Raw genomic sequence first — 223,755 nt, 5'->3', positions numbered from 1 at the left:
CTCCAGAACGGCGCGCTCCGGCCGATAGGCACCTTGTTGCAAGTTGCAGTCGGACGGAACCCCCATGAAGTACCTGTGGAAGTGGTTGGCCCCGGCGCTGGTCCCGCTGCTGGCGGCCGCGCTGAGCGGCACCGCCCTGCCATCGCGCGCGGCCGACCTGGCCGAGATCCAGGCGCGGGGAGAGCTGCGCCACCTCGGCATCCGCTACGCCAACTTCGTCACCGGCGACGGCGACGGCTTCGACGTGGAGCTGGTGCGCGGCTTCGCCCGCCACATCGGCGTGCAGTACCGGCTGGTCTACACCGATTTCTACAGCGTGCTGCGCGACCTGCTGGGCCAGGACGTGGCCCGCCAGGGCCAGCGCGTGGTGCTCAGCGGCCGCCATCCGGTGCGCGGCGACATGATTGCCGCCGGCTTCACCGTGCTGCCCTGGCGGGAGCAGGTGGTGGCCTATTCGGCGCCCACCTTCCCTTCGCAGGTGCTGCTGGTGGCGCGCGCCGATTCGCCGCTGCGGCCGATCGCCGGCAGCCCGTCGCTGGCCGACGACATCCGCCAGACCAAGGCCCTGATCGGCCGCCGCAGCCTGCTGGTGATGGAACGCACCTGCGTCGATCCCGCCAACTACGGCCTGAAGGACGTGGGCCTGGACCTGCGGGCCTACACCAAGAGCACCAACCTGAACGAGATGGTGCCGGCGCTGCTCAACGGCGAGGCCGAGCTCACGCTGCTGGACGTGCCCGACGCCATCCTCGACCTGCAGAAGTGGGCCGGCCAGATCAAGGTGCTGGGCCCCATCTCGGAGGAACAGGTGCTGGCCGCCGCCTTCCCCAAGGACGCGCCGGCCCTGCGGCAGGCCTTCGACGACTACCTGCGCGGCCTGCGCGCCGACGGCAGCTACGACCGCCTGGTGGACAAGTACTACCGCGGCATCCGCCGCTACTTCCCCCGCCTTCTTCGCCACCCCGCGCTGACCGCCTCACCCGCCGATGTTGTCCCGCCTCGTCAGGCACTGGCCGGTGCTGGTCGCGCTGCTGTTGTGCGCCTATGCGGCCGCGCTGCTGCACAACGCCTTCCACGCCCAGGCCCAGCTGCGGCTGGCCGCCGATGCCCGCGTGGCCGCGGACAACCGCCGCGTGGCCCTGGTGCTGGCCGACCTGCTGGCCGAGCGCCGCCGCGCCGCCGAGGACCTGGCCGCCCTGCCCGAGATACGCAGCTACCTGGCCAACAAGGCGCTGGGCATGTCGGGCCGCTATGGCCTGAATGCCAACATCGGCGCCATCGAGGCGGCCTTCGACGCCGACCGTGCCCGCCACGCCACGCCCGGCGCACCGGCCACGCTGGCCATCGCCCTGCATGACGAGCAGGGCGAGCTGGTGGCCCGCTCGGCCGTGCCCGCGCTGCAGGACGAGGTGCACCACCTGCCGCCAGCCACAGCGCAGGCGCCGCAGATCCGCATCGACCACGCGGCCGGCCGGCTGGTGACCACGGTGACGGTGCCCTACAAGGAGGGCCATGCCGGCATGCTGGTGACGGTGGTGGAGCTGTCCACGCTGGCGCGCAAGCTGGTGTCCTCCCCCGCCTACCGGGAGCTGCTGCTGCACGGCGACGATGCGCAGCCGCTGCTGGGCACCGCCGACGGCCTGGAGCCCGCGCTGCTGGCCCGGCTGGCGCGCCTGCCGGCCGGCCAGCTCACCGCGCTGGATGCACGCCTGCTGGCCATCCGCAGCCCGCTGCCGGAAGCCGGGCTGTGCGTGGTCTCGCTGGTGGCGGCCGAGGAGGTCTACCACGACCTCACCTCCCGCACGCTGCTGTATGCGGCCGGCGTGGTGCCGGTGGCGCTGCTGCTGGGCGCACTGCTGTACGTGCGCATGCGCAACCGCACCGAGCGGCTGCAGATCGCGCTGGAAGGCGGCGGCGAATGCGTGTGGGAATGGGATGTGCAGCGCGGCCGCTGGGGCTATTCGGAGCGCTGGCTGAAGATGCTGGGCATGGGCGCCGGCCAGGCCGGCACCACCACCCAGGCCTGGGAGCAGCGACTGCATCCCGAGGACCGCGCGGCCGCGCTGAAGGCGCTGCACGACCACCTGGACGGCCAGCTGCCCACCTACGATTCCGAGCACCGGGTGCTGGACGGTGCCGGCCACTGGCGCTGGGTGCGCGACAGCGGCATGGTGGCCCGGCGCGATTCGCGCGGCCAGGCGCTGGCGATGATCGGCAGCAGCAGCGACATCGATGCCCGCAAGCGCATCGAGGCCAGCCTGCAGGCCAGCGAGCAGCGCTTCCGCACCATCTACGACGGCATCGGCGAGGCGCTGTTCATCGTCGACATCAACAGCCTGCAGGTCATTGACGGCAACCAGCGCACGGTGGAGATGTTCGGCCACGACCTGCCCGCGCTGCGCTGCCTGCCGCTGTCGGGCCTGAGCGCCGGCACGCCGCCGCACGACGCCCTGGCCCTGGCGCGGCGCAGCGCGCAGGCCGCCGAGGGCCTGCCGCAGGTGTTCGAATGGCGGGCCCGCGCCGCCAACGGCCGCGAGTTCTGGGTGGACATGAGCATGCGCCGGGCGCAGCTGGGCGAATGCGAGGACCGGCTGCTGGTGCTGGTGCGCGACATCTCCGACCGCAAGCAGTCGGAGGAGACCATCTGGCGCCAGGCGAACTTCGACGGCCTGACCGGGCTGCCCAACCGCCGCATGTTCCATGCGCGGCTGGAGTCGGAGATCCACCGCTCGCGCCGCAGCGGGCTGCCGCTGGCGGTGCTGTTCCTGGACCTGGACCGCTTCAAGGAGATCAACGACACGCTGGGCCACCACATCGGCGACGTGCTGCTGCTGGAAGCGGCGCGGCGCATCGGCCGCTGCGTGCGCCAGTGCGACGTGGTGGCGCGCTTTGGCGGCGACGAGTTCACCGTGGTGCTGCCCGACCTGCCCCAGGCGGCCGACGCCGACCGCGTGGTGCAGGACATCCTGGCCGCGCTGAACGAACCCTTCCGCCTGGAAGGCGAGCTTGTCTATACATCCGGCAGCGTGGGCATCGCGGTGCACCCGGCGGATGCGGCCGATGCCGACACCCTGCTCAAGCATGCCGACCAGGCGATGTATGCCGCCAAGGCCGCCGGCCGCAACCGCGCGGTGCGCTTCGTGCCGGCCATGGTGAGCGCGTCGCACTCCAAGCTGCGCCTGACCAGCGAGCTGCGCGCGGCCATCGGCAGCCCGCAGTTCCGGCTGGTGTACCAGCCCATCGTGGACCTGGCCAGCGGCCGGCTGCTCAAGGCCGAGGCGCTGCTGCGCTGGCAGCATCCGCAGCACGGGCCGATGAGCCCGGCCGATTTCATCCCGGTGGCCGAGGACACCGGCCTCATCGTGGCCCTGGGCGACTGGGTGTTCCGCGAGGCGGCACGGCAGGTGCTGGCCTGGCGGGAGGCCACCGGCCTGCCGCTGTCGGTGAGCGTGAACGTGTCGCCGGTGCAGTTCCGCGCCTGCGACCAGCTGCACCTGCAATGGACCCGCTACCTGCAGGAGATCGGCCTGCCCGGCGCGGCGATCACGCTGGAGATCACCGAGAGCCTGCTGCTGGAAGGCCATGCCGGCGTGGCCGCGCAGCTGGCCGCCTTCCGCGAGGCCGGCGTGCGGGTGGCCATCGACGACTTCGGCACCGGCTACTCGTCGCTGTCGTACCTGAAGAAGTTCCCGATCGACGGGCTGAAGATCGACCAGTCCTTCGTGCGCAACCTGGCGCCGCAGTCCGAGGACATGACGCTGTGCGAGGCCATCATCGCGCTGGCGCACAAGCTGCAGCTGGGCGTCACCGCCGAGGGCGTGGAAACCGCGCTGCAGCAGCGCCTGCTGGCGGATGCCGGCTGCGACGAGGCGCAGGGCTACTGGCTCTCACGCCCGCTGGAGGCGGCCGACTTCGGCGCGCTGCTGCTGCGCGGCCACAGCGGCTGCGCAAACAGCGGCATCGGCGCCGACGAAGGCTCGGCCGGCACCGGTGCCGGCATGCCGACGCTGAAGTAGACCGCCGGGGGCAGCCCGCCGGCCGGCGTGGCCGGCGGCGGCGAGCCGCGGCCCTCAGTCGATGGACACCTTGGCGTTCTTCACCAGCCGGGCGTACTTGTCGGTGTCGTCCTTGATCTGGCGCGCCATCTGCTCGGGCGTGTTGCCGATGGGCTCGGCGCCGATCTCCTGCATGCGCTGGCGGAACTCTGGCGACTGGATCACCTTCACCATCTCCGTGCTCAGCCGCGCCACCACGTCCTTGGGCGTGGCCGCGGGCGCCAGCACGCCGAACCAGGTGCCGAGGTCGAAGCCCTTCATGCCGGCCTCGTCCATGGTGGGCACGTCGGGCAGCGCGGAGCTGCGCTTGGCCGTGGTCACCGCCAGCGCCTTGAGCTTGCCGGCCTTGATGTGCGGCAGCACCGGCGTCACCGTGTCGAACGACATCTGCACCTGGCCGCCGATGAGGTCGGTGGTCAGCGGGCCGCTGCCCTTGTAGGGGATGTGCAGCAGCGGGATGCCGTTCAGCTCCGCGAACTGCGTGCCGATCAGGTGCTGCGCGGTGCCGTTGCCGTTGGAGCCATAGGTGAACGGGTTGGGCGCGGCCTTGGCCAGCGCCACCAGCGACTTCAAATCGGTGGCCGGCGTGGTGGCGCCGACCACCAGCACATTGGGCACCAGGGCCACGGTGGTGACGGGTGCCAGGTCCTTCTGGAAGTCGTACGGCAGCTTCTTGTAGACGCTGGTGGCGATGGTGTGGTGCACCGCGCCCATCAGCAGCGTGTAGCCGTCGGGCCTGGCCTTGGCCACGTAGTCGGCGCCCAGCGTGGCACCGGCGCCGGGCTTGCTCTCGACGATGACCGTCTGGCCCAGCGACTGCTGCAGCTTGTCGGCCAGCGCGCGGGCCAGCACGTCGGTGGTGCCGCCGGCCGGGAACGGCACGACGAGGGTCACCGGCTTGCTGGGCCAGGCCTGGGCCATGGCCGCGGGCGCCGCAGCCAGGGCGGCGGCGGCGACCAGGAAGGCGGCGCGCTTCATGCCAGCACCGCCTGGCACACGGCCTCGGTCACCTGCGCGGTGGTGGCGCTGCCGCCCAGGTCGCGGGTGTGCAGGCGCTTGTCCGCGGTCACCTGCTCGATGGCGGCCATCACGCGACGGGCAGCCTCCTGCTCGCCCAGGTGCTCCAGCAGCATCACCACCGACCAGAAGGTGCCCACCGGATTGGCCAGGCCCTGGCCCATGATGTCGAAGGCCGAGCCGTGGATGGGCTCGAACATCGACGGGAAGCGCCGCTCGGGGTCGATGTTGCCGGTGGGCGCGATGCCCAGGCTGCCGGCCAGCGCGGCGGCCAGGTCGCTCAGGATGTCGGCATGCAGGTTGGTGGCGACGATGGTATCCAGCGACGCCGGCCGGTTGATCATGCGGGCGGTGGAGGCGTCCACCAGTTCCTTGTCCCAGGTGACGTCCGGGAACTCCTTCGACACCTGCAGCGCGATCTCGTCCCACATCACCATCGCATGGCGCTGCGCGTTGCTCTTGGTGATGACGGTGAGCAGCTTGCGCGGCCGCGACCGCGCCAGCTGGAAGGCGAAGCGCATGATGCGTTCGACCCCGGCGCGGGTCATCATCGACACGTCGGTGGCCGCCTCGATCGGATGACCCTGGTGCACCCGGCCGCCCACGCCGGCGTACTCGCCTTCGGAGTTCTCGCGCACGATGACCCAGTTCAGGTCCTCGGGGCCGCCGCGCTTGAGCGGGCCGTCGATGCCCGGCAGGATGCGGGTGGGCCGCACGTTGGCGTACTGGTCGAAGCCCTGGCAGATCTTCAGCCGCAGGCCCCACAGCGTGACGTGGTCGGGGATGTGCGGATCGCCGGCGGAGCCGAACAGGATGGCGTCCTTGTCGCGCAGCGCGTCCAGTCCGTCGGCCGGCATCATCTCGCCGTGCGCGCGATACCAGTCGCCGCCCCAGCCAAAGTTCTCGAACTCGAAGCGGAACGCGCTGCCCGACCGGGCCAGCGCTTCCAGCACCTGCTGGCCGGCGGGCACCACTTCCTTGCCGATGCCGTCACCGGGGATGGTGGCGATGCGGTATGTCTTCATCATGTGTCTCCAGGAATGCTGGATTCACTGTAGGTTCGGCCTGCGGTGCCCGCGCGCTGCGCCGGTTAATCCGTCGTTCACCTGAAGTTAACGATCCCCGGGGATTTCCCGCGATTGCATGCAGGCCGCCGCCGGCGCGCTACCGTGCCTGCAGCGTTCAACCAGGGACCACGCCATGGCCTCCGTCATCCTTCCGGCCGACCTCGGCTTCTTCTCCACGCTGGCGATGTCCGGCAGCCTGAGTGCCGCCGCGCGGGAGCTGGGCATCAGCACGCCGGCGGTCAGCAAGCACCTGGCGCTGATGGAAAGCCGCATCGGCGTGGCGCTGGTCAACCGCACCACGCGCCGCATGAGCCTGACGCCCGAGGGCGAGCTCTACCTGGAACATGCGCGGCGCATCCTCGGCGAGATCGACGGCCTGCAGGAGCTGCTGGGCGTGGCCAGCTCCACGCCCAAGGGGCTGCTGCGCATCAATGCCACGCTGGGCTTCGGCCGCACGCATGTGTCGCCGCTGATCAGCAAGTTCGTGCGCCGCCATCCCGGCGTGGAAGTGCAGCTGCAGCTGTCGGTCAACCCGCCGCCGCTCACCGACGATGCCTACGACGTCTGCATCCGCTTCGGCGAGCCGCCCGATTCGCGCGTGGTGTCGCGCCGCATCGCGCGCAACCGGCGCGTGCTGTGCGCCTCGCCGGCCTACCTGGCCCGGCACGGCACGCCCAAGGTGCCGCACGACCTGGTCAGGCACAACTGCATCGGCATCCGCCAGGGCGAGGAAGCCTATGGCGTGTGGCGGCTGACCAGCGGCCGCGGCCGCCATGCGGTGACCGAAGCGGTGAAGACCCGCGGCAACCTGGCCACCAACGATGGCGAGATCGCGGTCAACTGGGCGCTCGAGGGCCTGGGCATCGTGATGCGCGCCGAATGGGACATCGGCCGCCACCTGCGCAGCGGCCGCCTGGTGCAGGTGCTGCCCCACCATGCCACGCCCGATGCCGACATCTACGCCGTCTACCCCCAGCGCCACCAGCTGGCCGCCCGGGTGCGGGCCTTCGTGGACTTCATGGCGCAGTCGTTCAGCCAGCAGGCCACGGCGCGCGCCTGAGCCGGTGGCCGTGCAGGCTGCAGCCGGCGGAGTCCCGTACCCGCATCCTCGTCCTCTGCAGCGCCGCCTTGTGCGGCATGCTCGTCCTCGGCGGGCTGTCGCTGGCCAGCCTGAGGCACACGATGCTCAGCGAACGGGGCAACCAGCTCACCACGCTGGTGGTGCTGGCCCGTTCCACGCTGGAGGAACTGCATGAGCAGGAGAAGGCCGGCAAGCTCACCCGCGAATCGGCGCAGCAGCAGGCCAAGCGCGTGCTGGGCAGCCTGCGCAAGGACGAGCGCTACTACTTCGTGCGCGGCTACCACGACGACGTGACCCTGGTGCATCCCAACCCCAAGCGCGTGGGCATCGTCGACCCCAAGGGCGGCCGCGAGGCCGGCGAGCGCTACCGCGCCGCGATGCAGGGCAAGGAAGTGGGACTGCTGGTGGCCCCCGGCACCCGCCCGGGCGTGGAAGGCAAGGTCGACAAGATGTATGCCGTGCTGCACTTCCAGCCCTGGGACTGGACAGTGGGCTTCGGCGACTACATCGACGACGTGGAGACCGCCTTCTGGCGCGAAGCCGCGCTGCTGGTGGGCGTGGGCGGTGCGCTGATGGCGGTGGTGGGTGGCCTGGGCTGGACGATCTCGCGCCGCATCTACCGCGAGCTGGGCGGCGAGCCCGACTATGCGCTGCAGATCGTGCGCCGCATCGGCGCGGGCGACCTGTCCGTCCACGTGGACCTGAAGCCCGGCGACGTCCACAGCCTGCTGGCGGCCATGCAGCAGATGCAGCAGGGCCTGGCCAGCACGGTGGGCAGCATCCGCAGCAGCACCGACACCATTGCCACCGCCTCGGGCGAGATCGCCGCCGGCAACCTGGACCTGTCGGCCCGCACGGAAGCCCAGGCCAGCGCGCTGGAGCAGACGGCCGCCTCCATGGAGCAGCTGACCGCCACCGTCAAGCACAACGCCGACAACGCCCGCCAGGCCAACGAGCTGGCGCTGTCGGCCTCGCAGGTCGCCAGCCGCGGCGGCGCGGTGGTGGGCCAGGTGGTGCAGACGATGTCGTCGATCAGCGCCTCCTCGCGCAAGATCGCCGACATCATCGGCGTCATCGACGGCATCGCCTTCCAGACCAACATCCTGGCGCTGAATGCCGCTGTCGAAGCCGCCCGCGCCGGCGAGCAGGGCCGCGGCTTCGCGGTGGTGGCCTCCGAGGTGCGCGGCCTGGCCCAGCGCTCGGCCCAGGCCGCGCGCGAGATCAAGGGCCTGATCGGCAGCTCGGTGGACATGGTGGAAGCCGGCACCAGGCTGGTGGACGAGGCCGGCGCCACGATGCAGGAGGTGGTGGGCAGCGTTCAGCGCGTGACCTCGGTGGTGGCCGAGATCACCACCGCCACCCGGGAGCAGACCGCCGGCATCGAGCAGATCAACCAGGCCATCGCCCAGATGGACCAGACGACCCAGCAGAACGCCGCGCTGGTGGAGCAGGCCTCGGCGGCCGCGATGTCGCTCAGCCAGGAAACCAGGAACCTGGTGAAGGCCGTCGGCACCTTCGCCTGACGGCGCGGCTTCAGCCGCCTCGCATCTGCACCACCGGTGCCCGCGGGCGCCGGCTGTGCACCACCTGCAGCACCTCCTGCAGTGCATCGGGGCACATCGGCTTGGTGAGGAAGAGGTCGAAGCCACGCTGCAGGCACAGGCCTTCGGTGCGGCCGTCGGCGCGGCCGGTCAGGCACACCATCACCGGCCGGTGGCGCAGCGCCAGCACGTCGCGGATGCCGTTCATCACCGCGCAACCGTCCTCGGTGCCCAGCGCCAGGTCCACGATCACCAGCTCGGGCAGCACGTCCATCGCGGCCTGGATCGCCGAGCGGGCGTCATGCCGCGCGGTGGCGGTGCAGCCCAGCTCCTGCAGCAGCTGCGCCAGGCTGTCCGCGCAGTCCACGTCGTCGTCCACCACCAGCACCCGTGGCGTTGCCCGTTTCGTCGTCATGCGGCCCTCCTGCTGCACCAGTGCGCTGCAGCAATCCCCGTGCCGCCTCGCCCCGCTTAGACTGGCCCGCCGAAGGACAGGCACAGGAGGCAAGCCATGGGCGAACGCAAGGTGGCCGTGATCACCGGCGGCGGCACCGGCATCGGCGCGGCCACGGCCATGCTGCTGGCCGGCAAGGGTTACCAGCTGCTGGTCAACTATTCGCGCAGTGCCGAGGAGGCCGAGCGCACCGCCGCCGACTGCCGCGCCGCCGGCGCCGATGCGCTGGCGATGCAGGGCGACGTGGCCGAGGATGCCGACTGCCGCGCGCTGGCGCAGGCCGCGCTGCAGCGCTGGGGCCGCATCGACGCACTGGTGAACAACGCCGGCATGTCGGTCTTCGGTGCCGCGGCGCAATGGGAAGCGCTGGATGCAGCGGTGTTCCAGCAGATCCTGGCGGTCAACACCATCGGCAGCTTCCAGATGGTGCGGGCCTGCGCCGAGGCGCTGCGCCAGGCGCAGGGCTGCATCGTCAACGTGTCGTCGGTGGCGGGCGCACTCGGCGTGGGCTCGTCGGTGCCGTACATCGCCTCCAAGGGCGCGATCAATGCGATGACGCTGCACCTGGCACGCGAGATGGCCCCGGCGGTGCGGGTGAATGCGGTGTGCCCAGGCATGGTCACCTCGCGCTGGTTCGTGCAGGGCGTGGGGCAGCAGGGCTTCGAGGCCGGCCTGGCCAGCTACCAGGCGGGCGTGCCGCTGGCGCGGGCCTGCACGCCGGAAGACGTGGCGGAGGCCATCGTGTGGCTGGTGGACGGTGCACGCACCGTCACCGGCGAGCTGCTGATGCTCGACAGCGGCATGCACCTGGCGGGCCTGCGGCCGCCACGGTAGGCGCCGGGCGGCCGGGGGCCGGGCGGCGGGTCAGCGCGCGGCGGCGGGCTCGGGCTGCTCGAACAGCTGGGTGGCGCCGTCCTCGCGGGTGCGGATGAAGCCGTCGGCCTCCAGCTGGCACATCACGCGGCTGACCATCTCGCGGGAAGCCCCCACCAGCTTGGCCAGGTCCTGGCGGCACACGCGGGCGCGGATCAGCTGCGCGCCGTCCACCGTCACCGCCAGCGCCTTCAGCTTCTCGATCACGCGGCCGCGCACGTCCAGCAGCGCCAGCGACTGGATGCCGTTGTCGGCTGCGCGCAGCCGGCTCACCAGGCCCCGCATCACCGCATGGGCCAGCGTGTCCTGCGCCGGCAGCAGGCCGGCCAGGTCGCTGCGGCGGATCACCAGCACGTCGGCCTTGGTGTCGGCCCGCACCGAGGCGGAATGGATGCCGTCGTCCAGCAGGCTCATCTCGCCCACGTGGTCGCCGGCGCCCAGCAGGGCCAGCGTCACCTCGCGGCCGGCATCGTCGCTGCGGATCACGCGGGCGCGGCCGTTGAGGAAGATCACCAGCGCGGCCGAGCGGGCGCCCTGCTTCAGGATCAGCTCGTTGCGCGACACGCGCCGCTTGACGACCGATTGCGCGATGACCCGTGCGGCCTCGTCGCTCAGGCCGGAGAACAGCGGCACGCGCCGCAGCAGATCGACTTCACTCAGGATGGCCATCGGAACAACTCCATGTCAGTCAGCAGACTCGGCTTGTCTTCGGCCCCGCGGCGGCCGACTTGAATGCAGGGCCATCGCCCGCCCCGGCACACCGGTTGCCAAGCGCCGGGCATGCGGGTGGCCAGCTGGAATGTCAACAACGTCAATAAGCGGCTGCCGCTGCTGCTGGCCTGGCTGGAGGCGGTCAAGCCCGACGTGGTGGCGCTGCAGGAGCTGAAGTGCACCGGCGCGCAGTTCCCGCGCGCGGCACTGGAAGCCGCCGGCTACCAGGCCCTGGTGGCCGGCCAGTCCAGCTGGAACGGCGTGGCCCTGCTGTGCCGCGGGGCCGAGCCGCTGCCCATCCGCAGCAGCCTGCCCGGCGACGAGACCGACCGCCAGGCCCGCTACATCGAGGCCGCCATCCACGGCACGGTGGTGGCCTGCCTGTACCTGCCCAACGGCAACCCGTGGCCGGGCCCCAAGTTCGACTACAAGATGGCCTGGTTCGAGCGGCTGCTGGCCCATGCGCAGGGGCTCTGGCAGTCCGGCCATCCGGTGCTGCTGGCCGGCGACTTCAACGTGGTGCCCACCGATGCCGATGCCCATGCGCCCGAGCGCTGGCGCGACAACGCGCTGCTGCAGCCCGAGCCACGCCAGGCCTGGCAGCGGTTGCTGCAGCAGGGCTGGACCGATGCGCTGCGCCATTGCCATCCCACGCAGCGGCACTACACCTTCTGGGACTACCGGCGCAACCACTGGCAGCGCAATGCCGGCCTGCGCATCGACCACCTGCTGCTCAGCGCCGCGCTGGCGCCGCGGCTGCAGCAGGCCGGCGTGGACCGCGAGGTGCGCGGCATCGAGGACAGCAGCGACCATGCGCCGGTGTGGCTCACGCTGCGCGACGAGTGACGCCATGGCCGCCGCCAAGCCTTTCACCGCCGAAGCACCGCTGGCACGCTACAACGCCAAGCGCAACTTCCAGCGCACCGCCGAGCCGGCCGGCCTGCCCGCGCCGCAGCAGGAAGCACCCCGGCCGCTGGCCTACGTGATCCAGAAGCACTGGGCCTCGCGCCTGCACTACGACTTCCGGCTGGAGCTGGACGGCGTGCTGCTGAGCTGGGCGGTGCCCAAGGGCCCGTCGTTCGACCCGGCGGTCAAGCAGATGGCCATCCAGGTGGAAGACCATCCGCTGGCCTACGGCAGCTTCGAAGGCACCATCCCGAAGGGCCAGTACGGCGCCGGCACCGTCATCGTGTGGGACCAGGGCAGCTGGGAGCCGGTGGGCGATGCGCGGGCCGGCCTGCAGCGCGGCAAGCTGCTGTTCAAGCTGCATGGGCAGAAGCTGGCCGGGCTGTGGGAGCTGGTGCGCATCTCCAAGCCCGGCAGCGACGACAAGCAGCCGCAGTGGATGCTGTTCAAGAAGCGCGGCGACGCCTGGGCCCGGCCGACCGCCGAGTACGACGTCATCAGTGCGCTGCCCGACAGCGTGGTGACGCATCCGCTGGGCCTGCTGGAGCAGCACGACGACGGCCCCGACCTGTCCGCCGCCCGCCGCGCGACCCTGCCCGCCCGGCTGGCGCCGCAGCTGGCCACGCTGGCCGCCGCCCCGCCGGCCACCGGGCCGGACGCGCTGCAGTGGGTGGCCGAGAGCAAGTTCGACGGCTACCGCATGCTGGCGCGCATCCAGCGCGGCGCGGTGCGGCTCATCACCCGCAACGGCCACGACTGGAGCGACCGCCTGCCGGGCCTGGTCGCCGCGGTGCAGGCGCTGGGCATCGAGGCCGCCTGGCTGGACGGCGAGATCGTGGTGATGAACGATGCCGGCGTGCCCGACTTCAACCGGCTGCAGAACGCCATCGACGACGGCCGCGGCGCGCAGCACATCGTGTACTTCGTGTTCGACCTGCCCTACCTGGGCGACCAGGACCTGCGCGCCGTGCCGCTGCGCCACCGCCGCGCGGTGCTGCAGGCGTTGATGGCCGAGCGGGCCGACCGGGCCGGCACGCAGGTGCAGTTCAGCCAGGCCTTCGATGCGCCGCCGGCGCAGCTGCTGGCCGCGGCCTGCCGGATCGGGCTGGAAGGCGTGATCCTCAAGCAGGCCGATGCGCCCTACGTGTCCGGCCGCACCGAGACCTGGCTCAAGCTCAAGTGCCAGCACCGGCAGGAATTCGTGGTGGTGGGCTTCACCGACCGTGCCGGGGCGCGCGCCGAGGTGGGCAGCCTGCTGCTGGCCTACCACGAGGCGCCCGACGGCGGCCGCGCGGCCGGGGCGCTGCGTTCGGCCGGCTCGGTGGGCACCGGCTGGAGCACCTCCACCGCGCGCGAGCTGCACCAGATGCTGCTGGCGCTGGAGACGTCGCAGCCGGCCATCGACCCGGCCACGGTGAAGCCCGGCCGCTGGTCGCGCCGCACCGCGGGCAGCGAACGCTGGGTGCGGCCGGAGCTGGTGGTGGAGGTGGCCTTCGCCGAATGGACGCCCGAAGGCCATGTGCGGCATGCCACCTTCCGCGGCGTGCGCAGCGACAAGCCCGCGCGGGAGATCCGCCGCGAGCAGGCCACCGCCAGCCCGGCAACGGCAACGGCCACCGCTGCCGCGCCGCCGCCCGCCGCGCCCGGGCGGAAGGTGACCAATCCGCAGCGGGTGATCGACCCCAGCACCGGCATCACCAAGCTGGCGCTGGTGCGCTACTACGAGAGCATCGCGCCGTGGATGCTGCCGCACCTGAAGGACCGGCCGGTGTCGCTGGTGCGGGCGCCGCAGGGCATCACCGCCGAGCTGTTCTTCCAGAAGCATCCGGAGACCCGCATGCCCGGCCTGCGCGAGCTGGACCCGGCGCTGTGGCCCGGCCATGCCGCGCTGCTGGCGGTGGACACGCCCGAGGCCCTGGTGGCCGCCGCGCAGATGAACGTGGTGGAGTTCCACACCTGGAACTCCACCACCCGCCACATCGACAAGCCCGACCGGGTGATCTTCGACCTGGACCCCGGCGAAGGCGTGGCCTGGCCGCAGCTGCAGGAAGCCGCGCTGCTGATGCACACGCTGCTCACCGAGCTGGGCCTGCAGGCCTGGCTGAAGACCTCGGGCGGCAAGGGCCTGCATGTGGTGGTGCCGCTGGCGTCGCGGCTGGCCTACGACAAGGTGAAGGCCTTCTCGCAGGCGGCGGTGCAGCACATGGCCCGCACCATCCCGCAGCGCTTCGTGGCCAAGTCGGGCGGCGGCAACCGGGTGGGCAAGATCTTCATCGACTACCTGCGCAACGGCCATGGCCAGACCACGGCGGTGGCCTTCTCCGCCCGCGCGCGGCCAGGCATGGGCGTGTCGATGCCGGTGGACTGGGCGCAGCTGCCCGCGCTGAAGGGCGGCGCGCAGTGGACCATCGCCACCGCGCGGGAGTACCTGTCGTTCCAGCAGCAGGACCCCTGGGCCGGCTACTGGACCTGCCGGCAGACGCTGGGCGCCGCGCTGAAGAAGCTGCCGCCCACGGGCGCAGCAGCAGGCTAGGGAAAGCGGGTGCCGCGCAGCACGCCGCGGCCGGCGCCGTCGCGCAGCTCCAGCAGGCCATCGGGCCGCACGCGGGCGGTGCGGGCGTTCTCCAGCGCGGTGAGGATGCGGTCCTCCTGCTCCATGGCCAGCGGCCCGCAGGCGCGGCGGGTGGTCACCACCGGGCCCACGCGCAGGCGGTCGCCTTCCAGCACGTAGCTGCCGCTCAGCGTGTTGCAGCTGGTGTGGCCGGTGAGCGCACCGCCTTGGCCGAAGTCCAGCCGGGCCTGGCTGCGGTCGAGCAGGGGTTCCTGCTGCGCCTGGTCCACCCGCCACAGGCCGTCCACCACCAGGGCCGGCGGTGCCGGTGCCGGTACGGCGCAGCCGCCCAGCATGCCGAGCGCCACCAGCGCCCCTGCCACCCGCCTCGCCCGCCGCCCATCGCACTTCATCCGCATCGGCCAACTCCTGCCCCCGGACCACCGGGGCGGCCGGTTATAGCAGCCGCCGCGGCGGCCTCACCGCCGGGTGATCACCACCTCCAGGTATTCGCTGGGCACCACCAGCGTGCCGGGACCGCCGCGGTTCAGCGACTCCAGCAGCGCCAGGATGTCCTGCGCCAGCGCCTGCGCACGCTCGGGCGGCAGCGAGGCAAAGGCCTTGTGGGTGGGCCCGTACCAGGTGCGGAACACGTCCAGGAAGTGCTCGGCCGAGCGGTAGCGGAACTGGAAGAGCCGCGGCACGGCCTGCAGGCGGGCCGCCTGCCCGCCGAACAGCGCCTGCAGATGCGCCTCGGTGCCCCAGAGCGACGGCGGCTGCACGCCGGCCGGCGGCGGCAGGTGGCGGCCCAGCGTCTTGAACAGCTGGCCGATGAAGCCGCCCGGCGTCCAGTTGGCCAGGCCGATGCGGCCGCCCGGCCGGCACACCCGCAACAGCTCCTGCGCGGCCACCGCATGCCGCGGCGTGAACATCACGCCGAAGGTGGACAGCACCACGTCGAACGAGGCATCGGCAAAGGGCAGCTGCTCCGCATCGGCGGCCTGGAAGCTCACTTCGAGCCCCTCGGCACGCGCTCGCTCGGCGCCGCGCTCGAGCAGCGCGGGCACGTAGTCGGTGGAGGTGACGCGGCCGCCGCGGCGTGCTGCGGCCAGCGTGGCATTGCCGTTGCCGGCGGCCACGTCCAGCACCTGTTCGCCCCACTGCAGGTCGCAGGCCTCGGCCAGCTGCTCGCCCACCAGCTGCAGCGTGGTGCCGATCACTGCGTAGTCGCCGGATGCCCAGGCATCGCGCTGCCGCGCCTTGAGGGCCGAAAGATCCGGCGCCGCCGGGGTGGTAGAGGAAGACAATGGGTCCATGTCGGGTCTCCTGCCGGGTGAAGCGGCCACTGTGCGCGGCGCCGGTGGAAAGCCGCGTGGGAGCGCCCGTGGAAACTGAACGGGAGGTGGTGGCGTGCAGTCGCTCGGCGATGCGGTGGGGCGGGATGGAGCGGCGGAGGTGGAAGCCGGATCGCCGGCCGATGCGCTGTCGCTGTGCCTGCTGGGCCCGCTGACGTTGCGCCGCGGGCCGCGGCCGATGCCGCTGCCAGCCTCGCGCAAGGCTCGGGCGCTGCTGGCCTACCTGGCGATGTCGCCCCGGCCGGTGGCCCGGGATGCGCTGTGCAGGCTGCTGTGGCAGCTGCCCACCGACCCGCGCGGCGAGCTGCGCTGGTGCCTGAGCAAGCTGCGTGGCGTGGTGGACCAGCCGGGGCATCCGCGGCTGCTGGCCACCGACGGTGGCGTGCGGCTGGCGCTGCATGCGCACGAGGTGGACGTGCTGCGCATCGAGCGGGCGCTGCGGCCGGCGGATGCTTCTCCAGCGGCTCGCCCGCCGCCGGACGCCGACCTGCTGCGCGGGCTGCTGGGCGCTTTTCAGGGCGAATTCCTCGAAGGCCTGGCACTGCAGAACAGCCCGCCGTTCGACGCCTGGCTGCAGGGCCAGCGCCGGCGGCTGCGGGCGCTGCAGGCCGGCCTGCTGCAAGCGCTGGTGGACCTGCTGCCGCGGCAGGCGGACGAACGCATCGAGCTGCTGGGCCGCTGGCTGCAGCTGGCGCCGCTGGACCTGGCCGCGCACGAGCGGCTGCTGCAGGCGCTGGCCGCGCAAGGCCGCTGGCCGGAAGCGCAGCAGCACCTGCAGGCGGCGATGCAGCAGTTCGCGGCGCAGCGGGTGGACGCGATGGCGCTCAGCCAGGCCTGGCAGCAGGCACGGCTGGGTGCGGCGCCTTCGCCCCGGCCGGCAGCCGTGGTCCAGGGCGCGCCGGCCGGCCGCGCCTCCATCGCGGTGATGCCCTTCACGGAGCTGCAGGCTGGCGGCGACGGCCGCAGCCCGCTGGGCGCCTGGCTCGCCCATGACGTCACCACCCGGCTGGCCAAGCTGCGCACGGTGTTCGTCATCGCGCAGGCCAGTGCGGCGGCGCTGGCGGGCCAGGGCCTGGCCGCCGGCGCCGCCGCCCAGGCCTTGAACGTGGGCTACGTGGCCAGCGGCAGCCTGCACCGCGACCGGCAGGCGCTGCGCATCGACGTGCAACTGGCCGAGGCCGCCAGCGCCCGCATCGTGTGGGCCGACGTCTTCAGCGCGCCGCTGGGCGACCTGCTGGACGTGCTGGAACAGCTGGGCGATCGGCTGGTGAACGCGCTGGCCAGCCAGGTGGAGATCGCCGAGCGGGCCCGCGCGGTGCTGCTGCCGCCCAGCGAACTGGACGCCTGGCAGTCGCACCACCGCGGCCTGGGCCTGATGTACCGCTTCGACGCGGCGGACAACCGGCAGGCGCAGGGCTTCTTCCAGGCCGCGCTGCGGCGCGATCCGCACTTTGCACGGGCTCATGCCGGCCTGTCCTTCACCCATTTCCAGGACGCCTTCCTCGGCTGGCAGCCGCGTGCGCTGGCGGTGCAGCACGCGTGGCGCGCCGCGATGCAGGCCGTGGAAGCCGACGAGCAGGACCCCGCCGCCCGCTGGGCGCTGGGCCGCGCGCACTGGCTGCGCGGCCAGGTGCCGCAGGCGCTGTGCGAGCTGGAGACGGCGCTGCAGCTCAGCCCCAGCTTTGCGCAGGGCCACTACACCCGCGCCTTCATCCTGGCGCAGTCCGGCGATGCGCTGCAGGCCATTGCCGCCAGCGACCATGCGCGGGCGCTGAGCCCCTACGACCCGCTGGTGTTCGCGATGCTGGCGGCGCGGGCCCTGGCGCTGGTGCGCCTGGGCCGCCACGAGGAAGCCGCCGATTCGGCGCTGAAGGCGGCGGCGCGGCCGCATGCGCATGTGCACATCCTGGCCATCGCGGCGCTGTGCCTGGCCCTGGCCGGGCGCTGGCCGCAGGCCCGCGCGGTGGTGGACAGCCTGCAACCGCGGTCGCCGGGCTACCGGCTGGCGGACCTGCTGGCGGCGTTTCAGCTGTCGGAGGAGGCCAGCGCGCTGCTGTCCAGCGTTGCGCCGCACGTGGGGCTGTGAGGCCCGGCGCACTCGTCCGGGGCCACCGCCAGCCGGCCCTTGCCGCCGCGCTTGGCGGCCAGCATCGCCCGGTCGGCCGCGCTCAGCAGCTCGGCCGGATCGGTGATGGCGGCGCTGGAGGTGGCCACGCCGGCGCTGGCGCCCACCTGCACCTGCCGGCCGTCGGGCAGCACGATGGGCGCGTTCACCGCGGCCACCACCCGCTCCAGCACCTTGCGCCAGCCGTCGCCGGCCAGCGGCTGCAGCACCAGCACGAACTCGTCGCCGCCGATGCGGGCCACGGTGTCGGTGGTGCGCACCTGCGCCGCCATGCGGCGGGCCACCTCCACCAGCAGCAGGTCGCCGGCGTCGTGGCCATGGGCGTCGTTGACCGCCTTGAAGCCGTCCAGGTCCATGTAACACACGGCCACCTCGTCGCCCGGGCGGCGGCGCGCGGCCAGGCCCTGCTGCAGCCGCTCCAGCAGCAGCACGCGGTTGGGCAGCTGGGTCAGCGCGTCATGGCGGGCGGCATGGCTCAGGTGGTCGTGCGCCTCGCGGGTGGCAGTGGCATCCACCGCCATCCAGAAGGTCTCGTGCTCGGACAGGCGCATGCCGTTGAGGTCCACCCACAGCTCGTCGCCTGACTTGCGCCGCATGCGCACCTGCGCGCGGTAGTTGGCGCCGCTCAGCAGCAGCGGATAGGCCTCGCGGCCCACGCGGTGGAAGGTTTCCTCGTCGGCATACAGCAGGCGCATCGGCTGGCCTTCCAGCTCGCCGTCGCCGTAGCCCAGCAGCGTCTCGAAGGCCCGGTTGCGCCAGGTGATCATGCGCTGCTCCAGCTTGATCATGCCCACCAGGTCGTTGTTGAGCATGGCCGTCTGCTCGGCCAGCAGGCTGCCGATGCGCTGCTGCGCCTGGCGCTGCGCCAGCGCATGGGCGGTGATGGCCTGCATGGCGCCGGCCTCGCGGGCGCCGAAGCGGTACACCGCCGCGGTGGCCAGGCCCACCAGCGCCCAGGCCAGCGCGGCCATCAGGCCCACCTGCCAGGCCTGGTGGTACCAGGGCGCGAAGAAGCGGTCGTTGCTGACGCCGGCGAACACCGTCAGCGGCCAGCCCTCCACCGCGCGGTAGGCGGTGGTGCGGTACATGCCGTCCACCGCCACGCGGGAGACGAAGGCGCCGCCGCTCGGCTTGGCCGCGACGGCGTCGGCCAGCTGCTGGGAGACCGAGACCGTGCCCGCATCGCCCTGCGAGCCGCCGCCGGGCGAGCGGCGGGCCACCAGCCGCAGGTCGGGCGTGCGCAGGGCCATCGCATCGCCCAGGCCCAGGTCGTAGCGGTCGAACACCTGGGCGAAGTGCTCCACCGTGAGGGTGGCATACATCGCGCCGGCGAAGCGGCCGGACACCAGCACCGGCCGCACCACCGCGATGACCCAGTGGCCCGAGGCGCGCGAGCGGAAGGGCCCGGCCAGGATGGGCCGGTCGCCGCGGTGGTTCAGCGCCTGCTGGAAGTATTCGCGGTCGGCCACCGAGGTGAAGGTGGTGGACGGCCAGCCCCAGGCCACGCGGCCGCTCTCGTCGGACATGCGCAGCGATTCCACGCCCTTGAGCAGGCGGTAGCGGCTGCGCAGCAGCGCATCGATGGCGGGGCCGTCGTTGGCGCTGCGCAGGCCGGTGCGCTGCATGTCGTCCAGCGTGGCCTGCATCACCGAGTCCACCTGCGCCAGTTCGCTGCCGATGTTGAGCTGCGCGACCGCCGCCAGGCCCTCGGCCAGGTTGAGCGCACGGGTCTCGTAGCCGCGCTTGGTCGACTGCAGCACCGACCACACCAGGCTTGCCAGCAGCAGGCCCACCAGCAGGTTGGCCAACAGCAGCCAGCGCATCAAGCGGCCGCGCTTGGCGACGACTCGATCGACCAGGGACTGGGGGTTGGAATTCGGCATGGACTGCTCAACGACATGCTCCGGCGCGCAGGGCCGCCGGCTGCCGGACCCGAAAGCCCGGCGAAAAACACCTACAACTCGATCTTTCCGTACTGCCGCGGCGTGGGCGAGGCGGCCACGGCCCGCCAGATCTCCAGCGCCTGCGGCGTGGCCGGAATGCGCATGCGGGCGCACCAGCTGACGAAGGCGGGATCGGTGGTGTCGGCCGAGTTCGCTCGGGCGTCGATGGGAGGCAGAGCGCTGGGAACTGCAGGGGGCGACTCGGGGGCATCCTTGCACTATCGGTGCAAGCGGCCCCCGGCTTGAATCAGAGGTAGCGGGTGCTTGCCTGCCTGTTCGGCGGAAGCCGCGGGCACGTCGTCGGCCGGCCGCAGGTGTTCCACCGCGAATTTCACCAGCTCGCCCGGGCTGCCCAGGTGCAGCTTGCGCCGCAGGTGCAGCCGGTGCGCCTCCACCGTGCGCACCGACAGGCCCAGCGCCTGGGCGATGCGGCGGTTGCCGGCGCCCTGCGCCAGCCACTGCAGCAGCGTGCGCTCGCGCGGCGTGAGCCGGACCGGCGCCGCATGCAGGGCCACCGGCGGCGGGCCATGCAGGTCCACCGCCAGCCGGTGCAGGGCCTGCAGCGCTTCCTCCAGCCGCTGCACCGAGCGCTGCACGCCCTGCTGCAGCCGCCGCTGCGAGGCGGGCAGGTTCGATGCGGTCTCGACCAGCAGGCCCTGCAGCGCCAGCCGGGTGACCACCAGCTGCTGCGCCACGCCGTCGTGCAGTTCCGCTGCCAGGCGCCGGCGTTCCTGGCGCCGCGCCTCGGCCTGGCTGCAGCCGCAGTCCGCCGCCTGCACGGGCAGCGGGGTGGGCCTGCCTGAGCCGCTTGCCTGCATCCGCCAACACCTCCTGCCCCGGTGGGGGCCGGGCCAGTCTAGGCCCGCATGCACCAGCGTGGTGAACGGGGCTTGTGTCCGTTTGCGTCCGGGCCTGCGGGCCCGACCGCGTAGTTCCGCGTAGGGGATCGGCCGGTGCGCCAGGCGCGGGGCAGTCCCCAGAATGGGTTGCACCGGGCCGCCCGCCGCACAGACCGGCACCTATCACAAGGCCCCTGCCAGGAGACAGAGCACATGAAGCGACATGCATGGATCGCAGGCGTGGCCGTGGCCGTCCTGCTGGGCGGCTGCCCCTTCGACGACGACGACGATGACGACGGCCCCGGCCGGCCCGAGGAGCTGAGCGGACTCAGCGGCTCGGTGCGCGACGTGACGGTGGAGCTGCGCGAAGGCACCAACATGGCCGCCTCGCCCTCGCCGGATGGCCGGCGCATCGTGTTCTCGGCCCAGGGCGCGCTGTGGGTCATCGACGCCCAGGGCGGCGAGGCCCGGCGCATCACGCCGTGGACGCTGGAGCCCACCGCGCCGGTGTGGTCGCCCGACGGTCGCAGCATCGTTTTCCAGAACTACACGCTGGACGGCAACTACCACCTCTGGCGCATCGACCCCGACGGCGCCAATGCCACCGAGCTGACCACCGGCCCCTACGACGACCGCGAGCCCGCCTGGACGCCCGACGGCACCGCGCTGGTGTTCGCCTCCGACCGGGGCAACGACGGCAACTACAAGATCTGGCGCTACACCCTGGCCAGCGGCGCCTACCAGCAGGTCACCCAGGGCGCCGGGGCCGAGAGCAACCCGATCGTGTCGCCCGACGGCACGAAGGTGGTCTTCGTCGACACCAACAACCTCTACACCGTGCCGGCCGCCGGCGGCGAACGCACGCTGGTGGGCCCCGGCATCGCCCCGGCCTACAACCGCGATGGCTCCGCCCTGGTGTACCAGACCCCGGCGCGGGTGCTGACGGTGGGCGGCACGCCGGTGTCGGGCAGCGAGGACCTGTTCGGCTTCCCGGTGCGCTGGATGCCCGACGGCCGCATGCTCTACACCGCCGACGGCAAGCTGCGCACGCGCGACGCCAGCGGCGGCAATCCCACGGACATCGGCTTCACCGCGCAGCTCAGCGTGCGGCGGCCCGTGATCACCGCCACCAAGGACCGCGGCTTCGACCGCCTGGCGCCGCGGCCGGTCACCGGCGTCAGCGCGCCGACGCTGTCGCCCGATGGCCGCAGCGTGGCCTTCGTGGCGCTGAACGACGTCTGGGTGATGAAGATCGGCGAGGCCCCGGTGCGCCTGACCGACGACCTGGACCGCGACGGCAGCCCGCAATGGACCCGCGACGGCAGCGCGGTGTACTTCTCCACCGAGCGCGGCAACGCCGGCGCGCTGGCCATCGACCAGGTGGTGGTGGCCACCGGCGTGCGCACGCGGCTGGGCGCCATCGCCGCCAAGTCGATGGTCACGCCGATGATGTCGCCCGACGGCAGCCGCATCGCCTACACCACCGGCTCGGGCCAGCTGGAGCTGTGGAACATCGCGGCGCAGTCGGCCGAGGTGGTCATCCCGCAGGTGAGCTCGCAGGTGAGCACGCCGCAGTGGCTGCCGGGCGGCGACAAGATCATGCTGGTCGACAACGAGCGCATGAACAACCGCTTCCGCGAGGGCTACAACGCGCTGCGCGTGATCGACCTGGCCACCAAGACGGCAGTGTTCCACCGCGTGGCCGAGCGGCCGCGGCAGATCTCCGACCGCGAGGAAGGCGCGGCGGTGGTGTCGCCCGACGGCACGCAGGTGGCCTTCGTGATGGACTCGGTGCTGCATGTGATGCCGCTGGGCGCCGGCGGCGTGCCTTCGGGCCCGCCGCGGGCCATCACCACCGAGGCGGCCGACCTGCCCTCGTGGGCCGGCGATTCGCGCACGCTGCTGTACAAGGCCGGCACCCGGCTGCGCACGGTGCAGGCCGACGGCAGCGGCGCGGCCGACGTGCCGCTGTCGATGGACTGGCAGCCCGCGGTGGGCCCGGCCACCACCATCGTGCGGGCCGGCCGGCTGTGGGACGGCCGCAGCGAGACGCTGGCCACCGATGTGGACATCGTGATCAACGGCCACCGCATCACCGCCATCCGGCCGCACCAGCCGGGGGCCGAGACCGCGGCAGACCGCTACATCGACGCCAGCGCGCTGACGGTGATGCCCGGCCTGTGGGACCCGCACGTGCATCCGCTGACGCTGTACCAGGGCGGGCAGTTCGGGCAGATCTCGGCGCTGATGCTGGCCTACGGCATCACCAGCACGCAGTCGGTGGCCGGGCCGCTGCACCAGAGCATCGAGATGCGCGAATCGCTGGAGGCCGGGCGGCTGGTGGGGCCGCGGGTGTTCGTCTCGCCGCCGCTGTGGGAGGGCAACCGGCTCTTCTACAGCTTCGCCCGCACCCTGCGCACCACCGAGGTGGCCGAGATGGAGATCGCCAAGGCGCGCGCGATGGGCGTGGACTACATGAAGTCGTACGTGCGGGCGCCCATTCCCGTCATGACCCGCATCGCGCAGGCGGGGCTGGACGAAGGCATTCCCACCGGCACCCACATGCTGTCGCCGGGCGCGGCCACCGGCATCGGCGGCACCACGCACCTGTCGGCCACGCAGCGCATGGGCTATGGCTGGGCGAAGTCGCTGAACGGCATCACCTACCAGGACGCCTTCGACCTGCATGCCAAGGCCGACTTCCATGTGGTGGACACGCTGTTCTCGTCGATGGCGCTGGTGGGCCAGGACCCCAGCGTGCTGCTGGGCGAGCGCTTCGCGCTGCTGGTGCCGCCCAACTTCGTGGCCGGGCTGCTGGCCACGCCGGTGCCCACGGCGGAGACGCTGGCCACCATCCGGCGCGATGCGGCGCAATCGCAGAAGGTGGCGGATGCCGGCGGGCTGCTGGCCATCGGCACCGACTCGCCCCTGGTGGCGCCGGGCATCGGGCTGCACATGAACCTGCGCGGCTCGGGGCTGGTCACCAGCAACCACCGGGCGCTGCAGAACGTGACCATCAACGCCGCGCGCATGAGCTACCTGGACAAGGACCTGGGCACGGTGGAGCCCGGCAAGCTGGCCGACCTGGTGATGGTGCGCGGCAACCCGCTGGAGGACCTGAAGAACGCCGCCAACGTGGAGATGGTGATGAAGAACGGCGTGGCCCGCACGGTGCCCGAGATCCTGGCGCCCTTCCGCACGCCGCAGGCACTGGCGGCACGCTCGGAATCGCTCAAGGCCTGGCGGCGCATGTGCCTGTTCCGCGGCTTCGGCGTGCAGGACGAGGCCTGCCACGGCAGCACCATGCATGCGCACTGACGGCCACCGCGCCCATCTCTAGAAGGTAGGGATCGACGGCCACGGCACCCGGCCCGATAACCGTTATCGGCCGATGCGAGGGGATGCCGATGCGGAGATCGAGGTGCCGGGCCGCCAGCCTGCTGGCCCTGGCCGGGCTGGTGGCGGGGCCGGCCGGGGCCTTCGAATGCGCGCGGGTGCAGCCCAGCAGCAGCCGCATGCCGGCCTATCGGCCGGTGCCCGATGCGGCCCGCTGCGAAGGCTTCTACGAACGCACCGTCTCCCAGCCCTTCGTGGAACTGGTCTCGCTCACCCGCGCGCCGCTGCCGCCGACCACCACCGGCCCGCTGGTGTGGCAGGCCGAGGCCACCGGCCCGGCCCTGCGGCTGACGGTGCTGCCGCAGCGCTCCACGCCCTTCTACCGTGCCGATGCCGAGCTGCCGCCCGGTCGCCCGGTGGCCTGGGACCCGGCACCGATGCTGGCTGCCACCGGCCTGCGGCTGGCCGATCTCGGCTTCCTGGCGGTGCCGCTGGCCACCAGCGCAGCCGGCAGCACGCCGGGCCATGCCGATCCGGTCTTCGTGCCGCTGTCGCCTGCCGGGCAGGCGGCGCCACCACTGCAGGCGCATGCGGTGCTGCGGGTGTCGGTGGACGTGGCCGCCATCCGCTGGCGGGCCGCGCCCGATGCCCCGGGTGCCGCCGCGTCGGCGTGGAGCGAGCTGCCGGGCTCGCGGCTCTTCGCCTGGCAGCGCAGCACGCTGCCGCTCCTGCTGCCGGCCGATGGCGGCAGCCAGCGCATCGAGGTGCAGGCAGTGGCCGCGGCCGACGGGCGCGCGCTGCCGCTGCTGCGATTCGTGGTGGCCGGCACACGCCATGGCCGGCCCTGAACCGCTGGCGCGGCTGCGCGACGAGGCGCTGGCCCGCTGGACCACCCGCCTGGCCGACCCCGATGCGCCGCCGGCCGAGCTGCTGGGCCTGCAGCAGCGGCTGCAGATGCTGGACGCCGCGCTGGCCGCGCTGGCGGCACGGCAGCGGCCGCGTGCCAGGCGCTGGGGTGCCGCCGGCTGGCCGGTGCTGCTGGTGGCCACGGTGCTGCTGCTGGCGGCCACGGTTCCGGTGCGCAGCGTGCCGCTGTCGCTGAGCCTGCAGGCCGGCAGCGTCACGCTGCAACTGCCGCAGGCGGTGCAGCTGGAGCTGCCGGCGCAGGCGGGGCCGGTGCGCGCCGAAGGCTTCACCCAGCTGCAGTCCGGCGACGCGGCACTGGAAGACCTGGCCCGCCAGGCCGGTGCCGACCGGCTGCGCATCGAGGCCACCGAGTTGCGCCTGCGCAGCCTGCAGCTGCCGGCCGGCAGCCGGCTCACGCTGCAGGCCGCGGGCGGCCAGCTGCTGCTGCAGGTGGAAGCGCCGGTGCCGCCGGTGGTGGCCGAACTGCAGTGGCGCGGCCAGACCCGGCTGCAGCTGGGCGACCTGGTGCAGGCGCGCCCGCAGGCCGACACCGAGTGGCTGCGCCTGCAGGCCGGTGATGCGGCCCGCCCCTCTCCCGCGCCGCCGCCGCTGCTGCTGGCCTTGCCGGCGGCCGGACAGTGGCTGCGCGGGCTGCGGCCGGAGTCGCTGCGCTTCGCCGAGCGGGTGGACGGCGGCGCGGCGGGCGCCGCCGTGGGTTCCAGCCTGCACGAAGGCCTGGTACAGCTGCCGGCCACCGGCGGCCAGCACCGCCTGGCCGCAGGCGACTGGCTGGAGCTGGACGGCCTGGCGGTGGAGCGGCTGGCGCTGCAGGCCACCGGCAGCGGCCTGGCGATGACCGCGAGCGGCAGCGCCACCGGCCTGCGCACCCGCGTGGGCGACTTCGAGCAGTCCCTCAAGCCCAGCCTGCTGGAGATGGTGGCCCGCCACCACCTGGTGGGCCTGCTGTGGAGCGCGGCCGCCATGCTGTGGGGCGCCCTGGCCTGGACCCGCCGGCAGCTGACCGGAGCGGCCGCATGAGCGCCGCCGCCCGGCCGCCCGAAGGCGGCGCGCTTCCCGCTCGGCGGGATCCCGCGCAGCGGGAGGGTGCCCCATCCCCCGCCGCCGCCCGGCCGCCCGAAGGCGGCGCGCTTCCGGCTCGGCGGGAAGGTGCAACAGCCAGCCCCTTGCTGCGCCTGCTGGCCTGTGTCCTGGCGGCGGCCACCGGACTGCCCGCGCCGGCGGCCGACACCAGCTTCCTGGACGGCCCGCAGCTGGGCGGGCAGCTGCTGCGCAACGTGGTGCAGGTGCGCACCGCGGAAGCCGGTGGCGAACACGGCTTCGGCCTGGTGGTGGGCAGCGACGGCCGGCATGCGTACATCGCCACCGCGGCGCATGTGCTGCAGCCGGCCGGCGCGGCGGTGGAGGTGGTGTTCTGCGACGGCACGCCGGCCGCTGCGCCGCAGCCGGCGCAGCGCCTGGCCGGCTTCCAGGCCCCGGACCAGGACCTGGCCGTGCTGCGCACCGCGCTGCCGGCGGGTTATGTGCCGCTGGAGCGGGTGCTGGCGCCGGCGGCCGGCATCGCCCCGCGGCAGGAAGCCTGGCTGCTGGGCCAGGAAGGCCGCTGCGGCCTGGTGGCACGCAGCGGCGCGGTGGCCGTGGTGCCGGCCGCATCGCCGGCCAGCTCGGCCGGTGCCGGCGCTGCCGGAGCCCCCGCCGGGCTGCTGCGCATCGAGTTTCCCGGTGCGCGCGGCGGCAGCTCGGGCGGCCCGGTGATGAGTGGGCACGGCGTGCTGGGCCTGGTGACCAATGCGGACGACCTGGCCTTCAGCGTGCTGCCGGCCGCGGCCATCGAGCGCAGCCTGCGGTCGTTGGGCGTATGGCGGCTGCAGGAGGCGCGCAACATCCCGCCCACCGATCCGCGCGCGGCCGAGGTGGACCTGGCCGAGACCCTGAACCAGTACCTGTTCGGCGTGCGCAACCTGCAGCAGCTGCTGCTGCGGCCCAGCGTGCCGCGCAGCCGCTTCGTTGCCTTTGCCAATGAATACAACGCCGCGGTGAACCGCTTCCGCGACGCGCGCGAGCGGCACGACGGCGCCCTGGCCCGCCACTGGCCGGCGCCGGTGCTGGCCCGCTGGCAGGCCCTGCGCGACAGCCTGTGGTCGGTCCACCAGGTGATCTGGCGCATGAATGCGGCCGACTCGCAGGCCATCTTCGATGCCCAGGCCTCGCCGCCCGAGGTGCGGGCCCGCATGCAAGAGCTGGAGCCGGCGCTGCAGCGGCTGCAGTCCGACATCGAGGGCTTTCTGCAGCAGCTTGCCCGCAAGGAGCCGCCATGACCCCCTTCCTGCCTCGTCCCAAGGCCTGTCCGCTCGAGCGGCCCGATGCACTGCGCCGCCGGCTGCTGCTGGCCGCCTCCGGCGCCGGTGCCGGCGCGCTGCTGTTGCCGCTGCACGGTTGCGGCGGCGGCTCGGAGCTGCTGTTCGCGCCGATCTTCGTCTTCTCCTACGTGGGCGTGGTGGAGCGGCGCATGGTCAGCGTCAACTTCCAGACCACCGGCGTGTCGGCCGACGGTGCCAGCGGCCGCTTCGACGAGACGCAGGCCTCGATCAACATCGACGATCCCTTGGGCGCGGACGACCACCGCCATTTGCTGTCCGGCGACTTCAGCAACCGCAACCTGCGCATCACCGTGGCGGCGCCGCAATCGCCGCTGGTGGCGCGCTACACGGGCCGCTTCCTCGACGGCGACACGGTGGAGTTCACGCCCGAAGGCCCGGGCAGTGCCTTCACCGTGCACCGCAACGAGAACGACCGCTTCCTGCCCGCGCTCAGCGGCGACTGGGTGGGCCAGGACGCCAGCGGCCAGCCTTGGCGGCTGTCCCTGGCCACCGACCCGGCCGGCAACGACGCCGAGCCCGCGGTGCTGCTGGTGGGCACCGAGCAGCGCGGCAGCGCCGCCCCGGTGCCGCTGCAGGGCCATGCCGCGGTGGACAGCCTGCGCCTGGTGATCCAGCGCGCCGGCGGCAACGTGACCCTGGACGCCACGCTGACCAGCACCGGCGCGGCGCCCACCACCACCCAGGCCATCAACTTCGCCGGTGGGGGCAGCCTGCGGCGGCCCTGAAGCTGCCAGCGGGGGCGCCTAACATGGCCCGCCGACACCCGCCGCCCCTCCCATGCCCGACAGCCCATCCGAGCCATCCTCCCCCACACCCGCCGTCGCGCTGCGCGGCCTCACCAAGACCTACGCCAGCGGCTTCCAGGCGCTCAAGCGCGTCGACCTCGACATCCAGCGCGGCGAGATCTTCGCGCTGCTGGGACCCAACGGTGCCGGCAAGACCACGCTGATCTCCATCATCTGCGGCATCGTCACCGCCAGCAGCGGCAGCGTGGCGGTGGCCGGCCATGACATCCAGCGCGACTACCGCATCACCCGCTCGCTGATCGGGCTGGTGCCGCAGGAGTTGTCCACCGACGCCTTCGAGACGGTGTGGGCCACGGTGAGCTTCAGCCGCGGCCTGTTCGGCAAGCCGCGCGATGCGGCCAAGGTGGAACAGGTGCTGCGCGATCTCTCGCTGTGGGACAAGCGCGACGAGAAGATCATGGCCCTGTCGGGCGGCATGAAGCGGCGGGTGATGATCGCCAAGGCGCTGTCGCATGAGCCGCAGATCCTGTTCCTGGACGAGCCCACCGCCGGCGTGGACGTGGAGCTGCGGCGCGACATGTGGGAGATGGTGCGGCGGCTGCGCGACGGCGGCGTCACCATCATCCTGACCACCCACTACATCGAGGAAGCCGAGGACATGGCCGACCGCATCGGCGTCATCCGCCAGGGCGAGCTCATCGTGGTGCAGGAGAAGAAGGCGCTGATGAAGCAGCTGGGCAAGAAGCAGCTGACGGTGGAGCTGGAGCAGCCGTTGCATGCGCTGCCGGCCGAGCTGGCGGCGATGGACCTGGTGCTCAAGCCCGGCGGCCACACGCTGCAGCGCGAGTTCGATGCCCATGACGCCGGCGGCGGCGTGGCCCCGGTGCTGCGCCGTCTGGCCGAGCTGGGCATCGGCTACACCGACGTGAACACGCGCCAGAGCTCGCTGGAGGACATCTTCGTGAGCCTGGTGCATCAACCAGGAGCGGCCCGATGAGCAGCGCCCGCGGATTCAACGGCCACGGCGTGTGGGCCATCTACCGCTTCGAGATGGCACGCTTCGCCCGCACCGTGGGGCAGAGCCTGGTCACGCCGGTGATCACCACCTCGCTGTACTTCATCGTCTTCGGCGCGGCCATCGGCGCGCGCATGGAATCGGTCAACGGCGTGGCCTACGGTGCCTTCATCGTGCCCGGGCTCATCATGTTGTCACTGCTGACGCAGAGCCTGTCCAACGCGTCCTTCGGCATCTACTTCCCGCGTTTCACCGGCACCATCTACGAGCTGCTGTCGGCGCCCATCTCGTACCTGGAGATGCTCATCGCCTACGTGGGCGCGGCGGCCACCAAGTCGGTCATCCTGGGGCTGGTGATCCTGGCCACGGCATCGTTCTTCGTGCCGCTGCGCATCGAGCATCCGGTGTGGATGGTGGCCTTCCTGCTGCTCACCTCGGTCACCTTCAGCCTGTTCGGCTTCATCATCGGGCTGTGGGCCAAGGGCTTCGAGCAGCTGCAGCTGATCCCGATGCTGATCATCACGCCGCTCACCTTCCTCGGCGGGGCCTTCTATTCCATCGACATGCTGCCGCCGCTGTGGCGCCAGGTGACGCTGTTCAACCCGGTGGTGTACCTGATCGACGGCTTCCGCTGGAGCTTCTTCGGCACTGCCGACGTGGGCGTGGGCTGGAGCCTGGCGGCCACCTGCGGCTTCCTGGCGCTGTGCATCGCGGTGGTGGGCTGGATGTTCCGCACCGGCTACCGACTGAAGAACTAGATGGCCCGGCCCGGCGACGACGACGAGGCGGCCGGCCTGCGACGACTGACCGCGCGCTTTCCGCGCCCGGGCCGGCTGCAGGCCATCGTGCTGCGTCCCGCGCGGGGCCTGCCGGCGGTGGCCGTGGCGCAGGCGCAGGCGCTGGTGCAGCGTGGCCTGCAGGGCGACCGTGCGGCCGATCGAGCGCCGCGGCCCGGCGCGGCCGGCGGCAAGCGCCAGGTCACGCTGGTGCAGGCCGAGCACCTGCCGCTCATCGCCGCCTGGACCGGCCATGCGCAGATCGAGGCCACCACGCTGCGGCGCAACCTGGTGGTCTCGGGCCTGAACCTGCTGGCCGCGCGCAGCCTGTTCGCCGACCAGCCGCTGGTGCTGCGCATCGGCGCGCAGGTGCTGCTGCAGCTCACCGGCCCGTGCGATCCCTGCTCGAAGATGGAAGCCGAGCTGGGGCCCGGCGCCTACAACGCGATGCGGGGCCACGGCGGGCTCACCGCCCGGGTGCTGGCCGGTGGCTGCATCATGGTGGGTGACGAGGTGGTCGTGGGGCCGCCCCCTGCGGAGGACGCCGATGCTTGAAGGAACCTGCCATTGCGGCGGCGCGGGCTGGCAGCTCGACGACGTGCCCGAATCTGCCACTGCCTGCAACTGCACCGCCTGCCGCCGCTACGGCGTGCTGTGGGCCTACGGTCACGAGGGCGAGGACATCCGCGTGCACGGCACCACCACGGCCTATGTGCGCGGCCGGTCGCTCAGCTTCAATTTCTGCCCGCGCTGCGGTTGCCTCACCCACTGGCTTGCCCAGCAGCCCGACGCGGAGGGCCGACGCCGAATGGCGGTGAACCTGCGGCTGTGCGAGCCCGGGCCCATCGCCCACCTGCGCATCGACCACTTCGACGGGCTGGACCGCTGGGAGGACCTGCCGAGCGACGGCAAGTGCATCCGCGATGTCTGGTTCTGAGCCCATGCCCGCGCCGACGCCCGCCTTGGACATCCGGCGCCTGGGGTCGGCGGACCTGGCGCTGCTGCGCGCGTTGAACGCGCTGTTCGCCAGCGCCTTCGAGGACCCGGCGAGTTATGCGCACTCGCCACCCGACGACGCCTATGTACAGCAGGTGTTGGCGCAACCGCATGTGTTCGCGCTGGTGGCGCTGCAGGCCGGCGCGGTGGTGGGCGGGCTGGTGGCGTACGAGCTGCCCAAGTTGGAGCAGGCGCGCAGCGAGGTCTACCTGTACGACCTGGCGGTGGCGGCGCACGCTCGACGCCAGGGCGTGGCCACGGGGCTCATCCGCAGCCTGCAGGCAATGGCCCGCGAGCGCGGCGCCTGGGTGGTGTTCGTGCAGGCCGACCACAGCGACCCGCCGGCCATCGCGCTGTACGAGAAGCTGGGCTTGCGGGAAGAGGTGCTGCACTTCGACCTGCCGTTGCCTTCGACGGGTTGAGCGCGGGCGCGTGGCTGATGCCTGGCTGATTGCGCCGCCCACACGAGGCAAGCCACCCAACGCACAAAGGCAAAAGGGTGCCAAAAGCACCCTTTTGCCGGAGCTTTGCCCCGGCCGGTCAAGCAAGACCGGCCGAGTCAGCGCGCCATCAACGGCCGTCGCCGTCCGAGTCACCCGGCACTGCGCGTTCCACGCGGTTGCTCAGGCGGTGCCAGGCGTCGCGCGAGGCATGCTTGGCGTGTTCCCATTCGAGCGACGAATTGCCGCGCGAGGTGCCCCAGTCGCGGCTGAGGTCGGACTCGATGTCGTCGTAGTTGCGGTCCGGATAACGCGAGTACGCATCCACGCCATGCCGGTAGGCCGGGCCGTAGTCGTCATAGGTGGAGCCCGGGGTGACGTAGGGGCGGCTGGCGTAGTTGTCGCGCCAGTAGGTTTCCTCGGCCGCCGGATCCACCGCCTTGCCGATGCCCTTGCCAGCCAATGCGCCGGCCACGGCGCCCACGGCCGCGCCCACCACCGCGCCCACCGGGCCGGTCATGCCACCCACCGCGGCGCCTGCGGCTGCGCCGCCGGCCACGCCACCTGCCACGCCACCCACCACGGCACCGGTGCCGGTTGCCACGGGATGCTTGGTCTTGTCGTCGATGTGATCGGTCATGAGAGGTCTCCTTGGTTTCGGTACAGCAAAGTTAAGGCGTTGCCGCGACGCGGGCCAGGGACACATGGCGCATCGGCGCGCGGGGCGGCGCCCTGCCCGCGTGTCGGCCGATGCCCACAGGCTCAGCAGTCCCCCAACCTAAGCAGCCATCTCGACCCGGCAGTACTTCAACGCCACGTGGGTCTGTCCTACATCCATCGGCGCAAGCGGCCGACGCGGGGCGATGGCCCACCCCCCTAGAGTGCATTCCAGGCCCTGCAGGCCGGCAGCCACGGCTGACGACCCACGCAGGCCGCACTTTCCAAACCCTCTTGCAGGAGACAGCATGAACAAGCAATCGATCACCTCCCTCATCGCCGCCGCAGCTCTGGCCGGTACCTTCGGCCTGGCCCAGGCGCAAGGCTCTGCCACCGCGGTGCCGGGCACCACCAACAACCAGCTGAGCAGCGGTGCCAACCATGACGCCTCCGGCGCCCATGGCAGCACGCAGTCGATGGACGGCAAGAAGGACAAGATGAAGTCCGCCGGCAAGTCGGGCACCACGATGAACAGCAACACCAACCCGCGCGGCACCGGCACCGTGGAGAACAACGGCACCCAGGCCACCCCGGGCGGCACGGGCGCTGCCGGCAGCATGTCGTCGGGCGGCACCTCCGGCTCGTCGAGCTCGTCGTCGGGCACCACCGGCCGCAGCGATGCCGGCACGATGAACAGCAACACCAACCCGCGTGGCACCGGCACGGTGGAGAACAACAGCAACCAGGCCACCACCGGCGGCACGGGCGCGGTCAAGAAGTAAGTTCGGCCGCCACGCCGGGCCGGCCCCCAGAGGGGCTGCGCCGGGCGGGCTTGTCACACCGATGCCGGCCTCGCGCCGGCGTCGCCACATGGGCCGGCGCAGCGTGACGCATACTCGCCCATCACGTCGTAGGACCTCCATGGCTGCTACCCAAACCTTCCGCGTCGCCGACTATGAGCTGGTGTGCAGCGCCCAGGCGCGCGACAACGGCCTTTTCGAGCCGGCGCTGGTGATCTCCAAGCTGGTGTGGCCCAGCCGCCCGCGCACCATCGCCGTCCGGCGCGACCCGCTGCCCAGCGAGGACGTGGCCATCCAGTCCGCCTACGCCCAGGGCGTGGAGTGGATCCAGAACTTCGGCTAGCTAACCGGGCAGGCGCGGCATGAAGCTGCGCAGCCACCGCACCAGCGACAGCATGCGCCCGGCCAGCCGGCGGTGACGGTCATTGACCAGCCGCAGGTCCAGTGCCGCCACCAGGCCCTCGGCATCCTGCAGATGGGCCGGCGCAATGTCGTCGAACACCTCGGTGATGGTGCCGATGGCTTCGCGCAGCGAGGTGAAGGCCTGTTCCAGGGAATCGGCCTGCAGGCGCAGATGGCGCACCACGGCCTGGTCGTCGTCCAGCGGCACGAACACCAGCAGGCAGGGCACGTCCCGCGGCTGCAGGCCGAAGGCCTCCAGCAACGCATCGCTGGGTTCCTGCTCCGGCCGGTCGGGGCTTTCCTGCAGGCGCCGCGGCTGCACCGGCCCACCCGCCACCGGGCCGGCATGGCTGCCCACGCGGGCATAGAACACCGTCCAGCGAAAGCCGGAGACGGCATCCAGCGCTGCCACGTAGTCGGGATCGTCCAGCAGCTTGCGCAGGTGCACGTCGGCGCGTGAATAGAGGATGAGCCCGAAGGCGGCCACCTGCGACGCATCGCTGCGTGCGGCGCCGATGCGCTGCCACAGGCCGCTCATGGCTGCACCTGCGCGCGGGCCGGCCCACCGGCCGCAGCCGTCGCCTGCATGGCGGATGCCTGCGGGGCGGTGGCCGGTGCCTGCACGAAGCTGGCCACGTCGTCCAGCACCGGTGCCAGCCAGCGCAGCGGCCGCGCCAGCGCGCCGGCCAAGGTCACGTGGTTCACGCCGTCGTACAGCCGCAGCATGACCGGCACGCCCGCGGCCTGCAGCCGCGTGGCGAGGGCCACGGTGTTGCGCTGGGGATCGACCAGCGCGTCGCTGCGCGCCGCACCCAGGAAGCTGCGCGGCGTGGCCGGGCCGGCCCACTCCACCGGCTGTGCGCCGGGCGGCACCGCGGGATGGAAGAACACCGGCTGCACGTCGGGATTGCCGCTGGGCAGGAAGTCATAGGGCCCGGCCAGGCCGATGAAGCCGGCCAGCTCCGCGGGCGCATGGCCGGTGGCCGCCAGCCAGCGGGCATCCATCGCCAGCATGGCGGCGTTGTAGGCCCCGGCGCTGTGGCCCATCACATGCACCCGGCGTGGATCGGCGCCCAGCGCACGCGACCGCTCCAGCGCCCAGGCCAGCGCGGCCGCGCAGTCCTGCAGGAACCCCGGATAGCGCACCTGCGGATACAGCCGGTAGTCGGCAACCAGCGCCACGATGCCGCGCGAGGCGAGGGCCTGGCCGACGAAGGCATAGTCGGCACGCGCGCCGCTGTTCCAGGAGCCGCCGTAGAAGAACACCACCATCGGCCAGCCGTCTCTGGGCGCCGGCCCGGCCGGGCGGTACACGTCCAGCTGCTGCCGGGGGCCCGGGCCATAGGCCACGCCGGCGGTCACCGTGTGGTCGCCCGCGCGGGCCAGCACATTGAGCGCCGTGACCGGCGAGCAGCCGGCCAGGCAGGCCGCCAGGCCGAGCGCCAGCAACGGCGCCATCCACGCACGAGAGATCGAAGTCATCGCGCCAGCATACGCAGGCGTCGATGGCCCGGATGCGGCCGGGGGCCGGGTCAGCCTGTCGGAGAACCGCTCGAACCGCTCAGAACCTCATCGTCCCGAAAGTGAACTCCCGCGTGAACGGCACCCCGTCGACGCTGCCCTGCAGTTGCGCGCGGTAGCTGGCGCCTGGTTCCAGCGGCTCGCGCGGGATGGCAAAGGCCTGGTGGGCGCCCAGCAGGCGTTGGGGATCGTCGCTGGCGTGGTAGAGCTGCACGGGCACCGGGCGGCCGCTGGCCACGTGGGTGAGCTGCGCCACGGCCAGGCGCAGCTGGGTGCCGGCGGGCGCGCGCAGGTACAGCGGGTGGCCCGTGCCCGGGCCGGCCGCGAAGCCCAGTGCGGTGAAGGGATCGGGGCTTTCGCCATACATGAAGGGCTGCAGGCCGCTGCTGCCGGCGCAGGGATAGGTCACCAGGCCCGCGGGCTCGGTGGGGCGGCTGCCGCGGGGGGTGCCGGTTTCCCAGGCCAGGATGGCCTGGCGGTAGGCCGGCGGCGCGCTGTCGGCCCGGGCCACGGCGATGCCGACGTCGCGGTTGCCGTCCAGCATGCCGGCCAGGTGGTAGACCGTGGCCAGCATCGCGCGCACCAGCGCATCGCCGGGCGCCGCGGTGCCCGCCAGCGGCACGAAGCTCAGGTACTCGCCGGTGGCCGCATAGTCGTAGCCGGCCTGCAGCACCCGCTCGGCCGGCGTGGCCGCCACGAAGCCGGCACGCGACGGCTCCTGCTGGTGGCTGGCGGGCCGGCCCTCGGCAAAACCTTGTTTCAGGTAGGCGGCATGCCAGCCGGCGGCGGTGTCCAGCGCCGCATGCCGGCGCACGCTGCCGAAGCCGCAACGCTCGCGTTCGGTGTTCAGCGTGGCCAAGGCGAGGGCGGCCGCATCGGTGGGGCCGGCCGCGTCGCCGGTGGCCGAAGCGGCCGCCGGCAAGGCGGGCGCGGCTTCGGCCTCGCCGCCGCCGGAGCCGCCACCGCCGCCGCAGGCCACCAGCACCAGCGCGGCCAACGCGGAAGGAACCAGGCGCATGTACTTCTTCATGGGCCCGATATCGGCCGCCCGGCGCGGCCGCTGAAACCGGAACTGGCCGGTGGGCACACCGCAGTTCCCACATCGGCGGCCGGCCGGCATGGGGCTACAGTGGGCCCGCCACACGATGACTTCCAGACGCCCTGCCGCCCCCCTCGCCCCCGCCGCCCGAGCCTCCTGCGGCGCCCGCCATGCCGCCGCGTGCGGGCACGCTGGCCCCGCTGGCCCGCCCGGTGTTCCGCATGCTCTGGCTGGCCTCGGTCACGGCCAATGTGTGCATGTGGATGAACGACGTGGCTGCCGCCTGGATGATGACCGAGCTGGCGCCCAACCCGGTGTGGGTGGCCCTGGTGCAGACGGCGGCCACGCTGCCGGTGTTCCTGCTGGGCCTGCCCAGCGGCGCCATGGCCGACATCGTGGACCGCCGTCACTGGTTCATGTTCACGCAGCTGTGGGTGGCCGCCACCGCGGTGCTGCTGAGCGTGCTGGCCTTCAGCGGGGCGCTGAACGCGCCGCTGCTGCTGCTGCTGGTGTTCGCCAACGGCGTCGGCCTGGCGATGCGCTGGCCGGTGTTCGCGGCCATCGTGCCGGAACTGGTGCCGCGGCATGAGCTCACCTCGGCGATGGCGCTGAATGCCATCGCGATGAATGCCTCGCGCATCGCCGGGCCCATCCTGGCCGGGGCCATCCTCACCGGGCTGGGGCCGGCCTGGGTCTTCGGGCTGAACGCGCTGCTGTCGCTGGGCGCGGCCGGCATCATCTGGCGCTGGCGCAACACGCCGCGGGCCAGCGCGCTGCCGGGGAACGCTTCGTCGGCGCGATGCGGGTGGGCGTGCAGTACGTGCGGCAGTCGCCGGGCATGCGGGTGATCCTGCTGCGCATCTTCGTGTTCTTCCTGCACAGCACCGCGCTGCTGGCACTGATGCCGCTGGTGGCACAGCAGCTCTCGCACGGCGGGGCCGCCATCTTCACGCTGCTGCTGTCGTGCATGGGCGCCGGCGCGGTGGCCACGGCGCTGATGCTGCCGCGCATCCGCGAGCGCTTCACCCGGGACGACCTGGTGCTGTACGGCACGCTGATGCATGCGGCCGGCACGCTGGTGGTGGCGCTGTCGCCCAGCCTGTGGCTCAGCGCGCCGGCCATGGCGCTGGCCGGCGCGGGCTGGATCTCGGTGGCCAACTCGCTGACCCTGTCGGCCCAGCTGGCCCTGCCCGACTGGGTGCGCGCCCGCGGCATGGCCATCTACCAGACCGCGCTGATGGCCGGCAGCGCCGGCGGCGCGGCGCTGTGGGGCCAGGTGGCCAGCCTGAGCAGCCTGCAGGCCAGCCTGCTGGCCTCGGCCGCCAGCGGCCTGGTGATGCTGGTGCTGATGCGCCGCCAGCAGGTGGAGCGCCTGGGCGGCGACCACGACCTCACGCCGCAGCGCGACGTGCTGCCCAGCCCCACCACCGTGCTGGACATCGACCCCCATGCCGGCCCGGTGATGGTGACGGTGGACTACGACATCGACCCCGCCGATGCCGAAGCCTTCGCCGACCTGATGCGCGAGAGCCGGCGCAGCCGGCTGCAGCAGGGCGCGCTCTCCTGGGGTCTGCTGCGCGACCATGCCAACCCGCGCCACTGGATGGAGTACTACGTGGACGAGAGCTGGGTGGAGCACCTGCGCCGCTTCGACCGCATCACCGCCGTGGAGGTGGCGCTGCGCGACCGCCGCCTGGCCTTCCACCGGGGCGAGGGGCCGCCCAAGGTGTCGCGCTTCATCGGCCAGTCGATCGAGCGCTGAATCACCCTTTCGGGTTGCTCCGCCCTCAAGTATCGGCAGCAGCCACCCGATAGCAGGGGCTCCTGCGGCTTCGGCCGCTTTCTTCAGCCCCTTGTGGAAGTACCGTCGACATGCAGAACACCTCTCGTATTGCCGCCGCCATGCTGATGGCCGCCTGCCTTGCCCTGCCCGCCACCGCCGCCGAGGACCGCGGCACCAAGGATGAGGCCAAGGCGATGGCCGACGCTGCTTTCGAGCACATCAAGAAGGTGGGCGCGCAGAAGGCCTACGCCGACTTCACCACCGACAAGGCCGCGTGGACGAAGAAGGACCTGTACGTCATGGTCTACGACAGCAAGGCCGTGGTGCTGGCCCATGGCGGCAACGAGAAGCTGCTGGGCAAGGACATGTCCGCGGTGAAGGACGGCAATGGCAAGCCCGTGGTCACCGGCCTGATCGACATGGCCGCCAAGGGCGGCGGCTGGTACGACTACGACTGGCCGGACCCCATCTCCAAGAAGATGATGGGCAAGTCCACCTACGCCCGCAAGCAACCCAATGGCGAAGGATTCGTCGGCGTCGGCATCTACCGCTGAAGACCTGCCCTCCTTCCTCAACCCGGGGTTGACTCCATGACGCAGTTCTTTCGCAACGCCTCGATCGGCGTGAAAGTGTCGCTGGCACCCGCTTTCGCCATCCTGTGCCTGGTGGTGGTGGCTGCGGTTGGCTGGCTGGCCAACCGCTCGCTGACCCAGGAGCTGCAGGACATCGGTGGCGAGGGCGTGGCCCGCATCGTCAAGGCCGAGGACTTCGCGCAGCAGCTCACCTTCCTGCACCAGCAGATCTACCAGAGCCTGACCTGGGAGGCCATCGGCCAGCGGGCCGAGCTGATCAAGCAGCTGGACGATGCCATCGTGGTGCAGCTGAAGGACTTCGAGACGGCGGTGCAGGCCTCGGCGGCGGATGCCGCGCTGTCGGAGGAAGACCGCGCGCTGCTGGGCCCCATCGCCCAGGGCTACGTGGCCTATGCGAAGAGCGCGCGCGACACGCTGGACATCAAGACCGCCGGCGTGGCCACCGCGGCCAGTTTCGTGGTGACCCTGGACAACCAGTTCAAGGCCAGCCAGCAGCAGCTCAAGCAGTACATCGCCCGCGAGCAGGAAGCCACCGCGCAGAGCGTGGCCGCCGCCTCGGCCAGCGCCGCGCGCAACAGCATGGTGATCGTGGCCACCACCCTGGTGGCCATCGTGCTGGCCGCGGGCATGTCCGCCATGTTCGTGCGGGCCATCAGCCAGCCGCTGGGCCAGGCGGCGCAGCTGGCCGGCCTGCTGGCGCAGGGCGACCTGACGCGCACCGAGCAGGCCGCCTCGACCGATGCCACCGGCCGCGTGCTGTCGGCACTGGGCGAGGTGTCACGCGGCCTCAGCGGCATCGTGGTGGACATCCGCCGCACGGCCGACGAGATCAGCACCGCCTCGGGCGAGATCGCCACCGGCAACAGCGACCTCTCGGGCCGCACCGAGAACACCGCGGCGGCGCTGCAGCAGACGGCGGCTTCCATCGAGCAGCTGGCCGCCACCATCCGCAGCAGTGCGGACAACGCCCGCGAGGCCAACACCATGGCGCACGACGCCTCCACCGTGGCCCGCGAAGGCGGCCAGATGGTGGCCGACGTGATCACCACCATGGACGCCATCAACGCCCAGGCCAAGAAGATCGGCGAGATCATCGGCACCATCGACGGCATCGCGTTCCAGACCAACATCCTCGCGTTGAACGCGGCGGTGGAGGCGGCACGCGCCGGCGAGCAGGGCCGCGGCTTCAGCGTCGTGGCCAGCGAGGTGCGCACGCTGGCCCAGCGCAGCGCCGAGGCGGCGCGCGAGATCCGCACGCTGATCGGCTCGTCGGTCGAGCAGATCGAAGCGGGCGCAGTGAAAGTGCAGGCGGCGGGCCAGACCATGGGCCGCATCGTCGGCGCCATCGAGCGCGTGGCCGGCACGGTGGACGACATCTCGCGTGCCACGGCCGAGCAGGCCAGCGGCATCGCGCAGGTGAACCAGACCGTGGCCGAGATGGACCGCTCCACCCAGCAGAACGCCGCGATGGTGGAAGAAGCCACCGCAGCCACCGAGTCGCTGCGGCAGCAGGCGCAGAGGCTGGTCGAGCTGCTGACGAGGTTCCGTACCGCCTGATCCGCTTACGTTTCGTCGCGTTGTCCTACAGCGCGCGAAGCGGCTCACCCACAGGGTGAGCGCCGCCTGGCGTCTAGCCTGCGGAATGCCCAGACAGCCCCCCGCCGCCGGTGCGCACGCGCCGGCGGCGCGGTTTTTCACGCATTCCAGAAGGACAGCCCATGGCCACCCGCAAGCCCGCGATGCCCGCCACCCCCACGCCTGCCCGCCGCCGCAGCGGCACCGGCGCCTCGCCCACCCGACCCGAGGTGGGCCAGGGGGTGAGACCCACCAGACGGCCGCGGCCGGGCAGGCGGTGCTCACCAGCAACCAGGGCCTGGCGATTGCGGACAACCAGAACTCGCTGCACGGTGGCCAGCGTGGCCCCACGCTGCTGGAAGACTTCCTGCTGCGCGAGAAGATCACCCACTTCGACCATGAGCGCATCCCCGAGCGCATCGTGCATGCGCGCGGCTCGGCAGCGCATGGCTACTTCGAATGCCTGCGCGACTGCAGCGAATGGACCCGGGCCAGCTTCCTCGCCAAGCCGAAGAAGCGCACGCCGGTGTTCACCCGCTTTTCCACCGTGGCCGGCGGTGCCGGCTCGGTGGACACGCCGCGCGACGTGCGTGGCTTCGCGGTCAAGTTCTACACCGACGAAGGCAACTTCGACCTGGTGGGCAACAACATCCCGGTCTTCTTCATCCAGGACGCGATCAAGTTCCCCGACCTGATCCATGCGGTGAAGATGGAGCCGGACCGCGGCTTCCCGCAGGCGGCTTCGGCGCACGACACCTTCTGGGATTTCGTCTCGCTGATGCCCGAGAGCATGCACATGATCATGTGGGCGATGAGCGACCGCACCATCCCGCGCTCGCTGCGCATGATCGACGGCTTCGGCGTGCACACCTTCCGGCTGGTGAACGCGGCGGGCGAATGGCGCTTCGTCAAGTTCCACTGGCGCGCCGGCCTGGGCGTGGAATCCACCACCTGGGACGAGGCGGTGAAGATCGCCGGTGCGGACACCGACTACCACCGCCGCGACCTCTGGGAAGCCATCGAGCGTGGCGACTTCCCGACCTGGGAGCTGGGCCTGCAGGTGTTCGACCAGGCCACCGCGGACAGCCTGCCCTTCGACGTGCTGGACTCCACCAAGGTGATTCCGGAGGAGATCGTGCCGATCGAGGTGGTGGGCCGCATGGTGCTGGACCGCAACCCGGCCAACTTCTTCGCCGAGACCGAGCAGGTGGCCTTCTGCCCCAGCCACCTGGTGCCGGGCCTGGACTTCAGCAACGACCCGCTGCTGCAGGGCCGGCTCCATTCGTACCTGGACACCCAGCTCTCGCGCCTGGGCACGCCCAACTTCCACCAGCTGCCGATCAACCAGCCGCGCAATGCCTTTGCCAACTTCCAGCGCGACGGCCAGATGCAGATGCGGGTGCCCACCGGCCGCGTGGCCTACGAGCCCAATTCGCTGGGCGCCGGCGGCCCGCGTGAATCGCCGGAGCGGGGCTTCAACAGCCTGGCCCTGGCCGAGACCGGACCGAAGCAGCGGCTGCGCCCGGAGAGCTTCGCCGACCACTATTCGCAGGCGCGGCTGTTCTTCCGCTCGATGACGGCCACCGAGCAGAACCACATGATCAATGCGCTGGGCTTCGAGCTGGGCAAGGTGGAGACGGGTGCCATCCGCGACCGCGTGCTGTCGCACCTGGTGCTGGTGGACGAGACGCTGGCCCAGGGCGTGGCCGACAAGCTGGGGGTGCAGCCCGCGGCCATCTCGCGCGCCACCCCGGCCCGCCCGCCGCAGGACCTGCCGCCCTCCCCCGCGCTGAGCCAGGTGGCCAGCCGCGCCGGTACCTTGAAGGGCCGCCACCTCGCGATGCTGGTGGCCGAGGGCGCCGACCCCGAGCTGGTGAGCACCGCCAAGCAGGCGCTGGAAAAGGCACGGGCCCGCGTGTCCATCATTGCCGAGAAGATCGAAGGCGTGAGCCTGGCCGACGGCACGCTGCTCAAGCCTGATGGCGCGCTGGCCGCATCGCCGTCCTGCCTGTTCGGCGCGGTGATCGTGGTGGGCGGCCAGCAAGGCATCGAGCCGCTGCTGGGCCACCCCGCCGCGCTGGACTTCCTGCGCGACGCCTGGCGCCACCTGAAGGCCATCGGCCTGGACGCCGCCGGCCAGCGACTGGCCCAGGCCGCCGGCATCGGCAGCGACGAGGCGGTGCTGCCGCTGTCGGACCGCAAGGCCATGGCCAAGTACCTGAAGATGGCCGGCGCCGGGAAGTACTTTGCGCGCGAGGGGCAGCCGGGGACGGATGCCTGAGGGCACGGCAGGCCGGCCGCGCAGCGGGTGAACTCAGGCGGCCAGGCCGAAACGCGGATCGGCCGCCATCCGCGCCTGCAGGAAATCCAGCACCACCCGCACCCGCGATGGCAAGCGGCCGGCCTTGCCGAGGTAGACCGCATGCAGCGGGGCGCTGTCGCCGGGGTTGTGCTTCTCCAGCACCGGCAGCAGCCGACCGGCGTCGATGTCGGCCTGCACCTGGTAGCGCGACAGCCTGACCAGGCCGGCGCCGGCCACCGCCAGCTGGCGCAGCGTCTCGCCGTCGCCGGCGCGCACGTTGCCCTGCACCGGCACCTCCACCACCTGGCCACCCACGCGCAGCGGCCAGTCGGGCACGCGGCGGCGGTAGCTGAAGTCCAGCCGCTGGTGCTTCAACAGGTCCTGCGGCTTGCGCGGCATGCCCTGGCGCGCCAGGTAGTCGGGCGAGCCCACGATGACCAGCCGCGTCTCGCCCAGCTTGCGGGCCACCAGGTCGGACGAGGGCAGCGGCCCCCAGCGGATGGCGATGTCGGCCCGCTCGTCCATCAGGTCCACCACGCGGTCTGTGAGCACGATGTCCAGCTGCACCTGCGGATGCTCCCGCATGAAATCGGGCACCAGCGGCACCAGCACCTGCATGCCCACCGCCACGCTGGTGTTGATGCTCACCCGCCCGCGCGGCGCGGCATCGGCGGTGGCGCTGCGCTCGGCCTCGTCGATGTCGGCCAGCACCCGCACGCTGCGCTCGTAGAACTGCTGGCCCTCGGGCGTTAGCTGCAGCTTGCGCGTGGACCGGTGCACCAGTTGCACGCCCAGCCGCGCCTCCAGCCGGCTGACGAGCTTGCTTACGGCCGAAGGCGTCATGCCCATCCCGCGGGCAGCGGCGGAGAAGCCGCCGCGCTCGAACACCTGCACGAACACTTCCATCTCGCCGGAGCGGTTGACCTCGATGCGGGGCATGGCGGTGGTGCGTGGGCTTGTGACTTCAACGCACAGCTGCGTGGAAGGGCGGCATTCTAGTCAACGGTATCCATCGCCGGCACAGTGGCTGCATCGCATCCAACGCAAAGGCATCGCATGGAACACCGCCCTCTCGGCCGCTCCGGCTTTCACGTGCCGGCCCTGGGCTTTGGCGCCGGCACCTTCGGTGGCCAGGGCCCGCTGTTCAGCGCCTGGGGCCGCACCGACGCAGCGGCCGCGCGCCGCATCGTCGACATCTGCCTGGAGGCCGGCGTCCACCTGTTCGACACCGCCGACGTGTACTCCGATGGCGCCTCCGAAACCATCCTGGGCCAGGCGCTCAAGGGCCGGCGGCACCAGGCCATCGTCTCCACCAAGCTGGCGCTGCGCAGCGGGCCGGGGCCCAACGACGTGGGCAGCTCGCGCCACCACCTGATCGAAGGCGTGCATGCGGCGCTGGCCCGCCTGGGCACCGACCACATCGACCTGCTGCAGCTGCATGCGGTGGACGCGATGACGCCGGTGGAACAGGTGCTGCGCACGCTGGACGACCTGGTGCGCGCCGGCAAGGTGCGCTACATCGGCGCCTCCAACTTCCCGGCCTGGCAGCTGATGAAGTCGCTGGCCGCGGCAGACCGCCTGGGGCTGGAGCGCTACGTGGCCCACCAGGCCTATTACTCCCTGATCGGCCGCGACTACGAGCATGAGCTGATGCCGCTGGCGCTGGACCAGGGCGTGGGCGCCATCGTGTGGAGCCCGCTGGGCTGGGGCCGCCTCACCGGCCGGCTGCGCCGCGGCCAGCCCTGGCCTTCGCCGGCAGCCGCCTGCACCAGACGGCCGCCTTCGCCCCGCCGGTGGACGACGAGCGGCTGTACCGCGTGATCGACGCAATGGACCAGGTGGCCGCCGACACCGGCCGCACGCTGCCGCAGATCGCGATCAACTGGCTGCTGCAGCGGCCCAGCGTGGCCTGCGTGCTGATCGGCGCGCGCGACGAGGCGCAGCTGCGGCAGAACCTGGGTGCACTGGGCTGGCAGCTGGACGCCGGGCACATGGCGCTGCTGGATGCGGCCAGCGCCACCACGCCGCCCTACCCCGCCTATCCCTACTGGAACGGCCAGTTCGCCGAACGCCATCCGCCGCCGGTGGCCGCCGTCATGCCGCCTGCCAGGCCATGACCTTCAATGCCCGTTCGGCCGACACGTCGCCGAACGCCGCCGGATGGGCCACCCGCTCGACGAAACGCAGTTCCGGTGCCTCCGCCTGCACTACCTCGTGCAGGAACTGGCTGCCCAGCTTGGGCGTGTTCAGGCACAGCAGCGCCTGGCCGCCCGGCGCCAGCAGCTCGGGCAGGCGGCGCACCAGCCGCGGGTAGTCCTTGGGGGCCATGAAGCTGCCCTTCTGGTGGCTGGGCGGATCGGCCACGATCAGGTCATAGGGCCCGCCGCGGCGCAGCCGGCCCCAGGAGGCAAACACGTCATGCGGCAGGAAGCCCGCGCCCGAGCCCAGCCCGTTGAGCCGGTGGTTGCGCTGGCCGATGGCCAGGGCGCCGCCGGCCATGTCGATGTTGCTCACCGAGCCGGCGCCAGCCTGCAAGGCCGCCACCGAGAAGGCGCAGGTGTAGGCGAACAGGTTCAGCACCCGGCCGCCGGGCCGCCCCGCCGCCCACCGCCGCACCCAGCGACGGCCCTCGGCCATGTCGAGGAACAAGCCGTGGTTCTGGCCGCGCAGCAGGTGCACCAGGAAGCGGGCGCCGTCCTCCTGCACCACATGCTCCTCGGGCACGCTGCCGGCCATCAGCCGGTTGCTGGCGCGGGTCTCGTCGCGCTGCTGGAACACCCAGTTCAGCGGCTCGCCCGGGGCCACCTGCTGCCAGCGTGCGGCCAGCGCATCGCCCACGGCCTGCAGTTGCTCATCCGTGGCCGGGGCGAAGCTGGTGAGCAGCCAGACCGGCGGATAGGCGTCCAGCGTCCACTGCTCGCAGCCGGGATGCAGGCCGCCGCGGCCATGGAACAGGCGGCCGGCTTCGCTGGGGCGCGGCAGGGTGGCGATGGTGTCGAGCAGGGCTTGCATGCGGCGTGGGGAACGGGGGGTGCGCGAGTGTAGGCAGCGCATGGGCAGCCGCTTCATCCGCACGCACGTGCGCAGGCGGCGCCGTCGGCCCGCGGGCTGCCGGCTGTCCTACACCACGCGAACCCGCCAGCGTTTGCAATGGAGCCAACGTGGCAGGGCGCCGCGGTCGGAGGTCGATGATGGTTCGAATCACTGTCTTGCTGGCTGCGGCATGCCTGGCCAGCGCGGGTTCCGCGGCACAGACCAACGACCTGGTGGCCTACCAGGGCACCAATGCCATCCGGCTCACCGACACCGCCTGCACCGATGCCGCCGTGCTCGAGCGCATCGAGCCCGAGGCCCGGCTCTATTTCCGCCAGGCCCGCGCCACGGTGGACGGCAAGTCCTACCGCGCCTGCTGGGGCGCGCTGCCCATGGCGGTGGTGCTGGTGTACGAGGACGGCGACCAGGGCATGCTGCCGCTGAGCGCGCTGCAGAAGCCGGTGGACATCTGAGGCAGCGGCCTCAGTCCTGCTGGGTGCGCAGCAGCCAGCGATAGCCGAAGGGCTCAAGGTCGATGGTGTAGTGGCCATCGGCCTGCACTGCGAAGCGACGGCCGGCCAGCACGTCTTCCAGCTGCGCGGGCGGTCGGCCTTCTTCCGGCGCGGCCACGGGCAGGCTGTAGCGGATGCGCTTGCGGCTGAAGTTGTGCACCGCGAACACGGTGGTGCGGCCGTCGTCGCAGCGGTGGGCCAGCAGCTCGTCGCGGCCGGTGTCGATGAAGCTGCAGTCGCCCATGCCGAAGGTGACGCACTCTTTGCGCCGGCGGGTCATGCGCTCCAGCCAGTTCAGCAAGGAGTTGGGGTCCTGTCGCTGGCGCTCCACGTTGAGGGTGGGGTAGCCGAATTCACCGTCGGCGATGACGGGCAGCGAGAGCTGGTCCGCCGGCGCCGACGAGAAGCCGCCGTTGGGCAGGTCGTTCCACTGCATCGGCGTGCGCACGCTCCAGCGGTCGGGCAGGCCCAGGTCGTCGCCCATGCCGATCTCGTCGCCATAGCGCAGCACCGGCGTGCCGGGCAGCGTGAGCATCAGGCTGTGCGCCATTTCCAGCCGCCGGCGGTCGTTGCCCAGCATCGGCGCCAGCCGGCGGCGCAGGCCGCGGCCGTAGAGCTGCATGTCGGCATCGGGCCCGAAGGCCTTGAACACCTCGGCGCGCTGCGCATCGGTCAGCCGGCCCAGGTCCAGCTCGTCATGGCTGCGCAGGAAGTTGTTCCACTGGCACCAGGCCGGCAGCGGCGGCAGCTGCTCCCAGGCTTCACGCACCGGCGTGGCCTGCTCGCGCGCAAAGGCCAGGAACATGTGCTGGTTGAGCCAGAAGTTGAACGACATGTGGATCTTGTCGCCATCGCCGAAGTAGTCGGGCACCTCCTCCGGCGGCAGGTTGGCCTCGGCCATCAGGCAGACGTCGCCGGCCAGCGTCTGCACATGCTGGCGCAGCTCGCGCAGGTAGTCGTGCGGATCGATGCGGCCTTCGGTGGGCAGGTTCTTCAGCTCCAGCAGGAAGGGCAGCGCATCGATGCGGAAACCCGTGACGCCCATCTGCAGCCAGAAGCCGGTGATCTTCTCGATCTCGCGCCGCACCGCGGGGTTGCTGATGTTCAGCTCGGCCTGGTGGCCGTAGAAGCGGTGGAAGTAGAAGGCCTTGGCCTCGGGGTCCCAGGTCCAGGTGGTCACCTGCTCGCCGGGAAACACCGTGCCCTCGGCCGCGTCCTCGGGCTTGGTGTCCGACCACACGTAGAAGTCCCGGTAGGGCGAGTTGGCATCGCTGCGCGCGGCCTGGAACCACGGGTGGTCGATGGAGGTGTGGTTGACCACCAGGTCGATCATCACGCGGATGCCCTTGTTGCGGGCGCAGCGGGTGAACTCGACGAAGTCGCCCAGCGTGCCCAGCCGAGGGTCCACGGCGTAGTAGTCGGTGATGTCATAGCCGTTGTCGCGCATCGGCGAGGGATGGAAGGGCTGCAGCCACACGCAGTCCACGTTCAGGCCGGCCAGGTACTGCAGCTTGGCCGTCAGGCCCTGGAAGTCGCCGATGCCATCGCCATTGCCGTCGGCAAAGGTCTTCACGTCCAGGCAGTACAGCAGCGCGTTCTTGTACCAGTGCTCAGCCATGGTCGGCTTCCTCCTCGGGCAGGTTGTCTAGACAGGCTGTCGGCCGGGTGGCCTGCCAGGCGCGCAGCAGCTCGGCCACGCTCCAGGCCTGGGCGATGCAGCCGCCCGGGTGGTGCGGCGCCTGGGCATCGAACACCTCGCTCACCTGGCCGATGCCGGCCTGTCGCAGGTGGGCCGGGAGCGCATCGAGGAAGCCGCGGGCCGCCGGCACGTCGCCATGCGCGCGCAGCCAGCCATCGACGAAATGCCCCAGCAGCCAGGGCCACACGGTGCCCTGGTGGTAGGCGCCGTCGCGCGATCGCAGGTCGCCCTGGTAGTGCGGCCGGTAGGCCGGCTCGCGCGGGCCCAGGGTGCGCAGGCCCATGGGCGTCAGCAGCTCGGCCCGCACCGCCTGCAGCACCGCCGGCCAGTGGCGCCGTTCCAGCACCGGGTAGGTGAGCGACAGGCTGAACACCTGGTTGGGCCGCAGGCTGGCATCGTCGGGCGCCGCAGGATCGGGGCCGTCCACCACGTCCAGCAGGTGGCCATGCGGGGCCGACCAGAAGCGGCGGTTGAAGCTGGTGCCGGTGCGGTCGGCCAGGTCGTCGAAGCCGTCGTCGGGCTGCTCGAAGCGCTGCGCCCAGGCGGCCATCAGGCGCAGCGCGTTGAACCACAGCGCCTGGATCTCCACCGGCTTGCCGCGCCGCGGCGTCACCACCCAGCCGTCCATCTTGGCGTCCATCCAGGTGAGCTGGTAGCCGTCGGCCGCGGCGCGCAGCAGGCCGTCCTGCGGGTCCATGCCGATGCCGTAGTGGGTGCCCCGGACATGGTGGCGGATCACCTCGCGCAGTGCCGGGAACAGCTCGGGCACCAGGGTGTCGTCGCCGCTGCGCAGGGTGTAGCGGTCCAGCGCATGAAAGAACCACAGCGTGGCATCCACCGTGTGGTACAGCGCCTGCCGCCCGCCTTCAGGGAAGAGGTTGGGCAGCAGCCCGTCGCGGATGTAGCCGGCGAAGGTGTGCAGGATGGCCCGCGCCTCGGCATGGCGGCCGGTGCACAGCGTCAGGCCCTCCAGCGAGATCATGGTGTCGCGGCCCCAGTCGTTGAACCAGTGGTAGCCGGCCATCACCGAGCGGAAGCTGCCGTCGGCCTCCTCGGCGCGGCTGCCGGGCTGCACGATGAAGGCATCGGCAGCCAGCACCAGGCGGGCCTCGATGTCCTCCTCCTGCTCGGCCAGGCCGGCGGTGGCCAGCAGCAGCAGCTGGCGGTCGCGCTCGGCCTGCAGCAGCGCCTGCGGCTCGGCCAGCGGTGCATCGCCCGCCATCGTGGCCTGCAGCGCCACCGCCTGGCCCGCGGCCAGCTGCAGCGTCCAGTGGCCGGGGCTGTGCTGGTGCTCGGTGTGGTCGTAGCCGCGCTCGGCCTCCATGCTGAAGTGGCAGTGGCGGTCGATCAGCGGATCGGCGGTGAAGGCGGCGCCGGGCGCCAGCGGCTGCAGCTGCAGGTCGGCACCGCCGCAGCCCAGCGCCACCTGCAGGCCGCCGCCGGCCACGGTGCGGGCCTGCCAGGCCGGCAGTTCATCGGGCTGCAGCGCCGCGTCCTGGCGGCGTGCGGCGATGAAGGGGCGCAGCAGCAGCCGGCAGGGCGCGCCTTCCACCAGCTGCCAGCGCACCACCACCGCATGGCGGCCATGCGGCATCACCACGCGGCGCTCGATCACGCGGCCGGGCAGCTCGAAGCGCCACACCGGCAGCGTGCCTTCCAGCCGGAACTGCGCCAGGTGCGCGCCCAGCTGCCAGGCGCCCTCGTCGCTCACCACGCTGTCGTCCAGCCGGGGCAGCAGCACATGGCGCCCGCGCGGCTCGCTCAGGTTGGGCACGAACCAGCCGTGGTAGCGCCGGGTGGCGGCACCCGCCACCGGGCCCGAGGCATATCCGCCCAGGCCGTTGGTCACCAGCCACTCCTGGCCACTGAAATCCGTATGTCCTTCGGGGGATGCGGTGCGCAGCGCAAGCGTGGGTAATCGACGAGGCATGATGCTGACAAGGTGGCAGACGCAGCGCCTTTGGCACGCGCCATGCCCGCTGCGGACCCGCCAGCCCCTTCGCAACCCATCGACGATCCGAGAACCTCCATGCCCACACTCGACATTAACGGCCAGCAGCGCGCACTGGACGTCACCGACGACATGCCTCTGCTCTGGGCCGTGCGCGACGTCGCCGGCCTCACCGGCACCAAGTTCGGCTGCGGCATCGCCATGTGCGGTGCCTGCACCGTGCACATCGACGGCGAGGCCGTGCGCTCCTGCGTCACGCCGGTGGCCGCGGCCAACGGCAAGCGCGTGGTCACCATCGAGGCGATGGAGCAGGACCCGGTGGGCCGCCGGGTGCAGGCCGCCTGGCGCGAACTGGACGTGGTGCAGTGCGGCTACTGCCAGTCGGGCCAGGTGATGCAGGCCACCTCCCTGCTGCGCAGCAACCCCAACCCCAGCGATGCCGACATTGATGCCGCGATGAGCGGCAATGTGTGCCGCTGCGGCACCTACAACCGCATCCGCGCCGCCATCAAGCTGGCCGCCTCGCGCAAGGGAGCCTGACCATGCAGATGCCCACGCAAGACATCGACACCACCCTGCCCCGCCGCAGCTTCCTCAAGCTGGGCGCCGCGGCCGGTGGCGGCCTGGTGGTGAGCTTCGCGCTGCCGCTGCGCGCACAGCCCGACCGCAAGGAAAAGCCGTCGGAGACCGCCGTCGGCCAGGCCGCCGAGAAGGCCACCGGCGAGGCCGGCGCGCTGGCCCGCAATGCCTTCATCCGCATCGACCGCGAAGGCATCGTCACCCTGGTGATGCACAAGGTGGAGATGGGCCAGGGCACCTACACCTCGATGCCGATGCTGCTGGCCGAGGAACTGGAGGTGGACCTGGCCAAGGTGAAGCTGGAACACGCCCCGCCCGACAACGAACGCTACGGCGACCCGCTGCTGGGCGGCCAGGTGACCGGCGGCTCCACCTCGGTGCGCGGCGCCTGGACGCCGCTGCGCCAGGCCGGCGCCATGGCGCGCATGGTGCTGGTGGACACCGCCGCCCAGCGCTGGGGCGTGCCCGCGGCCGACTGCAGCGTGGCCGGCGGCGTGGTCAGCCATGCGGCCAGCGGCCGCAGCCTGCACTACGGCCAGCTGGTGGACGAGGCCGCCCGCCGGCCGGCGCCGGCCCAGGTGGTGCTGAAGGCACCCAAGGACTTCAAGCTGATCGGCACCCCGGTCAAGCGACTGGATTCGGCCGACAAGGTCAACGGCAAGTCGGTGTTCGGCATCGACGTGCGCCTGCCCGGCATGCTGGTGGCCACGGTGGCCGCATCGCCGGTGGTGGGCGGCAAGCTCAAGGGCAGCAGCGACAAGAAGGCGCTGGCCGTCAAGGGCGTGCGCCAGGTGCTGAAGATCGACAACGCGGTGGCCGTGGTGGGCGACCACATGTGGGCCGTCCGACAGGGCCTGGCCGCGCTGGAGCCCACCTGGAACGACGGCCCCAACGCCAGCTTCGACAACGCCGCCCTGGTGGCCAGCATGCAGGCCGCCGCCGCCAAGCCCGGCGCGATGGCCCGCAATGACGGCAATGCCGCCCAGGCCCTGTCCGCGGCCGGCGTGCGCAAGGTGGAGGCGGTGTACGAGATGCCCTTCCTGGCCCATGCCACGATGGAGCCGATGAACTGCACCGTGGTGCTCAAGGCCGACGGCTGCGACATCTACGTGGGCACCCAGGTGCCCACCATCGCCCAGGGCGCGGTGGCCAAGCTCACCGGACTGCCGCTGGACAAGGTGCGCATCCACAACCACCTGCTGGGCGGCGGCTTCGGGCGCCGGCTGGAAGTGGACTCGGTGGTGCAGGCGGTGGCCTTCGCCAGGAAGGCCAGGCCGGGCACGCCGATCAAGTTCGTGTGGACGCGCGAGGAGGACATCCAGCACGACATGTACCGGCCCTACTACTACGACCGCCTGGCCGCCGCGCTGGATGCGCAGGGCCGGCCGGTGGCCTGGACCCATCGCGTCACCGGCTCGTCCATCATGGCGCGCTTTGCGCCGCCGGCGGTGAAGGACGGCGTGGACCCGGACGCGGTGGAGGGCGCCAAGGACATGCCCTACAAGATCCCGAACGTGATGGTGGACTACGTGCGGCATGAACCGCCGGTGCCCACCGCCTTCTGGCGCGGCGTGGGCCCCACGCACAACATCTTCGTGGTGGAGAGCTTCATCGACGAGCTGGCCGCCGCCGCCGGTGCCGACCCCTTCGAATACCGCCGCGGCCTGCTGGCCGATGCGCCGCGGGAGCGGCGGGTGCTGGAGCTGGCCGCGCAGAAGGCGGGCTGGGGCACGCCGATGAAGCCGATCGAGGGCAAGCGCGTGGGCCGCGGCATCTCGGTGCAGTTCGCCTTCGGCAGCTACATGGCCCAGGTGGCCGAGGTGGCGGTGGATGCCGAGGGCCAGGTGCAGGTGCTGCGGGTGGTGTGCGCGCTGGACTGCGGCCAGGTGGTGAACCCGGACACGGTGCATGCGCAGATCGAGAGCGGCGTGAACTTCGGCATCACCGCGGCGCTGTGGAACGAGATCACCTTCGCCAAGGGCCGCGCGCAGCAGAGCAACTTCCACGACTACCGCATGCTGCGCATGAACGAGTCGCCCTCCATCGAGGTGCACATCGTCAACAGCTCGGAAGACCCGGGCGGCATCGGCGAGCCCGGCACCTCCGCGCTGGCCCCGGCATTGGCCAATGCGGTGTTCGCCGCCACCGGCCAGCGGGTGCGCAAGCTGCCCATCGCCGGGCAGGCGCTGAAGAAGGCCTGAGCCGCCGCGGCTACGGCCGCGCGAAGAAGTCGAGGATGGCCGTCATCGCCGGAAGGCGGTGGCGGTCGCTCTCCACCAGCAGCTCGTGCCGCGCGCCTTCCAGCCGCAGCGGGCAGGGGCTGGGCCGCACCTGCGGGGCCAGCGCGGCGCAGAAGGCGGCCTGGCCTTCCGGCGTCACCGCGGTGTCGGCCCCGGCCTGCAGCACCAGCAGCCGGGCATCGATGCGGCCGGCCTGGGCGATCAGCTCGTCCGACGCGCGGCAGGCCGCCGCGGCCCAGCCGCGCGTGGGCCCGCCCAGCGCGGTCTGCGGTGCATCGGCAATGGCCTGCTGCACGATGGCATGGCGCACGGCCGAATGCGTGAGCTCGTTGCGCTGCGCATCGAACGGCGTGGGCTCGAAGCCCTTGTCCAGCAGGCCCGCATAGCAGGTGGGGCACAGGCCGCCGGTGGCCTTGAACCACAGGCAGCCCGCGGTGGCGCTGGCCACCACCTTGGCATTGGGCGCATGCATCGGCGACGACAGCGCCGCCGCCCTGAACACGCCGGGGTGCCGCTCCAGGTACAGCGTGCCGATGCCGCCGCCCATCGAATGCGCCAGCATCAGCAGCGGCCGGCCCGCCGAGCGCGGGCGCACCACGCCATCGACGAATGCGGCCAGGTCGTCGACATAGTCGTCGAAGCTGGCCACATGGCCCTTGTGCGGCTGCTGCGGCAGCAGCCGGGGCGACAGGCCCTGCCCGCGGTGGTCCAGCGCATACACCGCATAGCCCTGGCGCCACAGGTCGTGGAACACCTCCTTGTACTTCAGCAGCGACTCGGTGCGGCCATTGACGATGACCACGCTGGCCCGCGGCGCCGCCGGCTCCGCGGCCGCATAGGCCAGCATCAGGCCGCCCTTGCCGGCCACCTGGCCGGTGCGCACCCGGGCCTGCCAGAAGGGCTCGATGGTGGCCTGCAGCGCACCGGGCAGCTCGGCCTCGGTGAACAGGCCGTAGGGGTTGGCCATGGGCAGGTCGGGCGCCTGCGGCGCAGCTTCGGGGGGCTGCTGGCAGGCCGTGGCCAGCAGCACCAGCAGGGCCATCGGCAGCCTCAGCGCCAGCAGCGTCAGGATGGGGTGGCGTGACATGGCTTCAGTCCACCAGCGCGGTGGCACCGCGGCGGGCCAGGGCCAGCTTGCAGGCCATCTGCGCCATGTTGTGCTGGCGGATCCAGCTGCCGCGACTGAGGTTCACGCTGTCGCAATGGGTCATCGGGCCGCCTTCGCTGCCCCACATCGGGCCCGAGCTGCAGGCACTGAAGCGGCTGAGCACCTCGCCTTCCTCGTACAGGTGGAAGATCGCGGCCGGGGCCGGCGCGCCCTCGGCATCCGCCACGCGCACGCCGTCGGCGATCTGCTGGTTCACCACCGCGCGCGAAGGCCGCCTGGGGTTGTAGGCATCGCCCACCTGCACCATGGAGCCGCCGTCCACCGGCGAGGGATTGAAGCCCACGGTGCGCGTGACCTCGGGATTGAGCACGTGCACGTAGCTGGCCAGGCCGGCGCCCAGCGAGTGGCCCACCGTGGTGAACAGCAGCCGCGTGGGCGTGGCCCGTTCATGCACCAGGTCGCTCAGCGCATGCAGGCGCTGCACGCGCCGGATGATGGTGCGACCGGCCCGGTCGGCCTGGCGGTACTGGTCCCAAACGAAGGGCGTGAACGAGGTGACGCCGCGCACGTTGGACACCCAGCCGCCACCGCCCACGGTGCCGCGGAACACCAGCGCATATTCCAGCGTGCGGCCGCCATCGGGCGCGGCGCGCGGGCGGCGCCACACGTCGATGGCCAGGTCGGGCACGAAGAGCGACCAGCCGCGGGCCGGCGCCTCGGCATGGAACTCGGGCAGCCGGGTCCAGCGGAATTCGGCGATGGCCTCGGCCACCGGCACCTTGGGCTCATGGTCCAGGTAGCGGCAGTCGCTGGCGTCGGCGGGCGTCGCGTCCTGGTACACGTTGGCCTCCACCTGCCGCAGTGCGGCCTTGCGCAGGCTTTCGGCGGCACGGTCGTCCAGCAGCATGCAGTGCTGCTGCCACTGCACCAGCCGGCCGGCATCGCGCGCGCGGGCCTCGGCTTCGGCGCCACACAGGCTGGCATAGCGCGCGGCATAGTCGTTCTGCACCGCGGGCTGGTCCAGCTGGCGCACGCGCTCGATGGCCGGCGCATGGCCCAGCTCACGCACCTCCTGCCGCAGGGACGGCGAGTCGAAGGCCAGCATCGTGTAGTTGTCGGGCCGGTCGCCGGCGCCGTACACCTCGGCGGCCAGCGCCGCATAGGGCCAGTAGAAATCCGCGGTGGCCTGCAGCGCGCCGGGCGCACCGCCCGCGGGCCGGGGCGCGGAGGCTTGCGGCTGGCCCGGGCCGCTGGCGGCGCAGGCGGTCAACAGCAGGATGCAGGACAGCACGGCGCAGGCCGGCCCGGCCCGGCGAAGCAGAGGCGACGGCATGGTGTTCCTCCGGCAAGCGGTGTGGAGCCAGTGTGTTCCGCAGGGCGACAAGCTGCCTCCCAAGGGCTAGGGAGACGGCGGCCCTTGCGCGCGCGCTGGGTAACATGGTTACAAATTCGATGAGGAGCGAGGCCGATGCGCACACCGACAGCGCCCGCCCGTTGCAGTACGGCCCGGGCAGGGGCAAGGCAGTGGATCAGGGCATGGCGGGGTCGGCGGGCCCGCCTGCTGGGTGGCTGCGTCCTGCTGGGCTGCATGCTGCTGGCCGGCGGACCGGCCAGGGCGCAGGCCGGTGGAACACCCGCCGCGCCGGCCGAGCCGGCAGCGACGACGGCGGCCGCCGACCCGCCGGCGAGCGTCCTGCTCAACCACCGCCGCATCGCCGACCTGCGCGCCCGGCTGCTGGACGACACGCCGCAGCAACGTGCGGACCTGGCGCACCAGGCCCTGGCGCTGGTACTGGCGCAGCCGGGCCCCGGCCAGGTGAGCCGCAGCATGGCCGGCGACGCAGTGCGCTTCCAGGTGGACGGGCAGACGGTGTTCTACCTGCTGCCTGCCGATGTGGGTGGCCCGCGGGGCGGCCTGCTGCTGGAAGCGGCGGCGCGGCAGGCCGAGCACCGGCTGCAGCAGGCGGTGCTGGAGGCCCGCGAACGATCGGACCCGCGCCGCCTGGCCATCGGCGCGGCCACGGCCGTGGCAGCCACGGTGGCGGCCTGGCTGCTGGCCTGGGGCGTGCTGCGGCTGCGGCGGCGGCTGGTGCGCCGGCTGGACGCGGCGCTGGCGCGCTGGCAGCGCCGCCACCCTGGCGCCAGCCTGGTGGGCACCTATGGCCGCCATGCCCATGCCGGCGTGCGGCTGGCGGCGCAGCTGCTCACCTGGACCGGCCTGGCGCTGCTGGCGGAGCTGTGGGCGGGCTTCGTGCTGCGCCAGTTCGCCTACACCCGGCCCTGGGGCGAACGCGCCACGCTGTGGTTGCTGGAGCTGCTGCAGCAGTTCGCGCTGGGCATCGCCCGCGCAGTGCCGGGGCTGCTGACCGCCGCGCTGATCTTCGCGCTGGCCTGGGGCCTCACCCGCCTGCTGGGCCAGCTGCTGCGGCGGGTGGAAGACGGCGAGCTGCAGCTGGCCTGGCTGGACAGGGACACCGCCGGCCCCACGCGGCGGCTGGGCAACTTCGTGGTGTGGCTGTTCGCGCTGGCCATCGCCTACCCCTACCTGCCCGGCGCCGAGAGCGAATCGCTCAAGGGCGTGACGGTGCTGGCCGGGCTGATGCTGTCGCTGGGCGCCTCGGGCGCGGTGGGCCAGGCGATGTCGGGGCTGAGCCTGATGTACTCGCGCGCGCTGCGGCTGGGCGAGTACGTGACCATCGGCGGCGTGGAAGGCACGGTGGCCCACATCGGCCTGTTCAGCACCCGGCTGCACACCGGCCTGGGCGAGGAGGTGAGCCTGCCCAACACCGCCATCGCCAGCCAGCCGGTGCGCAACTTCTCGCGCCTGGTGGCCGACGGCCGCTTCGTGCTGCACACCGCCATCACCGTGGGTTACGGCACGCCCTGGCGGCAGGTGCACCAGATGCTGCTGGAGGCCGCCCGCCGCACACCCGGCGTGGCCGCCGAGCCGGCGCCCTACGTGGTGCAGACCGCGCTGTCGGACTTCTACGTCGAATACCGCCTGTGCGCGCAAGCCGACCGCAGCGCGCCGCGTCGCCGCGCCGAGGCGATGAACCAGCTGCTGGCCAACATCCAGGACGTGTTCAGCGAAGCCGGCGTGGCGATGGTGTCGCCGCACTACGTGGCGGATCCGCCCGCGCCCGTGCAGGCGCCGGGGCGCCTGGCGGGCTGACCGCCAGGGCGCATAGCGCACGCCCGGCGGGTAAACCACCAGGCGCGGCGGCGCACCGGCGCCTACGCTGCTCGACCGGCAGTGGCGTAGGAGACCGACGATGCAGGCCTGGACCCTGGCGCCCGCGGGCGCACCCTGCGCGCAGGCGGCACTGGCCGCGCTGGCCGCGGTGATCGAGGCGGTGGGCCGCGCGGGCTTCGCGCAGCAGGCGCTGCGGGCCGTCAACGGCGCGCTGCAGGCCGGTTCCTGGGCGGTGTACCGGGTGTGGCCCGACCGGCCGCCCGCCATGCACCTGTCGGCCAGCCAGGGCGTGGCCGACACCACCGCCAGCTGCTTTGCCATCTACCGCGACAGCGGCCTGTACCGGCGCGACTGCAGCTTCGAGGCCGCCCGCGGCCGCCAGGCGCGCGGGTCTTCGGTGATGCTGCGCATGCATGCCGACGAGGCACCCAGCGCCGATCACCGCGATGCGATCTACCTGCGCCACGGCATGCTGGAGCGGCTGTCGGTGGCGCGCACCGAAGCCGACGGCTCGCTGCTGGCCGTCAACCTGTACCGCCACCAGCCGCAGGGCCGCTTCAGCGATGCCGAGGTGGAGCGCTTCGCGCTGCTGGCCGAGCCGCTGCTGGCCGCGGTGGCCCGGCATGTGGACTGGGCGCAGCAGGCCCCGCCCGCGCCGCTGGGCAGCCGGGAGACGCTGCTGCAGCGCTGCCCCGCCCTCACCCCGCGCGAGCTGGACGTGCTGGAACGCCTGCTGCAGGGCATGACCTACGACGGCATCGCCGCCGACATCGGCCTGAGCCTGGCCACCGTCAAGACCTATCGCGCCCGGGCCTTCGAGCGGCTGGACATCCACTTCAAGAACGAGCTGTTCGCCCTCTTCGTGCCCGATGCGGCACCGGCCACCGGGGCGCCGCTGCTGTAGACCTTTCGGCTGACAGCCGGCCCGGGACCCGGCTCGCACACTGCGGCGAAACACCGAAACCCGGAGACAGCCGATGCACCGCCGAACCCTGCTTGCCGCCGCGCTGATGCTGGCCGCCGCCCTGCCCGCCGCAGCGCAGACCTTTCCCGACCGGCCGCTCAAGCTGGCCGTGGGCTTCCCGCCCGGCACCGGCCCCGACGTGGTGGCCCGCACGCTGGGCCAGCGGCTGGAAGCGCTGCTCAAGCAGCCGGTGGTGGTGGACAACCGCCCCGGCGCCGGCGGCCAGATCGCGGCGCAGATGACCGCCAAGAGCCCGCCCGACGGCTACGGCCTGCTGCTGGGCGAGGTGGGCTCCATCGCCATCGCCCCGGCGGCCTACAGCAAGCTGCCGTACGACCCGGCCAGGGAGCTGGTGGCGGTGAGCGAGGTGGTGCGCTCGGACTTCGTGCTGGTGGTGCCGGCCAGCGCCAAGGCGGCCGACGTGAAGGCCTTCATCGAGGCCGCGCGCGCCGGCGCCGACCGGGTGAACTTCGCCACCTTCGGCGCCGGCACGCCGGGCCACTTCGGCGCCGAGGTGCTGGCCGAGCAGGCCGGCTTCCGCATCGAGCCGGTGCACTACCGCGCCACCGGCGACGCCATCACCGCCCTGGTGGCCGGTGACGTGCAGGCCGCCTTCGTCACCACCGCGCTGGCGGTGCCGCAGGTCAAGGGCGGCAAGCTGCGGGCGCTGGCCACCACCGCCGGTACCCGCTTGCCGCAGCTGCCCGAGGTGCCCACCTTCGCCGAGGCCGGCTGGCCCAAGGTGGACTTCTCGGCCTGGTTCGCGGTGTTTGCGCCGGCCGGCACGCCGCCCGCCGCGCTGGATGCACTGAACCGCCAGATCGTGGCCGCGGTGCAGACGCCCGAGGTGCGCCAGAAGCTGCAGGACGCTGGCTTCAGCGTGCTGGGCACTTCGCGCGCCGACGCCGAGCGCATGACCCGCGCCGAGGCCGCCCGCTGGGCCGCGGTGGTCAAGGCCACCGGCTTCAAGGCCGACTGACGGCACACCCACAAGAACCCAGGAGACAAGACATGACGACACGCACCGGCCTGCAGGGCCTGGGCGCGCTGGCGGCCGCCTGCGCGCTCATCACGCTGGCCGCCTGCGGCAGCGACGACGACTCCTCCGCGCCGCCCACCCCTGCCCCCGCCCCGGCGCCGCCCGCCGAGACGGCGCTGGCAGGCGACTGCGCCACCCTCACCGGCCTGGCCACGGCCGGCATGACGCTGACCGCCGCCACGGTGGAAGCGGGCACCGTGGTGGCCGGCAACACCCTGCCCGCCCACTGCGTGCTGCGCGGCCGCATGAACGAGCGCACCGGGGCCGATGGCCAGCCCTACGCCATCGGCTTCGAGCTGCGGCTGCCTCGCAGCTGGAACGGTCGCTTCATGTTCCAGGGCGGCGGCGGCAACGACGGCTTCGTGGCCAATGCGCTGGGCGCGGTGGCGGGCCTGAACACCAGCGCGCTGGGCCAGGGCTTCGCGGTGGTGAGCACCGACGCCGGCCACCAGGGCGGCAATGCCCGCTTCGGCCTCGATCCGCAGGCGCGCATCGACCATGCCTACAACAGCTACGACGTGGTGACCGTCACCGCCAAGGACCTGATCCAGCGGGCCTACGGCCGCGGACCCGATCGCTCCTATTTCGTCGGCTGCTCGGGCGGCGGCCGCCAGGCCATGCTGTTCCCGCAGCGCTTTCCGCAGCACTTCGATGGCATCGCCGCCACCGCACCGGCGATGAAGGTGGCGCGCGAGGCCAGCGTGGCCTCGGTGTGGAACGTCATCACCCACACCGCCATCGCGCCGGTGGATGCGGGCGGCGCGCGCATCCTCAGCCAGGCCTACAGCAACGCCGACCTGAAGCTGGTGGCCGATGCGGTGGTGCAGCGGTGCGACGCACTGGACGGCGCGGTCGACGGCATGGTGCATGCCAATCCGTCGGCCTGCGGCTTCGATCCGGCGGTGCTGCAATGCACTGGCGCCAAGGCGGCCGATTGCCTGTCGGCCGAGCAGGTGGGCGCGCTGAAGAAGGACTTCGGCGGCCCGCGCAACAGCGCCGGCCAGCCGCTGTATGCCAGCTGGCCGTGGGACGCGGGCATCGCCGGCCCCGACTGGCGCAACTGGCGGCTGGGCACCTCCACCACCGCCGTGCCCAATGCGCGCAATGCCACGCTGATCGCGGCCGATGCCATGCGCTACGAGTTCTTCACGCCGCCGGACCCCACGTTCGACTACATGGCCTTCAACTTCGACACCGACCCGGCGCGCATGGACGCCTATGCGGCCATCTACCACACCACCTCCACCGACGTGGGCGCCTTCCGCAACCGCGGCGGCAAGATGCTGCTGGTGCATGGGCTGGGCGACCCGATCTTCTCGGCCAACGACACCATCGACTACTACCAACGGCTGCAGGCCGCCCAGGGCGGTGCCGAGGCCACCCGCGGCTTTGCGCGCCTGTACCTGGTGCCGGGCATGAACCACTGCGCCAACTCCGGCGGCCCGGCCACCGACCAGTACGACGCGCTGGCCGCGCTGGTGCAATGGGTGGAGCAAGGCACCGCGCCCGACCGCATCGTGGCCCGCGCCGGAGCCGCCACGCCCTGGCCCGGCCGTACGCGGCCGCTGTGCCCCTATCCCCAGCAGGCGCGCTACGACGGCGCGGGGGATGTGGAGAAGGCGGAGAGCTTCAGCTGCCGGTAGGCGTGCGCGGCACGCCCGCGTTCACCACCTGCCAGCACGGGTTGAGCCCCAGCCCGTGGCACAGGTCGGCCGGCCGGTCGATGGACCACAGGGCGAAGTCGGCCCGCTTGCCGGTCTGCAGCGTGCCCAGCTCGGCCTGCAGGCCGAGCGCGGCGGCAGCATGGCGGGTGGCGCCGGCCAGGGCTTCCTGCGGCGTCAGCCGGAACAGGGTGCAGGCCATGTTCATCGCGGCCAGCAGGGAGGGCATGGGCGAGGTGCCGGGGTTGCAGTCGGTGGACACGGCCATCGGCACGCCGGCCTCGCGCAGCGCCTGCACCGGCGGCAACCGCGTCTCGCGCAGGAAGTAGAAGGCGCCGGGCAGCAGCACCGCCACCGTGCCGGCCCGGGCCATCGCGTCGATGCCTTCGGCACTCAGGCATTCCAGGTGATCGGCCGACAGGCCCTTGAAGCCGGCCACCAGCGCGGCGCCGCCCTGGTCGCTCAGCTGCTCAGCATGCAGCTTCACCGGCAGGCCGTGGGCGGCCGCCGCTTCGAACATGCGGCGGGTTTGCGCGGGCGTGAAGCCGATGTGCTCGCAGAAGGCATCCACCGCATCCACCAGGCCTTCGGCCACCAGCGCGGGCAGCGTCTCCTCGCACATCAGGCGGATGAAGTCGTCGGGGCGGCCGGCGTATTCCGGCGGCAGGGCATGCGCGCCCAGGAAGGTGGTGCGCACCCGCAGCGGCAGCACCCGCGCCAGCTCGCGGGCCACCCGCAGCATCTTGGCTTCGTTGGGCGTGTCCAGGCCGTAGCCCGATTTCACTTCCAGCGTGGTCACGCCCTCGGCCAGCAGCGTGCGCACCCGCGGCAGGCTGGCCGCCAGCAGTTCGGCCTCGCTGGCCGCACGCGTGGCCCGCATGGTGGAGAGGATGCCGCCGCCCCGGCGCGCGATCTCCTCATAGGGCACGCCGTTCAGCCGTGCCTCGAACTCGTCGCTGCGGTTGCCCGCATGCACGATGTGGGTGTGGCAATCGATGAGGCCGGGCGTGAGCCAGCGGCCGCCGCCATCGTGCTCGGCCGCCGGCTGCAGGTCGGCCGGCAGCTCGGCCTCGCGGCCGAGCCACGCGATGCGGCCCTGGTGCACCGCGATGGCGCCGTCGGGGATGGCGCCATAGTCGGCGCCACCACCGGCCATGGTGGCCAGGTGCACACCGCGCCACAGGTCGTCGCATTGCATGGCGTGCGGTCCTTCAGCGCACCATCGGCAGCTTGAGGCCGAAGCGCTTGGCACAGGCCACCGCCGCCTCGTAGCCGGCATCGGCATGGCGCATCACGCCCGAGCCGCAATCATTGACCAGCACGCGCGCCAGGCGCTCGGCCGCGGCATCGGTGCCGTCGGCCACGATCACCATGCCGGCATGCTGCGAGTAGCCCATGCCCACACCGCCGCCGTGGTGCAGGCTCACCCAGGTGGCGCCGCCCGCGGTGTTCAGCAGCGCGTTCAGCAGCGGCCAGTCGCTCACCGCATCGGTGCCGTCCTTCATGCGCTCGGTCTCGCGGTTGGGGCTGGCCACCGAGCCGGTGTCCAGGTGGTCGCGGCCGATGACGATGGGCGCCTTGAGTTCGCCGCGCTTGACCATCTCGTTGAAGGCCAGGCCCGCGATGTGCCGCTCGCCCAGGCCCAGCCAGCAGATGCGCGCCGGCAGGCCCTGGAAGCTGATGCGCTCCCGCGCCATGTCCAGCCAGCGGTGGGTGAGCCGCTCGTTCGGGAACAGCTCCTTGATCTTGGCGTCGGTCTTGTAGATGTCTTCCGGATCGCCCGACAGCGCCACCCAGCGGAAGGGGCCCTTGCCTTCGCAGAACAGCGGCCGGATGTAGGCGGGCACGAAGCCGGGGAAGTCGAAGGCGTTGGCCACGCCCTGGTCGAAGGCCACCTGGCGGATGTTGTTGCCGTAGTCCACCGTGGGAATGCCCATCGCCTGGAAATCCAGCATGGCCTGCACATGCTGCGCACAGCCCTGCGCCGCGGCGGCCTGCAGCTCGGCATGCTGCGCGGCGTCGTGCTGCGCGGCCTTCCAGCGGGCCACCGTCCAGCCCGGCGGCAGGTAGCCGTTGACCAGGTCGTGCGCCGAGGTCTGGTCGGTCACCAGGTCGGGCTTCGGGCCACCGGCACGGGCGCGGCGCACCAGTTCGGGCAGCACCTCGGCCGCATTGCCCAGCAGGCCGATGGACACGGCTTCCTTGCGCTCGCAGTGATGCTTCACCAGCGCCAGCGCCTCGTCGATGTCGCGCGCCTGCTTGTCCAGGTACTTGGTACGCAGCCGGAAGTCGATGCTGCTCTGCTGGCATTCCACCGTGAGCGACACCGCGCCGGCCAGCGTGGCGGCCAGCGGCTGCGCGCCGCCCATGCCGCCCAGGCCGGCGGTGAGGATCCAGCGGCCCGACCAGTCGTTGCCGTAGTGCTGGCGGCCGGCTTCCACGAAGGTCTCGAAGGTGCCCTGCACGATGCCCTGGCTGCCGATGTAGATCCAGCTGCCGGCCGTCATCTGGCCATACATGAACAGGCCCTTGCGGTCCAGCTCGTTGAAGTGCTCCCAGTTGCCCCACTTGGGCACCAGGTTGGAGTTGGCGATGAGCACCCGCGGCGCGTTGGCATGCGTCTTGAACACACCCACCGGCTTGCCGGACTGGATGAGCAGCGACTCGTCCTCCTCCAGGTTGCGCAGCGATTCCAGGATCTGGTCGAAGCAGGCCCAGTCGCGCGCGGCGCGGCCGATGCCGCCATACACCACCAGGTGCTTGGGGTTCTCGGCCACCTCGGCGTCCAGGTTGTTCTGGATCATGCGGTAGGCCGCCTCGGCCAGCCAGTTCTTGCAGCTCAGCGTGCTGCCGCGGGGCGCGCGGATCACGCGGGTGGCGTCATAGCGGGGGTCGTTGCGCAGGGCTTCGTCGGCGTGGGTCACGGGCATCTCCGGGGCGGGGCGGCAAGTTGTATAGACAACTATAGTGAGTTTGAGCCCGCGCTGGCAACTGCTTTGTGCGCGGCCTTCGGCGCTGCCTAAGGGCCTGTTCGGCCGCGGCGGCTTCCCGCGCCGGCGGGCGCCGCCTAGCATGGCCGCCAGGCAATGAAAGGCGGCGATGCAGGCATGGTGGATGTATGCGGCGGTGGTCACCGCGGTGGTGTTCTCGCCCGGGCCGATGACGCTGTTTGCCATGGCCAATGCCATGTCGCACGGCCGGCGCGCGGCACTGGTGGGCATCCTGGGCGGCAGCACCGCCTACCTGGGGCACCTGGCCATCGTCTATGCCTCGCTGGCCACCATCGCCGGCTGGAGCGCCGGCACGCTGCGCGCAGTGCGGGTGGCCGGCGGCTGCTACTTCCTGTGGATGGCCTGGCGGCAGTGGCGGGCGCCGGGTCTGGCGGCGCCTTCGCCCAACGCCGCGGCGGCGGCGACGCCGGCGGGCGGCCTGGGCCGCATCTGGCTGCGCGGCTTCCTCATCGCGGCCACCAATCCGAAGGCCATCCTGTTCTTCGCGGCGCTGTTCCCGCGCTTCATCGACGTGCAGCGGCCCTACACCGGGCAGTTCCTGCTGCTGGGCGCCACCTACCTGGCCATCCAGTTCGTCAGCAATGCCAGCTACGGCGTGGCCGGCAGCGCCTTGATGTCCGCCCTGCGCCGCCGCGGCCGCGAGCGCTGGCTGCCGCGGCTGCTGGCGGTGGTGTTCGCCGCCATCGGCCTCGTCATGCTGGCGTGATGGCGCGCAGCCGCCGCAGCAGGAAGGCCACCAGCTGCTTCTGCAGCGGGCCGGCGCGCACATAGGGCTCGATCAGGTACAGGTCCAGCGAAGGCAGCCTGTAGCCCGGCAGCAGCGGCTGCAGCCGCCCGGCGGCAAGGTCGGGCTGCACCATGTCCAGCGGCAGCACCGCCACGCCCAGGCCGGCACGCACCGCCTGCAGCAGCGCGCCGGCGGTGTTCACGCTGTGGCGCACGGGCACCTGCTGCACCAGCGTGCGGGCCGCGGCCTTGCCGCGCGCCGCTGCCGCACGAAAGCGCCAGTCGGAAGCCGGCAGCGCCCAGTCGCGCGCCAGGTCGACCTTGATGTCCAGGCAATGCAGGCCCGCCAGGTCGGCGGGCGTGGCGGGCGGCGCCGGCAGCGCGGCCAGGTAGCCGGCAGCGGCGCACAGCACCTGCGGGCGCTGCAGCACCCGCCGCGCCACATGGGCATAGGGCGGCAGGACCTCGTCGGCGAACAGCCGGTGCTGGCGGAACACCAGGTCCACCGGCGTGCGGTTCAGGTCGTGCCAGCGGTTGTCGTATTCCAGGTGGGTGCGCAGGCCGGGATGGCGGGCCATGAACTCCAGCAGCAGCGGCTGCAGCCACTGCTCGCCCACCTGCCCGGGGCAGCTGATGGTGATGCGCGGCGCTGCCTGCCCGGCGCGCAGGCCTTCGGTGAGCGCGGCCAGCGCATCCAGCGGCGCGGCCAGCTCGCGCACCTGGGCCAGCACCAGCTCGCCCAGCTGGTTGGCCTGCATGCCGGCGGCCGAGCGCTTGAACAGCGGCGCACCCAGCCGCTGCTCGATGCCCTTGAGTCGCTGGCTCAGGGAGGCCGGCGCCATGTCCAGCGCCTGCGCGGCGGTGCCCAGCTTGCCGTAGCCGCCCAGCGCCAGCAGCGCCGCCATGTCCTGGGTGGACAGGCCGGCGCCCCAGCGGCGCAGGGCCTGGGCGTCGGGTGCGGCATGCGGCGATGGCGTGGGTGGCGCAGTGGGCATGGTGGTGATGCGGCGGTGCGAGCCTGCCGCTGCCCGCGGCCGTGCTCCGGCGGTAGCGATGCTAGCCGACACGGCGCCGGCCTGCTGCGCTTGTCTAGACAAGTGGCCCGCGTGCCCGCCATCGGAGGCCCCGGCACGCCCCCGGGCGGCCGCCACGTTTGTGCGCAAGCCGCCCCGTCTGCTGGATTACCCGGGCGCGGGCGCCTGCCGGCGGTTCCAGCATGGGTGGGTCCGCCGACCTGGGCGCCACGCAGCGCCACGGCAGCGGCACCCCAGCCACAGGAGACACACCATGCATGCAGTACCCGTCGCGCCGCGCCCTCCGGCGCCGTCATGCGCGCCCCGCCACCGCCGCTCGCGCAGCCGTGCCGCTTCCATCACCCTGCTGGCCGCGCTGCTGGCGGCCTGCGGCGGCGACGATGACGACAACGACACGCCCGCCCCCGCGCCGGCCCCGGTGGCGCTGGCCTGCGACGACACGCTCAAGGCGCATGCGCTGGCGGCCGACACCACCATCCTGGACGTGAAGGCCTTTGCCGCCGGCACGCCGCTGACCGCCGCCAACAACGCACCCACGGCCGCGGCCGACCTCTGCCGCGTCAAGCTGGTGGTGGGCCCCGGCAACGCTGGGCCGGCCGATGCGCCCTCCACCTCCAGCGGCATCGGCGTGGAAATCTGGTTGCCGGCCAAGACCGCCTGGAACCAGAAGTACGTGGCCGTGGGCGGCGGCGGCTGGCAGGGCGGCACCGCCACCAAGGACCCCGCCGCCGTGGCCAGCACGCTGGCCGCGCAGATGGCCGGCGGCGGCTACGTCAGCTCCTTCACCGACACCGGGCATGACAAGGGCGGCAGCAGCGGCAGCTTCGGCATGCTGCCCGACGGCAGCATCAACCAGGTGCTGCTGAAGGACAACGCCGAGCGCTCCCTGGTGGAGATGGCGGCCAAGAGCAAGGCGCTGGCCGCGGCCTACTTCGGCGGCCAGCCCGCACGCAACTACTGGCTGGGCTGCTCCACCGGCGGCCGGCAGGGCATGATGATGGCGCAGCGCCATCCCGAGGTGTTCGACGGCATCGTGGCCGGCGCGCCCGCCTTCAACTGGGACCGCTTCCACCCCGCGCAGATGTGGCCGCAGGTGGTGATGCAGCAGGACCTGGGCGGCCCCATCGCCACGGCCAAGCTCACGGCTGCCACCAGCGCCGCGGTGGCCGCCTGCGGCAGCAGCCTCACCGGCCAGGCCGACGGCTTCATCGAGCAGCCCGGCCGCTGCACCTACGACCCCGCGCAGGACATGGCCCTGCTGTGCACCACCGATGGCGGCAGCAACAACACCGCCACCTGCCTGACGCGGGCCGAGGCGGGCGCGCTCAACAAGATCTGGCATGGCCCCACCGCCAGCGGCGAGGTGCCCGCGCCGGCACGCGACAACGGCTTCAACCCGGTGCTGCAGCCGGGCCAGCTCTGGTACGGCCTGACCCGCGGCACCAACCTGGCCTCCCTGGCTGGCGCAATGCCCTTCGGCACCGGGGCCGACCATGTGGCCATCGTGATGCAGGATCCCAGCTACGGCAGCACCGGCTTCGTCAATGCCACCGGCACCGGCCAGAACCGCGTGCGGGAGCTGACCTACGGCGGCAGCAACTCCTGGTACGGCATGTACAGCCGCTCGGTGGCGCTGACGCATGAGGTGCTGGGCACCGACGACCCCGACCTCTCGGCCTTCAAGGCCCGGGGCGGCAAGCTGGTGATGTTCCATGGACTGTCGGATCCGCTGATCTTCCCGCAGGGCACGCTCAACTACTACGAGCGGCTGGCCAACGAGCAGGGCGGCTATGCGGCGGCGCAGGCCTTTGCGCGGCTGTACATGATGCCGGGCCTGGGCCACTGCAGCGGTGCCGGCACGCCCGGCGCTACGCCGCGCGCACCCAACGGCAACGTGGCCAATCCGCAGCTGGAGTTCTTCTCGATGATGGTGAATTGGGTGGAGAACGGCACCGCCCCGGCCGACGCCCTGCCCGCCACCACGGCCGCCAGCGTGAGCCCGGCGCGCAGCCGCCCGCTGTGCGTGTATCCCAGGCAGGTGAGCTACCTGGGCGGCGACGTGAACGCCGCGGCCAGCTATACCTGCCGCTGACGGGCGTATCAAGCGCCGGCATCAGCCGGCGCGGGTGCCGCCGGTGGGTCCGGCGCATCCACCACCGGCGTGAGGCCCAGGCAGATGTTCGTGCCGCGCGACAGGATGCCGCTCCGCCGCCGGCCTGAATTGTCGCCGCCCGGGTCGACCGCTTCATAACGATCAAACACCTGGGCAAGCTGGCCCTGGAGAATAGCCAACGAAGTGGCATCGGTGGCCGAGCGCTTGGAAAAGAACTGGGTGATGCCCGAAGACACCGTGCCCGCGCTGCCCGCAGAGATGCCCAGGCCCATCAGCACGGTCTTGCCTGGGGCATACGCGGTCACCGAACCGACCAGCGCCAGCAGGCCGCCAATGACATTGGTCCGCGCCTCCGCAGACGCATACCGCTTGCGGTCGCTGTCCAGGGCCTGGAATTTGGCAGTGCAGAGTGCTTGAAGCTTCTCGTACTGCGCGGTCAGTTCGACCTCCACATCGTCCCTGGCCTGAATGCGCTGAAGCACCAGCGCCTGGGCACTGACCAGTTCGTCCCTCAAGGTGTTGAGGCTCGGTAGCCGGTCGACTCCCGGCGACTCTGTTGTGGATGCCGGTGCCGGTGCCGGTGCTGATGCCGCTGCTGGTGCTGGTGCTGCTCCCCGCACAACCTCAGGCGTCTGCGCCTGAACGGCCATCGAGCCGCACGCCAGTTGGCCCGCGGCCATCACCCCCCGAGAATGCACTTATGTCCGCTTCGCATGGTTCGCCCCTCCTTGTCGTTGGAATCACAGCATGCGTCGTGCGCCGGTTTCCAGCCTCCGCATGCTTGCGGATGCACCAGCCGCGGGACTCGCCTACGCGGAAGCAGCGCGCGTGCGGCCGGGAGGCCCCGATTGCTAGAGTGCGTGGATGAATCCAGACACCCTCGCAGCCGTGACCAGCGCCCCAGCCGCCGCCCTGCTGCTGGCCACCATCGCGGTAGTCAGCCTGCTGGGCCTGTACAAGATGCCGCGGCTGGTCGAGCGCCACCTGCTGCGCCCGCACGGCCTGGCCCGGCGCGGCGACTGGCACACGCTGGTCACCAGCGGCTTCATCCATGCCGACCTGCCGCACCTGGTGTTCAACGGCTTCACCTTCTGGGCCTTCGGCTTCGGGCTGGAGCGGCACCTGGGCACGCCGCTGTTCGTGGCGCTGTATGCCTTCGGCCTGCTGGCCAGCAGTCTGGCCACCTGGCTCATCCACCGCCACCAGCCGGGCTATGCCAGCCTGGGCGCCTCCGGCGCCATCCTGGCGGTGCTGTTCGCGTCCATCGTGGTGTTTCCCGACGCGTCGCTGTTCATCCTGCCGATCCCGGTGCCCATTCCGGCGCCGCTGTTCGCGCTCGGCTACCTCGGCTTCAGCCTGTATGCGGGGCGCAACCGCATCGGCCGGGTGAACCACGATGCCCATGTGGCCGGCGCGGTGGCCGGCGTGCTGTTCATGGCGGTGGTGTCGCCGGGCGCCATCGGCCATGCGGTGCAGAGCTGGTTGCGGTAAATCCGGGCTTTGCGGCCGGGCCGTGCAGGCGTAGAACCGGCGGGCGGCGCGCGTGGGCAGGTACATCGCTTGCCGCAACGCCACCCCGCGCACCGGCAGCGGCGCGCGGCCGTTCTTCCATCTCATGAAGGAACAAGCGCCATGGACAAGCAACTGCACCTGCTGGAATCGTTCCAGGCCCGCGGCTCCGACGGCAGCCACTACAAGGTGATGGGCTACGAGCACCTGGTACGCGACCCGTCGCTGAACCTGGGCAACGAGCAATGGGAGCCCACCGGGCTGACCGAATACCGGCTGGAGGACGGCCGGCTGGTCAAGCCGGAGCGCGACGGCTCCCTGCGCATCGACGGCTCGGGCGTCACCCTCAGCCGCTGAGCCGGGCCGGCGCGGGCACGGCGGGTGCCGGAGGTGGGCATGAGCACGACGACGACCACCTCCCCTCCCCCTCTCGACGAAGCGGTGCTGGACGCGCTGCGCGAGGTGTTCCATGCCGCGCGCCAGGGCGACGCGGCCCACATCGCGCCGCTGCTCAAGGCCGGGCTGCCGCCCAACCTGCGCAACGACAAGGGCGACACCCTGCTGATGCTGGCCGCCTATCACTGCCATGCGCCGGTGGTGCAGCTGCTGCTGGACCACGGCGCGGACGCCGAGCTGCGCAACGACAAGGGCCAGTCGCCCCTGGGCGCCGCCGCCTTCAAGGGCGCGCAGGACGTGGTGGAACTGCTGCTGTCCCACGGCGCCCAGGTGGACGCCACCGGCGCCGACGGCCGCACCGCGCTCATGTTCGCCGCCATGTTCAACCGCACGGCCATGGTGCAGCGGCTGCTGCAGGCCGGCGCCGACCCCGGCCGACGCGACGCCGCCGGCATGACGGCCGGGGAGCTGGCGGAGAAGATGGGGGCGGGAGAGACGGCGGGCCTGCTCGCGCCGAACGCGGCCTGAGCGGCCGCGTCACGCGGGCGCCAGGCCCGGCCGCTGCAGCGCGGCCAGCACCGGCGCGCCGTCGTGGCCGGCCTGCTGCCAGCGGTCGGCCGAGGCTTCCATGTTGTCCAGCCAGGCGGCATCGCCGCTGGCCATCAGCGTGGGGCCGGCGGCGTCCTCCAGGCTCACCGGCCACTCCACATGCGGTGCTTCCCACGACAGGGTGCGCAGCCCCGCCGCGGCAGCGTGCTGGCGCAGCAGCGCCCAGTGCGCCGCAAGCGGCCCGCTGTCGCGCCAGCTCCATTGACCGTCGATGAACAGCACCAGGTCCGCAGCCAGGCCGTACTGGTGCATCGATCGCCAGGGCGGCGCCTTGGTCACGATGCTGCCGGGGCGGGTGCGGCCCTGGTCGTACAGCCACTTCTGGCGCTCCGGCGTGCGGTAGGACTCGAACACGCGGAATGGCGCGCCGGCCTGGGCCAGCGACGCCAGCAGGCCCGCCACCGCCTGCCGGAAGCGGGGGTGGAGCAGCGCCAGGTCGCTCTGCCGCGCCGATGGCTGGGTGATGGGCACCGGCGCCGGCGCAGGCGGCGAGGTGGGCACCGGCCGATCACCCGCTGCCATTGCACCGGCATCCGGCACGCTGCGCAGGTATTGCGCATTCGCGTGGCCAAGCCGGCCCTGGTAGGCCACCGCCAGCCAGCCGGCCTGGGTGGCCGGCGCGCCGGTGTCGGTGCACAAGTCGCCCTGCTTCATCACCGCGACGATGGGCGAGCCCACCTGTGGCGCCACCCGCAGATTGAGTGCGGTGGCCGTCACCTGCCAGGTGGACAGCATGCTCAGCCCTTGGCCACGCGGCTCTGCGCCGCGGCCAGGTCCTGCTGCAGCGACTGCAGCTGGGCGGCCAGCTGCCTGCTGCGCTGGTCCACCTGCTCGAAGGTGGCACTGCCGCTCACCGCGTCCTTGGACAACGCGTCCAGACTGGCGCGCTCATCCTTCAGCTTCTTCAAGGCGGCCTGCAAGGCGCTCACCACGCGGGCCAGCTCCTCCGCGGTGCCGCTGGTGGGCTCCTGCCCGGCCAGGCCAGCGATGCCGGCTTCCGCCTTGCCGATCGCGTCGTCCAGTCGCTTGAGCTCCTGCTCGGTCACACGCGGCATCACGCCGCCCAGCCCGCCGCCGCCCGACATGCCCTTGGCCATCGCCTCCACGCTGCGGCTGCCGAAGTAGAAGCTCACCACCGACGTCACCAGCGTGATCAGCGCGGTGATGATCTGCTTCTGCGATTCCTGCGCCGCGGCCGGTGTTTCGCGCGTCAGGGCATAGATGCTCAGCGAGGTGCCCTGCACGCCGGAAGCGGCACCGGCCACCGCCAGCAGGCCGGCCTTTTCATAACGCTCGATCTCGGCCCGGGCCTGCGCCGGGTCGGTCAGCACCACCGTGGCCAGCGGCTGCGTGGCCGGCTTGATCGTGGGCCCCTCGCCCGACAAGGCCTGCAGACCGAAGACCGCGAACAGCACCATCACGCCGATGGCCAGCATCGACCGCACCGAGCCCGCCGGCAGCCCGAAGGCTTCGTCCTTGGCGGCCAGGCCCAGCCAGGTGAACACCACCGCCATCAGCGCCAGCGCCGCGCCGAAGATCACCAGCATGCCGACGAACCAGAACGGGTTGCCGCGGATGCTGGCGTAGGTGGGCAGCGTGAGCACCAAGGTGAAGCCGAACACCAGCAGCAGCAGCCCGATGGCCACCCACACGCCGGTGCGGCGCTGGTCGCCGCCGGGGTTGTACCTGCCGTTGCCCTCCATGGCGCGCCCCTCCAGGTTGTAATGCCGGCAGCCTAGACAGCCGCCGCCGCGCGGGCGTCCTCACACTTGTGGACATGCTGCGCGACCACATCCCTAATAGCAGCGCCCATGTCCTCTTCCCCCACCCTCTCCACCATCCGCCTCATCGAGTTCGAGGGCCTCGGCCCCGGCCCGCTGGCCGGCCGCATGCTGGCCGACCTGGGTGCGCAGGTGAAGCTGATCGCCCGGCCCGTCCAGGGCGCAGTGAGCGCGCAGCTCGGCGGCGACGAGGCGCACAACCCGCTGCGCCGCGGCAAGCAGGTGGTGGTGCTGGACCTGAAGCAGCCCGCCGACCGCGACCGCGCCATCGAGCTGGTGATGGGCGCGGATGCGCTGATCGAAGGCCAGCGCCCCGGCGTGATGGAACGGCTGGGCCTGGGACCCGAGGTGTTCGCGCAGCGGCACCCGCGGCTGGTGTACGGCCGCATGACCGGCTGGGGCCAGACCGGCCCCCTGGCCCGCGTGGCCGGCCATGACCTGAACTACGTGGCGCTGACCGGGCTGCTCAGCCTCTCGGCCCGGCCGGGCCAGCTGCCCATGGTGCCGCCCACGGTGCTGGGCGATGGCGCCGGCGCGCTGGGCCTGGCCTTCGGCATCGTGTGCGCGCTGCTGGAAGCGCGGCACACCGGCCGGGGCCGGGTGGTGGATGCGGCCATCGTCGACATCGTGCAGAGCCTGGGCGGCATCGCCCACTGGATCCACGCCAATGGCCAGCTGGGCAACGGCCCGGGCGCGCCGCCCAGCCCGTTCCACGATTCACCGTTCTACGACGTGTATGCCTGCGCCTGCGGCGGCCAGGTGACGGTGGCGGCGCTGGAGCCGCCCTTCTATGCGCTGCTGCTGAACAAGCTGGGCCTGACCGACGTGGACCCGGCCCGCCAGTACGAGACGGCCGACTGGCCGGCGCTGAAGGCGCGCTTCACCGCGCTGTTTGCCAGCCGCAGCCGGGACGAGTGGTGCGCGCTGCTGGAAGGCACCGACGTGTGCTTTGCGCCGGTGCTGGGCATGGTTGAAGCGGCGGCGCATCCGCACAACGCGGCGCGGCGCAGGCCGCAGGGCACTTAGGCGGTCGGGCGGCACGCGGCCATCCGCACATTCACTGCTTGGTGCCGGTGCCGCCGTGCCTAGCATCGTGCACCCCCACATTGCCGGAGGCACCATGCCCACTTTGAAGAAGCTGTACAGCGACCACGGCAGCAGCCAGAACCGCGACGGCCTCTGGTTCCCCGATCACGACAGCAACATGGAGTGGAGCGAGGTGCAGCGGCTGGTGCTGGACACCATCGGCCTGCTGACCGGCGGCGCCTTCGATGACACCGAGCCGGTGCAGCGGCCTTTCAAGCGCCTGCTGGACGCACTGGCCTCGCCCGACGAGGTGATCAGCGTCGACAAGGGCATCCATCAGCGCGTGGAAGACCCGCACATCACGCTCACCATCCCGGGCGACGAGTTCAACGACGAGTACGAGTTCCACCTGCACCTGTCGGCCGAGATGATCGACCGCAGCTATGCCGACGGCACGAAATCGCGCATGTTCGTGTGGAAGGCGGTGAAGGTGTCGCTGTTCGTGGCCACCCACGCCAAAGGCGGCAAGGTTTACGCCTCACACCCGCCAGGCACCGTGCCGCGCACCGTCGGCCGTGCACGTGGCTACAGCATCACCGAAGGACAGATCGAGGTGCATGTGCAGCGCAAGAACAAGGAGCTGGCCGACAAGGCCGAAGCGGAACGGCTGGAAGAAGAGCGCAAGAAGGCGGAGATGGCCGCGCTGCTGGAAAAGACCGAAGACAAGTACCCTTCGCTGGGCGGCGCGGTGTTCAACAAGGCGCCGCTCAAGCCAGGCTGGGGCAAGGGGCCGGCCAACAAGCCGGGCGGGCTCGCGCGCGGGAACAGGCCGGGGTTCTAGCCGACGCTGCGCGGGTTCGGAATGCCCTCGATCGGGCATTCCTCGGTGCCTACCATCGGCCGTGTGATCGCCTCCACCGCGGCGCGCGCGGCGGCGGGGTCGGCCACCCACTGGCGGTAGAAGTCGTAGGGGCAGTCGGCCAGGCCGCGGTCGCCGTCGTCGGAGTTGATGAGGCCGGTGTAGCCGCGGTGCAGCAGCTTGAAGAGGTGGTTTTCCGACTGCGCGTTCTTGCGGAAGTCGCGGATCAGGTGCTTGCTGAGCGCTGCGTACTGGATGCCGTTGTCTTCCTCGCCGCATTCACCCAGCGTGCGGCCGTCGAAGCCGATCACCGCGCTGTGGCCGAAGTAGCTGTACACGCCGTCGAAGCCGGCCGCATTGGCCACCGCCACATAGCAGTTGTTGGCCCAGGCCATGCTCTTGGCCATCATCACCTGCTGGTCCTTGGCCGGGTACATGTAGCCCTGGCAGCGCACGATGAGTTCGGCGCCCTTCATCGCGCAGTCGCGCCAGATCTCGGGGTAGTTGCCGTCGTCGCAGATCATGAGGCTGACCTTCAGGCCCTTGGGCCCGTCGCTCACATAGGTCTGGTTGCCCGGGTACCAGCCCTCGATGGGCACCCACGGCATGATCTTGCGGTACTTCTGGACGATCTCGCCCTGGTCGTTCATCAAGATCAGCGTGTTGTATGGCGCCTTGCGCGGGTGCTGCTCGTGGCGCTCGCCGGTGAGCGAGAACACGCCCCACACCTTGGCCCGCCGGCAGGCGTCGGCAAACACGGCCGTCTCCTCGCCCGGGATGGTGGCCGCGGTATCGAACATCTCCTGCGGGTCGTACATGATCCCGTGGGTGCTGTACTCCGGAAAGATCACCAGATCCAGCCCCGGCAGCCCGCGCTTCATGCCGACGACCATCTCCGCGATGGCCCGCGCGTTGGCCAGCACTTCCGCCGTGCTGTGCAGGCGGGGCATCTTGTAGTTGACGACGGCGACACCGACGGTGTCGCTGCTGCTGGAGATGTCGCCGTGGTTCATGGGGGCTCCTGCTGCTCGTGGCGTGGAATGAAGGCATTGGGCGGCGGGCGTTGCGGCCCGGGAATACGTTGGATGACGTATCCCCGAGCGAGAGGCCTGCATTTCGGAGCGGCTTGCAGCAAGGTACAAGAGCAGGTCCGTAAAGGACGAGTGCCTTCGCACAATCGCGCTGCTGGTCGTAGTCAAGGTCCTCCCGTGAATACGGCTGACCACCCGCATCGGGGAACCTTCTGCCTACATGGGTCGGCAGCCTTCCTGCAAAGCTGCCGCGCGGGAATGACGATCCAACGTCGACTGCCTGATGTCTATAACGCTAGGTCAGAGCGTCAACAAGTAAGGTGGCACGCCGAGCATGGCACCAAGGGGTATATTGCGAACACACATGCCCCGCCACATTGATACAAATATACTTCGGAGGACAGATGAAGACAATTTCCGTTTTCAACAACAAGGGTGGCGTCGGAAAAACCACTTTGACGTTCCATCTGGCACATGCGCTTGCACAACTGGGTCATAAGACGCTAATCATTGACCTAGATCCTCAGTGCAACCTAACCATTTTAGGGCTGCCTGAAGAAACATTAGATGAGGTTTGGCAGGCTGAAGAAGCTTTCATCGACGACTTCAAGGCTGCGCGTGATAACTTGCCGAAGAAAGAACTCGACGGACTCATTACCTCGCCGCGTTCAATTCATTTTCTCCTTAAACCCACCGAAGACGGAATTTCGGATCTCGATCACATATCGCCGCCATTCGAAATAGCCAAAAACTTGCACCTTATCCCGGGCCGCTTGACCATGCATCTGTACGAGGATGCCATCGCAAGGCGTTGGAGCGACGTTTATCAAGGTGATCCTCTGGCAGTGCGTACTGTGACCCGCCCGCGGCAGATTGCAGAGGCCTATGCAAAGGCATATAAGTATGACTTTGTCATCATGGATACCTCGCCCAGCCTTGGCACACTCAACAAAGTAATCATCTCTACGGCTGACGGGTTTTTGATTCCCTGTATGCCGGACATGTTCTCGCAATATGGCATTAAAAACATTGGGAACGCGCTCACAACCTGGAAGAAACAATTCGAAACCATATACCATCTGCTGTCGACAGAAAAACGAAAACAATTTCCAAAGAATTTTGTTCGACTGCTTGGTTACACGATCTACAACGCCAAGAAGTACTCGGGTAAGCCACTAGATCTAGCAACGGCGCACTACAATTTTGCCGTGCAAATTCCTGAGGCAATCCGTGATTACATAAGCCCCGATATCCGTTCCCACCTGAGTGGAGAGGTTTCCGACAAGCCCATCGGTGGGACGGCCATCATGCACACGCACAACACGCTACCATCAATGGCGCAAAAGTATCACACGCCAATGTGGCGGGTACCGTTTGCAACATTGGACTCATCCGACACCACAACCATACTGGGCAACCGTGGTACCTACGAGGCGACTAGGGATAAATATTTCGAATTTGCGAAGGATCTCCTCTCGCGCACTTCGTCTCTGGACTGAGGGTCGCGCTATGCAAGACGCAGCCCTTACGGATGCGGCTCTTAGAGCCTTCGACGAAATGAACCATGAGCTTCGCATCTTCATGTCAAACGTCAGGACGTGGTTTGAGACACATCCAACTCTAATAGCAGGCAATACTCCGCTTGTCCACTCAGTCAAGTCACGCCTTAAAGATAGGGAACACCTGCGCGCTAAGATCGAGAAAAAGTCCCGTCCCGACAATTTGATTGATGGCAGCAATTTAGGACAGAGAGTCACTGACCTTGCGGGGGTTCGAGTCCTACACCTTCACCAAGAACAACTTACCCACATTCATGCGGAGATTGAACGCAAGATCGCACACCGGGGCGACTGGGTGCTTCACGAACCGCCGCGTGCATACACATGGGATCCTGAAAGAAAGAGCTTCTATGAGGCCATTGGTTTTCAGGTTCATCTGAAGCCTTCCTCCTATACCAGCGTGCACTACACTGTTCGCCCGAGGCAAGATTCGCCTCTGTGCTGCGAGATCCAAGTCCGAACCTTATTTGAAGAGATTTGGGGCGAGGTAGACCATGCGCTCAACTATCCGGATGCGACAGACAGCGTGGCGTGCAGGGAACAGCTTTTGGTGCTCGGAAAAGTCGTAGGCGCAGGCAGCCGACTTGTCGATTCCATCTACAGAACAGTTGCGGCGGAACCGTCTCCAATTGTTCAACCCGAACAACCTTCGGTGGCCCCAGCAGAATCCGTCCGCACAGTGGTGTATGCGCCAGTGGTACCTGCAGTTTCATCCGGCATCAACACAGGCCGAGACGCAGAGACGATCCATAGTGATGTCGCGCCACCTGCCAACGGTGTCGCGAATCAAACGCAGCCAGCAGGACTGATGGGCAACGAGAGTCACCAAGGTTCTGGGAGTTAGATGAGACGATTGAATTAAGCGCCTTCGCTTTCGCGCGCTGACTGGATAATTTTTTCTGAGTTAGTCCCAATATCGCTGGGGTTGTGCGCCGGGGCGATCCACCCACCCCCCGACCCCACCACCCCCTCCACAAACCCGACCCCCCCGCGCCCCGTCCTCCACGCGCGGGTAGTCCGCCACCAGCGGATCAGCGCTCACCCCGTCCAGCCGCGCCCGTATATCCGCCGCCACCCCGCGGTACACGTTGGCAAAGGCCTCGATGAACGCCTCCGGGTGCCCGGCCGGCAGCCGGCACGCCGCCTTCGCCGCCTCGCTCAGCCACGGCGCATTCCGCGTCAGCACCCGCTTCGGCCCATCGGCCGGCGCGTGGATCAGGATGTTGGGCTCCTCCTGCCGCCAGTCCAGATAACCGGCGCTGCCGAACACGCGCAGCCGGATGTCGTTCTCGCAGCCGGCCTCGATCTGCGAGCACAGCAGCACGCCCTTTGCACCGCCCTTGAAGCGCAGCAGGATGCTCGCGTCGTCGTCCAGTTGGCGGCCGGGCACGAAGGTGCTCAGGTCGGCGCAAAGGCTTTCGATCTCCAGGCCGGTCACCGTGGCGATCAGGTGTTCGGCATGGGTGCCGATGTCGCCCACCGCACCGGCTGCGCCACTTCTTGCGGGGTCGGTGCGCCAGTCGGCCTGCTTGCTTTGCACTTGGCTAGACAACCAGCCCTGGTGGTACTCCATCACCACCTTGCGGATGGTGCCGATGGCGCCCTGGCGCACCAGCTCACGCGCCTCGCGCACCATGGGGTAGCCGCTGTAGTTGTAGGTCACGCCGAACACGGTGCCGGCCTGGTGCACGGCCTGCACCAGCTGGGCCGCCTGCTCGCTGGTGTGCACCAGCGGCTTGTCGCACACCACATGGAAACCGGCTTGCACGAAGGCCATCGCCACCGGAAAGTGCAGGTGGTTGGGCGTGACGATGCTCACCGCATGGATGCGCTGCTCGGGCGGGCGCCGCAGCTCGTCGGCCAGCAGTTCCTGCCAGCTGCCGTGGTTGCGGTCGTCGGCCAGGCCCAGGTCGCGGCCTGAGGCCTTCGCCTTCTCGGGCGTGCTGCTCAGGGCGCCGGCCACCAGTTCCCATTGGCCGTCCAGCGCCATCGCATGCCGGTGCACCGCGCCGATGAAGGCGTCGCGGCCACCGCCCACCATGGCCACGCGCAGCTTGTGGGGGGTCGTCATCGTGTGCCCTGCCCTTGGTCGGGTCGGCCGAACACGTCGTCGAAGGCGCCGCCCGCGGGCGGAAAGTCCATGCGGCGGGTGAAGGCGGCGCTTTCGGTCGCGCCATGCACACGGTCCATGCGGCTGTCTTCCCATTCGATGGACAGCGGGCCGCGGTAGCCGATGTCGTTGAGCGCGACGAAGATGGATTCGAAGTCGATCATGCCGCGGCCCACGCTGCGGAAGTCCCAGGTGCGCCGTGCATCGCCGAAGCTGGTGTGCCCGCCGAAGGTACCCACCGTGCCGTCGCCCTTGCCCCACCACACGTCCTTCATGTGCACGTTGTGGATGCGGCCGGGGAAGGTGCGCAGGAAGCGCACATAGTCCACGCCCTGGTAGCCGAAGTGGCTGGGGTCGAAGTTGAAGCCGAAGCGGCGGTGCTGGTTCACTGCCTGCAAGGCCCGCTCGGCGGTGGCGATGTCGAACGCGATCTCGGTGGGGTGCACCTCCAGCGCGAAGTTGACGTCGCACTCGTCGAAGGCCTGCAGGATGGGCGCGAAGCGGCGGCCGAAGTCCTCGTAACCCGCGTCCCAGAAGGCCTGGGTTGTGGGCGGAAAGGCATAGATGGCATGCCAGATGGACGAGCCGGTGAAGCCCGTCACCGTCTTCACGCCGAAGGCCTTGGCGGCCCGCGCGGTGTCGGCCATCTCCAGCGCGGCGCGCTGGCGCACGCCCTCCGGCTCGCCGTCGCCCCACACATGGGCGGGCAGGATCTTCTGGTGGCGCTGGTCGATGAGGTCGCACACCGCCTGGCCCACCAGGTGGTTGCCGATGGCCCAGCACTGCAGGCCATGCTGCTGCAGCAGCTCGCGCTGCTGCTGCACGTAGCCCGGCTCCTTCAGCGCGCGCTGCACGTTGAAGTGGTCGCCGCCGCAAGCCAGCTCCAGGCCGTCGTAGCCCATGCGCCTGGCCAGCGGCGCCAGCTCGGCCAGCGGCAAGTCGACCCACTGGCCGGTGAAAAGCGTGACGGGGCGGGCCATGGTGTCAGAACGGCGAGTTGGGGAAGTAGAAGTCCTTGGCGTTGTCCTTCGTGATCAACACCGAGGGGATGATGGTGGTGGGCGGCAGCTTGTCGCCCTTCAGCCGCGCCTCGGCGGTGAGCTTGATGGCGTCGTAGATGAACTTGGGCGAGTACGACACATTGGCCTGGATGCGCGGGTCCTTGGCGTCCATCAGCGTCTTGACCATGCCCTTGGCACCGGCGCCGCCGAACACCAGCTTGATGTCGGTGCGCTTGGCCTGGTCGATGGCCTTGAGCACGCCCACCGCCATGTCGTCGTCGGCGGCCCACACCGCGTCGATCTGCTTGAAGCGCGTCAGGTAGTCCTGCATCACCTTGAAGGCGTCGTCGCGGTTCCAGTTGGCGTACTTGGCGTCCAGCAGCTTGATGTCGGGGTGCTGCTTCAGCACGCTGTTGAAGGCGTCCATGCGCTCGTTGTCCAGCGTGGTGGCAATGCCGCGCAGCGCCACCACGTTGCCCTTGCCGCCCAGCGCCTTGGCGATGTATTCGGCCGGCACCTTGCCGAAGGCGGTGTTGTCGCCGGCCACGTAGGCGTCCTGCGCGCTGGGGTCGGTCAGGCCGCGGTCCACCACGGTGACGTACACGCCCTTGCCCTTGACCTGCTGCACCGGCTTGGTCAGCGCCGCCGATTCGAACGGGAAGATCACCAGCGCATTGATCTTGTTGGCGGTGACCAGGTCCTGCAGCTGGTTGGCCTGCTCGCCGGCGTTGGCGGCGGTCTTGATCGTCACCTTCAGGTTCTTGTGGGTCTTCTCCAGTTCCTTCTTGGCCTCGTTGGCCCACCAGACGATGCCGCCGGTGAAGCCGTGCGTGGCCGCCGGAATGGCCACGCCCAGGTTCACGTTGGCCGGTGCCTGCGCGCTGGCGCCGGTGGAAAAGGCCATCGCGGCTGCGGCGGCGGTGGCGGCCAGCAGGGCCGTGCGGCGGGTGAAGTGCTGTGTCATGTCTCGTCTCCTCTTGGGGGTTGGAACAAAAGCCCGATGTGCCCGGACTGCTAACGCCGCCGCCTTTGCAGGAAGGCGACCACGATGATCACGAAGCCCTGCACCGCCGCGTTCAGGTACACGCTGATGATGCTGGTGAGGTTGAGGATGTTGCTGATGACCGAGAGCAGGATGGCGCCCACCACCGTGCCGGTGATGCTGCCCGCGCCGCCCTTGAGCGCGGTGCCGCCCACGATCACCGCGGCAATGGCTTCCAGCTCCCACAGCAGGCCGGTGGTGGGCGATGCGCTGCCCAGCCGCGGCACGTACAGCAGCGTGGCGATGCCCACGCACACGCCCAGCAGCATGTAGGTCACCACCTTGATGCGGTCCACGTCCACCGCGGCATACCGGGCCACCTGCTCGTTGGAGCCGATGGCCTGCACATAGCGGCCATAGGCCGTGCGGTTGAGCACCAGCCCGCCCAGCGCGGCCACCGCGATGAACACCCACACCGGCACCGGCACGCCGAACAGCGCGGCGTAGTACACCGGGCTGTAGACGTCGCTCAACGTGTTGTCCAGCGTGATGGCGCCGCCGTTGGAGAAGTAGGTGAGGTACGCGCGGAAGATGCCCAGCGTCCCCAGCGTGACGATGAAGGGCTCGATGCGGCCGCGGGTGATCAGCAGCCCGTGCGCCAGCCCGAACAGCGCGCCCAGCAGCACCGCGAAGCCCATGCCCAGCGCCACCACCGCCACCGGCTGCAGCCCGCGCTCGCCCAGCGCATTCATCAGCAGGATGACGCAGCCGGCGATCAGCGCCGCCATCGAGCCCACCGACAGGTCGATGCCGCCGGAGATGATGACGAAGCACATGCCCACCGCGATGATGCCGATGAAGGCCGTGCGGGTGAGCACGTTCATCAGGTTGTCGAAGCTGGCGAAGTCGCTGTTCAGCAGCGTGCCGGCGATCAGCAGCACCACCAGGCCCACCACCGGGCCCAGGCCATGAAGCCGGCCGGCCGCGGATCGTTTCTCAGTGCTCACGGGTTCCGGTCGCATGCGCGATCAACTCCTCTTCGGTCAATTGCGCGCCCTGCACCACCGCCATCAGGCGGCCGGCACGCATCACGGCCACGCGGTGGCACAAGCCCACCAGCTCCATCAGTTCGGACGACACCACGATCACGCCGCGGCCCTCGCGCGCCAGCGCCTGCACCTGGAAATAGATGTCGCGCTTGGCGCCCACGTCCACGCCGCGGGTGGGCTCGTCCAGCACGATCACCTTGGGGTCAGGGTGCAGCACCTTGGCCAGCGCCAGCTTCTGCTGGTTGCCGCCCGACAACGACGAGGCGGCAATGTCCAGCGAGCCGGTGCGGATGCCGAAGTCCTGCACCGCCTGCTGCATGGCCGCACGCTCGGCCGCGGGCTGCAGCCAGGGCCGGGCATAACGCTCCAGCGCCATCAGCGTCAGGTTTTCCTTCAGGCCGAAGGCCACGTGCAGGCCCTTGCCCTTGCGGTCTTCGCTGAGGTACGTCAGCCCATGGCGGGCGGCATCGCGCGGGCTGCGCAGGCCGGGCACGGCGCGGCCGGCCAGCTCCAGCCGCTGCACGCTGTGCGGGCGCAGGCCCAGCAGGCCTTCGAACAGCTCGGTGCGGCCGGCGCCCACCAGGCCGGCAAAGCCCAGGATCTCGCCGGGCCGCACCTCGAAGCCGATGCCTTCCGCCCAGCCGGGCACCGTCAAGCCCTGCACCTTCAGCAGCGGCGCGGTGGTCTCGGGCGGCGGCGCGTCCTTGGCTGGGTAGAGGTCGCTCAGCTCGCGGCCCACCATCAGGTTGGCCATCTCGCGGCGGGTGACGCTGGCGGTGGGCGCGCGGGTGACGAAGCGGCCGTCGCGCATCACCACGATCTCGTCGGTCACGCGTTCCACTTCATCCAGCTTGTGGCTGATGTAGAGGATGGTCACGCCCTCGTTCTTCAGCCGCGCCATCAGCTGGAACAGGGCTTCGGTCTCGCCGGGCGTGAGCGTGGCGGTGGGCTCGTCCATCACCAGCAGCCGGGCCTTGCGGGCCAGGGCCTTGGCGATTTCCACCAGCTGCTTCTCGGCCACGATCAGGCGGCGCACCGGCGTGTCGGGGCTCACGTCCAGGCCCACCAGCTTCAGCGCCTGCGCGGCCTCGGCGCGCATGGTGGCGTCGTCCAGCAGCCAGCCGCGCTTCTTCTCGTGTCCCAGGAAGATGTTCTGCGCGATGCTCAGGTCTTCCGCCAGGTTGAACTCCTGGTGGATGAGCACGATGCCCGCGGCCTCGGCCTCGCGCGATCCGGCAAAGGCCACCGGCTGGCCGCCGATGCGCAGGGTGCCGCCGCTGGGCTGCTCGTAGCCCGACAGGATCTTCATCAGCGTGCTCTTGCCGGCGCCGTTTTCGCCCAGCAGGCCCACCACGGTGCCGGGCTGCACCTCGAAGCTCACGCCATGCAGCACCTGCACCGGGCCGAAGGCCTTGGTGATGTCGTCGAAGCCGATCTGCAAGCTCATGGACGTGCCCCCGCCAGCATCGCCTGCTGCAGCGCCAGCGCGCCCGCGCCCACCACGCCGGCCTCGTCGCCCAGCGGCGTGTACTGGATCTCCAGGTGCCGGGTGCTCAGCGCCAGGCTGCGGTGGTAGATGCTCTGCCGCACGCTGGCCAGGAACAGCGGGCCGGTGCGGGTGACGCCGCCGCCGATGAACACATGGCTGGGATTGAAGAAGTTGACCACCGAGGCCAGCATCTGGCCGATCAGCGCGCCGGCCTTCTGCACGATGTCGTTGCTGGCTGCATCGCCGGCGCGGCTGGCCTGGGCCACGTCGGCCGGGGTGATGCTGCCGCGCTCGGCCAGCACCTGGGCCAGCATCGGGCTCTTGCCTTCCAGCGCGGCTTCGGTGGCGATGCGGGCGATGGCCGGGCCGGCGGCCATGGCTTCCACGCAGCCCAGGTTGCCGCAGTGGCAGCGCGGGCCCTGGGGGTCGACGCAGATGTGGCCCACGTCGCCGGCCGAGCCGTTGACGCCGCGGTACACCTGGCCCTGGCACACGATGCCGCAGCCGATGCCGGTGCCCACCTTGATGACCACGAAGTTCTTCAGCCCGCGCTGCAGCCGCCACAGCTCGCCCAGCGCCATCAGGTTCACGTCGTTGTCGACGAAGACCGGCGCGGCGTAGTCGGCGCGCAGGTCGTCGCGGATCGAAAAGCCGTCCCATTCGGGCATCAAGGGCGGCGCCACCAGCTGCGCATGCTCGAAGTCCACCGGGCCCGGCACGCCCAGGCCGATGGCCAGCACCTGGCGCGGCGTGGCGCCGCAGCGGGCCAGCAACTCGCGCAGCAGGGCGCGCACGCGGCTCAGCACCAGGCCGGGGCCGCGGCGCACGTCCATCGCCTCGGTGTGGCGCTCGAGGATGCGCAGGTCGGGCGTGAGCACCGCCACGTCCAGCCCGGTGGCGCCCAGGTCCACCGCCAGCACCACGCCCAGGCTGCGGGCAAGGCGCAGGGTCTCGGCCCGGCGGCCGCCGGTGCTGGCCTGCGGGCCGGCTTCTTCCAGCAGGCCCTGCTCCACCAGCGCGGCCACGGCGGCATTGGCGCGGGTGCGGGACAGCTCGGCCCGCGTGGCCAGGGCCTCGCGCGGCAGCCCGGTGGACCACATCACCGCGTCGAGCACGGCCCGTTCGCCACCCGACAACTCGGCCCAAGGGTTCAGCACGACCCGTCCATCCTGCATGTCTCCTGTACTGCATGACCGCTCTTGTGGCCTGGGCCGGCGGCGCTGGCGCATGCTAGGCGCGCCACTTCCGCCTATCAACCACAAACTTCAAACCGTTACGGGTGGAAGCGGGCCCGGGGCGCACGGCCCGGAGGACTGAACCACAATGGACCGCGACCACCAGCCAGCACAGGAGTACCGATGAGCAGTCAATGGATCACCATCAACGCCCAGGACGGCGGGCAGTACGGCGCCTACCTGGCCTTGCCGCCGGCCGGCACCGGCCCGGGGCTGGTGCTGTTCCAGGAGATCTTCGGCGTCAATGCGCACATCCGCGCGGTGGCCGACCAATATGCGCAGGACGGCTTCGTGGTGCTGGCGCCCGACGTGTTCTGGCGCGACGCACCGCGCGTGGAGCTGGGCTACAGCGGGCCCGACTATGACCGCGCGATCGAGCTGATGAAGGCCGCCAGGCCCGAGCAGCTGGCCGCCGACATCAAGACCACCGTGGCCACGCTGCGCGCCCGCACCGAGGTGGACGCGGCCGGCGGCAAGGTGGGCACCATCGGCTACTGCATGGGCGGCCGGCTGGCCTACATCGCCGCCGCCGATCCTGGCGTGGACGCGGCGGTGTGCTACTACGGCGGCGGCATCCACGACCAGCTACAGCGCAGCGGCAGCATCAGCTGCCCGATCCAGTTCCACTACGCGGAACAGGACCACGCCATCCCGCTGGACAAGGTGGAACAGGTGCGCACCGCCTTTGCCGGCAAGCCGGCCGAGGTGCATGTGTACCCGGGCGCCACGCACGGCTTCAACTGCTGGGCGCGTGGCTCCTACCATCCTGCATCGGCTGCATTGGCGCACGGACGCTCGCTGCAGTTCCTGGCCCAGCAGCTGTTCTAGCCACGGCACCGCGGCCGTGGCCAAGCGCAGCCTCGTCGCCTCCTGGGCCCGGCTGTTCAACCGCGGCAGCAAGGTGCTGGCCAAGGCCGCGGTGCGGCAGCAGAAGGCGCTGCTCAAGCCGGTGAAACCGGCCCGTAAGGCCGCTGCCGCCCAGCCCAAGCCGCTGGTACCGGCCACGCCCCGGGTTGCCCGGCCAGCCGTGAAGGCACGCCCTGCGCCGCTGACCCGTGCCGGCCGCATCGCCAAGCCGGCGCTGGATGCCATCGCCGCCCAGCACCGCTTCCCGAAGGCGCGCGGCGACTGGCTGCCCGGCCTGGCCATCGGGCCGGCCGGCACGCGGCGCTTCACGCTCTACCGCCCCGCCGCGCTGCGCGGTCCGCCGCAGGGCATGGCGATGGGGCAGCCGCTGGCCCCGGCGCCGCTGGTGGTGATGCTGCACGGCTGCGCGCAGAACGGCCGCGGCCTGGCGATCAGCAGCCGCATGCACCGGCTGGCCGACCGGCATGGCTTCTTCGTGCTGTACCCTGAGCAGGACACGCTGGCCCATCCGCAAGGCTGCTGGCGCTGGTACGAGCTGCGCTCGGGCCATGCACAGGCCGAGGCACAGACGCTGCAGCTGATGCTGGACCAGGTGGGCCTGCGCCATGCCATCGACCGCACGCGCGTGGCCGTGGCGGGCCTGTCGGCCGGCGCCGGCATGGCCGCGCTGATGGCCACCCGCGAGCCGCTGCGTTATGCCGCGGTGGTGATGCATTCGGGCGTGGCACCCGGCAGCGGCCGCTCCACCGCCACCGGACTGCAGGCCATGCGCGGCGGCGGCAGCGTGGCCCTGCCGCCGGGCGTGGTGCTGCCGCCCCTGATGGTGCTGCAAGGCAGTGCCGACCGCGTGGTGGACCCGGCCAACGGCCGCGCCGCCGCCGAGGCCTGGGCCCAGGCCGCCGGCGCCCGGGCGGGCAAGCCGCGCAACCTGCAGCGCGGCACCCGCCATGCGATGACCGTCACCGACTACCGCCGCGCCCGCAGGACGATGGTGCGGCTGGTGGAGATCCAGGGCCTGGGCCACGCCTGGAGCGGCGGCGATGCCGCCCAGAGCTACAGCGACCCCGCCGGGCCGGATGCGTCGCGCCTGGCCTGGGCCTTCATGCAGGCCTGCTTCCGCCGGGCGGCCTGAATGCGGCGCGTGCATGGTTCTTGCTGATTGGCGGGGCTGCGCTGGCGGCGGATAGTCGGCCGCCTGCGCACCACTCGTCTTTGGAGCAAACCTTGATCCCAATGAACCGCCGGCTACTCGTCCTGACCCCGCTCGCCGCTGCTTCGGCCCTGGCCCTGTCGGGCTGCTTCTTCAGTGATTCCGACGGCCCCGAGATGGGCTGCGAGATCCTCAGCGACAGCGGCGGCAGCGTCGTCGTGGGCTCCGGCCTGCCGGGCGACCCCGCCGCGCCCGAGCCCGCCAGCGGCTACCGCACCGGCAAGAAAGTTGTCTATTCAAGCAAGTACATGGTGGCCACGGCCAACCCGCTGGCCAGCAAGGCCGGCTGCGAGGTGCTCAAGAGCGGCGGCAGCGCGGTGGACGCGGCCGTGGCCGTGCAGGCCGTGCTGGGCCTGGTGGAGCCGCAGTCCAGCGGCATCGGCGGCGGCGCCTTCATGCTGCACTACAACGCCCGCACCAAGGCCGTGACCGCCTACGACGGCCGCGAGACCGCGCCCGCGGCCGCCACCGAGAACTACATCCGCTGGATCGACGACACCAGCAACCGCACCGCGCCGGTGCCCAGCGCGCGCGCCAGCGGCCGCTCCATCGGCGTGCCTGGCGCGGTGAAGATGCTGGGCCTGGCCCACAGCGAGCATGGCAAGAAGCCGTGGAAGGACCTGTTCCAGCCCGGCATCGACCTGGCGACCAACGGCTTCCTGATCAGCGGGCGCATGTCCGACGCCATCGCCGGCGCGGCCACCAACTTCCTGCGCGATGCCGATGCCACCGCCGCCTACCTGAATGCCGACGGCACGCCCAAGGCGCTGGGCACCACCTTCAAGCTGCCCGCCTATGCGGCCACGCTCACCACGCTGGCCAACGGCGGCGCCGATGCGCTGTACAACGGCCCGCTGGCCCAGGCCATCGTGGACAAGGCAGGCGTGTCGGTGGGTGCCAATGGCGCGCCCATCACGCCCAGCAAGCTCACGCTGTCCGACCTGTCCAGCTACCAGGCCAAGAAGCGCGAAGCCATCTGCACCACCTACCGCGCCACTTACATGGTCTGCGGCATGCCGCCGCCGTCGTCCGGTGGCCTGGCCGTGGCCCAGATGCTGGGCATCGTCGAGAACTTCGACCTGGCCTCGCTCAAGCCCACCAACATCGACGGCGAAGGCGGCAAGCCCACGGTGATGGGCGTGCACCTGCTGTCGGAAGCCGGCCGCCTGGCCTATGCCGACCGCAACAAGTACGTGGCCGACACCGACTTCGTGCCGCTGCCCGGCGGCTCACCGGCGGCGATGGTGGACAAGAACTACCTGAAGAGCCGCGCCGCGCTCATCAGCATGACGCGGAGCATGGGCACCGCGCAGCCGGGCACCTTCGGCACCGCCACGCCCAGCGGCACCAGCACCGCGCCGGAAGCCGGCACCACCCACATGACCATCGTGGACCGCGAAGGCAACGTGGTGTCGATGACCACCACGGTGGAAGCGGGCTTCGGCTCCTACCACATGACCAACGGCTTCATCCTGAACAACCAGCTCACCGACTTCGATGCGCCGGTGGATGCGGCCGGCCTGCCCATCGCCAACCGGCCGGGCCCGGGCAAGCGGCCGCGCAGCTCGATGGCGCCCACGCTGGTGTTCAAGCTCAATGCCGACGGCAGCGCGGGCGACTTCGCGCTGGCCACCGGCTCGCCGGGCGGCGCCACCATCATCCAGTACGTGGCCAAGACGGTGGTCGGGGCGCTGGACTGGGGGCTGGATGCGCAGCAGGCCACCTCGCTGGTGGACTTCGGCGCCGCCAACTCGGCCACCACCAACGTGGGCGGCGAGCATCCGGCCATCGACACCAGCAACGGCGGCAACAACGACCCGCTGGTAACCGGCCTGCGCGCACTGGGCCACACGGTGAACCTGAATGCGCAGAGCAGCGGCATTGGCACCATCATGCGGTCCAGCGTCAACGGCCGCAGCGTGCTGGCCGGCGGCGCCGATCCGCGGCGTGAAGGCCTGGTGCTGGGCGACAGCTTCAAGCCTTGAAGCCGGAGCGATGAAGCCTTGAGCCGCTAGAAGAGCGGCCAGCGTGGCGCCCACCCCAGGCGCCACGCTCCCCAAGCGGCGGCGGCCAGCACCGCCACCAGCGCCAGCGCGCCCAGGGCCCAGCCCCAGCCGTGCCGTTCGGCGAAAGGGTCGGGCCGGCGCAGCGTGCCGCGCGGCAGCTGCGCCGTCTGCGACAGCGAGGCGCCCAGCCGCACGTTCAGCCGCATGCGGCCATTGATGGCCCAGCCGCTGGCGTCCAGGATCGGCCCCAGGCTGCGCTGGCGCAGCTTCAGCCAGGCGATGAGCATGCTGGGACCGGAGATCGACAGCACGATGCCGGCCACCGCCACCGGGATCCACCAGCCCAGGTCCACGAACTTGGTGAACACGCCCACCAGCACCGCGCTGATGCTGCCCAGGGCCACGCCCAGCGCCGCCACGGTGCCCACGTCGATGCGCGCGCGTGCGGCGGCGGCATCGGCCGGCGTGGCCGGCGCGGCACTGGCCACCGCACCCACCGGCGGCGACTTGTCCGCGGTGGCAATGCGCCCGGCCCAGCCGCCCAGCCGGCCCTCGGCGGTGGCGTCGCTGGCAGCGGCGCGCTTGGCCACCTGCTCCTCGATCATGCGCAGGAACTTCTTGTACGGCGACAGGAAGGCCTGGCCGATGCTGATGGGGTTCTCGATCACCTTGACGATGCGGGCATCCCAGTCGCGGCCCTGGCGGTCGTAGAACAGGCCATTGCGGCCGACGAAGAGGAAGTCCACGTCGCCCGCGGTGAAAGCCGCGGCCACCGTCATCTTCTCCGTGCCGCGGGTGCATTCGCAGTAGGCCAGGTAGGCCTTGGCCAGGCCGGCGATGACCGCATGCTTGGCGGCATCGGCCACGTTCACGGTGAGGTCGCAGCTGCGGCCGTCCAGGTACAGCCGGCCGGCCTGGAAGATGGCGCCTTCGCGCTTGTAGAAGGCGGCGAAGGAGACGAAGTTGCGCAGCAGCACCCGCAGGTCGCGCTGCAGCCGCAGCAGCTTCTCGAGGTCGTTCACATGGCCGTGCAGCGGCGCGGCGGCTTGGTCCTCGGCGATCAGGGCCAGCACCTGCTGGCGGCGCGCGGGCAGGTCGTCGCCCAGCACGGCCTGCAGCTTGTCCACGCCCGATGCAGCCAGCGCGCCGCCCGGCCGCGCGGCCAGCCAGGCACGGCACGGCGCCACGCGCGCCTTCAGCCGCTGCCAGCCGGCTTCGTCCAGCAGGGCTTGGTGCTGCTGCAGCAGCGGCTGCACCGCCACCTCGTGCAGCGTGGCCAGCGCGGCCTGCCAGGCGGGGTTGGCGCCTTCGCCCAGCGGCAGCGGCTGGCCCGCCGCCACCGGCGCCAGCGGCATCTGCAGCAGCGGATCGGTGGCCAGCGACAGGCGCACCGTGGCCAGCTTGCGCAGTTCCTCCACCGTGGGGGCGTTCAGGGCCTCCGCGGCGCGGGGGTCGTAGCTGGCCAGGCGGCAGCGGGCGAAGTAGTCCTCCACCTTGTCGTGCACCGCATCCACTGCCTGGGCGGCGGCGCGCAGCGGGCCGCAGTCGGCCTCGCCGCGGGCATGCCAGTCCAGCAGGGCCTGCGCCGCATCGAAGAAGGCATGGGCGCGCGCTTCGTCCAGCCCCGGCGTGCCGCCGGCATCGGGCACGCCGCCCTGGCTGCCCAACGCCAGCTCGATGACCGCCTGCAGCGCCGCATCGTCGCCCGCGCTGGCGGGGATGACGATGCCGTCGCCATTGAAGCGCTCGCCGGCCAGGTGCTTCTGCCGCTCCGTGATCTCCGGCAGGCCGATGTCGGGCGCATCGGCGACGCCATGGCGCTGCAGCGTGCGGCGGGCCTCGTCGGCCAGGCCGCGGCCTTCCTCGGTGTCGGCCAGCGAGGCCAGCGCCAGGCGGTCGCCACCGCGGATCAGCTGCTGCGGATCGGCCAGCCGCTCGCAGGCCCAGCGGCAGGCGGCCAGCAGCTCGGGCGCGCGGATGCGGCCATCGTGGTCGGTGTCGATGAGGTCCAGCGTGCGCGGGTCGAAGTCGATGCCGCGGGTGGGGCAGGCCAGGGCCACCCACAGCTTCTGGTCGAGCTCGTGCAGGTGGGCGATGTCGGCGCCGCTGGCGATGACGACCTGGTCGACACCGCCGGCGCGCTGGAATTGCCAGGCATGGGCCATCGGTACATGGGGCGCGCATCGGCGCGGCGGGCAAAACACCGCAGTCTGTCGGGCGTGGCAAGGGCCGTCTGTCGTCGCCGGCCAAGCGCGGCTGTAGGACGAAGCCGGTGGCCGGCCTCCCTCCGTTGGGTGGACCGGCCGGCGCGGCATCAAGCGGCGGCGGGTGCGTCCGAATCTGCTGGTACATCCACCAGCCGCCTCCCATGCGCACAGCCCTGCCCATCACGCAGCGGGAGCATCCGCTCGCCGACGGCCTGCTGCTGCTGTCCACCGGCGATCTGGACACCCGCATCACCTACTGCAATGCCGCGCTGGTGGAAGCCAGCGGCTACGGCCCGCAGGAGCTGATCGGCATGCGCTGCGAAGTGCTGTGCCATCCCGACGTGCCTTCCGAGCTGTTCCGGCAGCTGTGGCGCGCGGTGCTGGCCGGACGGCGCTGGACCGGCACGCTGAAGCACCGCCGCAAGAACGGGGACCACTTCTGGATGGTGGCCGACATCGCCCCGCTGGTGCAGCAGGGCCGCACCATCGGCTACATGGTGGCTGAGCTGCCGGCCACCCGGGCCCAGGTGGCGCAGGCCGAGCGCCTGTATGCCCGGCTGCGGATGCCGCAGGGCCGGCTGTGGCAACGCATGCAGGCCCTGGGCCGGCCGGCGCCGGGCCTGCGGGCCACCAGCCTGCTGGCGGGCCTGGTGGCCGCGGCCACCGGCGGGGTGCTGGGCCTGGGCACGGCCCGGCTGCTGCCCAGCCTGGGGCCGCACGCCGCCCTGCTGCCGCCCGCGGTGGCCGGTGCGCTGCTGCTGGCACTGCTGGCCGCGGCGGTGCTAGGCTGGCTGCTGGCGCTGGCCTGGGCCGCCGCCAGTGCGGCCTGGCAGGCGCGCCGGCTGCGCCGACGGCTGGCGGCCCTGGGCCCGCAAGGCGGGTTGCAGGCGCCGCATGACCTGCCGGTGGAGCCGACGGCGCCCACGGTGCCCGTGACGACGCTGGCGCCCCCGCCACCCGCGCCGCAGCGCATGGCGGAGGTGGCCGGGCTGGTCGACTCGCTGGCCTTCCAGAGCCATGTGCTGGCGCTCAGCGCCTCGGTGGAGGCAGCGCGGGCCGGCCGCCACGGCCGGGGCTTCAGCCGCGTGGCCGCCGAGATGGAGGTGCTGGCCCGGCGCTGCGCCGAGGCCGCGCGCGAGCTGCGCTCGGCCCTCGGGCAGGACTGAGAGCCCACCCTGCTCAAGACCCGGTCGGGCCGGCCGGTCCGCTGGGTGCCGCGCGCCGGAGCCGCCTTCAGCGGAAGCGGACCACGGCCTCGATCTCCACCGCGAAGCCCATCGGCAGCGAGCCCACGCCGATGGCCGAGCGCGCATGCCGGCCGCGCTCGCCCAGCAGCTGCACCCAGAGGTCGGAGAAGCCGTTGACCACCTCGGTGTGCTCGGTGAAGTCGGGCACGGCATTGACCATGCCGAACACCTTGACCACCTGCGCGATGCGCTCCAGGTCGCCCAGCGCCTGCTTCACCACGGCGAGCTGGTAGAGGGCGATGTCGTGCGCATGGGCGCGCGCCTGGGCCACCGACACCTGGCCGCCCACCTTGGGCACCGGCACCGTGCCGGCATCGCGCGAGGGCAAGCCCTTGCCGGACAGGTAGAGCAGGTCGCCGGCCAGGGTGCAGGGCTGGAAGTTGCCGCGCGGTGCGACCAGCGCGGGCAGCACCAGGCCGGCGGCGGCCAGGCGGGTTTCGACGGTATCGGTCATGTTGGCCATGCGGAGGGTGGACTGCGGCGGCAACAGCTTAGCCGGCCGGCGCACCGCAGGTTCCGGGGTAGGCTCTGCAGCCCCGCCCCGAGTCGCACCCCACCGCCCGCCGATGCTGCAGATCCATTTCGCCAACCGCCTGGAATCGCTCACCACGCTGCTGCTGGCGCGGCTGGGCGAAGACGGGCGCGGCGATCCGCTGGCGGCGGCCCAGGTCATCGTGCCCAGCGCGGCGATGCAGCGGCACCTGACGCTGGCCGCCGCCGCCGCGCACGGCATCTGCGCCAACGTGGCGTTCACCTTCCTGGCGCAGTGGCTGTGGCAGCAGATCGGCCGCGTGCTGCCCGAGGTGCAGGCGGAGTCGCCCTTCGCGCCCGACGTGATGGCCTGGCGGGTGTATGCGGCCTTCGGCGATGCGGCCTTCGTGGCCGCCCATCCGCGGCTGGCCGCCTACCTGGCCGAGGCCGACGACGTGATGCGGCTGGACCTGGCCCGCCGCAGCGCCGGCCTGCTGGAGCAGTACATCACCTACCGGCCGCAGTGGCTGCAGGCCTGGCTGGCACATGAGCCGGCGCCGCTGGGCACGGCCGAGCCCGCGGCCCGGGCCGACGAAGCCTGGCAGGCCGCGCTGTGGCGCCGCATCGCCGCCGAGCTGCAGCTGAAGGACGACCCCGCGCGGCGGCTGATCGACGTGCTGGAGCAGCCCGGCGGCGTGGAGCGGGCGCGCGAGGCCGGCCTGCCCGCCAGCGCCCATGTGTTCGCGCTGCCGGCCATGCCGCCGATGTACATCCGGCTGCTGCAGGCGCTGGGCCGCTGCATGGCGCTGCAGGTGTACGTGCTCAATCCCTGCCGGGAATACTGGTTCGAGGTGATCGACCGCCGCCGCCTGGCCCACCTGGCGCGCGAGGGCCGCGATGCGCTGCACGAGGAAGGCAACCACCTGCTGGCCGCCTGGGGCCGCCAGACGCAGGCGCAGATCGACCTGCTGGTGGAAGCCGGCGGCGAGGCCCTGGTGGACGACGCGCTGTTCGTGGCGCATGAGGCGCCCACGCTGCTGGCCGCGGTGCAGAACGCGGTGCTCGACCTGGTGGAGCTGCCGCCCGCCAGCCTGCACGCCGACCGCAGCATCGAGGTGCACCGCTGCCATTCGCTCACGCGGCAGCTGGAGGTGCTGCAGGACCAGCTGCTGGCGATGTTCAGCGACCCGGCGCTGCCGGGCCTGCAGCCTTCCGACGTGCTGGTGGTCACGCCCGACCTGGATGCCGCGGCACCGCTGATCGATGCGGTGTTCGGCACCGCGCCGGCCGACCGCCAGCTGCCGTTTGCCGTCACCGGCCGGCCGCGCAGCCGCATCAACCGCTGCGCGCGGGCGCTGCTGGAGCTGCTGTCGCTGCTGGGCTCGCGCCTGCCGGCCAGCGGCCTGCATGGCCTGCTGCAGCAGCCGGTGGTGGCCCGGCGCTTCGGCCTGGATGCCGATGCGCTGGAGCAGGTGCAGGGCTGGCTGGCCGAGGCCGGCGTGCGCTGGGCCTTCGATGCGCAGCATCGCGGCAGCTTCGGCGTGCCGGCCGAGGCCCATCACACGCTGGACGACGGCCTGGCCCGGCTGTTCCTGGGCTATGCGCTGCCGGCGCAGGCCACCGCGCCCTTCGCCGGCCGCCTGCCCGCCGGCGATGCCGAAGGCGGCGAGGCCGACACGCTGGGCGCCTTCTGGCGCTATGCCCGTGCGCTGGCGCAGCTGCAGCGGCGCTGCGCGGTGCCGCACACGCCGGCCGGCTGGCAGGCGTTGCTGCAGCAGGCGATGGACCAGTTCATCCATCCCGACGACGACGAGCTGGAAGACCTGCGCGAGCTGCGCCAGGCGGTGCAGTCGCTGGTGGAGGCGATGGCGCGCGGCGGCCTGGCCGACGAAGGCGCGCAGCCGCTGCCGCTGGCCGTGCTGCGCAGCGCGCTGGAGCGGGCGCTGGACGATCCCGCCCGCGGCGGCGTGCCCACCGGCAGCATCACCTTCTCGTCGATGTCCAGCCTGCGCGGGCTGCCGTACCGCGTGGTGTGCGCCATCGGGCTGGACGACGGCGCCTTCCCCACCGCCACGCGCGAGGCCGAGTTCGACCTGATGGCGCTGCGCCCGCAGCGCGGCGACCGCCAGCGCCGCTTCGACGAGCGCAACCTGTTCCTCGACCTGCTGCTGGCCGCGCGCGACCGGCTGCTGCTGGCCTACACCGGCCGCAGCGTGCGCGACAACGCCGAGCTGCCGCCTTCGGTGCTGGTCTCCGAGCTGCTGGACACGCTGGCGCCGGCGGTGCGGCAAGGCCGCGGCGCGCTGGTGGTGGAGCATGCGCTGCAGCCCTTCTCGGCCGACAACTTCCATGTGGACACGCCGCTGCCGCGCCGCAGCTTCCACCGCGAATATGCGCAGGCCCTGGCCGTGCAGCGCCGCCAGCCGCCGGCCGCCGACACCCTGCCGGCCGCCGCCTTCGACCTGCCGGAAGACGACACCGAAGGCGACGACGCCACGCCCGGCCTGCCCGCGCGGCCGCTGTTCGCCCGGCCGCTGCCGCCGCCCCGAGGCCGCCTGGCGGCAGGTGGACATCGCCCAGCTGGCCGAGTTCTTCCGCCACCCCAGCCGCGCGCTGCTGCGCCGCCGGCTGGGCATCGACCTGCCGCAGGCCGCGGACGAGCTGCAGGACGACGAACCCTTCGTGGCCGACCGCGCCGGCCGCCAGGCGATGGCCGCGCGGCTGCTGCCGCTGCTGCTGCAGGGCGCCGATGCCGCCACGGTGCAGGCGCTGGCCGAGGCCGGCACCGAATATCCGCCCGGCGCCCTGGGGGCCCAGCAACGGGCGGCCGAGCTGGCGCAGCTGATGCAGTTCGCCGCGCAGGTGCGCGAAGCCACGCAGCAGGCGCCGCTGCCGGCGCAGCATGTGCACCTGGCGCTGGACGTGGCCGGCGAGCCCTGGCAGCTGCAGGGCAGCTTTGCCGAACTGCGGGCCGAAGGCGACGGCTGGCGCCACTACCGCTGGCACTACGACAACACCCGCCCGGTGGACTACCTGCAGGCCTGGCTGCCGCACCTGCTGCTCAACGTGCAGCAGCCCGGCACCGTCACCCGGGTGTGGTCGCGCGACGGCAGCTTCGTGCTGCGGCCGGTGCCCGGGGCCGCCGCCACGCTGCGCACGCTGGTGGACTTGTATAGGCAAGGCCTGCAGGCACCGCTGCACTTCTTTCCCAGGACCTCGTGGGCGCAGGCCACCGGCGCCTCGCGCAGCCAGGTGGAAGCCACCTGGCGACGCGGCCCGCAGCGCCCCTTCGCGGAGGAAGCCGACGCCGCCCACCGCCTGGTGCTGCGCGGCCTGCCCGACCCGCTGGACGAGGCCTTCATGCAGGTCGCCGACGCGGTGTACCGCCCGCTGCTGGCCGCGCTGGACGACCCGCGCGTGACCGCCGACGCCAAGGAACCGGCATGAGCCCGCTCGACGTCTTTCGCTGCCCGCTCGGCGGCATCAACCTGATCGAAGCCTCCGCCGGCACCGGCAAGACCTGGAACATCTGCGGCCTGTACCTGCGGCTGCTGCTGGAGCGTGCGCTGCCGGTGCAGCACATCCTGGTGGTGACCTTCACCAATGCCGCCACCGCCGAGCTGCGCGACCGCATCCGCACCCGCATCGCCGAGGTGCTGGCCTGGCTGCGCGGCCCGCAGGTGGCCGAAGGCGCCGACCCGTTCATCACCGGCCTGCTGCAGGCCCTGCGCGACGACCCGGCGCTGGACGACGACACGCTGCGCCAGCGGCTGGACAGCGCGCTGCAGACCTTCGACGAAGCCGCCATCTTCACCATCCACGGCTTCTGCCAGCGGGCGCTGGCCGACACGCCCTTCACCGCGCAGATGCCGCTGTCGCTGGAGCTGGTGGCCGACGACAGCGACCTGCTGCACCAGGTGGCCGCCGACCTCTGGCGCCGCGAGGTGGCCGCGCCCGGCCTGCCGCCGCTGCTGGCCGCCGAGCTGGCCCGCGGCAAGGACACGCCCGACACCTGGGCCGCGCTGCTCAAGCGCCGGCTGGCCAAGCCGCTGTCGGCGGTGCTGTGGCCCGACGGGCTGGACACCGCCGCCGATCCCGCCACGCTGGCGGCACCGCTGCAGGCAGCGCACGATGCCGCACGCCAGCTGTGGCAGGCCGGCCGCGCCGCGACGGTGCAGGCCCTGATGGACGGGCTGCCCCGCCTGAGTGCCAACACCTACAAGCCCGAGGCGGTGCTGGCCGCGGCCGAGGGCTGGGACCAGGTGCTGGCCGGCGCCGATGCCGCCGCGGCCCTGGCGCTCACGCCCAAGGGCCTCGACCTGCTGGGCCGCGACCGCATCGAGGCGCGCACGAAGAAGGGCCTGGTGCCGCCGGCCCATGCCTTCTTCGGCGCGGCCCAGGCGCTGCTGGATGCGCGTGCGGCCGCGGCCCAGGCCGTGGCCCTGCAGCGGCTGGCGTTGCTGCGCCGCGTGCTGGAACAGGGCGCGCAGGCGGTGCGCGACCACAAGCGCGAGCAGCGCGTCATCGCCTTCGACGACATGCTCTACAACCTGCACGAGCGGCTGGCCGGCCCGCATGGCCCGGCGCTGGCCGACTCGCTGCGGGCGCGCTTTCCGGCGGCGCTGATCGACGAGTTCCAGGACACCGACCCGCTGCAGTTCGCCATCTTCCAGCGGCTGTATGCGGATGGCCTGCGGCCGCTGTTCTTCGTCGGCGACCCCAAGCAGGCGATCTACAGCTTCCGCAATGCGGACCTGCACACCTACCTGCATGCGCGCGCCCAGGCCACGGCCGAGTACACGCTGGGCGACAACCAGCGCTCCAGCGCGGCGCTGATCGGCGCGCTGAATGCCTTCTTCGGCCGCAATCCGCGGGCCTTCCTGCTCAACGACCTGGAGTACCGGCCGGTGGGCGTGGGCGCCAAGCCGCGCACCCGGTTCGAAGACCGCAGCCAGCCGGCGCGGGCGCCGCTGCACTGCTGGTCGCTGCCGCCGGATGCCGAGGGCCAGCCGCTGGCCAAGTCGCAGGCGCTGGGCCGCACCGCCCATGCCTGCGCGGCGGAGGTCTCGCGGCTGCTGCGGGCCGCCCGGGCCGGCGAGCTGACGCTGGGCGCGCGGCCGCTGGCGGCCGGCGACATCGCGGTGCTGGTGCGCAGCCATTCGCAGGGCGCCCGCATGCGGCTGGCGCTGGCGGCGCTGAACATCGGCAGCGTGGAGCTGTCGCAGGCCAGCGTGTTCCAGGGGCCGGATGCGGAGGCGATGGAATGGCTGCTGGCCGCCATCCTCGAGCCCACGCGCGAACGCCGCCTGCGTGCGGCCCTGGCCACCGAATGGATGGGGCTGGACGCCGGCGAGATCGATGCGGTGTCGGCCGACGAGAGCCGGCTGCTCGCCCTGGTGCAGCGCTTCGCGCAGTACCGCCATGTGTGGCTGGACCGCGGCGTGGGCGTGATGCTGCGCCACTGGATGCAGGGCGAGGCGGTGGCCGAACGGCTGCTGGCCCGCAGCGACGGCGAGCGCCGCCTGACCAACCTGCTGCACCTGGCCGAGCTGCTGCATGCCGCGGCCGAGCAGCACAGCGCACCGGCCGCGCTGCTGCAATGGCTGCAGCGCCAGCGACAGGCAGGCCAGGCCGACGAGGCGGCGCAGCTGCGGCTGGAAAGCGACCGCAACCTGGTGCAGATCGTCACCGTGCACAAGAGCAAGGGGCTGGAGTATCCGGTGGTGTTCTGCCCCTTCCTGTGGGACGGCCGGGCCATGCCCGAGCCCGGCGGCGATGCGGTGGAGTACCACGATGCCGACGGCCGCCCGGTGCTGGACTTCCGCCTGCACGACAAGGCGGCGCTGGCCGAGATCAAGGCCCAGCGCAAGCGCGACGCTGCGGCCGAATTCCTGCGGCTGGTGTACGTCGCGCTCACCCGCGCGGTGCACCGCTGCTACCTGGTGACCGGCGCCTATGCGGTGCGCAACAGCTGCACCGAGGCCAACCGCAGCCTGCTCAACTGGCTGGCCGCCGGCGCGGGCCTGGATCCCGAGGCCTGGGGCACGCACAAGAACCCGGCCGAATGGGTCACCGCCGAATGGGCTTCGCTGGCGGCCGAGTGCACGCCCGACATCGTGCACGAGCCCCTGCCCACCGAGCCCGGCCTGCCGGTGCCGCCGGCCGAGACCGCGGCCGATGCGCTGGTGGCCCTGCCGCCGCCCGCGGTGCTGCCGCAGGCCTGGTGGATCGGCAGCTACAGCAGCCTGGCCTCCGGCGCGCGGCACGAGGCGGCGGCCATCGACCATGACCTGCGTGCGCAGCCTGCGGACCTGCCAGTGCCCGCCCCACGCGGCCGGCTGGCCGAGGACGACATCCTGCGCTTTCCGCGCGGCCCGGCGGCCGGCGATGCACTGCATGCGGTGTTCGAGCAGGTGCGCTTCGACGACGCCACGCAGTGGCCCGAGGGCATCCGCCGCGCGCTGGCACTGCATCCGCAGCCGCTGTCCACCGCCCACCTCACCGGCGAGCAGCCGCCGCTGGAGCCGATGCTGCTGCGCATGCTGGACGACGTGCTCAACACCCCGCTGCCCACCGGCGACGCGCAGGCCGGGCCGGTGCGGCTGTCGTCGCTCATGCCGCGGCAGCAGCTGGTGGAGCTGGAGTTCACGCTGCCTTCGCGCGGGCTGACCGCCGGCGACCTGACCGAGGCGCTGCGCGACCTGGGCTATCCCACGCCGTCGCTGGTGTTCGGCGGGCTGGAGGGCTACCTGCGCGGCTTCATCGACCTGGTGTTCGAGCATGGCGGGCGCTACTACCTGCTGGACTGGAAGTCCAACCACCTGGGCGACGCCGCCGAGCACTACGGCCGCGAGGCGCTGGCCGATGCGATGGCCGGGCACGGCTACCACCTGCAGTACCTGCTGTATGCGGTGGCGCTGCAGCGGCACCTGCAGCGCAGGCTGCCGGATTACCGGCATGAACGCCATTTCGGCGGCGTGTTCTACCTGTTCGTGCGCGGCGTGCGGCCCGGCTGGCAGCAGCCCGACGGCCTGCCGGCCGGCGTGTATTTCCATCGGCCGGCCGAGGCGACGTTGCAGCGGCTGTCGGCCCTGCTGGGCGAAACGGAGGCGGCGGCATGACGGAAGCGGTGTCCTTTTCCGGCGAGGCGCCGACCGCCACCGCCTGGCTGGCCGAGGGCCTGGGCGACTGGCTGGCGCGCTGGTGCGCCGAGCAGGGCGGCAGCGCGGACGACGCCGAGATCGCCCGCCACGCCGGCCAGGCGCTGAGCCTGGCCACGCGCGAGGGCCATGTATGCCTGTCGCTGGCCGACATCGCCGCCGCGGCCGAGCCGGTCATCTCGCCGCAGGCGCTGCGGGCCGCGCTGCTGCGATCGGGCGTCGTCGGCACCCCGGCCGCGCCGGGCGCCATGCCGCTGGTGCTGGACGACGACGGCCGGCTCTACCTGCACCGCTACTTCGACCATGAACGCCGGCTGGCCAAGCGCCTGGCCACCAGCGCACAGGCCACGCCCACGCTGCCCGGGCCCGAAGTGGCCAAGCGGCTGCAGGGCCTGTTCAAGGCCAATGCGGCGGTGCTGCACGGCGAGGCCGACTGGCAGCAGCTGGCCGCCGCGCTGGCGCTGCGCGGCAAGCTGGCGGTGGTGAGCGGCGGCCCCGGCACCGGCAAGACGACGATGGTGGTCAACCTGCTGGCCTGCCTGCTGACGATGCAGCCGGGCTGCCGCATCGCGCTGGCCGCGCCCACCGGCAAGGCCGCGGCCCGCATGACCGACGCGCTGCGCCAGCGCGCCGCCCACCTGCCCGCGGCGCTGCGCGAGCAGCTGCCCACCTCGGCCGCCACCATCCACCGGCTGCTGGGCGTCACCCGCGAAGGCTTCGCGCACGATGCACGGCATCCGCTGCCCATCGACGCGCTGGTGGTGGACGAAGCCTCGATGCTCGACCTGGCGCTGGCCACCCGGCTGCTGGAAGCGGTGCCGCCGCAGGCGCGCATCGTGCTGCTGGGCGACAAGGACCAGCTGGCCGCGGTGGAATCGGGCGCCGTGTTCGCCGAGCTGAGCGCCGACCCGACCTTGAGCGACGGCGCGCTGGCCGACCTGGCCGCCCTCAGCGGCACGCCGCCGATGCTGATCGCCCCGCCCGCGCCGGCGCGGCCGAGTGCGCTGCACGACAGCGCGGTGTGGTTCACCCAGAACTTCCGCTTCGCGGCCGACAGCGGCATCGGCCTGCTGGCGCGCGAGATCAACACCGGCCAGTCGGCCGCGGTGGTCCGGCGCCTGCGCGCGGCGCAGGGCCGCGGCGCGGCGGGCGAGCCGGATGACGGCGTCACCTGGCTGGAGGACGAAGGCGCCCTGCCCTCCCCGGCCACCCTGGCGGCGGCGCAGGCCGGCTTCGCGCCGCTGCTGCAGGCGGTGGCCGTCGCGCCGGACGACGTGGCGGCGGCCACCGCGGCCTACGAGCGCTTCCGCGTGCTGTGCGCCCAGCGCGAAGGCCCGCGCGGGCTGGTGGAGCTGAACCGGCAGCTCACCGCCCACGCCCGCGCGGCGGCCGGTGGCCCCGCGCAGCCCGGCCCCTGGTACGCCGGCCGCCCGGTGATGGTGCTGCGCAACGATCCGCTGCTGCGCCTGTTCAATGGCGACGTCGGCCTGGCGCTGCCCGCGGCCGACGGCACCTTGCTGGTGTGGTTCGCCGAGGCGGCCGCCGAAGGCGGCTTCCGCCCGGTGGCGCCGGTGCGGCTGCCGCCGCACGAGACGGCCTATGCGATGACGGTGCACAAGTCCCAGGGCTCGGAGTTCGACGAGGTACTGGTGGTGCTGCCCGCCCGCCCCGGCCGCCTGACGAGCCGCGAACTCCTCTACACCGCCGTCACCCGCGCCCGCCGCCGCGTGGCCCTCAGCGGCCCCGAAGCCACCCTCACTGCTGCCATCCAGTCGCCCACGCAGCGGGATTCGGGGCTGCTGGCGCGGTTGGCGGAGGCGTTGGGCAAGCAAGCCTGAGCCGCCCGGAGGTGGCCGGCCTCATGCCGCCACCACCCTCCCCCCATACCCCGCCACCGCCGCCGCCAGTGCGGCCTGCACCTGCTGCAGCAGCAGGTCATCGCCCAGCACGCGCACGTCGCCGCCGTGGCGCAGCACGTCCATGGCCAGTTCGGTGGGGTCGGTGTAGGGCAGGGTCAGGCGGTAGCTGCCGTCGGGCTGGCGCTCGCCCCGCTGCTGCGGATGCCATTGCTCGTTGGCCACCCACTCGGCCGCCTCGGGCGTGAACAGCAGCGTCGCCTCGCGCAGCGTGGTGCCGCCGAACACGCCGTAGCCGGCATCGAGCGCGGCTTCCACCGTGGCGATCGGCACCTCGCGCGCCGGGGTGTCCAGCAGGCGCGCGCTGCGCACCGCGTCCACCGCGAAGCGGCGCAGCCCGTCGCTGGCGTGGCACCAGGCGTCCAGGTACCAGGTGTTGCGGTGGTAGACCAGCCGCTGCGGCGACACCGTGCGCAGCGAGGCCTGCTGCCGGCTGCGCACGTAGTAGTCCAGCTCGGCCTGGCAGCGCTGGGTGATGGCGCTGCCCAGCAGCTCGAAGTGCCGCGGCGACACCGCGCGGCGCGCCGGGCTGGCGATGCGGATGCGCTTCATCAGCGCCATCGCATCGGCCTCGCTGGTGCCCAGCATGCGGTGCAGCTTGTCCAGCAGCGGCTGCAGGTGGCGCGCCAGCACGCCCCCCTTCGTCCAGGCCCTGGATCAGCTGGTGCATCGTCAGCAGCGCATGGATTTCGCGCTCGCTGAACCACACGCCGGGCAGCTCGTGGGTCTTGCCGGCCGCGCCGTCGGGCCCGGCTTCGCCGCCGGACGCCGCGGCGCCCGCGCCCGCCGCGAAGCGGTAGCCGTTGTGGAAGCGGTCGTACTCGATCGGCGCGTCCATGCGGCTGCGCAGGTATTCCAGGTCGCGCTTGAGCGTGGCGCGGGACACGCCCAGCTCGTCCATCAGCTCGTTGAAGCTCACCAGGCCCTGCTCGGGGCGGCGGCTGCGGATCAGCAGCTCGATCTTGTAGAAGCGTTCGGTACGGTCCACGGCGGTAGCAGCGCCCGGCCGGGGCGCCAAGGAAAAAACACACGCAGGGTATCGCAGGCTCACGCCATGAGCCTGTGACCACCCAAACTGGTGTTGCCGGGGTCGTCCCGGTGCCTCCTTCCGGAGCTGTCTTCCATGGCCCAAGCCGCCCTTGCCCTCGCCCTCGACTTCGGTGCCGAGCACCATGCTGCCGGCCATGCCCACGCTCCGTCCGGCGCCCCCACCACCGCCTTCGAGCGCACCGGCTGGGAGATCGGCCGCGACCATGCCCGCTACGGCCTGACGCCGCCGGCCGACCAGATGCTGTTCGGCCATCCGCTGCGCCAGGGCTGGGACGCCGGCCAGCCCGCCTTCCGCCGCCGCACCCGGCCGGCCACGCCGGCCGTGCGCCAGTGGCTCGCACTGCGGCTGCAGGCCTGGCTGCGCGGCGCGGCCTTCGAGGATCTGCAGGTGACGCCGCACCTGATGAAGCAGATCGCCACCACCCAGTGCCCGGTGACCGGCGAGCGCCTGACGCAGTCCACCGGCCACCCCAGCGATGCGGTCGTCGAGCGCCTGAACGCCCAGGCCGCCTATGCGGCCGGCAACCTGGCGATGATGAGCCGCCGGGCCCAGGTCGCCCGTGCCGGCCGCGATGCGCAGGCCGCGCTGCAGGCGGCGCGCGAGGCCGAGGCCCTGCCGGCCGACGAGGCGCTGGAGGGCCTGACCGCCGCGCAGTGGTTGCGCCTGGCGGTGCTGATCAGCTTCGCCACGCCGCTGCAGCACGACCAGGCCGCCGCGCTGCCGCTGGTGCTGCTGCCGCCCAACCGGGTGCGGGTGATCAATCCGGTTCAGGCGCTGCAGGTGGTGCTGTCGCTGCCGTTCGCCGGCACGGCCGACCTGCCGCGGCTGGCGCCGATCGCCGCGCTGGTGCCGGCCCGGGCCCGCCCGGCGTTCCATGTCTTCATGACCACGCTGCTGGCCCGCCGGGTGGCCGGCGGCCATGCCTGGGATGCCGCGGCGATGAAGGCTGCGCTGATCGGCGCCTGGAGCGACCCGCTGGTGCAGCGCCGCTGGCAGCGGCTGTCGCTGGACCTCAGCCCGGCCGAGGCCGATGCGGTGGTGGCCGGCGCGGTGAAGGCCGGCATCGCCGACGCCGGCTGGCGCAGCAGCAGCTTCGCCCAGGCCACCGACGGCTGGGGCTTGGCGCCACTGCACATGCCCCCCGCCACCCAGCCCATCCGCCTGGTACCCGAGCGCCGCGCCGCCAACGGCTCACGCGCCAGCCTGCAGCGCAACACCGCCCGACCGCCCGCCAGCGCCGCTCAGGCAGCAGCGGCGCAGCGCTGACCCGGCACGCAGGCGCCGCCCAAGGCGGCCGCCGGGCCTCCGACGCGGCCGCCGGCCCCCTCGGGGAGCCGCGGAGCTTGGGGGTGAACCTACCTGCCGACGGCGTCGAGCAGCTGCTGCTTGTTCATCCTCGACCGCCCCTTCACGCCCTTCTTCTGCGCCTCGTTGTAGAGCTGCGCATAGGTGCGGCCGCCCTCGCCGCTGTGCGAGCGCTTGCCGCCGCGGTGGCCGGGCGACGCGTCCTTCACTGACGAGCGGCTGGCGGTCTTCGACTCGCCGTGCTGCGCGCGCTCCTTGTTGACGGTGCGCGCCGCGATCTCCTCGGCCACCTTCTCGGGCTTGCCGCGCTGCTTCAGGCCGGTCTTGATGTGGTCGTACTGGCGCTCGCGCTTGGCGGACCAATCGGTGCTGGGCATGGCTGCTCCTTGCTCAAGATGCCCCGTCGGGGCGACATCCCGCTTCGGCAATTCAGATGCCGTCGGGCACGGAATACCACTGCCGCAGCACGTTGATCTCCTCGATCAACGCCGCCTTGCACTTGTCGCAGCAGATGCCGCTCATCGGCCCGATGTTCCAGTTGCAGCCAGTGGCATCGCGCGGGTGCTTGATGATGGCCACGTTGGCCAGGCCGCCGCATTCAGGCCGGTGCCAGGCCACGCCGCGCACCAGCTTCTGCACGTGGCTGGCCGGTATCTGCAGGTGGCCGCGGCTGTCCCAGCGGCCGGCCAGCTGCACCTGCAGGTCCTCGTGCGCCTCGGCGCGCGTCGGGAACGCGACCAGCGAGACCTCCATCGTCGTCAGCGACTTCTGCTGGTCCGAGACCATCGCCCAACGCCACAGAAGATCCACGTCCTGGACGAGCTCGTACTGCCACTCCATATCGACCTCCGCTGCCCTTGCATGCGCCTGACCGACGGGGGCAAATGCCATTCCCGCGGCCAGGCGGCCCCCGCGTCCGACGGCGGGGGGCGGGGTCAGCGGGCCACGAACAGCAGCAGCGAGCGGCCGGCCAGCTGGCGCACCGAGCCGCCTTCGGCGGTCTCGCTGCTGGCATCGGGCCGAGCCGTATCCACCTCCAGCGCCCAGTGCGTGCCCTCGGCCGGCGGCGCCGGCAGCGTGAAGTCGATCGGCTCATGCCAGGCGTTGAACAGCATCAGCACCGAGGCGTCCTCGGCCGGCCGCTCCAGGTGCGAGCGCGGCGCCCGCCCGTCGAGCGAGAGCCCGAAGCACAGGGTGTTGCCGTCTTCCCAGTGGCCGGGCTGCATCTCCTGGCCGTCGGGTGCCCACCAGATGGCATCGCGCAGGCCCAGTTCCTCGTGCGGCTGGCCGGTGAGGAAGCGGCCTCGGCGCAGCACCGGCAGGTCGCGGCGCAGCGCCAGCAGCTTGCGCACGAAGGCCTGCAGCGCCTGGCCGCGTTCGTCGATGCGGTCCCAGTGCAGCCAGGAGATGTCGTTGTCCTGGCAGTAGGCGTTGTTGTTGCCGTTCTGGCTGCGGCCGAACTCGTCGCCCGCCACGATCATCGGCGTGCCCTGCGACAGCAGCAGCGTGGCCAGCAGGTTGCGCTGCTGCTGGGCCCGCAGGGCGTTGATCGCCGCGTCGTCGGTCGGGCCCTCGGCGCCGCAGTTCCAGGAGCGGTTGTCGCTGTGGCCGTCGCGGTTGTCCTCGCCGTTGGCGTCGTTGTGGCGCTCGTTGTAGCTCACCAGGTCGGCCAGCACGAAGCCGTCGTGCGCGGTGATGAAGTTGACGCTGGCCCAGGGCCGGCGTCCGCGGCGGTTGAAGGTGTCGCCGCTGGCGGTCACGCAGCCGGCCAGCGCGGCGGCGGTGCCGGTCTCGCCCTTCCAGTAGCTGCGCACGGTGTCGCGGAAGCGGTCGTTCCATTCCGCCCAGCCGGGCGGGAAGCCGCCCACCTGGTAGCCGCCGGGGCCGCAGTCCCAGGGCTCGGCGATCAGCTTGACGCTGGACAGGATCGGGTCCTGCCGGCAGGCATCGAGGAAGCCGCCGCCTTCGTCGAAGCCGTAGGGCTCGCGCGCCAGGATGGTGGCCAGGTCGAAGCGGAAGCCGTCCACCTGCATCTCCGTCACCCAGTAGCGCAGGCTGTCGGTCACCATCTGCAGCACCCGCGGGTGGCTCAGGTTCACCGTGTTGCCGGTGCCGGTGTCGTTGATGTAGTAGCGCGGCTGGTCGGGCATCAGCCGGTAGTAGCTGGCGTTGTCGATGCCCTTGAAGCTCAGCGTCGGGCCCAGCTCGTTGCCTTCGGGCGTGTGGTTGTAGACCACGTCGAGGATCACCTCCAGCCCGGCCTGGTGGTAGCGCGCCACCATCTCCTTGAACTCGTCCACGTCGGGCCGGCTCAGGTAGTCGGGGTGCACCGCGAAGAAGCCGATGGTGTCGTAGCCCCAGTAGTTGCTCAGGCCCTTGTCCAGCAGGAAGGGCTGGGTGAGGAAGGTCTGCGAGGGCAGCAGCTCGATGCTGGTGACGCCCAGGTTCTTCAGGTGGCCGATCACCGCGTCGTGGGCCAGTCCCTTGAAGGTGCCGCGCTCGTTCTCGGGCACCTCGGGGTGGCGCTTGGTCATGCCCTTGACGTGGGCCTCGTAGAACACGGTCCGGTCCCAGGCCACGCGGCTGCGCTCGCGCAGCGTCCAGTCGAAGCGGCTGTCCACCACCACGCACTTGGGCACGAAGGGCGCGCTGTCGCGCTCGTCGAAGCTGAGGTCGGCGTCCGGGTGGCCGACGGTGTAGCCGAACAGCTCGTCGCGCCATTCCACCTGGCCGACGTGGGCGCGGGCATAGGGGTCGAGCAGCAGCTTGTTGGGGTTGAAGCGGTGGCCCTTCTCGGGCTCGTACGGGCCGTGCACGCGATAGCCGTAGCGCTGGCCGGGCTTCAGGCCGGCGATGTGGCCGTGCCACACCTCGTCGGTGTACTCGGGCAGCGTGATGCGCGCGATCTCCTCGCGGCCGCTGTCGTCGAACAGGCAGACCTCCACCTTGGTGGCATGGGCGGAGAACAGCGCGAAGTTGACGCCATCGCCGATGCAGGTCGCACCACGGGGATGCGGCGTGCCTTCACTCAGGCGGGCGTCGTAGGAAGTGGGCATGCGGGTCGTCCAGGCTGGGTGACGTGGGAAGGCGGCGGCCGGGGCAGCAAAACGCCCCGCCGCCGGGAAACGGCAAGCCTCATGGTCGGGGACGGTTGTGGCCGCGTGTATCGGCGCGCCACGCTGGCGCTCGTCGGACAGCGCCGACGCTGCCACCACAATCGGCCGCGCCGCGCCCTGCCAGCGCGCCGCATAATTCACTGAATGGTTAACTGCACCCGAATGAGCACCGAGCCATCCACCCCCACCGACGAGCGCCTGCGCGACGCCGACCGATCGCAGGCCACCATCCTGGCTGCCGCCCGCGACGAGTTCGCCGAACACGGCCTGGGCGGCGCGCGGGTGGACCGCATCGCCGAGCGGGCGGGCCTGAACAAGCGGCTCATCTACTACTACTTCGCCGACAAGGAGCGGCTGTTCCAGGCGGTGCTGGAGCAGGCCTACCGCGACATCCGCGCCGCCGAACAAGACCTGCACCTGCTCGACCTGCCGCCGGCCGACGCGGTGCGGCGGCTGGTGGAATTCACCTGGAACTACTACCTGGCGCACCCCGAGTTCCTGACGCTGCTCAACAGCGCCAACCTGCACCGCGCGCGGCACCTGACGGATTCGCAGCGCGCGCGGGAGCTGAACACGCCGCTGATCGAGACGCTGGGCGAGATCCTGGAGCGCGGCCGGCGCGAAGGCAGCTTCCGCGGCGGCGTGGACCCGCTGCAGCTGTACGTGTCCATCGCCGGGATGGCGTACTTCTACCTGTCGAACAACCACACGCTCTCCGCCATCTTCGGGCGCGACCTGATGGCGGCCAAGGCGCTGCAGCAGCGGCTCTCGCACATGAGCGACGTCATCCTGGGCTATGTGCTGATCTAGCCCTCCGGGTAATTCCCAAGCCGCGCCGCCTGTACGCGGTGCGGACGGTCCTCCTAGAATCAATTCACCATCCAGTGAATTAGAAGTTTGAGGAGACCGCGATGAAGCCTGTACGCCGCACCGCCCTGGTGCTGTCCTCCGCCGCGTTGTTCTGGGGGTTGCTGGCCGCTACCGGCCCCCGCCGCCGCGCAGAACGGCTACCCCACCAAGCCCATCCGCGTGATCGTGCCGTTCGCGGCCGGCAGCACCACCGACATCATGGCCCGCGCGATCAGCGACAAGCTCAGCGCCAGCCTGGGCCAGCAGGTGATCGTGGACAACCGCGGCGGCGCCAGCGGCACCATCGGCCAGCAGATGGTGGCCACCGCGGCCCCCGACGGCTACACGCTGATGATCCATTCGTCGTCGCACACCGTCAGCCCCTGGACCTTCGCCAAGCTGCCGTTCGACACCCAGGCCGACTTCGCCGGCATCACGCCGATCGCCTCGCTGGCCAACGTGATGGTGATCTCGCCGGCCAAGGGCGTGAAGTCGCTGCCCGACCTGCTGGCCGCGGCGCGGGCCAAGCCGGGCAGCTTCAACTACGCCTCGGCCGGCCAGGGCAGCGCCACGCACCTGAATGCCGAGAAGTTCAAGCTGGCCGCCCACATCGAGGCCACCAACATCCCGTTCAAGGGCTCGGCCGAGGCGGTGAGCGAGGTGCTGGGCGGCCGGGTGGACTACTACTTCTCGCCCATCGCGCCGGTCATCGGGCAGATCAAGGACGGGCAGCTGCTGGCGCTGGCGGTGGGTTCGCCCAAGCGCTCGGCCGCGCTGCCGGACGTGCCCACCACCGCCGAGGCCGGCGTGCCGGGCTCGGAATTCAACTTCTGGATCGGGATGATGGCCCCGGCCAAGACCCCGCGCGACATCGTGAAGAAGCTGCATGACGAAGTGGCCAAGGCCCTGGCCTCGCCCGAGGTGAAGGAGCGCTTTGCCAAGCTGGGCGCCGACCCGTGGACGATGCAGCCCGAGCAGTTCGACCAGTACATCAAGGACGAGATCGCGGCCAATGCCAAGCTCGTCAAGGCCGCCGGCCTGTCCCCGCAATAACGCAACCCGGAGTACTCGAAGATGGCCACTCAACGGCTCGGCATCGTGATGCATGGCGTCACCGGCCGCATGGGCATGAACCAGCACCTGATCCGCTCCATCGTGGCGATCCGCGCGCAAGGCGGCGTCACCCTGGCCAACGGCGACAAGGTGATGCCCGACCCCATCCTGATCGGCCGCAATGCCGAGAAGATCGAGGCGCTGGCGCGGGCCCACGGCATCAACCGCTTCGGAACCAACCTGGAGGCGGCGCTGGCCGACAAGGCGGACAGCGTGTTCTTCGATGCCGGCACCACGCAGATGCGGCCGCAGCTGCTGGCGCAGGCGCTGCGCGCCGGCAAGCATGTGTACTGCGAGAAGCCCATCGCCACTACGCTGGCCGAGGCGCTGGAGATCGCCCAGGTGGCGCAGGCCTCGGGCCTGAAGCACGGCGCGGTGCAGGACAAGCTGTTCCTGCCCGGCCTGCGCAAGCTGGACATGCTGCGCCGCGCCGGCTTCTTCGGCCGCATGCTCAGCGTGCGGCTGGAGTTCGGCTACTGGGTCTTCGAAGGCGACCTCCAGCCGATCCAGCGCCCGAGCTGGAATTACCGCAAGGAAGACGGCGGCGGCATGATCCTCGACATGATGTGCCACTGGCGCTACGTGCTGGACAACCTGTTCGGCCAGGTCAAGAGCATCTCCTGCATCGGCGCTACCCACATCCCCACCCGCTGGGACGAAGCCGGCCAGCCGTACGAGGCCACCGCCGACGACGCCGCCTATGCCACCGCCGAGCTGGTGGGCCACAACGGCGAGCCGGTGATCGCGCAGCTCAACATGAGCTGGGCCACCCGGGTGCGGCGCGACGACCTGGTGACCTTCCATGTCGATGGCACCGACGGCTCGGCCGTGGCCGGCCTGAGCGACTGCCGCGCGCAATCCCGCGTGACCACGCCGCGGCCGGTGTGGAACCCCGACGTCAAGCAGACCATGCCCTTCTTCGACCAGTGGCAGGAGGTGCCCGACACCCAGGCCTACGACAACGGCTTCAAGATTCAGTGGGAGCACTTCATCCGCCACGTGGTGGAGGACGCGCCCTACCAGTGGACGCTGCCCGAAGGCGCCAAGGGCGTGCAGCTGGTGGAGGCCGCCACCAGGAGCTGGAAGGAACGCCGCTGGATCGACGTGCCGGCGCTGCAGGTGTAGGTGGGCGGCATGGCCATCACGCTCTCCCTGCCCACCGCCGACGGCCTGCTGCGGCCCTACACGCTGCAGGCCGCGGCCCCGCTCGCCGCCGCGCGCGGCGCAGGCCGCCTGCCCTTCAACCGCATCGCCTACTCGGCCGCACATGTGGTGGCCGATCCGCTGGCCGCCGTCGACCCGTGGCTGCAATGCGCCATCGACTGGGACACCACCATCGCCTACCGCCAGCGGCTGTGGAGCCTGGGCCTGGGCGTGGCCGAGGCAATGGACACCGCCCAGCGTGGCATGGGCCTGGACTGGCCCACCTCGCTGGAGCTGATCCGCCGCAGCCTGGATGCGGCACGCGACCATCCGGGGGCGCTGGTGGCCAGCGGCTGCGGCACCGACCACCTGGCGCTGGACGCGGTGCGCAGCGTGGACGACGTGATTCGCGCCTACGAGGAACAGATGGAGGCCATCGAGGCCCTGGGCGGCCGGCTGATCGTGATGGCCAGCCGCGCGCTGGCCCGGGTGGCCAGCGGCCCGGCCGACTATGAGCGGGTGTACGGCCGCATCCTGCGCCAGGCGCGGCAGCCGGTCATCCTGCACTGGCTGGGCGAGATGTTCGACCCCGCGCTGGCCGGCTACTGGGGCGGCGGCAGCGACGTGCAGGCCGCGATGGACACGGCGCTGGGCATCATCGAGGCGCATGCCGACAAGGTGGACGGCATCAAGATCAGCCTGCTGGACAAGGACAAGGAAATCGCGATGCGCCGCCGCCTGCCCGCCACCGGCGGAGCCGATGGGCAAGGCGTGCGCATGTACACCGGCGACGACTTCAACTATGCGGAGCTGATTGCCGGCGACGGCCACGGGCCGGCCAGGGTGCATGGGCAGAGCGATGCGCTGCTGGGCATCTTCGACGCCATCGCGCCGGCGGCCAGCGCGGCGCTGAGTGCGCTGGCCGCGGGCGACGAAGCGCGCTTCCACGAGATATTGGCGCCCACGGTGCCGCTGTCGCGCCACATCTTCGCGGCGCCCACGCGCTTCTACAAGACCGGCGTGGTGTTCATGGCCTGGCTCAACGGCCACCAGCAGCACTTCACGATGGTGGGCGGGCAGCAGAGCACCCGGTCGCTGGTGCACCTGGCCGAGCTGTTCCGCCTGGCCGATGCGGCGCGGCTGCTGGACGACCCGGCGCTGGCCGCGCAACGGATGCGCACGCTGCTGGCGCTGCATGGGGTGGACGCTTGAACATGAGCCGCGACTTCAGCAACAGCCACCAGTGGCTGTCGATCAACACCGCCACGGTGCGCAAGCAATGGCCGCTGGACCGCATCATCGACGAATGCGCGCGGCGCGAGATCCGCGCCATCAGCCCCTGGCGCGACCAGGTGGCCGCGGTGGGCCTGGAGGCCACCGCGCGGCAGCTGCGGGCGCACGGCATGCAGCTCTCGGGCTACTGCCGCGGCGGCTTCTACCCGGCCGCCGATGCCGCCGGCCTGCAGGCGGCGCTGGACGACAACCGCCGCGCGATCGACGAGGCCAAGACGCTGGGCGCGCCCTGCCTGGTACTGGTGGTGGGCTCCCTTCCCGGCACAACCCCCGGCGCGCTGGCCGGCCAGCCTGTCTATACAAGCCTGGCACGCGCCCGCGCAGAGGTGCGCGACGGCATCGCCGCCAGCCTGGATTACGCGAAGCGGGTCGGCATGCCGCTGGCCATCGAGCCGCTGCACCCGATGCAGGCCGCCGAACGTGCCTGCGTCAACACGCTGGAGCAGGCGCTGGACCTGTGCGACGAGCTCGACCCCGATCGCAGCGGCGCGCTGGGCGTGGCCCTGGACGCCTACCACGTGTGGTGGGACCCGAAGCTGCAGCAGCAGATCGAGCGCGCCGGCGCGCAGCGCCTGCTGGCCTACCACGTGTGCGACTGGCTGGTGCCCACGCGCGACCTGCTGAACGACCGCGGCATGATGGGCGACGGCGTGATCGAGCTGAAGGCCCTGCGCGCGGCCGTGGAGGCCGCCGGCTACCGCGGCTTTGCCGAGGTGGAGATCTTCTCCGAGCACTGGTGGCAGCAGCCCGGCGAACGGGTGCTGGACACCTGCATCGAACGCCACCGCAGCGCCGTGTGACCGCGGTCCGGGCGCCGTGTGCGCGCCGCAGGCACGCCAAGTGCCGCAGGCGCGCACAACGAGAGGAGCGACGATGACGCAGCAGACGGCCGATTCCCCGGCAGGCCCGCAGGCCAATCCCACCGCCGAGCCCAGCCTGCACCGGGTGATGGGCCCCTGGCTGCTGCTGCTGTTCATCGTCGGCGACATCCTGGGCACCGGCATCTATGCGCTCACCGGCCAGGTGGCCAAGCAGGTGGGCGGCGTGGTGTGGCTGCCGTTCCTGGTGGCCTTCGTCGTGGCGGTGATCACCGCCTTCAGCTACCTGGAGCTGGTGACCAAGTACCCCAAGGCCGCCGGCGCCGCGCTGTATGCGCACAAGGCCTTCGGCATCCACTTCATCACCTTCATCGTGGCCTTCGCGGTGATGTGCTCGGGCATCACCTCGGCCTCCACCGCCTCGCGCGCCTTCGCGGCCAACCTGTCGCAGGCCTTCGGGCTGGGATTCGAAGGCGGCTTCGCCATCACCGCGGTGGGCCTGGGCTTCATGGCGCTGGTGGCGGCGGTCAACTTCCGCGGCGTGGGCGAAAGCGTGAAGGTGAACGTGCTGCTCACCTGCGTGGAGCTGTCCGGCCTGCTGCTCATCATCGGCATCGGCCTGTGGGCCATCACCCAGGGCAATGGCGACGTGTCGCGCATCACCCAGTTCAAGCCGGCGGTGGACGGCGGCATGTTCTGGTCCGTCATCGCAGCCACGACGCTGGCCTTCTTCGCCATGGTGGGGTTCGAGGACTCGGTGAACATGGCCGAGGAATGCAAGGACCCGGTGCGCCACTTCCCGAAGGTGCTGCTGGGCGGGCTGGTCATCACCGGCATCATCTACGTGCTGGTGTCGGTCTCGGCCATCACGCTGGTGTCGCCGGAAAAGCTGGGCGAGGGCGAGACGCCGCTGCTGCAGGTGGTGCAGGCCGGCGCACCCTCCTTCCCGCTGGGCATCTTCGGCGTGATCACCATGTTCGCGGTGGCCAACAGCGCCCTGATCAACATGCTGATGGCCAGCCGCCTGGTGTACGGCATGGCGCGCGAGCAGGTGCTGCCCGCCGCCCTGGGCCAGGTGCATGCCACGCGCCGCACGCCCTACGTGGCCATCGGCTTCACCACGCTGCTGGCCTTCGGGCTCATCCTCTTCGTGGGCGAGGTGCCGGCCCTGGGCGGCACCACCGCGCTGCTGCTGCTGTGCGTGTTCACCGTGGTCAACGTGTCGGTGCTGGTGCTGCGCAAGGACAAGGTCAACCACAAGCATTTCAAGACACCCACGCTGCTCCCGGTGCTGGGGGCGCTGTCCTGCGCCTTCCTGGTGGGGCCGTGGACCGGCCGCGCCACGGTGCAGTACGAGATCGCCGGCATCCTGCTGGGCGTGGGCGTGCTGCTGTGGCTGCTGACGGTGCGGCTGAACCGCAGCGCCGCCCTTAAAAGGTAACAAGGGCTCATGCGGGGCGGCGGCCGGTCGATAAGCCTGCGGTCGTCCTCCTCGCGCGGCCGGGTCAGCCGGCCGCCAGCCCATGTTCAGAAGTTTTCGTCTCCGCCTTGCCGTGCTGATGGCCCTGCTGCTGCTCGGCAGCATGGGCAGCCTGTCCTGGATGGTGGGTGCCAGCATGTCGCGGCAGCTGGCAGCCGAGCAGGGCCGGGCGCTGCACAACCTGGGGCGCGGCATCGCCAGCCTGATGGGCCAGGGCCTGGACGAGCGGCTGGACGAGATCGCCCGCCTGGCCGAAGGCGACCTGTATCCGTATGCCGCTGGCCCGCGCACCATCGACGACCGCAGCCTGGACCGCATCGCCGCCAACCGCGCCCACTACAGCTGGATCGGCATGGCCCGCACCGACGGCCAGGTGCTGGCCGCCACCCGCCACATGCTGGTGGGCCAGAGCGTGGCCGAGCGGCCGTGGTTCCGCCACGGCCTGCAGGCGCCCTACACCGGTGACGTGCACAAGGCCAAGCTGCTGGCCGCCATGCTGCCGCCGGCGGCCGATGGCGCGCCGCCGCGCTTCATCGACTTCGCCGCGCCGCTGACCGACGGCAACGGCCGCGTGGTGGCGGTCATCGGCGCCCATGTGAACTGGGACTGGGGCCGCGAGATCATCGCCCTGCTGCGCAGCAACGACGCACGCCAGCACGGCGTGCGGGTGTACATCGTCGACGCCACCGGCAATGCCATCCTGCTGCCGCTGGATGCGCCGTCCGACGACACCGTGCCGCAGCTGGACCGGGCGGCCCATGCGCCGGCGCTGCTGGAATGGCCTGACGGCACCGACTACCTGACCGCCGTCACCCCGGTGGAAGCCAATGCCGGGCCCAACCGGCTGGGCTGGAAGGTGGTGGTGCGCCAGCCCGCCAGCGAGGCGCTGCGCCCGGCCTATGCGGCGCAGCGGGTGGTGTGGTGGTCGGGGCTGGGCCTGTCGCTGCTGGCCGCGGTGCTGGCCTGGTGGATGGCCGGCAACCTGAGCCGGCCGCTCACCGCGCTGCATGCGGCCGCGCGCCGCATCGGCGCGGGCGAGACCGACGTGCAGCTGCCGGCGCCCAGCGGCGCCAGCGAGGTGCGCAGCCTGAATGCCGCGCTCACCACCATGATGGCCACGCTGGCCACGCGCGAACGCTCGTTGCGCACGGCCAACGAGACGCTGGAAGCCCGCGTGGCCGAGCGCACCCAGGCGCTGGCCGACGCCAATGCCGAGCTGACGCTGCTGGCCCGGCGCGACGCCCTCACCGGCCTGCCCAACCGCCGCGCCGCCGACGAGCGGCTGCAGTCCGAGGTGGCGCGCCACCGCCGCAGCCAGCTGCCGCTGGCGCTGCTGGTGCTGGACATCGACCACTTCAAGCGGGTGAACGACCAGCACGGCCATGCGGCGGGCGACACCGTGCTGGCCGAGGTGGCGCAGGTGCTGCAGCGCACCCTGCGCACCACCGACTTCGTGGCCCGCACCGGCGGCGAGGAATTCATCGTGCTGCTGCCCGATACCGATGCCGCCGGCGGCCTGCTGGCCGCGGAGAAGCTGCGGGCCGCGGTGCAGGCCCATCCCATCGCCGCGGTGGGCACGGTGACGGTGAGCGTGGGCCTGGCGACGCGGGCCGAGGCCTTCCGCGACGCGGCCGCCGCCACCCATGCCGCCGACGTGGCGCTGTACTCGGCCAAGCGCAGCGGCCGCAACCGCGTGGTGCGCTTCGACGAGGCGGCCCAGATCAGCGACAGCCTGCTCGACGCCCTGGGCACCTGATGCGGCGGGTACCGGGTCTTCACCCCTAAGTTCGCTGCTTGCGTTGCGCTATTCTTGCCTGCACAAAGACATGGGCAGCCAGGCAGGGAGTACGCAAGTGGCAGTCGAAGTACCGCACCCATTCCACCGGCCCCGCGCCGTCCGCACCGCCACCCCATCTGCACGCGCACCGGCGTGAGCGGCGCAGGCGCACCGCCCTCGTCGTTGTGGGGGCGGCTGTCATCCCCCTTCCGTGAATTCGGCTGGCTGGCCGGCAGCCTCTACCTCATCGACCGCCTGCTGCGCGGCCTGTCGCCCCGGCTGGGGCTGTACGTGTACGAGCTGATGGTGCAGCCCATCACCGGCCGGGCGCTGCTGGGCCCCAAGCTCGTGCGCGACCTGCAGTTCGACGAGATCGGCCCCGGCCACCCGGCGCTGGCGCTGATGCCGGCGCGCGAGGACATCAAGGCCGCACGCTTCGCCCAGGGTGCCCGCTGCCTGGGCGTGTGGCGCCGTGGCGAGCTGATCGGCTACCTGTGGTTCTGCGCCGCCCGCTACAAGGAGGACGAGGTGCGCTGCACCTACCACCTGCAGCCGGCAGCCGCCTCCATCTTTGACTTCGACCTCTACGTGATGCCGGCCCACCGCATGGGCATCGGCTTCATGGCGGTGTGGCACGGCGCCAACCAGTACCTGCATGCGCAGGGCATCCGCTACACCTTCAGCCGCCTCACCCGCTTCAACCTGGCCTCCCGCAAGGCGCATGCGCACCTGGGCTGGAAGCGCGTGGGCCGTGCCGTGTTCCTGCATGCCGGACCGGTGGAGTTGATGGTGGCCACCGTGCGCCCGTGGCTGGCCGTGACCACCACCGGCCGCGTGCCGCTGCACCTCCAGCCGCAGGTGCTGCAGCAGGCCGCGCCCGCCAGCAGCGCCGTGCCCGCCCCGCCTTCCCTGAAACGCGAGCCGCCCCATGACTGACATCGACACCCTGATCGCCTGGATCCGCGAGGAAACCGGCTACACCGGCCCCATCGACCCCGACGAGGACCTGCTGCAGGCCGGCGTGCTGGACAGCTTCAACATCGTCTCGCTGGCCATGCATGCGCAGGAACAGTTCGGCGTCGAGTTCGAGGGCGAGGACCTGGTGCGCGACAACCTGGCCCGCCTGTCCAGCCTGGTGGCGCTGATCAAGCGCCGCACCGCCACCGCCTGAAGTTCCGCCATGCCCGCTTCCATTCCCCGCTACCTGGCCCAGACCGCGCAGCGCCTGCCCGACAAGGTGGCCATCGTCTCGCGCGAGCGTTCCATCACCTTCGGCGAGCTGCAGGCGCAGGCCCAGGCCACCGCGCTGTGCCTGCGCGAGATGGGCCTGCAGCCCGGCGACCGCGTGGGCATCTGCATGGAAAAGACCATCGACCAGGTGCTGGCCATCCTGGGCGTGCTGCATGCGAATGCGGTGGTGGTGCCCATCCTGCCGCGGCTGAAGGCGCCCAACATCCGCCACATCATCGAGAACTCGGGCATGGCCGCGATGGTGACCGATGCGGACCGGCTGGGCGAGGTAAGCGACTTCGCCGGCATCACGCGGCTGATCACCGGCCATGGCGAGGTGAGCAACGACTGGCCCAACCTGCCCTACCTGCGCCGCTTCACCCAGCCGCGCAACATCTTCGACCGCATCGGCAACGACAACGCGGCCATCATCTATTCGTCGGGCTCCACCGGCCGGCCCAAGGGCATCCTCATCTCGCACCGCAACCTGGCCGAGGGCGCGGACATCGTGGCCGAGTACCTGGGCACGCGGGAGGACGACCGCATCGGCTGCATGCTGTCGTTCAACTTCGACTACGGCATGAACCAGATCTGGCAGACCATCCGCCAGGGCTGCACCCTGGTGCTGCATGAGCTGGCCCTGCCCAACGACCTGTTCGCGATGATGGCCAAGGAGCGCATCACCGCGCTGCCGGTGATGCCGGTGTTCATCACCAAGATGTTCGACCGCCGGCTCAAGGTGAACACCTCGGCCTTCGACTTCTCCGCCCTGCGCTACGTGTGCTCCACCGGCGGGCGGCTGTCCGACGACATGATCTCCGACCTGCGCGGCGCCTTCCCGCAGGCGCAGGTCTATTCGATGTTCGGCCTCACCGAGGCCTTCCGCGCCACCTACCTGCCGCCGGACAAGCTGGCCAGCCATCCACAGTCGGTGGGCCGCAGCATCCCCGACTGCCAGGTGATGGTGCTGGACGAGAACGGCGACGAATGCCCGCCGCATGTGGTGGGCGAGCTGGTGCAGCGCGGCGCCACCGTCACCAAGGGCTACTGGAACGACCCGGAGAACACCGCCAAGACCTTCAGGACACATCCGCGTTTTCCCGGCGAGACGCTGGTGTTCTCCGGCGACCGGGTGTACCGGGACGAGAACGACTTCATCTACTTCGTCGCCCGCGCCGACGACATGATCAAGACCAAGGGCTTCCGCGTCAGCCCCACCGAGGTGGAGATCGAGGTGGTGCGCCATCCCGAGGTGGTGGAGGCGGTGGCCTTCGCGGTGCCCAACATCAGCGTGGGCGAGGACGTGGCCTGCGCCTACACCACCGTCAGCGGCAAGCCGCTGCCGGAGGCGGTGTTCCGCCAGTTCCTCAAGGGCGGCCTGCCCAGCCACATGGTGCCGGCGCTGCTGCTGCACTTCGACGGCTTTCCCATCCTGGGCAATGCCGGCAAGCTGGACCGCAAGGCCATCAAGCAGGCCGCGCTGGAACGGCTGGCCGCCACGCCGCCGGCCGCCTGAAAGGCCTGCAAGCCATGCCGCAGCAGCCACCCCGCATCGTCATCGGCGTCATCGGCGACGACATCCACATCGTGGGCAACCGCATCATGCAGCTGGCGCTGGAAGAATCGGGCTGCCAGGTGTTCAACCTGCGCACCCGCAACCGGCCCGAGCACTTCTGCCAGGCCGCGCTGGAGGTGAATGCCGACGCCATCTTCGTCAGCTCGCTCAACGGCGAAGGCGAGTACTGGTGCGCCGGCCTGCGCGAGCAGCTGCAGCGCCTGGGCCTGGGCCGGGTGCTTCTGTACGTGGGCGGCAACGTGGTGGTGGGCAACCGGCCGGAGGCCGAGGTGGTGGCCTTGTTCAAGGGCTACGGCTTCGACCGCGTGTACCACCAGCGGCCCGACATCGGCGCGGCCATCAACGACCTGTTCGAGGACCTGCAGCATGGCCCGACCCAGCATTGATGCCCGCCTGCCCCACATCGACAGCCAGCGTGCGCAGGTGCTGGCCCATCCGCTGGCGCGCGGGCTGGACACGGCCGAGGTGGCGCGCCACCTGGCCGGCCTGCCGGCGCAGCGCTTTCCCAGCACGGTGTACGGCAGCCGCGGCCCGCTGCCGCTGATCCAGCCGCGCGGCGGCGTGCCCACCTTCGACGAGCAGCTGATGCTCACCCGCGCGCTCAGCGACGCCGGTGCCGACTTCATCCCGCTGACCATCGACAGCTGCACCCGCCACAACCAGTACGACACCGCGATGCAGCTGCTGCGCCGCAGCGAGGAGGAAGGCCGCAGCCTGCTCAACGGCTACCCGCTGGTGTGCCATGGCCATGAGCTCACGCGGCAGCTGTACGAAGGGCTGGACAAGCCGGTGAGCCTGCGCCACGGCACGCCCGATGCGCGGCTGCTGGTGGAGCTGGCCATCGCCTCGGGCATCGTGGAGATCGAAGGCGGCGGGCTGTGCTACTGCCTGCCCTATTCCGAAGGCTTTCCGCTGGACCGGGCGCTGCTGCACTGGCAGTACGTGGACCGGGTGTGCGCGCTGTACTCCACGCCCGGCCGGCCGGTGCATCGCGAGAGCTTCGGCCCGCTGAGCGCCACGCTGGTGCCGCCGGTCATCGCCATCACGGTGCAGATCGCCGAAGCGCTGCTGGCGGCCGAGCAGGGCGTGATGTCCTTCGCCGTGAGCTTCGGCCAGACCGGCTCCTTCGTGCAGGACGTGGCCACCGCGCGCGTGCTGCGGGCGCTGGCCCGCGAGGCGCTGGACGAGCACGGCTTCGCCGACGTGCAGCTGCGTCTGGTCTACCACCAGTGGATGGGCCAGTTCCCGATGCAGCGCGAGCGGGCGGCCGCGCTGATCGCCGGCTCGGCCGTGGTGGCCGGCGCCATCGATGCCGACAAGATCGTGGTCAAGACGGTGGACGAGGCTTTCGGCGTGCCGCGGCCCGAGGTGAATGCGCAGGCGGTGGATGCGGTGCGCTACGTGCTGCGCACCTTCGCGCTGCCGGGCGGCACCGCCTCGCCGCAGATCGATGCCGAGGCCGCGCTGATCGAGAGCGAGGTGCGCAGCCTGCTGCAGGCCATCTACGGCCTGTCCGGCGACATGTTCTGGGAGAGCGTGTACCGCGCCTTCCAGATGGGCTGGATCGACCTGCCCTTCTCGCCGCATGCCGACAATGCCAACAAGCTGGTGACGATGCGCGATGCGCAGCAGTCCATCCGCATCGCCGACCCCGGTGCGCTGCCGCTGCCCCCGCAGGCCATCGCAGCCGAGCGGCGCGCCATCGATGCCCGGCCCGACAACGGCGAGAAGACCTACCGGCGCATGCTGGCCGACATCTCGATGATGGTGTGAGCAGCCCCATGTTCAACGACCACGCCCGCCTGCCACCCGCGCGCATCGCGCTGGACATCGGCTCCACCGTCGTCAAGCTGGCCTGGCTGGACGACGCCGGCGGCCTGGCCGAGCAGCGCTTCTATCCGCGCGACTTCCAGGCCGGCATCCGCCGCCAGGTGATGGCGCTGCTGGCCGAGCACGGCATCGACCCCGACCAGCAGCCGGTGCTGGCCTGCTCCTCCGCCAACGGCGGCCTGCGCGTGGGCATCGTGTGCCTGAGCCCGCTGTTCAGCGGTGCAGCGCTGCGCAACCAGGTGCTGCTGGCCGGCGCCAACCCCGAATACGTGCATGCCTTCGACGAGGCCCGCGGCGACCTGCGCCGGGTCGACCTGCTGCTGGTGGGCGGCGGCATCGACTGCGAGGACGCCGGGCCGATGGCCCAGCGGCTGGCCGGCTTCGACATCGGCCGCTATCCGCACGGCGCGCTGGTGTATGCGGGCAACCGCCACCTTGCCGAAGCCTTCCGACAGCGCCATCCGCAGGCGCTGGTGATAGCCAACCCGCAGGGCGACAGCCTGAGCAACCGCGTGGGCAGCGTGTTCGAGTGCGTGCGCCGCGCGTACCTGGCCGACCTGGTGTTCAAGGAAGGCGTGAGCGAGCTGCCACCTTCCATCGCCCACCGCATCCGGCCCACGCCGGAGGTGGCCAGCCGCGGCTTCCTGCGCGCAGTGCTGGGCCAGACCGGCCTGCCGGTGGTGGGCAACTGCCTGGCGCTGGACGTGGGCGGCGCCACCACCGACCTGCACTACACCGTGGAGCTGGTGGCCGAGGACAGCCCGGCCCGGCCGGCCAGCGGCGTGTCGGTGGCGCGTTATGTGTTCGCCGACCTGGGCATCGTGGCCTCGCGCGACACCTTGCTGCAGCAGCTGCGCAGCCATCCGCAGCTGTATGAATTCCTGGTGGCCTGCCACGGCAGCGACGTGCGCGGCCTGTATGCGGCGCTGCGCGAGGGCGAGGCCGAACCCACGCCGGCGCTGCTGGCGCATGGCTGCCTGTTCCTGGCGCTGGACCGCTTCGCCCGCGGCCACGGCCCGGGACTGCCCACCGGCCAGCTGGACGCGGTGGCCCAGGTGCTGCTGACCGGCGGCGCCGGCCAGCTGATGGAGCCGCCGGTGGTGGCCCGGCTGCTGGCGCTGCTGCAGCGCCCCGGCACGCCCGCGCCGCGGGTGCAGGTGGACAGCCGCTACGAGATCTGGGTGGCCGGCATCACCGCCACCGAAGAGGTGCACCCATGACCGCCGCCCTGCTGCCCGCGGTGGACTGGACGGCCACGCCGCCCGCGCAATGGCAGGCGCTGGCCGAAGCGCACGGCACGCCGCTGTACCTGCTGGATGCCGACGTGGTGGCCCAGCGGGTGCAGGCGGTGCGCGAGGCCTTCGGCGGCCTGGCGCAGGTGTATTACGCGGTCAAGGCCAACCCGAACCTGGGCCTGCTGCGGGCGCTGGCCGGCGTGGTGGACGGGCTGGACATCTCCTCCGGCGGCGAACTGGCGCAGGCCCGGCTGGCCGGCCATGATCCGGCGGCGATGAGCTTTGCCGGCCCCGGCAAGACCGACGAGGAACTGCAGGACGCCATCGCCGCCGGCGTGGGCGGCATCAGCTGCGAATCGCTGGCCGAGCTGGACCGCTGCGCCGCCCTGGCGCGCAGGCTGGACCGCCCGGCCCGGGTGCTGCTGCGGGTGAACCCCATCGCGCCCAACCGCGGCTACGGCGTGAAGATGGGCGGCCGGCCGGTGCAGTTCGGCATCGACGAGGCCGCGCTGGACGAGGCCGTGGCCCGCCTGCAGGCCCACGGCCCGGTCCTGCAGTTCCAGGGCCTGCATGCCTACGTGGGCAGCCAGTGCTTCGATGCCGCGGTCGTGGCCGAGACCACGCGCGACACCTTGCGCATCGCCGGGCAGCTGGCTGACCGCCACGGCCTGGTGAGCCGGTTGCTCAACCTGGGCGGTGGCTTCGGCCTGGGGCAGTCCGCCGAGCGCAAGCTGCTGGACCTGGCCGCGGCCGGCGCGATGCTGCAGCCCGACTTCCAGGCCTGGCGGCAGCGCTTTCCCATGGGCACGCTGCTGTTCGAGCTGGGCCGCTACCTCACGGCCGAGGCCGGCGTGTACGTCACCCGCGTGGTGGACACCAAGGCCTCGCGCGGCAAGGCCTACGTGGTGTGCGACGGCGGCCTGAACCACCAGCTGGCCGCGGCCGGCACCTTCGGTGCGGCGCTGCGGGGCAACTTCCCGCTGTTCAACCTCAGCCGGCCCGAGGCCGAGCCGACGGCCTGCCAGGTGGCCGGCCCGTCCTGCAATCCCACCGACCTGCTGGGCGTGGATGCCACCCTGCCCACGCCGCAGCCGGGCGACCTGATCGGCGTGGGCCAGTCAGGCGCCTACGGCCTGACCGCCAGCCCGCTGCTGTTCCTGGGCCACGACACGCCGGTGGAGCTGGTACGCCGCCACGGCGAGGTGAGCGTGGGGCGGCGCAGGCATTCGGTGCTGGACTTCAACTGAAGGCTTGCTCAAGGCGCAGTCGGGTCAGTTGTCCGGCTTCACCTTTGCCCGCGCCAGCACCGGCTTCCAGCGCTGCTGCTCCACGCCGATGAAGCGTGCGAACTCGGCCGGCGTGCTGCCCACGGCGATGGCGGCTTCCTTGGTGAGGTGATCCACCGCGGTGGCCGAAGTGATGGCCTTGGCGGCGGCCGCGGCCAGGGTGTCCAGCGCGCCCTGCGACAGGCTGGCCGGGGCCAGCAGGCCGTACCACTGCGTCATCTCGAAGCCGGGGAAGCCCTGCTCCGCCACCGTGGGCACGTCGGGCAGCTGCGGGATGCGCTGCGGCGTGCCGGTCGCAATGCAGCGCAGCTTGCCGGTCTTGATGAACTGCATCACCGCCGGTGCGCCCACCGAGGCGGCGTCCAGCCGGCCGGCCAGCAGGTCGGTGAGCTGCGGACCGGTGCCGCGGTAGGGCACGTGGGTGATGAAGGTGCCGGTGGCCATCTTCAGGTACTCGAAGGCCAGGTGGCCGGCGCTGCCGTTGCCCGCCGAGCCGTAGTTCAGTTGGCCGGGCTTGGCCTTGGCCAGCGCCACGAACTCCTTCAGGTTGCGTGCCGGCACGTCGTTGTTCACCAGGTACAGGCTGGGCACCTTGGCCAGCAGGCTCACCGGGCGGAAGTCCTTGTTGGCGTCGTAGGGCAGCTTGTCGAAGATGAACGGGTTGACCGCCAGCGTGCCGATGTGGCCGAGGATGATGGTGTGCTGGTCCTCGGCCCGCGCCACTTCCTGCATCGCCACGTTGCCGGCGCCGCCGGGCTTGTTGTCCACGTACACGCTCTGGCCCAGCAGCTTGGTCATCTCGGCCGCCGCGGCGCGCGCCACGATCTCGGAGCTGCCGCCGGGCGCAAACGGCACCACGAAGCGGATGGACTTGGCCGGCCAGGCCTGCGCCTGGCTGCGCAGCGGCCAGGCCGCGCCCAGGCCCAGGCCGGCGGCGCCCAGCAGCGCGCTGCGGCGGGTGATGTGAGGGTTGCGCATGGGCTTGTCTCCAGGTTCTTGGGGTTGAAGCGCCCATGGTGCCTGCGGCCACCTTTCAAACCACTTTCATCGCCGGGCGCTTGGCAGAGAATCGGCGCCGCCATGCGCATCCTGCTTGCCGAAGACGAACACACGCTGGCCCAGTGGCTGGCCAAGGCCCTGGGCCAGTCGGGCTTCCGTGTCGACTGGGTGGACCACGGCGGCCTGGCGCTGCGGGCGCTGCAATCGCAGGACTACGACGCGCTGGTGCTGGACCTGGGCCTGCCGGGGCGCAGCGGCCACCAGGTGCTGCAGCAGCTGCGCGCCAGCGACCAGCGGCTGCCGGTGCTGATCCTCACCGCCCGCGATTCGCTGGCCGAGCGGGTGAGCCTGCTCAACGAGGGCGCGGACGACTTCCTGGCCAAGCCCTTCGCCCTGGCCGAGCTGGAAGCGCGGCTGACCGCGCTGATCCGCCGCGCCCGCGGCGTGGAGCATCCGCGGCTGGCCTGCGGGCCGCTGGTGTTCGACACCGTCACCCGGCAGCTGTCGCTGGCCGGCCAGCCGCTGCTGCTGTCGCCGCGCGAGCAGGCGCTGCTGCGCAGCCTGCTGCAGCGCAGCGGCGAGCCGCTGACCCGCCAGCAGCTCCTCGACCGCGTGTTCACCGACGACGACAGCGTGCTGCCCTCCGCGGTGGAGGTGCTGGTGCACCGGCTGCGCAAGCGGCTGGAGCACAGCGGCGTGCGCATCGCCACCTACCGGGGCCTGGGCTATGTACTGGAAGAAGACCCGGCGCCTGACGCTTAAGGCCACGGTGCTGGCGCTGCTGCTGCCGGGGCTGGCGGGCATCATCGCGGTGGAGCTGTCGCTCACCCGCGCCGATGCGCTGGAGGCGGCCAATGCGGCCTACGACCGTTCGCTGCTGGGCGCCATCCGCTCGCTGGACCTCAACGTGTCCACCGCCTCGGGTGGGCTGTCGGTGGAGCTGCCCTACCGGCTGTTCGAGTTCTTCCAGCTCACCGCCCGCGGCGACGTGTACTTCCGCGTGGCCACCGCCGACGGCCTGGTGGAGATCGGCAGCCCCGACCTGCCCAAGCCGCCGGCCCTGCCGGCCATCGGCACGCCGGTGTTCTACGACGCCACCTACCTGGGCGACGCGGTGCGCGTGGGCACCTACGTGCGGCTGCTGGAGCAGCCGCTGAGCAGCACCGGCGTGCGCGAGCTGGTGATCCAGGTGGCCGAGAACCTGGCCAACCGGCGCGAGTTCATCCGCAGCTTCATGTGGCGGGCCACGCTACGCGACGGCTCGCTGATCGCGCTGGTGGGCCTGGGCCTGGCCGGGCTGATGGCCTGGGCGATGCGGCCGCTGTCGGTGCTGGCGGCGCAGGTGGCCGGCCGCAGCGATGCCGACCTGCGGCCGCTGGAAAGCCGCGGCCTGCCGGCCGACGTGCAGCCGCTGGTCGAGGCGGTAAACCGGCAGATGGCCCGCACGCAGGCGGTGCTGCAGCGCGAGCGCGCCTTCCTTGACGATGCCTCGCACCAGCTGCGCACGCCGCTGGCCACGCTGCGCGCGCAGATCGACTACGGCCTGCGCGAGACCGATCCGCAGCAGTGGCGGCACACGCTGCAGGCGCTGTCGCAGCAGCTGGACGACGCGGTGCGCAGCACCCACCAGCTGCTGGCCATGGCGCGGTCGGACACGGTGGCGCTGCAGCCCGCCGCCTTCGACCTGGGCGACTTCCTGCGCACGGTGGCGCTGAAGCTGCTGCCCCAGGCCCGCGCCCGCTCGCTGGACTTCGGCGTGGAGCCGCCGGCCGCCGGCACGCCGGCGCAGGCCCGCGGCGACGCCACGCTGCTGGGCGAGGCCTTCGGCAACCTGGTACACAACGCCATCGTGCACAGCCCGGCGCAGGGCAAGGTGACCCTGGGCGCCGCCGCCGACGGCTTCGGCTGCAGCCTGTGGGTGCGCGACGAAGGCCCGGGCCTGGATGCGGCGGTGCAGCCGCGCATCGGCCAGCGCTTCGTCAAGGGCCGCGGCAGCAACGGCGCCGGCCTGGGCCTGGCCATCGCCCGCAACATCGCCGAGCGCCATGGCGGCACGCTGGTGCTGGAGCCGGCCGGGGACGGTCCCGGCCTGCTGGCGCGGCTGTGGTGGCCAAGCGCCGGGTTGCCGGCGGACGGGGCATCGGCATGAGGCGGCGCGCGTGGGCCACCGGCGCCAGGGGCGCCCTCTCTCGCGGGCTGTGCATCGCCCTCGCCCTTGCCGGCCCCGCCGCGGCAGCCGGCCCCGACGACCGGCCCGAATGCGTGGTGCCGGCCAAGGCGGGCGGCGGCTTCGACCTCACCTGCCAGCTGGTGCAGGCCATGCTGCAGAGCACGCCGCGGCCCGCCGGCGCGCCGCCGATGCGGCTGAGCTACCTGCCCGGCGGCATCGGCGCGGTGGCCTTCGAGGCGGCGGTCAACCGCCGGCCGGCCGACGGCAACGCGGTGGTCGCCTTCTCGGCGGGCTCGCTGCTCAACCTGGCCCAGGGCAAGTTCGGCGCGCACACCGAGCGCGACGTACGCTGGCTGGCCGCGGTGGCCACCGACTACGGCGTGATCGCGGTGGCGCGCGACTCGCCCTACCGGAACCTGGGCGAGCTGGTGGCCGCGCTGAAGGCCCGGCCCTCGGGCGTGGTGATCGGCGCCGGCGGCACCATCGGCAGCCAGGACTGGGTGAAGGCCGCGATGCTGGCGCGGGCCGCGGGCGTCAGCCACCGCATCATCCGCTTCGTGGCCTTCGAGGGCGGCGGCGATGCGCTGTCCGCGCTGGAAGGCGGCCATGTGCAGGTGTTCACCGGCGATGCCGCCGAGGTGGCCCAGCACCTGAAGCGCAGCGCCGGCGTGCGGGTGCTGGCGGTGCTGGCGCCGCAGCGCCTGCCCGGCCCGCTGGCGCGGGTGCCCACCGCGCTGGAGCAGGGTTTCGACCTGCAATGGGCCACCGCCCGCGGCCTGTACATGGGCCGCGACGTGCCGCCCGAGGCCTTCCGCCAATGGCAGCAGCTGCTGGAGCGCGCGCAGCGCTCGCCCGAGCATGCGCGGCAGCTGCAGGCCGTCGGCCTCTATCCGTTCTGGCGCAGCGGGCCGGAGCTGGACGAGTTCATCGCGCAGAGCATGGCCCGCTACCGCGGGCTGGCCGCCGAGTTCGAGCTGCGCATCCGCTGACGGCGGCGGCCGCACGCCTCAGGCCGCCGCGCTGCGCCGGCCGCGCGCCGCGCGCTGGATGCCCTGCGGCCGCTGCGCCAGCATCGCGCTGCACAGCGCCTGCGCTGCCACCGACAGGCTGCGGTCGCGCGGTCGCACCAGGTAGATGTGGCGCTGCAGCCCGGGCCAGGCCAGCCGACGGGTGACGATGCCGGGCGCCTGGAAATGGAACAGCGTGAGCCGCGGCACCACGCTGATGCCGATGCCGGCGCGCACCATGCCCATCACCGTGGCCAGCTGGTCCACCTCCATCACCGACTGCATGGCCTGCGGATGGGTGGCGGCATCCAGGTACTGCCGCACGCTGGAGGTGCGCGAGAGGTGGATGAAGGGCCAGGCCGCCACGTCGCGCGGCCGCACCTCGCGGGCACGGGCCAGCGCATGGTCCTCGGGGCACACCAGGTGGAAGTCGTCGCTGCAGAAGGGCTCGGCCTGCAGCTCGGGCGTCTCGGCCCGCGTAGCGGCCAGGGCGAAGTCGGCCTCGCCGCGGCGCACCCGCTCGATGCAGGGCTCGGACAGCACGTCGGCCACCCGCAGCTCGATGCCGGGATGCTGCGCCTGGAACTGCGCCAGCACCTGCGGCAGCCAGCCCGCCGCCAACGATGGCAGCAGCGCGATGGACACGCGGCCGCGCCGCCGCGCCGCATGGTCCTGCATGCCGGCCACCGCATGCTCGAACTCCTCCAGCACCCGCCGGGCCGAGGCCTCGAACTCCCGGCCCTCGGCCGTCAGCTCCACCGAGCGGGTGCTGCGGTCGAACAGCCGCAGGCCCAGCGACTCCTCCAGCTGCCGGATCAGCGCGCTGAACGCCGGCTGCGACAGGTGGCTCTGCGCGGCCGCGCGGGTGAAGTTGCGCTGCGCGGCCAGCGCCAGGAAGGCGCGAAGCTGGCGGGTGGAGACATTCATCTGTGTTTCCGATCAAGTGATCCGAATTCTCGAATTCTCTTATCAATCGCGCCGCCCTACATTCGCCGGCAACAAGAGGAGACACATGGTTCCGCAACCCTTGCGCATCGGTGGTGCCGCAGGCTTCTCGGGTGACCGCACCGATGCCGCCGCACCCGTGGTGCAGGCGCTGATCGCTGCCGGCGGGCCGGCCGTGCTGATCTTCGAGACGCTGGCCGAGCGCACCCTGGCGCTGGCCCAGCTCGCGCGCCGGCAGAACCCCGAGGCCGGCTACGAGCCGCTGCTGGACGACCTGCTGCGCCCGGTGCTGGCCGACTGCCTGGCCCACGGCATCCGCATCGTCAGCAACTTCGGCGCAGCCCATCCGATGGGCGCGGCGCGCCGCATCCAGGCGCTGGCCGCCGAGCTGGGCCTGCCGGCGCCGCGCATCGCGGTGGTCAGCGGCGACGACGTCTCCGGGCCCGCGCAGCGGCCGGCGCTGCTGGAATGCCTGTCCGAAGCCGACCGCCAGCTGCTGGCCGAGCGCCCGCTGGTCAGTGCCAATGCCTACCTGGGCGCCGAGGCCATCGCCCAGGCGCTGAAGGCCGGCGCGCAGGTCGTGGTGTGCGGCCGCGTGGCCGATCCTTCCCTGGTGGTGGGCCCGGCGCTGGCCCATTTCGGCTGGGCGCCGGACGACTGGGACCGCCTGGCCCGTGCCACCATGGCCGGCCACCTGCTGGAATGCGGCGCGCAGGTCACCGGCGGCTACTTTGCCGACCCCGGCGTGAAGGACGTGCCCGGCCTGGCCACGCTGGGCTATCCCATCGCCGAGATCGATGCCGACGGCCACTGCAGCATCGGCAAGCCCGCCGGCACCGGCGGCCTGGTGAACGAGCACACGGTGAAGGAACAGCTGCTGTACGAGGTGCACGATCCCGCCGCCTACCTCACGCCCGACGTGGTGGCCGACCTCAGCCAGGCCCGCGTGCGGCAGCTGGCGCCCGACCTTGTGCGGCTGGAAGGCGTGCGCGGCCATGCGCGCACCGACACGCTGAAGGTCAACGTGTGCTTCGAGTCGGGCTGGCTGGCCGAAGGCGAGATCTCCTATGCCGGCCCGCGGGCCGAGGCTCGCGCCCGGCTGGCCGCGCAGGTGCTGCGCGAGCGGCTGGCCGGCCTGGGCCCGCTGCGGGCCGACCTGATCGGCGTGGCCAGCGTGTTCGCCGATGACGCAGGCCGCTGGCTGGCCGACACGCCCGACCGCGGCGCCACCGACGTGCGGCTGCGCGTGGCACTGCGCCACGCCAGCAAGGCCGGCGCCGAGCGGCTGGCGCGCGAGGTGCTGGCGCTGTACACCTGCGGCCCCGCCGGCGGCGGCGGCGTGCGCACCACGCTGCGGCCCACGCTGGGCACGGTGTCGTGCCTGATGCCGCGCGCGCTGGTGCCTGCGCGCTTCGAGATGCTGGCGGCGGAGGGCGCGGCATGAACGAGACCCTCATCACCGTGCCGCTCTGGCGTGCCGCGCACGGCCGCACCGGCGACAAGGGCAACCGCTCCAACATCAGCGTGATCGCCTGGCATGAAGACCTGTTCGCACCCATCGTCGAGCAGATCACCGAGGCGGTGGTGGCCCAGCGCTTCGCGCACCGCCGGCCCAGCCGGGTGCAGCGCCACCTGCTGCCCGCGCTGCAGGCGATGAACTTCGTGCTGGACGACGTGCTGGACGGCGGCGTCAACGATGCACTGAACCTGGACAGCCATGGCAAGGCCCTGTCCTTCCTGCTGCTGGAGCTGCCGCTGCAGCTGCCCGCCCACCTGGCGCCGCTGTTGCGCGGCCACGGCCAGGGCCCTTCCGAACCAGACCGACATCACATCCCACAGGAGACGACATGAAGTACCCCGCCACCCGCCGCCACACGATGGCCCTGCTGCTGGCCGCCAGCCTGGCGCCCGCCGCCTGGGCCCAGGGCAAGTACCCCGAGAAGCCCATCACCTTCGTGGTGCCGTTCGCCGCCGGCAGCGCCACCGACCAGCTGGCCCGGGCACTGGGCAACTCGGTCACCGAGCAGACGAAGCAGACGGTGGTGGTGGAGAACAAGGCCGGCGCCAGCGGCATGCCGGCGGCGCAGCAGGTGGCGCGCAGCGCGGCCGACGGCTACACGGTGCTGATCACCACCAACACCACGCATGCGGCCAACGAGCACCTGTACAAGAAGATGCCCTACGACCCGGTGAAGGACTTCATGCCCGTCACCGGCCTGGGCAAGGGCGGGCAGGTGATGGTGGTCAACGTGAACTCGCCGTACAAGAGCGTGGCCGATGTGGTGGCGGCGGCCAAGCAGTCGCCGGGCAAGCTCACCTTCGGCAGCGGCAGCTCCTCCAGCCGCATGGCCGGCGAGATGCTCAAGCAGCTGGCCGGCGTGGACATCCTGCACGTGCCCTACAAGAGCAACCCGCTGGGCATCACCGACCTGCTGGGCGGCCAGATCGACCTGATGATCACCGACACCTCCACCGGCGTGCCGCAGGTCAAGGCCGGCAAGCTGCGGGCGCTGGGCTATTCCACGCAGAAGCGCAGCGTGCAGCTGCCCGACGTGCCCACCATCGACGAGGCCGGCGTCAAGGGCTACGACATGGGCTACTGGTTCGCGGCCTATGTGCCGGCCGGCACGCCGGCGCCGGTGGTGGCGCGGCTGAACGAGCTGCTGCAGACCGCCGTCAAGGGCCCCGCCGCCAAGACCTTCTTCGACACCGCCGGCTCCGAACCCTGGACCACCACGCCCGACGAGCTGGCCAGGTTCCAGGCGGCCGAGACCCAGAAATGGGGCAAGGTCATCAAGGCCGCCGGCATCGAAGCCGAGTAACCGGCCGCACCGCTTCCATCCCCCGACAGCCCGACCCCGCACCGCCGCGCAGAACGGCGGGCCGGGCCGCGCCATGCCCGAACACAGCCAGGAGACAAGACATGACCCGCCCCCAACCCAAGCTCGGCGCGCTGTTCGCGCTCTGCACGCTCGGCGCCGTCGCGCTCACCGCCTGCGGCGGCGACGGTGACGACGACGGCGCGACCGCACCGCCGCCGGCGCCCACGCCGCTGGCCTGCGAGGCCGCTTCCTTCGCCGCGCTGAAGCTCGACAACGCCACCATCACCTCGGCCACGCCGGTGCCCGCCGGCAGCTACACGCCGCCCGGCACCCGCACCGTGCTGGAGGGCCTGCCGGCCTTCTGCCTGGTCAAGGGCCAGGCCACGCCCACCAGCGACTCCCTCATCAACTTCGAGGCCTGGGTGCCCACCGGCGCGGCCTGGAACGGCAAGCTGGTGACCACCGGCAACGGCGGCTACAGCCCCGCGCTCAGCCACCGCGACATGGCCTATGCGATGGCCCAGGGTTATGCCGTGATCGGTGGCGACACCGGCCACCAGGGCGACCCCAATGCGATGGACTGGGGCCTGGGCCACCCGGAGAAGATCACCGACTGGGGCAGCCGCTCCATCCACGCCATCACCGTGCCGGCCAAGCAGCTGGTGGCCACGCTGCAGGGCCAGCCGGCCAAGCGTGCCTACTACTACGGCTGCTCCACCGGCGGCCACCAGGCCTATGCCCAGGTGCAGCGCTACCCCACCGACTTCGACGGCGTGATCGCCGGTGCGCCGGGCAACAACCGCACCGCGCTGAATGCCGAGTTCCTGTGGCGCTACCTGTCCAACCGCACCAGCGAAGCCGATCCGGCGCTGCTGCTGACGCCGGCCAAGGCCGCGCTGATCACCACCGCCGCGGTGGCCGCCTGCGACACCCTCGACGGCGTGGCCGACGGCGTGATCACCGATCCTCGGCAATGCACCAGCGCCCGCTTCGACGTCGGCTCGCTGCAGTGCACCGGCGCCGACGCCGCCACCTGCCTGACCGCGCCGCAGGTGGAGGCCGCCCGCAAGATCTACGCAGGCCCGAAGAACCCGCGCACCGGGGCGCAGATCTATCCCGGCCAGGTGGTCAGCAGCGAAAGCGGCTGGCCCGGCTACTGGGGCGGCGCAGAGCCGGTGCGCACCGACTACTGGCGGCTGTGGGCCTTCGAGGACCCGTCGTGGAACTGGTGGCAGTTCGACTTCGACCGCGACTACGCCTTCGCGCTGGCCAAGGTGGGCAGCCGGGTGGACCAGACCTCCACCGACCTGTCGGCCTTCAAGGCCGCGGGCGCCAAGCTCATCACCTACCAGGGCTGGATCGACCCGGTGGTGGTGGCCACCGACACCATCGCCTACTACGAGGCGGTGCGCGCCGCGCAGGGCTCGCAGGCCGAGGTGGACCGCTTCTTCAAGCTGTTCATGGTGCCGGGCATGGGCCACTGCTCGGGCGGCCCGGGCGCCACCTCGTTCGGCAACGGCGGCACGCCGCCGGTGATGGATGCCGAGCACGACCTGATGTCGGCACTCGACCGCTGGGTGGAACAGGGCACCGCACCGCAGCGCCTGATCGCCTCCCGCGTGGCCAATGGCGCCGTCACCCGCACCCGGCCGTTGTGCGCCTGGCCTGCCCACGCCGTGTACAGCGGTAGCGGCAGCACCGACGACGCCGCCAACTTCACCTGCCGTTGAGGAGACACGACATGTCTAGACAAGTCAATCACAAGCTCGCCCTGGTACTGGCCGCCGTGCTGCTGGCCGCCTGCGGCAGCGACAACGACAACGACAACGGCAGCGCCAACCCGCCGCCCACGCCCGCCAAGGCGCCGCAGCTGCGCATGACGGTCAGCGCCACCGAGGACTTCGCCGGCACCTACGGCAGCGTGGGTGCGTACGAGAAGCTCACCGGCACCATCGCCGGCGAGGTGGACCCCGCCGACCCGAAGAACGCGGTGATCCAGGACCTGCAGCTGGCACCGCGCAATGCCAACGGCATGGTGGAGTACAGCGCCGACTTCGTGATGCTCAAGCCCAAGGACATGAGCAAGGCCAGCGGCGTGCTGCGCTACGACGCGCCCAACCGCGGCAACATCCTGACGATGCTCAACCCCGTGGCCACGCCCAGCGACGCGGTGTACCTGGAGCGCGGCTACGTGATGCTGTATTCGGCCTGGCAGGGCGACGTGCCCAAGAGCAACCCGGCCCGCCTCACGGTCACGGTACCGGTGGCCAAGAATGCCGACGGCAGCAGCATCACCGGCCCTTACCGCAGCGAGCTGGTGCCCACGGCCGCGGTGCCTGCGATGGCCCTGCCCGGCGGCGTGTTCAACGGCACCATGATTCCCTACGAGCCGGCCAGCCTGGACAACACCCTGCCCGGCTACTCGCTCACCCGCCGGCGCAACGAGACCGACCCGCGCATCCCGGTGGCGCCTGCCGACTGGAAGTTCGCTACCTGCGACACCGCGGCCAATCCCTTCCCCGGCACCGCCAGCCCCAGCAGCATCTGCCTGAAGGGCGGCTTCGATCCGCAGTACCTGTACGAGCTGGTCTACGTCGCCAAGGACCCGAAGGTGATGGGCGTCGGCCTGGCCGCGCTGCGCGACACGGTGAGCTTCTTCCGCAAGCAGGCGGCGGATTCGGCCGGCACGCCCAATCCGCTGGCCGGCCGCATCACCCACACGCTGGGCCAGGGCACCTCGCAGTCGGGCAATGCGATGAAGACCTTCCTGCACCTGGGCTTCAACCAGGCGCTGGACGGCGGCAAGGTGTTCGACGGCCTGTTCGCCCATGTGGCGGCGCGCCAGACCAACATCAACACCCGCTTTGCCGTGCCCGGCGGCGGTGGCGGCCTGCGCACCGACCACACCGCCTTCGGCCAGACGGCCCCGCGCGGCCTGGCCGCGGACTACCAGGACGACGTCAGCGGCCGCCAGGGCGGCGTGATGAAGCGCTGCGAGGCCACCAGCACCTGCCCCAAGTTCTTCCTCGGCCTGTCGGGCACGGAGTTCTGGCAGCTGCAGGGCTCGCCGGTGCTCACCGATGCCTACGGCTTCCGCGACCTGGTGCAGCCGGCCAACGCCCGCATCTACTACTACGCCAGCACCCAGCACGGCGGCAACGGCGGCGTGGCCAGCATCAGCTACGCACCCAGCCGCAACGTGTACCCGGCCGGCACGGTGGTGCACTTCACCGACACCTTCCGAGCCCTCTTCGTGGCGCTGGAAGACTGGGTGGTGCGCGGCACCGAGCCGCCGGCCAGCCAGGTGCCGAAGGTGGCCGACGGCACCCTGGTGCGGCCGGACCAGCTGGTGTTCCCGGTGATGAAGGGCCTGACCTGGCCCGTGGGCGGCACGCAGACGGCCATCCCCGACTTCAACTACCTGGCCCGCTACAACGGCTTTGCGCTGTACGACTTCGGCCCGCAGTACATCCCGCAGGACGAATCGGGCATCGCCACCCAGCTGCCGCCCTATTACACCGGCCGCGACTACGCGATCCTGGTGCCGCAGGTGGACCCGGGCACCGGCCTGACGCGCGCCGGCATTAAGAGCGTGGAGGCGCAGGCACCGCTGGGCACCAGCATCGAGTTCAACTACGTGGCCACGCCGGGCATCGTCGACCTGTCCAACCTCACCGGCGCCTTCATCCCCTTCCATGCCACCGAGGCGGCCCGCCTGGCGGCCGGCGACAGCCGGCCTTCGCTGGAATTGCTGTACGGCAGCCATGACGGCTATGTGGCGGCGGTGCGCAGCGCGGCCGATGCGCTGGTGGCCCAGCGGCTGCTGCTGCCGCGGGATGCGCAGCTGCGCATCCAGCAGGCGGCCGATTCCAGCGTGCTGCGCTAGGGCCGGCGCGCCCCGGCGGCAGGTCAGAGTTCGATAGCCGATTCGCTAGACTCGGCTTTCGATACCCCTCCGCCGCCGGGCACGATGGCCACCAGCCGCAAGACACCCTCCCGCAAGACCGCCCGCGCCGCCGCGCCCGAACCGCCCCCGGCGGTGGCCGACGCGCTCTACAACGTCTCCCTGGAAAAAGGCCTGCAGGTGCTGCGGGCCTTCGACGCCGCCCACCGCACCATGACGCTGGTGGAACTGGCCGAGCTCACCGGCATGAGCAAGGGCTCGGTGCAGCGCACGGTGCACACGCTGCAGGTGCTGGGCTACGTGGGCAAGCATCCGCAGACGCGGCGCTTCCAGCTGCTGCCCAGGGTCATCGAGATCGGCTTCAACTACCTGTCCGCGCATCCGCTGATCCGTGCCGCCCATCCCTACCTGACGCAGCTGGCGAATGCCAGCGGCGAGACGGCCAGCCTGACCGAGGCGGTGGACACCGAGATGGTGTACGTGGCGCAGCTGCTCACGCCCAAGTTCATCCCGGTGCTCACGCCGGTGGGCATGCGCATCCCGATGTACTGCACCAGCTCGGGCCGCGCATGGCTCAGCGCGCTGCCGGCCGAGCAGGCCCGGGCGCTGCTGCAGGCCAGCCACCGGGAGCGCCGCACGCCGGCCACCCTGGTGGACGTGGACGCCATCATGAAGCGCGTCGCCCAGTGCCGGAAGGTGGGCTACGCCACCAACTGCGAGGAGCTGTTCCTGGGCGACATGGGCCTGGGCGCCGCGGTGGTGGACAGCACCGGCCGGCCGGTGGCCGCGGTGCATGTGTCGCCGCCCACCAGCCGCTGGACGATGGAGGAGGCGCAGAAGAAGCTGGCGCCCATGGTCATCGAATGCGCGCGCGCCATCTCGCTGGCGGTGGCGCACTGAGGGCGCGGCGCCGCGGCCCGCTCACATCGCCAGTGCCAGCATCGTGCGCAGCAGCACATCGCCGCCGGCGGTGATGTGCGCGGGCAGCGCATCCTCGATCTCGTTGTGGCTGATGCCGTCCTTGCAGGGCACGAAGATCATCGCCGTGGGCGCCACCCGGGCCAGGTAGACGGCGTCGTGGCCGGCGCCGCTGACGATGTCCATGTGCGGCAGCCCGAGCGACTGCGCCGCCGCCCGCACGCCGTCCACGCAGGCCGCGTCGAACACGCAGGGATCGAAGCTCACCACCTGCTGCACCGCCACCTGCACGCCCGCGGCCTCGGCCAGCGCGGCGAAGCCGGTACGCATCGCCTGGTCCATGCGGTCCAGCCCGGCCTGCGCCAGGTGGCGGAAGTCCACCGAGAAACGCACCTCGCCGGGCACCACGTTGCGTGAGTTGGGCAGCACCTGCAGGTGGCCCACGGTGCCGCGGCCGTCGGGCGCCTCCTGCAGCGCGATGCGGTTGACCAGTTCCACCATGCGCGCCGCGGCCAGCAGCGCATCGCGGCGCAGCGCCATCGGCGTGGGGCCGGCATGGGCATCCATGCCGGTCACCGTCACGTCGTACCACTGCTGGCCCAGCGCGCCGCGCACCACGCCGATGGGCAGGCCCTGGTCTTCCAGCACCGGGCCCTGCTCGATGTGGGCTTCCAGGTAGGCGGCATACATGCCGCCGGGCACCTGGCCGCAGGGCTGCGGGCCCAGGTAGCCGATGCGCCGCAGCTCGTCGCCCACCGACAGCCCGGCGCCGTCGCGCTCCGCATGGATGCGCGGCACCTCGAACACGCCGGCGAAGGCGCCGGAGCCCATCATCACCGGCGTGAAGCGGGTGCCTTCCTCGTTGGTCCAGAACACGACCTCGATCGGTGCACGGGTGGCCAGGCCGTGATCGTTCAGGGTGCGCACCACTTCGAGGCCTGCCAGCACGCCGAAGTTGCCATCGAACTTGCCGCCGGAAGGCTGGGTGTCGATGTGGCTGCCGGTGGCCACCGCGCGAGCGGCGGGATCGGTGCCGGCGCGGCGGCCGAACACGTTGCCCACCTCGTCGACGCGCACCTCGAGGCCGGCGTCGCGGAACCACCGCACCACCTGGTCGCGGCCGGCGCGGTCTTCGTCGGTGAGCGCGATGCGCCGCACGCCGCCCTTGGGCGTGGCGCCGATGGCGGCCAGCGCCATCAGCGATTGCCACAGGCGTGCGCCGTCGATGCGCGGGCTGTCGGGAAGGGGGGTGGGCTGCTGTGGGGCGGTGCGCATCGGCTTGGCGTCATGCAATGGATGAGAGTATGGATAACCAGTAGACCACTATCGACAAAACATAGCACCATATCGTTAATCGATACGTTTGCGGCTGTTTGCGCCGGTTTTTGGCACAGCGCTTGCATGACGGTGCCGGCCTCTTGATGTGCAACCTTCTTCAATACCCGGATGGTGACCCGATGAGCCTGAACCCGTTGCAGCCCTGCCGCCTGCGCCACCTCGCCCTTGCCGCCGCGCTGTCGCTGCTTGGCAGCAGCGCCGCCCTGGCGCAGGAGAAGGTGCTGCGCATCGCGATGACGGCCGCCGACATCCCGCGCACGCTGGGCCAGCCCGACCAGGGCTTCGAGGGCAACCGCTTCACCGGCATTCCCATCTACGACGCGCTGACGCACTGGGACCTGTCCAAGGCCGACGCGCCCAGCGTGCTGGTGCCGGGCCTGGCCACCAGCTGGGCGGTGGATGCCGCCGACAAGACCAAATGGGTGTTCAAGCTGCGCCCGGGCGTGAAGTTCCACGACGGCTCGCCGCTGAATGCCGACGCGGTGGTGTGGAACGTGAACAAGGTGCTGGACAAGGCGGCGCCGCACTTCGATGCCAGCCAGGTGGGCGTCACCGCCTCGCGCATGCCCACGCTCAAGAGCGCCCGCAAGATCGACGACCTGACGGTGGAACTGCTGACCAGCGAGCCGGACTCCTTCCTGCCGATCAACCTGACCAACCTGTTCATGGCCTCGCCTGCGCACTGGGAGGCCAAGCTGAAGGCGGTGCCCGCGGCCACCACCGATCCGGCCGAGCGGGCAAAGGCGGCCTGGACGGCCTTCGCCGCCGATCCCTCGGGCTCGGGCCCCTTCAAGGTCACCCGCTTCGTCGCCCGCGAGCGGCTGGAGCTGGCCGCCAACAAGGCCTACTGGGATGCCAAGCGCACGCCGCGCATCGACAAGGTGGTGCTGATCCCGATGCCCGAGGCCAATGCCCGCACCGCGGCGCTGCTGGGTGGTCAGGTCGACTGGATCGAGGCGCCTTCGCCGGACGCAATGCCGCAGATCCAGCAGCGCGGCTTCAAGATCTATTCCAATGCGCAGCCGCATGTGTGGCCGTGGCAGCTCTCCTTTGCCGAAGGCTCGCCCTGGCTGGACAAGCGGGTGCGCCAGGCCGCCAACCTGTGCGTGGACCGCGGCGGCCTGAAGCAGCTGCTGGGCGGCATGATGGCCGAGCCCAAGGGCACGGTGCCGCCGGGCCATCCGTGGTGGGGCAATCCCAAGTTCGACATCAAGACCGACGTCAAGGCCGCGCAGGCGCTGATGACGGCGGCCGGCCATTCGGCCGCCAAGCCGCTGAAGGTCAAGGTGCAGATCTCGGCCTCGGGCTCGGGCCAGATGCAGCCGCTGCCGATGAACGAATACGTGCAGCAGTCGCTCAAGGAATGCCACTTCGACGTGCAGTTCGACGTCATCGAGTGGAACACCCTGTTCACCAACTGGCGCAAGGGCGCCAAGGACCCGTCGGCCAACGGCGCCAATGCGGTCAACGTGAGCTTCGCGGCGATGGACCCGTTCTTCGCGATGGTGCGCTTCGTCAGCACCAAGACCTTCCCGCCGGTGTCCAACAACTGGGGCTACTACGGCAATGCCGAGGTGGACAAGCTGGTGGCCGATGCCCGCACCGCCTTCGACGACAAGGCGCGCGATGCGGCGCTGGCGCGGCTGCATGCCCACATCGTGGAGGACGCGCCCTTCGTCTGGATCGCGCACGACGTGGGCCCGCGCGCCATGTCGGCCAAGGTGAAGAACGTGGTGCAGCCGCGGAGCTGGTTCATCGACATCGCCACCATGACGATGGACTGAGGCCGCGATGCTGGCCTACCTCGTGCGGCGCGTGCTGGTGGCGCTGCCCATCATGCTGGGCGTGGCGCTGGTGTGCTTCGCGCTGGTGCACCTGGCGCCGGGCGATCCGCTGGTGTCCATCCTGCCGCCCGATGCATCGGCCGAGCTGCAGGCGCAGCTGCGCGAGCTGTACGGCTTCAACCGCAGCTACCCCGAGCAGTTCCTGGCCTGGGTGTGGCGGGCGCTGCACGGCGACCTGGGCATGTCCATCGCCACCAGCCGGCCGGTCGTCGGGGGAGGTGCTGAAGGCGGTGGTGAACACGCTGCGCCTGGCGGTGGTGGCCACGATCATCGGCTTCGTGCTGGGTTGCCTGTTCGGCTTCGTGGCCGGCTACTTCCGCCGCTCCTGGGTGGACCGCGCGGCCTCCATGCTGTCGGTGCTGGGCGTGAGCGTGCCGCACTACTGGCTGGGCATGGTGATGGTCATCGTGTTCTCGTCGCAGCTGATGTGGCTGCCGGCCACCGGCGCCGGGCCCGGCGGCTCCGACGAATGGGCCTGGGACTGGGCGCATGTGCAGTACATGCTGCTGCCGGCCCTCACCATGTCGGTCATCCCGATGGGCATCATCGCGCGCACGGTGCGGGCGCTGGTGTCCGAGCTGCTGGACCAGGAGTTCATCGTCGGCCTGCGGGCCAAGGGGCTGACGCACCTGGGCATCTTCCTGCACGTGGTGAAGAACGCGGCGCCCACCGCGCTGGCGGTGATGGGCCTGCAGCTGGGCTACCTGCTGGGCGGCTCCATCCTGATCGAGACGGTGTTCTCCTGGCCGGGCACCGGCTTCCTGCTCAACTCGGCCATCTTCCAGCGCGACCTGCCGCTGCTGCAGGGAACCATCCTGGTGCTGGCGCTGTTCTTCGTCGTCCTCAACCTGCTGGTGGATGTGCTGCAGACGCTGCTGGACCCGCGCATCGCCCGCGCCTGACATCCCCACGGCATCCACGAGGCCACCGCCATGACCACGCTTGCACCCCCAGCCGCCGCCGCGGTGGCCGCCCTGCCGGCGCAGCGCTCGCGTGGCTACTGGGCGTCCGTGGGCCACCGCTTCCTGCGCGACCCGGTGGCCGTGGGCGCGGCGCTGGTGGCGCTGCTGCTGCTGTCGCTGGCCCTGTTCGGGCCCTGGCTGGCGCCGGCCGACCCCTACCAGTCGTCGATGCTCAAGCGGCTCAAGCCCATCGGCACGCCGGGGCTGCCGCTGGGCAGCGACGAGCTGGGCCGCGACATGCTCTCGCGGCTGATCGTCGGCGCGCGGCTGTCGCTGTTCATGGGCATCGTGCCGGTGCTGTGCGCCTTCGTGGTGGGCGCGGCCATCGGCATCCTGGCCGGTTATGCGGGCGGCACCACCAACACGCTGGTGATGCGCACCATCGACGTGTTCTATGCCTTTCCGTCGGTGCTGCTGGCCATCGCGCTGTCGGGCACGCTGGGTGCGGGCATCTTCAATTCGCTGGTGTCGCTGACGGTGGTGTTCATCCCGCAGATCGCGCGCGTGGCCGAGAGCGTGACCACGCAGGTGCGCGGGCGCGACTATGTGGAAGCCGCCCGGGCCTCGGGCGCCGGCGCCTTCACCATCGTGCGGGTGCATGTGCTGGGCAATGTGCTGGGGCCCATCTTCGTCTATGCCACCAGCCTCATCGCGGTGTCGATGATCCTGGCCTCCGGCCTGTCCTTCCTGGGCCTGGGCGTCAAGCCGCCCGAGCCGGAGTGGGGCCTGATGCTCAACACCCTGCGCACCGCCATCTACGTGCAGCCGTGGGTGGCCGCGCTGCCGGGCGTGATGATCTTCGTCACCTCCATCACCTTCAACCTGCTGTCGGACGGACTGCGCAACGCCATGGACCACAAGACATGAATGGGGCCCCTCGTCCGCTGGGGGATCCGGCCCCGAGGCCGCGCAGCCGGCCGACGTGGGCGGGCCGGCGCAGCCGCTGCTGACCATCCGCGGGCTGCAGAAGCACTATCCGCTGGCCCGCGGCGTGCTCGGCCGCGGCGGCGGCACGGTGCGGGCGGTGGACGGCGTGGACTTCACCGTGAAGAAGGGCGAGACGCTGGGCCTGGTGGGTGAATCGGGCTGCGGCAAGAGCACCACCGCGCGGCTGCTGATGCAGCTGATCCGCCCCACCGCCGGCGAGGTGGTGTTCGACGGCCAGGCCATGGGCGGCCGCTCGCTGCCGCTCAAGGAGTTCCATCGACAAGTGCAGATGGTGTTCCAGGACAGCTATGCCTCGCTCAACCCGCGGCTGACCATCGAGGACTCTGTCGCCTTCGGTCCTCAGGTGCACGGCCTGCCGCGCCGCGCCGCGGTGCAGCGCGCGCGGGAGCTGCTGTCCCGCGTGGGCCTGGAGCCGCAGCGCTTTGCCGAGCGTTATCCGCATGAGCTCTCGGGCGGGCAGCGGCAGCGGGTGAACATCGCCCGCGCGCTGGCGCTGCAGCCGCGGCTGCTGATCCTGGACGAGGCGGTGTCGGCGCTGGACAAGTCGGTGGAGGCGCAGGTGATCAACCTGCTGCTGGACCTGAAGGCCGAGTTCGGCCTGACCTACGTCTTCATCAGCCACGACCTGCAGGTGGTGCGCTACATGAGCGACCGCGTGCTGGTGATGTACCTGGGCCGGGTGGCCGAGCTGGGCCCGTCGGAGGCGCTGTACACCGCGCCGCTGCATCCCTATACCCGGGCGCTGCTGTCCTCCATGCCGTCGATGGACCCCGACCACCGCACCGAGCAGGCGCTGCTGGCGGGCGATCCGCCCAACCCCATCGACCCGCCTGCCGGCTGCCGCTTCCATCCGCGCTGCCCGCATGCGGCGCCGGTGTGCGGCCAGCAGATGCCGCGGCTGGCCGAGCACCGCAGCCTGCACACGGCCGCCTGCCTAATGCACGAAGCCGGCAGCGGCCATCCCGCCGCACCGGCGCTGCGGGAGGCCGCATGACCGCGCCGCCGTACGACGCCGGGCCGATGGTCTCGCTGCAGGACCTGAGCGTGCAGTTCAGCGGCGGCCGCAAGCCGGTGCAGGCCGTCAGCGGCGTGAGCCTGGAACTGCAGCGCGGCCAGGTGCTGGCCCTGATCGGCGAATCGGGCTCCGGCAAGAGCGTGACGCTGCGCACCCTGCTGCGGCTGCACCCCGAGCGGCGCACCCGCGTGGGCGGCCGCGTGCAGGTGGCCGGCCGCGACGTGCTGGCGATGGGCGGCCGTGAGCTGGCCGACTACCGCGGCAAGGTGGCGGCCATGATCTTCCAGGAGCCGCTGCTGGCGCTGGACCCGGTGTACAGCGTGGGCGCGCAGATCGTCGAATCCATCCGCAGGCATGAGCGGGTGACCGCCGCCGAGGCCCGGCAGCGTGCGCTGGCGCTGTTCGAGCGGGTGCGCATTCCCAGCCCGGAGCGCCGGCTGGCGGCCTATCCGCACGAGATGTCGGGCGGCATGCGCCAGCGCGCGATGATCGCCCTGGCCCTGGCCTGCCGGCCGCAGCTGCTGCTGGCCGACGAGCCCACCACCGCGCTGGACGCCACGGTGCAGATCCAGATCCTGCTCTGCTGCGCGAGCTGCAGCGCGACCTGGGCCTGTCGGTCATCTTCGTCACCCACGATATCGGTGCGGCGGTGGAGGTGGCCGACCGCATCGCGGTGATGTATGCCGGGCGCATCGTGGAAGAAGGCAGCGCCCGCGAATTGATTCGCACGCCGCGCCATCCATACACCATCGCGCTGCTCACCAGCCGCGCCCACGGCGGCATGACCCGCGGCACGCGGCTGCCCACCATCGGCGGCGCGCCGCCCGACCTGGCTGCCCTGCCCCCGGGCTGCGCCTTCGCCGAGCGCTGTGCCCTGGCGCGGCCGGAGTGCCTGGCGGTGCAGCCGCCACCGGTGGCCATCGGCCCCGGCCACCAGGCGCGCTGCCTGCGCACCGAGGCCACCGCCGCGCTGCTGGCCACGCCCGCCCTGCCCTGACCTGGAACCTTCCGAGGAAGACGATGCCGCTGCACGATCCCGTCCATGCCTTCGTGCCCTATCCCGAGGCCGAGGTGCCCCGGGCCGCCACCGGCCCGCTGGCCGGGCTGGACTTCGGCGTGAAGGACCTGTTCGACGTGGCCGGCTATCCCACCGGCGGCGGCCATCCCGTCGTGCTGGCGATGTCGGGCATCAAGACCCGCACCGCACCCACGGTGCAGCGGCTGCTGGAGGCCGGCGCGCGCTTCGTCGGCAAGACGGTGACCGACGAGCTGGCCTTCTCGATGAACGGCGACAACGCGCACTTCGGCGCGCCGCTGAACAGCGCGGCCCCGCAGCGCATCACCGGCGGCTCGTCCTCGGGCTCGGCCGCCGCGGTGGCCGCCGGCCTGTGCGACCTGGCGCTGGGCACCGACACCGGCGGCTCGGTGCGGGCACCGGCCAGCCACTGCGGGCTGTACGGCCTGCGGCCAACCCATGGCCGGGTGAGCCTGCAGGGCGCGCTGGACCTGGCGCCCAGCTGCGACACCTGCGGCTGGTTCAGCCGCGATGCCGACACCTTCGACCGCGTGGCCGAGGTGCTGCTGGGCGCCGATGCCCGCCCGCTGACGCAGGCGCGCCTGCTGTCGCCGCAGGACGTGTGGGCGCTGGCCGAGCCGGCGGCGGTGCAGGCGCTGCAGCCCGCCGCCGACCGGGTGCAGGCGCTGCTGGGGCCGGCCACGCCGGTGTCGGTGGCGCTGGAGGACTTCGATGCGATGTACTGGCATTTCCGCGCCATCCAGGGCCGCGAGGCCTGGCAGACCGATGGCCCGCTGATCGAGCGCCATGCGCTGGTGCTGGGCCCGGGCGTGGCGGAGCGCTTCGCCTGGTCACGCTCCGTCACCGACGAGCAGGTGCTGCAGGCGCGTGCCTTCCGCCAGCGCTTCGGCAGCCACATGGCGCGGCTGCTGGGCCACGACGGCGTGCTGCTGATGCCCACCATGCCCGACATCGCGCCGCTGCGCGCAGCCGGCGAGGCCAGCCTGGAGGACTACCGCAACCGCGCCATCCGGCTGCTGTGCATCGCCGGCCTGGCCGGCCTGCCGCAGCTGTCGATGCCGCTGGCACGGCGTGACGGCGCGCCGCTGGGCCTGTCGCTGCTGGGGCCGGCAGGCAGCGACCGCAGCCTGGTGGCGCTGGCCCGGCAGCTGTCCGCCCACGCCGGCTGACGCTGCGCCCGGCTCAGCCCGGCATCGGCCGCGGATTCACCCGAGGTGCACCTGCACCGGTTGGGGCAGCGCATGCACGTCGCAGTCCACCTGCGCCGCGGCGCGCTCCAGCACCACGAAGTCGCCGTCCTCCACGGCCAGCAGCGCGTGGTGCCAGGTGCCGGGCCACAGCGTCACGCCCTGGCGGCCATCGGTGACGAAGGCGGCCAGCGACGCGGCCTGCGGCACCGCGCCGGCCGGTGCCACCACCAGCACGAAGCGGCGCTCGCCCAGCGGCACGAAGCTCTGGCTGCCCAGCGCATGGCGCTCCATCTCATGCACCGCATGCGGAAAGGCCCGCGCCTGCGCGCGGAACAGCGCCAGCATCGGCCGCCCGCCTTCGGCCGTGAGCTGCAGGTCGGCCGCCAGGTCGAAGCGCTGCGCATTGCCGCCGTTGATCGGCCTGCCCCCTTGGGCGGGCGCCTGCAGCACCAGGCCGTAAGGTGCGAAGGCTTGGGCTTGCAATGGCTGGGCGATGAGCATCGGGCCAGTGTATGAGCCGGCAGAATGGCGCGCTTCGCATGACACGAGACGCCCGATGACCGCTGCTTCCGACACCCCCGCCGACCCGGCCGACTCCGCTGCAGCCGCGCCGCAGCGCCCCGAGCTGCCCGACCGCCTGTCCACCGATCCGCGCAGCCCGCACCATGTGCCCGCCATCTTCGAGCACGCCATCGGCATCCGCCTGAACGGCCGCGAGCTCACCAACGTGGAGGAGTACTGCATCAGCGCCGGCTGGGTGAAGGTGCCCTCCGGCAAGACGCTGGACCGCAAGGGCCGGCCGCTGCTGCTGCAACTCAAGGGCAAGGTGGAGCCCTTCTACCGCTGAAGCCCGGCGCGCCCGCGCCGATAAGGCAGGCATGACGTACCTGCCGACCGCCGCCCCGTTCCACGGGGCGCTGCGATGAAAGCCTTCGAGCCGAAGGCCGTGCCGCCCGACAGCTGGCGCTACTGGGTCACCGAGGCCCTGGACCTCTGCACCGCGCAATGGCTGCCCAACACCGTGCTGGTGCTGGGCCTGCTGGGCGGCGTGCAGCTGCTGCAGGCCGATGCCGGGCGGCTGCTGCTGGGCTGCCTGGCGCCGGGCCTGGTCGCGCTGTTCGCGGCCGTGGCCTCGCGGGCGCACACCCCGCGGCGGCTGCACCAGGTGCTGCGCGGCAGCCTGCCGGGCGTCGGCCGGGCGGTGCTGTGCGCGGCCACGGTGCTGGCCGTGCTGTATGCGGTGCTGGCCGCGATTGCCGGTGCGCTGGCCTTCGGCGGCGCAGGCGCGCCGGCCGCGGGCCAGGCGGCCTGGACGGCCGGCACGGCTACCAGCGACTTCGCCGCCGGGCAAAGCGCGCTGCTGGTGCTGTTCCTGTGGCTGCTGGTGCCGCTGCTGTTCTTCCTGCTGCCGCTGCTGGTGTGTGCGCAACTGCCCGTGCGGCAGGCGCTGGCCCTGGCGCGGCAGGCGCATGCGCTCAATCCCTTCGCCTGGCGCGTGGGCGCGGCAGCCGGATTGCTGTGCCTGGGCGGTGCGATGTGGAACGGCGTGGCCGCCGTGCCCTTCTATCCGCTGATCGGCACGCTGCTGTACGTGGCCTACCGCCATGTGTTCCTCGGCATGCCGCCCGAAACCGCCACGCAGTCCGCGCACGCACGATGGCCCGCTTTGCAAAGTCCGACCTGGTCCTCGCCTGGTTCGTCGCCACGGCGTTCAGCGGGCTGCCGTCCACGCTGCATGCGCTGATCACCGGCGCCGACGTGCTGGAGGCCACCCGCGCCGCTGGCGCGATGCTGCTGCCGCAGGCCACGCACACGCCCACGCTGTTCATGGCAGCGGCGGTGGTGCACCCGGCCATCTCGGCCTTCTGGACGCTGGTGTTCGCACGATGGCTGCCGGTGCGCAGGCCGCTGGCGGGCGCGCTGGCGGGCTCGGTGGCGGTGGCCCTGCTGGACCTGCTGGTCATCGCGCCGCTGGCCTTCCCGCGGGTGGCGGCCCTGCCCTTCGGGCCGCAGCTGGCCGACCACCTGATGTGGGGCGCGCTGCTGGGCGGCACGCTGCAGTGGCGGTCACGCCGCTGTCATGCGGCGCGGGCCTAATGCACCCATCGGAGCGCAAATCGACCGCAGCAATGGGCGGAAGGCGCAAGCCAGGGAACCCGTCACCCGGCGCGACGATGCCACCTTTCCAGCTGTAAGCAATTCCTCGCGTCACGCACCGGTCATCCCGCGTTCCTAGGCTGCAAGCCCTACCAACGCAGGAGCAGTACCCGATGACGCATTCCTTCAGCCCCCGCCTGCCACGGCCGCGCGGCATCCACATCGCCTTGCTGGCCGCCCTGGCTGCACTGGCCGCCGCCGGCGGCAACGCGCAGGCGGCCAGCCTGTCCATCGCCACCTACAACATCCACCATGCCGCCGGTTCCGACAACGTCGTCGACCTGGACCGCATCGCTGGCGTGATGTCGGGCCTGGATGCCCAGATCATCGGCCTGCAGGAAAACGACATGGCCAACGGCCGCACGGGCTTCGTGCACCAGCCCAACGAGCTGGCCGCGATGATGTCCGCGCGCACCGGCTCGGTGTGGCAGGCGCTGTCGGCACCGGCCATCAACTACCAGGGCGGCCAGTACGGCAATGCCATCCTGTTCGACACCGGCGCGCTCAGCCTGCAGTCGTTCAAGGTGCTGGGCCTGCCCGACCCCGCCGGTGACGGCGCCCGATCGGCCGGCCTGGCGGTGTTCGAGCTGGCCGGCACGCGCTTCCAGTTCGCCACCACCCACCTGACCCACCGCAACCAGGCCTCGCAGACGGTGCCCGGCTCCACGGTGCAGATCGACAGCATGAACCTGATCGACGCGGCCATCGACCGCACGCTGCTGGCGGTGGTCAACGGCGACTTCAATGCCGGGCCGGCCTCGGCCTCGATGGCGCACTGGCAGTCGCTGGGCTGGCGCATCGACAGCCCGACCGACGTGCCCACGCTGGAGGGCGGCACGCAGGCCATCGACTTCAACACCAGCCTGGGCGCCGATGCCTGGCAGGTGACCGGCAACCGGGTGGTGACCGGCGGCCTGGCGGCCGTGGCCTCCGACCACTTCCCGGTGGTGACCACCTACAACATTCCCGCCGTGCCCGAACCCGGCACCTATGCGCTGATGCTGTGTGGCGCCGGCGTGCTGGCCGCGGTGGCCCGCCGCCGTCCGGGCCGGTAAAAAAAGCAGGGGCCGCCGAGGCCCCTGAAGCACTTGACCCGACCACGATGCCGGCGGGATTGCCGGCAGCATGTCTGCGGCAATCGGGATACCGCGCCGCTCAGAAGCGGGTGAAGTCGGCCTCTTCCACATCCAGCATCGGCAGCCGTTACGCGGGCGGCGGCCGACGCGGCGTGCGGCGGCCCATGGCACTGGCGATCACGCGCCGGGCCGGTGCCTCGGCAGCGGCGGCGGCCGTGGCGGAAGCCGGCTTGTGCACGACGAAGAAGGCCATCGCCTGCTGCAGCTCCGTGGCCTGGGCGCTCATTTCCTCCGCGGTGGAAGCCAGCTCTTCGGAGCTGCTGGCGTTCTGCTGCGTGGTGCTGCTGAGCTGGCTCACCGCGGCATTGATCTGCGACACACCGGAGAACTGTTCCTCGCTGGCCGCGGTGATCTCCTGCACCAGGTCGGAGGTCTTGCGGATGCTGGGCACCATCGCATCCAGCAGCTGGCCGGCGCGCTCGGCCAGTTCCACGCTGGACGAGGCCACGGTGCCGATCTCCTGCGCCGCCACCTGGCTGCGCTCGGCCAGCTTGCGCACCTCGGCCGCCACCACCGCGAAGCCCTTGCCATGCTCGCCGGCCCGCGCCGCCTCGATGGCCGCGTTCAGCGCCAGCAGGTTGGTCTGGTAGGCGATGTCGTCGATGATCCCGATCTTCTGCGCGATCTGCTTCATCGACACCACCGGCCGGCGGCGGCGGCTTCGGCCAGCATGCGGCTGTCGCGGATCAGGGCCTGCAGGTTGCCGCGCACCTGCTCGACCACCTGGTTGATGAAGGCCTTCTTGCCTGGAAAGGCATCGAGCGGCGCATCGAAGTTGCCGCGGCCGAATTCGGCCACGCAGGCATGGCCTTCTTCTTCACGGCGATGTGGCCGGCCACCATGCGATTGATGCCGTCGGCCATGGTCCTGAAGTCGCCGGCAAAGCGGCGGCTGTCGATTACCACGTCGATGTCGCCGGCATCGTGCTCGCGCGACATCTGGTTGAGCTCCGCCACCAGGCCCACCAGGTTGGCGCGCACCTGCTCGATGACCTCGTTGATGAAGGCCTTCTTGCACGGCAGCGCTTCCAGCGTGGCGTGGAAGTCGCCCTGGCCAAAGCGGCGCACGCATTCCAGCGCCTGCTTCTTCACCGCGATGTGGCTGCCCACCAGGGCATTGACCTGCTGGGCCAGCAGTCGGCCTTCGACTTCGAAGGCGTCCAGCGGCATCACCGCGTCGATGTCCCCGGCTTCGTGTGCACGGGCCATGCGCTGCGCTTCGGCCAGCAACTGCTGCAGCCGCTGCGCGGCGCCGTCGGCCTCCGCCTGCAGGCGCTGCAGCGCACGCCAGGCCTGCGAGCCCAGCACGGCGGCCACCAGCCAGGCGGCGGTGGTGCCAGCCCAGGCAGCGGCCAGTGGCATCAGCCCCGCGGCATGCACGGCCCAGGCTTTATTGGCTTCCGTTCGATTCGCACGCCCAGTCCGTCACGCGCCGCATCACCGATGGCCCTGAGCAAACTGTCTATTGAGATTTCGTTATCAACAGTATGATGCGTCGTGATGCGCAACCTGCTGTTGAAAACTGTGCTGCTGGCCATGTTCCTGAACATGGCCTTCGGCATGGCGCGGCATGAGGCCACGCATTGGCAGTCGGCCATCGCCGGCCTGCATGGCGCCGGCGACGAAGCACCGGCGCAGGAAGAAGATGCCGAGGGCGCCCATGCGCTGTGCGCCGCCTGCCATGCCCAAGCGCAGCTGGCCGATGGCGGGCCCGGGCCGGCCGCACCGCGGCTGCATCCGCCTGGCGCCACGACACCAGCCTTGCGCCCGCCGCCGCAACCGCTGCTGCCCAGCCCGGGGCGCTGGCGCTTTGCCTCGCGTGATCCGCCGCTGACGGCCTGAGGCCGCGCCGGCCCTCCGCCGGCTGCCCGCGAGCGTTCTCGCCGGCCACGGCCGTCCCGGCCCCGTCTTCATCGCCCCCAGCCCGCCGGCCGCCCCTGGTCGCGCGGCGGCGCTGCCCTGTTCACGCCAGTGCCGCGGCCTCATGCCGCGTGGCGCTTGCCCTCGTCCGTGCCCATCATGCTCATCGCATCCTTCGCCCGCCGCCTGCGGCCGGCCCCCGTGCCGCTGGTCCTGGCGGCCAGCCTTCTTTCATGCGCCCACGCCGCCCGGGCCCAGCCGGCGGAAACACCGTCGCAGGCCATCGAGGTCGTCGGCCGCAGCCAGTCGGGCGCCTACCACGGCGCCGAGGCCACCGGCGCCAAGTCCGAACTGCCGCTGCGCGAACTGCCGCAGTCGGTGCGCATCGTCACCCGGCAGGCCATCGACGACCTGGGCGCGACCCGGCTGGACGAGGTGCTGGACTATGTAGGCGGTGTCTCGCGGCAGAACAATTTCGGCGGCCTGTGGGACAACATCGCCATCCGCGGCCTGCCCGGCAACGAGAACACCGGCATGGCCACGCTGCTCAACGGCTTCTCGTCCAACCGCGGCTTCAATGCGCCGCGCGACCTGGCCGGCGTGGAGCGCATCGAGTTCCTCAAGGGCCCGGCCGCCGCGCTGTACGGCAGCAGCGAGCCCGGCGGTACGCTGAACATCGTGTCCAAGCGGCCGCTGTGGCGGCCGGCGCATTCGCTGGAAGGCTATCTGGGCAGCCACGGCCTGCGCCGCACCGCGCTGGACAGCACCGGCCCGCTGGGCGAGCGCCTGGCCTACCGGCTGAACCTGGCGATCGAGGACCGCGACAGCTTCCGCGACCATGTGCAGGCCAGCCGCCGCGTGCTGGCGCCGGCCTTTCGCTGGCAGCTGGACGACCGCACCACCATCGACTACGTGGGCGAGCTGCTGCGCCACCGCACGCCGCTGGACCGCGGCGTGGTGGCGGTGGATAACCGGCTGGGCGCCATCCCGCGCAGCCGCTTCCTCGGCGAGCCGGCCGACGGCGACGTGACGGTGGACAACCAGACCCACCAGCTGATGCTGTCGCATGAGTTGTCCGACCACTGGCAGGGCCGGCTGGGCCTGTCGGCGCGCCGCACCGGCATCGAGGGCTACTCCACCGAGCCCACCGCGCTGCGGCCCGACGGCAGCCTGACCCGGCAGCGCCGCTACCGCGACTTCGATTCGTCCGACCTGGCGCTGCAGGCCGAGCTGCAGGGCCGGCTGCGCACCGGCGGCCTGGCGCATGAGCTGCTGCTCGGCTTCGAGACCTTCCGCTTCCGGATGGACACGCTGATGCTGCGCGCCAATCCCAGCGCCGCCGCGCCCTATGCGATCGACATCTTCGATCCGGTGTACGGCCAGCCGCGGCCGGAGCCGCAGCCCCACACCAGCACGCTGGAACGGCAGCGCAACCATGCGCTGTACCTGCAGGACGTCATCACGCTGTCGCCACAGTGGCGGCTGGTGGCGGGCCTGCGCACGGACCACTACCGTCAGTCGCTGGACAACCGCCGCACCGGCACCCGGCAACAGCAAAGCCCGTCGGCCACTTCCCCGCGGCTGGGCCTGAGCTGGCTGCCCGGCCCGGGCTGGACGCTGTATGCCAATGCCGGCCGCTCCTTCCGGCCCAACGTGGGATCGGACGCCACCGGCAAGTCCTTCGATGCCGAGACCGGCCGCTCGCTGGAGCTGGGCGGCAAGTGGGAAAGCGCCGACCGCCGCCTGGGCGCTACCGCGGCGCTGTTCGACATCCGCAAGCGTCATGTGCTGACCTCCGACCCGTCGAATGCCGGCTTCTCGGTGGCCGCCGGTGCGGTGCGCAGCCGCGGGGCGGAATTCGACCTGGCCGGCCAGCTGGGCCGGCACTGGCGGCTGAATGCCAGCCTGGTGTTCAACGACGTGGAGATCACCCGCGACCAGCTCCTGGAGGTGGGCGGCCGCCTGCTCAACGTGCCCAAGGTCAACGGCAGCCTGCTGGCCGTGTATGAGCATGGCCTGGCCCACGGGCAGCGCTACGGCATCGGCGGCGGGGTGACCTACATGGGCCGCCGGCTGGGCCAGGCCCGCACGCAGGCGGAGGCCACCGCCGGCACGCCCGCCTTCGAGCTGCCGGCCTACACCACCGCCAAGCTCACCGCCTGGTGGCGCGCCACGCCCGCGCTGCGGCTGACGCTGGACGTGGACAACCTGTTCGACCGCGATCACTACACCAGCTCCTACAGCCGCGTGTGGGTCACGCCCGGCAGCGACCGCCATGTGACCCTGGGCCTGCAGGCCCGCTTCTGACTTGCAGGAAGCTTCATGACATCCACCCCCTCCTCCGCCCCGATGCCGGCCTTGCTCGCCACCGGCGTCACCGCCGGCCATGGCGGCCGCCCGGTCCTGCAGGGCCTGCACCTGTCGGTCGGCGCCGGCGAGATCTATGCCCTGCTGGGCGCCAACGGCGCCGGCAAGACCACCACGCTGAGCCTGTTCCTGGGCTTCGTGCAGCCGGTGCAGGGCCGCGTGCAGGTGCTGGGCATCGACCCGGTGGCCCAGCCATCGGCCGCACGCCGCCAGCTGGCCTACATCCCTGAGAACGTGGCGCTGTACGGGCAGCTCAGCGCCCGCGAGAACCTTGCCTACCTGCTGGACCTGGCCGGGCAGCCGGCAGCGCCGGCGCGCATCGACCGGGCGCTGGCCGATGCCGGCCTGCAGGCCGATGCCCATGCGCGGCCGGTGGCCGGCTTCTCCAAGGGCATGCGGCAGAAGGTGGCCATCGCGCTGGCACTGGCGCGCCAGGTGCCGGCGCTGCTGCTGGACGAACCCACCTCGGGCCTGGATCCGCAATCCAGCGCCGAATTCAGCCGCCTGCTGCTGCGGCTGCGTGCGCAGGGCGTGGCAGTGCTGATGGTCACGCACGACCTGCTGGGCGCCGCCGACGTGGCCGACCGCATCGGCTTCATCGAGCACGGACGATTGCGCGAGGAAGTGGCCGCCACCGGCTGCGAGCGCTTCGACGTGCGCCAACTGCACCGCCGCCATGCGGCGCAGGAGGCACGGCCATGAACCAGGCCATCCCGCTGACCGAAGGCGGCGTCCGCCGGCAGGCATCCCCGGCCGTCGTGTGGCGCATCGCCCGCCATGAATGGCGGCTGCTGCGGCGCGACCGCGTGGCCGTGCCGGCTTTGGCGCTGCTGCTGCTGCTGGCGGTGACTGCGCTGTTCACCGCCTGGGAGCACCGCCGCAGCGCGGATGCCGAGCGCAGCCGCTACCAGGCCCAGGTGCACCAGGAGTTCGAGTCGCAGCCCGACCGCCACCCGCACCGCATGGTCCATTACGGCCACTTCGTGTTCCGGCCGCTGGCGCCGCTGGCGGCCTTCGAGGCCGGCGTGGACAGCTACACCGGCCACACGCTGTACCTGGAAGGCCACCGGCAGAACAGCGCCAACTTTGGCGACGTGCGGCAGTCGTCGCTGCTGCTGCGCTTCGGCCAGCTCACGCCGGCCTTCGTGCTGCAGGTGCTGGCGCCGCTGGTGCTGGTGATCGTGGGGCATGCCAGCCTGGCGCGCGAGCGCGAATCGGGCACCCTGCGGCTGCTGCTGGCCCAGGGCGTGCGGCCGGGTCGGCTGCTGGCCGGCAAGATGCTGGCGCTGGCCGGCGCGGCCGGCTTGATGCTGCTGCCCGCTGCGCTGGGGCTGGGCGCGGCAACCCTGTCCGGCGCGGCGCCGGCCAGCCTGGGGCTGGCCTGGCTGGCCGCGCATGCGGCCTGGCTGCTGCTGTGGGTGATGGCCGTGGTGGCCACCTCCACCGCCCTGGCCCGCGGCCGCGACGCGCTGATGCTGCTGCTGGCTGCCTGGGCCGTGGTCGTGGTGCTGCTGCCCCGGCTGGCGGCGGAGGTGGCCGCTTCCACCCGGGCGCTGCCCACCCGCTTCGAGACGGACATCACTGTGGCGCGCGAGCTGGCCGCGCTGGGCGACAGCCACGATCCCGACGACCCGTATTTCGCCGACTTCCGCAGGCAGGTGCTGGCGCAGTACGGCGTGAGCCGGGTGGAGGATCTGCCGGTGAACTACAAGGGCCTGCTGGGCATGGAAGGCGAACGCCTGACCAGCGCGCTGTTCGACCGCCATGCCGCCGCCGGCTTCGCGCTGCAGGCAGCGCAGCTGCGCACGGTGGACGCGCTGGCCTGGGCCGGCCCGGTGATCGCGCTGCGCCGCATCTCCATGGCCGTGGCCGGCACCGACCTGGCCAGCTACCGCAGCTTCGTCGAGCAGGGCGAGCAGTTCCGCTACCGCATGGTGCAGGCGCTCAACCGGCTGCAGGCCGACAAACTGCCGTATGCACAGGACCGCTCCAGCCGCGACGTGCGCATCGGCCGCGAGCACTGGCACGGCCTGGCGGACTTCCGCTACCAGCCCGCGCCGCCGGCCGAGGTGCTGCGCCAGGCGCTGCCCGCGGCCGCGGTGCTGCTGGCCTGGCTGGCCGGGCTGGGCCTGCTGCTGCGGGCGCTGGCCGGCCGCCTGGGCAGGAGCGTGCGATGAGCGGCCTGATGCACGAGGCGCGGCTGCTGCTGCGCGCCCGCACCGCAGGCGCCGCGCTGGTGCTGCTGCTGGTGCTGTCCAGCCTGGCGGTGCTGGCCGGCAGCCGCGAGGTGGCCCGGCAGCGCCACCTGCAGCAGCACCTGGTGCAGTTGCAGCAGCAGTCGCTGCAGGCGCAGGCCCCGCGGCTGACCCGCAGCGGCGACGTCGGCAGCGCGGCCTACTACACCTTCCATGCCACCTGGGACCCGCCTTCCAGCGCCGCCTTCCTGGCGCTGGGGCTGCGCGATGCGTCGCCCCATGTGCTGCGAGTGCGCGCGCTGGCGCTGCAGGCGCAGCTGCATGAGGGCGAGACCTTCAATCCCGAGCTGGCCCTGGCCGGGCGCTTCGACTACGCCTTCGTGCTGGTGTACCTGGCGCCGCTGCTGCTGATCGCGCTGCTGCATGACCTGGTCTCGGCCGAGCGCCATGCCGGCCGGCTGGGCCTGCTGCTGTCGTTGCCCGGCGGTACCGGCCGACGGCTGTGGCTGCGCCGCGCCGGCTTGCGCAGCGCCCTGGCGGTGGCCTGCCTGGCCTTGCCGGTGCTGGCGGGCGGGCTGTACCACGGCTGCGGCGCGGCCACGCTGGCCGGTGTGCTGCTGGCCACCGCGGCGTACATCGCCTTCTGGGCCGGCCTGTCGCTGGTAGTGGCTTGCCGTGCCGCCGGCTCGGTGGCCAGCGCCACCCGACTGGTGGGCGCCTGGGTGCTGCTCACGCTGCTGCTGCCCACGCTGGCCCAGTCGGTGCTGGCGCGCATGGTGCCGGTACACCAGGGCGTGCAGCTGATGCTGGCGCAGCGGCAGGCGGTGCACGGCGCCTGGGACGAGCCGCGCGAGGCCACGCTCGAACGCTTCTTCCGCAGCCACCCGCAATGGCGCGACACCGCGCCGCTGCCCACCGGCTTCCACTGGAAGTGGTATTTCGCCTTCCAGCAGCTGGGCGATGAGCAGGTGGCGGCGCAGTTCGCCGACTACCGCGCGAGCCTGCAGGCCCGCCAACGCTGGACCGCCTGGCTCGGCGGCCTGCTGCCCGGCGTGGGCCTGCAGGCCGCGCTGCACCGCCAGGCGCACACCGACCTGCTGGCCCAGCTCGCCTACCAGGACGCCATCGCCACCTTCCACCAGCGGCTGCGCGAGCACTACTACCCCTACCTGTTCCGGGACAGCCGCTACGGCTCGGCGGACTTCGCGGCGCTGCCGCGCTTCCAGCCGCCAGCGCGGGCGGAGGATGCGCCGGTGGGATCGTGGCTGGGGCTGGTGCTGGCAGCGTTGCTGGCGCTGGCAGCGGGCGTGCGCTGCGCGGGCCAGGTGAGGATGTGGATGCGGACGGGCTAGCAGCGCAAGGCGCCGTCCTACGGCCGATGCGGGCGCCGCACGACAGCGCCCGCCACCGGTCTGCCGCACCATGCAGCACGTCTACAGGAGAACGACATGCTGGGATCTTTGCTGCGATTCGGAATCAAGATGGGCGTGCTGAGCTGGGTCTTCAAGAAGGTGACCGGCGCCGGCAAGGTTGCCGGCCGCGGCGCCCCGCGCCGCTACTGACGACCCGGACCCCGCGCGGCTCAGGCCGCCGTGGGGTCCGCGCCCGGCGCCGGCTGGCGGCTGGTGAGCCACTTGCCCACCAGCACCACGCCGATGGCGCCCAGGGCCGGCACCAGGGTGTGCAGCACATGGCGCTGCTGCGCCCAGTCGGCGATGGCGGGATCGGACACCGCCATCTCGCCGGCCACCCAGCCCAACAGGCCCGCGCCCAGCGTCACGATGACCGGCAGGCGCTCCATCAGCTTGAGCAGCAGCGTGCTGCCAAAGATGATCAGCGGGATGCTGACCACCAGGCCCAGCACCAGCAGCGTCACGTTGCCCTTGGCCGCGGCCGCCACGCCCACCACGTTGTCCAGGCTCATCACCAGGTCGGCCACCACGATGGTCTTGATGGCCGCGCCCAGGCTCGCATGGCCCTGCAGCTCGTCGTCCGCATCGCCGCCCTTGAGCAGCCCCACGCCGATCCACAGCAGCAGCACCGCGCCCACCAGCTTCAGGTAGGGCAGCGTCAGCAGGTACACCGCGAAGAAGGTGAGCACCACGCGCAGCACGATGGCGCCCACGCTGCCGAAGAGGATGGCCTGCTTCTGCTGCGCCGGCGCCAGCGAGCGCGAGGCCATGGCGATGACCACGGCGTTGTCGCCGCTCAGCACGATGTTGATGAGGATGATCTGCGCCAGCGCAAGCCAGAAATCGGGATGGGTCAGGACCGCCACGTTGCCTCCACGTTGTAGCCCCGCAGGCTACGTGGATGCGCTGTCAGCAGCCTGTCCGAAAGCTGTCAGCGAGCTGACAGCCGCCAGCGGGAAGAACACGCTGAAGGTGTTGCCCACGCCGTCGACGTCGTCCTCCAGCGTGATGCGCGCGCCGTGCATCAGCGCGATCTCGCTGACGATAGCCAGGCCCAGGCCGCTGCCGTCCTGCTGCGTGCCCAGCAGGCGGTGGAAGCGCTCGAAGATGCGCGCCCGCTCCGCCACCGGGATGCCGGGGCCGTCGTCGCTGATGGCCAGCCGGCACTGGCCGCCCTCGGCCGCGGCCACCCGCACCGTCACCCGGCCGCCGCAGGCGCTGTAGCGGATGGCGTTGTCGATCAGGTTGTTGATCAGCTCGCGCACGCGGTCGCCGTCGGCATGGATGACCAGCGGCTGCGGCGCGCCCTCGAAGCCCAGGTCGATCTGGCGCTTGAGCGCCTGCGGCACCCATTCCATGCTGACCTCCAGCGCATGGGCATTGAGGTCCAGCGGCCGCAGCTGCACCGCATCCAGCGCGCCGGGCTCGTTGCGCGCCAGCGAAAGCAGCTGCCGCACCAGCCGCGCCAGCCGGTCCACGCTGATGGACAGCTGCTGCAGCGAATGGCGCACCCGCTGTGGATCGGCCTCGCGTTGGGCCAGCTCGATCTGCGCCTTCAGGCCGCTGACGGGCGTCTTCAGCTGGTGGGCCGCATCGGCCACGAAGCGGTTCTGGAAATCGAAGGTCTTGCCCAGCCGGCCCATGAGGTCGTTGACTTCATCCACCAACGGCCGCACCTCGCCCGGCACGCCATGGGTGGCGATGGGGCTGAGGTCCAGGTGCGAGCGGCCGGCCAGCGCTCGGCGCAGGCGCTGCAGCGGCTGCAACGCATGGGCCACGCCGAACCACACCACCGCGGTGGCCATCACGATGAGCAGCAGCTGCGGCAGCACCACGTTGGCCACCATCTCCCAGGCAAAGCGGTTGCGCTTGTGCAGCGTCTCGGCCACCTGCACCAGCACCTGCGCCGGCGGCGCGGACGGCGTGGCCTCGGTGGGCATCCAGGCCACCAGCATGCGCACCGGCTCGCCCTGCAGCTGCTGGCGGCTGTAGCGCGGCGCGGTGTCCGTGGGCGGCGCTGCCGGCGTGGCAGCGGGCAGCTCCCCCAGGCTGCCGAGCACGGTGCCGTCGGCGCTGGTCACGCGGTAGTACACGCGGTCGTCGGCATCGCCCAGCAGCAGGCGGCCCGCGGCATCGGACAGCTCCAGCCGCGCCCGGCCGGCGGCATCGCGCTTGACATGCAGCGCCATCTCGCGGCCCACCTCGTGCAGCGCGCGGTCGTAGGCCAGGTCGGAGAAGCGCAGCGCATTCCAGTAGGCCGCCGCCGAATCCAGCACCAGCAGCAGTAGCAGCGGGCCCAGCAGCCAGGCCAGCAGCTGGCGGCGCAGCCAGGGCTCGCGCCGGGCGTCAGGCCGGCCCATCGCCACGGTCCATCAGGTAGCCCATGCCGCGCACGGTGCGGATCTCGCAGCCCAGCGGTTCCAGCTTCTTGCGCAGCCGGTACACGTTCACCTCGATCGCGTTGTCGCCCACCTCGTCGCCCCAGCCGTAGAGGTGGTTGACCATCTGCTCCTTGCTCACCACGCGGCCGGCGCGCATCAGCAGCAGCTCCAGCACCGCCAGCTCGCGCGGCGACAGCTCCAGCGGGCGCTTGTCGAAGAACACGCGGCGGGCCACGGTGTCCAGCCGCAGCAGGCCCAGCTCCAGGTCGGGCGTGGTGTTGTGGCTGCGGCGCAGCAGGGCCCGCACCCGCGCTTCCAGCTCGGGCAGGTCGAAGGGCTTGGCCAGGTAGTCGTCGGCGCCCAGGTCCAGTCCGCGCACGCGGTCGTGCACGCTGTCCAGCGCGGTGAGCATCAGCACCGGCACCGTGGACTTGCGCGCCCGCAGCCGCTGCAGAACCTCCAGCCCGCTCAGGCCCGGCAGGCCGATGTCCAGGATGGCGAGGTCGTACAGGCCCAGGCTCAGGGCATGGTCGGCCTGCTCGCCGGTGGCCACCACGTCCACCGCATGGGCCGCCTGCACCAACGTGCGCGACAAGGCATCGGCCAGCACCTTGTCGTCTTCCACCAGCAGTATGCGCATGGTGCGGCACCTTAACCCAGGCGGCGGCGCAGGGCGGCCGGCTCCCGGTCACCCGCCGAGGGCCGGCAGCCGAGGCCCGGCGGGCCCTGCGGGCCGGTGCCACCCGCCTTCACGACCCCGAAGGGTCGGGCGGCTCGGTGCGCTCGCCGTCGTAGTAGTCCACCGCCGCGCCGCGGCGGTACAGGCCGCGCAGCCGCGGTGCTCCGGGCGTGCGGGCGGACACGCCGACCTTGTCGGAATCGGGGTACTCGCATACGTCCAGCTCCGCCTGGTTCGACAAAGCCAGGTAGCGCATGGTCACGCGGCCGGTGTTGATGATCTGGTGCGCCACCTCGGGCCCGCCGGTGGGGCAGGCCACCACGTCATGCGGCCGCAGCGGAAAGCGCTGGTCGCCGAAGCGCAGCTCGCCCTCGCCTTCCAGGATGACGAACACCTCCTCCTCGGCACGGTGCGCATGGAAGGGGCACTGCGCCTTGCCCGGCGGCAGCTCGGTCAGGTTGTACCCCAGCTGCCGGGCGCCGATGGATGCGCTGAACAGCGCCCTGCGCGAGCAGTAGTAGCCGTTGTCCTCGATGTCGTCGAACTCGACGTCGGCCAGGTTGATGAGGGGCTTGGGCACGGGCGTCTCCATCGCAGGTCTCCATCGCAAGGCGGGGCCTCGTCCAGCAAATGCCGGGCCCGGCCCGCGCACCCATCGGCGCCGCAGATGGATGCCATCGAAACGTTCTGGCTTCCCGGCAAGGCCGCCTGTTCCTACGCTTCGTCCATCGGGTTCAAGCAAGCCGATCCCCCTGCAACCCACCATCCCTCAAGGAGTTTCCTCATGCAATCGACCTACTCGCGCAACTCGTCCACCTCCCTGCAGCTGTCGGTGCTGCCGCTGGTGGCCCGCCTGCTCGTCGCAGCCATCTTCCTGGTCAGCGGCTTCGGCAAGCTGATGGCCCCGGGCGGCACCATCGGCTACATCGCCTCGGTGGGCCTGCCGCTGCCGGAGTTGGCCTATGCCGGCGCGCTGATCGCCGAACTGGGCGGCGGCCTGCTGCTGGTGCTGGGCTACCGCACCCGCTGGGTGGCGGCCGCGCTGGCGGCCTTCTCGGTGGTCTCGGCCCTGCTGTTCCACAGCGCCCTGGCCGACCAGAACCAGATGTTCCACTTCCTGAAGAACCTGGCCATGGCCGGCGGCCTGCTGCAGTTCGTCGCCTTCGGCGGTGGCGGCTTCAGCCTGGATGAGCGCAAGCCCGCGCTGAGCGGCGCGCTCGGCGCCGCGCGCTGAAGCATCCATGGCCGACGTGTCAGCCAGACCCGTCGGGCCTAGTCAGGCCCCGCTGGCCACCGGAAGGCCGGCCGCGTCCATTTCGGCGTGCAGCACGCAGCCGGTGGTCGACTCGGTGCAGAACAGGCTGCGGCGCCCGGGGCCGCCAAAGGCCACGTTGGTGAGCGATGCGCCCGCCGGGCTGCGCAGCACCAGCACCGGCTCGGCACGCGGGTTCAGCACCCAGGCAAGGCCCAGGCCGGGATTGGCCACCACCAGCCGGCCCTGCTCGTCCATCGCCAGGCCATCGGGGCCGCTCGGTCCGTACGAGGTGAAGAACGCGCTCACCTTCGACACGCTGCCATCGGCCTGCAGCGGCACCCGCCACACCTGGTTGGCCCGTGTGACCGCCACGAACAGCACGCGCTCGTCGGCCGACAGCACCAGGCCGTTCGGGCTGGGCACGTTGTCCAGCAGCAGGTCGAGCTGCCCGTTGCGCCGCAGCCGGAAGACACGGCCGGTCGGGTCGTGCAGGCCGGTCTGCCCCTGGTCGGTGAAGTAGAGGTTGCCGCCGCGGTCGAAGCACAGGTCGTTGGGGCCCTTGAAGCGCTCGGAGTTGCGCCGCTCCAGCAAGGGCGTCACCTGCCCGCTGCGCACGTCGATCCGCATCAGGCCGTTCCTGTAGTCGGCCACCACCAGCGTGTGGGCATCCAGGAACTTCATGCCGTTGGGCTCGCCGTCGTATTCGGCGACCAGGCTCCAACGGCCTTGCGGGTCGATGCGGAACACGCGGCCGAACGGGATGTCGGCCACGTAGAGCATGCCGTCGGCGTCGAACACCGGCGCCTCGAGGAAGCTGTCCACCGGCTCGCCGCCGCGGTTCGCGTCGGCCCAGGCGGAGCGCACGCCGGTGCGCCGGAATTCGTCCGGCAGCCGAGTGAACACTTCCGCGTCGCGGACCTCCGGGGTCTTCAGCAGGAACATGATGCCGACCTCATTCCTTCTCGAACGACGAATGTGCCGCCACCTTGCCCCAGTAGGTGGTGCTGTCGTTCAGCATCCGGGCGAACACCTCGGTGCCGGCGCTGTTCGGCTGCGCGCCCAGGCCGTCCGCATAGGCCTTGAAGTCGGCCGATGCCACGGCCGCCGCCACTTCCTTCTGCAGCCGCTCCATCACCGGCGCGGGCGTGCCCTTGGGGGCCCACAGGCCGGAGAACTGGATGACGCTGAAGTTCTTCAGCCCGGCCTCGGCGAAGGTGGGCGTGTCGGCCAGCGACGGCACCCGCTTGTCGCCGCTGATGGCCAGCAGGCGCGCCTTGCCGCCCTTGACCTGGCCAATCACGCCGGGCGTGGACGCCATCTGGAAATCGATGGTGCCCGACAGCAGCGCCAGCGTCGCCTCGCCCGCGCCCTTGAACGGCACATGCAGGAACTTCACGTCGGCGGCGATGCCCAGCGCCTCGCTCGAGAAATGCGGCGTGGTGCCTGCGCCGCCGGTGCCGTAGGTCAGGCCGCCCTTGTTGGCACGGGCCGCGGCCAGCAGGTCCTGCAGCGTCTTGTACTTGGAGTCCTGCGACACCACCAGCGCCATCGGCGCCGTCATGAAGGTGCTGACCGGCACCAGGTCCGCGCGGTGGTCGAAGGGCAGCTTCTTGAAGATGTGAGGCAGCAGCGAGTAGGTGCTGTCGTTGGCCATCAGCGTATAGCCGTCCGGCGCCGAACGTGCCACCTCCGAAGCGCCGATGGTGCCGGTGGCCCCGGCCTTGTTCTCCACGTAGAAGGTCTGCCCGGTCTGCTCGGTGAGCTTCTGCGCGATCTTGCGGGTGACCGCATCCACGGCCCCGCCGGGTGCATAGGGCACGACGATGCGCACGGACTTGGCGGGATAGGTCTGGGCCCCTGCCAGCGCCGACAGGCTGAGCAGGAAGGCACCGGCGGCGATGCGGAAAGCGGTCATGGGTCAGTCTCCTTTCGAGGGGGGTGCAGCGTCTGGCGACGTCTTCGAGGGGCGGTGGACTCCCAGTATTGGATCGCTCGCGCCGACGGTCCAATCAATACTTCCTTCGGAAGCATCAATCGGACTTTTGCATTCGCCGCCTCCGTACGCGCCGCCGCCAGGGCCGCGGCGACATGTCACACTTTGGGCCACCCGATGCGCCTGCCGTACCCATGACACTGAAAAAGACTGCCCACCGCCATCGATGGACTCGACGACATCCTGCAAGGTGGCTTGTTCGAAGGCGGCGTCTACATCTTCGAAGGCCCGCCCGGCGTCGGCAAGACCACGCTGGCCAACCAGATCGCCTACGGGCTGGTGCAGCGCAGGCAGCGCACGCTGTACGTGACCATGCTCACCGAATCCCATGCCCGCATGCTCCAGCACATGGAGCACCAGGTGTTCTTCGAGCAGCAGCATGTCAATGCCAGCGTGTTCTATGTCAGCGCCTACGGCGAACTGGAACAGGGCGGGCTGCGTGCCGTGATCGGCCTGCTGCAGGGCGAGCTGCTGCGCAGCCGCGCCGCCTTGCTGGTGATCGACGGCCTGGTGGTGGAACAGCGCGGCCTCAGCGGGGACAGCGTGCGCCAGTTCGTGCACGAGCTGCAGAGCCTGGTCAGCGCGATGTCCTGCACCTGCCTCATCCTGACCAGCGGCACCGGCAATGCCCTGAGCGCGGAGCAGACGATGGTGGACGGCATCTTCACCTTCGAGGACCACGGCTTCCATTGGCGGGCGGAACGGCGCATGCAGGTGCGCAAGTTCCGCGGCAGCCAGATCATCCGCGGCAGCCACACTTTCTGCATCTCGCGGCGCGGGCTGCAGTTCTTCCCGCGGCTGGAAAGCCTGCCGATGCGCGACGAACCGGCCACGCTCGGCGGCGGTGCGGTGTCCACTGGCCTGCCGGCGTGGGATGCCATCCTACGTGCGGGCGGGCTGCTGGCCGGCAGCGCTTCCGTGGTGATCGGCCATAGTGGAGCCGGGAAAACCACCCTGGCGCTGGCCTTCGCCGCGGCCTCCTCGCTGTCGCAGCCAGGGTTGCTGCTGGCCGGCACCGAGTTCGGCGGCGACCTTCGCCGCACCGGCGACCAGCTGGGGCTGGGGCTGGGGCAGGCACTGGATGCCGGCGCACTGACGATAGAACACCTGGGGCATGAGGACGAGTCGATGGACGAGATGGGGCACAAGCTGCTGCGGCTGGTCGACGAGCGCCACATCCGGCGGGTGGTGGTCGACGGGCTCGAGGGTCTGGCCGACACGCTGGCCTTCCCCGAGCGCGGCTACCGCTTCCTGGGCCGGCTGCTGACCGAGCTGAAGCAGCGCGGCGTCACCTCGCTGTTCACCGTCGATCCCGCGGCGTTGGCCGTGGCCGGCGGCACCGGCCTGGCCGAGGGCGTGGTCGGCCGGTTCGACAACGCCTTCGTGTTCCGCCACCACGCCGCCGCCGGTGCCACTGAAGCCAGCCGCACCCTGAGCGTGGCCAAGGTGCGCGGCACGCAGCCCAGCCAGGCCTCGGTGGATGTGCAGCTCGCGCTGCTCGATGCCGAACGACCGTCAAGCCACTGAGCCGGGATGTCTCGATGAAGCTGGTTCTGATCGTCGAGGATGAATTCGGGAATCGCGAAGTGCTGCAGCTGCTGCTCGAGGCCGAGGGCTTTCGAACCCATGCGGTTTCCAACGGCCGGGCCGCGCTCGATTTCCTGGCCGGCGAAGTGCCGGCCGTGATCCTGTCGGACTTCATGATGCCGACGATGAACGGCGCCGAGCTGTGCGCGGCCGTGCGGCGCGATCCGGCGCTGTGCGAGCTGCCGTTCGTGTTCATGAGCGCCACCAGCGAGTCCATCGTGCGCCAGGCCTGCCGCGACTACGACGCCTTCCTGGTCAAGCCGTTCGACATCGATTCGCTGCTGCTGCTGGTCCGGCGCCTGGCCGAAAGCGGCCGGCCGCGGTCGCCGACCAGCGAAGAGGTGGGCGATTCGATGCGCCACCTGCTCAAGGGCATCGAGCTGCCGCCGACCAGCTAGGAATCCGCGCGGCAGAAGCCGCCTGCGACGCTGCTCAGCGTGCGCCAAGTACCGCCATGCGCCGCATGGTTCAGCGCCATGCGGACTCCTGCGGGCTTGCCGCACCGGGCTGAGTGACACGCGCATGACATGAACCGGGGACATGCTGACGGAAAACGTCAGGAGGTTCCATGAATTCACGTTCCCCCGCCGCCCGTGCGCTCACCGGCCTGGTCGCCACGTTGTTGCTCGGCACCGCCGGCGCCGCGTCGGCCGCACTCGACCTGGGGCGCTACAGCCTCACGTCCACCTTCGCGCTGCCGACGTCGACCGCTTCGGAGTCGTCGGCCATCACCTGGAACTGGGACACGCAGACGCTGTTCGTCCTGGGCGACGAAGGCGAGTACATCACCGAGGTCACCACCACCGGCGCGGTGGTGGGCAGCATGCGGCTTTCCGGCTTCAGCGACACCGAGGCGCTGACCTACACCGGCCAGGGCCGCTTCGTGATCGGCGAGGAACGGCTGCAGGACGTGTACCAGCTCACCTACCAGGCCAACGGCACCGCCACCCGCGGCGCCCTCAAGTCGGTGTCGCTGGGCGACACCGTGGGCAACATCGGACTGGAAGGCATCTCGTACGAGCGCAGCACGGGCCAGTTCTTCACCGTGAAGGAGAAGAGCCCGCAGGCGGTGCAGTTCGGCCAGATCGACTTCGATGCCGGCACGCACACGATGACCTCCCTGTTCACGCCCAACCTGGGCGTGCTCGACCTGTCGGACGTGCAGGTGCTGCCCTCCTCCGGCAACCTGCTGGTGTTCAGCCAGGAATCGGGCCGGCTGCTGGAAGTCTCGCGCAGCGGGGTGGTGCTCAGCAGCCTCGACTTCAGCGCCATCAGCAGCACCACGGAAGGCGTGACCATCACCGCCGACGGCACCATCTTCCTCACCGACGAGACCCCCAACATCTACATGCTGACGGCCGCGCCGGTGCCTGAGCCGGCCACCTATGCGCTGATGCTGTGCGGCGTGGCGGCCATCGGCTGGACGGCGCGCCGCCGCCTCGGCTGAGCACGACCCGGTTCCTGCAAACCAACTCCGAGACCATTATGAAGACTTCCCTGCCCTTGCTGCTGTCGCTGGCCGCCGGCGCGGCCCAGGCGGCCCCCAGCGTGGCCATCACCGAATGGATGTACCGCGGCGGCGTCGGCGAGTTCGTCGAGTTCACCAACGTGGGCAACCAGGCCATCGACCTGGCCGGCTGGAGCTTCGACGACGAATCGCGCCTGCCCGGCGTGCTGGACCTGTCGGCCTTCGGCACGCTGGCGGCCGGCGAATCGGTGCTGATCACCGAGGCCGACGCCGCGGTGTTCCGCAGCGACTGGAACCTGTCGTCCACCGTCAAGGTGATCGGCAACTACACCAACAACCTGGGCAATGGCGACGAGATCAACCTCTTCGACGCGGCCGGCACGCTGGTCGACCGCCTGACCTACGACAGGTCGGTGGTCACCAGCGACGTGAGCGGCCGGCCCGGCAGCAGCGCGGTGCTGGGAGCCAACCAGGTCTCCGGCTGGGTGTTGTCCGCCGTCGGCGACAGCGAAGGCTCCTGGCGCTCCGCCGCCGGCACCATCGGCAGCCCCGGCAGCACCCAGTTCGCCTCCCCGGTGCCCGAACCGGGCACCTATGCGCTGATGCTGGCCGGCGGCGCGCTGGTGGGCGCCCTGGCGCGCCGGCACCGGCCGCAGGCCCGCTCGTAGCCCACAGGCGCACCCCCCATGGGGGCGATACAGGCCGCGACCGGTGTTGCCTAGAGTGAGAACCATTCTCACTGAGGGAGTTGCTGTTGTTCGCCGTCACACACACCCTGGCGTCTCCGATCCGGCCGGTGCCGGCCAGCGAGCATGCCGAGCTGGTGCACGTCTGGGAGAAGAGCGAGTTCGAACTGCTGAGCGGCCACGGCATGGCGGCGCTGTACGGCTGCGCCCATGCCGTGCGGCGGCAGCTGCTGGAGGTGTCCAGCGTGCAGGCCTACTACACCGCGCGCGGCCGGCCGGTGGCCTTCGTGGCGCTGGCCGAGGCACAGGTGGTGCTGCTCGACGTGTTGCCGGACTACCGCAACCAGGGCCTGGGCACGGCGCTGCTCGAATGTGCGGTCGGGCGGCTGCAGGCTTCGTTCGTGGAGCTGCCGGAGGCCTGGCCGGCGGCCCTGGCGTTCTACCGCGGCCGGGGTTTCCGGCGCGTCGGCCCGTCCTTCCAGGGCCTGTTCCGCGGCCGCCCGCAGACGCTGCTGCGGCTGGAGCACACCCACGAGCCCGGCCGCAGCCTGCGCTCACGCTGAGCGCAGCAGCAGGCCGCCCGCAGGCGGCGGTCGCCGACCGTCGACGGACTGCATGAAGGCCTGCACCGCCTGGGCCGCGCCCGGCCCGCTGCCGTCGTGCCAGCCATCGGCCAGGGCCTGCAGCCCCGCGCGGGTGTCACGCGACAACACGCCGCTGATGGGGTCCTGCGCCACCATCCGCAGCCGCGCGCGGTAGGCCTCGCGCGCCAGCGGGGCATGCGCCAGCAGCCCCAGCAGCCGGCCCAGCGAGGCGGTGAAGGCGGCCTGCCGCGCCGAGGGCGGGCCATCGGCCTGCACTTGCCAGGCACACAGGTATTCGATGGGGCCCAGCGGCTCGCCGCCGCCCCGCAACGCGCCTGGAGCGCCCGGCACTGCACCCCACGCCGGCCGGCGGCCGCTAGGCAGTCGGCCCTGCGCCAAGGCGTCCACCAGGGCCTGCGCCACCGCGGCCTGCGCCGCGCCGCTGCCATGTTCGGCCACCACACACAGCACCTTGAGGAAGGCGGGATAGAGCTGCTGGCCCAGGGCATCGCACAGGCGTTCCAGCAGCTCCACCCGGTCCGACGCGCCTTCGGCATGCGCGCAGCCGTCGATCAGCAGCTGGGCCGCGCCGGCCCAGTCGGGCGCGGGGCGCAGCACCAGCGGCTCGGCGCCATGCATCAGCGGCCCGCCTCGGTGCCGGTGGGCAGCAGGGCCGCGGCAAACTGCCGCTCCATCGCGTCGATCGACAGCCGCGCCGACCGCGGTCCGGCCTGCAGCAGCAGGCCGCCCACGCCGTCGTCGGCCAGCAGCCACTGCTCGATCGTCGGGGCCGACACCGCCGCCGACCCATGGCCGGCCGACAGCCGGGCCGCTGCGGCCGGAGCGGCGGTTGAAAGCGTGGAAAGGGCGTGCAGGCTCATGTCGTCACCAGGTACTGGCGGACCAGCTTAGGCAGCCGGCCCGGCGGCGCACAGCCCGGGCGTGCCCCAGCTGGGGTGGACCCCAGCGTGGCCGCGGCGCGGTGGGCGACGGTCAATCGGCATGGGCGCGGAACCAGCCGGTGGTCTCCGGCCGGTGCGTGAGCACGAAGCCCTGGCGCGAGCGGGCCTCGGCCTGCCCTTCCATGCCGCCCGCCAGCGCGCCAAGGAAGAGGATGGACATCAGGCCGCCCATCTGCCGGAAGGCTTCGGCGTACTGCGCCTGCAGCGCGCCGCCCTTCTTCAGGTCGGTCTCGTGGATGTACTGCTGGTCGACGCGGCGGACCTGCCCGGACCCGTCCAGCGCCAGGAAGCCGCTGCCGAAGCGGTTCTCGTGCAGCACGTTGCCGTCGTCCACCGCCAGGTCGGCCAGGCGGCCCCAGCCGGTGGCTTCCTCGAACTTCAGGTCGCCGCGGGTGTTGCTGTCGATGCCGCTGACATGCACCGCGTAGTCGTCGTTGGTGATGGTGACCTTGGACGACACCGTGGCCTCGGCACTGCCCTGCCAGGGCGTGGTCTCGATCGTCACCTTGGTGCCGTCGTCCAGCGCGAAGGTGGTGGTGCCCCAGAAGTCGAAGGCATGCCGGCCGTCGATCTCCACATGCGGGTCGCCCCAGATGCGGTAATCCTCGCCGGTGGCCTTGTTGGCGATGTGCACCTGGTTGTTGTCGTCCATCGTGATGCGGTAGCGGTCGTTCTCGAACTGCACCTTGCCGCCCACCATCGTGGTGGCGGCGTGGGTGGGATTGCCGGCATCGGCGGCACGGTAGGCGGCCGATGCGGCCGCTTGGGCGCCGGCGGAAGACAGGTTCATGGCGAGGCTCCTGAAGGTGTTCTTGGAAGCCCGCACTTGAGCATGCGGCCGGCCGCGGCGCATGCCGGGGCGCACCCGAGCTGGGGTCGGCCGCACGGCCGGTCGGCGCCGGTCAGGGCGTGACGAACAGCCGCGCCAGCGTGGGCAGCACGGCGGCGATGCGCCGGGCGAGTTCATCGGCGAAGCCCTGCACCAGCGTGCCCAGCAGCAGCAGCCAGATGGCGGTGGCGGCCAGCGCCTTCAGCGACATCGACAGCGCGATGACGTTGAGCTGCGGCGCGAAGCGGTTGACCAGCCCCAGCGCCAGGTCCACCGCGAACATCACCACCAGCGCCGGCGCGGCCAGCAGGAAGGCCAGCGCCATCAGCTCATGCAGGTAGCCCTCGAACACCGACAGCCCCTGCAGCCGCGGCACCAGCCCGGGCTGGGCCAGGGGCCAGGCGCGGAAGCTCTCCAGCAGCACGCCGATGAACAGCATGAAGCCGCCGCCGAACATGAATAGGAAGCCGGCCAGCCGGCCCAGCAGCGCGCCGGTGACCGACACCTGCTGGCCCGACATCGGGTCCATCAGCTGGCCATTGCCCACCGCCACCTTGGTGTCGACGATCTGGCCCGCGGCCTCGAAGGCCCACAGAAAGGCCGCCAGGCCAAAGCCCAGCGCCAGGCCCAGCACCGCCTCACGCCCGAACAGCAGCAGCCACTGCCAGGCGCCGAAGCTGCCCAGCGCCACCGTGGGCTGCAGCGCCAGCGTCAGCGTGCCCAGCGACAGGAAGATGGCATTGCGCACCAGCGCCGGCACCGTGTCGGGCGCCAGCACCGGCAGCAGCAGGAAGGCCACCGCGATGCGGGTGCTGGCCAGGCCCACCAGCAGCGCCGCATCGCCCAGCGGGCCGATGGCTTCGAACGGGCCCATGCGCTCAGCGCCTGACCATGCCGGCGAAGCCGCTCATCACCGTGTCGGTGTACTGCAGCAGCGTGCCGCCCAGCAGCGAGGCGGTGAGGAAGATCGTCACCACGATGGCGAAGAACTTGGCCGCGTACTGGAAGGTCTGCTCCTGGATCTGCGTGGCCGCCTGCAGGAAGGCGATCAGCAGCCCGACCAGCGCGGCCACGATCACCGGCGGGGCGGACAGCAGCAGCACCAGCCACAGTGCCTGGTAGGTGAGCTGCAGGGCTTCGGTCTGCATCATCGGTGGCGGCTCCTTTCGGTCATGCGTAGGACAGCACCAGCCCGTGCACCAGCTTGATCCAGCCGTCCACCAGCACGAACAGCAGCAGCTTGAAGGGCAGCGACACGGTGGTGGGGGTGAGCATCTGCATGCCCATGGACATCAGGATGTTGCTGATCACCAGGTCGATCACCAGGAAGGGCAGGAAGATCAGGAAGCCGATCTGGAAGGCGGTGGACAGCTCGCTCACGGTGAAGGCGGGCAGCACCACGATGAAGTCGCGCTCGGTGACCTGGGCGGCGCGGTCGGCGCTGAGCGACTTCTGCGCGGTGCGGTGGAAGAAGGCCCGCTCGCGCGGATGCGAGTGCTTGATGAGGAATTCGCGCAGCGGCTCCTTCGCGCGGTCGGCCGCGGCCATCAGCGATTCGGTGCTGCTGCCCAGGCCCTGCACGCTGCCCACCCGCTCGCCCATCTGCTGGCCGACCGGGTACATCACGTACAGGCTGAGCACGATGGCGATGCCGTTGAGCACCACGTTGGGCGGCACCTGCTGCAGGCCCAGCGCGTTGCGCAGCAGGCTGAGCACCACGATGATCTTGGTGAACGAGGTGACCATCACCGCGACGAAGGGTGCCAGCGCCAGCACGATGACCGTGACCAGCGCCGAAGAGGGCGAGAACTGGGTCAGGTCCATGCACTGCTCCCGTCCGCCGGCAGCAGCAGCGCCGCGCCCTGCAGCACCGGCACGATGCGGCCCACGCGATCGACGCCCGGCCCGAGCAGGCGGGCCTGGCCATCGGCCCCGCGGGGCTGCGGCGGCATGGACGCCTGGCCCTCCTCCGCCGGCCAGCCCAGCAGCGCTGGCAGCGGCAGGCGCCAGGGCTCGTCGAGCAGCACGCGCCAGCCCGCGGCGCCCTCCTCGTCCACGCCCGGCAGCGGCTGCGGCGCGGCCGGCGACACGCTGATGGCACTGCCCGGCCCGCCCCAGCTCCCGGACCAGGCCAGGCCGTGCGCGGCCCACAGCAGGCGCAAGGACCAGCGCGGTTCGAAGGCGCCCGGCAGCAGCAGCGCCCCGCCGCCGTCGACACCGCCGCAGGCTGGCGGCGGCAGCGCATCCTGCGCATAGGCCGCCACTTCCACCTGCAGCGCCAGCACCGGCCAGCGAAGCAACCCCGGCGGTGGCGGCGCCTGCTCGGCCAGCCAGGCCAGCGGCAGCTGCAGCCGCAGGCCGGACGGCGTGTCCACCAGGTCACCGGCGTGCACGGTGACGGCCGGCGCCTGCGGGGCGGCCGGCGCAGCTTCGTCCAGGGCCAGCGGCTGCGGATCGAGCCCGGTGCCGCACCAGGCCTCCAGCGCACCCAGCAGCGGCTCGCAGGACGCCAGCGCCTGCGCCAGGGCCACCGCATCGGGTGGCTGCGGCGCGGCTGCGGAGGCCGGCAGTTCGATCAGCAGGCGGCCCGCGCCCAGTGCACAGCCATATCGCCAGTACGCCACCTCGACCGTCATGCGACGCGGCCGCTGACCACCATGGTGATCAGGTGCGTGACCGACTGCGCCTGCAGCTTCTCCATCACCCGCTTGCGGTGCAGCTCCACCGTCTTGATGCTGATGCCCATGCGGTCGGCGATGACCTTGTTCAGGCGGCCTTCCACCACCCAGCCCAGCAGCTCGCGTTCACGCGGCGTGAGCCGGGCCAGGCGCTGCTGCCAGGCCTGCTGCGCCGGGGAGTCGGCCACGGGCGCGGATGAGGAGGCGTCGGCTGCGGGCGCGGCGGCCACGGGCCGCAGCGCGGCCGCCGGCACGGCGCTGGCGTCGAAGGCGCGGTCCAGCGCCTCCTCCAGCGCCTGATCGGCGAACGGCTTCTCGAGGAAGCTCACCGCGCCGCGCTGCATCGCCTGCACCGCCAGCGGCACGTCGCCGTGGCCGGTCATGTAGACCACCGGCCAGTGCACGCCCTGGGCGCGCAGCCGGTCGTGCAGGTCGAGGCCGCTCATGCCGGGCATGCGCACGTCCAGCAGCACGCAGGCGGCGCCGGCCGGCCGTGCGCTGCACAGGGCCTGCAGGGCCTCCTGCGGGTCGGCGTAGTCCTGCACCTCGTAGCCGGCGCCGGCCAGCCACCAGTGGGCCGAGCTGCGGAAGTCGGCGTTGTCGTCGACGATGAAGATGGTGCGCGCGGCGGCGCCGTCGGTCGCGGTGGCGGTCATGTCGTGCTCCATGGTGAAAGAAGACTCGGAGGGTCGCCCGCGGCGGCAGGCGCCAGCAGCGGCAGCGCCACATGGAAGCTGCAGCCGCGCTCGGGCGCGCCGTCGGGCGATTCATTGCGGCTGAACCACAGCCGGCCCTGGTGCAGCTCCGCGAAGGAGCGGCAGATGTTCAGCCCGATGCCCATGCCGTTCGGCTTGCTGGACTGGAAGGGCACGAAGAGCTGCGCCGCGTCGTCGCTGGGCAGGCCGCAGCCGTTGTCGCGCAGGCGCAGCACGGCTTCGCGGCCGCCGCGCTCGATGCGCAGGCGCAGCAGCAGCCGGCGCTGCACGCGGCCGGCGGCATCGGGCGGGTTGTCGCGCATCGCCTCGATGGCATTGCGCATCAGGTTGACGAAGAGTTGCTGCAGCATCACCTCGTCGCCCTGCACCGGGCAGGGCTGCGGCACCAGGTCGAGCTGCACGTCGATACCGTCGCGCCGCACTTCCCAGTCCAGCAGCGACAGCGATTCGCGCAGCACCGTGCCCAGCTCCAGCCGCTGCAGCCGCGGGCCACGCGCCTGCGTGTATTCGCGGATGCGGGCGATGATGCGCGAGGCGAACAAGGCCTGGTCCAGCGCCAGCTGCAGGCCGGCCAGCAGGTCGCCGCCATCGGCCGGGGCGGGCCGCTGCAGCCGCATGCGCAGCCCGCGCAGCACATTGGCCACGGTGCCGATCGGCTGGTTGAGTTCATGCGCCAGCGTGGAGGCCATCTCGCCCACCGACAGCGCGCGCGAGGTGAAGAGCAGCCTTTCGCGGTCCTCCAGATGGCGGCGTGCGGCCTCGGCCTGCTCGTCCTCGGCCGACGGGGTGGCGCGATGGGTGGGCGCGGCGACGGGCGCCTGGACCGCTTCGCCCGCCCCGGCGGCCGGCGCGCCGGGCTCCTCCGGCGCCATCAGCCGCAGGGCGGCCAGGCCGGGCCGCACCAGCGTGGCCTGTGCCTGCAGCCCGCCGGCCAGCGCGGCCGGCCACGCCAGGCGCGCCTGCGCACCGCGCACCAGCCGCACCAGCGCCGCGGTGACGCCCGGCAGCCGCGGCTCCAGTGCCGCCAGCGCATCGTCGGCCTGCACGCAGCAGTGGGTGCTGAAGGCCGGGCTGCACCACTGAAGGCGGCGGTGGGTCAGGTCCACCAGCGCCAGGCCGCAGTCGAAGGCATCCAGGGCCAGCCGCATCGAGTCATGCTCGCGGCGGCGGATCTGCTCCAGCGCGGCGGCGCGGCTGCGCGCAGGCCGCTGCGCGGCGCGGACGGGGCTGCGGTCGGCCTCGGTCATGCGGCCAGGTCCGTGGGCAGCACCACCAGCAGCAGGCTCCACTGCGCCCCCAGGCTGCGGCCGAAGCGCCGGGGCTGCGACAGGCCCAGCAGCGCGCAGCCTGGGTCGGCCAGGCGAGGCCAGGTGCCCAGCAGCAGGCGACAGCCGGCGGCGGGCGTGGCGGCGCCGCCGGGCGCGGCGCTGCGGCTGCGCAGGCCCTCGGCGGCACCGTCCTGCCGGTGCAGGCGCCACTGCGCGGGCAGGCCCAGGCCGGCCGGCGGCCACCAGCGGGCCGGGAAGGTGGCGACGCCGTTGCGCGGGCCGCCGATCAGCCAGGCGGCCAGGTCGACCGCTTCCGCCGGGCCTGCGGCAGGCGGCGCGCACACGAGCAGGACATAACGCTGCAGCGCCAGTTCCCGCACCGCTTCCTCGCGGCCGGCGCGGGCGAGCAGTGCGCGGCAGGCGGCCAACGTCGGCACGCCGCCGGACGCCGGCATGTCGCCGACCGCATCGCCCTGCGGGAAGCCATCGTCCGGGTCGGGCGGTGGCACCAATGCCTTCGGGGCCCGGGGGTTGTCGCCCTCGTCCGCCGGGCCGTCGTCGGCCGGGTCGGTGGGCGGTCGGTGGCCGCCGCGGCGGCGTGGTGCCGCGGCTTCGTCCTGCGGCAGCGGCTGGCGGCGCGGCAGGTCCGGCGGCAGGGTGAACAGGGTCGACACCACCACCGGCGCCTGCAAGGGCGCGGCCGTGGCGGGTACCGGTGCCGAGGCGGCGCTGGACGGCGCAGCCAGCGGCGCCTGTGCCTGGGCGCCGACGTTCGGGCCGTCGTGTGCCTCGGCGCGCGGCAGGGCGGCTGCGCTGGCATGGGGCGCGGGCGACAGCCGGTCGCGCAGCGACACGGCCGGTGACGGCGCGGCCAGCACCGCCGCGGTCGCGGTGGCGTCGGCCGCCGGCGACGCGGTGGCAGCCGGCACGGCGGGCGCCGCCGGACCTGCCGCAGCCGCGGCACCCGTGGGCAGCGACAGGCCCTGCCCCGACTCGCCGCCGGCCATCGGCTGCGCCGTGGCCGCGGCCACCTGCTGCCACAGCGCGGCCAGGCCGGCACCGCCCGCCTCCCCGCCCGACACCGGCGTCAACGGATTCATGCGGCGCCCGCGTCCTTCAATGCGTCGGCCAGCGGCTGCACCGGCAGGCGCAGCACCAGGCCGTGGTCGCCGAGCTGGAGATGGTCGGGCTGCAGGCCGAGCAGCTGGCGCAGGTAGCCGCGGGCGGCACGCTGCACATTGGCGCGGGCGGCCGGCCCCTGGCGCCGCGCCTCGTGCTGGCTTTCACCCACCAGCACGCCCAGCACCGCGAACTGCTCGAACAGCGCCTGCCGCTCGGCCGCGTCGGCCTGGCGCCACGCCGGGTGCTGGCCGAGCAGGCGCCGCATCTGGCGCTCGACCAGCGCGAGCTGCGCCGGGCTGACGTCGATCTGCTGCAGCGCCGCGACGCAGGCCAGCACGAAATAGGCGGCCGCCGCGCCCACGTCGTCCTCGGGCTGGCCGGCCTGCATGCGCTGCCGGTAGTGCGCCAGGCAGCGGCGGTAGAGCGCCAGCGCCTCCTTGCGCGCGGCCAGGCCGCCGGGATGGGCGGCAGCCAGCTGCTGCGGCGCAGTGGCCTGCGCGGCCGGCATCACCGTCAGCGGGGCCACGTCGTCGGCAGCGTCGGCGGGGCCGCCCATCAGCAGCTCGCCAAAGGTGGCGGCCAGCCGCTCGGCCAGCGCCGTGGCGCGGGCAGGGGTGTAGGGGGAGGAAGCGGTGTCGGGGCTCATGGCAGGAAGTCGTCGTCTCGTGGTGCAGGGTTGGTTGCGCTGCCGAACTCCATGCGCAGCGCGTGGCGCGAGAGCCGGCTGCGCAGCCGGTCGAGCGCGGCGCTGCCGCCGGGCGCGGCCGCACCGGGCGTCGGATGCAGCTGCAGCACGGGCGCGCCGCCCGGCTGCTGCTGCAGCGCGACGGCGCGCAGCGGCAGGGCCTGCCCGGGCAGCAGCAGCTGCCAGTGGCCGGTGGGCGCGCCGGCCGCCAGGGCCGATCGCTGCAGCGCCTGCACCGTGGCCGTGGGCGGCAGCGCCGGCGGCGATGCCACCGGCGCGGCAAGGATCACGGCGTTGCGCAGGGCAGGCGCAGCGGGCCAGGCCGGCGCCTGCCAGGCACCCGCCTCCACCGCTGGCGCGGCGGGCTCGTCGATGCGGACGTCCGATGGCGGCAAGGGCCGCGGCGCCGGCACCGCCGTTGGCCACGGCGCGGCCGGTCCCGGTAAGGCACTGGCGCCCTCGCCCGCTGCGGCGTCGTCCTCCACCTCGCCCAGCACGCGCTGGGCGGCGCGCTGCAGCGCCCGGTCGAAGCGCTGCTGCTGCTGCTGCGGCTGCGAGCGCGGCGCCTCGTCGGCCTGCGACGGACGCTGCGCCGGCAGGATGCGGTCGGCCACCGGCTTCATACCCAGCTCCCGCTGACCGGGTGCCGGCGCACCGGTTCGGCCTCGCGTTCCAGCCGCCGGGCGCGCAGCCGGGCGTCGTCGCGGCGGAGCTGGTCCTGCAGGTCGTCCAACGCCTGCGTCTGCGTGCGGCAGCGGCGCAGCGCGGCCTGGGCCTCGGCCAGGCGCGCCTCGGCGGCCTCCAGCGCCTCCTCGTCGTCAATCAGGCCGTATTCGGCCCGCTCCAGCCGGTCGTCCAGCATCTCCCGGTGCGCGGCGGCGATGCGGCCGAGCTGCGGCGCCTGGGCCGCGCCCTCGCCGGCCTGGTGGCGCGCCAGCGCGGCGATGTCGCGCCGCAGCGCGTGGATGGCCTGCTGGCGCCGGCCGATGGCCACGCGCGCCGCGTCGCAGGCCAGCCGCTGCACCTCGCACAGCCGGCGCGCCGCCTCCTCGCGCAGCGCGCGCACGCGCTGCAGCTGGGCCAGGTCGGACCGTTGACGGGCCGCGGGTGTCATTGCACCGCCTCCTGCAGCTGCTGCCAGGTGTCGTGCCAGCCGCTGGACTCGTCGGGCTGCTGGCGCAGCAGGGCCTGGATGGCGGGCCAGCGGGCGATGGCCTCGTCGGCCAGCGCATCGGCACCGCGCTGGTACTCGCCGACCTGCAGCAGCAGGCGGATCTCGGCATGCTTGGCCATCAGCGCCCGCAGCCGCAATGCGGCCGCCCGGTGCGCCGGCGCCACCACGCGGTGGAACACCCGGCTGGCACTGGCCGGCACGTCGATGGCGGGATAGTGGCCGGCCTGCGCCAGCTCGCGCGACAGCACGATGTGGCCGTCGAGGATGGACCGCACTTCCTCGGCCACCGGGTCGCTGCCGTCCTCGTCCTCGGCCAGCACGGTGTAGAAGGCGGTCATCGAGCCGTGGGCATCGTTGCCCGCCCGCTCGAACAGCCGCGGCAGTTCGGCGAACACCGAAGGCGGGAAGCCGCGGCGCACCGGTGGCTCGCCCACCGACAGGCCGATCTCGCGCAGCGCGCGGGCATAGCGGGTGACCGAGTCCACCAGCAGCATCACCCGCGCGCCCTGGGCGCGGAAGCCCTCGGCGATGGCGGTGGCGGCCTGCGCCGCGCGCAGCCGCTCCATCGCGGGCCGTTCCGAGGTGGCCACCACCACCACCGAGCGCGCCAGCCCGGCCGCGCCCAGGCTGTCGTCGAGGAACTCGCGCACCTCGCGCCCACGCTCGCCGACCAGGCCCACCACGTTGACGTCGCTCTCGGCCTGCCGCGCCAGCATGCCCAGCAGCGTGCTCTTGCCGCCGCCCGCGGTGGCGAACACGCCCACGCGCTGGCCCTCGCCGATCGACAGCGCGGCATCGATGGCCTTGACGCCGGTGGCGAACACCTGCTGCACCGGCAGGCGCGACAGCGGATTGGGCGCCGGCTGCTGCACCGGCCGCCAGGCCAGGCCGTCCGGCGGCAGCGGCCGGCCGTCCAGCGGCTGGCCGAAGGCATCGAGCACGCGGCCCAGCAGGCTGGTGCCGCAGGGCACTGCCGGGGCTTCCGACACCACCTCCACCCAGGCATCGGCGGCCACGTCGGCCAACCCGCCCAGCGGCACCAGGATGGCTTCGCCGTGCGACAGCCCCACCACCTCGGCCGGCAGCCGGGCGCCGCGGGCGTCCCACACCAGGCACTGCTGCCCGATGCGCGCCTGCAGCCCGCTGACGCGCAGCGTGGTGCCGAAAGCCTGCACCACCCGGCCGCGCTCGCCCAGCGTGCGGCCGTGCTGCAGCGCCTGGCGCACGGCGGGCGTGAGCAGCGTGTTCATCGCACCTGCTCCGCCGCCGCGGCGGCCTGCAGCCGGTCGCCCACGCGGCGCAGTTGCGCCGGCAGGCCGGCGATCAGCTGGCCGGCCGGCGTGTCGAACACGCAGTCCAGCAGCGCCAGCGCAGGATCGGCGCGCAACTGCAGCGGGCCGCCGGCGGCCACCTCGGGCAGGTGCTGCAGGGCGGCCGCCACTTCCGGATGCAGCCGCAGCACCGCCGGCTGACCCGGCGCCAGGGATTCCGCGGCGCGGCGCACCAGCGCCGCCACCACGTCGGCCGGCGCCAGCTCGGCCGCGATGCGCTCCACGATCTGCAACGCCAGCGCGATGGCGGCTTCGCGCAATTCCTCTGCCTGCAGCGCCGCGTCGTCGGCGGCCTGTCGCCACGACTGCGCCAGCGCCGGGCCGGCACGGTGCAGCGCCTCGGCCAGGCCTTCGGCCTGCCCGGCCTGGCGGGCGGCCTCGCGCGCCTGCGCCAGGTCGGCCTCCCGTGCCAGCACCAGTGCCTGCAGCCGCGCCAGCAGCGCCGCTGCGCTGCCGCAGGCGGTGAGCTCGTCGGCGGACAGCCAGGGCCGACCCACCGCCAGGCTGCCGAGCTGGCTGCGGTGCACCGCGATGAAGGCGGGTGTCATGGGCGGGCCTCCGCGCGGGCCGCTGCCTCCAGCGCAGCGGCGGCGGCGGCCGTGTCCAGCGCCGGCAGCGGGGCCCGCGTGTCAGGCCAGAACACTTCGCGCAGCACCAGCCGCAGGGCGGGCGATGCGACGGCCGCCAGCAGCACCTCGCGGCCGGTGTGTGCCAGCCGGTCGGCCAACATGGCGGGCGACAGGTCCGGCCATGGGCCGTCCGGCTCCCCGCTCCCGTCGGACTGCAGCAGCCGATCGGCCTCGGCCTGGCCGAGCATGCCGGCCAGGGCTTGCAGCACACGGCCGTCGATGCACTGGCGCAGCACGGGTGCCAGGTACCAGGCGCCCGCGGCCGACAGCAGCCGGTCGCGCCGGTCGGCGGGCCAGCCGGCCCAGGCCGGCCAGGCGGCCAGGTCGTCCCAGCCCAGCTGCGCCCGCCGCGGCGTGCCGGCCAGCGCCAGGGCCGCGGCGGCACGGGCCTGGCGGCGCACGGCCGCGGGAAGGCCGCCGTGGGGTTCCGCCTGCACGGGCCGGGCGCCGGCCCGGTCGACCGCCTGCATCAAGCTGCCCTCCGCAGGCTGCCGGCCGAGGCGCCGGCCGGCGTGATGGCGCCGGCGGCGGGCGCCACCGGGGCCGCGGGCAGCACCGCCGCGGGCACGGCCAGCCGCTGCCGGCGACGCAGCCAGGCCCAGGCGCCGGCGCCCGCCAGCAGCGCCAGGCCGCCCAGCAGCCCGAGCAGCCGCCCGAGGTCGAGCCAGCCGGCCAGGCCGGCCGCGGCCACCGGCCGCACCGGCGCCGGCTCGGCCGGGAACAGCGCGACGGTGACGTTGTCGTACGGCAGGCCCTCGATCGAATTCACCACCAGCGCCTTGATCTGGCCCAGCCGCCCGCTCATGTCCACCTGCGGCCGGTGCTTGATGAACACCGAGGCCGAGGCCGGCGGCGGCTTGTCGGCCAGCGGGTCCTTGTCGGGCACCGCCAGGTGCACCCGCGCCACCACCACGCCGTCGATGCTGTTGAGGGTGTTGGCGATCTCCTGCGACAGCGCATAGTTCAGCCGCGCCCGCTCCTCGAGCGGGGAGGACACGAAGCCCTCCTTCTTGAACACCTGGCCCAGGCTCTCGAAGCCGTCGCGCGGGTAGCCGTGGGCACCCAGCAGCGCGATGGCGCGGGTGAAGCTGTCCTTCGGCGCGGTGACGCTGAAGCTGCCCGCTTCCTTGCCTGACTTGTCGGCCTCGATGCCCTGCTGGCGCAGCACCGCCACCATCTCGTTGGCCTGCCGTTCGGACAGGCCGCCGTACAGCTCCTGCTCGCCGCAGCCGGCCAGCAGCAGGCCGGCCAGCGCCAGCGCGGCGGCACGGCAGCACAGGGAGGATCGGGCCGCGTTCATGCCTGCTGGCGGAACAGTTGCTGCAGCCCGTCGGAGGTGCGGTTGGCCGCGTTCGACATCAGCTGGCAATGGAACATGAACTCCTGGCAGCGCACGGTGAGCTGCACCATCTGCCCGGGGCTCATCGGCTGGCCGCCGGCCACCGCGGCGCTGGCCGCCTGCTGCAGGCCGGCGGCCTGGGTGTTGATGGCTTCCAGCGGCCGGAACAGCGCCTGCATGCCGCGGCCCGGCGCCTGCGTGGCCGCCGAGGGCTGCACCGTGGCGGCGCCGCCCGCCTGGCCGGCGCGTTCCATGGCCTGGGCGAAGGCGCCCATGTCGGCCAGCGACACGCCGTAGCCCGCGCGCAGGCCGGGCGCGGCCGCGGCGGCCGCCTCGGCGCCGGGCACGGCAAGGGTCGGAGAGCTGAGCATCGCGGCCCCGCTCAGTTCTTCTGCGCCATCGTCTTCAGCGCCTCGCCCGCCGAGGTGATCGTCGAGTGCGAGCTGGTGGACAGGAAGCCCATCTGCATCGCCTGCGTGCTGAGCATGGTGACGGTGGCGGGCTTGTCGTCGCCTTCCATGATGCGGCCGGAGATGGACTCCAGGTCGGCGGCCTTGCGGTCCAGCGACTGGCCCCAGGCGGTGGCCATCGCCTCGTACCAGCTGCCTTCGCGCTCGCGCGATGCGCCGGCACGGGTGGTCAAGGGGGCCATCGCCATCATCGACAGCGGATCGATCGAACTGCTCATCATTGCGCTCCTGGTTGTCTATACAAGTCGAGGTCTCAGAACACGAGCGGCGTCACGGCGCCGTCCCGATCCAGCAGCACGCGGTGCCGCTCGATGCCGGCGATGCGATGCCCCGTGGGCAGCAGCGCACCTTCGAAATAGCGGGTGCCGTCGGCCGTCACCACATAGGGCGGCTCGCCCGGCACGATGGACGCCACCCGCTTGCCCGGGTCGTCCACCACGGGCGCGGAGGCCGGCGGCGCGGGCGGCGGCAGGTTGCGCGCCTCGATGGCGGCCAGGCCGGGCACGTCACGCCGCGCGGCGTCGCGCACGCGGTCGAGCTGGCGGTCGTCGGCCTCGCGGGTGGTCACGGCCACCGCGCCCTCGCCCACCGGCCGCGCCTGCGCCGGCACGCCGTTGATGCGGTAGACGTCGGCCACCGCATCGGCCACCTGCTGGTTGACATGCACCTGCCAGCGCGTGGGCAGCGGCTGCGCGGCGAGCAGCTGCTCGGCCTGGGCGCGCTGGGCGCCGGTGTCCAGGTAGCCGCTGACCAGCAGGCCGCCGCCGTCGCCATCGGGGCGCACCTGCAGCTGGCGCAGGCCGGCGGCCTGCAGCAGGGCCTGCGCCTGGCGGCTTGCGGGCTCGGCCAGCGGCTCGGCCGGCGGCTGGGTGTAGGCCGAGGCCAGCATGCCGATCGACACCGTGGCCAGCGCGGCGCCGCCGGCCAGCAGGGCCTGCCAGCCGCGGCGGATGGCGGGGCCGCGGCGGGCCGCGGCATGCGGTGGCTCGTCCACCGGCCGCGCGGGCTGGGCGGGGCGGTCGCTCAGCTCGGCGGCCACCTCGAGGGGCGGCGCGTCGTCGGCAGGCGCCGGGTCCGGCGCGGGCACCTCCACCGCGAACAGGCCGAAGCGCACCGGCCCGAGCTGCAGGTCGGCATCGGCGCGGCACTCACGCCGCTGGCCGGCGGCGATCGTCTCGCCGGCCACCGTCACCTCGCCGCGCAGCACCTCCACCGACAAGCCCTGCGGCTGCAGGCACAGCCGCACCGCAGCGGGCAGCGTGGCCAGGCCACGCAGCACGATGTCGCAGTCGGCGCTGCCGCCCACGGTGAAGGCGGTGCCGGCCGGCACGGGCGCCCGGGCGCCCTGCTGCGGGCCGTCCAGCACCTGCAGCTGCAGGCCCGGCGGCGCCGGCTCGGCCGGTGTCGGTGCGGAGGAGGTCAGGGTGTTCATGGCTGACGTGGAGGCGGAACGTCGGGCGCGGGGGCCGGCGGCGGCAGCGCCTGTGGCGCGGGGTCGGCCGGCGGCAGCGCCGCACGGGCCTGGCGGCCGCTGGACAGCCGCGGCGAGATCAGGAACATGCGCTCCACCCGGCTGTTGCCCTGGCTGGTGCTGCGAAACAGGCCGCCCAGCACCGGCACGTCGCCCAGGCCGGGCACCTTGGTCACGCCGTCGTTGCTGGCCTCGCGGGTGATGCCGCCCACCAGCAGGCTCTCGCCCTCGAAGATCAGCGCCTGGGTGTTGACGGCCGAGCGCTCCACCACCGGCAGCGTGTCCACCACGCGGGTGCTGGACAGCGAGCCGTCCTCGATCGACACCAGCATCTTGATGCGCACCTCGCCGCCGTCCTTGAACACATGCGGCGTCACGCGCAGCGTGGTGCCGGCCGACACGTTGAACAGGTCCACGTCCTCGCGGCCCGCCACCCGCACGTAGAAGGTGCTGCTGTTGTCGAACACCGCCTCCACGTTGGACAGCGTGAGCACCTGCGGGCTGGACACCACCTTGGCCGCGCCCTGGTCCTCCAGCAGGTTGACGCGGGCGATGAATTCGCGCGCATCGCCCAGCACCGCGGAGACGAAGCCGCCTCGGCCCACCGGCGTGATGTCGGCCGGCGCGGTGCCCGGCGCCAGGCCGCGGTCGCTGGCGTCGCCGCGGCCGAACAGCAGCGAGCTGCGACCGCGCGAATAGCGCCAGTTGATGCCCAGCTCCTTCAGCCGCTCGGTGTTGACGTCGATGATCGTGGCCTCGATCTCCAGCGTCTGCGGCTCGATGTCGAGCGCGGCCACCAGCTGCTCGTACTGCGCCAGGCGGTCGGGCGCGTCGCGCACGATCACCGCGTTGAGCCGGGCATCGGCCTCCACCCGCACCATCGCGCCCTCGGCCAGCGACAAGGCCTGCGGCGCCATCGGCGGCAGGGCCGAGCCGGCGGCCGGCGCGGCACCGGGCGCACCCGGCCCGCCGGCGCCCGCGCCATAGGCCGCTGCCAGCACCGGAAGCGAAGCCGCGCCGGCATCGGCCTGCGCAGCGCCCAGCGTGCCCAGGCCCTGCCCTGCCGCACCCGCCGAGCCACCCATCGGCCGCTGGCTGCGCTGGCCGCGCAGGCCCGGCACCGTGCCGCTGGAAGGCACCTCGTTGGACTGCACCGCCACCTGGCTGCGCGACTGCTGCGTCATCAGCGCCCGCACGATGCTGGCCACGCCAGGCAGCACCACCTGCCGGCCGCCGAAGCTGATGCTGACGTCCTGCGCCCAGGCATAGCGCAGGTAGAAGACCTTGAAGCCGCTGGGCGGGCCGGCGCGGTCGCTCACCAGCTGCGCCCGCGTGATCTCCTCCACCTGCTCGATGAAGCGCCGCGTGCCGCTGACGATCAGCGTGCCGTCCTCGGTGCTGCGCACGGTGTTGCGGGCATCGGGCAGCCGCATCTCCAGCACGTTGCGCTGCACCCGCGCCGCCAGCGAAGGCGCCACCGGCAGCGTGCGCGTGACCATGTCGGCCGGCGAGTAGATGTGCAGCACCGCGCCGTCGTAGTACTCCACCAGGTTGAAGGCGCGGGCGATGTTGCGCCAAACCCGCGCCGCCGGGCCGCTGAAGCTGCCGTTGACCGCGCCCTTCACGCTGGGGCTCACCGACACCGGCACGTCCACCAGGCCGAACAGGTCCTGCAGGAAGGCGGCGATGGGCTGCTCGCGCGCGGTGAGCTGCACCTCGCGCTCCGCGAACGGGATGGGCATGGCCTGCGCCGGCGGTGCGGCCATCAGCGTGAGCATCACCGCGGCCACCAGCGCGGCCAGCCAGGTCAGCCCCGTCAGCCAGGCGCGCTTCATGCGGCCTCCAGCAGGGTGGCGCCCGGGGCGGCCACACGGTCGGCCACGTCGAGCTGCAGCGTGGGCACCAGCTCGTGGAAACTCAGCACAGGGGTATCGAAGCATTCGTTCTCGATCAGCTTGCGCACATGGCGCCGGATGTCCACCGCCACCAGCAGCGCGGCCGGCCGGTGCGCCTGCACCGACTGCACCAGCGCCGCCATGACGGCCTGCGCGTGCTGCGGCTCCATCGCCAGCTGCTGCACGCCGTTGCTCACGCGCACGGCCTGCCGCAGCGCCTCTTCCAGCTCGGGCAGCAGCAGCACCGCGCGCAGCCGGCCGTCGGGCGCGCAGCGGTGGCAGAGCTGGCGCTTGAGCGCGATGCGGGCCAACTCGGTGAGCGCATACACGTCCTTCTCGCGCTGCGCGGCATCGGCCAGCGCTTCCAGGATGTCGCGCGCATGGCGGATCGGCACTTCCTCTTCCACCAGCCGGCGCAGCAGTTCGGCCACGCGCTGCAGCGGCAGCGCACGCAGCACTTCCTTCACCACCTCGGGCATGTCCTGGCCGGCGCGGTGCAGGTAGGCGCTGGCCTCCTGCGTGCCGAGGAACAGCGCCAGGTGGCGGCGCAGCGCCTGCCGCACCGTCTCGGCCAGCACGGCGGGCACCGCATCGGTGGCCAGGCCGGCCGGCATCCCGCCGGTGGCGATCGGCACGTCGAAGGCCAGCAGCCGCCAGCCGGGGCCAGGCACCGCATGCACCGCCACCCGCGGCAGCGGCAGGCCCAGCTCGAGGTTGATGCGGTCGAGCATCGCTTCCAGCGCCTGCACCAGCCGGCCGGCCATGCCGCCCTGCAGCGCCTGCGCGGGCACTTCCATCTGCAGCGCCAGCGTGGGCCGCGGCACCGGCGGCGCGGTGTGCAGCACCGCCGGCGCCAGGTCCTTGCGGCGCAGGATGGATTCACGCGCCGGCCGCGACCAGGCCACCCAGCGTGCCCGCAGGGCCGGCAGCAGCAGCGCACCGCCCGCCGCGAAGGCCAGGCCCAGCACCCCGAACACGTACCACGGGAAGCCCGGCACCAGCGCCAGCAGCAGGCACAGCCCGCCGGCCACCAGCAGCACCCGCGGCTTGGCGCCCACCTGGCGCACGATGGCGTCGCCCAGGTGGCGGTCCTGCTCGTCGTCGGAGGCGCGGGTGACGATCAGGCCGGCGGCCATCGCGGCCAGCAGCGCCGGGATCTGCGCCACCATGCCGTCGCCGATGGTCAGCACCGAGTACTTCACCAGCGCCGCGCCCACCGGCATGCCCTGCTGCAGCACGCCCACGCCCAGGCCGCCCAGCAGGTTGATGACGATGATGACGATGCCCGCGATGGCGTCGCCCTTGACGAACTTCATCGCGCCGTCGAGGCTGCCGTGCAGCTTGCTCTCCAGCTCCAGCTCGCGGCGCTTGCGGCGGGCCTCGTCCTTGTCCAGCAGGCCCGAGCGCAGGTCGGAATCGATGGACAGCTGCTTGCCCGGCATCGCATCCAGCGAGAAGCGCGCCGCCACCTCGGCCACCCGCTCGGCGCCCTTGGCGATGACGATGAACTGCACCACGGTGATGATGAGGAACACCACCAGCCCCACCACCAGGCTGCCGCCGGCCACCATGTGGCCGAAGGCATCGATGATGTGGCCGGCATGGCCTTCCAGCAGGATGAGCTTGGTGGTGGCCACCGACACCGCCAGCCGGAACAGCGTGGTGATGAGCAACACGCTCGGGAACACCGAGAACTCCAGCGGCGAGCCGATGTACAGCGACACCAGCAGCAGCAGCACGCCGATGGCGATGTTCACCGCCACCATCGCGTCGATGACCAGCGGCGTGAGCGTGAGCACCATCATCGCCATGATGGCCAGCACGCCCGCCACCAGCAGCAGGTCGCTGACGCTCGAGCGCCGCGGCGCGGCGCCGTGATGGGCGGCGGCCGTCATGGCTGCTGCAGGCCTTGCGCGGGCTGCCGCTGCACGAAGCCGGCCAGCCAGCGGTAGCGCTGCATCACCTGCTGCACGTAGCCCCGGGTCTCGGCATAGGGCGGTATGCGCCGGCCATGTCGCTCCACGGCGCCCTCGCCGGCGTTGTAGGCGGCCAGCACCAGCGGCAGGTCGCCGTCGAAGCGGCGCTGCAGCAGCTTGAGGTAGGTGGCGCTGACCTCCAGGTTGGCCGCCGGTTCGTTCAGCATGGACTCGGCCTGCACGCCGAAGCGGCGCGCGGTCATCGGCATCACCTGCATCAGCCCGCGGGCGCCGGCGGGCGAGCGGGCCATCGCATCGTGGCGCGACTCCACATGCGCGATGGCATGCAGCAGCAGCGGATCGATGTCATGCCGGCGTGCGGTGTCGTCCACCAGCGGCGCGAGCTGCATCGCGCGGCGGGCATCGGGTGCCAGCACCGGCGTGAACTTCATCGGCAGCGGCGACGTGGCCGGCAGCGGCTCGGACGAACGCGGGAGGGCGCTGGCGGGCTGCGGTGGCACCGGCTGGCGTGCCAGCGGCGGCACCGACCGCGTGGCGGCTCCTTGGGCATCGAACAGCTGCAGCGCGGCGGCAGCCCGCGGCGCCTCGGCCGCGGCGGGTGCCGCACAGGCCTGCGCCAGCGCCAGGCGGAACTTGGCGAGCTGCGCCGCACTCCAGGCCGTACAGCCTTGTGCCGCCGCGGGCGGAGCCATCGTCGCCAGCGCCATCAGCGCCATCAGCGCCATCCACCGGGCGGTGGTTACGGGCAAGGCCGGACGGCCTGCCGGCACGGGGTTCTGCACGAGCTGTTGCTTTGGCATGTGTGCAGTTTTTCCGGCCCCGGCCGTGGCTTTCGTGACAGCCCGCGGTCCGATTGTTTCAAGCGTTTAACGCAGGGCCCACCGGCCGCGCCTGTGCCGCGGTGACTAACAACGCGCGAGCGCGCACGCTGCCGTAGACGGCAGGATCGCCGCTTGCTGACCGGCCTGTGGTTGCAAGCGGTGACAACGCCCCGCCCTCGGCCCTGACGATGGCAACCCTGATGACCCGGGCCGCCAGGCAGGCTTGCAGCGCTTCATGCGGCTGTCATGCCCGCCGGGTCACCATGCCCCTCGACGCTCCCACTTCCCCACGATGGCCGACAAGAACGACGGCGGCGACAAGACCGAGCAGCCGACACCGAAGAAGCTCCAGGACGCCCGCAAGAAGGGGCAGGTGCCGAAGAGCAAGGACGTCACCAGCACGGTGGAGCTGCTGGCCTGGTTCGCCCTGGCCACGCTGGCCATCGGCCCGGTGACGCGGCAGCTCGCAGGCGTGATGGATGCGGCGCTGGCCAGCATCGGCCAGCCCTTCGCGCTGGCCGCGCCCAGCCTGGCCGCGCAGGCCCTGCAGGCGCTGCTGGTGCTCAGCGCCTGGCTGCTGCTGCCGGTGGGCGCGGTGGGGCTGCTGACCGAGTTCCTGCAGGCCGGGCCGGTGTTCGCGCTCGACAAGGTCAAGCCGAAGATGGAGAACATGAACCCGGTCGAGGGCGTCAAGCGCATGTTCACGATGGACAACCTCATCGAGGTGGCCAAGGCGGTGGGCAAGACCGTGCTGCTGCTGGGCGTGGGTTGGCTGGTTCTGCGTTCGCTGCTGCCGCAGATCGCGCTGCTGCCGCTGTCCACCCGGCCGATGCTCGTGGGCACCGCGTTGTGGGAGGTGGCGCGGCCGATGCTGCTGTGGACGCTGCTGCTGTTCACCCTGGTGGGCGTGCTGGATGCCGCCTACCAGCGCTGGAGCTTCACGAAGAAGATGCGCATGAGCCGGCGCGACATCCGACAGGAAGGCAAGGACAACGAGGGCGACCCGATGATCAAGGCCCAGCGCCGGCAGGCGCACGAGGAATGGTCGCAGCGCAATGCGGCGCAGGCGGCACGCCAGGCCCATGTGCTGGTGGTCAACCCCACCCACGTGGCCATCGCCATCGACTACGACCGCGAGCAGTGCCCGGTGCCCACGCTGAGCGCCAAGGGCGAGGACGAAGCCGCCCGCGCGATGCGCGAGGCCGCCGAGGAAGCAGGCGTGCCCATCCTGCGCAACGTCGGCCTGGCGCGCGACCTGCTGGCCCGCGGCGAGGTGGGCGAGCTGGTGCCTTCCGACCTGTTCGACGTGATCGCCGAGGTGATCCTGTGGGCCCGCGCCGAGCGCGAACGGCAGGCGGCCCAGCCATGAGCGAGACCGCTGCCGCCACGCCCAGCTTGTCTATGCAACTGCTCAGCACCGCGCTGGCGCTGGGCCTGGTGCTGCTGCTGGCCTGGGCCGGGCTCAAGCTGCTCAAGCGGCTGCAGACCGGGCGTGCCGGCGCCTCGCCGTCCACCGCGCCGGTGGTGCTGCACAGCGTGTCGCTGGGCCCGCGCGAGCGGCTGGTGAGCGTGCGCCACCGCGGCCGCGAGTACCTGCTGGGCGTGACGCCCGGCGCCATCAGCGTGATCGATGCCGACGTTCGCCCGGCCCCGCTGGACTCCATGCCCGAAGCGGGCCGGGGCCGACCCTAGCTATGGCGTGCACCAGCTACACGCCGGCCGCCGCAACGCATGCAATGCACTCCATCGGCGCTCGCAAGGTTGCGGCGCGATCACCCCCCCCACGAAGGAGAGACGAATGTCTGGAGCTTTGAAGAGCGTGTTTGGCGGCGGCAACATCTTCGGTTCGCTGCTGAGCCTGGCCAGCCTGGCCTTCCCGCCGCTGGCCATCGCCGGCTCGATGAGCAACCTGCTGACGCAGGCCATCGGCACCGCGGTGAAGATGGCCGCGGACACGCTGATGAAGGAATTCGGCATGCCGAAGTTCGTGCGCGACATCGTCAACACCGTGGTCGACGGTGCGGTGTCGGGCAACACCACCGATTCCGACCCCGAGGTGGACAACTTCGTCGAGCAGCAAGCCGGTGCCGAAGTGCAGCAGTTCGCCCAGGAATCGTCGCAGGCCATCGTGCAGCGCGCCATGGCCAAGATGCGTTCGGAAGGCCTGGAGAACAGCGACGAGAACCGCAGCAAGGCCCGCGGCAGCAGCCGCGCCGGCTCGGGCAGCTGGCTCGAAGCCATCGCCGCGGCCATGGGCGAGGTGCTGGGCGAGAAGGCCTCGAAGATGGTTGAATTGTCGAACAAGATCGCTTCGACGGCCGGCGAGGAAGGCAAGTCGGCCGCCAAGGCCAACGCCGCTGCCACCACCGAGATGCAGGCCACCAGCCAGATGTTCTCGCTGATGCAAAACGGCTTCTCCAACACCATCAAGGCGATCGGCGAAGGCCTGTCGCAGATGGCGCGCAAGGGCTGATCGACAGCACCTGCAGCCGCGGGGCCCTTCGGGGCCCCTTCGGCGTTTTCTACCACCACCGATGAACATGAAGGAGTGCAACAACATGATTCGACACGGCATGCGATGCGTGGCCGCGGGCCTGCTGGCCGCGGGCCTGGCCGCCACCACCGTGGCGCAGGCGCAGGACGCCTTCATGTTCCAGTCCGGCGTGTTCTCCAACATGATGATGCAGCCCAACGTAGACCGCATGCTCAAGCGCAACATGGCGCTGGCCCGCGGCGACGGCCAGCTGCTGCAGCGGGCCACCCGGCGCGGCGGCGCGGCCAGCCTGGCGTCGGGCGAATTCGATACCGCCGGCATGGACCGCCCCGCCGCAGGCGGCGCGGCGAAGAAGCAGACCACCGTCTTCAAACCCGCAGGTGCCAGCCGCATGCCGGCGCTGCTGGCCGAGGCCTACCCCGAGGCCGCACGCGGCCAGGCCGAGCGCAGCTTCAAGCAGCTGCTGTCGGGCTACCAGCAGATCGAACGGCAGTTCAACATCCCGCGCAACGACGTGGCCGGCGCGGTGGCCGCGCTGCTGGCCGGCAGCTGGATGGCCTACCGCAATGCCGACTTCCCCGACGAGAACTTCACGCCGCTGGTGCGGCAGATGCGCGGCGTGATCGCCCGCAACCCGGACTTCGCCGCCGCCGATGCGCAGCAGAAGCAGGAGATGTACGAGCAGCTGGCCATCCTGGGCATGCTCACCGCCACCACGCAGATGGCGCTGAAGGAAAACCCCGGCACCCCCGATGCACAGCGCATCCAGGCCAACCTGCGCGAGGCCGGCAAGGGCTACCTGGAGCAGTTCCTCAAGACCGATGCGGACCGGGTGCAGCTGACCTCGCAGGGGTTGGAGCTGCGGTGATCGAGGCCCGGCGGCCCTGCCGCTAGGGTCCACCCCAGCTGGTGGCCGCCCCGACTCGCGGGCGCGGCGGGCGGGCGGCACAGTGGCCTGATCGCAGCCCTTCCGCGAAGCCGCACCATGCATGCATCGACCTCCCTCCACGGCGCCTCGGGCGCACAGGCCTCGGCCCGCGCGGCACTGGCTTCGGCCGACACGCCGGCGCGGCATGACGCACCCACCGGCCGCGAGATCGTCGCGGCCCACACCCGCGGCCTGCACACCGACCTCGACGCGGTGAACCGCACGCTGCGGGACCAGGCCCAGGCCCGGCCCGCCGAGGCTGGCCGGCTGGTGCGCGATGCGCTGGCGGCGGTGAGTGCCGACGACCGGCCCGAGCTGGCCCGCCGGCTCGGCGTGGCCGAGGCGGCACCGTCGTCCGGTGGCTGGTGGTCGACGGCGTCGGGCTGGGTGCATGGCGCGCTGGATGTCGCCGGCTTCGTGCCCGGCCTGGGCGCGGTGCCCGACCTGCTCAACGCCGGCATCTATGCGGCCGAAGGCGACATGGCCAATGCCGCGATGTCCGCCGTGGCCGCAGTGCCGGCCTTCGGCGATGCGGCCAAGGGCGCGAGCCTGGCGGTGCGGGGCGGCAGCGCGCTGGCCGAGCAGGCCGCGCGGCACGGCGACGAGGCGGCCGCCGCGGCCCGCCAGGCCGATGACGCGGCCACGCTGGCCCGCCGCACGGACGACGTGCCGCGCCCGGGCGCCAACCCGCCGCACCTCAACATCACCCACAACGGCTACACCTACCGCACCGATGCGCAGGGGCGGGTGAGCCATGTGAGCGGCCAGCTCACGCTGAACAAGGGTCAGTCGCGCAACACGCGGGCGCAACTGGAGGCCGGCGGTGCCGACCGGCTGCCCACCGACCAGGGCGGCCACTTCATCGCCCGCCAGTTCGACGGCCCGCGCGAGGCCATCAACCACTTCGCCCAGAACGGCAACTTCAACATGGGCGTGTACCGCAGCCTGGAGAAGGAGTGGGACCGGCTGCTGCAGCAGGGCCATGAGGTGAAGGTGACCATCGTGCCGCGCTACAGCGGCGATTCGCTGCGGCCCGACAGCCTGGTTGTGCGCTACGCTGTCGACGGCAACCCCGTCACGCGGGTGTTCAACAACGTGCCGGGCGGGCGCTGAGCACGCTGCCGCGGCGCCCTTCCGCATCACCGCAGAGCCCTCCGATGACCCCCCAGATCGAATCCTGCTACCAGCGCATCGCCGACGTGCTGGTGCCCGCGCTGCCCGAGGCCTTCGACCGCGCCTGGATCTATGCCGAGCTGATGGACGACACCAGCACGGCCACCGCCTACGTCAGCAGCGGCCCCGGCCATGCGGCCCTGATCGACGACCTGATGCTCGACGCCGACCTGGCCGATGCGATGGCCGCGCTGCGCGACGCCTGGGCCGCCAGCGGCCAGCCGCCGTTCTCGGTGGCGGTGTTCCAGCTCGATGGCAGCGGCCGCTTCGACCTCGACGTGAAGCAGCAGGACGTCAGCGACGCCGGCCAGACGCTGCAGCGCCGCAGCGCCTGGGAGAAGACCGTCTTCGGCCAGCAGCCGATCGAGACGATCAGCAGCTAACGCAGCGCCTGCCGCAGGCGCAGGCGCCGCGGCGTGTCGCGCACGGCAGGCCAGGCCTGCGCCGGCATCACGAACCAGCGGGCCGGCGCACCGTCGCACGGGCGCTCGCCGTCATCCACGAAGCCGAGTGTTCGCAGCACATGCTGCACCGGCCGGTGCGCCGGATGGCAGGCCGCCCACAGCCGCGGCAACCGCAGTTCTTCGAAGGCCCGGGCCAGCAGCAGCTCGCCGCCCTGGTGCACCAGGCCGCTGCCCCAGTAGGCGGGCAGCAGCCGGCAGCCGATCTCGATGCGATCGGGATCGTCGGCCATGCGCATCAGGTTGAACCAGCCGGCAAAGCGCGGCCGCGGCTGCGACAGCTGCTGCAGGGCGTGGTCGCTGAGCGATGCCCTCACCTGCGGATCGGCCAGTTCCGCAGCCGAGAGCGCCGGCGCCCAGTGCTCGGCGCACCAGATGCCCAGGCCCTCGTGGCGGCGGTAGTAGGCCTGCATGCGCTCGATGAACAGGCCCGCCACGCGGGGGTCGTCCAGCGGCATGTCGTCGACCAGCAGCGCACGCACGCGCGGGTCGCGGTGCATGGCCACGAGCGCCGCGCGGTCGGCGGGCTGGAACTCGCGAAGGCGCAGGCCCCACGGCGCGGGATGGGCGCCGTGGCCGGGTGCCGCGGCCGGCGGGGCCGGCATGTCCGGGGTGGGAGATGCGCCAGGGCGCTCGGCAAGGGCCTGCATGACCACCAGCTTAGGTTCTGCGCCCGTGCGCCGCGCGCTGGGTGCGGCCCCAGCTAGGGCGCGCCCGAGCTGTGCCGGGCGATGGTGGCCGCCTACGGTGCCAGGCTGGATCAGCTCCTCACCGGGAACCGCCCATGCTGCTGCAAGATGGTGTCCGCCGCGCGCCTGCCCCCGTCGCACCGCCGCCTCCACCGCCCCCTCCGCCTCCGCCGCCCGAGCGCCATGTGCAGCACACGGTGGCCCGTGGCGAGACGCTGGGCGAGATCGCCGCGCGCTACCGCATCGGCCAGGAACCGCTGCGCCAGGCCAACCCGGAGCTGGCCGACCCCGACCGCCTGCGCGTGGGCCAGCAGCTGCAGGTGCCCATCGGCGAGGGCCACGGCACCGAGCCGGTGGCGGTGCAGGTTCAGCCGGGCGAAACCCTGTCGCAACTGGCGGCGCAGTACCGCCAGCCGCTGCAGCAGGTGGCCGCGGCCAACCGCCATCAGCTGCCCGACCCCGACGTGATCCGCGTGGGCCAGCAGATCTGGATCCCCGGCGGCCATGCGTTGACGCCGGCACCTGCGCCGGACGCGGCGGTCGGCGTGCAGCCCGCCGGGCCTTCACCGCTGGAGCGTGCGGCGACCACCACCGATGCCGCGGCCCGCCGGCAGGCGCAGGCGCAGGGCGCCTACGACGACATGTCCGCCAGCACCCAGGGCCGCGGTGCCGCCCTGCCCTGGCTGGCCGACAACCTCGCTGCCAGCCGCCGGCAGCTGGACACCGCGGTGCGCGCCGAGCTGGCGCTGCGCGAAGCCGCGGCGGCGCCCCTGCCACCGCCGCTGGCCGCCGCACCGCAGGCCGATCCCGCCCAGGCCATCCTGCAGCGCGGCAGCGCCGCGGACGGCACGCGCACCGCGCTGCAGGCATCGCTGGAGCGGGTGGACATTCAGCGCCGGGTGGACGGCGTGCTGCAGGTGGCGCAGGGCCGCGGCAGCACCACCGAGTCGCTGCAGTCGCTGGATGCAGGCTGGCGCGCCGCATCGCCGGCGGTGCAGCAGGCGCTGCTGGCCGACCCGGCCGCGCGGGCGCTGATCGAGTCTGCGGCGAGCGAAGCGCTGCAGCCGCTGCGCGAGCCGCCAGCCGATGCCGCCGGACCGCAGGCCGGCGGCCTGCAGGCGATGACGCGGTTGGACGGACTGACCGCGCCGTTGTCGCCCGAGGTGGCCGCGCGGGTGGTGGCCGCTGCGGTGCCCGGCATCGACCAGGCGGTTCAGCAGGGCTGGCAGGCTGGCGGCCCGCCGTTCGGCCCTGGCGGCGTCGAACACCTGGTGACGCTGCTGGGCCGCGTGGCCGGCACGCCAGCCGGCGACGCCGCGATCCAGCGCGTGGCCGAACTCGGCGTGTGGAACGAAGGTGGCGTGATCCAGGCGGTGGCGCAGGGCGCCAACCCCGCCTATGCCGTGGCGCTGGCGCGGCAGCCGGGCATCGACGGCGAACGGGTGATGGCCGGCGTGCAGACCGGCATCTCGCTGTTCCACCAGAAGGTGGCCGACGACACCGACGCCTATGCCAAGCAGATGGACGAGCTGGCCTGGCTGGTGCAGAGCCACGGCGGCAGCATGACGCCGCAGCAGCTGGAACAGGCCATCGCCGACTACACCCAGGCCCGTGGTGCCGACTGGCAGGCGCAGACCGCCGCGATGAAGCAGCAGCTGGCCGACAACGGCCGCGACCTGCTGGCGCAGCTGCAGGCACTGCCGGCCGACGATCCGGTGGCCGCCGAGGTGCTGAACGACCCCAAGGCACAGCTTGCGATCGGCACCGCGCTGGGAGCGCATCCGGAACTGGCGCAGGGCCCGGCCGGCCAGCAGCTGCTGGGCTGGTTCACCAGTTCGCAATTCGCCTCGAATGCGAAGCTCACCGACCAGGCGCGCAAGCTGGTCAGCGAGGTGGCCACCGCGCATGTGCAATCCACGGTGCTGGCGCGCATCGGGGACTTCGACGCCAGCGACCCGGCCAGCGTCGCCCGCGCCCGCGCCGCGATCGATAGCCTGCGCAGCCCGGCCTTGTCGCGGGCCTGGGGTGTCTCGGACAGCGCGCTCGACAAGGCCTTGAAGGCGCTGGACGACGCGGTGCCGGTGGCCGGCGAAAGTGTTGAGGAAGGCGCGGCGCGGCTGCGCGGGCTGGACCAGGCGCTGGGCAAGATCAGCGGCTTCGACAAGAGCACGATCGCCGGCCAGCTGCTGCGCGGCGCCGGCCTGGGCCTGGCCGGCGTAGGCCTGCTCGCCTCGCTGGAGCGGGCCGGGCTGGACCCTTCGCTGCGCAACCAGACCAAGGTGCTGGTGGATGCCGCCGGCCTGGGCCAGAAGGGGGCCGAGCTGCTGGTCGGCCTGGGCAAGGCCGACGCCGAATCGCTGGTCGGCCGACTGGGAAGCACCGCGGCCAGCCGCTTCCTCAGCGTGCTGACGGCGGCGGTGGACGTGTGGAGCGCGGCCGATGCCTTCGGCCAGGGCGACATCCCGTCCGGCGTGCTGTACGGCGTGGGCGCCGGGGGCGGGCTGATGGCGGCGTTCGGCGCCGGCAGCATCGCCGGGCCGATCGGCATCGGGCTGGTGGTGGTGTCGGTGGTGGGCCTGGCGATCTGGAACGACCGCAAGCAGGCCAACCGGCACGAGCCCGGCAGCGACGGCGGCACCTCGCTGCGCTTCCTGCAGCATGCGGGCTTCAGCGAGCCGGCGGCCCGCGCGCTGGTGGACCAGAGCGGCGACGGGCACAGCGTGGTGCCGCTGCTGGCCCGCCATGCCGGCCTGCACGGCCTGGACCTGCAGGATCCGGCGCAGCACCAACGATTCGTTGACTGGATCAACCAGATGCCGCCGGAGCGCCTGGCCGCGCTGCGCGACAACCTGCACCGTACGATCGACGAATTCGAGGGCGATGCCGATCGGCTGCCCGCCACCACGCCGGAGGATGCATGGATCGTCAGGGACACCGAGCAACGCCCCTGGTTCGCCGTCTCGGGCGCGGCGCGGCCGGAATCGGCAGCGCAGGTCGATGCGGTGCTGCGGGTGCTGGAACTGCCGCTGCCGCCGGCCGGATGAGCTGAGGCATGAGCCGGCTGCAGTGCCCCCATTGCGGCCTGCGGGCTTTGTCGGCCTGGCGCAAGCTGGCGCTGGGCCCGGCCGGACGCGCGCGTTGCCGATCGTGCGGATTGCGGGTGGGCGTGGCGCCGGTGCAAGCGCTGCTGGCGATGCTGCCCAGCGTCCTGGTGGTGCTGGCCGTGCTGACCGGCATCGTGCGACAACCCGGCCTGGCGGTCGGCGCAGCGCTGTTGGGCATCGCCTGCACCGCCCTTGCGCACCAGCGGATCCCCCTCGTGCGCCGCCAACTCACCGACCGCGCGGCGGTGCAGCGGGCGCGGGAACTGCACGTCGAGCGGTGAAGCGGGCTGACCGTGGGCCGGCTCGTGGCCTCCAACCGCGCGCAGCCTGAAACGAAAAATGCCTGGCTTCCGGAGAAGTCAGGCATTCAGAGCGCGAGCGCTTGTGAGGTGGGGTGGCTGATGGGACTCGAACCCACGACGACCAGAATCACAATCTGGGACTCTACCAACTGAGCTACAGCCACCGCAGAGCCGATGAGTATAGCCCACTCGCGCGGGCCTTCAACCGTTATTTGCCGGCTGCGGAGGCGGCGTCCGCCGCCGGGGCCACGCCGGCGCCCTTGAACTCGACCTTGAAGCGGTTGCGCAAGGCCTTCTGGTAGGCATCGGCCTCGGCCGCGCCCCAGGCCTGCGCATAGCGCGGCACCAGCTGCGCCACTTCCGGCGACTTGTCGTCCGGCGCGCGCACTTCGGTGATGCGCGCCACCACATAACCTTCGCCCGGCACCGCCACGCCGACGGCGGCGGGCAGCTTGCCGGCATCGGCACGCAGCACCGCGTCCAGCACCTCGCGCGGCAGGCCTTGCGGCTGCGCACGGGACACCTCCACCGCGGCCGGCAGCCCGGCGCCATCGGCGGCCTTCTGCACTTCGGCCAGGCGGGCTTCGCCGTCCTTGCGGGCCAGCGCCATCGCCTGCTCTTCCACCACCCGGTCACGCACCTGTGACTTCACTTCGGCCAGCGGCAGCACGCGCGCCGGGGTGTACTCCACCACGCGGGCCGAGGCGAGCTGGTTGGGGCCCACCTCCACCGCATCGGTGTTGCGCTTGCCCTGCGTGGCATCGGTGGAGAACACGGCCTCCAGCAGCTTGAGCGAAGCCAGCGCGCCGGTGGCGCCGGGCGCGGGCGTGCGCTGCACGGTCGCGGTCTGCTTGCTCAGCTTCAGGCGGTCGACCACCGGCTGCAATGTGTCGGCCTGCTCGTAGACGGTGTTGCTGAACTGCTCGGCCGCTTCGGCATAACGGCGCTGCGCCAGCTGCTTGCGCACCTCCGTCTCGATCTCGGCACGCACCGCGTCGAAGGGCTTCTTCTCGCCGCCGCGCACCGCATCCAGGCGGATGATGTGGAAGCCGAAGTCGCTTTCCACCACGTTGCTGATCTCGCCCTGCTTCATCGCGAAGGCGGCGTCCTCGAACGGCTTGACCATGGCGCCGCGGCCGAAGAAGTCCAGGTCGCCACCGCGCTCGGCCGAGCCCGGGTCGTCGGAGTTCTTCTTCGCCACCTCGGCGAAGGTGGCCGGGGCCTTGCGCAGCTCGGCCAGCAGGGCTTCGGCCTTGGCCTTGGCCTTCTGGCGGTCGGCAGCCGGAGCGTCCTTGTCGGCGGCCACCAGGATGTGGCTGGCCCGGCGCTCCTCGGCCGCGGTATAGCGGGCCGCGTTCTCGTCGTAGTACTTGCGCAGCTCGTCGTCCGGCACGGCCACGTCCTTGGCCAGGCTGTCCAGCGTCAGCACCACATACTCGATGCGGGCCTGCTCCGGCGCGCGGAAGAGGTCGCTGTGCGACTGGTAGTAGGCCTCCAGTTCAGCATCGGTGGGTTGCACCTTGGCCATGTAGCCGGCGCTGGCGAAGCGCTGCAGCTGCACCTGGCGGCGCTGCAGCAGCGTGTCCAGCGACTGCCGCGCCACGCTGGCCGGTGCGAAGGCGCTGCTCTCCACGCCGGCCATCACCTGCTTGAGCGCCGCATCCTGGCGCACGCTGGCTTCGAACGAAGCCGGCGTCAGGCCCTGCGCGGCCAGCAAGGCCTTGTAGGCGTCGACGTCGAAGCTGCCATCGGCGCGGCGCAGCGCCGCCAGCTGCGGCACGGCCAGCAGCTCGCGTTGCAGCCGCTCGTCGGTCACGGCCAGGTGCTGCTTGTTGACGGCGGCGAACATCACGCGCTCGCGCACGATCTGCTCCAGCGTCTCATGCTTGGCCTGCGGCGTGTCGAACAGCTTGGGGTCGATGTTGGGCATCTGCTGGCGGATGCGCTCGGCCTGCCGCTGATGCGCTGCGTCCCACTCGGCCTGGGTGATGGCCTGGCCATCCACCTTGGCCACGGTGGCGTTGCCGCCTTCCATGAACTGCTCGTAGCCCTGACAGCTGGCGACCACGAAGGCCGGGAAGATCAGGACCACCAGGATGCCCTGCAGCAGGCGGGTGTTGTTGCGGACGAACTCGAACATGCGGGAACGGCTTTCGGTGCAAAGAAGTCAGGGCCTAGATGGCACAAAGGCGAACCTGGGTCCGCCTTTGCTTGGAGCTGGCAGCCCGGAGGCTGCGATTGTCGCTGGTGGGTGCTGACGGGTTCGAACCGCCGACCTACGCCTTGTAAGGGCGCCGCTCTACCGGCTGAGCTAAGCACCCGGTAACTGGTGGATCAGAGTGCGTCCTTCAAGCCCTTGCCGGGACGGAACTTAGGGACCTTCGCAGCCTTGATCTTAATCGTGTCGCCGGTGCGCGGATTGCGGCCGCTGCGCGCCGCGCGCTTGGTGACCGAGAAGGTACCGAAGCCGACGAGCGAGACGCTGCCGCCCTTCTTGAGCGTGGTCTTGACACCGCCGATCACGGCCTCGAGCGCCCTGCCCGCAGCAGCCTTCGAGATGTCGGCCTGCTTGGCGATGTGCTCGATCAGTTCACTCTTGTTCACGAAGGGGTCCCTCTTGGCTGTCGTACGAATGGTGGAGGCGGCTTGCGTGCGCCTCTGGCCTGCGAAGCTCGAGAGTGATCGGTGCGAACCGGGTCGAGCCAGGAGCGAACGATTACAGCCGTGCCTCCCCTGCAGTGTCAAGCGCGAGCGGCGGATTCTAAGCAGGGGAAACGGCACCCCCGAACAGGGGTGCGACAGGCCTTGCACAGCCTGTTTTCGATGCTGCGGAATGCTACCGGTCGTGTGGCGCCGGCGCCGCTCGGACCACCAGGGCGACACCCGCCGCGGTCATCGCCAGGCCGGCCAGCACCAGGGGGCCGAGGCCTTCGTCGAACAGCAGCCAGCCCATCACCGCGGTGCAGGGCGGCACCAGGTAGAGCAGGCTGGTGACGCGGGTGGCCGCGCCCTGCTGGATGAGCAGGTACAGCAGCGAGCTGCCGCCCAGCGTGAGCACCAGCACCGACCACGCCAGCGCGCCGATCAGCTCCGGATGCCATTGCAGCGGCGCCACGTCCACCGCCCACGACAGCGGCAGCGTGACCGCGAAGGCTGCGGCCAGCTGCACGAAATTGGCGGTGCGCACATCGCACGGCTGAACATGGCGCTTCTGGTACAGCGTGCCCACGGTGATGCCCAGCAGCGCGGCGACGGCCAGGCCCAGGTTGAAGGCGCCCAGCTCGCCCTCGCCCAGCTTGCGCCACACCACCAGCAGCAGGCCGGCCAGGCCGAGCAGCAGCCCGGCCCATTGGCGCGGCGCGACGCGCTGCTCCTGCCCGCTGGCCGACACCCACAGCGCGGTGAGCACCGGCTGCAGCCCGGCGATGAGCGCCACCGTGCCGGCCGAAGCACCGGCACGTACCGAGGACCAGACGCCGCCGAGGTACACCGCATGCATCAGCACGCCGGTGATGCCCAGGTGCAGCCACTGCGTTCGCCCCTGCGGCCAGCTTGGCCGGCTGAGCGCGATCCACAGCCCGAAGGCCAGCACCGACAGGCCGTAGCGCCAGGCCAGCAGCGTGAGTGCCGGCGAATGCGGCATGCCGTAGCGAGCGACGATGAAGCCGGTGCTCCAGATGAGCACGAAGACCGGCGGCATCGCGGCCACCAGCGCCTGACTGCGGCGCTGCCCGGCGGTGGCGTTCACCGCACGTTGGCGCGGATGTCGGGGAGCGCTTTCTGCAGGTAATACACCATGGACCAGATGGTGAGCACGGCGGCGGCCCAGATCAGGCCGGCGCCCCAGATGCGGGTGTCGATGACGCCGAACAACGAGCCGTCGTACAGCAGGAAGGGGATGGCCACCATCTGCACCGTGGTCTTGAGCTTGCCCAGCATGTGGACCGCCACGCTGCGGCGCGCGCCGATCTCGGCCATCCACTCACGCAGCGCGGAGATGGCGATCTCGCGGCCGATGATGATGAGCGCGACCATCGCATCGGCCCGATGCAGCCACACCAGGATGATGAGCGCGGCGCACACCAGGAACTTGTCGGCCACCGGATCGAGGAAGGCGCCGAACTTCGAGGTCATGTTGAGCCGGCGCGCCAGGTAGCCATCGGCCCAGTCGGTCAGCGCCACCACGATGAACAGCACGGTCGCAATCAGGTTGCGCATGCCGCTGTCCACGGGCAGGTAGAAGATGCCGACGATCAGCGGAATCGCGACGATGCGCGCCCAGGTCAGCAGTGTCGGCAGGTTGAAGAACATGGTCGATGCTACCTTGCGGACCCGGCAGGCTGCCTGAAGCGGGGCTCATTCATCCAGAAGGCGCGGTTTGAAGCGGCGGGCGTCGTTGAACAGGAACACCTCGCTGTAGACCCAGGGCTTGGGCAGGTGGCGCACGTCGCCGAAGGGCGCCGCACGCCGGACCGCCGCGATGGCGATGTCGACCGTGTCCACCGCCTGGCCCGGCCGGCGGGCCACCTTGATCTGGCGCACGCTCCCGTCGCCGTTGAGCTCGATCTCCAGCACCGGGATGGCCAGCAGCGGCTGCTGCACCTCGCCCATGTAGGTGATGTCGGGGTTGGCCTCGACCAGGCGCTGCGCGGCCTGCAGCTTGTACTCGGCCCAGTCGCGGCTTTGCTGGCGGGCAATGGCCGGCGTGCTGCTCAGCTCCGGCGCGCGGGTGGGCGAGGTGACGATGGCGCCCGGGCTGCCCGGGGGCGTGATGCTGCCGCAGCCGGCCAGCAGCGCAGCCGCCAGGCCCAGGCCGCCCAGGCCGCGCCAGCGCAGCCGTTCAATGCAATGCACGGTAGATCTCCTCCGCAAGTTGTCTGGATATGCCTTCGACGCCGCACAGCTCGTCGACGCTGGCATTGGCCACGCCGCGTGCGCCGCCGAAGCGCTGCAGCAGGCGGGCCCGCTTCTTCGGGCCGACGCCCGGAATCTCCTCGAGCTTGCTGCCGCCGGTGCGCACGCTGGCGCGCCGCGCCCGCATGCCGGTGATGGCGAAGCGGTGCGCCTCGTCGCGGATCTGCGCCACCAGCATCAGCGCGGCCGAATCGTGGCCCAGGTACACCTTGGGCCGGCCGTCGGCGAACACCAGCTCTTCGAGCCCCACCTTGCGGCCCTCGCCCTTCTCCACGCCGACGATGAGCGACAGGTCCAGGCCCAGCGCGGTGAACACCTCGCGCGCCATCGACACCTGGCCCTTGCCGCCATCCACCAGCACCAGGTCGGGCATGCGCAGCTTGCCGCCGCCCTCCCCCGGCGCCACGCCCTCCTGGGCCTGCGCGGCCAGGGCCTCGGCGATCTTGCCGTAGCGCCGCGTGAGCACCTGCCGCATCGCCGCATAGTCGTCGCCGCCGGTGATGCCGGCGATGTTGTAGCGCCGGTACTGCGCGTTCTGCATCTGGTGGTTCTCGAACACCACGCAGCTGGCCTGCGTCGATTCACCGGCGGTGTGGCTGATGTCGAAGCACTCGATGCGCAGCTGGTCCAGCGATTCCACGTCCAGCTGCAGCGCCTCGGCGAGCGCACGGGTGCGCTCGCGCTGCGAGCCCTCTTCCGCCAGCAGCCGCGCCAGCGCGATCTGCGCGCCCTTGTCGGCCATCTCCAGCCAGATGCGGCGCTGCTCGCGCGGCTGGTGCTGGGCACTCACGCGGGTGCCGCTCTGTGCGCTCAGCATCTCGATCAGCGCCTTGTCCACCGCATGGCTGAGCACCAGCAGGAAGGGCACCGCATTGCCCAGGTAGTGCTGGGCGATGAAGGCCTCCAGCACCTGAACCTCCACCGGCTGCGTGGGTGCGTCGTCCTCGGCTTCGGCCAGGGCGGCGGCGTCTTCCACATGGGCGGGAAAGTAGGCGCGGTCTCCCAGGTGACGGCCCCCGCGCACCATGGCCAGGTTGACGCAGGCACGGCCGCCCTGCACCCGCACGGCGAGGATGTCGACGTCCTTGTCGGAGGTGGTGAGGCTGCTGGTCTCCACCGACTGCTGGTGCAGTACCCGCGACAGCGCGCTGATCTGGTTGCGCAGGTCGGCGGCCTTCTCGAATTCCAGCGACTCGGCATGGGCCATCATGCGGCCCTGCAGGTCGTCCAGCACCTCTTGCGTCTCGCCCAGCAGGAAGCGCTCGGCATGGCTCACGTCGCGGGCGTAGTCCTCGGCCTGGATGAAGCCGACGCAGGGCGCGGTGCAGCGGTGGATCTGGTACAGCAGGCAGGGCCGGCTGCGGTTGGCGAACACGGTGTCCTCGCAGGTGCGCAGGCGGAACACCTTCTGGATCAGCTGGATCGATTCCTTCACCGCCCACGCGCCCGGGTAGGGCCCGAAGTAGCGGTGCTTGCGGTCCACCGCGCCGCGGTAATAGGCCACCCGCGGGAAGCGCGTGGACAGCGAATCGCCTTCGTTGCCCGACGTGCGGGCACCGGTGATCTTCAGGTAGGGGTAGCTCTTGTCGTCCCGGAACAGGATGTTGAACTTGGGGTTCAACGTCTTGATCAGGTTGTTCTCGAGCAGCAGCGCCTCGGCCTCGGTGCGCACCACCGTGGTTTCCATGCGCGCGATGCGGCCCACCATGTGGCCGATGCGGCTGCCGCCGTGGTCCTTCTGGAAGTAGCTCGCCACGCGCTTCTTCAGGCTGCGGGCCTTGCCCACGTAGAGCACGGTGCCGTTGCTGTCGAAGTAGCGGTAGACGCCCGGCAGCGGCGGCAGGGCAGCCACCTCGGCCAGCAACCGGTCGCGCACCGCGGCGGCCTGTGCGGCGGTGTCGGAGGGCACTGCGGTGTCGGCGGGAACGGGGGACGGCTCGATCATCGGAGGGCGGATTGTGCCGCTTCGATAATCCCCGCATGCACCTGCAGCGCTGGGACCTCTTCTGCCGTGTGATCGACAACTACGGCGACGTGGGCGTGAGCTGGCGGCTGGCCGCCGACCTGGCCTCGCGCGGCCATGCGGTGCGGCTGTTCATCGACGATGCGCAGCCGCTGCAATGGATGGCGCCGGGCGGCGCGCCAGGTGTGCAGGTGCTGGCCTTCGACGCAGCTGCCGATGCGGCCGACGTGGTGGTGGAGACTTTCGGCTGCGACCCGCCGCCGGCCTATGTGCAGCGCATGGCAGAACGGTCCGTGCCGCCGGTGTGGATCAACCTGGAGTACCTCAGCGCCGAGGCCTATGTGGAGCGCAGCCACGGCCTGCCCTCGCCGCAGCGCAATGGCCTGACGAAGTGGTTCTTCTATCCCGGCTTCACGCCACGCACCGGCGGGCTGCTGTGCGAGCCGGGGCTGGCCGCCGCGCAGGCCGCATTCGACCGCGACGCCTGGCTGGGCACGCTGGGCATCGAGCGGCGGGCCGGCGAGCGGGTGGTCAGCCTCTTCGCCTATCCGCAGGCGCCTTTCGCGGGACTGCTGCAGCGGCTGGACACCGAGCCGACGCTGGTGCTGCTGTGTGCGGGCGCATCGCAGGCAGCGGCCCTGGCCCAGGCGCCTCGGGCGGCGCGGACCCTGCGCATGCAGGCGCTGCCCTGGCTGTCGCAGCCCGACTTCGACCGCCTGCTGTGGAGCGCGGACCTCAACTTCATGCGCGGCGAGGATTCCATCGTGCGGGCGATGTGGGCCGGCGTGCCCTTCGTCTGGCACATCTATCCACAGCATGACGAAGCGCATGTGACCAAGCTGGACGCGCTGCTGGACCGCATGACCGCCGCCACCGGCGACGACGCGACCGGCCGGCAGTTGCGCGCGCTGTGGCAGGCCTGGAGCGGCCTGGCGACCTGGCCCGACGAATGGCCCGCGTCCCGACCCTGGCGCGCCTACTGCCAGGCCTGGCGTCAGCAGTTGCAGGCACGGCGGGACCTGGTGAGCCAGCTGGTCTCCTTTTGCGATGAAAAGGCCGCCGCAGGCTAGAATAGCGGGCTCTGCGCGTCGCCCTGAAGCCTGGCCTCCTGGCCGGTACCGGGACCCGCGCGACACCCGGCGTCGCGATCTGCCGCAAAAACCGATACGCAATGCTTCGCAAGCTGCAGAACTGCCACCGCCACCTTCCCGCGTGAAGGCAGCGTGATGCAAGAGCGGCAAGCGACGCCCACCGAACCAAGAGAGCCGCTATGAAACTCGCACAGGAAATCCGCGCAGGCAACGTCATCATGCAGGGCAAGGACCCGATGGTGGTGCTGCGTACCGAATACAGCCGCGGTGGCCGCGGCGCCGCCACGGTGCGCATCAAGATGAAGAACCTGCTGAACGGCGGCGGGGCCGAAGTCGTCTTCAAGGCCGACGACAAGATGGACCAGATCATCCTGGACAAGAAGGAGTGCACCTACACGTACTTCGCCGACCCGATGTATGTGTTCATGGACGCCGAGTACAACCAGTTCGAGGTCGAGGCCGAGAACATGGGCGACGCCATCTCCTACCTGGAAGACAACATGCCGGTGGAAGTGGTGTTCTACGACGGCAAGGCCATCTCCGTCGAACTGCCCACCACCGTGGTGCGCGAGATCGAGACCGAGCCGGCCGTCAAGGGCGACACCTCGGGCAAGGTGATGAAGCCCGCCAAGATCGTCGGCACCGGCTTCGAGATCTCGGTCCCGCTGTTCGTGGAAAGCGGCGACAAGATCGAAATCGACACCCGCACGCACGAATACCGCAAGCGCGTCTGAGCGCTGCACGCGATGGCCTCGGCCGACTCGCTGGACAAGGGCACTTCGGTGCCCTTTTTTCATCGTGGCTTCGATGTGGAGGCCGCGGTGCAGGCACCGTTCCGCATGCAGCCCGGGCTGCGCCGACGCGCGGCCGATGCGCCGCTGCTCACGCCCTGCCGGCCCGGCGGGCGCCACCTGCAGGCCAAGCTGGCGGTGCTGGGCAGCGCATGGGCAGCCTGCCTGCAGCAGCAGCCGGGCTTCGACGCATTGCCGGCGCTGCGCCGCCTGGCGGCAGCGCTGGCGCAAGCCCATCCCGCTGCCTGGCGTGTGCAGGGCGGCGCCTGGCAGGCGCTGCAGCTCGGATGGTCCGTCGATTCGACCAGTGGCCTGCCGCATCCATCGGGCGGGCCGGCGGCCATTGGTGAGGTACTGCAGACGCTCCCGCCGGCCTGGCGCGCCGCGGGCCTGCTGGCCCTGGCATTCGAGGAAGACCTGGCGCTGCTTGACGGCCGCAGCGCCACCCTGCCCTGGCTGGCGGTGGCCTTGCCTTCGCACTGGCGTCCGGCCGACAAGATCGGCCGCCACTTCGCCGAGGTCCATGCGCCGGTGGCCGACAACACGCTGCTGCTGGCCGCCGGCGCGCACCTGATGCGGCTGGTGAGCGATGTGGACCGCTGGGAGCGTTTCGTCTGGACGCTGACACCGCATGCCGGCCTCGACGCACATCCCGACCGCTGCGTGTCGGCCTGGCCGGCCGACCCCTCGGCCGTGGCCGACGCCGCCCACTGGCGCAGCGAACACCAGACCTTCTTCCCGCTGGGCGACGGGCTGGCGCTGTTCGGCATCCATGTCGCCACCGCTCCGATGAGCCAGGCGCTGGCCGCTCCAGTGCATGCACGGCTGGTGCATGCGGCGCTGGCGTCGATGAGTACCGCTGTCCTGACCTACCGCGGCATGGCCCAGGCACAGCCAGCGCTGCTGCACTGGCTGCAGCAGCGCGGCGCGGCATGCACATGACGACGCCGGCTGAGCTCCTCCAGGCCGCAGACCTGCCCGGGCGATGGCAAGGGCGCCCGCGCTTCGTGTTGCTGGCGGCCGGCTGTGACGGCGCGGCGCTGCTGCAGGCCACGCTGGCCGCCTGGCGACACGATGCACTGCGCTGCCAGTGGCTGCACCTGGTGCTGCTGCTGCCGCAGGGCGGCACGCTGCACGGCGTGCATGCCGTGCCGGGCATGCAGCGCCAGCTGCTGGAAGCAGGCGCGGTCACGGTCGATGTGCTGCAGGGCTGCACGCTGCGTGAGGGCCTGCGCGCGCTGCGCCTGCAGGCTGATGCGCTGCTGCTGGGGGGCGAGTGGGACCGCCATCTGCTGCGCCGCCTGGGACAGTTGGCCGCGCCGCAAGCCATGTTGGCGGCACCGGCCGGCGTCGGCATGGCCGAAGGCTTGCGCGCCGCCGGCTTCCAGGTGAAGGCCGGTGCACCGCTGCTGCGGGCCTGTTATGCGCCACGCTTCCAGCCGCGGGGTGACCCGGCGCCCGCCTCGCCCGCCAGGCCGGGCGACGAGGTGCTGGTGTTGGGTGCCGGCCTGGCCGGTGCCGCCTGTGCGCAGGCACTGGCCCGCGCTGGCCTGCAGGTGCAGGTGCTGGAACGCCATGCCCAGGCGGCACAGGAGGCTTCCGGCAATCCGGGTGGGCTGTTCCACGGCATCGTCAACCCGCAGGACGGCCTGCATGCCCGCTTCAACCGCGCCGCCGCGCTGCAGGCGGCACGCCTGTACCGGCCGCTGATCGAGCAGGGCCGGGTGCCCGGCCGCATCGATGGCTTGCTGCGCCTGCAGGCCGATGGCCTCGACGCGTTGGCCATGCAGGCACAGGCGGATGCGCTGGGCCTGCCTGCCGCCTATGTGAAGGCACTGCATGCCGAAGCCGCAGCCCAGGCCAGCGGCCTGCCCTTGCGGACACCGGCCTGGTTGTATCGGGAAGGCGGCTGGCTCGACCCCGGGGCGATGGTGCGCTGGCTGCTCAACCAGCCCGGCATCACGCTGCATGCCGGCACTGCAGTGCACCAGCTGCAGCGCAGCGCCGATGGCGCCTGGCAGGCGCTGGATGCAGCCGGCTGTCTGCTGGGCCAGGCCCGTCACCTGGTGCTGTGCAATGCCCAGGATGCGATGCGCCTGCTGCCGGCCGCTGCCACCCATGGCCGCTGGAGCATCAGCGCGGCCAGCTCACGCTGCTGCCGGCAGACCTGCCCGGCCTGCGCAGGCCGCTGCTGCCGGTGGCCGGCGGCGGTTATGCGCTGACCTTGCCAGACGGCAGCGTGCTGTGCGGCGCCACCGCCCAGGCCGGCGACACCGATGGCGGCCTGCGCGCCACCGACGAGGCGGCCAACCTGGCGCGTTATGCCGCCCTCACCGGCGCCGTGCTGCCTGCACCTCTGCAGCCGCTGCCTGGCCGCACCGCGTTCAGGTTGCTGGCAGCCGATCGCCTGCCCGTGGTGGGTGGCGTGCCGCAGCCCGGTGTGTTGAACGACCAGCCGCGACGCATCGCGCGCGTGCCGGGGCTGTTTGTCTGCACTGCGCTGGGATCGCGCGGCATCACCTGGGCGCCGCTGGTGGCCCAGGTGCTGGCGGCGCAGGTCACCGGCCTGCCGGCGCCGCTGGAGGCCGATCTGCTGGATGCCATCGACCCCGCGCGCTTTGCGGCGCGCCAGGTCCGCAAGCCCGCGCGCTGAACAAGCCGGCCGCCTCAGCGCGGCGTGGCCAGGTGCTGGTCGAGGAACTGCTCCATCGCCTCGAAGAAGGCCAGCCGGTGTTCATGGCGGCTCAGGTGGTGGTCGCCGCCCTCCTGCTCGATGTAGCGGTGCGGCTTGCCGGCGCTCTTCAGCGCGGCGGCCATCTCGCGGCTTTGCTCCACAGGCACCGAGCGGTCGGCCGTGCCGTGCACCAACAGCACCGGCACGCGGATGCGCTCGGCCTGCAATGCGGGCGAGGTGGCACGCAGCTGCGCACGGTCGCCCCAGAACTGGCCGATCATGCGGTCGCTGGCCCGCAGGCCGCCGATGTACTCCGACTGATGCAGGATGAGATCGGGCAGGTGCGACACGCCGGCAAAGCTGATGGCGCAGCGGTACAGCTCGGGCGTTTTCACCACGCCCATCAGCGCCGCATAGCCACCGTAGCTGCCGCCGACGATGCACACCCGGCCGGCATCGGCCACGCGTTGGCCGATGGCCCACTGCACGGCGTCGGTCAGGTCGTCCTGCATCTCCAGGCCCCAGCGGCGCAGGCCGGCCGCCTTGAAGGCGGTGCCATAACCGTCGGAGCCGCGGAAGTTGACCTGCATCACCGCATGGCCGCGGTTGGCCAGGAATTCCGTCCAGGCGTCGAAGTCGTCGTCGTCGCGGCTGTGCGGACCGCCATGCGGCAGCAGCACCATCGGCAGCGCTGCGCCGCCGTCGCCCAACTTGCGGCCCTGCGGCAGTGTGAGGTAGACATTCAGTGGCAGGCCGTCGCGTGCGCGGATGGCGGTGCGCTGCTTGCCCACCAGCGTGGCGTCCGACAGCTCGGGGTAGGCGTCGGCCACCAGGGCGATGGTGCCCTTGTCCCGGTCGCCCACGAAGTACTGGCCGGGCTGGCCATTGCCGCTGGAAAACAGCAGGAAGCGCTGCTCGTCGTGGGCCATGTGGATGATGCGGTTGTAGCGGCCCGGCAGCGCCTGGTTCAGGCCCTTGAGCAGCGCGCGCCAGGGCGGCGACCACAGGGTGCCGCCGTCGCCGTCATCCTCGTCGTCTCCGGCCAGGCCCGCGCCGGCGATGCCCAGCACCTCGCCGCTGAGCGGCGCACGCAGCAGGCTGCCGCCCACGTCGTGCCGGGCATCGGCCAACACCAGCGTGCGCGGCAGCGAAGCGTCGTCCAGCTGCACGCTGAAAACGGCACTGCGACCCTCGTGCTGGGCACTGACGTACAGCCGCTGCGGATCAGTACCGAAGCCCATCGGCCAGACGCCGTCTTCCGACTTGTCGAAGCGCCACAACGTGCGCCATGCGCCTCCTTGCGGCTCGGTGGCGCGCACCGACCAGTGACCGTCGGAATCGCTGAACACTCCCACACGCACGCGGTGCTGCGCATCGGTCAGCCAGCGCAGCGCACCGCGCTCGGGCGACATCACCGTGGAGCGGGCACCGGTCTCCACGTTCAGCCTGACCACGCCCAGCTCGTTGCTGTCCACCGAGCGCAGCTGCAGCAGTACATGGCGACCGTCGGACGGCAGCCAGTCGATCACCCGGTCCTGCTGCTGCTGCGTGCGCCGCACGGTGGTGATGCTGCTGCCGCGATCAAAGCGCGTGAGGTCGATCACGCCGCTGCCATCGGCCTTGACCGACACCAGCCGCGTTTCCACGGTGCCGGTGAACTGGCGGCGCGAAGCAAAGCGCAGGCTCACCACCAGCCGATCGTTGTTGACCCAGCGCGCCCAGTTGAAGTGGTGGCTGGTGTTGTCGGTGCTGAGCACCGGCACCAGCTTGCCACCGGCCACTGGCCGCGTGGCCACCACGGTGCGGCCCTCCTGGTTCAACAACACTGCGATGCGCTGGCCGTCGGGCGACAGCGTCATGCCGCTGAGCATCGGCAGCCGGGCGTAATGCGCCACCGGTGCGCGCTGCTGCGGCACCGCGGCAGAGGCTGGGAGCTCCGCCGGCTGCTGCGCCAGGCTGGTTGCGGCCATGCCGGCCATGAAGCAAGCCAGCAGCAGGTGCTGGAACGGCAGCGACAGGCGCATCAGCATGGTGTGGGGTCTCTCAGAAATTCAGCGTGCGCACACCGTCGGCGGTGCCCAGCAGGCACACGCTGGCCTTGTGCCGCGCGAAGATGCCGACGCTGACCACGCCGGGCCATTGGTTGACTTCCGTCTCCATCGCCGGGGGGTCGGTGATGGACAGGCCGCGCACGTCCAGGATGGGATGGCCGTTGTCGGTGATGACACCGGGCCGCAGCATGGCCTGGCCGCCCAGCCGGGCGAAGCGCCGCGTCACCTGCGCGCTGGCGGAGGCGATGATCTCCACCGGCAGCGGAAAGGCGCCCAGCGTGCGCACCAGCTTGGAGGCATCGGCGATGCAGATGAAGCGGTCGGCCAGGTCGGCCACCATCTTCTCGCGCGTGAGCGCGGCGCCGCCGCCCTTGATCATGTAACCGCGGTCGTCGATCTCGTCGGCACCGTCGATGTACACCGGCAGGTGCTCGATGCCGTTGGCGTCGAACACCGGGATGCCGTGCGAGCGCAGCCGCTCGGTGCTCTGCTCCGAGCTGGACACCGCGCCCGCGATCTGCCCCTTGATGGCGGCCAGCGCGTCGATGAACTTGTTGACCGTGGAGCCGGTGCCCACGCCCACGATGCTGCCGGGCACCACGTGCGCCAGCGCCGCCTGGCCGACGAGGGCCTTGAGTTCGTCTTGATTCATGCCGCGGATTATCCAAGCCGCGACACGGCGTGCACCAAGCGCAACGGACAATAGTGACCATGATCCTTCCCTATGCCCTTCCCCGCGCGGTGCTCTTCGGCATGGATGCCGAGCGCGCGCACGACCTCACCCTGGACAGCATCGCAAGGCTGCAGAACACGCCGGCGCAGTGCCTGTGGGCCCAGGCCCGCGTGGCCGATCCGGTCACCGTGGCCGGCCTGCGCTTTCCCAACCGCATCGGCCTGGCCGCCGGGCTGGACAAGAACGGCCGCTGCATCGACGGCTTCGGCGCGATGGGCTTCGGCTTCATCGAGGTGGGCACCGTCACGCCCAAGGGCCAGCCCGGCAACCCGAAGCCGCGCATGTTCCGCCTGCAGCAGGCCGATGCGCTGATCAACCGGCTGGGCTTCAACAACGAGGGGCTGGACGCGTTCATCCGCAACGTGCAGCGCGCGCGCAGCTTCCGCGCTGCGGGCGGTGTGCTGGGCTTGAACATCGGCAAGAACGCCAGCACGCCCATCGAGCGCGCGGCCGACGACTACCTGGCCGGCCTGCAGGGCGTGTTCGCCCATGCCGACTACGTGACGGTGAACATCAGCAGCCCCAACACCCAGAACCTGCGCTCGTTGCAGAGCGACGAGGCGCTGGATGCGCTGCTGAGCGCGCTGCAGGAGCGCAAGCAGGCGCTGGAAGCCGCGCAGGCCGACCGCAGCCGCCGGGTGCCGATGTTCGTGAAGATCGCGCCCGACCTCGACGAGACGCAGGTCAAGTTCATCGCCGGCACGCTGCGCCGCACCGGTGTGGATGGCGTGATCGCCACCAACACCACCATCGCCCGCGACGCGGTGCAGGGCCTGCCGCATGCGAACGAGACCGGCGGCCTGTCGGGCAAGCCGGTGTTCGAGGCCAGCAACCGCGTGATCGCCGCGCTGCGCGCCGAGCTGGGCAGCGGCTATCCCATCATCGGCGTGGGCGGCGTGATGAGCGGTGCGGATGCACGGGCCAAGCTGGCCGCGGGGGCGGACCTGGTGCAGGTCTACACCGGGCTGATCTACCGCGGGCCGGCGCTGGTGCGCGATGCGGCGCTGGCGATGCGCGGGCCGATCGGGGCGGCTTGATCTGGATCAGCCGGGGTTGCGGCAGGGCTGCCTACATTGGCCTCACCATGCCCAAGACCATCGACATCATCCGCCAGGAACATGCCGCGCTGGCGGCGATGCTGCGCTCCATCCTGCTGCTGCTGGCGCAGTCGCGACGGGAGGGCACGCTGCCGGACTTCGGCGCGCTGCGGGCGATGCTGTTCTACGTGGACGAGTTTCCGGAGCAGCGCCACCACCGCAAGGAATCGGAGCTGCTGTTCCCCAAGCTGCGGGCGCGCACGCCGCTGTCGCGCGACCTGCTGGACGAGCTCGACCACCAGCATGCGCGCAGCGAACGTGCAGTGCGCGACGTGGAGCATGCGCTGCTGGGCTTCGAGATGATGGGCGAGCCACGCCGCGGCCACTTCGAGCGTGCGGTGCAGTGGTACGTCGACCACTATCGCGCCCACATGGCGCTGGAGGAGCAGCAGATGCTGCCGCTGGCCGAGCGGGTGCTGACGCCGGCCGACTGGGTCGAGCTGGACGAGGCCTTCGGGCAGAACCAGGATCCGTTCGCGGGCCATGAACCGGCGCCGGACTATGCGGCGCTGTTCAGCCGCATCGTGAACCTGGTGCCGGCGCCCATCGGTCTGGGGCCGGCGGCACGTGCCGCGGGTTGAGGGCTGCCGCATGGCACCGCTGTGCCGCAAGGCCCTGCCGGAGGACTTTCCTGCCCTGCAGCAGATGCTGGAGCTGTACCAGTACGAGCTGTCGGACATCTGGCCACAGGACCTCGATGCCCAGGGTCGCTACGGCTACGACCTGGGCCGCCACCGCGAGGGCCTGCGCTTTCATGCCTACGTGGTGCTGCAGGCTGATCTCTATGCGGGGTTCGCCCTGGTCGCGCCTGCGGGCGTCACGCGCAGCGCCGGCTGCTGGATGGAGCAGTTCTTCGTGCTCAAGCGCCATCGGCGCGAGCGCATCGGCGAGGCCCTGGCGCGCTTCGTGTTCAGCGCCCATCCGGGCCCGTGGGAGGTGGGACAGATGTTCGACAACCTCGTGGCGCAACAGTTCTGGCGCCGGGTCATCGCGGAGGTGGCGCAGGGCTCCGTGGCCGAGCTGCGGTGGACCGAAGGCTGGTGGCAGGGTGTCGTGCAGCAGTTCGAAGTGGCGCCCGCCGCTTGATGGCGGCGGGCCACCGCTCAATGCCGCGGCACGCCCTCAATGCAGCGGCACCCCCGTCTTCTGCTGCAACTCCTCCAGCGTCACCCCCGGAGCGATCTCGACCACCTTCAGGCCTTGCGGCGTCACGTCCAGCACCGCCAGGTCGGTGATGATGCGGTTGACCACGCCCACGCCGGTCAGCGGCAGGGTGCACTTGGGCAGGATCTTCAGGTCGGTGGTGCCGTCCTTCTTGCGGGCCACGTGCTCCATCAGCACGATCACGCGCGGCACGCCGGCCACCAGGTCCATCGCGCCGCCCATGCCCTTGACCATCTTGCCGGGGATCATCCAGTTGGCCAGGTCGCCGTCCTCGCTGACCTGCATCGCGCCCAGGATCGACAGGTTGATCTTGCCGCCGCGGATCATCGCGAAGCTGTCGTGGCTGCCGAAGATGCTCGAGCCCGGGATGGTGGTGACCGTCTGCTTGCCGGCGTTGATGAGGTCGGCGTCCACCTGGTCTTCCGTGGGGAAGGGGCCGATGCCCAGCATGCCGTTCTCGCTCTGCAGCCACACCTCGATGCCCGGCGGCTGGTGGTTGGCCACCAGCGTGGGCAGGCCGATGCCCAGGTTCACGTAGAAGCCGTCCTGCAGTTCGGCCGCGGCCTTGGCGGCCATCTCGTCATGCGTCCAGGCCATGGTCAGGCTCCCTTCTTCTCTGTGATGGTGCGCTTCTCGATGCGCTTCTCGGGCGTGGCGTTGACCACGATGCGGTGCACGTAGATGCCGGGCAGATGGACGTCGTCGGGGTCGATGTCGCCGGTTTCCACCAGGTGCTCCACCTCCACCACCGTGACCTTGCCGGCCATCGCGCAGGCCGGATTGAAGTTGCGCGCCGTGCGGCGGAACACCAGGTTGCCGCTCTTGTCGGCCTTGTAGGCCTTGACCAGCGCCACGTCGGGCGTCAGCGCGCGTTCCAGCACGTAGACATGGCCGTCGAACTCGCGGGTTTCCTTGCCTTCGGCCACCAGGGTGCCCACGCCGGTGCGGGTGAAGAAGGCCGGGATGCCGGCCCCGCCGGCGCGGAGCTTCTCGGCCAGCGTGCCCTGCGGCGTGAACTCGAGCTGCAGCTCGCCGGCCAGGTACTGGCGCTCGAACTCCTTGTTCTCGCCCACGTAGCTGGAGATCATCTTCTTGATCTGCCGCGTTTCAAGCAGCTTGCCCAGGCCGAAGCCGTCCACGCCGGCGTTGTTCGAGATCACCGCCAGGTCCTGCACGCCGCTGGCCTGCAGCGCGTCGATCAGCGCCTCGGGTATGCCGCACAGGCCGAAGCCGCCGACGGCGAGCAACTGGCCGCTCTTGACCACCCCATCGAGTGCCGCCGCGGCACTAGGGAAAACCTTGTTCATCTGCAAGCTCCTGGAACGGGACGGGCGAGCGTACTACGTATAGGATTAAGTAACAGATACGCAGAATCGCCTAAGGAGGAGCATGGACAAGAAGCCGCCGCCTGTCACGCCCATGGGCATCGAGCCGCTGCAATCCGCGCTGGGCGAGCTGTTCGCACCCTGGGTGCGCGAGCTGGCGCTGCAGGTCACGACCACCGGGCCCGGCAGCGTCACGCTGCGGCTGCCCGTCACGCCGCACCATGTGCATGGCGGCGGCGTGCTGTGCGGGCAGACCTTGATGTCGGCCGCCGACACCGCGATGGTGCTGGCGGTGATGACGAAGCTGGGTGCCTTCAAGCCGATGACCACCGTGCAGCTGCAGACCAGCTTCCTGCGTGCGGTGCCCGGCGACGCCGGCCACGCGGTGGTGCAGGCCCGGGTGCTGAAGATGGGCCGCAGCCTGGTCTTCGGCGCCATCGACATCCACACGCCCGACGGCCAGCTGGCCGCGCAGGCCACCACCACCTACGCGCTGCTGTAGCCATGGCGGCCGAACCCACCGAACTGGCGCTGGACTACCGCACCGCCTTCGACCAGGCGCCGGTGGGGCTGGTGCTGTCGCGCCACCGGCTGATCGTCGACTGCAACCGGCAGGTGCTGGAGATCTTCGGCGCCGCGCGTGAAGACCTGCTCGGCCATTCCTTCGAGCGGCTCTATCCCACCCACGACGAGTTCGAGCGCACCGGCGCGCGCATCGTCGCCAGCCTGGGCCCGGGCGGGCGCTATGCCGACGAACGGGTGATGAAGCGCCTGGGCGGCCCTGCCGCGGGCGAGCTGTTCTGGTGCCATGTCTCGGGCCGCGCGCTCGACCCGAGCCGGCCGCACGCCGCGGGCATCTGGTCGTTCGAGGACCTCTCGGCGCAGCGCCGCGTGAGCTGCGACCTCACCGCCCGCGAACGCGAGATCTCCGCGCTGCTGATCGACGGCCTGACCAGCAAGCTGATCGGCAAGAAACTGGGCATCAGCCCGCGCACGGTGGACGTGTACCGCGCCCGCCTGATGCGCAAGTACTCGGCCGCCACCACGCCCGAGCTCGTCCACAAGATGCTGCGGGCCTGAAGCGCCGCGGACCACCCCTTCAGATGATCACCGTCCACCACCTCGAAAAATCCCGTTCGCAGCGCGTGCTGTGGCTGCTCGAAGAGATGGGCCTGCCCTACGAGCTGCGGCTGTACAAGCGCCACCCGCAGACGATGCTGGCACCACCCGAGCTGCAGTCGGTGCATCCGCTGGGCAAGTCGCCGGTGATCACCGACGGCGACATCACGATGGCCGAGTCGGGCGCCATCATCGAGTACCTGACCCAGGCCTACGAACAAGGCCAGGCGCTGGTGCCGGCGCGCGGCAGCGTCGAATGGCGGCGCTACATCTACTGGCTGCACTTCGCGGAGGGTTCGATGATGCCGCCGCTGCTGCTGAAGCTGATCTTCAACCGCGTGCGCACCGCGCCGATGCCGTTCTTCGTCAAGCCGATCGCGCGCGGCATCGCCGACAAGGTGACCGGCGCCTTCGTCGAGCCCAACCTGAAGCGGCTGCTGGCCTTCATGGAAGCCGAGCTGGGCGGCCGGCCGTGGTTCGCGGGCGAGCAGTTCAGCGCCGCCGACGTGCAGATGAGCTTTCCGCTGGAAGCCGCCGCGGCGCGCGGCGGGCTGGACGCCAGCTACACCAACCTCAGCACCTGGCTGGCGCGGGTGCATGCGCGGCCGGCGTACAAGCGGGCGATCGACAAGGGCGGGCCCTTCTCGATCCCCGGCTGACCGACAGGCTCAGCCCGCGTCCGTCACCGCCAGCGCCCGCAGCCAGTCGGGCAGCGGGATCGAGCGCTCGGTCTTCATGTCGGTCCACACCAGCTTGCCGCCGCCGGTGGCGCAGGGCTGGCCGGGCTCGTCGGCGCGCTCCAGGGTGAAGAAGGTCTCGATGCTGCTGCGGCCTGCCTGGCCGACGTAATGGCGCGCCACCACGTCGCCCGGGAAGCGCAGCTGCCGCAGGAAGCTGCAGAAGGCGTTGACGATGACCGGGCCGGTGCCGTCCTCGTAGATGGCGCTGTCGGCCAGGCGCAGCCAGTCCAGCCGCACCGTCTCGAAGTACCGGAAGTACAGCGTGTTGTTCACATGGCCGGCGGCGTCCATGTCGCCCCAGCGCACCGGGATGACCAGGGTGTGCACCAGCTGCTTGTGTTCAGGCAGGTCGAAGCGCATGTCCAGACCCGTCATGCGTTGCCGGGGCCGGGCTCCATCCCCAGCTCCGCCGCCATGCGCTGCACCAGCGTGCGCAGCGCGGCCACCTCGGCCTGCAGCGCGGCGAAGTCCTCTGCGCTGACGGCCGGCGTGGCGGAGGCGGGCAGCGGCGGCAGCGGGCCGGTGCCCACCGCCACGGCCGGCACGTTGGCCTCGCCGCACAGCAGGTGCGCCCAGCGCGGCTCGCGCCCGCCCGGGGAGCGCGGCAGCTTGATGACCCGGGGCGGGGTCTTGCCCATCAGCTCGTCGAGAAAGGCTTCCACCGACCCGGTGTCGGCAAAGCGGTGCAGCCGCTCGGTGTTGGCGCGCAGCTCGGCCGCGGTCTGCGGGCCGCGCAGCGCCAGCACCGCCAGCAGCGCGGCGGCGGCGCCGGGCACGCCCAGGCCGCGCGCGGCGTTGTGCTCGTAGCGGGTGACGCGGGTGCCGCTCACCTCATTGACCAAATGCTGCTCGCGCAGGCCTTCCAGCGCGGCCAGCACCTCGGTCTCGCTCAGGTTCATCACCGGGTCGCGGGCGGTCTTCTGGTTGCAGCCGGCGGCCAGCGCATTGAGCGACAGCGGATAGGTGTCGGGCACGGTGGACTGCTTTTCCACCAGCACGCCCAGCACCCGGGCCTCGGCCAGCGTCAGGTCGCGTTGGCTCATCGCGGTGTCACACCCCGAAGCCGTCGTCGGCGGCGATCACCGCGCCGTTGATGAAGTGGCTCTCGTTGGCGCACAGCATCATCAGCGCGGTGTCCAGGTCCTGCGGCTGGCCCACGCGCTTGCGCGGCAGCATCGAGATCAGCTTCTGGCCGGCGTCGCTGCTCCAGTGCTTGTGGTTGATCTCGGTGTCGATGTAGCCGGGGCACAGCGCATTCACGTTGATGCCGTAGCGTCCCCACTCCAGCGCCATCGCCTTGGTCATGTGCACCACGGCGGCCTTGCTCATCGCGTACACGCCGATCTTGCCCAGCACCTTCAGCCCGGCCATCGAGGCCACGTTGACGATGCGTCCGCCGGTGTAGGTGCCGGGGGCCGAGCCGCTGGCGCGCGCGATCATGCGCTTGGCCACTTCCTGCGCCACGAAGAACGAGCCGCGGGCGTTGGTGTTCATCACGTAGTCGAAGTCCTCCGGCGTCACGTCGGTCAGCTTCTGCGTGGTGCTGACGCCGGAGTTGTTGACCAGGATGTCGATCGCGCCGACCTCGGTCTCGGCATGCGCCACCGCGGCACGGATGCTGGTGGGGTCGGTCACGTCCATGCCCACCACGTGGGCGTCGCCGCCGGCGCCTTCGATCTCGGCGCGCAGCGTCTTCAGCCGGTCGATGCGGCGGGCGCTCAGCACCACGGCCGCGCCGGCCTCGGCCAGCACCTTGGCGAAGTGGCAGCCCAGGCCGCTGGATGCGCCGGTGACCAGGGCCACGCGGCCCGACAGATCGATCTTGTAGCTCATGCGCAGGGCTCCTCGAGCGGGGCGTTCTTCATTCGGATCGGATGACGATAGCACGCACCCCCGGCCGCCCGTAACGGCCCGCGGCACGGCCGGAAGCCGTCTGGTGACGGCCACTTAGAATCGCCGGTCGCACAGAAGTCACGAACCCGAGACAAGGAACGTCGGATGACCCCGCAGGAGATTCTTGAGCAATTCGGCCCGCGCGAGGCCATGGAGTACGACGTGGTGATCGTCGGCGGCGGACCCGCCGGCCTGGCCACCGCCATCCGGCTCAAACAGCTTGCGGCCGAACAGTCGAAGGAGGTGTCGGTCGTCGTCCTCGAGAAAGGCAGCGAGCCGGGCGCGCACATCCTGTCGGGTGCGGTGATGGACCCCATCGGCCTGAACGAGCTGCTGCCCAACTGGAAGGAGCTCGGTGCGCCGCTCAACCAGCCCGTCACCGGCGACGAAGTGCTGTTCATGAGCGAGACCGGCGCCACCCGCACGCCGGGCTGGCTGGTGCCCGACTGCTTCCACAACGAAGGCAACTACGTCATCAGCCTGGGCGCGGTCACCAAGTGGCTGGGCGAGCAGGCCGAGGGCCTAGGCGTGGAGATCTTCCCTGGCTTCACCGCGGCCGAGGTGCTCTACAACGACGACGGCTCGGTCAAGGGCATCGCCACCGGCAACCAGGGCATCGGCAAGGACGGCCAGCCCACCGACGCCTTCCAGCTGGGCATGGAGCTGCACGGCAAGTACACCGTGTTCGCCGAAGGCTCGCGCGGCCACCTGGGCAAGCAGCTGATCGCGCGCTTCAAGCTGGACGAAGGCAAGGACCCGCAGAGCTATGCGCTGGGCGTGAAGGAGCTGTGGGAAGTGCCGGCCGACAAGGCCAGGCCAGGCCTGGTGGTGCACACCGCCGGCTGGCCGATGGAGCCCGACACCTATGGCGGCGGCTTCCTCTACCACCTGGAGGGCAACAAGGTCACGCTGGGCTTCGTCACCGGGCTGGACTACAAGAACCCCTACCTCAGCCCGTTCGAGGAAATGCAGCGCTGGAAGGCGCACCCCAGCATCCGTGTCCACATCGAAGGCGGCAAGCGCATCGGCTACGGCGCGCGGGCCATCACGGCCGGCGGCATCCTCAGCCTGCCCAAGACGGTGTTCCCGGGCGGTGCGCTGGTGGGCTGCGACGCGGGCTATCTGAATGCCGCGCGCATCAAGGGCAGCCACGCTGCCATCAAGACCGGCATGCTGTGCGCCGAAGCCGCCTTCGAGGCCGTGACCAGCGGTCGCCAGCAGGACGAGCTGAGCGCCTATCCCGCCGCCTTCGAGCAGAGCTGGCTCAAGCGCGAGCTGGACCAGTCGCGCAACTTCAAGCAGTGGTTCAAGCGGGGCGTGTACGTCGGCTCGCTGATGACCGGCATCGAGCAGTGGCTGCTGCCCCGCCTGGGCGTGAAGAGCCCGCCGTGGACCATCCACCGTAAGGTGGCCGACCACACCCGGCTGCTGCCGGCGGCGGAGTGCCAGCCGATCGTGTATCCCAAGCCCGACGGCAAGCTCACCTTCGACCGGTTGTCCTCGGTGTTCATCAGCAACACCAACCACGAGGAGAACCAGCCGGCGCACCTGACGCTGAAGGACGCCAGCGTGCCGGTGGCCATCAACCTGGCCAAGTACGCCGGCCCCGAAGGCCGCTACTGCCCGGCGGGCGTGTACGAGTACGTGAAGAACGCCGACAACACCGACCGCCTGCAGATCAATGCCCAGAACTGCGTGCACTGCAAGACCTGCGACATCAAGGACCCCACGCAGAACATCGTGTGGGTGACGCCGGAAGGCGGCGGCGGACCCAACTACGCCGGCATGTAAGGGCCGCAGCCTCGCCGTGACCGAGGACGAAGCGCGCCGCATCACGCTGCTGCGCGCCTTCGAGGCGCCGATGGCCGCGCCCTGGACCGAGGCGGATGCCGCCGCGGCCAGCGCCGAAGCGGCCCGCGCGGTGGGCGAACAAGCCGCGCCCGGGCGCTACCTGGCCGCCCGCGCCCAGGCGGGCCTGGCCCTGCTGCTGCCGAAGGAGCCTGCCGCCGCCCGGCTGCTGCAGGCCAGCCGCGGCGCGCGCTGGCCCGGGCCGCTGCTGGTGGTGCTGGCGGCCGGCCTCGGGCTGGCAACGCAGGCCCTCGGGCCGACGCAGCAGCTCAACCTGCTGGCACCGCCGCTGCTGGGCCTGCTGGCCTGGAACCTGTTGGTCTACCTGGCGCTGGCGGCCGCGGCGCTCAACCGTCTTGCCCGGCGCCAGCGCGCGGTTCATGGCGCATCGAGCGCAGGCACCCTGGCGTCCGCCGAAGACCTGCCCGGCCACGTCGCCGCGCCGCCGCCCTTCGGCCTGCGCCGGCTGCTGGCCGCGCCCGCCTGGAGAGCCGCCGCGGGCCACCCGGCCCTGGGGCGATTCGCCGAGCGCTGGTCGGCCCAGGCGGCGCCCTTGTGGTCGGCCCGCGCGGCCGTGTGGCTGCATGCGGCGGCCGCGGCGCTGGTGGCCGGCGTGCTGGCCTCGATGTACCTGCATGGCCTGGCCTTCGAGTACCGCGCCGGCTGGGACAGCACCTTCCTCTCGGCCGATGCGGTTCACCGGCTGCTGAACGGCGTGCTGGGCCCGGCCTCGGCGCTCAGCGGCATCCCCCTGCCAACGGCCGCCGAACTGGCCGGCCTGCGCTTTTCCGCGGGGCCGGGCGAGAACGCCGCCCGCTGGATCCATCTGCATGCACTCACCGCCGCCGGCGTGGTGCTGCTGCCGCGGCTGGCGCTGGCGCTGGGCGCCGCGATCCGCGTGCACCGGCTGGCGGGGAACTTTCCGCTGCCCATCGACGATGCCTACAGCCAGCGCCTGCTGCGCAGCCACCGCGGTGGCGCGGTGCTGCTGCGGGTGCAGCCCGTGCAGTACCGGCTGCCGGCGGTGGCAGTCGAAGGCCTGCAGCGGGTGCTGCGCCACAGCTTCGGCGAGCAGGCGCGGCTGCAGCTGGCCGAGCCGCTGCACGAAGGCGACGACGCCGGCCACGGCGCGCCGCCGGCGATGCTGCTGTTCGCCCTCAGCGCCACGCCGGAGCGTGAGACCCACGGCGCCACCGCCGAAGCCTGGCCCGCCGCCCGCCTGCTGGTCGACACCTCCGGCTTCGCGCAGCGCTTCGGCGCGGCGCGGGCGCAGCAGCGGCGCGAGGCCTGGCAGCGCATGCTGGCCGGCCTGGGCCGCACGCCGGTGTTCATCGACCTCGCCCATCCCGACCTGGCCGCCGCCGAGGCCGCGCTGCAGGCCGCGCCCGCATGACCGGCAGCGGCGCGCCCACCGAGGCCATCGGGCTCAGCCTCGTGTCCCACACCAACGTGGGCAAGACCACGCTGGCCCGCACGCTGCTGGGCCGCGACATCGGCGAGGTGCGCGACGAAGCCCATGTGACCGAGACCGCCGAGCGCCACACCATGCTCGCCACGCCCGAGGGCCAGCGGCTGGAGCTGTGGGACACGCCCGGCTTCGGCGACAGCGTGCGGCTGCTGCGCCGGTTGGAGCAGGCCGGCAACCCGATCGGCTGGTTCCTGGCGGAGGTGTGGGACCGCTTCCGCCACAAGCCCTTCTGGTCGGCCCAGCGCGCCATGCGCAATGTGCTGGAGCAGGCCGACGTGGTGCTGTACCTGGTGAACGCGGCCGAGTCGCCCGACGACGCGACCTACGTCGATGCCGAGCTGCGGGTGCTGCAGCTGCTGGGCAAGCCGGTGGTGGTGCTGCTGAACCAGCTGGGCCCGCCGCAGCCGCGGCCGCTGGAGGAGGCGCAGCGCCAGGCCTGGCAGCAGCGCGTGCAGCGACCGGTGCTGGCGCTGGACGCCTTCGCCCGCTGCTGGGTGCAGGAAGGGCGGCTGCTGCAGGCGGTGGCCGATGCCCTGCCTGCGGCGCGGCGCCCGGCCATGGCGGCGCTGCAGGCCGCCTGGCTGCGCCGCAGCCAGGGCGTGTGGCACGAGGCCATGGCCGAGCTCGCGCACCGCCTGGCCCGCGCCGCGCTGGACCGCGAGGCCCTGCCCGCCGGCGGCCTGGGCGCGCGGCTGAAGGAGCTGGGCGTGGCCGTGGGCCGCAGCATCGGCCTGCAGCCCGACGAGGCCGGCGGCCCGCAGGCGCGGGCGATGGAAGCCCTGGCCGCCCGCGTGGCCGAGGACACCCGCGGCTCCACCGACCGGCTGATCGCGCTGCACGGCCTGCAGGGCCGGGCGGAGGCGGATGCGGTGCTGTCCCGCGTGGCGGCGCAGTTCGCGCTGCGCGCGCCGGTGGACGAAGGCCGGGCCGCCCTGTGGGGCGGCGCGGTGACGGGCGCGCTGGCCGGCCTGAAGGCCGACCTGCTGACCGGCGGCCTGACCCTGGGCGGCGGCATGCTGGCCGGCGGGCTGCTGGGCGCGCTGGGCGCGGCCGGCCTGGCCCGCGGCTTCAACCTGATGCGCGGCGTGGAGGCGCCCAGCGTGGCCTGGTCGGACGCCGCGCTGGACGACATGGTGCACGGCGCGCTGCTGGGCTACCTGACGGTGGCGCACTTCGGCCGCGGCCGCGGCGGCTGGACGGCCACCGAGCATCCCCCTTCTGGAACGAGGCGGTGGCCGCCGCCATCGCCAGCCACCGGCCGGCGCTGCGCCGCCTGTGGGCGGCGCGGGCGGAGGCCGGCGTGGCCGTCTCCGCCGAGGCCGACCGCCACACCCTGCAGGCCGGGCTGCAGGCGTGGCTGGTGACCGTCAGCGCCGAACTGCTGCGCGGGCTGTATCCGGACGACGCCGGCGCGCTGCAGCCGCCGGCGGGCTGATCAATCCCAGCGCAGCAGCCAGTCGGCACGCGCCCGGGTGGCCTCGATGCGGCGGGCGTTCGGCTCGTCGCTGCCGTCCACCCAGGCCCGCGCCGCCTCCGGTGAGCGGCCGAATTGCACATGCCGCGCCACCAGCCGCCGCAGCCGCGTTGGCTCGTCGCCTTCCACGTACCAGGCCTGGGTGAGCAGCGGGCGCACCGCGGCCCAGGGGCCGTCGTCGAGCAGCAGGTAGTTGCCCTCGGTGATCACCAGCGGCACCTCGGGCGTCACCGCGATGGCGCCGGCCACCGGCTCCTCGATCTCGCGCCGGAACTCGGGCGCATACACGGTTTCGCCGGGCACGGCGGCATGCAGGCGGCGCAGCAGGGCGGCGTAACCGGCGGCATCAAAGGTGTCGGGCGCGCCCTTGCGCTGGTCGCGGCCCAGCCGCTGCAGCTCCGCCTGCGCCAGGTGGAAGCCGTCCATCGGCACCACCACCGCCCTGCCGCCCAGCGCGGCGGCCAGGGCCTGCGCCACCGTGGACTTGCCCGCCCCGGGCGTGCCCACCAGCCCCAGCACCGCCCGGCGACCACTGGCCAGCAGCGCTTCCGCGCGGGCCAGGGCCTCGGGCGGCAGCGCCACGGCCAGAGCGCAGCGGCTTGTTACCTGTGCTGGAAATCCTGCGGCAAGCTTTGTCATCCGAAATCCATCTTGCGTCGTTAGAGGTGCCACGCGGCGCCAACAAGCCGTGAGACAGCCCCGCATGATGATCCAGAAATCCGCTCATCCCGTGCAGCCCGCCGGCTCCCGCCGCAGCGAGCCCTTCGAGCCCCCGGCAGACAAGGGCCAGAAGTTCGAGCCCTTCCTGATTCCCGCCATGGGCCGCGACCGCCGCAGCATGGCGCGCGAACTGCGCATGGACCAGCGCCGCTGACCCAGCGCGGCAGCGGCCCGGCCCACCCGGGGGCCTGGGCTACACTGCCGCCCGCCAGGAGAGAGCCGCTGCGGCATCCCAACGCAACGGCCGCCGAAGGCGCAGGGGCACAAGCTCCGAACGCTCAGGCAAAAGGACTGGCAAGACGCCCCGTCGGGGCGTTCCTCACTGGAGAGAGGCGGGCCGCGAGCCCGCCCACCGAAGGGGCAAGCCGTGCCGCCGCACCACGCGGGGCCCGGCCAATCTCTCAGGTAAAGCGGACAGCGAGGGCATCACCCCACCCAGAACGCCCGACGGCGGTTATGGTGGGTGATCGATGGCCTCTTCGCTTCCCCTTTCACCCCGGGAGACATCCGATGTCCGCTGAACTGCTCCAGACGCCGCTGCATGCGCTGCACGTGGAACTGGGCGCCAAGATGGTGCCCTTCGCCGGCTATGCGATGCCGGTCAACTACCCCGGCGGCATCCTCGCCGAGCACCGGCAGTGCCGCGATTCGGCGGCGCTGTTCGACGTCTCCCACATGGGCCAGCTGCGGCTGCCCGATGCCGCCGCCGCGGCCGCCGCGCTCGAGACCCTGGTGCCGGCCGACATCGTCGATCTGGGCGTGGGCAGGCAGCGCTACACCCAGCTCACCAATGCCTCGGGCGGCATCCTCGACGACCTGATGGTCACCCGGCGCGAGAACGACCTGTTCCTGGTGGTCAATGCCGGCTGCAAGGCCGACGACATCCGCCACCTGCAGACCCACATCGGCCACCGTTGCCAGGTCATCCCGCTGCCCGACCGTGCCTTGCTGGCGCTGCAGGGCCCGAAGGCGGTGCAGGCGCTGGCGCGGCTGAATGCCGACGTGGCCCGCCTCACCTTCATGACCGGCGGCAGCTTCGCGCTGAACGGCGTGGAGTGCTTCATCACCCGCTCCGGCTACACCGGGGAGGACGGCTTCGAGATCTCGGTGCCCGCTGAGGAGGCCGTGGCCCTGGCCCGCCAGCTGCTGGAGCAGCCGGAAGTCAAGCCCGCCGGCCTGGGCGCGCGCGACACGCTGCGGCTGGAAGCCGGCCTGTGCCTGTACGGCCATGACATCGACACCACCACCTCGCCGGTGGAAGCCGGCCTGGCCTGGTCCATCCAGAAGGTGCGGCGCCCCGGCGGCGCGCGGGCCGGCCACTATCCCGGCGCGGCGGTGATCGAGAAGCACCTGGCCGGCGGTGCGCCCAGCAAGCGCGTGGGCCTGGTGGGGCTGGAGCGCATCCCGGTGCGCGAAGGCGCCACCCTGCACGACGCCCACGGCCACAAGCTGGGCCGCGTGACCAGCGGCACGCTGGCGCCCACGGTCAACCAGCCCATCGCGATGGCCTACCTGGCCGCCAACCATGCACAGCCCGGCAACGAGGTGCATGCCGACGTGCGCGGCAAGCGCCTGCCGATGCGGGTTAGCGCGATGCCCTTCGCGCCCCACCGCTACCAGCGCTGAACCCCTTCCATCCCACCCCACGAACCCCAGGAGCGAGCACATGACGATTCAGTTCACCAACGACCACGAGTGGATCAATGCCGGCGACACCGATGCCGCCATCGTCGGCATCACCCAGCATGCGCAGGACGCGCTGGGCGACGTGGTGTTCGTCGACCTGCCCGAAGTGGGCAAGACCTTCGAGAAGGGCGACGTGGCCGGCGTGGTGGAGTCGGTGAAGGCCGCGGCCGACCTGTTCATGCCCGTCACCGGCGAGGTGGTGGAAGTGAACGAGGCGCTGCGGGCCGACCCGTCGCTGGCCAATTCCGACCCGATGGGCGCGGGCTGGTTCTTCAAGGTGCGCGTGGCCGATGCCGGCCAGCTGGGCGGCCTGATGGACGAGCCGGCCTACCAGGCCCTGCTCAAGACCCTCTGATCCCTCTTCCCTGCCCGCGAGCCTTTCCATGCTGATGCCTGCCCTCCAGCCGCTTGGCGACCTCGAGAACGAGGCCGAGTTCACCGCCCGCCACATCGGCCCCGACGCGGCCGACGAGGCGCACATGCTGTCGGTGATCGGGGCGGCCTCGCGCCGCGCGCTGATCGACGCCATCGTGCCGCGTGCCATCGCCCGCGGCACGGCCATGACGCTGCCCGCGCCGCTGACCGAGGCGCAGGCGCTGGCCGAGCTGAAGACGGTGGCCGCGCGCAACCGGCTGCTCAAGAGCTTCATCGGGCAGGGCTACCACGGCACGCTGACGCCACCGGTCGTGCTGCGCAACATCCTCGAGAACCCGGCCTGGTACACCGCCTACACGCCCTACCAGGCCGAGATCTCGCAGGGCCGCATGGAAGCGCTGCTGAACTTCCAGACCATGGTGACCGACCTCACCGGCATGGCCATCGCCAATGCGTCGATGCTGGACGAGGCCACCGCCGCGGCCGAGGCCATGACGCTGGCGCTGCGGGTGGGCAAGAGCAAGAGCACCACCTTCTTCGTGGCCGACGACGTGCTGCCGCAGACGCTGGCCGTGGTGCGCACCCGCGCCGAGCCGCTGGGCATCACGGTGCAGGTGGGCCCGGCCGAGGAGGCCGGCAGCGTGCAGGCCTTCGCCGCGCTGCTGCAGTACCCGGGCGTCACCGGCCGCGTGCGCGACCTGCGCCCGCTGATCGACGGCGTGCATGCCCAGGGCGGGCTGGCCATCGTCGCGGCCGATCTGCTGGCGCTGGCGCTGCTGCTGCCGCCGGGTGAACAGGGCGCCGACATCGTGGTGGGCAACACCCAGCGCTTCGGCATGCCGATGGGCGCCGGCGGCCCGCATGCGGCCTACATGGCCACGCGCGACGAGTTCAAGCGCTCGCTGCCCGGCCGCCTGGTGGGCGTGAGCGTGGACGCACACGGCGCCCCGGCCTACCGGCTGGCCCTGCAGACGCGCGAGCAGCACATCCGCCGCGAGAAGGCCACCTCCAACATCTGCACCGCGCAGGTGCTGCCGGCGGTGGTCGCCAGCATGTACGCCGTGTACCACGGGCCCGAGGGCCTGAAGCGCATCGCCCGCCGCGTGGCCAGCTACACCGCGCTGCTGGCTGCGGAGCTGCAGCAGGCCGGCTTCACGCTGGCCCATGCCGAGGCCTTCGACACCCTGGAAGTGGCCACCGGCGAACGCACCGGCGCCCTGCTGGCCGCGGCCGAGGCGGCCGGCATGAACCTGCGCCGCGCCAGCGACACGTCGCTGGGCATCACGCTGGACGAGACCACCACCCGCGCCGACCTCGCCGCGCTGCTGCGCGTGTTCACCGGCCGGCCCCATGCGCAGCCCGACTTCGCGCGGCATGAGCGCGGCATCGCCCCGCTGATCGCGCCGCAGCTGCTGCGCGGCAGCGCGTACCTCACGCACCCGGTGTTCAACACCCACCACAGCGAGACCGAGATGCTGCGCTACATCCGCAGCCTGTCGGACAAGGACCTGGCGCTGGACCGCACCATGATCCCGCTGGGCTCGTGCACCATGAAGCTGAATGCCACCAGCGAGATGATCCCCATCACCTGGCCGGAATTCGCCAACGTGCACCCCTACGCACCGGCCGACCAGCAGCAGGGCTACGCGCTGCTGAACCAGCAGCTGTGCGACTGGCTGGTGCAGGCCACCGGCTATGCCGGCGTGAGCCTGCAGCCCAACGCCGGCTCGCAGGGCGAATACGCCGGCCTGCTGGCCATCCGCGGCTGGCATCTCTCACGCGGCGACGCGCAGCGCACCGTGTGC

The 223,755-nt window shown here is 71.7% G+C and carries 200 protein-coding genes, 2 tRNA genes, 10 pseudogenes and 2 riboswitches (1 of these 214 cut by a window edge); of the genes and pseudogenes, 121 read left to right on the top strand and 91 right to left on the bottom strand.

The genetic code is table 11. The features are described 5' to 3' along the window. Positions 1–64: 64 nt before the first annotated feature. Together LRS14_RS19130 and LRS14_RS19125 are read left to right on the top strand one after the other, a co-directional pair. A complete protein-coding gene (locus LRS14_RS19130) occupies positions 65–1,357 on the top strand; it encodes a transporter substrate-binding domain-containing protein (RefSeq protein WP_257800673.1) in 1,293 nt (430 codons plus the stop codon). Beyond that, positions 1,239–4,016: an EAL domain-containing protein gene (locus tag LRS14_RS19125; RefSeq protein ID WP_310740901.1), complete on the top strand. Its 2,778-nt coding sequence runs from the start codon at positions 1,239–1,241 to the stop codon at positions 4,014–4,016. Before LRS14_RS19130 ends, LRS14_RS19125 begins: the two co-directional genes overlap by 119 nt. 54 nt (positions 4,017–4,070) lie before the next feature. Here the strand turns inward: LRS14_RS19125 and LRS14_RS19120 are convergent, their stop codons facing one another. Both LRS14_RS19120 and LRS14_RS19115 read right to left on the bottom strand, forming a co-directional pair. After that, positions 4,071–5,033 (bottom strand): tripartite tricarboxylate transporter substrate binding protein, encoded by a 963-nt coding sequence (locus LRS14_RS19120; protein ID WP_257800672.1) that lies wholly within the window; start codon positions 5,031–5,033, stop codon positions 4,071–4,073. Then, positions 5,030–6,097, bottom strand: a complete 1,068-nt coding sequence (locus LRS14_RS19115; protein WP_257800671.1) for a tartrate dehydrogenase — start codon at positions 6,095–6,097, stop codon at positions 5,030–5,032. Before LRS14_RS19115 ends, LRS14_RS19120 begins: the two co-directional genes overlap by 4 nt. A 175-nt stretch (positions 6,098–6,272) precedes the next feature. On the opposite strand from LRS14_RS19115, the gene LRS14_RS19110 reads away from it, so the two are divergent. Together LRS14_RS19110 and LRS14_RS19105 are read left to right on the top strand one after the other, a co-directional pair. After that, positions 6,273–7,199, top strand: a complete 927-nt coding sequence (locus LRS14_RS19110; RefSeq protein WP_257800670.1) for a LysR substrate-binding domain-containing protein — start codon at positions 6,273–6,275, stop codon at positions 7,197–7,199. 77 nt (positions 7,200–7,276) lie between these two features. Next, positions 7,277–8,743, top strand: a complete 1,467-nt coding sequence (locus LRS14_RS19105; protein WP_257800669.1) for a methyl-accepting chemotaxis protein — start codon at positions 7,277–7,279, stop codon at positions 8,741–8,743. A 10-nt stretch (positions 8,744–8,753) separates the two neighbouring features. Here the strand turns inward: LRS14_RS19105 and LRS14_RS19100 are convergent, their stop codons facing one another. Then, positions 8,754–9,176, bottom strand: a complete 423-nt coding sequence (locus LRS14_RS19100; RefSeq protein ID WP_257800668.1) for a response regulator — start codon at positions 9,174–9,176, stop codon at positions 8,754–8,756. A gap of 96 nt (positions 9,177–9,272) precedes the next feature. On the opposite strand from LRS14_RS19100, the gene LRS14_RS19095 reads away from it, so the two are divergent. Next, positions 9,273–10,049, top strand: coding sequence for an SDR family NAD(P)-dependent oxidoreductase (locus LRS14_RS19095; protein WP_046111990.1), 777 nt, complete (start codon positions 9,273–9,275; stop codon positions 10,047–10,049). Between the two features lie 30 nt (positions 10,050–10,079). Here the strand turns inward: LRS14_RS19095 and LRS14_RS19090 are convergent, their stop codons facing one another. Next, on the bottom strand, positions 10,080–10,757 hold the full coding sequence (locus tag LRS14_RS19090) for a Crp/Fnr family transcriptional regulator (protein WP_046111991.1): 678 nt from the start codon (positions 10,755–10,757) through the stop codon (positions 10,080–10,082). A gap of 111 nt (positions 10,758–10,868) precedes the next feature. Here LRS14_RS19090 and xth point away from each other — a divergent pair, with 111 nt between their 5' ends. Beyond that, positions 10,869–11,645: an exodeoxyribonuclease III gene (gene xth / locus LRS14_RS19085; RefSeq protein WP_257800667.1), complete on the top strand. Its 777-nt coding sequence runs from the start codon at positions 10,869–10,871 to the stop codon at positions 11,643–11,645. Between the two features lie 4 nt (positions 11,646–11,649). Beyond that, the gene (ligD, locus tag LRS14_RS19080) at positions 11,650–14,238 is read left to right on the top strand and encodes a DNA ligase D (protein ID WP_257800666.1); all 2,589 of its coding nucleotides are present in this window, start codon (positions 11,650–11,652) and stop codon (positions 14,236–14,238) included. On the opposite strand, the gene LRS14_RS19075 is transcribed toward ligD, so the two are convergent. Further along, positions 14,235–14,675 (bottom strand): META domain-containing protein, encoded by a 441-nt coding sequence (locus LRS14_RS19075; protein WP_257800665.1) that lies wholly within the window; start codon positions 14,673–14,675, stop codon positions 14,235–14,237. The genes ligD and LRS14_RS19075 overlap by 4 nt on opposite strands. Before the next feature lie 60 nt (positions 14,676–14,735). Then, positions 14,736–15,572 carry a class I SAM-dependent methyltransferase gene (locus LRS14_RS19070; protein ID WP_257800664.1) on the bottom strand — a complete coding sequence of 279 codons (837 nt, stop codon included), beginning with the start codon at positions 15,570–15,572 and terminating at the stop codon, positions 14,736–14,738. A 94-nt stretch (positions 15,573–15,666) separates the two neighbouring features. On the opposite strand from LRS14_RS19070, the gene LRS14_RS30355 reads away from it, so the two are divergent. Further along, positions 15,667–17,697 carry a BTAD domain-containing putative transcriptional regulator gene (locus LRS14_RS30355; protein ID WP_310740858.1) on the top strand — a complete coding sequence of 677 codons (2,031 nt, stop codon included), beginning with the start codon at positions 15,667–15,669 and terminating at the stop codon, positions 17,695–17,697. On the opposite strand, the gene LRS14_RS19060 is transcribed toward LRS14_RS30355, so the two are convergent. Beyond that, the gene (locus LRS14_RS19060; RefSeq protein WP_257802173.1) at positions 17,637–19,619 is read right to left on the bottom strand and encodes a diguanylate cyclase domain-containing protein; all 1,983 of its coding nucleotides are present in this window, start codon (positions 19,617–19,619) and stop codon (positions 17,637–17,639) included. The two genes, LRS14_RS30355 and LRS14_RS19060, sit on opposite strands and share 61 nt — an antisense overlap. A gap of 368 nt (positions 19,620–19,987) precedes the next feature. After that, positions 19,988–20,398, bottom strand: a pseudogene (locus LRS14_RS19055) (LuxR C-terminal-related transcriptional regulator); the annotation flags it as partial. A gap of 333 nt (positions 20,399–20,731) precedes the next feature. Between LRS14_RS19055 and LRS14_RS19050 the strand changes: the two are divergent. The 10 genes from LRS14_RS19050 (at position 20,732) to LRS14_RS19005 (ending at position 31,114) form a co-directional block, all read left to right on the top strand. After that, on the top strand, positions 20,732–23,836 hold the full coding sequence (locus LRS14_RS19050) for an amidohydrolase family protein (protein WP_257800663.1): 3,105 nt from the start codon (positions 20,732–20,734) through the stop codon (positions 23,834–23,836). Positions 23,837–23,925: 89 nt separating this feature from the next. After that, positions 23,926–24,702, top strand: coding sequence for a hypothetical protein (locus tag LRS14_RS19045; protein ID WP_257800662.1), 777 nt, complete (start codon positions 23,926–23,928; stop codon positions 24,700–24,702). Then, complete coding sequence (locus LRS14_RS19040) at positions 24,689–25,798, top strand: hypothetical protein (protein ID WP_257800661.1); 1,110 nt, start codon at positions 24,689–24,691, stop codon at positions 25,796–25,798. The genes LRS14_RS19045 and LRS14_RS19040 overlap by 14 nt, the downstream gene beginning before the upstream one ends. Positions 25,799–25,944: 146 nt before the next feature. Then, positions 25,945–27,096 carry a serine protease gene (locus tag LRS14_RS19035; RefSeq protein ID WP_257800660.1) on the top strand — a complete coding sequence of 384 codons (1,152 nt, stop codon included), beginning with the start codon at positions 25,945–25,947 and terminating at the stop codon, positions 27,094–27,096. Beyond that, positions 27,093–27,884, top strand: a complete 792-nt coding sequence (locus tag LRS14_RS19030) for a hypothetical protein (RefSeq protein ID WP_257800659.1) — start codon at positions 27,093–27,095, stop codon at positions 27,882–27,884. Before LRS14_RS19035 ends, LRS14_RS19030 begins: the two co-directional genes overlap by 4 nt. Positions 27,885–27,936: 52 nt before the next feature. Next, a complete protein-coding gene (locus LRS14_RS19025) occupies positions 27,937–28,902 on the top strand; it encodes an ABC transporter ATP-binding protein (protein ID WP_046112002.1) in 966 nt (321 codons plus the stop codon). Then, complete coding sequence (locus tag LRS14_RS19020) at positions 28,899–29,678, top strand: ABC transporter permease (RefSeq protein WP_046112003.1); 780 nt, start codon at positions 28,899–28,901, stop codon at positions 29,676–29,678. Before LRS14_RS19025 ends, LRS14_RS19020 begins: the two co-directional genes overlap by 4 nt. Beyond that, a complete protein-coding gene (locus LRS14_RS19015) occupies positions 29,679–30,251 on the top strand; it encodes an MOSC domain-containing protein (protein ID WP_046112004.1) in 573 nt (190 codons plus the stop codon). It abuts the gene before it with no gap. Further along, positions 30,244–30,633, top strand: a complete 390-nt coding sequence (locus LRS14_RS19010) for a GFA family protein (protein ID WP_046112005.1) — start codon at positions 30,244–30,246, stop codon at positions 30,631–30,633. Before LRS14_RS19015 ends, LRS14_RS19010 begins: the two co-directional genes overlap by 8 nt. 4 nt (positions 30,634–30,637) lie before the next feature. Then, positions 30,638–31,114, top strand: coding sequence for an AAC(3)-I family aminoglycoside N-acetyltransferase (locus tag LRS14_RS19005; protein WP_257800658.1), 477 nt, complete (start codon positions 30,638–30,640; stop codon positions 31,112–31,114). 148 nt (positions 31,115–31,262) lie between these two features. On the opposite strand, the gene LRS14_RS19000 is transcribed toward LRS14_RS19005, so the two are convergent. After that, positions 31,263–31,772 carry a glycine zipper domain-containing protein gene (locus LRS14_RS19000; RefSeq protein ID WP_046112007.1) on the bottom strand — a complete coding sequence of 170 codons (510 nt, stop codon included), beginning with the start codon at positions 31,770–31,772 and terminating at the stop codon, positions 31,263–31,265. A gap of 325 nt (positions 31,773–32,097) precedes the next feature. Here LRS14_RS19000 and LRS14_RS18995 point away from each other — a divergent pair, with 325 nt between their 5' ends. After that, positions 32,098–32,571 (top strand): hypothetical protein, encoded by a 474-nt coding sequence (locus tag LRS14_RS18995; RefSeq protein WP_046112008.1) that lies wholly within the window; start codon positions 32,098–32,100, stop codon positions 32,569–32,571. A gap of 139 nt (positions 32,572–32,710) precedes the next feature. Continuing rightward, positions 32,711–32,932 (top strand): hypothetical protein, encoded by a 222-nt coding sequence (locus LRS14_RS18990; RefSeq protein ID WP_046112009.1) that lies wholly within the window; start codon positions 32,711–32,713, stop codon positions 32,930–32,932. Here the strand turns inward: LRS14_RS18990 and LRS14_RS18985 are convergent, their stop codons facing one another. From LRS14_RS18985 to LRS14_RS18975, 3 genes are all read right to left on the bottom strand, one after another. After that, the gene (locus tag LRS14_RS18985; protein WP_046112010.1) at positions 32,933–33,529 is read right to left on the bottom strand and encodes a hypothetical protein; all 597 of its coding nucleotides are present in this window, start codon (positions 33,527–33,529) and stop codon (positions 32,933–32,935) included. Continuing rightward, positions 33,526–34,473, bottom strand: coding sequence for an alpha/beta hydrolase (locus LRS14_RS18980; RefSeq protein WP_257800657.1), 948 nt, complete (start codon positions 34,471–34,473; stop codon positions 33,526–33,528). Before LRS14_RS18980 ends, LRS14_RS18985 begins: the two co-directional genes overlap by 4 nt. A gap of 79 nt (positions 34,474–34,552) precedes the next feature. Next, complete coding sequence (locus LRS14_RS18975) at positions 34,553–35,542, bottom strand: hypothetical protein (RefSeq protein ID WP_257800656.1); 990 nt, start codon at positions 35,540–35,542, stop codon at positions 34,553–34,555. A 179-nt stretch (positions 35,543–35,721) separates the two neighbouring features. On the opposite strand from LRS14_RS18975, the pseudogene LRS14_RS30760 reads away from it, so the two are divergent. The 4 genes and pseudogenes from LRS14_RS30760 (at position 35,722) to LRS14_RS18955 (ending at position 41,783) form a co-directional block, all read left to right on the top strand. After that, a pseudogene (locus tag LRS14_RS30760) lies at positions 35,722–37,313 on the top strand (MFS transporter). A gap of 110 nt (positions 37,314–37,423) precedes the next feature. Next, entirely contained in the window at positions 37,424–37,888 is a 465-nt protein-coding gene (locus LRS14_RS18965) for a cache domain-containing protein (RefSeq protein WP_046112014.1), read from the top strand. 36 nt (positions 37,889–37,924) lie between these two features. Continuing rightward, entirely contained in the window at positions 37,925–39,484 is a 1,560-nt protein-coding gene (locus LRS14_RS18960; RefSeq protein ID WP_046112015.1) for a methyl-accepting chemotaxis protein, read from the top strand. A 295-nt stretch (positions 39,485–39,779) separates the two neighbouring features. Continuing rightward, positions 39,780–41,783, top strand: coding sequence for a catalase (locus tag LRS14_RS18955; protein ID WP_257800655.1), 2,004 nt, complete (start codon positions 39,780–39,782; stop codon positions 41,781–41,783). Between the two features lie 33 nt (positions 41,784–41,816). On the opposite strand, the gene LRS14_RS18950 is transcribed toward LRS14_RS18955, so the two are convergent. Further along, the gene (locus LRS14_RS18950; RefSeq protein WP_257800654.1) at positions 41,817–42,743 is read right to left on the bottom strand and encodes a LysR family transcriptional regulator; all 927 of its coding nucleotides are present in this window, start codon (positions 42,741–42,743) and stop codon (positions 41,817–41,819) included. Positions 42,744–42,860: 117 nt separating this feature from the next. On the opposite strand from LRS14_RS18950, the pseudogene LRS14_RS18945 reads away from it, so the two are divergent. Further along, positions 42,861–43,921, top strand: a pseudogene (locus tag LRS14_RS18945) (aldo/keto reductase). Here LRS14_RS18945 and LRS14_RS18940 read toward each other — a convergent pair. Next, on the bottom strand, positions 43,899–44,816 hold the full coding sequence (locus LRS14_RS18940) for a class I SAM-dependent methyltransferase (RefSeq protein ID WP_257800653.1): 918 nt from the start codon (positions 44,814–44,816) through the stop codon (positions 43,899–43,901). The pseudogene LRS14_RS18945 and the gene LRS14_RS18940 overlap by 23 nt on opposite strands. A 197-nt stretch (positions 44,817–45,013) precedes the next feature. Here LRS14_RS18940 and LRS14_RS18935 point away from each other — a divergent pair, with 197 nt between their 5' ends. Then, complete coding sequence (locus LRS14_RS18935; protein WP_257800652.1) at positions 45,014–45,310, top strand: hypothetical protein; 297 nt, start codon at positions 45,014–45,016, stop codon at positions 45,308–45,310. Positions 45,311–45,320: 10 nt separating this feature from the next. On the opposite strand, the gene LRS14_RS18930 is transcribed toward LRS14_RS18935, so the two are convergent. Further along, entirely contained in the window at positions 45,321–46,967 is a 1,647-nt protein-coding gene (locus tag LRS14_RS18930) for an alpha-amylase family protein (RefSeq protein ID WP_257800651.1), read from the bottom strand. After that, complete coding sequence (locus tag LRS14_RS18925; RefSeq protein WP_257800650.1) at positions 46,960–48,897, bottom strand: amylo-alpha-1,6-glucosidase; 1,938 nt, start codon at positions 48,895–48,897, stop codon at positions 46,960–46,962. The genes LRS14_RS18930 and LRS14_RS18925 overlap by 8 nt, the downstream gene beginning before the upstream one ends. Before the next feature lie 180 nt (positions 48,898–49,077). Between LRS14_RS18925 and LRS14_RS18920 the strand changes: the two genes are divergently transcribed. Both LRS14_RS18920 and LRS14_RS18915 read left to right on the top strand, forming a co-directional pair. Continuing rightward, positions 49,078–49,539 carry a (2Fe-2S)-binding protein gene (locus tag LRS14_RS18920; protein ID WP_257800649.1) on the top strand — a complete coding sequence of 154 codons (462 nt, stop codon included), beginning with the start codon at positions 49,078–49,080 and terminating at the stop codon, positions 49,537–49,539. Between the two features lie 2 nt (positions 49,540–49,541). Then, positions 49,542–51,779, top strand: a complete 2,238-nt coding sequence (locus LRS14_RS18915; RefSeq protein ID WP_257800648.1) for a xanthine dehydrogenase family protein molybdopterin-binding subunit — start codon at positions 49,542–49,544, stop codon at positions 51,777–51,779. 10 nt (positions 51,780–51,789) lie between these two features. Here LRS14_RS18915 and LRS14_RS18910 read toward each other — a convergent pair whose 3' ends face one another. Both LRS14_RS18910 and LRS14_RS18905 read right to left on the bottom strand, forming a co-directional pair. Further along, positions 51,790–52,905 carry an alpha/beta fold hydrolase gene (locus tag LRS14_RS18910; RefSeq protein WP_257800647.1) on the bottom strand — a complete coding sequence of 372 codons (1,116 nt, stop codon included), beginning with the start codon at positions 52,903–52,905 and terminating at the stop codon, positions 51,790–51,792. A gap of 4 nt (positions 52,906–52,909) precedes the next feature. Then, positions 52,910–54,259 (bottom strand): hypothetical protein, encoded by a 1,350-nt coding sequence (locus LRS14_RS18905; RefSeq protein WP_046112023.1) that lies wholly within the window; start codon positions 54,257–54,259, stop codon positions 52,910–52,912. 255 nt (positions 54,260–54,514) lie between these two features. Here LRS14_RS18905 and LRS14_RS18900 point away from each other — a divergent pair, with 255 nt between their 5' ends. The 4 genes from LRS14_RS18900 to LRS14_RS18885 all read left to right on the top strand — a co-directional run bounded on the left by LRS14_RS18900 (position 54,515) and on the right by LRS14_RS18885 (position 59,765). After that, positions 54,515–56,098, top strand: coding sequence for a mechanosensitive ion channel family protein (locus LRS14_RS18900; protein ID WP_257800646.1), 1,584 nt, complete (start codon positions 54,515–54,517; stop codon positions 56,096–56,098). Between the two features lie 100 nt (positions 56,099–56,198). After that, positions 56,199–57,023: a LuxR C-terminal-related transcriptional regulator gene (locus LRS14_RS18895; protein ID WP_257800645.1), complete on the top strand. Its 825-nt coding sequence runs from the start codon at positions 56,199–56,201 to the stop codon at positions 57,021–57,023. 73 nt (positions 57,024–57,096) lie between these two features. Then, positions 57,097–58,062: a tripartite tricarboxylate transporter substrate binding protein gene (locus LRS14_RS18890; protein WP_257800644.1), complete on the top strand. Its 966-nt coding sequence runs from the start codon at positions 57,097–57,099 to the stop codon at positions 58,060–58,062. A gap of 32 nt (positions 58,063–58,094) precedes the next feature. Beyond that, a complete protein-coding gene (locus LRS14_RS18885) occupies positions 58,095–59,765 on the top strand; it encodes a tannase/feruloyl esterase family alpha/beta hydrolase (RefSeq protein WP_257800643.1) in 1,671 nt (556 codons plus the stop codon). Here LRS14_RS18885 and hutI read toward each other — a convergent pair. Next, a complete protein-coding gene (gene hutI, locus LRS14_RS18880) occupies positions 59,752–60,981 on the bottom strand; it encodes an imidazolonepropionase (protein ID WP_257800642.1) in 1,230 nt (409 codons plus the stop codon). The genes LRS14_RS18885 and hutI overlap by 14 nt on opposite strands. Positions 60,982–60,994: 13 nt before the next feature. Continuing rightward, a complete protein-coding gene (hutU, locus tag LRS14_RS18875; RefSeq protein WP_257800641.1) occupies positions 60,995–62,707 on the bottom strand; it encodes a urocanate hydratase in 1,713 nt (570 codons plus the stop codon). A gap of 175 nt (positions 62,708–62,882) precedes the next feature. On the opposite strand from hutU, the gene LRS14_RS18870 reads away from it, so the two are divergent. Then, positions 62,883–63,500 carry a LysE family translocator gene (locus LRS14_RS18870; protein WP_257800640.1) on the top strand — a complete coding sequence of 206 codons (618 nt, stop codon included), beginning with the start codon at positions 62,883–62,885 and terminating at the stop codon, positions 63,498–63,500. Here the strand turns inward: LRS14_RS18870 and LRS14_RS18865 are convergent. Continuing rightward, on the bottom strand, positions 63,487–64,515 hold the full coding sequence (locus tag LRS14_RS18865) for a LysR family transcriptional regulator (protein WP_257800639.1): 1,029 nt from the start codon (positions 64,513–64,515) through the stop codon (positions 63,487–63,489). The genes LRS14_RS18870 and LRS14_RS18865 overlap by 14 nt on opposite strands. A 292-nt stretch (positions 64,516–64,807) precedes the next feature. Between LRS14_RS18865 and LRS14_RS18860 the strand changes: the two genes are divergently transcribed. Next, the gene (locus LRS14_RS18860; protein ID WP_257800638.1) at positions 64,808–66,646 is read left to right on the top strand and encodes a tannase/feruloyl esterase family alpha/beta hydrolase; all 1,839 of its coding nucleotides are present in this window, start codon (positions 64,808–64,810) and stop codon (positions 66,644–66,646) included. A gap of 8 nt (positions 66,647–66,654) precedes the next feature. Here the strand turns inward: LRS14_RS18860 and LRS14_RS18855 are convergent, their stop codons facing one another. Next, positions 66,655–67,182 (bottom strand): hypothetical protein, encoded by a 528-nt coding sequence (locus LRS14_RS18855; protein WP_257800637.1) that lies wholly within the window; start codon positions 67,180–67,182, stop codon positions 66,655–66,657. 373 nt (positions 67,183–67,555) lie between these two features. On the opposite strand from LRS14_RS18855, the gene LRS14_RS18850 reads away from it, so the two are divergent. The 3 genes from LRS14_RS18850 (at position 67,556) to LRS14_RS18840 (ending at position 69,100) form a co-directional block, all read left to right on the top strand. After that, entirely contained in the window at positions 67,556–68,158 is a 603-nt protein-coding gene (locus LRS14_RS18850) for a rhomboid family intramembrane serine protease (RefSeq protein WP_257800636.1), read from the top strand. Between the two features lie 141 nt (positions 68,159–68,299). Then, a complete protein-coding gene (locus tag LRS14_RS18845; RefSeq protein ID WP_257800635.1) occupies positions 68,300–68,533 on the top strand; it encodes a hypothetical protein in 234 nt (77 codons plus the stop codon). Between the two features lie 39 nt (positions 68,534–68,572). Next, positions 68,573–69,100, top strand: a complete 528-nt coding sequence (locus LRS14_RS18840; RefSeq protein ID WP_257800634.1) for an ankyrin repeat domain-containing protein — start codon at positions 68,573–68,575, stop codon at positions 69,098–69,100. Positions 69,101–69,109: 9 nt separating this feature from the next. On the opposite strand, the gene LRS14_RS18835 is transcribed toward LRS14_RS18840, so the two are convergent. Beyond that, entirely contained in the window at positions 69,110–69,916 is an 807-nt protein-coding gene (locus LRS14_RS18835) for a M15 family metallopeptidase (RefSeq protein WP_257800633.1), read from the bottom strand. Positions 69,917–69,918: 2 nt separating this feature from the next. Continuing rightward, positions 69,919–70,884 carry a hypothetical protein gene (locus LRS14_RS18830; RefSeq protein WP_257800632.1) on the bottom strand — a complete coding sequence of 322 codons (966 nt, stop codon included), beginning with the start codon at positions 70,882–70,884 and terminating at the stop codon, positions 69,919–69,921. Positions 70,885–70,992: 108 nt separating this feature from the next. Here LRS14_RS18830 and LRS14_RS18825 point away from each other — a divergent pair, with 108 nt between their 5' ends. Both LRS14_RS18825 and LRS14_RS18820 read left to right on the top strand, forming a co-directional pair. Continuing rightward, positions 70,993–71,988, top strand: coding sequence for a CaiB/BaiF CoA-transferase family protein (locus LRS14_RS18825; protein ID WP_257800631.1), 996 nt, complete (start codon positions 70,993–70,995; stop codon positions 71,986–71,988). 94 nt (positions 71,989–72,082) lie between these two features. Then, positions 72,083–72,829: a hypothetical protein gene (locus LRS14_RS18820; protein WP_257800630.1), complete on the top strand. Its 747-nt coding sequence runs from the start codon at positions 72,083–72,085 to the stop codon at positions 72,827–72,829. Here the strand turns inward: LRS14_RS18820 and LRS14_RS18815 are convergent. Next, positions 72,826–73,860, bottom strand: a complete 1,035-nt coding sequence (locus LRS14_RS18815; protein WP_257800629.1) for an aliphatic amidase — start codon at positions 73,858–73,860, stop codon at positions 72,826–72,828. The genes LRS14_RS18820 and LRS14_RS18815 overlap by 4 nt on opposite strands. A 422-nt stretch (positions 73,861–74,282) precedes the next feature. On the opposite strand from LRS14_RS18815, the gene LRS14_RS18810 reads away from it, so the two are divergent. Continuing rightward, positions 74,283–75,377, top strand: a complete 1,095-nt coding sequence (locus LRS14_RS18810) for a ParA family protein (RefSeq protein WP_257800628.1) — start codon at positions 74,283–74,285, stop codon at positions 75,375–75,377. 10 nt (positions 75,378–75,387) lie between these two features. Further along, complete coding sequence (locus LRS14_RS18805) at positions 75,388–76,281, top strand: RelA/SpoT domain-containing protein (RefSeq protein ID WP_257800627.1); 894 nt, start codon at positions 75,388–75,390, stop codon at positions 76,279–76,281. Positions 76,282–76,341: 60 nt separating this feature from the next. Here LRS14_RS18805 and LRS14_RS18795 read toward each other — a convergent pair whose 3' ends face one another. The 6 genes from LRS14_RS18795 to LRS14_RS18770 all read right to left on the bottom strand — a co-directional run bounded on the left by LRS14_RS18795 (position 76,342) and on the right by LRS14_RS18770 (position 83,168). Continuing rightward, a complete protein-coding gene (locus LRS14_RS18795; protein WP_310740855.1) occupies positions 76,342–77,508 on the bottom strand; it encodes a Gfo/Idh/MocA family oxidoreductase in 1,167 nt (388 codons plus the stop codon). Continuing rightward, positions 77,505–78,527, bottom strand: a complete 1,023-nt coding sequence (locus LRS14_RS18790; RefSeq protein WP_257800626.1) for a sugar phosphate isomerase/epimerase — start codon at positions 78,525–78,527, stop codon at positions 77,505–77,507. Before LRS14_RS18790 ends, LRS14_RS18795 begins: the two co-directional genes overlap by 4 nt. A 4-nt stretch (positions 78,528–78,531) precedes the next feature. Then, positions 78,532–79,452: a substrate-binding domain-containing protein gene (locus tag LRS14_RS18785; RefSeq protein WP_257802172.1), complete on the bottom strand. Its 921-nt coding sequence runs from the start codon at positions 79,450–79,452 to the stop codon at positions 78,532–78,534. A gap of 110 nt (positions 79,453–79,562) precedes the next feature. Next, positions 79,563–80,552: an ABC transporter permease gene (locus tag LRS14_RS18780; RefSeq protein ID WP_257800625.1), complete on the bottom strand. Its 990-nt coding sequence runs from the start codon at positions 80,550–80,552 to the stop codon at positions 79,563–79,565. Next, a complete protein-coding gene (locus LRS14_RS18775) occupies positions 80,527–82,026 on the bottom strand; it encodes a sugar ABC transporter ATP-binding protein (protein WP_257800624.1) in 1,500 nt (499 codons plus the stop codon). Before LRS14_RS18775 ends, LRS14_RS18780 begins: the two co-directional genes overlap by 26 nt. After that, positions 82,023–83,168, bottom strand: a complete 1,146-nt coding sequence (locus tag LRS14_RS18770; RefSeq protein WP_257802171.1) for an ROK family protein — start codon at positions 83,166–83,168, stop codon at positions 82,023–82,025. Before LRS14_RS18770 ends, LRS14_RS18775 begins: the two co-directional genes overlap by 4 nt. A 258-nt stretch (positions 83,169–83,426) precedes the next feature. On the opposite strand from LRS14_RS18770, the gene LRS14_RS18765 reads away from it, so the two are divergent. From LRS14_RS18765 to LRS14_RS18755, 3 genes are all read left to right on the top strand, one after another. After that, positions 83,427–84,131, top strand: coding sequence for a dienelactone hydrolase family protein (locus LRS14_RS18765; RefSeq protein WP_257800623.1), 705 nt, complete (start codon positions 83,427–83,429; stop codon positions 84,129–84,131). Between the two features lie 16 nt (positions 84,132–84,147). Beyond that, complete coding sequence (locus tag LRS14_RS18760; protein WP_257800622.1) at positions 84,148–85,302, top strand: PHB depolymerase family esterase; 1,155 nt, start codon at positions 84,148–84,150, stop codon at positions 85,300–85,302. Positions 85,303–85,403: 101 nt separating this feature from the next. After that, positions 85,404–87,365 carry a gamma-glutamyltransferase family protein gene (locus LRS14_RS18755; protein ID WP_257802170.1) on the top strand — a complete coding sequence of 654 codons (1,962 nt, stop codon included), beginning with the start codon at positions 85,404–85,406 and terminating at the stop codon, positions 87,363–87,365. Between the two features lie 26 nt (positions 87,366–87,391). Here LRS14_RS18755 and LRS14_RS18750 read toward each other — a convergent pair whose 3' ends face one another. Next, entirely contained in the window at positions 87,392–89,551 is a 2,160-nt protein-coding gene (locus LRS14_RS18750) for a hypothetical protein (RefSeq protein WP_257800621.1), read from the bottom strand. Positions 89,552–89,754: 203 nt separating this feature from the next. Between LRS14_RS18750 and LRS14_RS18745 the strand changes: the two genes are divergently transcribed. Further along, a complete protein-coding gene (locus tag LRS14_RS18745; protein WP_257800620.1) occupies positions 89,755–90,759 on the top strand; it encodes a methyl-accepting chemotaxis protein in 1,005 nt (334 codons plus the stop codon). Between the two features lie 67 nt (positions 90,760–90,826). Here the strand turns inward: LRS14_RS18745 and LRS14_RS18740 are convergent, their stop codons facing one another. Then, the gene (locus LRS14_RS18740) at positions 90,827–91,294 is read right to left on the bottom strand and encodes a RidA family protein (RefSeq protein WP_257800619.1); all 468 of its coding nucleotides are present in this window, start codon (positions 91,292–91,294) and stop codon (positions 90,827–90,829) included. Between LRS14_RS18740 and recC the strand changes: the two are divergent. The 4 genes and pseudogenes from recC to recD form a co-directional block, all read left to right on the top strand. Then, positions 91,293–93,695, top strand: a pseudogene (gene recC / locus LRS14_RS18735) (exodeoxyribonuclease V subunit gamma); the annotation flags it as partial. The gene LRS14_RS18740 and the pseudogene recC overlap by 2 nt on opposite strands. Next, positions 93,628–94,758, top strand: a complete 1,131-nt coding sequence (locus LRS14_RS18730; RefSeq protein WP_310740900.1) for a hypothetical protein — start codon at positions 93,628–93,630, stop codon at positions 94,756–94,758. The pseudogene recC and the gene LRS14_RS18730, both read left to right, overlap by 68 nt. Beyond that, positions 94,755–98,432: an exodeoxyribonuclease V subunit beta gene (gene recB / locus LRS14_RS18725; RefSeq protein ID WP_257800618.1), complete on the top strand. Its 3,678-nt coding sequence runs from the start codon at positions 94,755–94,757 to the stop codon at positions 98,430–98,432. The genes LRS14_RS18730 and recB overlap by 4 nt, the downstream gene beginning before the upstream one ends. Further along, the gene (gene recD / locus LRS14_RS18720; RefSeq protein ID WP_257800617.1) at positions 98,429–100,309 is read left to right on the top strand and encodes an exodeoxyribonuclease V subunit alpha; all 1,881 of its coding nucleotides are present in this window, start codon (positions 98,429–98,431) and stop codon (positions 100,307–100,309) included. Before recB ends, recD begins: the two co-directional genes overlap by 4 nt. A 21-nt stretch (positions 100,310–100,330) precedes the next feature. Here recD and LRS14_RS18715 read toward each other — a convergent pair whose 3' ends face one another. Further along, the gene (locus LRS14_RS18715) at positions 100,331–101,020 is read right to left on the bottom strand and encodes a YafY family protein (RefSeq protein WP_257800616.1); all 690 of its coding nucleotides are present in this window, start codon (positions 101,018–101,020) and stop codon (positions 100,331–100,333) included. A 220-nt stretch (positions 101,021–101,240) separates the two neighbouring features. Continuing rightward, positions 101,241–101,288, bottom strand: a pseudogene (locus LRS14_RS18710) (hypothetical protein); the annotation flags it as partial. Positions 101,289–101,510: 222 nt separating this feature from the next. Between LRS14_RS18710 and LRS14_RS18705 the strand changes: the two are divergent. Continuing rightward, a complete protein-coding gene (locus LRS14_RS18705; protein WP_257800615.1) occupies positions 101,511–102,704 on the top strand; it encodes a hypothetical protein in 1,194 nt (397 codons plus the stop codon). An 89-nt stretch (positions 102,705–102,793) separates the two neighbouring features. Here LRS14_RS18705 and LRS14_RS18700 read toward each other — a convergent pair whose 3' ends face one another. The 3 genes from LRS14_RS18700 to glgX form a co-directional block, all read right to left on the bottom strand. Next, positions 102,794–103,120 (bottom strand): hypothetical protein, encoded by a 327-nt coding sequence (locus LRS14_RS18700; protein ID WP_046112053.1) that lies wholly within the window; start codon positions 103,118–103,120, stop codon positions 102,794–102,796. A gap of 52 nt (positions 103,121–103,172) precedes the next feature. Continuing rightward, positions 103,173–103,583 (bottom strand): hypothetical protein, encoded by a 411-nt coding sequence (locus LRS14_RS18695; RefSeq protein ID WP_046112054.1) that lies wholly within the window; start codon positions 103,581–103,583, stop codon positions 103,173–103,175. A gap of 95 nt (positions 103,584–103,678) precedes the next feature. Next, a complete protein-coding gene (gene glgX / locus LRS14_RS18690; protein ID WP_257800614.1) occupies positions 103,679–105,799 on the bottom strand; it encodes a glycogen debranching protein GlgX in 2,121 nt (706 codons plus the stop codon). Between the two features lie 222 nt (positions 105,800–106,021). Here glgX and LRS14_RS18685 point away from each other — a divergent pair, with 222 nt between their 5' ends. From LRS14_RS18685 to LRS14_RS18620, 14 genes are all read left to right on the top strand, one after another. Beyond that, positions 106,022–106,669 carry a TetR/AcrR family transcriptional regulator gene (locus LRS14_RS18685; RefSeq protein WP_046112056.1) on the top strand — a complete coding sequence of 216 codons (648 nt, stop codon included), beginning with the start codon at positions 106,022–106,024 and terminating at the stop codon, positions 106,667–106,669. Positions 106,670–106,888: 219 nt separating this feature from the next. Continuing rightward, positions 106,889–107,761 (top strand): tripartite tricarboxylate transporter substrate binding protein, encoded by an 873-nt coding sequence (locus tag LRS14_RS18680; protein WP_404977590.1) that lies wholly within the window; start codon positions 106,889–106,891, stop codon positions 107,759–107,761. 21 nt (positions 107,762–107,782) lie between these two features. Further along, positions 107,783–108,946 (top strand): Gfo/Idh/MocA family protein, encoded by a 1,164-nt coding sequence (locus LRS14_RS18675; protein ID WP_257800613.1) that lies wholly within the window; start codon positions 107,783–107,785, stop codon positions 108,944–108,946. Positions 108,947–108,955: 9 nt separating this feature from the next. Next, positions 108,956–110,176, top strand: coding sequence for a dihydrodipicolinate synthase family protein (locus LRS14_RS18670; protein WP_257800612.1), 1,221 nt, complete (start codon positions 108,956–108,958; stop codon positions 110,174–110,176). A gap of 2 nt (positions 110,177–110,178) precedes the next feature. Further along, positions 110,179–111,057 (top strand): sugar phosphate isomerase/epimerase, encoded by an 879-nt coding sequence (locus LRS14_RS18665; RefSeq protein ID WP_257800611.1) that lies wholly within the window; start codon positions 110,179–110,181, stop codon positions 111,055–111,057. A 73-nt stretch (positions 111,058–111,130) separates the two neighbouring features. Beyond that, positions 111,131–112,516 (top strand): APC family permease, encoded by a 1,386-nt coding sequence (locus LRS14_RS18660; protein ID WP_257800610.1) that lies wholly within the window; start codon positions 111,131–111,133, stop codon positions 112,514–112,516. 118 nt (positions 112,517–112,634) lie between these two features. Then, entirely contained in the window at positions 112,635–114,311 is a 1,677-nt protein-coding gene (locus tag LRS14_RS18655; protein WP_257802168.1) for a diguanylate cyclase, read from the top strand. A 174-nt stretch (positions 114,312–114,485) separates the two neighbouring features. Further along, positions 114,486–115,268 (top strand): GNAT family N-acetyltransferase, encoded by a 783-nt coding sequence (locus tag LRS14_RS18650; protein WP_257800609.1) that lies wholly within the window; start codon positions 114,486–114,488, stop codon positions 115,266–115,268. Beyond that, positions 115,261–115,503, top strand: a complete 243-nt coding sequence (locus LRS14_RS18645; RefSeq protein WP_046112062.1) for an acyl carrier protein — start codon at positions 115,261–115,263, stop codon at positions 115,501–115,503. Before LRS14_RS18650 ends, LRS14_RS18645 begins: the two co-directional genes overlap by 8 nt. 9 nt (positions 115,504–115,512) lie before the next feature. After that, positions 115,513–117,078, top strand: a complete 1,566-nt coding sequence (locus LRS14_RS18640) for an AMP-binding protein (RefSeq protein WP_257800608.1) — start codon at positions 115,513–115,515, stop codon at positions 117,076–117,078. A gap of 14 nt (positions 117,079–117,092) precedes the next feature. Further along, on the top strand, positions 117,093–117,524 hold the full coding sequence (gene glmS, locus LRS14_RS18635) for a methylaspartate mutase subunit S (RefSeq protein ID WP_046112064.1): 432 nt from the start codon (positions 117,093–117,095) through the stop codon (positions 117,522–117,524). Further along, positions 117,505–118,911, top strand: a complete 1,407-nt coding sequence (locus LRS14_RS18630; RefSeq protein ID WP_257800607.1) for a methylaspartate mutase subunit E — start codon at positions 117,505–117,507, stop codon at positions 118,909–118,911. The genes glmS and LRS14_RS18630 overlap by 20 nt, the downstream gene beginning before the upstream one ends. A gap of 8 nt (positions 118,912–118,919) precedes the next feature. Beyond that, positions 118,920–120,188, top strand: coding sequence for a glutamate mutase L (locus LRS14_RS18625; protein WP_046112066.1), 1,269 nt, complete (start codon positions 118,920–118,922; stop codon positions 120,186–120,188). Next, complete coding sequence (locus LRS14_RS18620) at positions 120,185–121,450, top strand: alanine racemase (protein WP_257800606.1); 1,266 nt, start codon at positions 120,185–120,187, stop codon at positions 121,448–121,450. Before LRS14_RS18625 ends, LRS14_RS18620 begins: the two co-directional genes overlap by 4 nt. Before the next feature lie 24 nt (positions 121,451–121,474). Here the strand turns inward: LRS14_RS18620 and LRS14_RS18615 are convergent, their stop codons facing one another. Then, positions 121,475–122,467, bottom strand: a complete 993-nt coding sequence (locus tag LRS14_RS18615) for a tripartite tricarboxylate transporter substrate binding protein (protein ID WP_257800605.1) — start codon at positions 122,465–122,467, stop codon at positions 121,475–121,477. A gap of 102 nt (positions 122,468–122,569) precedes the next feature. On the opposite strand from LRS14_RS18615, the gene LRS14_RS18610 reads away from it, so the two are divergent. From LRS14_RS18610 to LRS14_RS18600, 3 genes are read left to right on the top strand one after another with little or no spacing between them, the layout of a single operon-like run. Beyond that, complete coding sequence (locus tag LRS14_RS18610) at positions 122,570–123,250, top strand: response regulator (RefSeq protein ID WP_046112174.1); 681 nt, start codon at positions 122,570–122,572, stop codon at positions 123,248–123,250. Continuing rightward, positions 123,216–124,637: a sensor histidine kinase gene (locus LRS14_RS18605; protein ID WP_257800604.1), complete on the top strand. Its 1,422-nt coding sequence runs from the start codon at positions 123,216–123,218 to the stop codon at positions 124,635–124,637. Before LRS14_RS18610 ends, LRS14_RS18605 begins: the two co-directional genes overlap by 35 nt. After that, complete coding sequence (locus LRS14_RS18600) at positions 124,634–125,647, top strand: tripartite tricarboxylate transporter substrate binding protein (RefSeq protein ID WP_257800603.1); 1,014 nt, start codon at positions 124,634–124,636, stop codon at positions 125,645–125,647. The genes LRS14_RS18605 and LRS14_RS18600 overlap by 4 nt, the downstream gene beginning before the upstream one ends. A gap of 18 nt (positions 125,648–125,665) precedes the next feature. Here the strand turns inward: LRS14_RS18600 and LRS14_RS18595 are convergent, their stop codons facing one another. Continuing rightward, a complete protein-coding gene (locus tag LRS14_RS18595) occupies positions 125,666–126,592 on the bottom strand; it encodes a LysR family transcriptional regulator (RefSeq protein WP_046112072.1) in 927 nt (308 codons plus the stop codon). Between the two features lie 85 nt (positions 126,593–126,677). Here LRS14_RS18595 and LRS14_RS18590 point away from each other — a divergent pair, with 85 nt between their 5' ends. The 6 genes from LRS14_RS18590 to LRS14_RS18565 all read left to right on the top strand — a co-directional run bounded on the left by LRS14_RS18590 (position 126,678) and on the right by LRS14_RS18565 (position 134,236). Further along, complete coding sequence (locus LRS14_RS18590) at positions 126,678–128,054, top strand: acyclic terpene utilization AtuA family protein (protein WP_046112073.1); 1,377 nt, start codon at positions 126,678–126,680, stop codon at positions 128,052–128,054. Further along, complete coding sequence (locus LRS14_RS18585) at positions 128,051–128,461, top strand: hypothetical protein (protein ID WP_046112074.1); 411 nt, start codon at positions 128,051–128,053, stop codon at positions 128,459–128,461. Before LRS14_RS18590 ends, LRS14_RS18585 begins: the two co-directional genes overlap by 4 nt. Beyond that, a complete protein-coding gene (locus LRS14_RS18580) occupies positions 128,458–129,432 on the top strand; it encodes a Bug family tripartite tricarboxylate transporter substrate binding protein (protein ID WP_404977589.1) in 975 nt (324 codons plus the stop codon). The genes LRS14_RS18585 and LRS14_RS18580 overlap by 4 nt, the downstream gene beginning before the upstream one ends. A 101-nt stretch (positions 129,433–129,533) precedes the next feature. Then, positions 129,534–131,162 (top strand): tannase/feruloyl esterase family alpha/beta hydrolase, encoded by a 1,629-nt coding sequence (locus LRS14_RS18575; RefSeq protein WP_257800602.1) that lies wholly within the window; start codon positions 129,534–129,536, stop codon positions 131,160–131,162. An 11-nt stretch (positions 131,163–131,173) separates the two neighbouring features. Further along, complete coding sequence (locus tag LRS14_RS18570) at positions 131,174–133,318, top strand: alpha/beta hydrolase domain-containing protein (protein WP_257800601.1); 2,145 nt, start codon at positions 131,174–131,176, stop codon at positions 133,316–133,318. A gap of 84 nt (positions 133,319–133,402) precedes the next feature. Next, entirely contained in the window at positions 133,403–134,236 is an 834-nt protein-coding gene (locus tag LRS14_RS18565; protein WP_083440416.1) for an IclR family transcriptional regulator, read from the top strand. Positions 134,237–134,257: 21 nt separating this feature from the next. Here the strand turns inward: LRS14_RS18565 and LRS14_RS18560 are convergent, their stop codons facing one another. After that, positions 134,258–135,529, bottom strand: a complete 1,272-nt coding sequence (locus LRS14_RS18560) for a Zn-dependent hydrolase (RefSeq protein ID WP_257800600.1) — start codon at positions 135,527–135,529, stop codon at positions 134,258–134,260. Positions 135,530–135,711: 182 nt separating this feature from the next. Here LRS14_RS18560 and LRS14_RS18555 point away from each other — a divergent pair, with 182 nt between their 5' ends. The 7 genes and pseudogenes from LRS14_RS18555 to LRS14_RS18530 all read left to right on the top strand — a co-directional run bounded on the left by LRS14_RS18555 (position 135,712) and on the right by LRS14_RS18530 (position 142,566). After that, entirely contained in the window at positions 135,712–137,376 is a 1,665-nt protein-coding gene (locus LRS14_RS18555) for an ABC transporter substrate-binding protein (RefSeq protein WP_257800599.1), read from the top strand. A gap of 7 nt (positions 137,377–137,383) precedes the next feature. Then, a pseudogene (locus LRS14_RS18550) lies at positions 137,384–138,338 on the top strand (ABC transporter permease). A 30-nt stretch (positions 138,339–138,368) separates the two neighbouring features. Beyond that, positions 138,369–139,265, top strand: a complete 897-nt coding sequence (locus LRS14_RS18545) for an ABC transporter permease (RefSeq protein ID WP_046112080.1) — start codon at positions 138,369–138,371, stop codon at positions 139,263–139,265. 55 nt (positions 139,266–139,320) lie between these two features. Then, positions 139,321–140,340 carry an ABC transporter ATP-binding protein gene (locus tag LRS14_RS18540; RefSeq protein ID WP_257800597.1) on the top strand — a complete coding sequence of 340 codons (1,020 nt, stop codon included), beginning with the start codon at positions 139,321–139,323 and terminating at the stop codon, positions 140,338–140,340. Further along, a pseudogene (locus LRS14_RS30755) lies at positions 140,337–140,915 on the top strand (ATP-binding cassette domain-containing protein); the annotation flags it as partial. The gene LRS14_RS18540 and the pseudogene LRS14_RS30755, both read left to right, overlap by 4 nt. A gap of 101 nt (positions 140,916–141,016) precedes the next feature. Beyond that, a complete protein-coding gene (locus tag LRS14_RS30750) occupies positions 141,017–141,358 on the top strand; it encodes an oligopeptide/dipeptide ABC transporter ATP-binding protein (protein WP_404977588.1) in 342 nt (113 codons plus the stop codon). Between the two features lie 23 nt (positions 141,359–141,381). Continuing rightward, on the top strand, positions 141,382–142,566 hold the full coding sequence (locus LRS14_RS18530) for an amidase (RefSeq protein WP_257800596.1): 1,185 nt from the start codon (positions 141,382–141,384) through the stop codon (positions 142,564–142,566). A 36-nt stretch (positions 142,567–142,602) separates the two neighbouring features. Here LRS14_RS18530 and LRS14_RS18525 read toward each other — a convergent pair whose 3' ends face one another. Beyond that, a complete protein-coding gene (locus tag LRS14_RS18525) occupies positions 142,603–143,088 on the bottom strand; it encodes an ureidoglycolate lyase (protein ID WP_257800595.1) in 486 nt (161 codons plus the stop codon). A 55-nt stretch (positions 143,089–143,143) separates the two neighbouring features. On the opposite strand from LRS14_RS18525, the gene LRS14_RS18520 reads away from it, so the two are divergent. The 4 genes from LRS14_RS18520 to LRS14_RS18505 all read left to right on the top strand — a co-directional run bounded on the left by LRS14_RS18520 (position 143,144) and on the right by LRS14_RS18505 (position 145,799). After that, complete coding sequence (locus LRS14_RS18520; protein ID WP_046112084.1) at positions 143,144–143,434, top strand: DUF3297 family protein; 291 nt, start codon at positions 143,144–143,146, stop codon at positions 143,432–143,434. A gap of 75 nt (positions 143,435–143,509) precedes the next feature. Beyond that, positions 143,510–144,331, top strand: a complete 822-nt coding sequence (locus LRS14_RS18515) for a hypothetical protein (protein WP_257800594.1) — start codon at positions 143,510–143,512, stop codon at positions 144,329–144,331. After that, positions 144,244–144,684 (top strand): hypothetical protein, encoded by a 441-nt coding sequence (locus LRS14_RS18510; RefSeq protein ID WP_046112086.1) that lies wholly within the window; start codon positions 144,244–144,246, stop codon positions 144,682–144,684. Before LRS14_RS18515 ends, LRS14_RS18510 begins: the two co-directional genes overlap by 88 nt. 173 nt (positions 144,685–144,857) lie before the next feature. Beyond that, complete coding sequence (locus LRS14_RS18505; RefSeq protein WP_257800593.1) at positions 144,858–145,799, top strand: endonuclease/exonuclease/phosphatase family protein; 942 nt, start codon at positions 144,858–144,860, stop codon at positions 145,797–145,799. A gap of 148 nt (positions 145,800–145,947) precedes the next feature. On the opposite strand, the pseudogene LRS14_RS18500 reads toward LRS14_RS18505, so the two are convergent. The 3 genes and pseudogenes from LRS14_RS18500 to LRS14_RS30740 form a co-directional block, all read right to left on the bottom strand. Next, a pseudogene (locus LRS14_RS18500) lies at positions 145,948–146,523 on the bottom strand (methyl-accepting chemotaxis protein); the annotation flags it as partial. Beyond that, positions 146,511–146,678, bottom strand: a complete 168-nt coding sequence (locus LRS14_RS30745; protein ID WP_404977587.1) for a hypothetical protein — start codon at positions 146,676–146,678, stop codon at positions 146,511–146,513. The gene LRS14_RS30745 and the pseudogene LRS14_RS18500, both read right to left, overlap by 13 nt. A gap of 92 nt (positions 146,679–146,770) precedes the next feature. Next, positions 146,771–147,049, bottom strand: a pseudogene (locus LRS14_RS30740) (methyl-accepting chemotaxis protein); the annotation flags it as partial. Between the two features lie 330 nt (positions 147,050–147,379). On the opposite strand from LRS14_RS30740, the gene LRS14_RS18490 reads away from it, so the two are divergent. The 5 genes from LRS14_RS18490 (at position 147,380) to LRS14_RS18470 (ending at position 153,653) form a co-directional block, all read left to right on the top strand. After that, the gene (locus LRS14_RS18490) at positions 147,380–147,721 is read left to right on the top strand and encodes a hypothetical protein (protein ID WP_046112089.1); all 342 of its coding nucleotides are present in this window, start codon (positions 147,380–147,382) and stop codon (positions 147,719–147,721) included. 177 nt (positions 147,722–147,898) lie between these two features. Then, the gene (locus LRS14_RS18485) at positions 147,899–150,046 is read left to right on the top strand and encodes a TonB-dependent siderophore receptor (RefSeq protein WP_257800591.1); all 2,148 of its coding nucleotides are present in this window, start codon (positions 147,899–147,901) and stop codon (positions 150,044–150,046) included. Positions 150,047–150,061: 15 nt separating this feature from the next. After that, complete coding sequence (locus LRS14_RS18480; protein ID WP_257800590.1) at positions 150,062–150,808, top strand: ABC transporter ATP-binding protein; 747 nt, start codon at positions 150,062–150,064, stop codon at positions 150,806–150,808. Next, positions 150,805–152,283 (top strand): DUF3526 domain-containing protein, encoded by a 1,479-nt coding sequence (locus LRS14_RS18475; RefSeq protein ID WP_257800589.1) that lies wholly within the window; start codon positions 150,805–150,807, stop codon positions 152,281–152,283. The genes LRS14_RS18480 and LRS14_RS18475 overlap by 4 nt, the downstream gene beginning before the upstream one ends. Further along, entirely contained in the window at positions 152,280–153,653 is a 1,374-nt protein-coding gene (locus tag LRS14_RS18470) for a DUF3526 domain-containing protein (RefSeq protein WP_257800588.1), read from the top strand. The genes LRS14_RS18475 and LRS14_RS18470 overlap by 4 nt, the downstream gene beginning before the upstream one ends. 230 nt (positions 153,654–153,883) lie before the next feature. On the opposite strand, the gene LRS14_RS18465 is transcribed toward LRS14_RS18470, so the two are convergent. From LRS14_RS18465 to LRS14_RS18450, 4 genes are all read right to left on the bottom strand, one after another. Beyond that, positions 153,884–154,579, bottom strand: a complete 696-nt coding sequence (locus LRS14_RS18465; RefSeq protein ID WP_257800587.1) for a TerC family protein — start codon at positions 154,577–154,579, stop codon at positions 153,884–153,886. A 27-nt stretch (positions 154,580–154,606) separates the two neighbouring features. After that, a complete protein-coding gene (locus tag LRS14_RS18460) occupies positions 154,607–156,073 on the bottom strand; it encodes a sensor histidine kinase (RefSeq protein WP_257800586.1) in 1,467 nt (488 codons plus the stop codon). Then, positions 156,060–156,734: a response regulator transcription factor gene (locus LRS14_RS18455; RefSeq protein WP_046112094.1), complete on the bottom strand. Its 675-nt coding sequence runs from the start codon at positions 156,732–156,734 to the stop codon at positions 156,060–156,062. The genes LRS14_RS18460 and LRS14_RS18455 overlap by 14 nt, the downstream gene beginning before the upstream one ends. A gap of 109 nt (positions 156,735–156,843) precedes the next feature. Beyond that, a complete protein-coding gene (locus LRS14_RS18450; RefSeq protein WP_257800585.1) occupies positions 156,844–157,353 on the bottom strand; it encodes a cupin domain-containing protein in 510 nt (169 codons plus the stop codon). A gap of 204 nt (positions 157,354–157,557) precedes the next feature. Between LRS14_RS18450 and LRS14_RS18445 the strand changes: the two genes are divergently transcribed. Further along, positions 157,558–158,007: a DoxX family protein gene (locus tag LRS14_RS18445; RefSeq protein ID WP_257800584.1), complete on the top strand. Its 450-nt coding sequence runs from the start codon at positions 157,558–157,560 to the stop codon at positions 158,005–158,007. 42 nt (positions 158,008–158,049) lie between these two features. On the opposite strand, the gene LRS14_RS18440 is transcribed toward LRS14_RS18445, so the two are convergent. Together LRS14_RS18440 and LRS14_RS18435 are read right to left on the bottom strand one after the other, a co-directional pair. Beyond that, positions 158,050–158,970 (bottom strand): SMP-30/gluconolactonase/LRE family protein, encoded by a 921-nt coding sequence (locus tag LRS14_RS18440; RefSeq protein WP_046112105.1) that lies wholly within the window; start codon positions 158,968–158,970, stop codon positions 158,050–158,052. A gap of 10 nt (positions 158,971–158,980) precedes the next feature. After that, entirely contained in the window at positions 158,981–159,943 is a 963-nt protein-coding gene (locus LRS14_RS18435) for a tripartite tricarboxylate transporter substrate binding protein (protein WP_046112106.1), read from the bottom strand. A 228-nt stretch (positions 159,944–160,171) separates the two neighbouring features. Between LRS14_RS18435 and LRS14_RS18430 the strand changes: the two genes are divergently transcribed. The 5 genes from LRS14_RS18430 (at position 160,172) to LRS14_RS18410 (ending at position 164,325) form a co-directional block, all read left to right on the top strand. Beyond that, positions 160,172–161,548, top strand: a complete 1,377-nt coding sequence (locus tag LRS14_RS18430) for an ATPase domain-containing protein (protein WP_259376790.1) — start codon at positions 160,172–160,174, stop codon at positions 161,546–161,548. 14 nt (positions 161,549–161,562) lie between these two features. Continuing rightward, the gene (locus LRS14_RS18425; RefSeq protein WP_052736156.1) at positions 161,563–162,006 is read left to right on the top strand and encodes a response regulator; all 444 of its coding nucleotides are present in this window, start codon (positions 161,563–161,565) and stop codon (positions 162,004–162,006) included. Between the two features lie 170 nt (positions 162,007–162,176). After that, positions 162,177–163,055, top strand: a complete 879-nt coding sequence (locus LRS14_RS18420; RefSeq protein WP_257800583.1) for an SdiA-regulated domain-containing protein — start codon at positions 162,177–162,179, stop codon at positions 163,053–163,055. Positions 163,056–163,093: 38 nt separating this feature from the next. Further along, complete coding sequence (locus LRS14_RS18415) at positions 163,094–163,744, top strand: lamin tail domain-containing protein (RefSeq protein WP_257800581.1); 651 nt, start codon at positions 163,094–163,096, stop codon at positions 163,742–163,744. 86 nt (positions 163,745–163,830) lie between these two features. Further along, positions 163,831–164,325 carry a GNAT family N-acetyltransferase gene (locus LRS14_RS18410; RefSeq protein WP_157039474.1) on the top strand — a complete coding sequence of 165 codons (495 nt, stop codon included), beginning with the start codon at positions 163,831–163,833 and terminating at the stop codon, positions 164,323–164,325. On the opposite strand, the gene LRS14_RS18405 is transcribed toward LRS14_RS18410, so the two are convergent. The 23 genes from LRS14_RS18405 to LRS14_RS18295 form a co-directional block, all read right to left on the bottom strand. Beyond that, positions 164,317–164,985 (bottom strand): hypothetical protein, encoded by a 669-nt coding sequence (locus LRS14_RS18405; protein ID WP_257800580.1) that lies wholly within the window; start codon positions 164,983–164,985, stop codon positions 164,317–164,319. The two genes, LRS14_RS18410 and LRS14_RS18405, sit on opposite strands and share 9 nt — an antisense overlap. Further along, positions 164,985–165,227 carry a hypothetical protein gene (locus LRS14_RS18400; protein WP_257800578.1) on the bottom strand — a complete coding sequence of 81 codons (243 nt, stop codon included), beginning with the start codon at positions 165,225–165,227 and terminating at the stop codon, positions 164,985–164,987. The genes LRS14_RS18405 and LRS14_RS18400 overlap by 1 nt, the downstream gene beginning before the upstream one ends. 112 nt (positions 165,228–165,339) lie before the next feature. Then, on the bottom strand, positions 165,340–166,098 hold the full coding sequence (locus LRS14_RS18395; RefSeq protein WP_257800577.1) for a DUF1521 domain-containing protein: 759 nt from the start codon (positions 166,096–166,098) through the stop codon (positions 165,340–165,342). A gap of 112 nt (positions 166,099–166,210) precedes the next feature. After that, positions 166,211–167,011 (bottom strand): type III secretion system export apparatus subunit SctT, encoded by an 801-nt coding sequence (gene sctT, locus LRS14_RS18390; RefSeq protein ID WP_257800576.1) that lies wholly within the window; start codon positions 167,009–167,011, stop codon positions 166,211–166,213. 4 nt (positions 167,012–167,015) lie between these two features. Further along, the gene (gene sctS, locus LRS14_RS18385; protein ID WP_046112110.1) at positions 167,016–167,288 is read right to left on the bottom strand and encodes a type III secretion system export apparatus subunit SctS; all 273 of its coding nucleotides are present in this window, start codon (positions 167,286–167,288) and stop codon (positions 167,016–167,018) included. Positions 167,289–167,307: 19 nt separating this feature from the next. Continuing rightward, positions 167,308–167,955, bottom strand: a complete 648-nt coding sequence (gene sctR, locus LRS14_RS18380) for a type III secretion system export apparatus subunit SctR (RefSeq protein WP_310733650.1) — start codon at positions 167,953–167,955, stop codon at positions 167,308–167,310. After that, a complete protein-coding gene (locus LRS14_RS18375) occupies positions 167,952–168,761 on the bottom strand; it encodes a hypothetical protein (protein WP_257800574.1) in 810 nt (269 codons plus the stop codon). The genes sctR and LRS14_RS18375 overlap by 4 nt, the downstream gene beginning before the upstream one ends. Positions 168,762–168,769: 8 nt before the next feature. After that, positions 168,770–169,471: a response regulator transcription factor gene (locus LRS14_RS18370; RefSeq protein WP_257800573.1), complete on the bottom strand. Its 702-nt coding sequence runs from the start codon at positions 169,469–169,471 to the stop codon at positions 168,770–168,772. Beyond that, the gene (locus LRS14_RS18365) at positions 169,468–170,778 is read right to left on the bottom strand and encodes a sensor histidine kinase (protein ID WP_257800572.1); all 1,311 of its coding nucleotides are present in this window, start codon (positions 170,776–170,778) and stop codon (positions 169,468–169,470) included. The genes LRS14_RS18370 and LRS14_RS18365 overlap by 4 nt, the downstream gene beginning before the upstream one ends. Next, positions 170,775–171,899 carry a hypothetical protein gene (locus LRS14_RS18360; protein WP_257800571.1) on the bottom strand — a complete coding sequence of 375 codons (1,125 nt, stop codon included), beginning with the start codon at positions 171,897–171,899 and terminating at the stop codon, positions 170,775–170,777. Before LRS14_RS18360 ends, LRS14_RS18365 begins: the two co-directional genes overlap by 4 nt. Then, entirely contained in the window at positions 171,896–172,567 is a 672-nt protein-coding gene (locus LRS14_RS18355; RefSeq protein ID WP_257800570.1) for a DUF6683 family protein, read from the bottom strand. Before LRS14_RS18355 ends, LRS14_RS18360 begins: the two co-directional genes overlap by 4 nt. Further along, positions 172,564–173,229, bottom strand: coding sequence for a hypothetical protein (locus tag LRS14_RS18350; protein WP_257800569.1), 666 nt, complete (start codon positions 173,227–173,229; stop codon positions 172,564–172,566). The genes LRS14_RS18355 and LRS14_RS18350 overlap by 4 nt, the downstream gene beginning before the upstream one ends. Then, positions 173,226–173,720 carry a hypothetical protein gene (locus tag LRS14_RS18345; protein ID WP_257800568.1) on the bottom strand — a complete coding sequence of 165 codons (495 nt, stop codon included), beginning with the start codon at positions 173,718–173,720 and terminating at the stop codon, positions 173,226–173,228. The genes LRS14_RS18350 and LRS14_RS18345 overlap by 4 nt, the downstream gene beginning before the upstream one ends. Beyond that, the gene (locus tag LRS14_RS18340) at positions 173,717–175,030 is read right to left on the bottom strand and encodes a FliI/YscN family ATPase (protein WP_257800567.1); all 1,314 of its coding nucleotides are present in this window, start codon (positions 175,028–175,030) and stop codon (positions 173,717–173,719) included. The genes LRS14_RS18345 and LRS14_RS18340 overlap by 4 nt, the downstream gene beginning before the upstream one ends. Next, complete coding sequence (locus LRS14_RS18335) at positions 175,027–175,659, bottom strand: FliH/SctL family protein (protein ID WP_046112119.1); 633 nt, start codon at positions 175,657–175,659, stop codon at positions 175,027–175,029. Before LRS14_RS18335 ends, LRS14_RS18340 begins: the two co-directional genes overlap by 4 nt. Continuing rightward, on the bottom strand, positions 175,656–176,210 hold the full coding sequence (locus tag LRS14_RS18330; RefSeq protein ID WP_257800566.1) for a hypothetical protein: 555 nt from the start codon (positions 176,208–176,210) through the stop codon (positions 175,656–175,658). The genes LRS14_RS18335 and LRS14_RS18330 overlap by 4 nt, the downstream gene beginning before the upstream one ends. Further along, positions 176,210–177,040: a type III secretion system inner membrane ring lipoprotein SctJ gene (gene sctJ / locus LRS14_RS18325; protein WP_257800565.1), complete on the bottom strand. Its 831-nt coding sequence runs from the start codon at positions 177,038–177,040 to the stop codon at positions 176,210–176,212. The genes LRS14_RS18330 and sctJ overlap by 1 nt, the downstream gene beginning before the upstream one ends. After that, on the bottom strand, positions 177,037–177,450 hold the full coding sequence (locus LRS14_RS18320) for a hypothetical protein (protein ID WP_046114738.1): 414 nt from the start codon (positions 177,448–177,450) through the stop codon (positions 177,037–177,039). Before LRS14_RS18320 ends, sctJ begins: the two co-directional genes overlap by 4 nt. 11 nt (positions 177,451–177,461) lie before the next feature. Continuing rightward, positions 177,462–177,767 carry a hypothetical protein gene (locus LRS14_RS18315; protein ID WP_046114739.1) on the bottom strand — a complete coding sequence of 102 codons (306 nt, stop codon included), beginning with the start codon at positions 177,765–177,767 and terminating at the stop codon, positions 177,462–177,464. Positions 177,768–177,802: 35 nt separating this feature from the next. After that, positions 177,803–178,981 carry an EscD/YscD/HrpQ family type III secretion system periplasmic domain-containing protein gene (locus LRS14_RS18310; RefSeq protein WP_257800564.1) on the bottom strand — a complete coding sequence of 393 codons (1,179 nt, stop codon included), beginning with the start codon at positions 178,979–178,981 and terminating at the stop codon, positions 177,803–177,805. Beyond that, entirely contained in the window at positions 178,978–180,855 is a 1,878-nt protein-coding gene (gene sctC / locus LRS14_RS18305; RefSeq protein WP_046114741.1) for a type III secretion system outer membrane ring subunit SctC, read from the bottom strand. The genes LRS14_RS18310 and sctC overlap by 4 nt, the downstream gene beginning before the upstream one ends. Beyond that, a complete protein-coding gene (locus LRS14_RS18300) occupies positions 180,852–182,810 on the bottom strand; it encodes an FHIPEP family type III secretion protein (protein WP_257800563.1) in 1,959 nt (652 codons plus the stop codon). Before LRS14_RS18300 ends, sctC begins: the two co-directional genes overlap by 4 nt. Next, positions 182,807–183,601: a lytic transglycosylase domain-containing protein gene (locus LRS14_RS18295; RefSeq protein WP_257800562.1), complete on the bottom strand. Its 795-nt coding sequence runs from the start codon at positions 183,599–183,601 to the stop codon at positions 182,807–182,809. The genes LRS14_RS18300 and LRS14_RS18295 overlap by 4 nt, the downstream gene beginning before the upstream one ends. A gap of 364 nt (positions 183,602–183,965) precedes the next feature. Here LRS14_RS18295 and sctU point away from each other — a divergent pair, with 364 nt between their 5' ends. From sctU to LRS14_RS18265, 6 genes are all read left to right on the top strand, one after another. Further along, positions 183,966–185,042, top strand: coding sequence for a type III secretion system export apparatus subunit SctU (sctU, locus tag LRS14_RS18290; protein WP_257800561.1), 1,077 nt, complete (start codon positions 183,966–183,968; stop codon positions 185,040–185,042). Next, complete coding sequence (locus LRS14_RS18285) at positions 185,039–185,365, top strand: flagellar biosynthetic protein FliO (RefSeq protein WP_257800560.1); 327 nt, start codon at positions 185,039–185,041, stop codon at positions 185,363–185,365. Before sctU ends, LRS14_RS18285 begins: the two co-directional genes overlap by 4 nt. Before the next feature lie 106 nt (positions 185,366–185,471). Continuing rightward, complete coding sequence (locus LRS14_RS18280; protein WP_157039668.1) at positions 185,472–186,146, top strand: hypothetical protein; 675 nt, start codon at positions 185,472–185,474, stop codon at positions 186,144–186,146. 85 nt (positions 186,147–186,231) lie between these two features. Next, the gene (locus tag LRS14_RS18275) at positions 186,232–187,035 is read left to right on the top strand and encodes a DUF6683 family protein (protein WP_257800559.1); all 804 of its coding nucleotides are present in this window, start codon (positions 186,232–186,234) and stop codon (positions 187,033–187,035) included. Positions 187,036–187,152: 117 nt separating this feature from the next. Beyond that, positions 187,153–188,208 (top strand): DNA/RNA non-specific endonuclease, encoded by a 1,056-nt coding sequence (locus tag LRS14_RS18270; protein ID WP_257800558.1) that lies wholly within the window; start codon positions 187,153–187,155, stop codon positions 188,206–188,208. 44 nt (positions 188,209–188,252) lie between these two features. Then, positions 188,253–188,651, top strand: a complete 399-nt coding sequence (locus LRS14_RS18265; RefSeq protein WP_046114745.1) for a hypothetical protein — start codon at positions 188,253–188,255, stop codon at positions 188,649–188,651. Here LRS14_RS18265 and LRS14_RS18260 read toward each other — a convergent pair. Further along, on the bottom strand, positions 188,648–189,379 hold the full coding sequence (locus LRS14_RS18260) for a GNAT family N-acetyltransferase (RefSeq protein ID WP_257800557.1): 732 nt from the start codon (positions 189,377–189,379) through the stop codon (positions 188,648–188,650). The genes LRS14_RS18265 and LRS14_RS18260 overlap by 4 nt on opposite strands. Before the next feature lie 134 nt (positions 189,380–189,513). On the opposite strand from LRS14_RS18260, the gene LRS14_RS18255 reads away from it, so the two are divergent. Next, on the top strand, positions 189,514–192,462 hold the full coding sequence (locus LRS14_RS18255; RefSeq protein ID WP_257800556.1) for a LysM domain-containing protein: 2,949 nt from the start codon (positions 189,514–189,516) through the stop codon (positions 192,460–192,462). Between the two features lie 8 nt (positions 192,463–192,470). Then, positions 192,471–192,803 (top strand): hypothetical protein, encoded by a 333-nt coding sequence (locus tag LRS14_RS18250; RefSeq protein ID WP_257800555.1) that lies wholly within the window; start codon positions 192,471–192,473, stop codon positions 192,801–192,803. 109 nt (positions 192,804–192,912) lie between these two features. Here the strand turns inward: LRS14_RS18250 and LRS14_RS18245 are convergent. The 8 genes from LRS14_RS18245 to uvrC all read right to left on the bottom strand — a co-directional run bounded on the left by LRS14_RS18245 (position 192,913) and on the right by uvrC (position 199,683). After that, positions 192,913–192,988: transfer RNA gene (locus LRS14_RS18245), tRNA-His, on the bottom strand. Positions 192,989–193,032: 44 nt separating this feature from the next. Further along, positions 193,033–194,964 (bottom strand): SurA N-terminal domain-containing protein, encoded by a 1,932-nt coding sequence (locus tag LRS14_RS18240; protein ID WP_046114749.1) that lies wholly within the window; start codon positions 194,962–194,964, stop codon positions 193,033–193,035. Between the two features lie 105 nt (positions 194,965–195,069). Next, positions 195,070–195,145, bottom strand: a tRNA-Val gene (locus LRS14_RS18235). Between the two features lie 13 nt (positions 195,146–195,158). Continuing rightward, the gene (locus LRS14_RS18230) at positions 195,159–195,428 is read right to left on the bottom strand and encodes an HU family DNA-binding protein (protein WP_046114750.1); all 270 of its coding nucleotides are present in this window, start codon (positions 195,426–195,428) and stop codon (positions 195,159–195,161) included. A gap of 232 nt (positions 195,429–195,660) precedes the next feature. Further along, entirely contained in the window at positions 195,661–196,524 is an 864-nt protein-coding gene (locus tag LRS14_RS18225) for a DMT family transporter (RefSeq protein ID WP_257802164.1), read from the bottom strand. Between the two features lie 44 nt (positions 196,525–196,568). After that, complete coding sequence (gene pgsA, locus LRS14_RS18220) at positions 196,569–197,135, bottom strand: CDP-diacylglycerol--glycerol-3-phosphate 3-phosphatidyltransferase (protein ID WP_046114751.1); 567 nt, start codon at positions 197,133–197,135, stop codon at positions 196,569–196,571. A 45-nt stretch (positions 197,136–197,180) separates the two neighbouring features. Further along, positions 197,181–197,678: a hypothetical protein gene (locus LRS14_RS18215; protein ID WP_257800554.1), complete on the bottom strand. Its 498-nt coding sequence runs from the start codon at positions 197,676–197,678 to the stop codon at positions 197,181–197,183. Further along, on the bottom strand, positions 197,665–199,683 hold the full coding sequence (uvrC, locus tag LRS14_RS18210; protein ID WP_257800553.1) for an excinuclease ABC subunit UvrC: 2,019 nt from the start codon (positions 199,681–199,683) through the stop codon (positions 197,665–197,667). Before uvrC ends, LRS14_RS18215 begins: the two co-directional genes overlap by 14 nt. A gap of 35 nt (positions 199,684–199,718) precedes the next feature. Between uvrC and earP the strand changes: the two genes are divergently transcribed. From earP to mnmC, 4 genes and pseudogenes are all read left to right on the top strand, one after another. Then, the gene (gene earP, locus LRS14_RS18205) at positions 199,719–200,771 is read left to right on the top strand and encodes an elongation factor P maturation arginine rhamnosyltransferase EarP (RefSeq protein ID WP_257800552.1); all 1,053 of its coding nucleotides are present in this window, start codon (positions 199,719–199,721) and stop codon (positions 200,769–200,771) included. A 200-nt stretch (positions 200,772–200,971) separates the two neighbouring features. Further along, positions 200,972–201,526: an elongation factor P gene (gene efp / locus LRS14_RS18200; protein WP_046114754.1), complete on the top strand. Its 555-nt coding sequence runs from the start codon at positions 200,972–200,974 to the stop codon at positions 201,524–201,526. Positions 201,527–201,538: 12 nt separating this feature from the next. Continuing rightward, entirely contained in the window at positions 201,539–202,525 is a 987-nt protein-coding gene (locus tag LRS14_RS18195) for a DUF3445 domain-containing protein (RefSeq protein ID WP_257800551.1), read from the top strand. Continuing rightward, a pseudogene (mnmC, locus tag LRS14_RS18190) lies at positions 202,516–204,236 on the top strand (FAD-dependent 5-carboxymethylaminomethyl-2-thiouridine(34) oxidoreductase MnmC). Before LRS14_RS18195 ends, mnmC begins: the two are co-directional and overlap by 10 nt. Positions 204,237–204,250: 14 nt before the next feature. On the opposite strand, the gene LRS14_RS18180 reads toward mnmC, so the two are convergent. Continuing rightward, positions 204,251–206,287, bottom strand: coding sequence for a S9 family peptidase (locus LRS14_RS18180; protein ID WP_257800550.1), 2,037 nt, complete (start codon positions 206,285–206,287; stop codon positions 204,251–204,253). A 13-nt stretch (positions 206,288–206,300) separates the two neighbouring features. Further along, positions 206,301–206,960 (bottom strand): ribose-5-phosphate isomerase RpiA, encoded by a 660-nt coding sequence (gene rpiA, locus LRS14_RS18175; protein ID WP_257800549.1) that lies wholly within the window; start codon positions 206,958–206,960, stop codon positions 206,301–206,303. Positions 206,961–207,019: 59 nt separating this feature from the next. Between rpiA and LRS14_RS18170 the strand changes: the two genes are divergently transcribed. Genes LRS14_RS18170 through LRS14_RS18160 form a run of 3 tightly spaced genes read left to right on the top strand, consistent with a single transcriptional unit; the run spans position 207,020 to position 209,224 of the window. Further along, a complete protein-coding gene (locus LRS14_RS18170; protein WP_046114817.1) occupies positions 207,020–208,078 on the top strand; it encodes a quinone-dependent dihydroorotate dehydrogenase in 1,059 nt (352 codons plus the stop codon). A 47-nt stretch (positions 208,079–208,125) separates the two neighbouring features. After that, positions 208,126–208,719 (top strand): hemerythrin domain-containing protein, encoded by a 594-nt coding sequence (locus LRS14_RS18165; protein WP_257800548.1) that lies wholly within the window; start codon positions 208,126–208,128, stop codon positions 208,717–208,719. Positions 208,720–208,729: 10 nt separating this feature from the next. Then, a complete protein-coding gene (locus LRS14_RS18160; RefSeq protein ID WP_052736494.1) occupies positions 208,730–209,224 on the top strand; it encodes a hypothetical protein in 495 nt (164 codons plus the stop codon). Positions 209,225–209,260: 36 nt separating this feature from the next. On the opposite strand, the gene LRS14_RS18155 is transcribed toward LRS14_RS18160, so the two are convergent. Together LRS14_RS18155 and LRS14_RS18150 are read right to left on the bottom strand one after the other, a co-directional pair. After that, positions 209,261–209,899, bottom strand: coding sequence for a CoA transferase subunit B (locus LRS14_RS18155; protein ID WP_046114757.1), 639 nt, complete (start codon positions 209,897–209,899; stop codon positions 209,261–209,263). Between the two features lie 2 nt (positions 209,900–209,901). Then, positions 209,902–210,609, bottom strand: a complete 708-nt coding sequence (locus LRS14_RS18150; protein WP_257800547.1) for a CoA transferase subunit A — start codon at positions 210,607–210,609, stop codon at positions 209,902–209,904. An 82-nt stretch (positions 210,610–210,691) separates the two neighbouring features. On the opposite strand from LRS14_RS18150, the gene LRS14_RS18145 reads away from it, so the two are divergent. From LRS14_RS18145 to LRS14_RS18135, 3 genes are read left to right on the top strand one after another with little or no spacing between them, the layout of a single operon-like run. After that, complete coding sequence (locus tag LRS14_RS18145; protein ID WP_404977586.1) at positions 210,692–211,129, top strand: PaaI family thioesterase; 438 nt, start codon at positions 210,692–210,694, stop codon at positions 211,127–211,129. Positions 211,130–211,131: 2 nt separating this feature from the next. Further along, complete coding sequence (locus LRS14_RS18140; protein WP_257800546.1) at positions 211,132–211,707, top strand: LuxR C-terminal-related transcriptional regulator; 576 nt, start codon at positions 211,132–211,134, stop codon at positions 211,705–211,707. Between the two features lie 23 nt (positions 211,708–211,730). Continuing rightward, positions 211,731–212,405, top strand: coding sequence for a glutathione S-transferase (locus tag LRS14_RS18135; protein WP_257800545.1), 675 nt, complete (start codon positions 211,731–211,733; stop codon positions 212,403–212,405). A 9-nt stretch (positions 212,406–212,414) separates the two neighbouring features. On the opposite strand, the gene LRS14_RS18130 is transcribed toward LRS14_RS18135, so the two are convergent. From LRS14_RS18130 to LRS14_RS18120, 3 genes are read right to left on the bottom strand one after another with little or no spacing between them, the layout of a single operon-like run. Beyond that, on the bottom strand, positions 212,415–212,861 hold the full coding sequence (locus LRS14_RS18130; RefSeq protein WP_310740854.1) for a thioesterase family protein: 447 nt from the start codon (positions 212,859–212,861) through the stop codon (positions 212,415–212,417). Further along, positions 212,858–213,529 carry a YceH family protein gene (locus LRS14_RS18125; protein ID WP_257800544.1) on the bottom strand — a complete coding sequence of 224 codons (672 nt, stop codon included), beginning with the start codon at positions 213,527–213,529 and terminating at the stop codon, positions 212,858–212,860. The genes LRS14_RS18130 and LRS14_RS18125 overlap by 4 nt, the downstream gene beginning before the upstream one ends. Positions 213,530–213,536: 7 nt before the next feature. Then, positions 213,537–214,319 carry an SDR family oxidoreductase gene (locus LRS14_RS18120; RefSeq protein ID WP_046114763.1) on the bottom strand — a complete coding sequence of 261 codons (783 nt, stop codon included), beginning with the start codon at positions 214,317–214,319 and terminating at the stop codon, positions 213,537–213,539. A 165-nt stretch (positions 214,320–214,484) separates the two neighbouring features. Between LRS14_RS18120 and LRS14_RS18115 the strand changes: the two genes are divergently transcribed. Genes LRS14_RS18115 through LRS14_RS18100 form a run of 4 tightly spaced genes read left to right on the top strand, consistent with a single transcriptional unit; the run spans position 214,485 to position 219,130 of the window. Then, positions 214,485–216,170, top strand: coding sequence for an electron transfer flavoprotein-ubiquinone oxidoreductase (locus LRS14_RS18115; protein ID WP_046114764.1), 1,686 nt, complete (start codon positions 214,485–214,487; stop codon positions 216,168–216,170). Positions 216,171–216,186: 16 nt separating this feature from the next. Next, positions 216,187–217,620: a DUF2868 domain-containing protein gene (locus LRS14_RS18110; RefSeq protein ID WP_257800542.1), complete on the top strand. Its 1,434-nt coding sequence runs from the start codon at positions 216,187–216,189 to the stop codon at positions 217,618–217,620. Further along, positions 217,617–219,059: a GTPase domain-containing protein gene (locus LRS14_RS18105; RefSeq protein ID WP_257800541.1), complete on the top strand. Its 1,443-nt coding sequence runs from the start codon at positions 217,617–217,619 to the stop codon at positions 219,057–219,059. Before LRS14_RS18110 ends, LRS14_RS18105 begins: the two co-directional genes overlap by 4 nt. Continuing rightward, the gene (locus LRS14_RS18100) at positions 218,996–219,130 is read left to right on the top strand and encodes a hypothetical protein (protein ID WP_257800540.1); all 135 of its coding nucleotides are present in this window, start codon (positions 218,996–218,998) and stop codon (positions 219,128–219,130) included. The genes LRS14_RS18105 and LRS14_RS18100 overlap by 64 nt, the downstream gene beginning before the upstream one ends. Here the strand turns inward: LRS14_RS18100 and LRS14_RS18095 are convergent, their stop codons facing one another. After that, positions 219,131–219,757, bottom strand: coding sequence for a nucleoside/nucleotide kinase family protein (locus LRS14_RS18095; RefSeq protein WP_257802159.1), 627 nt, complete (start codon positions 219,755–219,757; stop codon positions 219,131–219,133). A gap of 100 nt (positions 219,758–219,857) precedes the next feature. Between LRS14_RS18095 and LRS14_RS18090 the strand changes: the two genes are divergently transcribed. The 4 genes from LRS14_RS18090 to gcvP all read left to right on the top strand — a co-directional run. Then, on the top strand, positions 219,858–220,043 hold the full coding sequence (locus LRS14_RS18090; protein WP_157039673.1) for a hypothetical protein: 186 nt from the start codon (positions 219,858–219,860) through the stop codon (positions 220,041–220,043). 45 nt (positions 220,044–220,088) lie between these two features. Continuing rightward, a riboswitch (glycine riboswitch) is annotated at positions 220,089–220,189 on the top strand. A 12-nt stretch (positions 220,190–220,201) separates the two neighbouring features. Continuing rightward, a riboswitch (glycine riboswitch) is annotated at positions 220,202–220,317 on the top strand. Positions 220,318–220,399: 82 nt separating this feature from the next. After that, a complete protein-coding gene (gene gcvT, locus LRS14_RS18085) occupies positions 220,400–221,515 on the top strand; it encodes a glycine cleavage system aminomethyltransferase GcvT (protein ID WP_257800539.1) in 1,116 nt (371 codons plus the stop codon). A gap of 40 nt (positions 221,516–221,555) precedes the next feature. After that, positions 221,556–221,930 carry a glycine cleavage system protein GcvH gene (gcvH, locus tag LRS14_RS18080; protein ID WP_046114769.1) on the top strand — a complete coding sequence of 125 codons (375 nt, stop codon included), beginning with the start codon at positions 221,556–221,558 and terminating at the stop codon, positions 221,928–221,930. A 28-nt stretch (positions 221,931–221,958) separates the two neighbouring features. After that, positions 221,959–223,755: the 5' portion of an aminomethyl-transferring glycine dehydrogenase gene (gene gcvP, locus LRS14_RS18075; RefSeq protein WP_257800538.1), read on the top strand. Its footprint extends 1,083 nt past the window's final position; 1,797 of the gene's 2,880 nt are visible here — the first part of the coding sequence; its start codon is at positions 221,959–221,961; the stop codon falls past the right edge of the window.

It is taken from the genome of Aquincola sp. J276, assembly GCF_024700035.1.
Lineage (GTDB): Bacteria > Pseudomonadota > Gammaproteobacteria > Burkholderiales > Burkholderiaceae_C > Aquincola > Aquincola tertiaricarbonis.
Note: the sequence above shows the minus strand (reverse complement) of the source record. Positions and strands in the feature narration are given on the sequence as shown.

What these genes read in the sequence shown, in the direction of transcription:
- LRS14_RS19130 (WP_257800673.1), top strand. Translation starts at nt 65, where the DNA reads ATGAAGTACCTGTGGAAGTGGTTGGCCCCGGCGCTGGTCCCGCTGCTG.
- LRS14_RS19125 (WP_310740901.1), top strand. Translation starts at nt 1,239, where the DNA reads ATGTCGGGCCGCTATGGCCTGAATGCCAACATCGGCGCCATCGAGGCG.
- LRS14_RS19120 (WP_257800672.1), bottom strand. Translation starts at nt 5,033, where the DNA reads ATGAAGCGCGCCGCCTTCCTGGTCGCCGCCGCCGCCCTGGCTGCGGCG.
- LRS14_RS19115 (WP_257800671.1), bottom strand. Translation starts at nt 6,097, where the DNA reads ATGAAGACATACCGCATCGCCACCATCCCCGGTGACGGCATCGGCAAG.
- LRS14_RS19110 (WP_257800670.1), top strand. Translation starts at nt 6,273, where the DNA reads ATGGCCTCCGTCATCCTTCCGGCCGACCTCGGCTTCTTCTCCACGCTG.
- LRS14_RS19105 (WP_257800669.1), top strand. Translation starts at nt 7,277, where the DNA reads ATGCTCGTCCTCGGCGGGCTGTCGCTGGCCAGCCTGAGGCACACGATG.
- LRS14_RS19100 (WP_257800668.1), bottom strand. Translation starts at nt 9,176, where the DNA reads ATGACGACGAAACGGGCAACGCCACGGGTGCTGGTGGTGGACGACGAC.
- LRS14_RS19095 (WP_046111990.1), top strand. Translation starts at nt 9,273, where the DNA reads ATGGGCGAACGCAAGGTGGCCGTGATCACCGGCGGCGGCACCGGCATC.
- LRS14_RS19090 (WP_046111991.1), bottom strand. Translation starts at nt 10,757, where the DNA reads ATGGCCATCCTGAGTGAAGTCGATCTGCTGCGGCGCGTGCCGCTGTTC.
- xth (WP_257800667.1), top strand. Translation starts at nt 10,869, where the DNA reads ATGCGGGTGGCCAGCTGGAATGTCAACAACGTCAATAAGCGGCTGCCG.
- ligD (WP_257800666.1), top strand. Translation starts at nt 11,650, where the DNA reads ATGGCCGCCGCCAAGCCTTTCACCGCCGAAGCACCGCTGGCACGCTAC.
- LRS14_RS19075 (WP_257800665.1), bottom strand. Translation starts at nt 14,675, where the DNA reads ATGCGGATGAAGTGCGATGGGCGGCGGGCGAGGCGGGTGGCAGGGGCG.
- LRS14_RS19070 (WP_257800664.1), bottom strand. Translation starts at nt 15,572, where the DNA reads ATGGACCCATTGTCTTCCTCTACCACCCCGGCGGCGCCGGATCTTTCG.
- LRS14_RS19060 (WP_257802173.1), bottom strand. Translation starts at nt 19,619, where the DNA reads ATGCCGAATTCCAACCCCCAGTCCCTGGTCGATCGAGTCGTCGCCAAG.
- LRS14_RS19050 (WP_257800663.1), top strand. Translation starts at nt 20,732, where the DNA reads ATGAAGCGACATGCATGGATCGCAGGCGTGGCCGTGGCCGTCCTGCTG.
- LRS14_RS19045 (WP_257800662.1), top strand. Translation starts at nt 23,926, where the DNA reads ATGCGGAGATCGAGGTGCCGGGCCGCCAGCCTGCTGGCCCTGGCCGGG.
- LRS14_RS19040 (WP_257800661.1), top strand. Translation starts at nt 24,689, where the DNA reads ATGGCCGGCCCTGAACCGCTGGCGCGGCTGCGCGACGAGGCGCTGGCC.
- LRS14_RS19030 (WP_257800659.1), top strand. Translation starts at nt 27,093, where the DNA reads ATGACCCCCTTCCTGCCTCGTCCCAAGGCCTGTCCGCTCGAGCGGCCC.
- LRS14_RS19025 (WP_046112002.1), top strand. Translation starts at nt 27,937, where the DNA reads ATGCCCGACAGCCCATCCGAGCCATCCTCCCCCACACCCGCCGTCGCG.
- LRS14_RS19020 (WP_046112003.1), top strand. Translation starts at nt 28,899, where the DNA reads ATGAGCAGCGCCCGCGGATTCAACGGCCACGGCGTGTGGGCCATCTAC.
- LRS14_RS19015 (WP_046112004.1), top strand. Translation starts at nt 29,679, where the DNA reads ATGGCCCGGCCCGGCGACGACGACGAGGCGGCCGGCCTGCGACGACTG.
- LRS14_RS19010 (WP_046112005.1), top strand. Translation starts at nt 30,244, where the DNA reads ATGCTTGAAGGAACCTGCCATTGCGGCGGCGCGGGCTGGCAGCTCGAC.
- LRS14_RS19005 (WP_257800658.1), top strand. Translation starts at nt 30,638, where the DNA reads ATGCCCGCGCCGACGCCCGCCTTGGACATCCGGCGCCTGGGGTCGGCG.
- LRS14_RS19000 (WP_046112007.1), bottom strand. Translation starts at nt 31,772, where the DNA reads ATGACCGATCACATCGACGACAAGACCAAGCATCCCGTGGCAACCGGC.
- LRS14_RS18995 (WP_046112008.1), top strand. Translation starts at nt 32,098, where the DNA reads ATGAACAAGCAATCGATCACCTCCCTCATCGCCGCCGCAGCTCTGGCC.
- LRS14_RS18990 (WP_046112009.1), top strand. Translation starts at nt 32,711, where the DNA reads ATGGCTGCTACCCAAACCTTCCGCGTCGCCGACTATGAGCTGGTGTGC.
- LRS14_RS18985 (WP_046112010.1), bottom strand. Translation starts at nt 33,529, where the DNA reads ATGAGCGGCCTGTGGCAGCGCATCGGCGCCGCACGCAGCGATGCGTCG.
- LRS14_RS18980 (WP_257800657.1), bottom strand. Translation starts at nt 34,473, where the DNA reads ATGACTTCGATCTCTCGTGCGTGGATGGCGCCGTTGCTGGCGCTCGGC.
- LRS14_RS18975 (WP_257800656.1), bottom strand. Translation starts at nt 35,542, where the DNA reads ATGAAGAAGTACATGCGCCTGGTTCCTTCCGCGTTGGCCGCGCTGGTG.
- LRS14_RS18965 (WP_046112014.1), top strand. Translation starts at nt 37,424, where the DNA reads ATGCAGAACACCTCTCGTATTGCCGCCGCCATGCTGATGGCCGCCTGC.
- LRS14_RS18960 (WP_046112015.1), top strand. Translation starts at nt 37,925, where the DNA reads ATGACGCAGTTCTTTCGCAACGCCTCGATCGGCGTGAAAGTGTCGCTG.
- LRS14_RS18950 (WP_257800654.1), bottom strand. Translation starts at nt 42,743, where the DNA reads ATGCCCCGCATCGAGGTCAACCGCTCCGGCGAGATGGAAGTGTTCGTG.
- LRS14_RS18940 (WP_257800653.1), bottom strand. Translation starts at nt 44,816, where the DNA reads ATGCAAGCCCTGCTCGACACCATCGCCACCCTGCCGCGCCCCAGCGAA.
- LRS14_RS18930 (WP_257800651.1), bottom strand. Translation starts at nt 46,967, where the DNA reads ATGGCTGAGCACTGGTACAAGAACGCGCTGCTGTACTGCCTGGACGTG.
- LRS14_RS18920 (WP_257800649.1), top strand. Translation starts at nt 49,078, where the DNA reads ATGCCCACACTCGACATTAACGGCCAGCAGCGCGCACTGGACGTCACC.
- LRS14_RS18915 (WP_257800648.1), top strand. Translation starts at nt 49,542, where the DNA reads ATGCAGATGCCCACGCAAGACATCGACACCACCCTGCCCCGCCGCAGC.
- LRS14_RS18910 (WP_257800647.1), bottom strand. Translation starts at nt 52,905, where the DNA reads ATGTCACGCCACCCCATCCTGACGCTGCTGGCGCTGAGGCTGCCGATG.
- LRS14_RS18905 (WP_046112023.1), bottom strand. Translation starts at nt 54,259, where the DNA reads ATGCCGTCGCCTCTGCTTCGCCGGGCCGGGCCGGCCTGCGCCGTGCTG.
- LRS14_RS18900 (WP_257800646.1), top strand. Translation starts at nt 54,515, where the DNA reads ATGCTGCTGGCCGGCGGACCGGCCAGGGCGCAGGCCGGTGGAACACCC.
- LRS14_RS18895 (WP_257800645.1), top strand. Translation starts at nt 56,199, where the DNA reads ATGCAGGCCTGGACCCTGGCGCCCGCGGGCGCACCCTGCGCGCAGGCG.
- LRS14_RS18890 (WP_257800644.1), top strand. Translation starts at nt 57,097, where the DNA reads ATGCACCGCCGAACCCTGCTTGCCGCCGCGCTGATGCTGGCCGCCGCC.
- LRS14_RS18885 (WP_257800643.1), top strand. Translation starts at nt 58,095, where the DNA reads ATGACGACACGCACCGGCCTGCAGGGCCTGGGCGCGCTGGCGGCCGCC.
- hutI (WP_257800642.1), bottom strand. Translation starts at nt 60,981, where the DNA reads ATGCAATGCGACGACCTGTGGCGCGGTGTGCACCTGGCCACCATGGCC.
- LRS14_RS18870 (WP_257800640.1), top strand. Translation starts at nt 62,883, where the DNA reads ATGCAGGCATGGTGGATGTATGCGGCGGTGGTCACCGCGGTGGTGTTC.
- LRS14_RS18865 (WP_257800639.1), bottom strand. Translation starts at nt 64,515, where the DNA reads ATGCCCACTGCGCCACCCACGCCATCGCCGCATGCCGCACCCGACGCC.
- LRS14_RS18860 (WP_257800638.1), top strand. Translation starts at nt 64,808, where the DNA reads ATGCATGCAGTACCCGTCGCGCCGCGCCCTCCGGCGCCGTCATGCGCG.
- LRS14_RS18845 (WP_257800635.1), top strand. Translation starts at nt 68,300, where the DNA reads ATGGACAAGCAACTGCACCTGCTGGAATCGTTCCAGGCCCGCGGCTCC.
- LRS14_RS18840 (WP_257800634.1), top strand. Translation starts at nt 68,573, where the DNA reads ATGAGCACGACGACGACCACCTCCCCTCCCCCTCTCGACGAAGCGGTG.
- LRS14_RS18835 (WP_257800633.1), bottom strand. Translation starts at nt 69,916, where the DNA reads ATGCTGTCCACCTGGCAGGTGACGGCCACCGCACTCAATCTGCGGGTG.
- LRS14_RS18830 (WP_257800632.1), bottom strand. Translation starts at nt 70,884, where the DNA reads ATGGAGGGCAACGGCAGGTACAACCCCGGCGGCGACCAGCGCCGCACC.
- LRS14_RS18825 (WP_257800631.1), top strand. Translation starts at nt 70,993, where the DNA reads ATGTCCTCTTCCCCCACCCTCTCCACCATCCGCCTCATCGAGTTCGAG.
- LRS14_RS18820 (WP_257800630.1), top strand. Translation starts at nt 72,083, where the DNA reads ATGCCCACTTTGAAGAAGCTGTACAGCGACCACGGCAGCAGCCAGAAC.
- LRS14_RS18815 (WP_257800629.1), bottom strand. Translation starts at nt 73,860, where the DNA reads ATGAACCACGGCGACATCTCCAGCAGCAGCGACACCGTCGGTGTCGCC.
- LRS14_RS18810 (WP_257800628.1), top strand. Translation starts at nt 74,283, where the DNA reads ATGAAGACAATTTCCGTTTTCAACAACAAGGGTGGCGTCGGAAAAACC.
- LRS14_RS18805 (WP_257800627.1), top strand. Translation starts at nt 75,388, where the DNA reads ATGCAAGACGCAGCCCTTACGGATGCGGCTCTTAGAGCCTTCGACGAA.
- LRS14_RS18795 (WP_310740855.1), bottom strand. Translation starts at nt 77,508, where the DNA reads ATGACGACCCCCCACAAGCTGCGCGTGGCCATGGTGGGCGGTGGCCGC.
- LRS14_RS18790 (WP_257800626.1), bottom strand. Translation starts at nt 78,527, where the DNA reads ATGGCCCGCCCCGTCACGCTTTTCACCGGCCAGTGGGTCGACTTGCCG.
- LRS14_RS18785 (WP_257802172.1), bottom strand. Translation starts at nt 79,452, where the DNA reads ATGGCCTTTTCCACCGGCGCCAGCGCGCAGGCACCGGCCAACGTGAAC.
- LRS14_RS18780 (WP_257800625.1), bottom strand. Translation starts at nt 80,552, where the DNA reads ATGCGACCGGAACCCGTGAGCACTGAGAAACGATCCGCGGCCGGCCGG.
- LRS14_RS18775 (WP_257800624.1), bottom strand. Translation starts at nt 82,026, where the DNA reads ATGAGCTTGCAGATCGGCTTCGACGACATCACCAAGGCCTTCGGCCCG.
- LRS14_RS18770 (WP_257802171.1), bottom strand. Translation starts at nt 83,168, where the DNA reads ATGTGGTCCACCGGGCTGCCGCGCGAGGCCCTGGCCACGCGGGCCGAG.
- LRS14_RS18765 (WP_257800623.1), top strand. Translation starts at nt 83,427, where the DNA reads ATGAGCAGTCAATGGATCACCATCAACGCCCAGGACGGCGGGCAGTAC.
- LRS14_RS18755 (WP_257802170.1), top strand. Translation starts at nt 85,404, where the DNA reads ATGAACCGCCGGCTACTCGTCCTGACCCCGCTCGCCGCTGCTTCGGCC.
- LRS14_RS18750 (WP_257800621.1), bottom strand. Translation starts at nt 89,551, where the DNA reads ATGGCCCATGCCTGGCAATTCCAGCGCGCCGGCGGTGTCGACCAGGTC.
- LRS14_RS18745 (WP_257800620.1), top strand. Translation starts at nt 89,755, where the DNA reads ATGCGCACAGCCCTGCCCATCACGCAGCGGGAGCATCCGCTCGCCGAC.
- LRS14_RS18740 (WP_257800619.1), bottom strand. Translation starts at nt 91,294, where the DNA reads ATGACCGATACCGTCGAAACCCGCCTGGCCGCCGCCGGCCTGGTGCTG.
- LRS14_RS18730 (WP_310740900.1), top strand. Translation starts at nt 93,628, where the DNA reads ATGCGCTGCAGCCCTTCTCGGCCGACAACTTCCATGTGGACACGCCGC.
- recB (WP_257800618.1), top strand. Translation starts at nt 94,755, where the DNA reads ATGAGCCCGCTCGACGTCTTTCGCTGCCCGCTCGGCGGCATCAACCTG.
- recD (WP_257800617.1), top strand. Translation starts at nt 98,429, where the DNA reads ATGACGGAAGCGGTGTCCTTTTCCGGCGAGGCGCCGACCGCCACCGCC.
- LRS14_RS18705 (WP_257800615.1), top strand. Translation starts at nt 101,511, where the DNA reads ATGGCCCAAGCCGCCCTTGCCCTCGCCCTCGACTTCGGTGCCGAGCAC.
- LRS14_RS18700 (WP_046112053.1), bottom strand. Translation starts at nt 103,120, where the DNA reads ATGCCCAGCACCGATTGGTCCGCCAAGCGCGAGCGCCAGTACGACCAC.
- LRS14_RS18695 (WP_046112054.1), bottom strand. Translation starts at nt 103,583, where the DNA reads ATGGAGTGGCAGTACGAGCTCGTCCAGGACGTGGATCTTCTGTGGCGT.
- glgX (WP_257800614.1), bottom strand. Translation starts at nt 105,799, where the DNA reads ATGCCCACTTCCTACGACGCCCGCCTGAGTGAAGGCACGCCGCATCCC.
- LRS14_RS18685 (WP_046112056.1), top strand. Translation starts at nt 106,022, where the DNA reads ATGAGCACCGAGCCATCCACCCCCACCGACGAGCGCCTGCGCGACGCC.
- LRS14_RS18675 (WP_257800613.1), top strand. Translation starts at nt 107,783, where the DNA reads ATGGCCACTCAACGGCTCGGCATCGTGATGCATGGCGTCACCGGCCGC.
- LRS14_RS18670 (WP_257800612.1), top strand. Translation starts at nt 108,956, where the DNA reads ATGGCCATCACGCTCTCCCTGCCCACCGCCGACGGCCTGCTGCGGCCC.
- LRS14_RS18665 (WP_257800611.1), top strand. Translation starts at nt 110,179, where the DNA reads ATGAGCCGCGACTTCAGCAACAGCCACCAGTGGCTGTCGATCAACACC.
- LRS14_RS18660 (WP_257800610.1), top strand. Translation starts at nt 111,131, where the DNA reads ATGACGCAGCAGACGGCCGATTCCCCGGCAGGCCCGCAGGCCAATCCC.
- LRS14_RS18655 (WP_257802168.1), top strand. Translation starts at nt 112,635, where the DNA reads ATGGCCCTGCTGCTGCTCGGCAGCATGGGCAGCCTGTCCTGGATGGTG.
- LRS14_RS18645 (WP_046112062.1), top strand. Translation starts at nt 115,261, where the DNA reads ATGACTGACATCGACACCCTGATCGCCTGGATCCGCGAGGAAACCGGC.
- LRS14_RS18640 (WP_257800608.1), top strand. Translation starts at nt 115,513, where the DNA reads ATGCCCGCTTCCATTCCCCGCTACCTGGCCCAGACCGCGCAGCGCCTG.
- glmS (WP_046112064.1), top strand. Translation starts at nt 117,093, where the DNA reads ATGCCGCAGCAGCCACCCCGCATCGTCATCGGCGTCATCGGCGACGAC.
- LRS14_RS18630 (WP_257800607.1), top strand. Translation starts at nt 117,505, where the DNA reads ATGGCCCGACCCAGCATTGATGCCCGCCTGCCCCACATCGACAGCCAG.
- LRS14_RS18625 (WP_046112066.1), top strand. Translation starts at nt 118,920, where the DNA reads ATGTTCAACGACCACGCCCGCCTGCCACCCGCGCGCATCGCGCTGGAC.
- LRS14_RS18620 (WP_257800606.1), top strand. Translation starts at nt 120,185, where the DNA reads ATGACCGCCGCCCTGCTGCCCGCGGTGGACTGGACGGCCACGCCGCCC.
- LRS14_RS18615 (WP_257800605.1), bottom strand. Translation starts at nt 122,467, where the DNA reads ATGCGCAACCCTCACATCACCCGCCGCAGCGCGCTGCTGGGCGCCGCC.
- LRS14_RS18610 (WP_046112174.1), top strand. Translation starts at nt 122,570, where the DNA reads ATGCGCATCCTGCTTGCCGAAGACGAACACACGCTGGCCCAGTGGCTG.
- LRS14_RS18605 (WP_257800604.1), top strand. Translation starts at nt 123,216, where the DNA reads ATGTACTGGAAGAAGACCCGGCGCCTGACGCTTAAGGCCACGGTGCTG.
- LRS14_RS18600 (WP_257800603.1), top strand. Translation starts at nt 124,634, where the DNA reads ATGAGGCGGCGCGCGTGGGCCACCGGCGCCAGGGGCGCCCTCTCTCGC.
- LRS14_RS18595 (WP_046112072.1), bottom strand. Translation starts at nt 126,592, where the DNA reads ATGAATGTCTCCACCCGCCAGCTTCGCGCCTTCCTGGCGCTGGCCGCG.
- LRS14_RS18590 (WP_046112073.1), top strand. Translation starts at nt 126,678, where the DNA reads ATGGTTCCGCAACCCTTGCGCATCGGTGGTGCCGCAGGCTTCTCGGGT.
- LRS14_RS18585 (WP_046112074.1), top strand. Translation starts at nt 128,051, where the DNA reads ATGAACGAGACCCTCATCACCGTGCCGCTCTGGCGTGCCGCGCACGGC.
- LRS14_RS18580 (WP_404977589.1), top strand. Translation starts at nt 128,458, where the DNA reads ATGAAGTACCCCGCCACCCGCCGCCACACGATGGCCCTGCTGCTGGCC.
- LRS14_RS18575 (WP_257800602.1), top strand. Translation starts at nt 129,534, where the DNA reads ATGACCCGCCCCCAACCCAAGCTCGGCGCGCTGTTCGCGCTCTGCACG.
- LRS14_RS18570 (WP_257800601.1), top strand. Translation starts at nt 131,174, where the DNA reads ATGTCTAGACAAGTCAATCACAAGCTCGCCCTGGTACTGGCCGCCGTG.
- LRS14_RS18565 (WP_083440416.1), top strand. Translation starts at nt 133,403, where the DNA reads ATGGCCACCAGCCGCAAGACACCCTCCCGCAAGACCGCCCGCGCCGCC.
- LRS14_RS18560 (WP_257800600.1), bottom strand. Translation starts at nt 135,529, where the DNA reads ATGCGCACCGCCCCACAGCAGCCCACCCCCCTTCCCGACAGCCCGCGC.
- LRS14_RS18555 (WP_257800599.1), top strand. Translation starts at nt 135,712, where the DNA reads ATGAGCCTGAACCCGTTGCAGCCCTGCCGCCTGCGCCACCTCGCCCTT.
- LRS14_RS18545 (WP_046112080.1), top strand. Translation starts at nt 138,369, where the DNA reads ATGACCACGCTTGCACCCCCAGCCGCCGCCGCGGTGGCCGCCCTGCCG.
- LRS14_RS18530 (WP_257800596.1), top strand. Translation starts at nt 141,382, where the DNA reads ATGCCGCTGCACGATCCCGTCCATGCCTTCGTGCCCTATCCCGAGGCC.
- LRS14_RS18525 (WP_257800595.1), bottom strand. Translation starts at nt 143,088, where the DNA reads ATGCTCATCGCCCAGCCATTGCAAGCCCAAGCCTTCGCACCTTACGGC.
- LRS14_RS18520 (WP_046112084.1), top strand. Translation starts at nt 143,144, where the DNA reads ATGACCGCTGCTTCCGACACCCCCGCCGACCCGGCCGACTCCGCTGCA.
- LRS14_RS18515 (WP_257800594.1), top strand. Translation starts at nt 143,510, where the DNA reads ATGAAAGCCTTCGAGCCGAAGGCCGTGCCGCCCGACAGCTGGCGCTAC.
- LRS14_RS18510 (WP_046112086.1), top strand. Translation starts at nt 144,244, where the DNA reads ATGGCCCGCTTTGCAAAGTCCGACCTGGTCCTCGCCTGGTTCGTCGCC.
- LRS14_RS18505 (WP_257800593.1), top strand. Translation starts at nt 144,858, where the DNA reads ATGACGCATTCCTTCAGCCCCCGCCTGCCACGGCCGCGCGGCATCCAC.
- LRS14_RS18490 (WP_046112089.1), top strand. Translation starts at nt 147,380, where the DNA reads ATGCGCAACCTGCTGTTGAAAACTGTGCTGCTGGCCATGTTCCTGAAC.
- LRS14_RS18485 (WP_257800591.1), top strand. Translation starts at nt 147,899, where the DNA reads ATGCTCATCGCATCCTTCGCCCGCCGCCTGCGGCCGGCCCCCGTGCCG.
- LRS14_RS18480 (WP_257800590.1), top strand. Translation starts at nt 150,062, where the DNA reads ATGACATCCACCCCCTCCTCCGCCCCGATGCCGGCCTTGCTCGCCACC.
- LRS14_RS18475 (WP_257800589.1), top strand. Translation starts at nt 150,805, where the DNA reads ATGAACCAGGCCATCCCGCTGACCGAAGGCGGCGTCCGCCGGCAGGCA.
- LRS14_RS18470 (WP_257800588.1), top strand. Translation starts at nt 152,280, where the DNA reads ATGAGCGGCCTGATGCACGAGGCGCGGCTGCTGCTGCGCGCCCGCACC.
- LRS14_RS18460 (WP_257800586.1), bottom strand. Translation starts at nt 156,073, where the DNA reads ATGGGCCGGCCTGACGCCCGGCGCGAGCCCTGGCTGCGCCGCCAGCTG.
- LRS14_RS18455 (WP_046112094.1), bottom strand. Translation starts at nt 156,734, where the DNA reads ATGCGCATACTGCTGGTGGAAGACGACAAGGTGCTGGCCGATGCCTTG.
- LRS14_RS18445 (WP_257800584.1), top strand. Translation starts at nt 157,558, where the DNA reads ATGCAATCGACCTACTCGCGCAACTCGTCCACCTCCCTGCAGCTGTCG.
- LRS14_RS18440 (WP_046112105.1), bottom strand. Translation starts at nt 158,970, where the DNA reads ATGTTCCTGCTGAAGACCCCGGAGGTCCGCGACGCGGAAGTGTTCACT.
- LRS14_RS18435 (WP_046112106.1), bottom strand. Translation starts at nt 159,943, where the DNA reads ATGACCGCTTTCCGCATCGCCGCCGGTGCCTTCCTGCTCAGCCTGTCG.
- LRS14_RS18425 (WP_052736156.1), top strand. Translation starts at nt 161,563, where the DNA reads ATGAAGCTGGTTCTGATCGTCGAGGATGAATTCGGGAATCGCGAAGTG.
- LRS14_RS18420 (WP_257800583.1), top strand. Translation starts at nt 162,177, where the DNA reads ATGAATTCACGTTCCCCCGCCGCCCGTGCGCTCACCGGCCTGGTCGCC.
- LRS14_RS18415 (WP_257800581.1), top strand. Translation starts at nt 163,094, where the DNA reads ATGAAGACTTCCCTGCCCTTGCTGCTGTCGCTGGCCGCCGGCGCGGCC.
- LRS14_RS18405 (WP_257800580.1), bottom strand. Translation starts at nt 164,985, where the DNA reads ATGCATGGCGCCGAGCCGCTGGTGCTGCGCCCCGCGCCCGACTGGGCC.
- LRS14_RS18400 (WP_257800578.1), bottom strand. Translation starts at nt 165,227, where the DNA reads ATGAGCCTGCACGCCCTTTCCACGCTTTCAACCGCCGCTCCGGCCGCA.
- LRS14_RS18395 (WP_257800577.1), bottom strand. Translation starts at nt 166,098, where the DNA reads ATGAACCTGTCTTCCGCCGGCGCCCAAGCGGCCGCATCGGCCGCCTAC.
- sctT (WP_257800576.1), bottom strand. Translation starts at nt 167,011, where the DNA reads ATGGGCCCGTTCGAAGCCATCGGCCCGCTGGGCGATGCGGCGCTGCTG.
- sctS (WP_046112110.1), bottom strand. Translation starts at nt 167,288, where the DNA reads ATGATGCAGACCGAAGCCCTGCAGCTCACCTACCAGGCACTGTGGCTG.
- LRS14_RS18370 (WP_257800573.1), bottom strand. Translation starts at nt 169,471, where the DNA reads ATGACCGCCACCGCGACCGACGGCGCCGCCGCGCGCACCATCTTCATC.
- LRS14_RS18365 (WP_257800572.1), bottom strand. Translation starts at nt 170,778, where the DNA reads ATGACCGAGGCCGACCGCAGCCCCGTCCGCGCCGCGCAGCGGCCTGCG.
- LRS14_RS18360 (WP_257800571.1), bottom strand. Translation starts at nt 171,899, where the DNA reads ATGAATCCGTTGACGCCGGTGTCGGGCGGGGAGGCGGGCGGTGCCGGC.
- LRS14_RS18355 (WP_257800570.1), bottom strand. Translation starts at nt 172,567, where the DNA reads ATGAGCCCCGACACCGCTTCCTCCCCCTACACCCCTGCCCGCGCCACG.
- LRS14_RS18350 (WP_257800569.1), bottom strand. Translation starts at nt 173,229, where the DNA reads ATGAAGCCGGTGGCCGACCGCATCCTGCCGGCGCAGCGTCCGTCGCAG.
- LRS14_RS18345 (WP_257800568.1), bottom strand. Translation starts at nt 173,720, where the DNA reads ATGACACCCGCGGCCCGTCAACGGTCCGACCTGGCCCAGCTGCAGCGC.
- LRS14_RS18340 (WP_257800567.1), bottom strand. Translation starts at nt 175,030, where the DNA reads ATGAACACGCTGCTCACGCCCGCCGTGCGCCAGGCGCTGCAGCACGGC.
- LRS14_RS18335 (WP_046112119.1), bottom strand. Translation starts at nt 175,659, where the DNA reads ATGACACCCGCCTTCATCGCGGTGCACCGCAGCCAGCTCGGCAGCCTG.
- LRS14_RS18330 (WP_257800566.1), bottom strand. Translation starts at nt 176,210, where the DNA reads ATGCAGGCGGTCGACCGGGCCGGCGCCCGGCCCGTGCAGGCGGAACCC.
- sctJ (WP_257800565.1), bottom strand. Translation starts at nt 177,040, where the DNA reads ATGAACGCGGCCCGATCCTCCCTGTGCTGCCGTGCCGCCGCGCTGGCG.
- LRS14_RS18320 (WP_046114738.1), bottom strand. Translation starts at nt 177,450, where the DNA reads ATGCTCAGCTCTCCGACCCTTGCCGTGCCCGGCGCCGAGGCGGCCGCC.
- LRS14_RS18315 (WP_046114739.1), bottom strand. Translation starts at nt 177,767, where the DNA reads ATGAGCAGTTCGATCGATCCGCTGTCGATGATGGCGATGGCCCCCTTG.
- LRS14_RS18310 (WP_257800564.1), bottom strand. Translation starts at nt 178,981, where the DNA reads ATGAACACCCTGACCTCCTCCGCACCGACACCGGCCGAGCCGGCGCCG.
- sctC (WP_046114741.1), bottom strand. Translation starts at nt 180,855, where the DNA reads ATGAAGCGCGCCTGGCTGACGGGGCTGACCTGGCTGGCCGCGCTGGTG.
- LRS14_RS18300 (WP_257800563.1), bottom strand. Translation starts at nt 182,810, where the DNA reads ATGACGGCCGCCGCCCATCACGGCGCCGCGCCGCGGCGCTCGAGCGTC.
- sctU (WP_257800561.1), top strand. Translation starts at nt 183,966, where the DNA reads ATGGCCGACAAGAACGACGGCGGCGACAAGACCGAGCAGCCGACACCG.
- LRS14_RS18285 (WP_257800560.1), top strand. Translation starts at nt 185,039, where the DNA reads ATGAGCGAGACCGCTGCCGCCACGCCCAGCTTGTCTATGCAACTGCTC.
- LRS14_RS18280 (WP_157039668.1), top strand. Translation starts at nt 185,472, where the DNA reads ATGTCTGGAGCTTTGAAGAGCGTGTTTGGCGGCGGCAACATCTTCGGT.
- LRS14_RS18275 (WP_257800559.1), top strand. Translation starts at nt 186,232, where the DNA reads ATGATTCGACACGGCATGCGATGCGTGGCCGCGGGCCTGCTGGCCGCG.
- LRS14_RS18270 (WP_257800558.1), top strand. Translation starts at nt 187,153, where the DNA reads ATGCATGCATCGACCTCCCTCCACGGCGCCTCGGGCGCACAGGCCTCG.
- LRS14_RS18265 (WP_046114745.1), top strand. Translation starts at nt 188,253, where the DNA reads ATGACCCCCCAGATCGAATCCTGCTACCAGCGCATCGCCGACGTGCTG.
- LRS14_RS18260 (WP_257800557.1), bottom strand. Translation starts at nt 189,379, where the DNA reads ATGCAGGCCCTTGCCGAGCGCCCTGGCGCATCTCCCACCCCGGACATG.
- LRS14_RS18255 (WP_257800556.1), top strand. Translation starts at nt 189,514, where the DNA reads ATGCTGCTGCAAGATGGTGTCCGCCGCGCGCCTGCCCCCGTCGCACCG.
- LRS14_RS18250 (WP_257800555.1), top strand. Translation starts at nt 192,471, where the DNA reads ATGAGCCGGCTGCAGTGCCCCCATTGCGGCCTGCGGGCTTTGTCGGCC.
- LRS14_RS18240 (WP_046114749.1), bottom strand. Translation starts at nt 194,964, where the DNA reads ATGTTCGAGTTCGTCCGCAACAACACCCGCCTGCTGCAGGGCATCCTG.
- LRS14_RS18225 (WP_257802164.1), bottom strand. Translation starts at nt 196,524, where the DNA reads ATGCCGCCGGTCTTCGTGCTCATCTGGAGCACCGGCTTCATCGTCGCT.
- pgsA (WP_046114751.1), bottom strand. Translation starts at nt 197,135, where the DNA reads ATGTTCTTCAACCTGCCGACACTGCTGACCTGGGCGCGCATCGTCGCG.
- uvrC (WP_257800553.1), bottom strand. Translation starts at nt 199,683, where the DNA reads ATGATCGAGCCGTCCCCCGTTCCCGCCGACACCGCAGTGCCCTCCGAC.
- earP (WP_257800552.1), top strand. Translation starts at nt 199,719, where the DNA reads ATGCACCTGCAGCGCTGGGACCTCTTCTGCCGTGTGATCGACAACTAC.
- efp (WP_046114754.1), top strand. Translation starts at nt 200,972, where the DNA reads ATGAAACTCGCACAGGAAATCCGCGCAGGCAACGTCATCATGCAGGGC.
- LRS14_RS18195 (WP_257800551.1), top strand. Translation starts at nt 201,539, where the DNA reads ATGGCCTCGGCCGACTCGCTGGACAAGGGCACTTCGGTGCCCTTTTTT.
- LRS14_RS18180 (WP_257800550.1), bottom strand. Translation starts at nt 206,287, where the DNA reads ATGCTGATGCGCCTGTCGCTGCCGTTCCAGCACCTGCTGCTGGCTTGC.
- rpiA (WP_257800549.1), bottom strand. Translation starts at nt 206,960, where the DNA reads ATGAATCAAGACGAACTCAAGGCCCTCGTCGGCCAGGCGGCGCTGGCG.
- LRS14_RS18170 (WP_046114817.1), top strand. Translation starts at nt 207,020, where the DNA reads ATGATCCTTCCCTATGCCCTTCCCCGCGCGGTGCTCTTCGGCATGGAT.
- LRS14_RS18165 (WP_257800548.1), top strand. Translation starts at nt 208,126, where the DNA reads ATGCCCAAGACCATCGACATCATCCGCCAGGAACATGCCGCGCTGGCG.
- LRS14_RS18160 (WP_052736494.1), top strand. Translation starts at nt 208,730, where the DNA reads ATGGCACCGCTGTGCCGCAAGGCCCTGCCGGAGGACTTTCCTGCCCTG.
- LRS14_RS18155 (WP_046114757.1), bottom strand. Translation starts at nt 209,899, where the DNA reads ATGGCCTGGACGCATGACGAGATGGCCGCCAAGGCCGCGGCCGAACTG.
- LRS14_RS18150 (WP_257800547.1), bottom strand. Translation starts at nt 210,609, where the DNA reads ATGAACAAGGTTTTCCCTAGTGCCGCGGCGGCACTCGATGGGGTGGTC.
- LRS14_RS18145 (WP_404977586.1), top strand. Translation starts at nt 210,692, where the DNA reads ATGGACAAGAAGCCGCCGCCTGTCACGCCCATGGGCATCGAGCCGCTG.
- LRS14_RS18140 (WP_257800546.1), top strand. Translation starts at nt 211,132, where the DNA reads ATGGCGGCCGAACCCACCGAACTGGCGCTGGACTACCGCACCGCCTTC.
- LRS14_RS18135 (WP_257800545.1), top strand. Translation starts at nt 211,731, where the DNA reads ATGATCACCGTCCACCACCTCGAAAAATCCCGTTCGCAGCGCGTGCTG.
- LRS14_RS18130 (WP_310740854.1), bottom strand. Translation starts at nt 212,861, where the DNA reads ATGACGGGTCTGGACATGCGCTTCGACCTGCCTGAACACAAGCAGCTG.
- LRS14_RS18125 (WP_257800544.1), bottom strand. Translation starts at nt 213,529, where the DNA reads ATGAGCCAACGCGACCTGACGCTGGCCGAGGCCCGGGTGCTGGGCGTG.
- LRS14_RS18120 (WP_046114763.1), bottom strand. Translation starts at nt 214,319, where the DNA reads ATGAGCTACAAGATCGATCTGTCGGGCCGCGTGGCCCTGGTCACCGGC.
- LRS14_RS18115 (WP_046114764.1), top strand. Translation starts at nt 214,485, where the DNA reads ATGACCCCGCAGGAGATTCTTGAGCAATTCGGCCCGCGCGAGGCCATG.
- LRS14_RS18105 (WP_257800541.1), top strand. Translation starts at nt 217,617, where the DNA reads ATGACCGGCAGCGGCGCGCCCACCGAGGCCATCGGGCTCAGCCTCGTG.
- gcvT (WP_257800539.1), top strand. Translation starts at nt 220,400, where the DNA reads ATGTCCGCTGAACTGCTCCAGACGCCGCTGCATGCGCTGCACGTGGAA.
- gcvH (WP_046114769.1), top strand. Translation starts at nt 221,556, where the DNA reads ATGACGATTCAGTTCACCAACGACCACGAGTGGATCAATGCCGGCGAC.